This is a genomic window from Chromobacterium sp. Beijing (assembly GCF_021496765.1).
Taxonomy (GTDB): Bacteria; Pseudomonadota; Gammaproteobacteria; order Burkholderiales; family Chromobacteriaceae; genus Chromobacterium.
Genome location: NZ_CP053750.1, coordinates 2,033,531 through 2,264,216, shown reverse-complemented (window position 1 = coordinate 2,264,216; position 230,686 = coordinate 2,033,531). Strand labels below are relative to the sequence as shown.

Genomic DNA, 230,686 nt, shown 5'->3' with positions numbered 1-230,686 from the left:
GCTCATGCATCGATCCGAAGCGACGGGTCCGCTTAACTGCCTGTACGGGTAAAACAAAACCCGCCTACGACTAAGAGCGCAAGCGGGTTGACCGTTTTAACGCTTTAGCTGGCATTTGTTAAGCGCCCGCAAGCTGTGTCAAATCGGCGCATGAACGTCAGCCTATGCCTTTGGCTTTTGGCTGTCAATCCCCTTGCGGAGCGTCCGCGGGCCAGTCGGCCAGCCAGCCGCGCCAGTGCGGCTCCGGCTGCGTGGCGACGACGGCGCGCAGGCCTTGCCTACAGGCCTGGTGGGCGCCTGAATCCAGCGCGCCCTCCACCCATTGCTGGCGCAGCCACAGCAGATGGCAGCTGGCGGCCTGGCGCGCATTGTGTTCCGCGAGCGCGCCGACGTCGCCGGCGCGGTACAGTTCCCAGCGCCGCGGGCCGTTGAGCTCGGCCTCGCCGGGCAGGCCGCACAGTCGGGCCAGTTCGCCCTGCGGGGTGGCCAGCTCCGCGTGGCCGCCGCTCAGGATCTCGCTCAGCGAGACCTGAGACGAGCAGTCCGCTCCGGCGCGCAGCTGTTCCGCCAGCGGCAGGCCCAGCGCCAGCGCGCGGTGGCGCAGCACCGGCAGTTCCAGCCGCGCGCCGTCCCAGCTGACCAGCCGCGCCCGGCTGTCGCGCAGCAGGTTCAGCCAGTCCGCCAGCATCGCGGCCTCGTCGCCTGCGTCGGCGGCGAGCCCTTGGACGAGACGGGTTTGCCCATCCTGTTGCAGCACGCCGGCGATGGCGACGACGCGGTGCAAGTGGAAGGGGATAAAGTCGGTGCCGCTCTGGGCGCGACAGCGCTGCAGCACGAAATCGGCGACGTCGGCCTCCCCGATTTCGCCGTCCAGCTGGTAGAGCTGGCGGATGGCGGGCACGTTGGGAATGGTCTGGAGATGAAAGCTGAGAGTAGGGCGCACGGGAGGGGTCTTGTCGGAGTCGGCGAATCGGCAGCGATTGTATGCCTATCGCCGATGGGGGGCAATTGGCGGCCATGGGCGCTGCGATGCGGCGGGATATGGCGGCGAATTGTATTTTCTGCAAAGAATAGGGATATAATCGCCGGCTTGACTACCTACTAGTCTTGCGAATCCTGGCATTCCAAGTCGACTATCTTCTCATAATGATCCGCAAGTTTATCCGTAAAGTACTGGACCTGCCCGCCGGCATGGGCAAGCGCCGCACCAAGGCGCGCGTGATTCCTCTGCCGCAACACGGCATCCGCCGAGACCAGCTCAGCTCCGCTGCGCTGAAAGTCACCACCCGACTGCAGGAGGCCGGTTTCGCCGCCTATGTGGTGGGCGGAGCCGTGCGCGACTTGATGTTGGGCGTGTCGCCGAAGGATTTCGACGTCGCCACCAACGCGACGCCTGAGGAAGTGCACCGGGTGTTCCGCCGCTCCCGCATCATCGGCCGGCGTTTCCGCATCGTCCACGTGATGATGGGACCGGAAACCATCGAGGTGACCACTTTCCGCGGCGGTTCGGTGGACGACACCAATGAAACCGGCCGCATCATGGCCGACAACAGCTTCGGCAGCCAGGAAGAGGACGCGCACCGCCGCGACTTCACCGTCAACGCGTTGTTCTACGATCCGTCCGACGAAACCGTCATCGACTATCACCACGGCGTCAAGGACTTGCGCGCCCGCAAGCTGGTGATGATAGGCCAGCCGGCGCGCCGTTATCAGGAAGACCCGGTGCGCATGCTGCGCGCGGTGCGCCTGGCGGCCAAGCTGGGCTTCGATATCGACGAGGCCACCCGCAAGCCGATCCGCACCCACGCCCATCTGCTGAAGAAAGAGCCGCCGGCGCGCCTGTTCGACGAAATGCTCAAGCTGCTGATGTCCGGCCAAGCCTACGGCTGCCTGAAAAAGCTGCGCGAGGAAGGCATGGCGCGCGGCGTGTTCCCGCTGCTGGACGCGGTGCTGGACGATAAGGGCGACGACCTGTTCTTGAAGCTGGGCCTGGAAAGCACTGATCAACGCATCCGCGCCGACAAGCCGGTGTCGGTGGGCTTCCTGCTGGCCACCCTGTTGTGGAAGCAGGTGCATCAGCGCTGGCAGAAGCGCCTGAACGCCGGCGACCGCGCGGTGTACGCGCTGGCGCAGGCGATTGCCGACGTGGAGTCCGAGCAGGACAACGATTTCGCCATTCCGCGCCGTTTCAGCGTGACCATGCGCGAAATCTGGATGCTGCAGTCGCGTTTCGACAGCCGCAGCGGCCAGCGCGCCTACCGTTTCCTGGAGCAGCCGCGCTTCCGCGCCGCTTACGATTTCTTCGCCCTGCGCGGAGAAGCCGGCGAGGTGGACATGAAGCTGGTGTCCTGGTGGAATGACTTCCAGCGCGCCGACGAGGACGAACGCGAGCAGCTGCTGGACATCGCCAAAGCCAGCGGCGAGCCGGACCCGGCCAAGAAACGCCGCCGCCGCCGCCCCGCCAATCGCCGCAAAGCCGCGGACGAGCCGGGCGGAGAGGCCTAAGTGGCGCAGGCCTTCATCGCGCTGGGCAGCAATCTCGAGCAGCCGGCGGCGCAGATCCGCGCCGCGCTGGCCGCGATCGCCGCCTTGCCCGACACCGCGCTGACCCGGCAGTCCGCCCTGTACCGCACCGCGCCGGTGGGCTATGCCGATCAGCCGGACTTCATCAATGCCGTGGCGGAAGTGGACACCGCGCTAGCGCCGCGCGAATTATTGCGCCGGCTGCTGGCGATAGAGGCCGAGTTCGGCCGGGTGCGCACCTTCCGCAACGCGCCGCGGGTGCTGGATCTGGATCTGCTGTATTACAGCGGCGTCGCCCTGAGCGACCAAGACCTGACCCTGCCGCATCCGCGCATGCATCTGCGCGGCTTCGTCATGATCCCGCTGGCGGAGATCGCTCCCGATCTGGCGCTGCCGGCGCTGGGCACGGTCGGCGAACTGGCCGCAGGGCTGGCCGATCAGGGCGTGGAGCGCCTCAAAACAACTAGCTAATAAGGAAGCGAGCGATGAGTCAATTGCGTTATGTCGTGGTCGAAGGGCCGATCGGCGCGGGCAAATCCTCTCTGGCGCGCCGACTGTCGGAATACTGGGGCGTGCGCCTGCTGGCGGAAGATCCCGCCGCCAACCCCTTCCTGCCGCGCTTCTACCGCAACTTGCCGGCCCACGGCCTGTCCACCCAGCTGTCCTTCATGCTGCAACGCGCCGAGATGGCCAAGAGCATGCTGGACGGCGAACTGCTGGCCAGCCCGTTGGTGTCGGACTTCCTGTTCGAAAAAGACGCGCTGTTCGCCAAGATCAATCTGGACGAGGCCGAGCTGGCGCTATACAAGCGCCTGGCGGGGCTGGCGATGCCCGAGCATCCGGTGCCGGATCTGGTGATTTATCTGCAGGCTTCCGAAGAGAACCTGCTGAGCCGGGTGGCCGCGCGGGCGGCGGAGTACGAAGTCAATTTCCCGGAAGGCTATCTGAAGCGCGTGCATCAGGCCTATAGCGAGTTTTTCCATCAGTACGAGGCCGCGCCGTTGCTGATCGTCAATACCGATCATCTGAATCTGGTCGACGGCGACGAGGACTTCGAACTGCTGATCCGCTGCATCAGCGAGGCGCGAGGCCAGCGCAACTATTTCAACAAGAGCGTCTGAGCCGCTGAGCGCTCAGAGCCGGTTTGCGATGATGCGAGCCAGGACGAGTGACGGCCTTGCGGCCGAGACGGCGGAAGGGCCCAGCCCCGTCCGCGCGTTTCGACGCCGCACTCGCCGCGCGACCTTCCTGAGGCGCAGCAGATCGTAAGCGGGTTCTAGGCGTCCCGCCGGTCGATACGGACGACTGAAACGAGGAAGAACGGGCATGAAAATTACCGTCAACACCCTGCAGAAAATGGCGCAGGAAGGGCAGAAGATCGCCATGCTGACCTGTTACGACGCCAGCTTCGCCGCCTTGCTGGAACAGGCCGGCGTGGAAATTCTGCTGGTGGGGGATTCGTTGGGCATGGTGGTGCAGGGCATAGATTCCACGCTGCCGGTGGCCGAGGAGGAAATGCTCTATCACGTGCGTTGCGTGGCGCGGGGCGCCAAGCAGGCGATGGTGCTGGGCGACATGACGTTCGGCGCCTATCAGGAAAGTCCGCAGCAGGCGTTCGCCCACGCCGCCCGCATCATCCAGGCCGGAGCGCACATGGTGAAGCTGGAGGGCGGCGCCTATATGGCCGACACCACCCGCTTCCTGGTGGAGCGCGGCGTGCCGGTGTGCGCCCACATCGGCCTGACGCCGCAGTTCGTCAACACCTTCGGCGGCTATCGGGTGCAGGGCAAGAGCGAGGAAGACGCGCGCCGCATCGTCAACGACGCCAAGGCGCACGCCGAGGCCGGCGCCAGCCTGGTGCTGATGGAGTGCGTGCCGGCCGAGCTGGCGCGCGAGATCACCGAGTCGATTTCCGTGCCCACCATAGGCATAGGCGCCGGCGTCGACGTGTCCGGCCAGGTGCTGGTGCTGCACGACATGCTGGGCGTGTATCCGGGCAAGAAGGCGCGCTTCGTCAAGGACTTCATGAACCAGGCGGGCAGCATCCAGGGCGCGGTGCAGGCCTATGTGCAGGCGGTGAAGGACAAGTCCTTCCCGGCGGCGGAACATACTTTCTGATCGGCCCGGTCCAGGACATCAAGCAATGGAAATCATTCGTACCGTGGCGCAGATGCGCGCCTGGCGTCGCCAGGCGGGCAAGCTCGCCTTCGTGCCCACCATGGGCAATCTGCATGCCGGCCATCTGGCCCTGGTCAAGGCGGCGCGCGAGCGCGCCGACAAAGTGGTGGTCAGCATCTTCGTCAATCGGCTGCAGTTCGGCCAGGGCGAAGACTTCGGCGCCTATCCGCGCACCTTCGACGCCGATTGCGACAAGCTGCGCGCCGCCGGCGTGGACGCCTTGTTCTTCCCCGAGGAACAGGAGCTGTATCCGCGCGTGCGCCAGGACTTCAACGTGGAGCCGCCGAATATCCAGAACGAGCTGTGCGGCGCCTTCCGTCCCGGCCACTTCCGCGGCGTCGCCACCGTGGTGACCAAGTTGTTCAACATCGTGCAGCCGGACCTGGCCTGTTTCGGCAAGAAGGATTTCCAGCAGCTGCACGTGATCCGCGCGATGGTGGAGGATTTGAACTCGCCGATCGAGATTGTGCCGGTGGACACCGGCCGCGCCGACGACGGCCTGGCGCTGTCCTCGCGCAACGGCTATCTGAGCGCGGAAGAGCGCGCCGAGGCGCCGCGCCTGTATCGCAATCTGACGCAGGTGCGACAGCGGCTGCAGGACGGCGACAATGATTACGCGGCGCTGGAGCAGGGCGCGCGCGACGATCTGGCCCAAGCCGGCTGGACCGTGGATTACGTGGAAATTCGCCAGGCCGACACCCTGGCGGTGGCGCACGCCGGCGAAAAACGCCTGGTGGTGCTGGCGGCCGCCCGACTGGGGCGCACCCGCCTGATCGACAACATCGAAGTGTTCCGCTGATCAGCGGACGAAGGATGCAATCATGCAGCGCAATATGCTCAAATCCAAGCTTCACCGGGTAACCACCACGCACAGCGAGTTGCACTATATCGGCTCCTGCGCCATCGACGAGAACCTGCTGGAAGCGGCCGACATTCTGGAATACGAAGAAGTGCAGATCTGGAACGTCACCAACGGCGAGCGCTTCGCCACTTACGCGATCAAGGCCGAGCGCGGCTCCGGCACTATCTCGGTCAACGGCTCCGCCGCGCGCCGCGCCGCGCCGGGGGATTTGCTGATCATCGCGTCTTTCGCCCAGTACGAGGCCGCCGAGCTGAAGGATCACCAGCCCAAGCTGGTGTTCGTGGACGCCGGCAACCAGATGACCGAGGTCAAGGGCGCGACCCCGACGCAGGCGGCCTGATCCGCTTCCGGTTTCGCCAGCCAGCGGCCGCCTTAGGGCGGCCGTTGTTTTTTTGTTGCAGCACAGCATCCATTCCGGGGCCGGAGCCGGTTTATTTCGGCTTGGCGCTTGGCGCTGGCGCAGGCGGTGAATCATATTTAAAAAGCGGCGTTGTCTGGCTGCCGGCTTGAGCCGGCCCGGCAACCGCTTCCTGATCCATCGTCAATCCAGCAGCGAGGGAGGCATCATGAGCGCAGGCCAGAATCTGACCGGGGGCTGCTTATGCGGCGCAGTGCGTTACCGTTTGCGCGCCGAGCCTTACGATGTGGTGCATTGCCATTGCAAAAGCTGTCGTCGCGCCAGCGGCGCGGCCTTCGTCACCTGGTTCACCGTACGCGTGGCCGATCTGGACTGGCGCGGGGAAAAGCCGGTGCTGTATCACTCCTCGGCCGCGGTCAGCCGCGGTTTCTGCCCGCATTGCGGCTCCACCCTGACGTATCGCCATGAGTCGGACCCGGAGGAGCTCGACATCACCGTGTCCTCGCTGGACCACCCGGAGCGGGTGGCGCCGGCCGGCCATATCTGGTGGGAGCAGCACCTGCCCTGGGGCAGCCCCGCCGCGCAACAGGAACTGCCCGTCTATCAACGCAGCGAGGCCTGAGGCGCGGTCACTTGGTTTGATGCAGCGCGCCGGGGGAGACCACCACGCCGTCTTCGTCGGCGTACAGCCAGTGCCCGGGGCTGAAACGCGTCTGGCCGAACTCCACGCTCAGATTGCGCTGGCCTTCGCCGCGCTTCACCGATTTGCGCGGGTGGGTGCCCAGCGCGCGTATGCCCAGCGCCAGCTTGTTCAGGGCGGCGGAGTCGCGGATGCAGCCGTTGATCACCACGCCGGCCCAGCCGTTGGCCACCGCCAGCACGCCCAATTGGTCGCCCAGCAGCGCGCAGCGCAGCGAGCCGCCGCCGTCCACCACCAAGACCTTGCCGGCGCCGTGCTGACTCAGCGCCTCCCGCACCAGGCTATTGTCCTCGAACAGCTTCAGGGTTTCGATGCGGCCGAAAAATCGGGCCTGGCCGCCGTAGCGTTGCAGCGAGGGCGTCAATACCTGCAATTGTTCGTCGAACTGATCGCATAGATCGGCGGTGTGAAAGTCCATGGCGGCTCTCCTGTGGCGGACGCGAAAGCTCAATCCTAACAGCGCGGGCGGTATGCCATCAAAATGAAAAAGCCGCCTGACGGCGGCTTTGGGCAATGCGGGTCGAGACGACGCTTATTCCAGCCGCAAGGGCACGAACAACACGGCCTCGTTGCGGCGCACCAACAAGGCGATATGGCCCTTGGCGCTGGCCAGCGCTTTTTCGAAGTTGGCGATGGTGGAGACTTCCACCTGGTTCAAGCCCAGGATCACGTCGCCGGCCTGCAGGCCGGAACGAGCGGCCGGACCTTGCGCCTTCTGGATCAGCAGGCCGCCGCGCACGCCCAGCTCCGAGCGCTGGTTCGGCGTCAGCTCGCTGAGCGTCAGACCCAGTTTGCCGAACTGGAAGCCTTGCGGCGAGCTTTCTTCCTGAGACTGCTGCGCGCTCGGCGCTTCCTGCGCCAGTTCCGCCAGCGTGGCTTCCAGATCCTTTTCCACGCCCTTGCGCCACACCGTCAGCTTGATCTTGGTGCCCGGCTGCAGCGAGCCGACCAGCACCGGCAGATCCTTGGAGCTTTCTATGGACTTGCCGTCCAGTTTCAGGATGATGTCGCCGGCCTGCAGGCCGGCGCGAGCGGCCGGTCCCTTGGGATCGACGCGCACCACCAGCGCGCCGCTGGGGCGCTGCAGACCGAAGGACTGCGCCAGCTCCTGGGTGACTTCCTGGATATTGATGCCCAGCTGGCCGCGGCTGACCTTGCCCTTGGCCTTGAGCTGGTCGACCACGCTCATCGCCAAATCGATGGGGATGGCGAAGGAGATGCCCATGAAGCCGCCGGAACGGCTGTAGATCTGCGAGTTGATGCCCACCACTTCGCCGCGCAGATTGAACAGCGGACCGCCGGAGTTGCCGGGGTTGATCGCCACGTCGGTCTGGATGAAGGGGACGAAGTTTTCGTCCGGCAGGCTGCGGCCCTTGGCCGAGACGATGCCGGCGGTGACGGTGTTGTCGAAGCCGAAGGGCGCGCCGATGGCGGCCACCCATTCGCCGACTTTCAAGTCCGCCGGGCTGCCGATCTTGACCACCGGCAGATCCGCCGCCGCCACTTTCAGCAGCGCCACGTCGGTGCGCTTGTCCACGCCGACCAGCTTGGCGCGCAGTTCGCGCTTGTCGGTCAGCATCACCTTGACCTGCTGGCTGTCCGCCACCACATGGGCGTTGGTCAGGATGTAGCCGTCGGCGCTGATGATGAAGCCGGAGCCGAAGGAGACGCTTTCTTCCTGCGGCTGTTCGCGCTGAGGCGGATGATTGGGGATGAAGCGGCGGAAGAAGTCGTACAGCGGATCGTCTTCCGGCACCGGAATCGGCAGATTGCTGGGTTGGGAGGCCCCGCTGTCTTCGCGGCTGGCCTGGATATTCACCACCGCCGGTCCATCGCGGCTGACCAATTGAGTGAAGTCCGGCAGCAACATGGCGACGCGGCCATCCTGTTGCGCGGGAATGGCGACCGGCGCGGGCTGGGAGTTGCCTTTGAAGAAGCGCTCGACCTTGTCGCAGCCGGACAGCAACGAGGCTGCGAGCAAGGCGCCAACCAGGGTGCGCAGATACGTTGTCACAGGCTATCCTTTTAGGTTGATGTCTATGCGGAAAATAAGGGCGGAACCGGAGTTTTTCCAGTATTTGATTCAGTTGTCTTTAATCATAACGGTTTTTGCCGGATATTCGCAGAGGTCGGCAATGACGCAGCGCTCGCATTCCGGTTTTCTGGCTTTGCAGACATAGCGTCCGAGCAGGATCAGCCAGTGATGCGCATCGACTTTGAATTCGTCGGGGATGTATTTTACCAGTTTATCCTCGACTTCTCGCACGTCTTTGCCGGGCGCGATCCGGGTGCGGTTGGACACCCGGAAAATATGGGTGTCCACCGCGATGGTGGGCTGGCCGAAGGCGGTGTTGAGCACCACATTGGCCGTTTTGCGGCCGACGCCGGGCAGCGCCTCCAGCGCCTCGCGGGTTTGCGGCACCTCGCCGCCGTGCTTTTCCAGCAGCAGGTGACAGGTGGCGATCACGTTCCTGGCCTTGGTCTTGTACAAGCCTATGGTCTTGATGAAGTTGGCCAGCGATTCCTCGCCCAGCGCCAGCATGGCCGCCGGCGTATTGGCCACCGGATAGAGCCGGCGCGTGGCCTTGTTGACGCCGACGTCGGTGGCCTGAGCCGACAACAGCACCGAGATCAGCAGTTCGAACGGGCTGCTGTATTCCAGCTCGGTGGTGGGATGCGGATTGGCGTTGCGCAGGCGGGTGAAGATTTCTTTGCGTTTGACGGCGTTCACGGCTTGTCCTTGTCTGCTTGTTCGCGGGCGGCGCGCATGGCGGCGGCGCGCTCCATCGCCTTGCGGATCAATTCGTTCTTGTCGGCCGCCGGCGCGGGCGCGGCGGAAACGGTCGGCGCGGCGGCGGGGGAGGCCGGCGCCGCGTTCACCGCCGCGCGCTCGGCCAGGCGTCTGGCCTTGTCCGCCTGATCGCGCGCTTTGCGCGCCTGCCGCCGTTCATAACGGACGCGGGCCTGGGCGGCGCGGGCCATGAGCCGCTCGCGCTCGCCGTCGGCCGGGTCGGCCACCGGCTCCAGGTCGATGCAGTCCACCGGACAGGGCGCCAGGCACAGTTCGCAGCCGGTGCATTCGGCGGCGATGACGGTGTGCATCTGCTTGGCGGCGCCGACGATGGCGTCCACCGGACAGGCCTGGATGCACAGGGTACAGCCGATGCAACTGTCTTCGCGTATCACGGCCAGCGCGCGCGGCTTGGGCTGCGGGCCGTCGGCGGCGAAGGGAATGATGTCCCGGCCCAGCAGTTCCGCCAGCGCCCGGATGCCGTCGTCGCCGCCCGGCGGGCAGCGGTTGATCGGATCGCGGCCTTCCGCCAGCGCCTCCGCATACGGGCGGCAGCCGGCGTGGCTGCATTGTCCGCACTGGGTCTGGGGCAGTAGGGCGTCTATCCTTTCGACGAGTGTGATCACGGGCATGCTGTGGGATTCCGCTTCAAAAACCGCTAATTATCGACGCTAGGGGCCGCGGCTTCAACTCCCGGCGCGGACTAGGCTTCGGGAGGTCCTTGCCGGCGCGCGCGCTTGAAGCGGGGAATCCGGCGTCGCCGGGGGCGCGGCGCGCGATTTTCGTAAAAAACAAAGCGGCGGGGCTTGGAGCGGCGCGCGGGTGCGCTATGGTGAAAATACTCACTTTTCCGGACCGCCCGCCATGAAAATCGCTCACAAAGCCGGCCTGATTTCCGCGCTGGTGCTGGCCGTGACCTTGTCGACCCTGTCCTGGATGCAATACCTGAGCGTTGCGGACAGCATACGCGCGGGTAAAGAGCAGGAAGTGACCCAGACCAGCCAGGTGCTGGCCGAGCAGATCGCCAATTGGTTGAACGGCAAGCTGGCTCAGATCCAGCTGATGTCGGAGACCATAGACGCCGGTTTCAGCAACGAGCGCATTTTGGAGGTTTTCCAGCGGCCCATGCTCAAGAACGAGTTCAAGCTGGTGTTTGGCGGCTTGGACAGCGACGGCAAGAGAATCTCCAACGATCCGTCCTGGAATCCCCCGCCCACCTGGGACGCCCGCAAGCGGCCATGGTATCCGGTGGCCAAGGCGGCCGCCGGCGTCGGCCTGACCGATCCCTATCCCGACGCCGCGTCCGGCGAGATCCTGATTTCGGCGGTGGCCAAGCTGACCGACAAGGGCGCGTTCAAGGGCGCTTTCGGCGGCGACCTCAGCCTGAAGTCGGTTTCGGACGCGCTGAACACCGCCACCTTCAACGGCGCGGGCTACGCCTTCCTGCTGTCCGCCGACGGCAAAATCATCAGCCACCCGGACGCCAAGCTGAACGGCAAGAGCGTTGCGGAGTTGTTCGGCGGCAAAGCGCCGGCCCTGGACGGCAAGGTGCAGGAGGTGGAGGTCAACGAGCAGCGCCTGATGGTGGCGTTTCAACCGCTGTCGCATCTGCAGCCGGCCAAGTGGCTGGTGGGCGTGGTGCTGGACGAGGGCAAGGTGATGGCCGAGGCCAAGCAGATAGGCTGGCGCGGCTTTTGGGGCGCGGTGATAGGCGTGCTGCTGAGCATGGTCATCCTCAGCACCCTGATGCAGCAGATCCTGCGGCGCCCCTTGCAGCAGCTCAAGCAGTCGCTGACCGAGCTCAACAGCGGCAACGGCGATCTGACGCGGCGCATAGACGAAAGCTCCCGCGACGAATTCGGCGAGGTGGCGAAGGAGTTGAACCGCTTCATCGCTTATCTGCAGCGGCTGATCGGCGATATCCGCCAGATTTCCACGCGCGTCCACCATGGCGCCGAGCAAAGCGCGGAAGAGGCGCAGCAGAGCAGCGGCGAGGCCAGCCGTCTGCAAAGAGAACTGGAGCAACTGGTGGCGTCCATCGGCCAGATGGCGGAGGCGTCCGGCGAAATGACGTCCAACGCCGGCGCGGTGGCCGAGGCCGCGAGGCAGGCGCACGAGGAAACCGGCAGCCGGATGGCGCTGGTGACGCAGTCCAGCCAGGCGATACGGCGTTTGGCCGACACCCTGGAGCAGACCTCGCTGTCCATGAACGAACTGGCCGAATTCAGCAAGAACATCGAATCCATCGTCAGAGTGATCACCGGCGTGGCCGAGCAGACCAATCTGCTGGCGCTGAACGCCGCGATCGAAGCGGCGCGGGCGGGGGAAATGGGACGCGGCTTCGCCGTGGTGGCGGACGAGGTGCGCAAACTGGCTTCGCAAACCCAGGAGGCGACGCAGGAGATCCGCAGCATGATTGAGCAACTGCAGCGCGGCGTGAACGAGGCCCGGGACAAGATGGACGAAAGCCGCGATTGCGCCAGCAACACGGTGAAGGACGCCGAGCAGATCAGCGAGATGCTGACGCGCATCCGGGACGTGATCTCCGACATCAACGCCAAGAACAGCGACATCGCCGGCGCGGTGAGCCGCCAAAGCCAGATGACGCGGGACATCAACGACAGCGCGGGCAGCATTCAGCACATCGGCCAGCGCGTCAGCGACGCGGCGCAAGTGCAGTTGCGGCATTGCCAGGGCACCGCCGCCGACGTGGCCGAACAGGACGAGATGATCGCGCGCTTCCGGCTGGAGTAGCGCTGGGACGGATAGGCGGGAGGCATGAAAAAGCCGGAGCCGCATGGCGGCTCCGGCGCGGCGAATCCGGCGTTTATAGCGGCTGTTGCAGCTGTTGCAGGATTTGCGGGTTTTCCAGCGTGGACACGTCCTGGGTGATTTCCTCGCCCTTGGCGATGGAACGCAGCAGGCGGCGCATGATCTTGCCGGAGCGGGTCTTGGGCAGGTTCTCGCCGAAACGGATATCGTCCGGCTGGGCGATCTTGCCGATTTCGTGCGCCACCCAGTTTTTCAGCTCGGCCGCCACTTTCTTGGCTTCCTCGCCCTGAGGGCGAGCGCCCTTGAGCACCACGAAGGCCACCACCGCCTCGCCCTTGACCTCGTGCGGCTTGCCGACCACGGCGGCCTCCGCCACCAGCGGATTGGCCACCAGCGCGGATTCTATCTCCATGGTGCCCAGGCGGTGGCCGGACACGTTCAGCACGTCGTCGATGCGGCCCATGATCCAGAAATAGCCGTTCTCGTCGCGGTTGGCGGAGTCGCCGGCCAGATAGTATTGGCCGTTGAACTCTTCCGGGAAATAGGTTTTCTTGAAGCGTTCCGGATCGTTCCAGATGGTGCGCACCAGGCTGGGGAAGGGCTTCTTGATCACCAGGAAGCCGCCGCGGCCCGGGTCCACCTGAGCGCCGGACTCATCGACGATGTCGGCCATGATGCCCGGCAGCGGCAGCGTGCACGAGCCGGGTTTGGTGGCCACGGCGCCCGGCAGCGGCGAGATCTGGATGGAGCCGGTCTCGGTCTGCCACCAGGTGTCGACAATCGGGCAGCGGCCGCCGCCCACGGTTTCGTGATACCAGATCCAGGCCTCGGGGTTGATCGGCTCGCCCACGGTGCCGAGCAGGCGCAGGCTGGACAGATCGTGCTGCTTGGGCAGGTCCGCGCCCAGCTTGATCAGCGAGCGGATGGCGGTGGGCGCGGTGTAGAAAATGCTGACCTTGTGCTGTTCTATCATGCGCCAGAAGCGGGAGGCGTCCGGGTAGGTGGGCACGCCCTCGAAGATGACCTGGGTGGCGCCGTTGGCCAGCGGGCCGTAGCAGATATAGCTGTGGCCGGTGATCCAGCCCACGTCGGCGGTGCACCAGAACACGTCGTTGGGCTTGTAGTCGAACACCCAGCGGAAACTGTTGGCCGCGCCCAGCAGATAGCCGGCGCTGCTGTGCTGGATGCCCTTGGGTTTGCCGGTGGAGCCGGAGGTGTAGAGGATGAACAGAGGATCCTCGGCGTTCATCCACTCCGGTTCGCATTGTTCCGGCTGGCCGCTGACCAATTGATGCCACCACACGTCGCGGCCCTCGCTCCAGGCCACCTCGTTCTGGGTGCGCTGGTAGGCGACCACGTGTTTGACGCTGTCGCAGCCGTCCATCGCCAGCGCTTCGTCCACCGTGGCCTTCAGCGGCACGCTCTTGCCGCCGCGCAGGCCTTCGTTGGCGGTGATCACCAGCTTGGCGCCGGCGTCCTGGACGCGGTCGCGCACCGCGCCGGCGGAAAAGCCGCCGAACACCACGGAGTGGATGGCGCCGATGCGGGCGCAGGCCTGCATCGCCACGACGGCCTCGATCACCATCGGCATGTAAATCACCACGCGGTCGCCCTTGCTCACGCCCAGGCTCTTCAGGCCGTTGGCGAACTGGCAGACGCGGCGGTGCAGCTCGGCGTAAGTGACGCGGGTGACCGCGCCGTCGTCGGCTTCGAAAATCAGCGCGATGCGGTTGGCGTTGACCGCCAGGTGGCGGTCCAGGCAGTTGTAGGAAACATTGAGCACGCCGTCGTCGAACCACTTGAAGAACGGCGCCTGGCTATCGTCCAGCACGCGGGTGAACGGTTTTTTCCAGGAGATCTGATCGCGCGCCAGATCGCCCCAGAACGACAGGTAATCGGCGTCCGCCTGCTCGCACAGCGTGTGGTACGCCTCGATGCCGGAGATCGTCGCCTTTTGGCGGAAATCGTCGGAAGGCGGAAAGCTGCGGGTTTCCTTGAGGACGGATTCTAGCGTGGACATAAACTTCTCCTGGATTAACGGTGTAGCGATGCCGCCGCTCCGGAACCGCTGGAGCGGCGCGGTGGGTTGTAAAGGCAGGCCGACATCCTCGGTCCGGCCTTATGTCATTGTCAATGTTTGGAGGCCCCGGACGCGCCGATGCCGGTCATCGCGCGCACGAACTGGGCTTCGAACTTGGCTTTTTCCTCGTCGGCCTGGCGGGACTTGTCCAGCACCGAGATCAGCCAGGTGGAAACGAAGGCCAGAGTCATCGAGAAGATGGCCGGGTTCTTGTACGGGAACACCGCGTGCTCGTGCTTGAGCACCTCCACCCAGACCGTCGGGCCCAGCACGATCAGCACCACCGCCGACAACAGGCCGATGAAGCCGCCGATCACCGCGCCGCGCGTGGTCAGCCCCTTCCAGAACATGGAGAGGAACAGCACCGGGAAGTTGGCCGAGGCGGCGATGGAGAAGGCCAGGCCCACCATGAAGGCGATGTTCTGTTTTTCGAACACCAGGCCCAGCACGATGGCCACCACGCCCAACACCACGGTGGTGATCTTGGACACGCGGATCTCGTCGGCCTCGTTGGCCTTGCCCTTCTTGATCACGCTGGCGTACAGATCGTGCGACACCGCCGACGCGCCGGACAGCGCCAGGCCGGCCACCACCGCCAGGATGGTGGCGAAGGCCACCGCGGAGATGAAGCCCAGGAACATGTCGCCGCCCACGGCCTCGGCCAGGTGCACCGCCGCCATATTGTTGCCGCCGATCAGCTGGGTGACGGATTTGCCGTTCTTGACCACGGTTTCCATCATGCCCGGCTGGTTCAGCACCAGCATGATGGCGCCGAAGCCGATGATGAAGGTGAGGATGTAGAAATAGCCGATGAAGCCGGTGGCGAAGAACACCGATTTGCGCGCTTCCTTGGCGTCGGACACGGTGAAGAAGCGCATCAGGATGTGCGGCAGGCCGGCGGTGCCGAACATCAGCGCCAGGCCCAGGGAAATGGAGTCGATCGGATCGGCCTTGCCCGGCGCCATGATGGCGACGCCCTTGCTATGCGCGGCCACCGCTTTTTCAAACATGACTTCCGGGCTGAAACCCACGGTGGCCAGCACCATGATGGCCATGAAGGTGGCGCCGGAGAGCAGCAGCACCGCCTTGATGATTTGCACCCAGGTGGTGGCCAGCATGCCGCCGAACAGCACGTAGCACACCATCAGCACGCCCACCATCAACACCGCCGAGCTATAGCTCATGCCGAACAAGAGCTGGATCAGCTTGCCGGCGCCCACCATCTGCGCAATCAGGTAGATGGCGACCACCACCAGGGTGGAGGTGGCGGCGAAGCTGCGCACCGGCGTCTGTTGCAAGCGGTAGGAGGCGACGTCGGCGAAAGTGTATTTGCCCAGATTGCGCAGGCGTTCCGCCACCAGAAATAGGATGACGGGCCAGCCCACCAGGAAGCCCATCGAATAGATCAGGCCGTCGTAGCCTTTTTCGAACACCATCGCGGAAATGCCGAGGAAGGACGCGGCGGACATATAGTCGCCGGCGATGGCGAGACCATTCTGGAAACCGGTGATGCCGCCGCCGGCCGCATAAAAGTCGCTGGCGGACTTGGTGCGGCGCGCAGCCCAATACGTGACGCCCAGAGTGAAGGCCACGAAGAGCAGGAACATGATGATGGCGTGCCAGTTGGTGGCCTGTTGCTTGACATCGCCCTCAATGGCCCCGGCCGCCATGGCCAAGGAGGGCAGCAGAAGGCCGGAGACGCAGGCCAGTTGCAAGACGCGTTGCTTCATTGTTTGGACTCCTCGACGATTTGCTGGTTGAGCAGATCGAACTCGGTGTTGGCGCGGCGCACATAGATGCCGGTCAGCGCGAAGGCCGAGACGATGATCAGCACGCCGATGGGAATGCCCACCGTCATGGTGGCGCCCGCGCTGACGGGATGGCCCAGCGTGGCCGGCGAGAACGCCAGCACCAGGATGAAGCCGTAGTAGATGACCAGCATGACTAGGGTGAGCTGCCAACCCAGGCTGGTTTTCTTGTGCACCAGTTCCTTGAATTTGGGGTTGGACTGCACTTTCTTGAGTATGTCCTCGTTCATTGCATCCTCCTTTGTGGTCGCGACTTGGGTTGTCGCTGCTGAAAACATAAGGGAGGTGACGGAGGCGAATCTAATCGCTTTTTTTGATGCGGAAAATTATTCAGGCCGATGATGCAGTGCAAAAAATAAATAAAATCAATAGCTTGAATTAGAATTTTTGCTCTTAATTCGGCGGCGAAATAGGGCTGATCGAACCAAAAAATCCAGGCCCGGACCGGACGTCGCCGCCGCGGCGCGCCTTGCCGCAAATGCTTGGCGGGGCCGGCGGCGGGGCATAAAGCGCTTGTTATTTAGCCGGCATTGCGCCGAAAATGGCTCGCACAAGAGAAAACCATCATCGGCCGGGCTTAGCTCAGGCCGCCGCATCCGCCGCAGACCCGCCATCATGCCGCCCATGCCTGCCGCGTACGGCGATCCGGCCCGCCGCCAAGCATCCAAGTCAGGGGAGAACATGGAAATCTATCAGTTGCGCACCTTTGTCACCGTCGCCCAGCAAGGGCACCTGACACAGGCCGCCGAATTGCTGCACCTGTCGCAGCCGGCGGTCACCGCGCAAATCAAGGCCCTGGAAGAAGAAGTGGGCATGCAATTGTTCGAACGCAGCGCGGGCGGGGTGTCGCTGACCCGGACCGGCCAGGAATTGTTGCCGCAGGCGCAGGCGATACTGGGCGCGGCCAGCGGCATCATCAACCACGCGCGGCAATTGAAGGGCCAGTTGTCAGGCAAGGCGCGGATAGGCGTCACCTTGACGCCAGACACCTTGAAGATCGGACCCTGGGTGGCGGGCCTGGTGGAGCGTTATCCCTTGCTGGACATCCAATTGCGCCACGGCGTCACCGTGGACGTGCTGAACCTGGTGCGCAAGAAAGAACTGGACGCCGGCTTCTATCTGGGCAAAAACCCCTATGTGAACGTCTCCACCGTCAAGTTGGCGGAATTGCCGTTCCGCATCGTCCTGCCCGTCGGCTGGGCGTCGCGTTTGGCCGGCGGCGGCTTGAGGGAATTGGGCAAATTGCCGTGGATAGGCATTTCGCAGTTTTCCAGTCTTTCCAAAATCACCGCGGAGTTGTGGCGAGAACTCAACATTTCGCCTAAGAAGGTAGCGGAGTGCGATCATCTCGACGCCATCCTTGAATTGGTGGCCTCCGGGGTGGGGGTGGCGCTGGCGCGGGAAGAGGCGGCGCAGGCCTGGCAAGACGCCGGCAGGTTGACAGTGCTGCCGGATGTGCGCAAATTGGCCGAGTTGCAATTCGTCTACCCGGCGGACCGGGCGGGCGATCCCGTGTTGGAAACCTTGTTGCAAGAATTGCTGCAGGTGTGGCGTTTGCCCGCCGTTGCGGCTTAGAACCTGCTTGTGATCCGCTGCGCGTCTTCGAGGGCCGCGGCGCCTTCCTTGCAAGCAGGCGCTTAGGGCGGCTGCCGCGAGACGAGGCGGCCCGCCGGGTTTGATCGAGGAGTGGCAATGACCCGTAGTTGGTTGATCGGCGCGATGGAGAGTTACCGCAGCGCAGTGGAGCGCGGCCAGCAGCGCATGCTGGACGCCCAGCACGAGGCCTGTATCGTCTGGTGGTCGGCTTTTGCGCCGGCGTATCCGATGTCCCAGGGCGATTTGGAGCGCAGGCTGGACGATACCCTGTTGGTGGGCGCCAATCTGGTGCAGGCGCAAGCGGATACTCAGCGCGATTGGATGTTGCTGACCGAGCGTTGGCTGTCCGAGATGAACCGCGACGTGCAGGCCAGGCTGGACGCCGCCAGCGACGACGCGCCCTCGCTGCACCCGCTGTGTCGCGCCTGGCAGGTGGGCAGCCTGTCCGGCACCGCCTTGTCCAAGGTTTCCCGCCAAGTGGGGCATTTCGCCGCCACCAGCCTGTCGTCCACGCCCTTGCGCGCCGCTTGCGACGCCAGGCGGGTGTGGAAGCGACAACGCTCCTGATTCTCTTTCCCATAACACTAGCGCACGCCATGCCTCGATATCCATCGAGGCATTTTGTTTTTATACCGAGTGCGGCGCTGTCTGATTTGAAGCCGGGACTGCATGGAGTGCGTGGCCTGGCTGTATTTGGTTTGATTTTTAATATTAATTAGAGTTTTATTTAAGAATTTAATTTTTTAATTCATCGGGCGTTTTGTTGGTTTATTGCTTTGTTTTTCAATTGAAAATTTAGAGCGGGTTTTCAGGTATATTCAAGCGGTATCAGTGGTGGAACCTGTTCAAAGCTTTGCGCAGCGCGGCAGACATTGAAACGCTTCGCGAAATTGGACGGCGCCGATTTTCAAGGAGCGGGCGATGGCGGCGGAAATGCGCGGCGTATTTAAAACATACCGGATGGACCAAGTGGAAGTGCCGGCTTTGCACAATGTGGAATTGAAAGTGGCCGCCGCCCGATTCACTGTTTTGGCCGGGCCGTCCGGCAGCGGGAAAAGCACGATTTTGCATTTGCTGGGAGGCGTGGACCGGCCCGACCGCGGCGAGGTCGTCGTCGCCGGGCAGAGCATGGCGGCCTTGAGCGACGACGCGCTTAGCGATTTTCGCGCTCGCCACCTGGGCTTTGTGTTTCAAAGCTTCAATTTGCTGCCGGTGCTGTCCGCGCTGGAAAACGTGGAATATCCGCTGCGGCTGCAAGGCGCGCCGGCGGCGCGGCGCAAAGCGCGGGCGCTGGAGATGTTGGCGGCGGTGGGCTTGGCGGACAAGGCGGCGCACCGGCCCGGCCAGTTGTCCGGCGGCCAGCGCCAGCGGGTGGCGATTGCGCGCGCGCTGGTGCACGAGCCGGCGCTGGTGTTGGCCGACGAGCCCACCGCCAATCTGGACAGCGGCACCGGCGCCGCCATCCTGGCGCTGCTCAGGCAGTTGCAGCGCGAGCGCGGCGTGGCGGTGGTGTTCTCCTCGCACGATCCGCTGGTGATCGCGGCGGCGGACGAGCGTTATCGGGTCAGCGACGGCCGGGTCCGCGCGCTGGCCGCCGGGGAGGCGCCGGCATGAATGTTCTGCAACTGGCCTGGCGCAATCTATTGCGCAATCGCCGCCGCACCTGGGCAAGCGCTTTGACCATGGCGGTGGGCATGGCGGGCGTGCTGTTGTTCGGCGGCTATCAGCGCGCGGTCCAGTACGGGCTGGAAACGGCTTTTGTCCGCAAGCTCGGCCATTTGCAGGTGCAGCATCGCGATTATCTGCAATACGGCAGCGGCAACCCGGCCGCTTACGGCATCCGCGACTACCGGCGCATCCAGCGCGAGATCGAGTCGGACCCGGAACTGAAGGACATGTTGGCGGCCGTCACGCCGACCTTGACGCTGGGCGCCATCGCCGGCCATTACGCCAGCGGCACGTCGCGCACGGTGCTGGCGCAAGGCAGCGAGCCCGAAGGCCAGAACCGCTTGCTGCGCTGGGACGCGCGCGGTTTGCGCCAGGCGGCCAAGCCGATGGCCTTGACTGGCAGCGACGCCAACGCCGCGGTGCTGGGCGGCGGCGTCGCCAAGACTCTGGGGCTGTGCCTGTCCGACGGCGACCGGGCTTGCGCGGCGGCGGCGGCGGAAGGCGAGGGGCTGCCGCCGGACCTGGCGGCCTTGACCGGGTCGGCGCGCGCGGCGGACGGCAAGCGGATCGAACTGTTGACGGCCACCGCCGCCGGCGCGCCCAACGTCGCCCGCTTGCGGGTGTTGGGCGTGGAGCGGCAGGGCGCTCGGGAATGGGACGATGTCTATGTGGGCCTGCATCTGTCGCAGGCGCAACGGCTGCTGTACGGCGAGGGAGAGCCGATGGCGACGGCGATCTTGCTGCAGCTGAAGAGCAGCGGGCAGATCGAGGCCGCGCGCCGGCGGCTGCAGCAGCTGTTTCAAGCCGGTTTGAGCGCGCAGCCGCTGGCGGCCCACGATTTCGCCGCGCTGCAGCCGCTGTACGAGCGCATCGTCGACATGTTCGGCGCCATTTTCGGCTTCATGGCGGCGCTGATCGCCAGCGTGACGCTGTTCACCACCGGCAACACCATGAATATGGCGGTGATGGAGCGCACCCGTGAAATCGGCGCGCTGCGCTCCATCGGTCTGAGACGCGGCGGCGTCCAGCGGCTGTTCTTGTGCGAGGGCGCCCTGCTGGGCGTCATCGGCGGTTTGGGCGGCCTGCTGCTGTCGCTGGGCCTGGCCTGGCTGATCAACCGCGCCGGCCTGAGCTGGCTGCCTCCGGGCGTGGTGGATCCCAGCCCCATCCTGATCCGGGTCTGGGGCGAGACGCCGCTGCTGGCTTCGTGCATGGGCGGTTTGATGGCGGTGGCGCTGCTATCGTCGTGGTGGCCGTCGCGCCGGGCGGCGCGCTGGAACATCGTCGACACCTTGAGGCAGGCCTGAGCTGGCATGGCGGATGAGGGAAGGGAGCGGAAAATGAAGCGCGCGCGCATATTGGGCTTGGTTTTGCTGGGCTGGCAGGGTTTGGCCTGGGCCGCGCCGGACGCGCAGCAGATACTGGCCTGGAGCGACGAGGTGCGCAATCCGGGCAAGTCTTTCAGCCTGAAGGTCGACCTGCTCAGCTATAAGCAAGGCAAGCCTAGCGAAGCCAGCTCGCTGGTGTTGTATTCGCGGGCCGATCCGCGGCGCGGCCAGTTTCGCAGCCTGTTGCGCTTTGTCAGCCCCAGCCGCGACGCGGGCAAGCTGACCTTGAAAAGCGGCAAGGATTTATGGGTGTTCGACCCGGCGAGCCAGGCCAGCGTGCCGATTTCGCCGCAGCAACGGCTGCTGGGTCAGGCGGCCAACGGCGACGTGGTGACGGTGAACTGGACCCTGGACTATCGGGCCACCCTCGCGGCGGAGGAAACCGTGATGGACGGCGACCGCCAGCCGCGCGCCAGCTACAAGCTGCGGCTGAGCGCGAGGCGGCCGGACGTGACTTATCACGCCATCGAGCTGTGGGTGGATCGCGACGGTTACCGCAGCCGCAAGGCGCAGTTCTACGCCGCCAGCGGCGAGTTGCTGAAAACGGCTTATTACCGCGGCTACCGCCAGGCCCTGGGCCGGGACCGCCCACTGAGACCGTCATCATCGACGGCCTCAATCCGCAGTGGGTAACCGTGATGCGCAAGAGCGGTTTCGCTTGGCGCGAGGTGCCCGAGGCCTGGCTGCAGCGGGATTATCTGCCGCGGTTCCGGGTGGAGTGAGTGGCTGCGGTACGCTCAAATCCGCAACAAGGCGTCGCTGTCCTCCGCGTCCATGGTGTGCGGCTCGCCCACCAGCAGCGGATCGGCCGCTCGGGCGACGCGCGCGTCCTTGTCCGGGTAGTCCAGCCGGGACAGGAAGTAGCGGATGCAGTTGAGGCGGGCCCGCTTCTTGTCGTCGGATTTCACCACCGTCCACGGCGCGTCGCCGGTATGGGTGTGGAAGAAGGTCGCTTCCTTGGCCGCGGTGTAGTCGTCCCATTTGTCCAGCGACTGTATGTCTATGGGCGACAGTTTCCAGTGCTTCAAGGGATCGTCGCGGCGGGAGATGAAGCGGCGCAGCTGTTCCTCGCGGCTGACCGAGAACCAGAACTTGAACAGACGGATGCCGCTGTTGACCAGCATGCGCTCCAGTTGCGGCGTCTGGCGCATGAACTCCAGATATTCGTGCGGATGGCAAAAGCCCATCACGCGCTCCACGCCGGCGCGGTTGTACCAGGAGCGGTCGAAGAAGACGATCTCGCCGGCGGTGGGCAGGTGTTCGATGTAACGCTGGAAGTACCATTGGCCGCGCTCGCGGTCCGACGGCTTTTCCAGCGCCACCACGCGCGCGCCGCGCGGGTTCAGGTGTTCCATATAGCGTTTGATGGTGCCGCCCTTGCCGGCGGCGTCGCGGCCTTCGAACAGGATCACGATCTTCTGGCCGCTTTCCTTGACCCAGTTCTGCACTTTCAACAGTTCGATCTGCAGCGCCTGCTTCTGCAACTCGTATTCCGGGCGGCGCATCCGCGTGCGGTAGGGGTAGCTGGCCGGCAGTTCGGCGCTGACGCTGTCCTCCGCGCTGCCTTGCGGCGCGGCGGCCACTTGCAAGGCCACCGGCTGCTGACTGACGGTTTCGATGGCTTGCACCGATTCCTGGTGCGCGCGCTCCACATTGTTGCGGCGGTGGGAGGCGGTTCGGCGCGGCGGCTTGACGGCCGGCGGCTGGGCGTCGGCGTCCGCTTCCGCGGGCAGGGGGCTTGAGGCGGGTTTGTGTTTTGTGTCATGCAAGCTCCTTTGCGAGGGATAAAACCATGCTACTCCCATGGAAAACCGGTGTCGATGCGCGCGCTTTGGCGCGGCCGGAACACCGTTGGAGTCCGCAATGGGCGTTTTGTCACAAGGCAAAGCTTTTCATGCCGATTTCATGCATATTCATGCCATTGTGTTTTGACGGCGGAGCGGACTATGTGGGCGGTTGAGGTGAACGGGGTGTCGAAGAGCTACTGGATGGAGCAGGTGAGGGTGCCGGCGCTGGCCGATGTCAGCCTCAAGATCGCCGCGGCGCGCTTCACCGTGCTGTCCGGCCAGTCCGGCAGCGGCAAGACCACGCTGCTGAATCTGATCGGCGGCATAGACCGCGCCGACGTCGGAGAAATCGAGGTGGCGGGACAGGCGCTGAACCGTTTGAGCGATGACGCGCTCAGCGATTTTCGCGCGCGCCACATCGGCTTCATCTTCCAGAACTTCAATCTGATGCCGGTATTGTCGGCTTTTGAGAACGTAGAATACCCGCTGCAATTGCAAGGCGTGCCGGCGCGGCAGCGGCGCGAGCGGGCGCTGGAGATGCTGGCGGCGGTGGGCTTGGCGGACAAGGCGGCGAACCGGCCCGGCCAGCTGTCCGGCGGGCAGCGCCAGCGGGTGGCGATTGCGCGCGCGCTGGTGCACGAGCCGGCCTTGGTGCTGGCCGACGAACCCACCGCCAATCTGGACAGCCAGACCGGAGCGTCCATCCTGGCTCTGTTGCGCCAATTGCAGCGAGAACGCCGAGTGGCGGTGGTGTTCTCCTCGCATGACCCGCAGGTGATCGCGGCGGCGGACGAGCGTTACCTGGTCAGCGACGGCCGGGTCGGCGTCTTGAACGCGGGGGAGGCCTTGGCGTGAACACCTTGAAACTGGCTTGGCGCAATCTGTTGCGCAACCGTCGCCGCACCTTGGCGACCTTGTCCACCATGATCATAGGCCTGGTGGCGGTGCTGCTCTTCGGCGGCTACAACCGCACGGTGCAATACGGCTTGCAAACCGGCATGGTGCGCGCCGGCGGCCATCTGCAGGTGCAGCACCGGGATTACTTCCTGTACGGCAGCGGCAATCCGGCCGCTTACGGCATCCGCGACTACCGCGCGGCGATGCGGCTGATCGAGAACGATCCGGTGCTGCGGCCCATGCTGACCGTGGTCACGCCCACGCTGAGCCTGGGCGGCATCGCCGGTCATTATTCCGCCGGCGCCTCGCGTACGGTGATTGCGCGCGGCAGCGAGGTGGACGCGCAGAACCGCTTGCGGCGCTGGGACGATTACGGCTTCAACGACAAGCGCAAGCCGGTGGCGCTGACCGGCACCGCGCCGAACGCGGCGGTGATAGGCACCGGGGTGGCGCGGGTGCTGCAACTGTGCGCGGCCTTCAAGCTCAAGGATTGCGCGCCGCCGCCGGCTCCGCCGGGCGGCAAGGACCTGCCGGCCGATCTGGAGGCCTTGGCCGCGGCGGCGCCGCCGGCCAGCGTCCGCGACGATCAGATCGAACTGCTGGCCGCCACCGCCGCCGGCGCGCCCAATGTGGCCCGTCTGCAAGTGGCCAAGGTGGAGAGCCAGGGCATCAAGGAGCTGGACGATATGTATGTCGGTCTGCATCTGCGCCAGGCGCAACAGCTGGTGTACGGCCAGGGCGAGCCGATGGCCACCGCCATCGTGTTGCAGCTGCGGCACACCGCGCAGATTCCGGAGGCCGAGGCGCGTTTGCGTCAGCTGTTCGCCACCAGCTTGCGCGGCCAGCCGCTGGCGGCGCACGACTTCGCCACGCTGCAGCCGCAATACGGCCAGATCACCGGCATGTTCGGCACCATTTTCGGCTTCCTGGCGGTGTTGATCGCCTGCGTGGCGCTGTTCACCATAGGCAACACCATGAATATGGTGGTGCTGGAGCGCACGGTGGAGATCGGCACGCTGCGGGCGATGGGCCTGCGCCGCCGCGGCATCCAGCGGCTGTTCCTGTGCGAAGGCTGGCTGCTGGGCCTGGGCGGCGGGGTGCTGGGCATCGCGCTGGCGCTGTTGCTGGCCTGGCTGATCAATCACGCCGGGCTGACCTGGCTGCCGCCGGGGCAGGTGGACCCTAGCCCCATCCTGGTGCGGGTATGGGGGGAGTGGCGGATGATGGCGGTGACCGCCGGCGGTTTGATGGCGATGGCGCTGCTGTCGTCGTGGTGGCCGGCGCGGCGGGCGGCGGCGGCCAATATCGTGGAGGCTTTGCGTCATGCGTGAAACGTTTGGAATCTCTACCGGCATGAAGACGACACGCTGGGCCGCGTTGAGCGTTGCCCTGTGGGCGGCGTCGGCGCTGGCGGCGCCGGACGCGCAGACCATCCTGGCCAATAGCGACGCGGTGCGCAATCCGGAACGCTCTTTCGGGCTGGTGGTGTCCTTGGTCAGCTATAAGGACGGCAAGCAGAACGAGGCCAGCGCGCTGGCGGTGTATTCGCGCGCCGATCAGAAAAGCGGCCAGTTCCGCAGCCTGCTGCGTTTCATCAATCCCAAGCGGGACGCCGGCAAGCTGATGCTCAAGAGCGGCAACGATCTGTGGTTTTTCGATCCGGCGAGCAAGGCCAGCGTGCCGATTTCGCCGCAGCAGCGGCTCTTGGGCCAGGCGGCCAACGGCGACGTGGTCACCGTCAATCTGGCGCTGGACTATCAGGCGGCGCTGGCCGGCGAGGAAACGATACAGGACGGGGACCGCCAGGCGCGGCTTTGCTACAAGCTGCGGCTGAGCGCGCGCAATCCCGGCGTCACCTACCACGCCATCGATCTGTGGGTGGATCGCGACGGCTACCGCAGCCGCAAGGCGCAGTTCTACGCCGAAAGCGGCAGTCTGTTGAAGACCGCGTATTACCGCGCTTACCAGCCGGTGCTGGGACGCGAGCGCCCAACCGAGACCGTGATCATAGACGGCCTCAATCCGCGCTGGATCACCGTGCTGCGCAACAGCCAGTTCGCCTGGCGCGAGGTGCCGGAAGCCTGGCTGCAGCGCGATTATCTGCCGCGCTTCCGGGCCGAATGACGATGCGGCGGCTGGCGTTTGGGCTGGCGCTGGTCTGCGCTGCCGCGCGGGGCGCAGACGCGTCGCCGGAGGAGGACGCGCTGCGGCTGGCCGATCAGACCCGGATGGAGGATGACAAGCCGCGGGATCTGAAGCTTCAGCTGGAGGCCGCCGCCTTGTCGCCGCGGCCGGGGGAGGACGGCCAGCGGCTGTCCTTCGATCTGCGCTGGGACGGCCGGCTGAGCCCGGCCTGGCGCGGCGTGCTGGCCAACCGGCTGGATTGGCGCTTCGCCGGCTCGCCGCGGCGGGACCACGGCGTCAACACCTTGAAGGAAGCGTATCTGAGCCGCGAGTTCGGCGTCGAGACGATGATGGACCTGGGGCGTATCAATACCCGCTACGGCGTGGCCGTCGGCTACAACCCCACCGATTTTCTCGGCGCGGGCACCGTGCGCTCGGTAGTGTCCGCGGACCCGGACAGCCTGCGGCAAAACCGCTTGGGCAACGCCATGTTGCGCTGGCAGAAGCTGTGGGACCGCGGCTCCTTGACCGCGATCTGGTCGCCCAAGCTGGGGTCGGGGCCGAATCCGGACGGTGCCAGCCTGGACTGGGGCGCCAGCAATCCCCGGCAGCGGCTGCTGTTGGCCGGCAGTTATCGCTTTGCGGAGAACCTCAATCCGCAATGGCTGCTGTTGCAGGAGCAAGGCCGTTCGCCTCAGCTGGGCTTCAATCTGTCGCGCGTGCTCGGCGACGCCACCGTGGTCTATCTGGAATGGGCCGGCGGCCGGCAGCGGACCGATTGGAGGCAAAGCCTGGGACGGCCGGATTCGGCCTGGCGCAATCGCCTGTCCGGGGGCTTGAGCTGGACCGGCGCCAACAAGCTGAGCCTGACGCTGGAGGGACAGCAGGACGGGGCGGCGCCGGACCGGGACGAATGGCGCGCGCTGCGCGCGAGGCCCGCGCTCTACGCCGCCTATCGGGCGGGGGTGGGCACCGGTGGCGGCCTGCCCACCCGGCGCGCCGCCTTGCTGCGCGCGCATTGGCAGGATGCGCTGGTGGACGATCTGGACGTGACCGCGATGCGCAGCTTCGACCTGGTAGACCACAGCGGCATGAATTGGGCGGAGGCCCGCTATCACCTGGGGCCGGCGGATCTGGCCTTGCAGTGGCAACGCTTCGACGGCGCGCCGGACAGCCGTTACGGCGCCAGCCCGGCGCGGCGGGTCTGGCAAGTGCTGTTCGACTATTTCTTCTGAGCGCCTGTTCACGATCCGCCGCGCTGCGGCGAAGCCTTGCAAACCCCTTCGAAATTCCCGTGCTTCGTACGGCTATTCCATTTTCTCCGCCGCAGCGCCCTGTCTTGCCCCGGCTCGCGACCGCGCGGACAGCCCTGAGTCGGTGCGCGTGATGACCGCCGCGCCGCGGGAAGGCATGGCGAGCGGCGGGGAAAGCAACCATAGTGATGTGTGGGCGACGCGATGTCGCTAGGCGTCGATAGGATCCTGACGGAGGGGACGGGCATGGGCATGAATACGGCGGCCGCTTTGCAAACGTATCTGCGTTCCTGGAATACGGCGGGCTGCCTGCACGGCGTGGCCGCCGTCTCGCTGGCCGACGGCGAACGGGTGGCGGTGGCCGGCGGCATGGCCGATCCCGGCCTGGGCGTGGCCAACGAGAAGGACACCGTGTTTCGCATCGGCTCGCTGAGCAAGAGCTTCACCGCGGCCGCCTTGCTGCAGCAGGTGGCCCAGGGGCGGCTGGAGCTGAGCGACAGCCTGGAGCGCTTCTTCCCCGATTTCCCCAATGCGGCGGGCATCAGCCTGCATCAATTGCTGAATCACAGCGCCGGCACCGCCAATTTCACCAGCGCGGCCGAGTATTGGCCGACGCGGATGCGGCTGGCGCACCGGCCGCAGGAACTGCTGGACTGGGCGCACGCCTTGCCGCCGGCCTGCCCGCCCGGCATCGCCCACGCTTACAGCAATACCGGCTATTTGTTGCTGGCGGCCATTGTGGAGCGGGTCGCGGATCAGGACTTCGCCAGCTATCGGCAGCAATACCTGTTCCGGCCGCTGGGCCTGGAGCGCACCTATGTCGACGACGGCCGCGTCATCCTGCCGCAAGCCGCGCGCGGCCTGCATCCGGGAGCGCCGTGGCGCTACGCGGAACCTATGGACATGTCGGTGGCCTGGGGCGTTTACGATCTGGCCTCCAGCGCCGGCGATCTGTGCCGCTGGCTGGAGGCCCTGCAGCGGGGAGAGGCGTTGCCGGCCCGGCTGGCGGCCTTGATGCTGGACGTGGGGGCCTTGGAGTACGCCTACGGGTTTTACGGCGAGGACTGGACGCTGGCCGGCCGCCGGCAGCGGCTGGCCCAGCATTTTGGCGACGTCAACGGCTTCTTCGCCTTCATGAGCGTCTTGCCCGGCGGCGGCGGCGTGGTGGCGCTGACCAACGCCTTCGGCTCGCCGGTGGAGCGTTTGGGCAGGGATTTGGCGCGCATCGCCAGCGGAGAAACGCTGGAAGCGCTGCCGCCGCCGGGACGGCAGCAGCCGGACGAGCAGTTGTTCGTCCCCGGTCGCTATGAGAACGGGGAAGGGGCGTGGCTGGAGTTGTTTTACAACGAGCACGGCTGCTATGCGCGCAGTCCGCGCCGTTACGACCTGCCCATCGCCTACCCGTTGACGGTGACGGCGCAGACGCCGCAACTGGCGCGCGCCGCGGTGTTGCCGGAGACCTTGTTGATAGAGGAAGGGACCTTGCAATGGTGCGACGCGGAGGGGGTGACCAGGCGTCTGCGGCGGCAGTAGGCGGTTTGTCCGGCGGGATGGCGTGGTCTATCGTGAGAACAGACAAAACCAAGCCAGCTTTCGAGTCGAGGCCGAGAATTGACGGACTTTAAACAAGGGGCGCGGGGGTGGCGTTTCCGGGCCTTTCTCGCTGTCTTTCCATGGCGCGCGTGCGGGATGGGGGTTCTGGTGCCCTTGCTGGCCCTGTCCGCGCAATGGCTGTTGTGGGACTGGGTCCGCCCTTACGCCTGGTTCCTGTTTTATCCCGCCGTCTTCCTCTCCGCCATGCTGGGCGGGCTGGCCGGCGGCCTGGTCGCCACCGCCTTGTCGGTGCCGTTGGTCTGGTATCTGTTCATCCCCCCGCAATGGAGCTTCGCCATCGCCCGGCCGGCGGATGCCGCCTCCATTGTCCTGTTCGCGCTGTGCGGCTTGATGTTGAGCCTGTTCAGCCAGCGCCTGATCAGCCGCCGCTCGCGCTGGGCGGAGAGCGAACTGACGCGTCAGCAGGCCTTGTTGCACGCCATCATCGACAACTCCACCGCGGTGATTTTCGTCAAGGACGTGGACGGCCGCTATTTATTGGTCAACCAGCGTTATCCCGAGTTGTTCCATATCAGCGCGGAGGCTATGCGCGGCTTGCGCGACGAGGATCTGTTCCCGCCTGAGGTGGTGGCCAGTTTGCGCAGCGCCGACTTGGAGGTGTTGAGCAGCGGGCAGGCGCGCGAATACGAGGAGACGGTGCCGCAGGACGATGGCCCGCACACCTATCTGGTGTACAAGTTTCCCCTGCGCGACGCCAAGGGGCGAGCCTACGCGGTGTGCGGCATCGCCTCCGACATCAGCGCGCTCAAGCGCGCCGAGGCGGAACAGAGGCAGCGGGAGGAGTGGCTGCGGGAAATGAGCGCCATCGCCCGGGTGGGCGGGTGGTGGTTCGATCCCGCCAGCGGGGACGGCGGCTGGACCTCGGAAGTGGCCCGCATTCACGATCTGCCGGCCGACGAGCCGATCAACACCCGCATTGGACTGAGTTTTTTCCACGGCGAAGACCGACAGCGCATCGAGGAGGCCGTGCGCCGGGTGGTGGCGGAAGCCGAACCCTATGATCTGGAGTTGCAACTGCTGAGCGCAAGCGGCCAGCGCAAATGGGTGCGCGTGTCCGGCAGACCGGTGCTGGCGGACGGCAAGGTGGTGTCGGTACGCGGCGCGATGCAGGATGTGTCCGAGCGCAAGGCCATGGAAAACGCCTTGCTGGAGAGCGAGGAAAGGCTGTCGCTGTTCATCGAGCACGCGCCGGCGGCGCTGGCGATGTTCGATCGCGACATGCGTTATCTGGCCGCCAGCCGCCGCTGGCTCGACGATTACCGTTTGGACGGCGAGACGCTCATCGGCCGATCCCACTATGAGGTGTTTCCGGAAGTCCCCGCCGTCTGGCGGGAGGTGCATCGGCGGGCGCTGGCCGGGGAGGTGATACGCGAGGAGGAGGACCGCTTTCTGCGCCTGGACGGCGCGGCGCAGTGGCTGTGCTGGGAAGTGCGGCCATGGCATGCGCGCGACGGATCCATCGGCGGCATCGTGATCTTCACCGAGGACATCACCGTCCGCAAATCCATGGAAGAAGAGCGCCACCGGCTGGCGGAAGCGCTGGATCAATCGGCGCAGCCGGTGGTAATGACCGACGCGGCCAAGAACATCTTGTACGTCAACGCCGCGTTCGGCGAACTGATGGGTTATCCGATGGGCGATTTGCTGGGCTCGTCGATCTCCCGCTTCATCCCGGACGACCCGGCAAGGAGGGCGGAACGGGCGGCGCTGGAACGGCAGGTGGTGGAACAAGGGCGCTGGAGCGGCGAACTGGCCCGCGTCGCCCGCAACGGCGAAATCATCCCGGTGTACGCCTCCGTCACCGCCATGCACGATCTGTCCGGCGCGTTTTGCGGCTTTTTCGGCACCTATAACGATTTACGGCCGTTGCGTGAAAAAACCCAGGCGCTGGCCAGCGCCGAAGCGCGGTATCGCAGCGTGCTGGATCATGCGGCCGACGCGGTCTTGGTGGCGGACGCGGAAGGGCGTTATCAGTACGCCAATCTGCAAGCCTGTCAGCTATTGGGCTATGAGGAAGCGGAAATCCTGGCGATGCGGGTGGGCGATTTCAGCGTCGACTCCGCGGCGGGCGACGCGCAGTCCTTGTTCCGGCGCCTGCTGTCCGACGAGCAGCTGAGCGCCGAGATGCTGCTGCGGCGCAAGGACGGCGCCGAGGTGCCGGTGGAAGTGAACGCGATCCGCCTGCCGGACGGCGGGGTCTACGGCGCTTTCCGCGACATCACTCTGAGACGGCAGGCGGCGGAACGGATCCGTCAGCTGTCGATGGCGGTGGAACAGAGCCCGGAGAGCGTCGTCATCACCGATCTGGAGACGCGGATCGAATACGTCAACGAAGCCTTTGTCCGCAATACCGGCTACAGCCGGGAAGAAGTGATGGGGCAAACGCCCAATCTGCTCAAGTCCGGGCTGACCCCGGCGGAAACCTATGCCGAACTCTGGGAGGCGCTGCGGGCCGGCAAGCCGTGGAAAGGCGAGCTGTTCAACCGGCGCAAGGACGGCAGCGACTATGTGGACTTCGCCCATATCTCGCCTATCCGTCAGCCGGACGGCAGAATCAGCCATTATCTGTCCTTGCAGGAGGATATCAGCGAGAAAAAGCGCCTGGGCCTGGAGCTGGACCAGCATCGTCATCATCTGGAAGAGTTGGTGGCGATGCGCACCGCCGAAGTGCGCGCCACCAGCGCCAAACTGCAAACCACTCAGTTCGCCATGGACAGCGTGGGCATAGGCATACATTGGGTGGACGCGGCCAGCGGGCGGCTGATCTACGTCAACCGCTACGCGGCGCAATTGCTGGGCTACGACATCGAAGACATGCTGCGCCTGAACGTGTCCGACATCGTGCCCGACACCACGCCCGACCTTTACGCGCGAACCGTGGAGCGCCTGCGGCAACAGAGCCGGGCGCAGTTCGAAACCTGGCAAAGAACGCGGGACGGGCGGCTGGTGGCGGTGGAGATGATTTTGTACTACTTGCCGGACACGCCGGGCGCCTCGGACACCATCATCGGTTTCGTCACCGACATCACCCGGCGCAAGGAAACCGAGCAGGCCCTGGTGCGCGCCAAGGAGGACGCGGAAGCGGCCAATCTGGCCAAGAGCGCCTTCGTCGCCAATATGAGCCATGAAATCCGCACGCCCTTGAACGCCATCATCGGCTTCACCCACTTGCTGATGCGCACCCAGCCGCGGCCGGAGCAGCAGGCCAAGCTGGAAAAGGTGCTGGTGGCCAGCGGGCATCTGCTCTCCATCATTAACGACATTCTGGACCTGTCCAAGATCGAAGCCGGCAAGTTGTCGCTGGAGCGGACCGACTTCTCCGTCGGGGCGCTGTTCGACCATGCGCGGTCGCTGATCGACGAAGCGGCGCAGGCCAAGGGCTTGCGCGTGGAGATCGATTACGCCGGCGTGCCGCCGTGTCTGCGCGGCGATCCCACCCGCCTGCGCCAGGCCTTGCTCAACTACGCCGGCAACGCGGTCAAATTCACCGAGCGGGGCACGATAGCCCTGCGCGCCCGGCTGCTGAGGAGCGAGGGCGAGCGCCTGCTGCTGCGCTTCGAGGTGCGCGACACCGGCATAGGCATTCCCGCCGACAAGCTGGCCGGCCTGTTCCAGGCGTTTCAGCAGGCGGACGATTCCACCACCCGCAAATACGGCGGCACCGGCCTGGGGTTGGCGATCACCCAGCGGCTGGCGGCCTTGATGGGCGGCGAAGTGGGGGTGGAAAGCCGGGAAGGACAGGGCAGCGTGTTTTGGCTGACCGCCTGGCTGACGCTGGGGCGGAGCGTGGCGGCCGAGCCCGCCGGCGTGGAGCCGGACGAGGTGGAGGCCGAACTGCGCTTGCGCGCGGACGCGCGGGTGCTGGTGGTGGAGGACGACGTCATCAATCAGGAAGTGGCGCTCTGGCTATTGGGCAGCGTCGGCCTGAGAGCCGAGCTGGCGAGGAACGGCCGCGAGGCCGTGGAGTGCGCCGCCGCGGGCGAATACGATCTGGTGCTGATGGACGTGCAGATGCCGGAACTGGACGGCTTGGAGGCGACGCGCCGGATCCGGGCCATGCCGAGCTGGGAGCGGGTCCCGATTCTGGGCATGACCGCCAACGCCTTCGACGAGGATCGCCAGCGTTGCCTGGAGGTCGGCATGAACGACTTCGTGGCCAAGCCGGTGGACCCGGAACAGCTGTTCGGCTTGCTGCTGAAATGGCTGCCGTCGATGATTCCGCCCGAGAGGATCCGCGTCGATCCGACGCCGGAAAGCGGGCGCCGGGAACAGTTGATGAGGCTGCCCGGCGTGGACCTGGAGGCGGGCCTGCGCATCGTCGGGGACGACCTGGAGCGTTTTGAGCGCTTGCTGCGCAAATTCGCGGGCATGCACCGCGACGACTTGGCCAGGCTGCAGGGCCTGGCGCGGGCCGAGGAGGGCGAGGAGGCATGCCGTATCGCCCATTCGCTGAAAGGCGCCGCCGGCTCCTTGGGGCTGGTCCGCATCCAGACCGAGGCGGCCGCGCTGGAAGCCGTCTTGCGGCAAGGGCGGCTTGAAGAGGCTATGCCCGGCATGCAGGCGCTGGGCCTGGAGCTGACGGCCTTGTGCGCGGCCCTGGACGCCTTGCCGGCAATGGCATAAGCGCGCCAGATTCTGGCCTTTTCATGCAACTTGGCGCAGCTTATTGAGTCAATCAATAGGATGAAGTCATTTTTTCCGATGGCCGGCGGCCATTCCGGTCGCCGGCCGGGCGCGAAGATCCGGCCTGGCGTTGGACGCGAGGCAGGCTGGCGCCGATGCGCCGAGGACGCGGAAGGTTTCTCTACATGAATATCCCTTTAGGCACTATCGAAGGCTTCTACGGCAAGCCGTGGAATTGGGCGCAGCGGGAGCTGCTGGTCACCACGCTGGCGGCGCACGGCTACCGTTTCTATCTGTACGCGCCGAAAGCGGACGCGTATCTGCGCCGCCAGTGGCAGCTGGACTACCCGGCTGAGCAGGAGGCTAGGCTGGCGGCGTTCGCCGCTCATTGCCGGCGGCAGGAGGTCGGTTTCGGCATGGGGCTGAGCCCGTACGAAGCGTATCTGGATTTCAACGACGAGGCCCGCCAGGCGCTGGCGCGCAAGCTGGAGCAACTGCAGCGCATCGGCGTCAGCCAACTGGCCATCCTGTTCGACGATATGCGCGGCGATCTGCCCGATCTGGCGGAGCGCCAGGCGGAGATCGTCGCCTGGGTGCGGCAGCGCTGCGCGGTGGAGCGTTTGTTGGTCTGCCCCAGCTATTATTCCAGCGATCCGGTGCTGGACCGGGTGTTCGGCCAGCGCCCGGCCGGCTATCTGCAGCAACTGGGCCAGTGGCTGGCGCCGGACATCGATATTTTCTGGACCGGCGAGGAGGTGTGCTCGCGCGAAATCTCGCCCGGACACCTGCTGCAAGTGGGCAAATGGCTGGGCCGCAAGCCGGTGTTGTGGGACAACTACCCGGTGAACGACGGCGCGCGGATGTCGCAATACCTGCACCTGCGCGGCTTCACCGGGCGGTCCGCGGCCAACGCCGAGCTGCTGGCGGCGCATGGGATCAATCCGGCGCAGCAAGCCGCGCTCAGCCTGATTCCCGCGCTGACGCTGGCGGACAGCTACCGCTTGGGGCCGCGCTATCAATACGGCGCCTCGATGCGCCGGGCGGCCCAGGTGGTGGCCGGCGAGGAACTGGCCGACATGCTGTGGCGGGATCTGCTGCTGCTGCAGGACGTGGGGCTGGATCAACTGGGCGAGCGCGCGGCGGAACTGCGCGCGCGTTACGCGGCGGTGGAGCACCCTTGCGCGCACGAAGTGGTGGCCTGGCTGGATGGCGAGTATCGGATCAGCGAGCTTGAGGTGCAGACTCAGTAGGGAGGCTACTTGGCGTTACATGCCTTTACAACTGACTAACAGACGGGGGCGGGCCGGGACGCCTAGGATGAGCAGCAAGGAAACACCAAAGCCTGGCGTCGCGGCCGCACTGAGCAGACGGACGCCCCCTGACCCGACTGGAGAATGTCATCATGAAAAAACTGAGCCTGATCGTACTGTCCGCCGCTTTCGCCCTGAGCTCCGCCGCCGGTTTCGCCGCCGAAGCCGCCAAGCCGGCTTCCGCCCCGGCCGCCAAAGCCGCGCCCGCCGCCAAGAAAGCGCAGCACAAGGCGGTGAAGAAGCACGCTTCCGCTCCGGCGCAGAAAGCCCAGGCGGCCAAGGCTGAAGCCTCCGCCCCGGCCAAGGCCGCCAAGAAGCCGGCGCAGCACAAGAAGCACGTCGCCAAGAAAGTCCACAAACAAGCGGCCTCCGCTCCGGCTCAGAAAGCGCAAGCGGCCAAGGCGGAAGCTTCCGCTCCGGCCAAAGCCGCCAAGAAACCGGCGCAGCACAAGAAGCACGCCGCTAAAAAGACCCACAAGAAAGCCGCGGCTTCCGCAGCCAAGTAAGCTGAAAGAGGCCGCGCTCAGCGCGGCCCGAACGGGGACGAAGGGAGGCTCAGGCCTCCCTTTTTGCATGTTCGCTGCGTGGATCGGGCGCCGTCCGGCCGGGTGGAATCAGCCCGCCGGCGCGGTGGCGGGGGGCTGCACGGTGTTGAGTAGCGGGGCGCAGGGATCGGGCCGCTCGCGCCAGAAGCGGCGTTCCAGCTCCGCCGCCGGCAGCGGTTTGCTGAACAGATACCCTTGCAGGGTGTCGCAGAACATATACGTCAACGCGGTGGCTTGTTCGTCGGTTTCCACGCCTTCCGCCACCACGCGAAGCTGCAGCGAATGGGCCAGCGCGATGATGGCGCCGGTCAGCGTCATCGCGTCCTGATCGTTCAGCATCGCGCGGACGAAGGACTGGTCGATTTTCAGCTCCTGGGTGGGCAGCTTGGCCAGATAGGACAGCGAGGAATAACCGGTGCCGAAATCGTCGATGGAAATGCCCACTTGCATGTCGCGGATGCGGCGCAGCGTTTCGCCGCAGGTGTTCAGATTGTCCAGCACCACGGTTTCGGTGATTTCGATGTCTATGCCCGGCACGGCGGCGCCTTCGCTCAAGGCCTGTTGCAACTGTTCGGAGAAATCGGCCTGGCGCAGTTGCAGCGGGGAGACGTTGACCGCGATGCGCGGCGCCGGATAGCCGGCCTCCAGCCAGCGCAGATGGTCGCGCGCGGCCTGACGCAAGGCCCAGACGCCCACCTCCAGGATCAGGCCGGTTTCCTCCAGCAAGGGGATGAATTGCGCCGGCGACACCAGGCCGCGCTCCGGGCTCTGCCAGCGCAGCAGCGCCTCCACGCCGACGATCTGCCGCGACACCGCGTCCACTTTGGGCTGGTAGTGCAGCACGAACTCCTGGCGCTCCAGCGCCAGACGCAGCCGGTTTTCCAGCTCCAGCGTCACCGCGGCGCGTTCGCTCATCTCCTGACGGTAGAACAAATAGCGCTCATTGGTGCTTTGCGCCAGTTTGAGCGCGGCTTCCGCGTTCTCCAGCAGGCTTTCCGCGTCGGCGCCGTCTTCCGGGAAGATGGCGATGCCGAATTTGGCCGACACGCGCAACTGCTTGTCCAGGATGGCGATGGGCTGGGCGACGCAGTGTTCCTGCAACTGCATCACCTGACGCGCAATGTCCTCCTCGCTCTTGACCTCGGGGATGATCAGCGCGAAGCGGTCTATCTTGACGCAGGCCAACAGCCGGGCCTCTTCGGTAAACGACTCCAGCCGCGCCGCCAGCAGGCGCAGCACCTGGTCGCCGGCCCAGCGGCCGTAGACGTCGTTGATGGATTTGAAGTGCTCGATGTCGAGGAAGATCACCGCCAGGCGGCGCTGTTCATGGTGGCTGGAGCTGATTTGCTGCGCCAGGCGCTCGTGGAACAGGCTGCGGTTAGCGAGGCCGGTCAGCTCATCGTAGTAGGACAGGAAGTGCAGCCTTTCCTCTTTTTCGATGTGATCCAGCGCGAAAGCGATGTCGCCGGCCAGTTCGGCCAGCAGCTGCATTTCCTCGTGGTCGAAGGCGTTGGCTTCGTTGGAGCACAGCGTCAGCGAGGCGGCGCGTTGTCCGGGCAGCGGCAGCGGCAGGCAGGCCAGCGAGCGGATGCCTTGCGCCAGCAATTGCTCGCGCGCCGCGTAGGGCAGCGGCGAGCCAAGCTGATTGCAGACGATGTTGCCGCCGCTGGCGATGGCGGCGGCGGACAGTTGCAGCAGCGCGTCGGCGTTGGGAGGCGGCTCGGTCTGTCCTTGCAGCGCGGCGATGCGGTGTTCGCCGTCGCTCCGGTCCAGCATGCTGATCCAGACCAGTTTGAACGCGCCGCTCTGGGTGGCGATGCGGCAGGCTTCGCGAAACAGTTCCTGGCGGTCGTGGCAGCGCACGATCAACATATTGATGCCGCTGAGGATGGCGTAAACGCGGTTGAGCCGTTCTATGCGCAGCCGCAGCATGGAGTGTTGCAAGGTGATGGCCAGTTGCTGGGCGAAGGCCCGGGCGATCTCCAGATGCTCGAAGCCATGCTGGGCAACCTCCTGGAAGGCCAGGTTCAAGGAGCCCAGCAACTGCCCTTCCGCCATCAGCGGCAGCCGCAGATAGGCGCGCACGCCGTGGCTGCGCAGCCATTTGACCAGCGCCGGCGGCTGCGCCAGCGTGGTGATGTCGTGCATGAAGCTGGGCTGTCCGCGCTTGAGTTGCTCCAGATCGCTCAAGCCATAGCTGGAGAAGGGGAAGCGGCTGTCGATCGGGATCTCGTCCTTGGCGTCGCACTCCAGCGCCAGGAAGATGGTTTCCTCGTGCCTCCAGTCGAACACCGTGGCCGACGCGCCCCAGAACGGCACCAATTGCGCCAGCATGCGCAAGGCCTCCTGCGCGGTTTGCTGCGGGCTGGCGGCGGACAGCAGGGTCAGGCCCATGTCGCGCAGCGACTCCAGCTGCTGGCTGTGGCGTTTGAGCTCCTGTTCGGTTTTCAGCCGCAGAGTGATGTCGCGCATGATGGCGGTGTAATACTTCTGGCCTTCCACCTCCAGCTGGGACACCGAGGCTTCTGCGTAGAACTCGCTGCCGTCGGCGCGCAGCCCGCGCACGCCGCCGGCCGGCGCCAGGCTGCGGCTGACCGGGCCGTTCTGACCGAAGCCGTGGATCAGCTGAGCGTGGCCGGGCCGGAGCGCTTCCGGCACCAGCATGTCTATCTGCCGGCCCAGCACCTGTTCGGCGCGATAGCCGAATGCCTGTTCCGCCGCGGGGTTGAACAGGATAATGTTCAGATCGGCGTCGATGGTGACGATGGCGTCCATCGCGGTGTTGATGATGCCGGCGCGTTGCATCTCGCTGAGGCGGATCGCCGTGACATGCGTTTGCAACTGGTCCAGCATCAAGTTGAACTGGCGCGACACCGCGCGCAATTCTTGCGGCCCCAGTTCCGGGGCGCGTGCTTGCGCGTCGCCGTCGGCCACCGCTTGCGCGGTTTCGGCCAAGCGGCGCGCCGGCCGCGTCAGCGCGCGGCTGAAGCTTTGCGCCAGCAAGCCGCAGAGCAGCAAGGTGACGATGCCGCTGGCCGCGCTCCAGCGCAGGCGGCTGTAGTAGGGCGCGAGCACCACTTGTTCCGGCAGCGCGGCGATGATCAGCCAGTTGGCCTGGGAGAATTTGCGGTAGGAGTAAAGCCGCGACACCCCGTCGCGGCCGACGCCCAGTTCGAAGCCGGAGGCGTTGCCGCGGATGCGAGCGATGGTGCGGGCGACGTTGATCGAGGTTTTGCCGTGCCACAGCGCGGGGTCGGGGTAACGCAACAGAAAAGCCGCTTGCGAGCTCAGCACCGCGATGGTCAGCTTGCGGTCCAGCGTCGAGGGCAAGACCTGGGCCTGCAGCGTCAGCAAGTCCATTTGCACGGTCAGCAGACCAATGGGCCGGCCTTGCTCGTCGCGCACCGGATAGCTGGGCATTATCACCCAGCGCTGGGTGGCGGGCTCCAGCAAGGGCTCGCTGAGCATCAGTCCGGGCGCCGCCAGCGCGCGCTGGAACCAGTCGGCCTTGGTCGGCGGCGTTCTGACCGCGGGATTGGACGCGTGGCTGCAGACTTGCAGGCCGGTGGCGCTGCTGAGCGTCAGTTGGGTGGCGGAGGGAAAGCTCAGCGCGATGTCGCGGAACGCGACGGCGCATTCATCGAAGTCGAAGCGACGTATCGGCGTCCGCCTGCTCAACTGCGCCAGCACGCGTTCCAGTTCCGTGATCTTGCTCGCCAGCGCCTGATCCACCTGGTCGGCCAGCACGCGGGTCTGATCCTGAGCGGCGTCGCGCATGTCGCGGGCCGATTCGAAGGCGCCGATGCCGATCAGCGCCGCGGCGGGCAGCAGGCAGGCCAGCGCGAACAGCAGCAACTGAGCGCGCAAGCCCAGTCCGCTGACGAAGGACAGAATGCGGTTCAGGCCTGCGCGCATGTGGCGGGTACTCTCCGGGGCTGGGGATACTCAAAAATTAGTTCCTGTCGCCGGAGGGGGCAAGTCATATGTATGCCAAATGCGTTGCCTGGGCCGCGGGCGTGCGGCCGCCCCCGCGCAAGCCTTGCCAGGCAAGGCTTTCACGGGGGAAACCCGGTGCTAAGTACTTACACTTAGACGGCTGGGGAGGGCGGCTTCCGACGCTCAGAGGAACATGCCGCCGGAGGCTTCCACGCGCTGACCGTTGACCCAGGCGGCGCCGTCGCTGAGCAGGGTGGCGATGGCGCCGCCGATGTCGTCGGGGCGGCCGACGCGGCCCAGCGCGGTTTGCGCGGCGATATGGGCGTTGACCTGTTCGTTGTCGCGCACCAGGCCGCCGCCGAAGTCGGTTTCAATCGCGCCGGGGGCGATGACGTTGACCGCGATGCCACGCGGCCCCAGCTCCTTGGCCAGGTAGCGGGTCAGCACCTCCACGCCGCCCTTCATCGCCGCGTAGGCGGCGTAGCCGGGCAGGGCAAAGCGGGTCAGGCCGGTGGAGACGTTGAGAATGCGGCCGCCGTCGGCGATCAGCGGCAGCAGCGTCTGAGTCAGGAAGAACGGGCCTTTGAGCTGGATGTTCATCAGTTGGTCGAACTGCGCCTCGCTGGTGTCGGCGAAGGCGGCGTGGATGCCGATGCCGGCGTTGTTGACCAGAAAATCGAAGTCGGCGCGTTGCCATTGCTCGGCCAGCGTCTGGCGCAGCCGATCGGCAAAGGCGGCGAAGCCGGCGCTCTGGCCGACGTCCAGCGCCAGCGCGGCGGCCTGGCCGCCCAGTGCTTGAATCTCGGCGACCACCGCCTCGGCGTCGGCGGCGCGGCTTTGGTAGGTGATGACGACGTCCACGCCCTGGCGCGCCAGGTGCAGGGCCGCGCTTTTGCCCAGGCCGCGGCTGCCGCCGGTGATGACTGCGATTTTCTTGCTCATGGGAATCTCCTGTAGGGGGCGGGTGCAGGCTTGGACCCGATGAGCTCAGTTTATTGTATGGTTTTTGATAAACAAATATGATTATTTAAATTATAGTGTTCGTATATTGATAACAATTGGCGGCGGCATGAACAAGCTGGAAGCGATGCAGATTTTTGTCCGGGTGGCCGAGTTGTCCAGCTTCACGCAGGCGGCGGACAGCTTGGGCCTGCCCAAGGCCAGCATCTCGGTGGCGGTCAAGCAGACCGAATCCTGGCTGGGCGCGCGCCTGCTGCACCGGACCACGCGCAAAGTGCAGATGACCCAGGATGGGCAGGCTTTTTACGAGCGTTGCAAGGACGTGCTGGCGGACATGGACGAGTTGCAAAGCATGTTCCAGCGCGGCGAGGAGGCGCTGGGCGGGCGGCTGAGGGTGGACATGCCCAGCGGCGTGGCGCGCTATCAGGTATTGCCGCGGCTGGACGAATTCCTGCAGCGCCACCCGCGTTTGGAGCTGGAGCTGAGCAGCACCGACCGCAAGGTGGACATCGTGCGAGAAGGTTTCGATTGCGTGCTGCGCGTGGGGGAGCTTGGCGACTCCAGCCTGGTGGCGCGGCCGCTGGGACGTTTTCGGCAGCTCAATTGCGCCAGCCCCGGCTATCTGGCGCGTTACGGCGCGCCGGCCGGCCTGGAGGACCTGGCGCGGCACCGGCTGGTTCACTACGTTTCCACCCTGGGCGCGCGCCCGGCCGGCTGGGAGTGGCGGGACGGCAACGGCAGTCATTGGCTGGCCATGGCCGGCAGCGTCATCGTCAACAACGCCGACGCCTACCAGGCCGCCTGTCTGGCCGGGCTGGGCCTGATTCAGGCGCCGGAGTCCGGCGTGCGCCATTTGCTGGACAGCGGCGAACTGGTGGAAGTGCTGCCGGACTACCGCGCCGCGCCGATGCCGGTCACGCTGTTGTACGCCCACCGCCGCAACCTGCCGCGCCGGGCGCAGGTTTTCATGGATTGGCTGGCGGAGGCGCTGGCGCCGCATCTTGTGTGAATCGGGCGCAAACATGGCGGGCCGGGGCCAAGCTGCCCTATCATGGAGGCCGGTCAACCATTTTAGAACCTGTTTACGATTATGCGCGTTGGCGATACGGCGTTGAAAACCCCTTCGAAATGCTCATGTACCGTGTGTACATTCCGCTTTCTCAGCGGTTTTCGCCTTGTCTCGCCTTGGCTCGCGAGATCGTAAACACGTTCTTACTTCGTCATATTCCCGCCATGATTGTTAGATCCACTTCTTCCTGGCTGCGCCTGTTGTTTGTCTGGCACGGTTCGGTGCTGCCGCGCATCATGCCGCGCCTGCTGCTGGTCTTCTTCATTTCCATCGCCGCCGCCGCCGTGCGCGGCTGGTGGCTGAGCGAACACGCGGACTCCGCGCTCAGCATTCCCGCCTTTACCTTGATGGGGGTGTCGCTGGCCATCTTCCTGGGTTTTCGCAACTCAGTCAGCTACGAGCGCTTTTGGGAGGCGCGCAAGCTGTGGGGCAGCTTGCTGATCGTCAACCGCTCGCTGGCGCGGCAGGTTCTGTCGCTGGCGCCGGACAATGCGGACGCGCGGCGTCTGATAGACGGCTGTTGCGCCTTCGCCTACGCGCTCAAGGCGCAGTTGCGCGGCGACGACGCCGACGCCCATCTGCGCCGTTTGCTGCCGGAGGAGATTCTGGACAAGGCGTTGGCGGCGCGCTTCAAGCCGGCGCTGATCCTGTCCTGGCTAGGGCAATTGGCCGCGCGCATGCGCGGCGACGGCGTGTTGGGCGATATGCAATGGCATGCGCTGGACCGTAATCTGAACTCGCTGTCGGAAGTGCTGGGCGGCTGCGAGCGCATCGCCTCCACGCCCATTCCCTTCACGTACCGGGTGCTGCTCAACCGCACCGTCACGGTGTACAGCCTGCTGTTGCCGGCCGGCCTGGTTACCAGCATAGGCTGGCTGACGCCGGCGATCGCGGTCTTCATCGCCTACACCTATCTGGCGCTGGAAGTGATAGGCGAGGAGCTGGAGGAGCCGTTTGGCAAGGAGGGCAACGACCTGCCGCTGTCCGCGCTCTGCCACGGCATCGAGGCTTCCTTGCGCGAGATGCAGGGCGAGGAGGCGGCGACTCCGGCGCCGTCGCAGCAGGGCATTTATCTGTATTGAGCCATCGAGCCGCATAGCTTAGAACCTGTTTACGCTCTAGCGAGCTAAGGCGGGACAAGGCGTACTCATCGTGCCGCATCTCACGAAGCGCAGCAGGTCGTAAACAGGTTCTTACAGCGCGGCCAGCTCGTCCAGGCTGATGATGCGGGCTATCGTCGCCAGCTGGCGCATCGAGGTCTGATGCTCTTCCTCGCTGGCGGCGGCGCAGCCGTCCTCCAGCACCAGCACCTGGTAATCGCGGTCGTGAGCGTCGCGTGCGGCGGCCTGCACCGCCCAAGTGCTGCTGACGCCGGACAGGATCAGGCGTTCGATGCGATGGGCGCGCAGCACCGCTTCCAGCGAGGTGGCGTAGAAGGCGCTGACGCGCGGCTTGATCACGATGGCGTCTTCCGGCCTTACGTCCAGCTCCGGGTGGAAGGCGGTGCCGGGGCCGGACAGATCCAGCGCGCCGAATTCGTGAGCGCGGCCGAACAGCGGCGAGGCCTTGGGTTGTTCCACATAGGAGGGCGCGAAGCCCACTTTCACCTGCGCCACCAGCCAGCGGCGGCGGCGCGCCTCGGCGATGGCCTGGTTGGCGGCGGCGATGACGCCGCGTTGACGCGCGTGCTCGGCGCAGCGGGCGACCTTGCCGCCGTCCATCATGATGTCGCGAATATAGTCCAGTCCGATAAAAGCGGTGTTCATCGCTGAGTTCCTTATGGCGTATTGATCAAGACCGGCGAACGGCCGGCGTTTCAGCCGCGGCCAGTTCCGCCAGCAGCTCGCCGGCGGCGAGCAGCAGTTCCAGGCGCTGCGGCGGCAGTCCGGCCAGAGCGGCGCGCAGCCAGTCGTCTTTGCGCAGGCGGTGAGCGTCAAGGACCTGGCGGCCGGCGCCGCTCAGGCGAATCCGGACTTTGCGGCCGTCTTCGGGGTCGCCGGCGCGCAGAATCAGGCCGCCGGCGTCGAGTTCGCGCAGCAGGCTGGCCAGGTTGGAACTGCGCAGCTTTTCCGCGCGGGCCAGCGCAGACGGCGTTGCGGCGCCGTCCGCGCGTTCGATGCTGGCCAGCAGCGAAAGCTGGGCAAACGGCAGTTCGTCGTCTTGGGCCTCCTGGCGCAAGCGGCGCGTCAAGGCCATCAGTTGCAGGCGCAGCCGGGACACGGCCTCCACCGGGATCGATGAGTTAGGCATTTTTCTATTTTAACATAGCTATGTTTATATAGATAAGTCGGCGAGAAAACGGCGCCGCCAGCGACGCCGAGGCCGGCTCTAGCCTTGTTTCTGACAGTTGCTCATCCAGCGTATGCCGAAGCGGTCCACCAGCATGCCGAAGCGGGCGCCCCAGAAGGCGTCGTGCAGCGGCTCGTTGATCTGGCCGCCCTGGGCCAGGGCTTCAAAGATCGCGGTCTGCTCCGTCTCGCTGTCCAGCATGAAATTCAGCGTGATGTTTTCACCGATGGCGGGCGTGCGGCCCGGCATGCCGTCGGAGGCCATGAAATGAACGCCTTCGGCTTTGAACTCGGCGTGCAGAATCTTGTTCTTGGCCTCGTCCGGGCTGGGGAAGTCCGCGTCGCCGAAGCGCATCAGCGCCACGATTTCGCCGTTGAAGCATTGGCGGTAGAAGGCCAGCGCCTGTTCGCACTGGCCGTGGAAGTTGATGTAGGGCAGCAGGGTTTTCATCAGGGAGACTCCTGGTGGGTGGGGAGGGGCGGCCGTGTTTCAGGCTTGCAGGCATTGCCGCAGCGCATTGTTGACGGCTTCCACCGTTGCCGGCCGGGTCAGGCGAGCGGTTTCCTGGCCGTGGCGCAGGAAAATCAGCGTAGGCCACAGCTTGACGCGGTAGCTGCGTCCCAGGCGGCGGCCCGGCCCGTCTTCGATTTGCAAATGACGGACATCGGGATAGGCCGCCAAGGCTTGTCGAATCAGAGGCTGAGCCGCCTGGCAGTGGCCGCACCAGGGCGCGCCGAATTCCAGCACGGTGACGCCGGGCTGGGCATCCAGTTCGGTGCGTTCCGGCGCCGGGTCGCGATAAAGCTTGTCCATGGTCAGGCTGGGGCAAGGGTGGATTTTAAATATGCCAAAGGACTTGCGTATTTGCCAGCGCCGTGATGAGAGGGCTGGCGGGGCGGGCTTGCCAAAGCCGGGCAAAACCGCGACGATGCAGGCCGTTTCATCAATGGCTCGGGGTTTGAACTCATGAAATCGCGCAATGTTTCCGGCGGCTTGGTGTATTCCACCGAACACGGCCGCATGTGTCCGCAGTGCGGCTTTGCCGTTGCCCAATGCCAATGCGGCAAGCAGGAGGCGCCGGCCGGCGACGGCGTGGTGCGGGTGCGCAGGGAAACCAAGGGCCGCAACGGCAAGGCGGTCACCGTGATTCAGGGCGCGCCGTTGAACGCGCTGGAACTGGCGCAGCTGGGCAAACAGCTGAAAAACGCCTGCGGCAGCGGCGGCACGGTCAAGGACGGCGTCATCGAGATCCAGGGCGATCATTGCGAGCAGGTGCAGAGTTTGCTCAAGCAGCGCGGCTGGACGGTGAAGCGCGCCGGCGGCTAGACGCGCTCTAAAGCCTGTAGCGCCTTGTCGGAGACGAGGCGGCGGGCATGCTTTTGAAATGTTCATCACCGTACGGCCCTGCCGCTTTTTCAGCGGCAGGGCCTTGTCTCGCGCTGGCTTGCGAGGTTTTGGAACAGCGGCTTGGGATTGCGCCGGAATGAAAAAGCCCGCGGCGTGCCGCGGGCGGGGTGGGGCGATGGGGCTTAGGCCGGCTGCGCCTGCCGCTGCGGGCTGGGGCTGAGCGGCGTCCGTCGCTGCAGCTCGGCGGCGAATTGCGCGCCGAATTGTTCCAGATATTGGCGTTGCAGCAGGCATTCATGCGGCGCGTTTACCTCGTACTCAATCAGCTTGCCGGAGACGTAGGGCTGCCAGAGCGACGGCTGCTGGTCTTCGGGGCGCAGGATGTCGGTGGTGGCGCGGATGAAGATCAGGTCGCCGTCGTAACGCTGGTAGCGGCAGCGGGCGAGCAGTTCCAGCATCAGCTTGGAGTCGTTCACCAGCCGGGTCAGAAACTCCTCGCCGACCTGGCTGCCGCCCAGCGCTTCTTCCATTGCGCTCTTCAGCCCCTTGATGCCGGCGCGCGGCGCGCCGACGATGGCCCGGGTCATGCGGGTGATGATGGTGGCGTCGTCCAGTTTCAGCGAGGCCGGCCCGCCCTGCAGCGGATAGCTGTCGAACATGCACAGGAAGCTGACTTCGTGGCCGTCGGCCTGCAGCATGGCGGCCAGGCGCAGCGCCAGATTGCCGCCCACCGACCAGCCCGCCAGCTGATACGGCCCCTGCGGCTGCACCGCCTGGATGCGTTGCCGGTACTCCTCCGCCAGTTCGTCCAGCGATTCGACGATGCGTTCCGGGTCGCGCAGTATCGGCGACTGGATGGCGTACAGCGGCTGGTCCTCGGGCAGGAAGGGCAGCAGGCCGGCATAGGGCCAGGCGATGCCGCCGCCCGGGTGAATGCAGAATAGCGGCGGGCGGCCGCCCTGGACGCGCAGCGGCAACATGGCGTCGAAAGGATCGCTGAAAGCGGCGGGCCGTTGCAGGCGCAGGGCCAGCTGGCGCGGCGTGGGGGCGGCCAGGAAGTCGGCGATGCCCAGCGAGACGCCGAAGGTTTCCCTGACGCGGTTGATCAGTTGCAGCCCCAGCAGCGAATGGCCGCCCAGCGCGAAGAAGTTCTGATTGGCGTAGACCTCGCCGCATTCCAGCGCCGTTGCGAACAAGCGGCACATGATTTCCTCTTCAGGCGTGCGCGGCGGAGCCTGTTCGCCGTCGTCCAGCAGCGTCGGCGTCGGCAGCTCGCCGGTGGCCAGCTTGCCGTTGGGCGTCAGCGGGAAGACGGGCACCACCATGATGACGCTGGGGATCATATGATGCGGCAATTGCCGGCTCAGCGCCTGTTTCAGGCCTTCGCTGTCCAGGTCCAGCTGTTGGTTGGCCACATAGCCGACGATGGCCGGGCCGTGGGGCAGGTCCCGCAGCAAGGCGACGGCGTCCTCTACACCGCCGCAGCCCAGCAGGGCGTTCTTGATTTCGTCCAGCTCGATGCGCAGCCCGCGCAGCTTGATCTGATTGTCTTGGCGGCCCTGATAGTGGATGCGGCCGGCGTGGTCGAAGAACACGCGGTCGCCGGCCCGGTACATGGTGTCGGCGGGGTCCAGCAAATCGGGGACGAAGCCTTTGGCCGTCAGCTCCGGGCTGTTGCGGTAACCGCGGGCCACGCCGGGGCCGCCGATGAACAGATCGCCCCAGGCGCCGGGCGGCAGCAGCCTCTGCCGCGGGTCCACCACATAGAGCCGGGTATTGGCGGTGGCGGGTCCGATGGACAGGTCGCCGTCGCCGTAGTCGGCGTTGATCGAGGTGGCGAAGGAGGTTTCGGTCGGTCCGTAGACATTGAGCAGGCGGCAGTGGGAGAAGCGCGCCAGCAGCGCCGGCGTGCAAGGCTCGCCGCCCAGCATCAGGACGGTGTCTTGCGGGAAGTCCTCGGTCTGGTGGTAGGCCAGCAGGCTGGGCGTCATGACCACGAGCTTGATGTTTTCCCGTTTGACCAGCGCGGCCAGCGGCTTGCCGGGCGCGCTGGCGACTTTGTCGCAGATGACCAGGGTGGCGCCGGCCAGCAGCGTCATCATGATTTCCAGCACCGACATGTCGAAGCCGGCGGCGATGAATTGCAGCACGCGCTGGCCAGCTTGCAGCCCCGCCGCCCGGATGGCGGTGTCGGCGATGGGCACCAGGTTGCGGTGGCTTACTTCCACGCCCTTGGGCTTGCCGGTGGAGCCGGAGGTGTAGATCAAATAGCCGGGCGCGGCGGGGTCTACGCGGGGAAGCGGTAGGGCGGCCGGCGGCAGCGCGTCCAACGCCGCGGCGTCCAGGAGCAGCTGTTTTTCCGGCGCGATCCCGGCCTTGACGGCGTCGCCGCCGGCGACGATGACCGCGGCCGGCGAGGCGTCGGCCAGAATGTATTCGATGCGGGCTTCCGGCAGGTCGGGGTCCACCGGCACATAGCCTGCGCCCAGCTTGAACAGCGCAACGGCCGCGACCGCCCACTCTATGCTGCGCGACACGATGACGGCGACATCGTCCCCGGGCCGCACGCCGCGCGTCTGCAGCAGGCTGGCCAGGCGGTTGGCGCGCTCGTCCAGCTCGGCGTAGCTGAGTTCGCGCTCTCCCTGGCGCAGCGCCGGCCGATGGGCGTGGCTTAGCGCAGAGGCGGCGAAGGCGTCGGCGAAGACCGGTAGCGCGTCGGCGCGCGCCGGCAGCGGATAGCGGCGTTCTCGTTCGCCCGGCAGCAGCAGTTGGTAATCCGCGGCGAGGGTTTCCGGGTTGGCGACGAAATGCTCGAGCAGCAGGATCATCCGCTGATAGTGAAGTTCCAGCGCCTCTAGCGGGTAGAGATCGGCGTTGGCGTTGAAGCCTATCTCCAGCCGCCCGTCGGCGTTGCGGTCGAAAATGTCGATGCCGAGATGATCGGCCGGACCGTTGGCGACATTCTGCACCGTGGCTTCGCAGCCGTCGAAGCTCACTTCCTGGTCATAAGCCACGATATTGAGCAGGGTGTTGAACAGCGGCTTGTGACCGCGTTCCGCGTACAGGTCGCGGATCATGGCCTCCGAGCGGTAGCCCTGATGCAGCAGATGGCGGCGCAGCTGGCGCTGGATGTCCGCCGCAACCGACAGCACCGTGGCCTCCGGCGCGAAGGAGATGCGCAGCGGCAGGATGTTGGCCACCATGGCCGGAATCTCGCGCAGGGCTTTCAGCTGACGGGCCGCCACCGGCATGCCCACCGCCAGTTCGCTCTGGCCGGTCATGCGGTGCAGATAGGTGGCGCAGGCCGCCAGCAGCAGGCTGGACAGACGCAGGCGGTGTTGGCCGGCGGTTTCCCGCAGCCCGTCCACCGCCGCGCCGGAGAAGGCCTTGCGCAGGCGGTTCAGCTTGCGCAGGGGCGCGTCGCCGGGGACCAGTTGGGTGGCGTCGGGCAGGTCCAGGCAGTATTGGCGCCAGTAAGACTGGTCCTTGAGATAGGACTCGCTCTGGCGATAGGCCTGCTCCGCCTCGAACACCTGGCTCAGCGGCTGCGCCGGCAGCGCTTCGATGGCTTCGCCGCGCGCCAGCCGGACATAGCAATCGGTGATGTGCTTGAACAGGATGGCGTGGCCGAAACCGTCCACCACCAGATGGGAGCCCAGCTCTATCATGCGGTGGCGACGGTCGCTCAGTTTGACGATCAGATACCGGATCAGCGGTTGTCGAGCCAGGTCCATATCGTCGGCCAGCAAGCCGTTCAGCATGGCGGCGTAGGCCTGCTCGGGGTCTGCTTCGGCCGATAGGTCGTGCCAGGAGAAATAGGCGTCGTGCAATTCGGGGCGCAGGTGTTGCCGGTATTGGCCGGTGACCGCGTCCATCTCGAAGGCGGCGCGCAGGGTTTCCACTTGTCTGCACACGGTCTTGATGGCCTGCTCCAGCAGCGGGGCCTGCAAGTCGCCGGTGAATTCGATCACATCGCACAGGTGATAATGGAGATTACGGCCTTCCTGGCCGATGGCCAGGCAGACTTCCTGCTGGGCGGCGCTCAGCGGGCAGATCGATTTATCGTCTAGCATAATGTTTCCAATATGGTTTTTACAGTTGTTTATATTTATTTAAAATAAAGTTAAGGGCGAATGAAGGCGCGACAAAAAAGAAGGACGCGTCGCCGCTATCGTTGCGGCTTTAGTGCGGGATGGGTTTTACGGGCGGCGGACAGGCCCGGAGAGGGGCGGGTCGGTTGGCGACGCCGTGGATTGGCGTGGCAGACGGAGTACGGTGCGCGTTGCGGCGTTTTTCATGGGTGCCCTGCACATGTCGTATAAGACAGGCCGAATATGTCGTTTTGATAATACGTGGAAATTATATCAATACGGCATGAAATTGACACAGTAAAATTCACTCGACATATGTCGGCGAAGTGGATTTGTCTCATTTGTGCAAACGCACATTTTGAGAGCGTCGATATTGGCTCAAGTACAGCCAAAGCTAGACACGGCAGGCGCTTAATGTTCCGAGATAGTACGATGCGGCGCAGCAAGCTGCACCTTGGCGTGGCGGCGGACAGGGGCGGCGGGAGGACGATGCATGCCGATTGGCGAACAGAGGAGGACGCTGACGCGCTTGCCAGCGCGGTGTTCAAGTCCGGCTTGCCTCCGGTCCGGATAAGCGGGGCGGGCGGGGGTTAGGCGAAACAGCAAAGAAAAAGACCGAAACCCGGCGCCATCCGCTGACGGCGCCCTGTATTTCGGTCTTGTTTGACAGTGACGATCCGGTGTTTAGAACGGTAACCGGAACCGCATACAAGCAAGTTGCTCATTATGTCAATGATTTACATGACAAAAACCTTAATGGATAGGTTGGTGTGTAAAGATCATTTATGTAAAGTGCTTTGCCAGTATGCATCCTTCGCTAGCTGCTCCCATCCTATTGAAGGACTCTCTGGTGAAGTCTAGCGCAGACAAGCAGACTGTTCATTGGCCTTACCCGTTAAGGCGTACATGGCTCAAGGGGTTATTGAGAAAGTGCTGTCGCAACGCATCCCCAATCGCTTTCTCTTTGCGAGCTGTAGCAAGCGCCAAGACTTGATGTCCGTCTTTCCAGCATATGGGAAACTTCGTACGCTTTTTCTTCTCCGCGGCAAGGCGAGCAAGGGCATCTGTTGTAAACTCTCCAGATGTCCACAGCTCGAAAGACAGCCGTGACTCTTTGAGATGTGGCAGGGCTCGCAAATACGCCTGGATTGTGCGAGTTTTCAATAGCCACTTCCCCACCTCCTCCTCGGACACCGTACCCCCCGGCTCTTTCCCCTTACACTCGATCGCAACGCATTCGGCGGACTGCGCAGTAATTTTCAATACATCGATATCCGCCTGGGCCCCGCTTTCTGGGTCGGTTGCGCGCACACCCATGTCGATAGAAACGGCATCCCTCCGCGCAAGATAGGCAGCCATCAGCTCGAACAGGGGCCCACGAAGATTCCCGGCGCGACCCTCTATCTCGCTCAAGCTATCGATCAAGCCGACCAGTCGATCTGGGGTATCCGACGATGCATAGGCGGCAGCCCGGTTAAGGGTTTCAAGAAGCGTTCTCAGTGCCTTGCCGACGCGGAGCCCAAATAACGTGCTCGGCGTCGCCATCATGATTCCGGCTGCGTGACCCGCAGATAATGCGGCGCCCGTAAAACCATCAGCAACAAGAATTGGGAGTAACGTCGCGCCGGTAAGTGTCGCATGAAGGGCATGGGCTTTCCGGATGAAGTAGCGGATGTGGTACTCGTCCAATAGTCCCTCAGCGAACACATCCGCTACCAGGAAACCAGGGGCGCCAGCTTTACCGCGCCGCAGCGATAGGAGATAACTTGGGCCAGTCAAGTCGAAGCCAAATTGTTGGATTGGCTGAAGTTCGAGCTCGCCACGGATGCGGATTTGGTTGTAGGAAGCTGCACCGTTTCGACTCGCCCATTCGCGCAGCCCATCCAAAATGATTCGTTCGGCGACATCTCGCACCTTCAATCTCTGGGTGTCTGCTATTCCAAGCTCATGGCGTCCAACTACGACTACACTCTCGTCACCAATGCGTCGCTCAGTAAGGAGGCCAGCAGTAGAGAGACGATCCAACACGGTCTGTGCAGTTACCTGCTTTTTGACGGGCTTCACGGTCGCACCGCTTACTACTGCGAACTCTGTTTGCGCAACCGCGCCTCGTCGCGCTAGTACTCCATCAAGTGCCATGCCATATACCGACCCTGTACTGCGAAGGTCGCGTTGGAGGGCCTCCCAAAAACGCTCCTCAGTACGTTGGGACTGCGTGTACATGAAGCGAGCCCCCTTAGGAAACAGAGGAACCGGGAACGTTCGAACTGGTGGCTTGATCCGTGAGACGCGCTTACGCGCCGCGTCAGCAGACAGCCCCTTCGACACGAGCCAAGCAGAGACGCTTGCCGCCAGTTGCGGCCCTTCGGCATCCAGATATTCTTCAATACTGAGCATAATCGCTATGGTCACACAGCTTAATTTATAAATAATACTACCACTGTCCCTCTTTTAATTTTCGATGTTCGTTTTTTTTATTAAAAATCAATGGATTGCATCATTGTAAACAAAATTTGGTGTCCAGATGGTGTTCGCCACAGCTCAGCTGTGGCTCCATCTACAACCGCTACAACCACTACAACCACGTAACGACGTCGGGATTGTGCCTGTCGTGCAGGAAGGCGTTGTACTTCAAGGCCGTATCAAGCGGAGGCAAACCCGCCACTCGCGATACAGACGTCTATGTCCACCTGCGGAACTTCATACGCCGCCCTTTTGATAGCTCTGCACAACTTTCACAGACTGTGGAGGGCCATAGAGAGGAGCACGACCCAGCTCGAGAAACTGACGGAGGGTAACCACGACAAGCCAGGACGTACCGGGTGGTACTATTTTCAATTTCTTGCGGGCCCGAATGACAGATGTCCTGCAGGCACTACTAGCCAATCCGCTGTGCATATGTCCGCCTCCCTCGACTTTACGTGCTCGATGTCCGGACGAGCAGAGGATCCCCGTAGACCGTCATTGCAAGCGAAACTTGTGGCTCATGCTCACGTCGGCTAGCTACGTGCAGATTTGCCAGATGGCATGCATCCATCGCCGTAGCGCCTTGCTCCCAGTGTTCCAGGAATGCAGGCAGCCATGCGCCGGGAGCAAGCGACTCTAGTGGCCAAGGCGACGCAATGACAGTTCGGCACCCGTTGTCCAGCAACATCTTCGGCAGCCCCACTGTTGTGCTCATTATCGGATGTCGGTCCACCCGCCCACCGCTGCAGACAAAGAGAATCACAAGCTCAGTGTCCGCTAGCGCCTGGGCTAGGGCAAGCGGCGACTCCTGCAGCGTCCCCTCGTCCACGATGCGGTGGAAATACCTGTTCTCTTGAGTCAGCTGGCCATGGGCCGTCACTATCGCCATCTGCGCCCCCTGGAAGTCTTGCGGGAGGGTGCTTGAGGTATCAAGGATGATATCGTAACGGCTCAGCGTGTTCTCAATCATTGCCTTAACTACGTCCATAGCGCGCAGTTCCTCTGCGTCACCACTATGGGAAATCCAAGCCATGCGCCGTCCATCGCGCCCAGTTGGTTGTCTGCTGATTGATGCAAGCCAGGTCAGTGAGGGCACGACCCCGATAGATGTGTCGTAACCCACCAATCTCCCCTCCCTACCGATGACCAGGTTGAAGGTCAGTTGCGCCACCTTGGGTTCCGCAACGACCAAGACACGCTTGCCATGTGGCATAGGAACACTGAATTGACTCATCGAATCATAGAACTCCTTGTCTCCCACTTCGCGCTCTCGCGCCCCGCGCTCGTCTTCCTTGACCTTCTTCTTAGGGTCGATGAGACCATAGCCATACGGATATTTCTTAGACCAAGTTCTCAACTGGGCCTGTGTTGAATCGGAGGATATGGGAGGGCGCTCGACGTATGCCCCAGTCGAGTCCGCGATTGCTGCAACAAGCTGGCCTTGGTCGTCGAGCGCAACCATCAACACTGAGAGGTCGAACTGCTGTGCTAGCGACTGCGCGTAGTACATCGGCCAGCCCGTTGTCATCGGGTCAGGGGTTGTAGCGAGAGTTAGTCCGCGCTCGGCTAGGAGTTCCATCGCGAGAAAAGCGTCTTGCGGTTCTATCTCGGGAATGACTGGTCGCAACAGCCGATGTGTGGCCACATTGACTGCAACAGCATCGCCGGGAGCATCATGCGAGTATCTAGGGCGGCAGCTCCTGTTATGCAATGCTACGAGGTCGCTTGACGAGGGCCGTGCTGCTGCGAGCGTACGTAAATAGAAGGCGGCGTCCGGGTCGAGAATGCCCAGTACCTTGTCCTTCAGCGCGCTAACATCAGCAGGCACTTCACCGCCTGTGCGCTCATACACTCCAATTACCTGCGCGAAGAGGAAGGCTGCAACGTTGAGTTCATCTTTAAGCTCGATGGCTTCTATAAGAGAATGCTTACAGCCTTCCAGTAACGACTTCAGGCTCGGTAAGTCCGTGGTCGACAACTTTGGCATTCGCAGTGTCAAATCGATCACGTTCAAGCGATGACGCATCAGGTCCGTCATGCCCATCATTGCGAATAGGCGGCGACACGCCTCTAAAAGTTTCTCGGCTTGTTTGAGGAAGCCGAGGTCCCGGGCGATGCGCAGCAGAGCGTACCTCTCCTGAAACAACTCGCTCGCCGGCAGTCGCGCCTGAGTGGCCGCGGCACATGCGAGGCCCACGAGTGCATCCGTGAAGCTGTATGAACGCAGGTAGATGTCTGCATATGCACCCCATGCAAGACGTTTGCGCTCAGGTGAGTCGCCTGTCATCTTGAGAATGAGTTCGGCTAAGTCTCGAGCTCGCTGGTGCTGGCCAAGTAGGGAGTACTTTCCTGTCAGAACTCGTAAAGCATGAATGTCGTCGCTCGCGCCGGGTACGTGCCGGGTCAATGGCGGCAGTAAATGCACCTGGAAGTTGAGCTCTTCAAGCTCCTGCAAACTTTGCCCCTCAAGTGCCTCCTGCTCAATAGACTTCCTCACAAGCCGAGACAACCCCGCTGCATTAGCGCCTACGACTTCAGCCGGTAGCGTCATGCTCGGGTCAAGTACAAAATTCTGACTTGCCCATGAGTCTAAGCGCTGGAGAAACTCGCTAAACTCCTGCGGGGAAGCGACATCAATGCCGGATTGCTCTTCTGCGGGCTCTGACATAGTCTCGGCGAGGTCGAAGGCTACGGCAGCAATCAGCGGAAGACCATTGCGGCCTGCAGACTCGATGGACAAGGTACTGACAAGAAGCGCCCTGAGTTCCGCATCAGTAGGGTGCTGCCCAAGGTGTTCGATGAGCATCCACAAGGGGGCCGTGTAGATGGCTAGTTCATCTGGCCCTATTGCCTCTGCTAGGAGCAGCTGACCCATGACTCGCACGACGAGCCGAGCGGCGGCTGGAGAAAAGCGGGTATCAGGTATTAATTGGCTGGCTAAGGTCAATGCGGCTTCAATCTCGCCAGATTTCTCTGCGTGCCTTGCAGCGCACATCACAGTTAGCTCGTGGTGCTCAGGCCATCGAGCGCCAATTTCATTCAGCAGCAGTGGGTAGTCCAACTCGGTTCCGGGGCGCAGTTTGTCTGCCAGTAGGGTGTGATACTCGGAAAAGCCAGTCTGATCCACAGGATTCGCCTGTGCCTCATCCGCATCTTGCCGGCAGATTCGGAGTAGGCGCAGCTCGCAATCGAATTGCAGGCTTTCGTTTTCAGGGAAAAGGTCTTTGAGCCGTATCCACGCCCGCTTCACAAGTTGGGCGTCGCCTATCTCAGTTGCCATTTGCAACGATGCCGTAAGCGCCTGCTCCTGCGACACTTGGTCGAGAGCGCCTCCAAGCAAGGTTCTGGCAGTCGCTGTGTCCCCGCCTTGGAGGCAAATAGCTGCCCATTGCGTGGCTGTAGTGCCTGAGACGGCAATCTCCTCCAGCAGCTCTCGAATCATTCGCGCGGCGGCCTCGCTATCGCCGGAGCGATGAGTAATCTTCACCCGCACTTGCCTCTTTATCAGCTCCGGAAGGTCTTCAGCCTGAAGCTCGGCGAGTGCCTCTTCTGCGCGTCCGCTTGCTGCAAGTGCATTCATCCACGCAAGTCGAGACATGAAAGCTTCCTGGTCATTCTCGTAAAAACCTGCCACGGAGAGGTTCTCAATCGCCAGGAGGAGGTCCTTGCTTGCAGCCTTCACCGGTGGTTCAGCCGGACTACTCATGAGGACAAAGCCTTCTTTCTGCTCAGCCTGCGCAATAAGTTCCGTTGCCAACCGAGCAGTCTCGTGCACCCATGTGTCTTCTTCCAGTCGGACGCCCCCTTGCTTATATGCCGACGAGTGGACGGACAGGCCCGTGTATAGTGTTACCCAAGGCACAAAGATGAACTGGTTGTTGCCGGCCGCTTCGACTGCGTCTAAAACCCGTTGGGACTCCAAGCTTTCGCATCGCACGAAATTGAACATGGACTTCAGCGTCGTGTGTTCTTCTGGTGCCAGTTGTTTGCCCCGCACCTCAGATACGCCGCTCAAAAGCAACTCAAACGTGGCTTCCGCGTCGCGAGTCCACACCTTGGTAGGCGGTGCGATGAAAGTTAGGCCCTTATAGATGGACCTGTTTTGCACCTTGTCGCGAAGCATGAAGGCGGCCATCGTACAGCGGCTGACGACTTGCTCTTGTGCTGTATGCAAGACTAGAACGGCGCTTCCGGGCTCGGGAATGTGTTCCGCATTGAACAGCATCGACGGATGGAAGCCATCTAGGCTGGCGCCTTCTTCGGACATCAAAACTCTCCCTGCTTTGTGGTGATTGTTCAAGTAGTCTGGCGGCGCAACGCTGTCAGTTGGACTGACTGTGCTAGCTTAGCGCTGCGATTCGGCGGTTGACGCTCTGTGTGGCGTGTACTTCTGGAACCGGCCTGTCATCCGTAATTGGGATTAAAGATCCCGCCGCTGACCCGAAAGCTAGCTACCCGATGGCCCGCAATCCTGTTGCTCAGTTGACATCAACTTCCTCTACGCCGGCGTCGGTCAACATTTGGTAAAGGTCGGCGATCTGCCGTCGCGCACCACGGTGCTCGCAGAATAGGAAAACTGCGCGTTGCTTGGCCCGTGACAAGGCCACGAAGAACGTTGCGATGCCCTCGGGGTTGCCAGGCGTGTGACTCCACCATGATTGATCGTCGAGGCCGACAAAGAAGACTGTGTCGTACTCAAGCCCTTTGCTCTTGTGCACCGTCATCAATGGGATGTCGTTCATACCGACGAACCGGTCGATGCAGTCGGGCCAGTTGGCTGTCTCTGAGGCTGCCTGCTGTAGGTGCAGGGAGATGCCCTCGATCATGACTTCGAGCAAGTCGTTGCGCGTGTATGCCGAAAAGGTGCTCTTGATCGCGGCTACATCTAGGAATTCAAAGATTCGCTGCGTGATTTCTACTGCCAACTCAGTCGAGGGAGTTTCGTCACGGATGTCTTGCCTGAGCCTGCCCAAGAAGTCCTGGATGTCCCGATCGGCGCGATCCCGCAGCAACTCGTTGTCCTCATCTGCGCCGCGAATCGCATAGACGGCGCTGGAGAGCGTCGACCAGGCCGCAGCGCTGCGCTGCCCGGTGGCTAGTCGCAACGCCGCCAAAGCGATAGAAGCCGCCTCGTCGACCATCAGATCCTGAACATTGGTCCGGCCAATGGTCCGACTCTCGTTGCGCAGGCTCAGCCCTACCGCAGCAAACCTTGGCTGAAGCTCCTCCTCGAACTGGTCGGGGCGCTGACGCACGAGAAGCACGTAGTCGCGGGGCTGCTTCTGGCGCGCGGCCATGTCTGCAGCGATCCACTGCGCCAGGCGCTGTCCTTCGGCCACGGTAGAGCTGCTTTTCCACACCTGCACGACGTCCGAGTCCAGCTGGCTTGCCGCCTGAGACTGGATCTGCGGCGATTGCGGATCCAGCGTTTGGGCGACAAAGTGCTGAATGCGTACTAGCTCCGGCGAAGACCTGAAGTTGAAAAGCAGGTTCACGCGCTGGGCACCGAAGTCGGCCTCGAACCGCTCGAAGGCATCCTGGCGCGCGCCGGCCCAGCCCATGATGCGTTGCTTGTGGTCACCGACGGCGGTGACAGCCGTTCCGCCTTGACCGAACGTAGAAAGCAGGAAGTCGTATTGAGCAAACGACGTGTCCTGGAACTCATCCACGAACACGTAGGGATAGGTCATGCGTAGTGCGCGCGCAATCTTAGGGTTGGCGCGCACGATTAACTCCGCCAAGCGGTTCAAGGTGACAAAGGTCAGCTTGGACATCTCTGTGCCGAATAGCTGCCTGTGCAGCCAGTGATAAATGGCAAACTCCTCCGCTGTTGTGAGCAACTGGGGCACCTCTACCGCGAGTCGATGGCCTCCGACGTTGACTGCTTCGAACCTATCGGGGGCGAATGCAGCGATCCGAGCTTGCCACGCGGGCTGGGCTAGGCCGCGGATGCTGTTCAGTTCATCTATCACCATGCGCCGACTCGGAAACCCGATCTCGTAAGGCCGCGTGGGGCGCCAGTGCTGAGGTATAGCAGCGAGGAAACGGTCGACCAAGCTCTTAGTGAAGGCATCGAATGTGATCGACGTGAATCGCTCCGCTAGTTCGGGTGGACAGCGCTTACGCACGCGCGCTGCGAGGTTGGCCGCAGCGTCTGCCTTGAATGAGATCGCCAGGATCTGCTTCGGTGCTTTGCAGAGCCCGGTCTCCAGCAGGTAGGCCGCTCGCTGTGCCAGGAACTCGGACTTGCCCGCACCGGGACCCGCTACCACCGATGTCGAGCCAGTTTGGCGCAGGGCTGTCCAGGCGTTCGGCTCAAGGTTCGATATGCCACGAGGACGCCAAGCCTCGGGTGTTATCGGCCGCGAGGTCATTGCGTCGCAGCCTGTTCAAGGTCGGTTTGGACTTTGGTCAGCATGCGCAGCAAGGGTTGCGGCAATGCGGCCACCAAGTTCTCTTGAGTGAGCCGACTCAAGACCCTGACGTGTGTGCTTGGTTTGCCGCGCCCCAAAAAGAGATAGCGGTACCAGCGCAGAGCGTCATCCTCCGCTGCACCATAGAAATTCGGAGTGCCTTCTTCTCCCAAAACGGCCGTCCGTGGGTCGCCGCTACCGGAAGGACCGCGCATTCCCGCATCAAGCACCCGATAGGCATCCGGGTAAGCTGTCAGCATCGTGAAGTCCAAGTCGAGCGGGGCGGAGAAGTAAACGCCGAACTGCTCAAGCCAAGTTGTCCATCTACGCAGGCCGTCGATGTCTGCATCGTTCGCCGCCGCGATGTCAGCAAGATTCCGTTCGGGCCCCTCTGGATGGAGGGTTTGTGCAAAGACCTGCAAGGGCGTAGAGCCGATGCTCAGCAGCTGTTCGCATACCGTCTTGATCCGGCCATAGCCACCGCCGCTGCGGCCCCAGTCTAGGTCCAGCAGTGTAGCGTGTGGCACTTGGAGGGTAGTCAGCAGCCGCCACAGGTGATTGACGTGGCGACCGCCCAACGGCACGACAGCGACGAAGGATCGATCGATAGGGAAGTCCATTGCCTTGGCCAGCAGCGGAAGTACGACTTCCTCGGTGGCACCTTCACCAAGGATTGCATAGCGCGCGAAATACAACTCGGGATAGGCACGTACGGCCTCACGGATGAACTTCGACGCGTCTTCATCGCCCACCGGCAGGCTGATCTGTCGCACCTCCGAGCAACGGTTCTCCAGATTCAGGCGGAAGTGCCGTACATCAGAAGGATCGACTCGTGCGAGGATACTGGGCGAATGGCTCGACACGATGGCCTGAGCATTGCTGCCGGCGGCGATCTCTTGCACCTGCTTGATGATACGGGAGAGATAGAAGGGAGCGAGGTTGTTCTCTGGCTCTTCCAGAGCCACGATGGTCAATACGGGTAGTGGAACGCCGCCCTCTGTGAAGCCCTCCGGCACGTCGTCGCCAGCGAGCCTCGCCTCAATGTCCAGCGTCGCGGCTGCCATGGCCAAGTGGAACAACGAGCGCTGCCCATCGCTCAGGTCTTCCAGTGCTCGATCGAGTCCATCCTCGGTGGGATGGAACACAACCTCTACGCGGCGAATGAACTCCTGCCAGCGTGTGTCGACCGGCCGAAAGATCGGCGTTGTATCGGTGCCGGCTGAGTGAAGCTGTTGCCAGCGTTGGGTCACGGCAGTGCTGATGCTCGACACGGCAGCCTCGGCTGAGAATGCCTGATTTACCTCCTCGCCTGCGCCAGTTAGCGACTCCTTGATATCCCGAGACCAATTGATGGCCCGCCAGAGCCTGCCGCGCACAAACGCCGAAACTTGTGATGCCCCGTCCCTTGTCGCCGGGATGTAGAAGAGCTGGATCCGCGAGCGATCGGAGCCACGTAGTTGATGCAGATCGCCCTCCTCGAAGGCACCGAAGGCCTGCACGGCACAGTAGGACTCTTCGATTGAGCCGTCTAGAGTCCCATCGTCGGTCCAAGTCGCCTGCAGCCTAAGACGAACCTTGAGATTGCCGCTTTCCTCGGTCGCCATGTTCTTGAAAAACGCCGGCACGGCGGGGCTATCATTGTCGGCATCCAGCTCGGGAAATGCGACAATGGCCTCGATCACCAATGTGCGGGCAGTCGGACGATCCGCCTCGTCGAAGGGAACATGGAAGTCTTGCTTGCGCAGGCGCCGTTGCTCGGACGTTACACCAAACATGCGCTGCAAGGCCTGCATTAGCGCCGTCTTGCCTGTGCCATTATCCCCAATAAATGCGACGAGACTGGGACCAAGGACGACCTGGGTCTCCTGAGGACCGAAGCAGCGAAAGTTCTCCAGTACAAGACGTTCAATGTGCATGCAATCTCCCTGGTTGTAGTTTCATGAGCGCTGTCTCGGGCCACGGCCCGAGTGGGCTGCAGCGATTCGAAGGGCAAAGCGTAGCGTGCTGACCGTACCACTAGCATGACAGTAATGTGGCCAAGGCCTCGAGTTGGACTGCTCCGGCTCTTGTCGGCATTCCTGCCCTTATGATTTGAGCATGGGAGGATGTCCATGACCACACAGCACCGCGCTCAGGGGCCGAAGGAAAACTGATATTCCAGCAACGTTTTTTCTGCAAAAAACGTGTGGTCATTTACGACGATTGCTTGAAATTCGTCGTCGTCAAACCAGCCGCTGTCCTTGATTCGCGCTAGGGCTGCTGTGGGATCGGACGACCAGAGGACGAGGGCCAGCGACTCCTGTGCACGGCTGCAGGTGACGTACAGGAGGCGCAAAGTACGGTCGATAGTCGTCTCCTTGCCTTTTCCCACGTTATCCCTGTCTGCCTTGCTGAGCTCGGTACCCCCAAAAATCTTGTCATAGGAAATTTGGTTGCCGCCGGCCAACTTGTCGTCCATTACCACCATGACATGATGGAATTGAGAGCCTTTGACGACCTGATGGGTGGCTAGCACTGAATTCCCCGCAAGGTAGGTGCGGTACTTTTGGAGCTGATTCCAAGGGGTGGCAAACAGGGTGCACCAACCACGACGCATCCGGTCCTGTTTGGACTCCTCTTCTCCCTTGCCGGGTGCTGGTGGCGCGGGAGACTTGTCCGCATACGCCGCTAAAAGGCGATGGTCAACCTTAAACAGATTTGCGCTCAAGACCGGCTCTAGCACCTCCTCCACGGTGGACTTCGGATTTGCACAGGCGGCGGCAAAAGCTGCAATGGCTTTAAGCATTTCTTCGACACGGCTTGTTCGCGCAGCCGTGTCTTCCGGCATGTTGTCGAGGCGACCATAGCGCCGAAAAACTTCTGTGGCCTTGAACTCGTCCACAGAACCATCGGTGCAAACGCATGCCTCAAGATGGGCAAGTTCGTTCAATAGAGCTTGGACTACAGCGGGTCCCTTGTTTTCGCCACTTCCAGTAGGTGCGGCAGCATTCGGGTCTAGCAAGACCATGGCACTGAACGCGTCGAGAAACGAGCCGCGAGTTGCGACGAGCTTATGTTCCAAGGCGAGTAGCTGGAATTGACCTTGGTTCCAGGCGGCTGCCCCGCTCGCCTGTCGCATCTGGTCTGCGCACCAACGTTCACCGAGCACCTTATCCTCTGGAGTAAGCGACGTGTCACCTACAAAGAGCCGAACCACTCCCCCTGTCTTCTCTGCTCTTGGATGCTGTTCCACTCCATTTGCAGGTTGGGTCCGACCCTCGAGCTCTGCTTCCCAGATTCTGTTGATGAGGGTGACGATTCGGCGTTGACTGCGATGATTCATTTGCAGCTCTGGAGTTGCCCAACTTGGTGGAACCAAACTTGGAAGGTCTGAGTGTCCATCGGTGTAAATGCGTTGCCGATGGTCGCCAAGCAACCCTAAGGTAAGACCGCTACCCCTCGGCTCTGCAAGGTTCATCAAGGCATCCAGCATGCCCTTCATCGTGTCCTGCGATTCATCTATGAGTACGATGGGGTGACGGTCCTTGAGGATGGTCTGGAGCGTAGGCCTGTTTCGGATGAGCCAGGCCGTCGCGTCGAGGACGTGGTTGTGAGCAAGTGCTCCAGGGCCGTACGTATTGCGGTCCGGATGGTAGATGAACACATCTGTCGCTCTGAACGCCTCAATGTCTTCTTTTATTTCATCAAGGTCCCGCTGCTTAGCGGGGGTGATTCCTCTTGGCTTTGCTAGCGCCTCCGCGGTTTCCTTTTCAAGTTGAGCTTCCTTGACGGCGATGAGCGCCGCTCGGATGTCATCGTTGAATCCGCTGATGAGCTCCCAGCAAAATGAGTGGATGGTGGATACCCCGACCAAGTCGTTATCCCCAAGGCGTCCGTTGATGACCGAGACCGCGTTCTTCGTGTACGTGACTACCCGTATGGACCGCCCGTACATCCGCAGTCGTCGAGCAAGCTGTCCGCCCTTCTCGTGCTCCAGGACACCTGTCAGCCGACGTAGCACTTCAACAAGCGTTCGTGTCTTCCCCGACCCCGCTCCGGCGAAAAGGAAGAAGCTACGGGGAGGCTCCTCAGTGAGATAGCCGCAGATTTCTTCGACAACCCCAGCATCGCGGTCGTTGCCGGCAAAGATGGGGGCCGCGCTCATACCATCGGTTCCTGGCTAGGTTCAAGCTGCGCCTGTAGCCAGCCTAGGGCGTCTGCGATGTACTTTGGGCATAAGACTGGCTCTTCGGTCGAAACCCTTTCGAAGATGCTTGCGGCGAAGTCCCCTTTGTTGAACGAGTTATGCATGAGCGTGTGAAGTGCGCCTAGTAGGTCTGAAACGCTTCCGGCCTCAGCAACCCTTTTTGCGACAGAGCGAAGTGCCCCTGTCGGCGTTTCAATTTTCATGCCATCATCATTAACATTCTCATCCATCAGGCCCTTAAACCAGGGCATATTCGTGAGAACGAGTGAGTCTTCAAACGTACTGGGCCACCTGCCGTCCGCTTCGGCGACCGGCAATTGCCAGGCGAACCGCACAAGGCAATCTGCCGTCTCGTCCCAGACCAATTGAGCTTCAGTCGGATTCTTAAAATCGTCGAGCTTCTGCAGCTTCGGATGCCAGCCGCGGAGAGTTGGATTACCGCAGTGAAGTCCAGCTTGACCTGTGTTGGCAACGGCGACTAGCTTCTTAGTCTGCTCACCATTCTTCTTGGGCTTGCCTTCCCTTTCTTCGGAAGGGTCGATGTCGGTAATGATGACTGTGGGAATCCGAAGCTTCTCGACCAACGGCTTGAGTCGATGGGCATGACTCCCGCCGATATCAAGAAAGGACACGTAACGGCTGTTCAGTGTCTTGAAGTCCCGCTCAATGAAGAGCGGAACCAGCATGCGCTCTGCAACACCCTCAACGAAAATGGCTGCGTTGGCAAACAGGAGGTCTGTGTGCTGAACGCGGAAATAGCGTTCTGCGAATTGGCGGGTCTTCTTGTCATCACCAAAAACCTGTCCAAGATTTACCACTTCGGTCGTCGGCATGGGGGTTGCCGCGCTCTTTGCGATGCGGCGAACGTACCGGAGCCGGTCAAAGTTCTCTGCATGAGCAAGATGGCTCGAATGGGTACTGATGAGTAGCTGGCTTTTGAGCGCTGACGCATCTTTCTCAGTAGGGCTGATGAGCTTGTGTGCCTTGTCGGGAAAGATGCGCTGAACCTGAACATGGAGGTGCGCCTCAGGCTCCTCAATCATCACTAAATGAACGGGTGCCGGAGACCCTTTTCCGGGCTTGAGCCGGGCTGCTTTGAAGGAGACCAGCTGGTAGCTGAGTGACTGTAGATTCTGGTAGCCGAGCCCGATGGAGTATTCCGGGAGGAGCTCCTCGAGCGACTCCTTTTGCATGCTGTACTGGACGGCGGTCCCATGGTCGAGCAAGTCAGCCGTCTGGATGCGTGTGCGGAAGCGAATTTCTTGGGGGTCATGCAGACCCGGATATCCGAGTTCCTTCACCTCCTCAACCGAATCGGCGATGGCTTCGTGAATCTTCTTGTCTAGGTCCCTCTGCGCCTCGGCTACAGCCTTGATCAGGTCCGCACGATGGCCGTGCCCGGTGCTGGCAATGTTCAAGTGCTGTCGGGCAAACTTGAGAAGCTGGTTAGAGAACATACCGATCCGATGCGGGCCCGAGGCAGACCGCGAATCAGCTTCTTCGCTGCCGAGCCCGCGCTGGGCTGCTACGAAGTCAACACGTATCAACTTCGTCAGGTACTTACGCTCAATTGGGCTGGCGTCTGCGGGCAGCGTCTGAGTGGTGTAGGTCTTCAAACCCTCCAGCGGATTGTTATCAGCATCCAACTTATAGGCGCGCACTTGACCCAGCTTGGCTGGCTCGCGCAACCAAAAGTCGAGCAGATCAATGGGCCAGGCCAGTGAATCCGCACCCATCTCCTTCACAGGGAGCCGCGCCGTGTGATATGTCCAGGCTAGCTGCTTCAGCTCATCCACATTCGCAGCCGGTTCCAGGCGCAGTCGAACACCGACAGCCCCACCTTTCCAGCTGAATTTTGAGAGGAACGGTGCAACGTAGTGGTACATGCCAGCTTCTGCATCGAACCAGAGATCCAATGTCGGCATGGCTGAGAGAATAGTCTCGAGCTGCTCTTTCCATTGGTCTTCGGACCCTACCACTGTGGAAGGGTCTTCCGTTAGCGTCTCCCACGCTTTGCCAAGCGCTCGCAGCTTTGGCCACTGCGACAAACTGATATCGAACGCACCGAAGGCGGAGCCATCCGCAAGAAAGTGGCGAAGGGCGGCAAGGATCGATGTCTTCCCACTGTTGTTCGCGCCGACAAGAATTGTAGTTTTCTCGTCGATATCCAGTTGGACCTTGCCGAGTCGACGAAACTGACAGAGTTCTAGGAGTCGAAGTGTGATGTCCCCGGATACCGGTGTGGTGGCGACTGCCTCTAGCATTAATGCACCTCTCAACCGAAATGTGTGTGGGCCACTCTACAAACCGTATAGGCGCCGGGCAGGAGGCTTACCTCTGCTCTTAGCGGTTCCCCGATGAATGACTACACCCAGCGTTAACTGGCCATTAATCTTGATTCAGCAAACTGTAACTCTTGGCCAACAGCAGCTATTGTAGTCCTTTGGCATAAGTGTTCGCAAAGGCCAACGGTCTGCCGAATACGCAGGTCAGCCTTCACAGTCAGCCATGCCTATCTGCTAGCATCACGGCTATTGACCAACTGCAGTCTTTAGCTTGGTTTGAAATAGATTTTTACCCATCTCAAGCAACTTTCCGGAGCCCCACTGCCTGACCCTCGCCGGCAGAGTTGATGCCGACGCTGGATGCCGTGACTCTGCCATATGGGAGCAGCTGCTTGAAGCTTGTCGCAGAAGGGCTGGAATCAGACTGAACGATGCGGCAGGATAAGAGGTCGCCGTGCTGCACCTCGCGCGGGCTTTGTTGCACAAATCAGTTAAAGGCCGAGCCGCCCTAATCCCCAGACGGACTTATCCCATGCGGACCGTTTGCGGCGTGCCCAAGGCTGTAAAGCGATTCAGAATCGCTGCACAGATTTGAAGCTCCGCCACCTGCCGGTCAAAGTCCCGCGACTTGACGCGGTCTGCCAGCAATTTGAAACAGTGCATCTTCGTTTCGACCAAGCTGCGGCGATGGTAGCCACTCCACTTTTTCCAGAGCGTTCGCCCCAGATACTTCACTGAGCGTAGCGACTCATTGCGAGCCTGATTGCCCTGTGAATTCCCTTTCCAGAATTGGCCGTTTCGTCGCGGGGGAATGATGGCAGCAGCCCCGCGCTCCGCAATTGCTGCGTGACATAGACGCGTGTCGTACGCCCCATCTGTAGTCACCGTCACCAGCCCCTCTGCCGCCGGAATCTGGGACAGCAATTCCGGCAACATCGTGGCATCGCCGGTGCGATTGTCGGTCACTTCCATGGCCCGGATTTCCAGCGTTTGCGCATCAATTCCCAGATGCAGCTTGCGCCATTGGCGGCGGTAGTCAGCGCCATGCTTTTTCACCTTCCACTCGCCTTCACCCATCATCTTGATGCCGGTGCTATCCACCAGGAGATGCAGACAACCCTGTTTCTTCTGTACCGGGATGCGCACCTGTAGGTCTTTCTGGCGGCGAGAAAGCGTACTGAAGTCGGGAACGGCCCAGTCAAGTCCAGCCAGGCGCAACATGCTCTCGACCATGCCTGTGGCTTGGCGTAGTGCCAGACCAAAGAGGCATTTGATGGTGAGGCAGAACTGAATGGCGGCATCGGAGAAAGTTGGCTGCCGTCCCCGTTTGCCAGTGGCAGATGCCAGCCAGTTCATGTCTTTGTCGAGCCGGAGGAGTAACTGCCCACGTTGCTTGAGGGACTGGTTGTAGGCATGCCAGTTGATGGTTTGATACTTAGGAGGGAGGGGCTTGCTCATGCGGTCATTCTACCGGACGGGCGCAAGCCCTGATTTGTGCAACAAAGCCCATAATCGGCCAAAACGGTCACTGAATCGGTAGTCTGGGCTTGTCCGCAATACATCGAATACCAGCCGCTTGGCCAGGGTGTCGCCCCCTAACTTACGAACTCTCACAGACGTCAGTTCCGATTTCAGTGGTCATGCATGTTGAAAATATGGACTGTCCCGGCTCCGGTAGGCAATCCTGCCCTATGATTGGGCAGGCCGGCTCAAGCCCCCCGTTTTTCAAGGTTATTGAGGGTCAGTCAGACGGTATCGGCCAGTGTTGATCTTCACCAGTATCTTCTGCGCGCAGAGGCTGCTAATCGTGCGGCCCGCAAGGGCCTCGGTGGTGTCATCTAACTCGCTGGCTACCAAAATCTCTCGTAGCCATTGTTCTATCTGGGATTTGGTGGCAACTATCGCCTCGCAGCGCATCCGAAATTCGACGATCGTGGTGGCGAGATCCAGGACAGGTATTTCGGTCATTCCACGCACAGCGCCATTGAAGCGCGGAAACTGAAAATCCCCGACCAATGCCGCCACTTTGATTAGCGATTGTCCCCGTGTACTCGATTGTACGACGTCCAATTTGGCAGCCTGCAAGACGATTGCGGAAGACTTGGCTTCGTCCAATGGCGAGGCCTGGCAAGTCAGACATGTGCGAAGAAGCCAGCCATGCGGTGTCGTGGTGTCGCACTCGGCGCAAGGCTGGAGATAACAATCAGTCAGTTCGTTACGCACCGGGTCGATCCCTGAGATGGGAAGGCTTGTCGATAGCGAGAGCCACCAGCCCCACAGCTGAACCCCTCGGTTGGCCCACTGGGCTCCGCCTTCATAGACCCATCGCCTCCATCTGCTTGCGTAGAAAAATCCTTCGCCGAATATTTCGTGCCTTCCTATTGCGCCTGCGAATTTCCGTACCTTGTTGGCGATGAATCGCGGGGCCGGATCACAAGCATCCTGATCGAGGATCCTTGAGAGATCGACCTTCTCCAAGCCCTTGCGCAGGAAGTCCGACTTTATTCTGCCCAGACCCGCGAGCAATTCGATGGGCACGATGATGTAAGCGCGCGTGGTGGCCCGCCCAAGTGCGCAGGCCAATGTGGTGTCGTCCATGTCGATGCCCGCAACGACGATGACGACAGGCTTCTCCATGCCGCGATAGGCCGAAATTGTGGATCGCGGGGCATCAACTCCCTCAAGCGACAAAGAGAACTGGCTGAGCACGATTATGTCCTGAGTCATGACACCGGCCTTCGAGAGCTTCGCCGTCAGGGTCTGAATGCTCTTGGTAACATCCCTGCTGATGCATCTGGACAAGTCCTCCCTAAAGATCGGCCGAGGGCAGTTCACTTCATGTCGTGGCGGCCTCATCTCCATCATCGTCTGAGTGATGCCCCCGGATTCCGGTAGACCGTTGCCAGATAGAAGAATCGTTCGCCGTAGGTGTCCTCCAGGAATCGATAAGAACTGCCCTTCTCGATACCTGGAAGCACCTGGAGCTCATCGGCAAAGACGAACTTGCGCGCGTTAGCGAAATGGTCGCGCAGCGCCAGGTGATCGGCCTCGTTGAGCGCCTGCCCCTCATCGACGATCAGCACTACGTACTGGCGATCCACCGTCCCATGCAAGGCCAGGTGATGCTCGTCATAGTTAGGCTCGCCCAAGCTGCCGTCCCTATTCTGCGAGCCCATAGACTCGCAGTAGGAATGGAAGGTCTGAACCGTGACCGCCCGGCCAAGATGGCTCAATTGAGCGGCCACCTTCTGCGTGATCTGGCGGTTCTTCAGAAGGAAAAGCACCTTGAGGCCTTGGGCGGCGAACTGCTCGGCAAGACAGCGCGCAATGAGCGTCTTGCCGCTGCCCGAGAACCCCGCAATCAGCCTTCGATCAGTATCAAGGCACAAGGCCACCTGATTCGCCTGCTTATCGTCAAGTCGAAGCCACAACTCGCCATCCGCGACGATCTTGCGTCCGAGATGCCCGCCACGTGCCTCCGTCGGCCAAACGGCCTCAAGAAATCGATCGATCTCTCGGCTGAATTCGTGCTGGCTGCTGTAGTTCAGGGCAGCCTTCCAGTGCGTCATAAGTTGCACTATGCGCGAGGGCATGTCTCGACGATGTTTCTGCAGGATCAGGATGCCGTCGGGGAGCGGCTGGTCGAGAGGTACGTACGCGCTGGCGATTTGCGAGCTCTCCAGATCGAAGTCCGGAAAGTGCACCGCGTATCCGACAGGGCACTTCATCTGCCACGATTGCAGCATGTCGACGAGGACGAAAGTGTTGTCCTTGACCTGATTCAGTGGATCGATTTCATATCCGTCACACTCGTGGATGAATCGAACGCCCGTAGGCTTGTACAGCCCCGACTTCGTCTCGATGCAAAGCATGCCCAGCTCTGCATGCAGGATCACGAAGTCCACCTCGCCGGACAGATGCCTCCTTGCCAAGGAGACCCTCAGGTACTCCTGCAGCTCCTGCGAGTACACACGCTTGGTCCTGCCTCGCAGCCAAGGTAGTGAGTGGATGACGGTAAATTCATCGTCGAGTGCCGCTAGTTCCTGAAAGAGGACGAACTCGCCTTTGCTGCGGAATTCCGCGTCATCGAGTGTTGGAAAGAATCTGGCCATGGAAGGAGGAAACTCTGTGTCGGTTCAAAGTAGTCAGTACGCCGCCGATTGCTTGTGCATGGTAGCTTAAAATGACATGGGGCTAAGCTACGATGGACTGGCTACTATTGCGGCCTAATTTTAACCATTGAGCCAGCGGCCGCTGTGGCCAACCCGCTAGCCGCCCAGCCGCCGGCTATCGCCTTGCACATCTGCTGGTAGCTGTTACGAAGTCTATCCATGTTTACCCTTGTTATGCCGGGTGGGTATCATGTTGATTCCTTTCGGAGGAGTGCCACATGAATTCCAGATATGTTAAAAACGCCGCTATCGCCTCGTATGACCCACAGGTCAGCCAGGTAGCGAAGAAATACCGCCTGACCGATAAAGGCCGCATGGTATTGGCCATCGAGAATGAGACCGGTCAGGTGTATCGCGTGCTTTTTGTCGATGGGGCGAGCCGCTATCTTTCCGTTATCGAAGCACTGACGACCCTGGGGCTGGCAGATCGGATGGGTCCCTACAGCGACACGTCACCAGAGGGCTACGACAACCGCTTTGCCGCTCCTGCGGTATAAGCACACAGCTTTTCCATGGCCGCAGCCAACTCCTGTTGGTCGCGGCTTTGCTTCAAGTACTTCATCGCATAGCCCGGTTGCCATTGCGGCATGCTTTTGGTTAGTTGTTCGACCGTTGTGCGCAGCGTGTTGCCAGATCTCGGAGGGTGTGCATTTGTAGATGGCATGGATGGTATCCGCTCCAGGGGGCCACCTGTACTGCTGAATGCCGTTTCGGTGCAAGTGAAGTCGCCAAAACCGATGTAGGCCGAGTGGTGCGAGATATGGCGATCTGTGAAGTACTCCTGACCACCATAGTCAGGTTTGAGTGAGGAGGGAGGCCGACCATTGCCTTATTCTGGCGATAGGCGGTCGATGAGTGTTCTATACAGCTCCTCGCTTATCGGTGGATTGTTGTGCCGAGATTGCCTCTCATCGGGCAGGCCGGCGATCGCGCGGAACCGCGGATAGAAATCACGCCGTCGGTCAGAATCCAGCGTCATAATAGCCTCCTTGGCTCGTCGAGAGAGGCCTCGCGGTGACCAAACCTGGCCGCGCTCGTTTATGACGACCACCAGTAACCGATGGGTAAAGCCGCTGGTATCCCCGCAACGTCCGCTCGACTTTCCTCTATGATATTTTTGGATCTTGAGCGCAACGACAAGACTACGTTCGGACATCTTGAGTAGAGAAAGCAATACGCCACGGCTGACGAACAAACGGTGCCCAGTATTACTCCACGCTTGCTCACCCCGCCCGCCCTCAGCGCCCCAAGCTTCGGCGCGATACGCTGTTCTCCCGCCGATTGACCAGCGGCGGGTCACCTCATCCTCCGCGACTGTCCCCAGCAGGTCTCGCGTCCAATCCGCTGGGACAGGCCTGTCGAGTGCGCTGGCAGCGCCATAGGGATCGTGCCGGTCGAGTTGGCGCTCGGTGTTCGGCGTCTTTGCAACCCACGGCTGAACGGTATGGCCGCCGCTCCCGAAATGACGGGCGATTTCATCTTCATCGTCAGGCAACCATCTAAAGAATGCTTCTTCTGACAGGAGCGCCATGACTACCGCTCGTGCATCGCTAGCATTCGCCAGTACGCTTTGGAGCGTGACAGTTGTGTCTCGCCCAATCGACCAGCGTCCTGTAACGGGCACCCAATCCTTCATGACCTTAGCGTCCACCAAGCCAAGTAACGGTGCCAGCAGATTGCTATCTTCGCGGACGGAGCCTCTCTCACCACTCTCCGGCATGGGCATGTCCGCTTCCTTGGTAAGGTCGAGCGGAAACGGATCAGTAAGATCGGCAAGCCAGAGACCGTCGTCTCGTGACAGCGTGTATTCCCTGAGGAACGCGATCCAGGCATCGCCGTTCCTGTCCTCACCAACAACCTCCCGTGTGGCCAGCAGGTCACCGGCAACAAGCATGAGTGCATGCCAGCCGAGATACCCCCATATGGGTCTCGATTGGGAACGTATCCCGACGACCAAGATTCGTCATGGCTGCTGCGTGAACAATCGTGCATCGATCGAACGTTTGTGTCCCACCGACGCACCCATGTGCCGATGCGGTCCTCCACCTCCCAGCCAGGACAGCCAAAGACACGGCACAAGTGCTCGACCTGATATTTGTTGAAGTCATAGTCGAGGTGAAAACAATCCTCTGGTCGTGGCGAGACGTCGGGCCTGGGGGCGTAGCGGAGCTCGCGATAGTCGCTTCGGGGAGCATATGGATAAGGCGACTGGTTTGCCGAGGCAAGCTTGGCGATTGCAACTTTGCGCTGTTCGGTTGCCAGAGACTGCGCAATCTCGCGAAGTATGTCTATCGCGAACGCACGCATGACGACGTGCGGAAACTCGGTAGAAAAGGCGATACGCTCGAAGAACGTGCGATGGTGGGCTAATACGGGAGCGGCGTCCTTCGCTACGCGAGCAAGGGCTATTAACAGCCAGAGCTGCGCATGCATGACGTAGAAAGGCAGCTTTGCATCGCTGAAAGGCAAGCTCCAGGCAGACTCAAAGCGCTCGATCAGTTTTTCAAGCACATCGACATCGAAGCGTCCGGCCGTCGCCAAGTGCCTTACCGCGTGTGCAGCGCGCCAGCGCATCGCTGCAACGGGATGGCCAAGCCTAGCCCACACAAATCCCGCTACGAATGCCGCCTCGTCGGCCGGAACCGCAAACCGAGCATCCCATGGCCCGTCTCCAACTTCGGATGGCAGCTTTTCGGCTGTATTCTCCAGAAACCGTTCGAGTCCCTCGGCGATTGCACCGGCACTGACGTCCGACGCTAGCTTCGCGGCAAGCGCAAGCCAGGCATTACCGCCAAGGCTATCCGCAGTGCTCCGGAGCGCGGCAACTACGTGCTCGACAAGAGTTGCGCGATCGGCATGAAAATATTGCTCCAAACCTCGCCAGCCGCTCCATGCATCGGTGCTTGAACTGGCGAGCTCGGCAGCGTGCTTGGTCGCCAAGCGTAGTCCCAAGTCCGGCAGAGCATCGCGCATAGCCGCCGACGACTTACCCCACTCTTCCACGTAATCGTCCAGCGCGAGGATTTTGTCGGCAAGCGTGGCAGCCGTTGCTTCAACGACCGCGCGGACGAATCCAAGGCGCTCGGCGGGAGAGTTTGTCTTCTTGGCCAGATCGATCAGAGTCCGAACTGGCCAGCGTCGTCCCGACTGGTCAATCTCCTCGTAGAGTATCTGGCGGTCGATGTTGTCTGGGTCCGTGAGGTCCACCGGGAAGACGATCGGTGGCTCTGTCGCGGTCGACGGGGAGATGATCATCTCTGATTTGGATTTGGGTCCACGGCGAGCGAGCAGGCCCTCGATTCGTGTTCGAGCACGGGAAGCGGCAGGAAGATTGTGCTCAGCGAGGTCATGTAGCCCTTCGATCGTCTCCCTTGCGGGAGACAGTTGATCGTCGCGGTCAATCTCGACGAGGAGTAGATCGAAGAACCATTCCCGTAGCTCTTGAGGCAGGTGGCCAATGACCTCTGATGCGAAGTCCGAGATATGCCAGGTCCAAGTTTCGATTGGAGCAGCCATGCCAAACAGGGCGGCGGCGGCTTCAACTGAAAGCTTCGAACCACGAACGAGGACAGTTAATGTTGGGCCGAGTGACAGTCCGAGCCGAGCCGCGTCACGATCGTCTAGCCGCGCCAGTATTGCCAACGTCGCCCGACCAGCAGTCGGCACCATCGTTTGGGCATATTCGGTCCAGGGGAATTTGCCGTCCTCGTTCTGATTCAATTCGAGGATGCGCGCTAGGGTGTGCGCCGCTGCCGGCGAAAGCTCGGGGCCAGAATAGTGGCCCGTCAGCTCGAGCAAGTGGTTGGTACGATCGAAATCATCTGATCCAATTGCCTCCGTAAGGTCGAGTGCACGGCGGAAATAGGCCGCTGCCTCTTCAGTGCCGACTCGCCAGACTGCGCGAGCGAGTTCACCGTAGGACGAGACCCTAGTCCCGACATTGGTATCGAGCTGAATCTTGCGCTCGACATGGCCGGCAAGGAGGAGCGCAGCATCGTGACATTCGAGGATGCGTGACAGTCGACTGACCGTATGGGTAAGTTCCGGCGTGAATAGGCCCGGAGCACTCGCAGCCCACTCGACCATGCGCTTCGCAAGCGTCGCATTGAGCGCACCTAACGCGTCGGCGAGATCAAATATCACTCGGAAACTGGTTCGTGCGAGATACGCTTTCCCGTCGCGATACGGATAGTTGGATGACTGCTCGACATCGCGAACAAGTCGGTCAAAGGCCATGGTCACCAACTCGCTTCGCGTCTTTCCACGCGGCGGGCGAATGATGTCGGCGACATCCTGCGCGTAGTTCAGCAGCGGTAAGATCCGACTGCTAAGCGTACGCGAATAGTTCGATCGCTCTTCCTCATTGAGGCCATCGCGCCTCTTTCGGCGGTGCCGAGTTCCATCGAACTTCGGAGCCGCCAGCTTCTGGTTAAGTACCCGGACGAAGGTCGCGTCACCTCGCGACCGTGCACCTGCGGGCACCAACTCGATAAATTCGGCCGGCGCCATGTCGATCAAGGTGGCATGCTTCCGGCTCAAGGCAGCTCGAACACCGGCGGCCAGCACGGTTACGTGGATCGTGCGATCGATCGGATGGTGACTTGAATAGTCATAGATGGTCGGCGATTTAAGTGCAGCTCCGGCGAGGATGGCTGCTGCCTCCCTCTCCAAGCCAAGCTCAATCGCCAGCGCCGCTGCCAGCACGCTGGCCATTGCCAAGCCTTCACTCTTGTCTTTGGCAGGAGGCGCGGCCGCAAGCGCCTGTACAAGCCTCCTAGCACGGGATGGGTCGCGACCGACGAATGGGAGAGCGGCGGCGTACAGTGCTCGAGATTGCTGCCGGCAACGCAACAACCGTGTTGCGACGCGTGTTTTCGGTGGGTGTGGCGAATGTTGGTGTCGATCCAGAAGATCGAATAAGTCCTGAAACTTGGCGAAGGCCGCGCCATCGACTCGACGGGCGAAAAACTCGGCAACGCGCACGTCATTGCCCACCAGCATCTCGACATAGGCAAAGCCAATATCGTCCCATTGCCCTGAAGTGGTCGAATTGTTAGAACGCGCGGTACGTTTGGTCTGCGCTGCCCAATTGTGCCAATCGATCGATCGCCGAGCGTGGCGACGGGCCTCGTCTCGGTCGCCTGCGAAGATGTTCGCAAGCGCAAGAGCGGCGTGTTTCCCCCAGGCCAACCAACGTCGGTCGCGGAAAGCCGTCGTAAGGCTTCGGGGTCACCCGCCACGGCGGTGAGATCAGGATGCTCGTATAGGAAGCGGTCGGATCGCTCATGTCCCGCAGCAACGAGCGACGCTTCCAGTAGCAGGCGCAGAAGATCGTCGCGCCGGTTAAGCTCTCCCGCCAGTGCTATTGCGGCAGTAATTCGCGATAGACGGATGTCGCGTGCGCTTACTTGTGAAGCACCTCGGGGAACACGCAGATCGTAGGCCAGTTGGATGAGCTGATCGGCATCGCGTAGCGAGGTGAGCAACGTTGGCAGTGCCCGGGCGGCATAGTTTGAAGTGAGCTGGCGTTCTTGGAGAGCGGCGATAACGCGATCTCGATCGGCTTGGCCCGCGCCGTAGTTCGATCGGATCAAGGTCTCGGTCGGTTCATCGCGGAACATCAGGCCATGTGGCGTTCGCTCAAGTAAGGGGGCAAGGTCGGCCGCAAAGCTTTCAACCTGCTCCGCGATCAGGCCGTGTGCCGCTGCAAGCTCTTCAATGGGAACTGGGGGCGCCAGCAAGGCAATGCCCGTGAGCAGGAGATCGATGTCCGCGTCGCTTGCACCGCGAGCGCGTGCAGTTTCGCGCGCTTCATTGAGACGCTTGCGAAGCAGCACGTCGAGCAGATCTTGCGGCTCTCCCAGGGCGTCAGGAAAAGTCACGGGATCAAACGGCCGCCCGGTCGTGATCAGGTTGTCGAGACAGCGTGGGTTGCGACCTGAGCGTGTCAGCAGAGCGGCAATCTCGTCGGCCGAAGCATCCGGCACGCGCCGCCCGACGAGGGCACGTACTTCGGTGTCAGTGAACAACGGAACGGTGAAAGGACGATGCGAGGTATCGCCGGTTGCCAGTGCGAGCCGTTCAGTTCGGCACGATGCGATGATGCGGACACCATTGATCGGATCGACGCTGATGCTGCGCATGAGAAGGTGTGCGAATGATGATGTCGCAGTTTCCTGCGCGGCAAGCCCGGCGTGGTCGATCGCGTCCAGCACCAGTGAAACACATGCATCGCTGCGAGTTCGCCGCGCCGTCTCTACCGATTGCGCGAGCCGTCGGCGGAACGCCCTCAGCAAGCCCGTTACGTCCGCCACTGGCAACAGAATGTCGCACAGGCCTTGCCCGGCCATGAGATTGGCAAGGTGGACAAGCGTCCTTTCCGGAAGGTGCCGACCGTCGGCAGGATCCCGCCAGCGACCGGCACCGAAGCCATCGAAGAGCACCACGGGGCCATCGGCTCGCAATCGGTCGGCGAGCCCTTGCATCAAGACAGTCTTGCCCATCCCGCCTGCAGCATGGACGACGAGAGGAAGACCAGCTTCGCGGGCGAGGATTGCAATGTCGTCAAGAACGTCGCGCTGAATGACTACCTCAACCTCGGGGAACGCATCGGGCGTGGGATACAGACGGTCCTCGTGCTCCACCTCCAGTTCAGCCAAAACCGCTACCCGATCAACTCGTTTGTCCGTCTCGCTACCGGGACCGGCCTTGATCCTGATGAGATTCCGCAACTTGAGCAGGCGTTTCTCCGCATCCGGATCGCCTGGTTCGCTCCATGCGGCGAGCATTGTTGAAATCGCACGCTCAGCCTCGGTCAAGCTTCCCTTGCTGCCGACCAATTCCAATCGCTGCAGCAGGTCAGCAAAGGGATGGGGGTACTCTTTCAGGGCTTGTTCGATCTGGCCTGCTTGGCGGGCTACATCACCGGTTTCTTGCGTGCCTGCAACAACCGCTGAGATCGCCTTCCCTAAGTTCTCGTGGATGGGCCTGTTCGTGGCAAACTCATACCGGACTACGGCGATAACATGGTCATCGCCATGCGTCGCCCGAAGCTCGGCATCGGTCGCGGCAAACTTGGCGAGAGTTGATGCCAAGTCAGCAGCCCGAACTGCCGTTTCGGCACTCGCGATCGAGTATTTGAATTGAACGACTGTGACTCGATGCGCCCGGGCAACATCGGTGGCGCCGTGGTACCGGACAAGATCAGCAATCTCGACCGCGCCGGTTCCCAAGCCCTGTTCGTCTCGTTCATCGAAACCCTCGAGCGTGATAGCGGTAAGGTCGGTCGACGGCGGCAGGAGTTCAAGAGCGGTGCGCGCAGCCCAAGCTTCATGAAAAGCATGGCCCGCCTTTGATGCTCGAACTTTGTCGATTTCTATCGGCGCTATGCTGGTATCGTCGTCACTCATGATCGGTCTGATTCATGTGGCTTGATTGGTGCAACCATTGTAAATGGTTGTCCTCAATACGCCATATAGCTCAGCAATTCGCCCGACGTGTCCTGAGGCTGCAAAGCCAGAAATCATTGTTGCTAGCTACACATCTTTCGATTTGTTGAGTTCGACATTTCCCCATAAACATTCACCTTTCGCTGATGACCGCGTATCCCAAGCGTTCAGAGGGTGATGGTTAGTCCTGGCGCGAACGATGTGTTTTCTGGAGGTCGGTCAGCAACTACGTAGCCACGTGGGTTGCAGACAACCCGGCACTTCCCGAGCTGATAATCGAAGCTGTCGTGGGTATGCCCATGGATCCACACGTCGGCGAGCTCAACCAACGGATCGAGCCGGCTGGCGAAGGCAGGGGAGAGTTGGTCGGTCTGGAATCTGGGGGCGACGCTGAGGGTGGAAGGTAGGTGATGTGTGATCACAACTCGCTTCTTCTCACTTGGCTCATACAAGCGGCTGGCGAGCCAAGCCTTGGCTTCAGCGTGTAGCAATGCCGTATCACTGGGCCGGAAGCGGCGGAAGTTGCTGTGTTCCTCAAAACGAATGGTCCCCGTGAAATCCGCCAGGCGAGTCGCCGCAAAGGATTCCGCGATGCGTACCTCTTCTGGCGTGTCACCGTTGAGGGCGAAATCGGTCCACAAGATGGCCCCAGGAACTCGAGATCGCCGATGACAAGGCTCTCTTTGTCGAGGAGATGAACGTTCGGCGTCTTGGCAGCTGCGGCCCTAAGATCACGCAGGACGCGGCTGTATTCCCCGCGATAGAACTCATGGTTGCCGGGTACATAGATCACCGGTAGGCCGGCGCATTGAGCCAGAATCCACGGAAAGGCACGCGTTCCCAGATGGATGTCGCCGGCGAGGATAACGATATCGATGCCAGAGACATCCAGGTTCAGTGTCGAGAACTCCAGGTGCAGATCGCTGACCACCAAAGCTTTCATGGCTATGCCTTATTTTGGAGGAGCAGGCCTATCTTACCCCGCTTTTCGCTTGGGTATGGACGTCTAGGCCCGTTGGAGGCTCCATTGGGCGATCTGCTGGACATGTTGGTTGATCGGTACCGCGTAGTTACTGTGTATCGATCTATTAATGAGCATGAGCACGATCGCGCCGGCGCCAAGCGTGGCAAAGACAAACAGATTAGCTAGCCCCTGTGCTGCGGCACTGTTGGCTCTCGCCAGTCGCCGGAGCACATCGCGTTGGTTTAGCGCGACCCATCTCTCTGCAGCGTGATTGACAAGAGCAATGTAGTAAACCGTGTTCTTCTCGAGATGCTGACTGTGTACGCCAATCAGTGTGATCGCTTGGCCGGCCCGGACCGAAAACGCGCTGTCGTCGGGCAGTGCAATCACCCGCTCCTTACCATTTTCCAGTCGGATCCAACATTCTCGCTTGAGAACGTTGTGGCTCTGGACGCTAGAAACCTGCCCATAGCCGTTGCGGGTCGAGCTGATATGGGTCTCTGACCACGTTTTATCCTCCAGTGCGGTGCCGCGCAACACGATGAACTGAAGGGTTTTACCTTTAAGGCGAAGGGTGGACAGGTGCTCTGGGAGGTTGTTTTCGATACTCATGGTACGCCCTGAAGAAACCACTATCATTGATGACGAAGTCTTATATGAGTGATTTTGCCCAATATATTGTGAAGACTCCAGCATAGCGAAACAGGACGCTTGGCTCTCCTACAGGAGAACTAAGTGGAACCGGAAGTTGCGTTTGGAAGGGCGTTGAGAAAACTGCGAAAAAACAGACACATGTCGCAAGAAGTGCTGGCTTTCGAAGCCGGAGTGGAGCGCAACTACATCTCGCTCCTGGAACTGGGAAGAAACAGCGCCAGTGTCAAAGTGATCTTCAAACTGGCCGGAGCGCTTGGGCTGCGCCCAAACCAGCTGATCGAAGCCGCAGAGAATGAAATGCCTCTGTCGAACGGTGACTTGCAGCAGGGCCCGCAGCCGTAGGCAGGTGGGCCGAGTTTCCTTTTCTATCGTTTCATCACAGTAGGGGGATACGTACTATAGCGGCTGCAACTAAGGCCTCGATTTTGCTGGCCATATTGCTGGGAGCCACATAGTCGACCGCTAGGGCGCCGTGTTTCTCTTTGATATCTAGCCAATAGAACGCCGGTCGATCCGCCACGGGAATTGTCTCCTCAATCGACATGCACAGCTCTTCCACGACGGGGAGCCATTGCGTCGGTACGCAATTGTCGATTTTTCGGCCTCTCTGGAATTGCCATGAGTAGCGGGCCATAATCGTATCTCTGATCGTAATGGGCATTATCCTGAATCCTGTAATGTCGAAGCCTATATCTCTAGTAGTTTGGTACGCCAATCTGTTGGTGGCTTGGCTCCTGATATATAGCATTTTTTTGCACATTCATCATTTGCGCTTCTGATTGTTCTGCCGCTGATCGGTTTGCTGGCGGAAGGGGGCAATGATCGGTTGTTCTAATTGCTCATGTGTTATGCCGTACCGGATTGCATTAGCTACATGGCGAATCAGTAATTCATCATAGTGACGCAAAGTTTCCCTAAGTTCCGCATTTTCTTTCTTTAGTCGTTCTACTGTTTGTGCCAGAACGACCTCATGCGGAGGTCGTACAATAGGCTTTTTGCCAGTGTTCCGCTGAGCGCGGTGAGCGACTTTCTGATCATCATAAGCTTGTTTAATCACACTGTGCGCTTGCAGCGCTTGGCGAGTCCAGCGATGGCGCAGTTCCTGTTCCACTAGGGTTACGACATCGTTCCATGTTGGAGGAGCCGATTGAGGCCAGGCCTTGATGAGGGCAGCAACATGCTTGATCTGGTTTTCGGTCAAGAGTCGGCGGTGTGGCTTTGGTTTGCGTGTTCTTGGTGGCACTATCTAGCCCTTCAGTTCAGATTCTCGAGCAATCTTTTTTCCAAGATGGACCAAGGTGCCATCGGCGATGTCGGGGTCGTCATGCAGGCTCAGAACGGCTTCTAGGCGGACCAAGGTACGTTGCTGGTGGTCCAGCCAATTGTCGACGCCATAGGACTCTGCTTTTTTTTCTTCTTGCGCTAACTGCAACAACATTTCCGTATCCTGCTTGAGCTCTGCGGCTCGTTCACGATGTTCCGGATTCCCTTTCTCAATCAAGTGATCTTCGCAAGTATTACATGCAGCATGTTTTGGGCATGGGAGCGCTGACCAGTCATGTAGACAGATGCCGAAATCGGTCATGTGGGCGGTTGTCGTTAGTGAGTCAATGAATTCCTTACGCCGTTGTGGATTTTTGATGCGTATCGCCGTGTCAGCGATCACGCCTTGAACTGCGCCTTTTTGTAATTTGCTATGAATGCTGGCAGCTAATTGCACGCCGGTCATATGGTTATATGCTGCGTTCTGGCTGATGTCTTTTCGGCCCATCCAGCGAGCAATTTCCAACTGAGAGAGACCGCCTTCGTTGGCAAGGGTATTTAGCCAATGGCGAAATTGGTGTGAGGTCACTTTCAGGGGGAGCCTTGCTCGTCGGTGTAATTAAGCCGCGCGAAAATCGAATATCCCATTGTACGGCCGATCACGTAATCGCTTATCTGGCCATCCGTAAGTAATGTGGCAGTGCCATTCAAGGTTCCACGATGTGCCCCAATAAAGTTTACCCCGATCACGAACAGGCATTCGTGCAGTCGGTAATGAGCTTGCCCTTGCGGAAAAATATTATCTAATACGGAAAGCGAGGTGAGGTGCGACTCCAGATCACTTTTTCTCAATGCATCAATAAGTCGGTTTTTACCAGGTTTTTTGTGGAATGGCAGCCCACTGCTTCTTGCGAAGGTTTTGGCGCTAACTCTGTTTTTCAGGCCCACCGCTATGGCTATTTCTTCCATGTTCAACAGTGCATCGGCAGGTAACGCATGCCACGGTTCCGGTAGCAAAGTCCGATCAGGGTGATCCGCCATAAATCGGGCGATTTCCCTGAATGGTTGGGTGATGCTCTGGATATCGTTTAGAGCGCGCTTGGCCACATCCTGCATGACGGTCGGTAACCACTTGGTCTGGGTCTCGGTATGTCCGCCTTTTTCCGGGATGTAGCGAATGCCGAATCGTGTGGTCGGCCGCCCATGGCGATCGAGCAACGGTTGCCCTGATTCGCTTAGCTGCTCTTCCGCACGCCAACAATCATGGGGCAATGTCAGCAACTCATTGATACGGAACCCGCCACATACCAATAAATCGATGGCGCGCTGCCGGAGCAGGTCATGATCTTCAAGGTCTGTTCGATTTGCGATCTCAGCCAGAGCTTGCATAACCGCGTCAGACGGTAACTTTCGCATGCGGTGTTCGGTAAATGCGTGGCCGACCCGACTGTGAAAGGTGCCACCTGCATCATTGTTGCGGGGTACGGAGTTCTGCCATTCGATGCGAATTGGGACCAAACGCTGCTGATCGATAACTTCCGCGATTTCTGCGAGTTTGCAGCCAATCCGATAGGCAGATGAATGCTGTTCCTTGCGGAGGCAAAGATTAATCGCATTGTCAAAATCTGCATGGATGAAGGCGATGGGCGTATCCGCGCGATCCTGAAGGACGGAGAAGAGATAGCGAAGCGCACGAATCGCCACCATGTGGTCGAGCGTGGCAAGTCCATTTTCACGACGACTTTCGCGATGACATACAAAGGCTTTGACGAACGAAGCAAATGGTTCTGGAAAAGGCAGCACATTGCTGAGGGTCGTTTTCTTCGTGAAGTTTGCATTGAACCAGAGCCGTTCCACTTTGCGGCCGCTAGAGGCACGAGCTTTATTCGGGACTTCCCAACATACCGCCTCCCACTGTATGGGGCCAAATGGAATGGCAGAACGGGCGGCTTCGATAAATTTAGCCAAATTGGCTTGGGCGGCCTTGTGCGCGGCTGTTTGGAATGTCATGGCATGTCCCCTGTGTTGTGACGAATTGTTTGACAGAGGTGAATCACTTCATTAACCGCGCGTAGGGTAGTGTCGTGAATTTGCGTCATTTTGGGGTCAACGCCGCGCGCTAGGTGCTTTTCTCGCTCGCTGACCAACCAATCCAATACATCTTGATGTGGTGCATCTAGCCAAGGCTGAAATTTAAAACAGGTGTAGCAGGCAATGGGAGCGGCTAGTTCGCAAAAACCAAAACTGCTACAGGTGCCTACGGTTTTCAGCTGATGCTGTTCTCGATTCAGAAATTTGATACGACTTGCCGGGTCATCTCCACGTTTCGCTTGGTTTTCATCTGGCACCACCATGCCCATAAAGGCTTGCGCTATGGGCGTCAGTGGTAGCGTCAATACGCTGTCGAGACGTACCACGGCGTCAGAGCGGGTGTTGAAATAGACCATGACGTGTTGCAGGTCTGTGTGATCCAGGGCTTCGGCCAGTTCCATTGGTGAGGCCCCTTCTTGGACCAGACGGGTGGCAAAGGTGTAGCGCAGCCGGCGCGGGGACAGACGTAGTGGTTCACCATCTGCCGATTTCAACCCAAGCTTATCCACTACATGTGCTAGAACTATGTTGAACCAGAAGGATGGCTGGCGATACGCTTCCGCTGCAAATTCGGTGTCGAGCAATTCGGCGTACGGTTTCTTGCGCCGAAACATTGGCTGGGTGAAACGAGTGGGGTTGTGATCCAGTAATGCTAAGCGTCGCTGGCGTGCGTTCTGCTGCTTCAGTTTTTCTAATAGCTGGCCGATACCTGGTGGCAGGGCACGGGTTTTGAAATCCGTCCGCTCTTGTTGCTGGCGTTTCTTGATACGTGGAATTCGTAGTTCGTAGACTTCGCTCCCATCGATAAGTCGCGTCTTGATCAGATCTTCTTCGTTAAGCAGTAGCATGTTTCTGGTGTTGGTACCATAAGTTATAAATAACCAAGCAGCCGCCAGTACTTCGATCGAGAGCGTATGGCTTTCTTCCGCCTGACGCAGCCGAGCCGTCAGTACATCAAATTGGATTTTGTGTAGGGGGCCTTCGTTAGGGTCGTTGCGCAACACTGCTGCGCCTTTTATGTTTCCACCGATAATCCGGTTTTCCAATACAGTTGCGACTTCTTCGTTAAACCCTTCAAGCTCGGCATCAGTGCACCACAAATACCAGTTCCGGTAGGTTTGGAGATGGCTTCGAACGGTGTTCGGCGATACCTTTTTAAGTAAACAATTACGTATGGCTTCATAAAAACTCATATCAATTTTAATGGCATTGCTGATGTCAAAATTAGCTTCGATAGCGGTACCAAAAATGGTTTTTAGACTCTTGAATTTTCCGAAAATAGTATCGTCGCTTAACTGTCGAAGGCAGTTGCGAAAGTAAGCTAAAGTCGCTTGTAATGTAGTGCCTGGTCGCAGAGGTATTAACTCCCAATTTAGTGTGCGCCTAGCACTTATTCTCCACTTTTTGCCTGAAGTATCAACGGTACTCCCAGACCAAGTCAGCACCTTTGTGTTAAATGCTGGCTCGATTGATCGCGCACCAAAATCTATACTTGTTTGTAATTTGGACACACTGCTCATTTGGATGCTCCTTTCGCGTGGAGCCGCAGGATTTTTTTATTAGTAGAGTTGCGAATTGCACGCTTGGCATAACGCAACGGCATGCTGGAATTGTCACTCCAGCCCATCGCATATTTCTGGTCGCGCAGGCTGATATTGCTGTCCCAGCCTTCTTCCTCGGCAGCATCGACCCAACGGTCATTCCAGTCGTGGCGCAGGATGTGGTGACACAGGCCTCCCAAAGTGGGATGGCGTCGCCGCAAGGTTTCGATGATTTTGCGGAAGCCGCGAATACTGAGTGGTTCGCCGCGGTAATTGACAAAAAGATAGGGGTGCTTTGCTGCAGCGGGATAACGTGCTTTGTTGCCCCGATGTTCCTTGCTCAACCACACATCGAGCACATCCCGCAAGTGATCCCCTATCGCAAGGAGCCGACCATAGGTTTTAGTTGCCGCAGGCGTCGCACGCGGGTCGTCCCGGTCGTCGTGCCGGCGGTGGATGGTGAGAGTGGCAGGGGATTCGCTGAAGTCGACGTCAAATGTCTTTAGTCCCAGTACTTCGCCGCCACGCGGGCCAAGCTGAAACTCCAGCAACAGCATCACGTAATTGCGAAATTGCAGCTCTGGACGAAATGGATTTTCTGGGCTACCAGGCTGAATTACTCGAAGAAATAATGTCCGTTGTTCGGGCAAGAGGCCCAGCCGTTCACTCTGAACTAGCACTCGACGCGGGGCGATACTGCGAGTGATCTTTAGGAAACTTTGCAAGGCGCCATACGCTGCATCACGACGGGCATCATCCACAATGCGGGCAATGATCGGTTCAGCAACCCAGCAGAAATAGTCTATGGCGACGGTATAGCGCAGCAAGGCAAAGGAGGGGGTGACCACCGCTTGCTTACTTGCTGCATGAGACTGGCGGCAGTAGTCGGAAAGACCCACCAGTTCCTCTTGAGTCAGAAATTGGCGTTTGGAGGCACGCTCTTCTAGTTCAATGCCATGTTCAGCTAAAAACTGGTAAAAGAGCGCCAAGGCCATGAGCCGTTGGCAAATGGTATTAGCGGCCAGTCCACGCGAGCGAAATCGGGTGATTGCATAGCGGGCTGCTAAAGGGATTGGCAGTCCTAAAGGACTGCCGGCAACCAGCAGAGGCATGAGCTCACCGGAAGCGAGACGTACGTTTCGGATTGAATAATCAGTCATATCTCACCAAGCAGAAGGTGGGATAACTTTACAGCCCGAAATGTGGTTCCGGTGATACGACTTTTTGGCGTAAATAAAAAGGCTGGAAGAAAGAGGGCTAACCGATTGATTAACCTCTTGTTTTCCAGCCGTACTTAACACTTAGTTAAGTGGTTCCTCTCAGAACGGAATGTCGTCGTCCATGTCGTCCAGTTGCTTGGGCGCCGGGCGCTGCTCCTGGCGGCGCGGCGCGGGCGGGGCTTCCTGGCGCGGGGCCGGGGCGTTGTAGCCGTAACCATCGTCCATGCCGCCGCCGCTCATGCCGCCGCCGGAACCGCCCATTTCATTGCGGCCGCCCTGCAGGCTCAGTTCATTGACGCGCACGTCCGGGACAGGCGTTTATTGCCTTCTTTGTCCTGCCATTCGCGCAGGGTCAGTTGGCCGTAAACGGTTACTTGCTGGCCTTTGGCCAGGTAGTTCTTCAGCGACTCACCGCGCTTGCCCCATACCTGGCAGCTGAACCAGTTGGTGCTCTTGCGCTCGCCAAAGCCGATGTCGCTGGCTACGCGGAACGACAGTACCGGCTCACCGCTGGGGGTGTAGCGCAGTTCGGCGTCGGCGGCCAGACGGCCGTCAAAGGTGATGCTGTTCATCAGATGTCTCCGAATAAAAATCTAAATATTTGGCCTGTCGCCGCAGCTCAGAACGTGGCTCCGATCAGGCGCTGCACCGTCGCCTCGTCCCACTGCCGCTGCGATACCTTCAGGTAGGCCACGCGGTCTTCCAACACGACCACGGCTTCATGCACGCCGGTCACGCCGGCCAATTGGCGGGACAGATCGCCGGCGTCGCCACGCCAGTCCTCGCCGATGTGATACATCACCGAGCGCACCGGCTTGGGCGGCCGCATGGCCAGCGACCACAGCAGCCAGGTGAGCATCAGCAGGCTGGTGAAGCCGAACACGCCGGCCGGACCGTAGCGGGTGTACAGCCAGCCGCCGACGGCCGCGCCCAGGAACAGGCCAAGGGATTGGGCGGTATTATACACGCCAATCGCGGTTCCCTTGGCATCCGCCGGGGCGATCTTGGAAATCAAGGACGGCAGCGTGGCTTCAAGAATATTGAAGGCGATGAAATACAGGCCCAGCCAGGCCACGATCTGCCAGAAGCTGTCCAGCGCCATCGCCATGCCCAGTTGGGCGGCGGCCATCAGCGCGATGGCGCCGACGAACACCTGCTTGAGCCTGGCCTTTTTCTCGCCGTAGATGATGGCCGGCACCATCAGCAGGAAACCGATCACCGTCACCGGCAGATACACCTGCCAGTGCTGGGTCTTGTCCAGGTGCGCGGTCTTGATCAGCGCGAAGGGGATGGTGACGAACATCGCCATCTGCGCCGCGTGCAAGGCGAAGATGCCGTAATTGAGCTGCAGCAGCTGCGGGTCTTTCAGCACCGCCGGCAGCCGTTTGGCGTTGGCCTCGGTGTCGGAGTGGAAGCGGGAGCTGACCGGGTCCGGGATGATCAGCCAGACGCCGATCAGCGCCGCCAGCGACAGCACGCCGGTGAGCGCGAAAATGCCGTTGACCCCGATGTATTTGGCCAAGAGCGGCCCCAGCACCAGGCTGGCGGCGAAGGTGGTGCCGATGGACATGCCTATCATCGCCATCGCCTTGGTGCGGTTTTCCTCGCGGGTCAGGTCCGCCAGCAGCGCGGTGATGGCGGCGGAAATGGCGCCGGCGCCCTGGATGACCCGGCCCACGGTCAGGGTGGCGATGTCGTGCGCGCCGGCGGCGACGAAGCTGCCCAGCGCGAACAGCAGCAAGCCGCCGTAAATCACCTTCTTGCGGCCTATCTTGTCGGAGAGCATGCCCAGCGGCAGTTGCAGCAGGGCCTGGGTCAGGCCGTAACTGCCCAGCGCGATGCCGATCAGCGTGTGATTGTTCGCGCCTTCCAGGGTTTGGGCGTACAGGGCGAATACCGGCAGGATCAGGAACATGCCCAGCATGCGCAGGGCGTAGATGCCGGCGAGGCCAAGGCTGGCCCGGAGTTCTGTTGCGTTCATTCTTGTGTGCGTCGTTTGTGTTGCTGGCGGGCTGCGGCCTGCGGGCCGCGCCCCATGGTTCTAGTAACGGTCCGGCGCCGTTCCGGATGACGCCGCGCGTTAAAGACTGGTGGAGTCAGACTTGCCAAGTCAGGTATATTAACAGGTTCCCTGACCGACGGTGAGTTACGCTCCAATATGGACAGCATTCGCATTCGCGGCGCACGCACGCACAATCTGAAGAACATCAACCTGGATTTGCCCCGCCACCAATTGATCGTGATTACCGGCCTGTCCGGCTCCGGCAAATCCTCGCTGGCCTTCGACACCCTGTACGCGGAAGGGCAGCGCCGTTACGTGGAAAGCTTGTCCGCCTATGCGCGCCAGTTCCTGCAATTGATGGAAAAGCCGGACGTGGACCTGATCGAAGGCCTGTCGCCGGCGATCTCCATCGAACAGAAGGCCACCAGCCACAACCCGCGCTCCACCGTGGGCACCGTCACAGAAATCCACGACTACCTGCGTCTGCTGTACGCGCGCGTCGGCGAGCCGCACTGCCCGGAGCACGGCGTGCCGCTGTCCTCGCAAACCGTCAGCCAGATGGTGGACCATGTGCTGGCCTTGCCGGAGGAAAGCCGGGTGATGATCCTGGCCCCGGTCATCGTCGGCCGAAAGGGGGAGAATCTGGACTTGTTCGAAGACCTGCGCGCCCAGGGCTTCGTGCGGGTGCGGGTGGACGGCGAAGTGTTTGAACTCGACGCCGTGCCCAAGCTGGACAAGAACAAGAAGCACACCATAGAAGTGGTGATAGACCGCCTGAAAGTGCGCGAGGACATGAAACAGCGGCTGGCGGAAAGCTTTGAAACCGCGCTGCGCCACGCCGAGGGCCGCGCCATCGCCGTGGAAATGGACAGCGCCAAGGAACACTGGTTTTCCGCCAAGTTCGCCTGCCCGGTGTGCTCCTACAGCCTGCCGGAGCTGGAGCCGCGGCTGTTCTCCTTCAACAACCCCATGGGCGCCTGCCCCAAGTGCGACGGCCTGGGCGAAATCACCTTCTTCGATCCGCGCCGGGTGGTGGCGCATCCGGAACTGAGCCTGGCCGCTGGCGCGATCAAGGGCTGGGACAAGCGCAACCAGTTCTATTTCCAGATGCTGATGGCGCTGGGCGAGCATTACGGTTTTTCCGTGGCCGAACTCGCCTTTGAAGACCTGCCGGAAAAAGTGCGCAACGTGGTGCTGCACGGCTCTGGCCGCGACAGCATCGAGTTCAGCTATATGTCGGAGAAGGGCACCAAATTCAGCCGCGCGCATCCGTTTGAGGGCATCATCCCCAATCTGGAGCGCCGCTACCGCGAAACCGACTCCTCCGCGGTGCGCGAGGAACTGGCCAAGTACCAGAACAACCAGCCCTGCCCGCACTGTCAGGGCTCGCGGCTGCGCCTGGAGGCGCGCCATGTCTTCGTCGGCGACAAGACGCTGTACGAGATCAACCAGATGCCGCTGAAGGACACCGCCGGCTTTTTCGCCCAACTGGCTTTCAGCGGCCAGAAACAGGCGGTGGCGGAGAAAATCGTCAAGGAAATCAGCGAGCGGGTGTCCTTCCTCAATAATGTGGGCCTGGACTACTTGAACCTGTCCCGTTCCGCGGACACCCTGTCCGGCGGCGAGGCGCAGCGCATCCGTCTGGCCAGCCAGATCGGCTCCGGCTTGACCGGGGTGATGTACGTGCTGGACGAGCCGTCCATCGGCCTGCATCAGCGCGACAACGACCGCCTGCTGGCCACCTTGATGCGGCTGCGCGATCTGGGCAATAGCGTGATCGTGGTCGAGCACGACGAAGACGCCATCCGCGCCGCGGACTACCTGGTGGACATGGGGCCGGGCGCCGGCGAGCACGGCGGCGAAGTGTTGGTGGCCGGCACCCCGGCGGAAGTGGCCGCCTGCGCCCACTCCGTCACCGGCGATTACTTGTCCGGCCGCCGCCGCATCGCGCTGGGCGGCGAGCGCCGCGAGGTGGATCCGGAGCGCATGCTGCGCCTGATCGGCGCCAGCGGCAACAACCTCAAGGACGTCACCCTGGACCTGCCCTTGGGCATGCTGGTGTGCATTACCGGCGTGTCCGGCTCCGGCAAGTCCACATTGATCAACGACACCCTGTACAAGATCACCGCGCGCGAACTCAACGGCGCCAGCGAAGAACCGGCGGCCTACCAGGACATCCAGGGCCTGAAGCAGCTGGACAAGGTGATCAACGTAGACCAGAGCCCGATCGGCCGCACCCCGCGCTCCAACCCGGCCACCTACACCGGCTTGTTCACCCCCATTCGCGAACTGTTCGCCGGCGTGCCGCTGTCGCGCGAGCGCGGCTACGGGCCGGGTCGCTTCTCCTTCAACGTCAAGGGCGGCCGCTGCGAGGCCTGCCAGGGCGACGGCGTGATCAAGGTGGAAATGCACTTCCTGCCGGATGTCTACGTGCCTTGCGACGTATGCCACGGCAAGCGCTACAACCGCGAAACTCTGGAAGTGCAATACAAGGGCAAGAGTATTCACGAAGTGCTGGAAATGACGGTGGAGCAGGCGTTGGACTTCTTCAGCGTGGTGCCCACCGTGGCGCGCAAGCTGAAAACGCTGATGGACGTGGGCCTGGGCTATATCCGCCTGGGGCAGAGCGCCACCACCCTGTCCGGCGGCGAGGCCCAGCGCGTCAAGCTGGGGCTGGAATTGTCCAAGCGCGACACCGGCCGCACCCTGTACATCCTGGACGAGCCCACCACCGGCCTGCATTTCCATGACATCGACCTGCTGTTGCAAGTGCTGCACCGCCTGCGCGAAAGCGGCAACACCGTCGTGGTGATCGAGCATAATCTGGACGTGGTCAAAACCGCAGACTGGCTGATAGATTTGGGGCCGGAAGGCGGCGCCGGCGGCGGTCAGATCATCGCCACCGGCACGCCGGAACAAGTGGCGGCCAATCCGGTCAGCCATACCGGGCGCTATTTGCAGCCTTTGTTGCAGCGCGAGCAAGGCTGATGGCAATCAAGTACAATGCGCGGATAGACAGCTTGCTGTTATAAAGAAATACCGGCGGCGGCAAGGGGCGAACAGCGTCGCCAGCCCAGCTGGACGGCGCGTCGCCCAAGGGCCATCGCATCAAAAACAATATGAGGAAGTCATGCTGACTTTAGGCAAGATCGATCACATCCACATTCGTGTGACTGACGTGCCCAAGGCCCTGAAATGGTATCAGCGCGTGCTGGCCATGGCCCCGGACCCGCGCTACAAGCATATGCGCGAAGGCCCGCACGGAGCGGTGATGTTGGCCAACGCCAACGGCGCGGTGCGCCTGGCGGTGAGCGAAGACAAGAGCGGGGAGGCCAATCACCAGGGCGACATCGCCTTTGTGGTGAGCGGCCAGGATTTTCTGGAGTGGATAGACCAGTTGGCCGGCGAGCGCGTCACCAATCGCGACGGCCAGACCATCGCCCGGGACTCCGTGCGCGATCATCGCTTTTTCTGCTCGCTGTCCTTTGTCGATCCCTTCGGCAATCCGTTCGAGATCGTCAGCTACGATCACACCTGGCTGGTGGGCAAGCTCAAGCTGAACGAACAACTGGAGTGACAACCGTCATCCGAAACTAAAACCGCCGGTCTTGCGCCGGCGGTTTTTTATGCGCTCAAGACAGCGCGCCCTCCTGGCGCAGCACCTGTTCCAGCGCGGCGAAGCAGGCGGGGTCGATGGCGCTGCCCAGGTGCCGACGCATGATGTCCAGCGTTTGCGGCGCGGGGGTGGCCGGGTGGTAGGGGCGTTCCGCGTTGATGGCGTCGAAGATGTCCGCGGCGGTGATGATGCGGGTTTCCAGCGCGATGGCGTCGCCGGACAGGCCGCGGGGGTAGCCGCCGCCGTCCGGGCGCTCGTGGTGGGCGCCGGCCACCCAGGCCAGTTCGGCGAAGTGTTCGATGCGGCCCAGGATGGCTTCGGTGTAAGCGGCATGGCGTTTGACCGCCTCCCATTCGTCCGCCTCCAGCTTGCCGGGCTTGTCCAGTATGGTGTTGCTGACGCCCAGCTTGCCCACGTCGTGCAGGAGCGCGCCGCGTTTCAGCCAGCGTCGCCGTTCCTGGCCCAGCTCCAGTTCCGCGGCGATCTGGTCGGCGTAATGGCCCACTCTTTGGCTGTGGCCGGCGGTGAACGGGCTTTTGGAATCCACCACCTGGCCGAAACCCTCAGCAATCTCGTCCAGATAGTCCTCGTCCAGCGGCACCGCGTATTGGGCCGGCTCCAGCCTCAGCACCGCCTGGTCGATGTCGTCGGCCTCCAGCTGCCGCCAGAAGTCCGACCGGGCGCCTACGCGGCGGAAGGCGGCCACCAGTTCCGGATCGAACCAGCCGCCGGCGCGTCGCAGCGCCTGCTCCAGCGCCGCCTGGCGGCCGTGGGTGATGTGGAACACGTCTATCACCTGGGCCAGCAGCGCGATGCGCGAATTCAGCGGAATGGCGTCGCCGCGCAGCCCCAGCGGCCGGCCGGAGCCGTCCCAGTGTTCGTCCAGCGATTGAATGCCGCGCGCCACGTTTTCATTGAAACGCAGCTGGCGGGCGATGTCGGCGCCGCGGTGGCAGCGGGTGTTGATCAGTTCGTCCGCCATCGTCCTGCCGTGGCGCAGCACTTTGAGAACGGAAGCCGCGCGCCGCGCCCAGCCCTCGCTGTGGGTGCCGGTGTTCTTGAACACAAAGCCCAGCAGCTGCGGCAGGCCGGCGCCCACTTGCTTGAAGTCTTGTTTGAAGCTGCGGTCGTCGGTCTGGTAGAGCTCGCAAATGCGCGCCGCGTTGCTGCTGCAGCCCAGGTCCTTGAGCAGGATGGCGTAGTACAAATCCCATAGCCGTTGCGGCGGCAGTCCTATGCATTGGCCGATATGCATGCCTATCCAGCAGCTGCGGATGCAATGGCCTTCGGGCTGGCCTTCGGTGATGTCCAGCGCGTAGCTCAGCGAGCTGATCAGTTCGGACAGCTTTAGGGTGGCGGCCATGGGCGCTCCACGGAATTGAGGCGGGTAGGGAGACGGCGGGAACCTGCTTGGCTCCGCTCACGCCATCTTGCAGAGAGCCAGAGACAAGGCGCGCAAACGCAGGCCGTGCATCAACGGCGAGTCGGCCTCTTTGTGAGCGGCCCCATCTTCTTTATCCTCGGCGGAGCGCGCTTTTTCAATCCCGCCGCGCCGGCGCGCGTTCGCGGCTCAGCCGCGCGATGGCGTCCACCAGCCGCGCTTCAATGTCCTGGTCCAGCGGCAAGCGTTCGCTGGCCAGTTCCGCCAGCCGCGGATGGGCGCCCACCTGCACCGAGTGGCCGGCGTCCAGGAACATGCTGACATCGTTGCTATCGTTGCCGAAGCAGATCAGCTCCTCGGCGGCGATGCCGCATTGGCGCAGCGCGGCCATCTTGCTGACGCCGGCGGCGGTGATGTCGAAGATCTGTTCGTCGGAATGGTGGTGCAGCTCCACGCCGGCGTGGGCGTCCAGTTCCCGGCGCAGGCCGGGGACGTCGGTGCAGGCGGTGATCAGCAGCTTGGCCGGCTGGCGGATGTCTTCGGCGCCGACATGGCTGGCCAGTTTGCCGGGGTCCACCTTGTTGAGGAAGGGGTGGCTGGCGTCGCCGTTGTAGTGGTAGTTCCAGCTCAGGTCCACCAGATAGGACGCGGCGAAGCGTTGCGCCAGTTGGGTGACGTCGGCGAACACCGGGTCCGGGATGGGATTCAGCCGGTGCAACTGGCCTTGCCGATGGCTCATCGCGCCGTTGGCGCCGATGATCAGCACGTCGTGGAAGCGAGCATCCAGCAAGGGCAGAATGTCGCGGTAGGGGCGGGCGGAAGCAAAGCCCAACTGGTGGCCGTGCCGGCGCAGGCTGTCCAGCGCGTCCTGGATGGCCGGGCTGATGGTCCTGCCGTTGAAGCAAATGGTGCCGTCGATATCAAAGATGAAGTGCATGGGGTCTCGCTGCGGGAAGGTGGCGGCGGCTGGTTTTTAGCGCCGTTTTATGATGTTTGTATTCTAACTGTCTTGGCAACTCGGGTGAAGCCGCCGCGCTGAATCGAATGCCTCCGGACTTGTCGGCGAGCGGTATCGCCCACATTTTCCTTTTATGACTGTTCAACCTGGAGAGTGCCGCGCATGAGCCAAAACATTTGCCTGGATCCGTTGACCGCCGCCGATTTTCCCGCCTTGGCCAAGCTGGCCGACGAGATCTGGCATCAGCATTTCATCAGCATGATCAGCCGCGAGCAGATCGAATACATGCTGGCCGGCCGCTATGTCCCGGAGAAGCTGTCCGCCTATCTGGACGCGCCGGATCGCTGGTTTGGGCTATTGAAGCTGGATGGCCGGGCGGTGGGCTATTGCAGTTACGCGCTGACGGCGACGCCGGGCGAGATGAAGCTGGAGCAGCTGTATTTATTGGCGGAGATGCGCGGCCGCGGCCTGGGTGCTTATATGCTGGACGCGGTGGAGCGGGCGGCGCGGCAGCGCGGCTGCCATACCCTGGTCTTGACGGTGAACAAGCACAACGCCGGCGCCATCGCGGTGTACAAGCAGCGTGGTTTTACCTTGCGGGAGCAGGCGGTGTTCGACATCGGCAACGGCTTTGTGATGGACGACGATGTGATGGAGATGCGGCTGGCTTGAAGGCCGCTGCGTAGTCTTCAAGAGTGGCCAACTGAAGGGCGCAAGGCGGAATGCCTTGCGCCTTTTCCGTTCAGCGGCCGGATTCAGAACCTTAGGGTTCTGTCACGGGTCTCCTCCTGCCACATCGCCTCCAGATAGCTGTGGTACTCGTCGGCAATCCAGCCGGCGGCGTGACACAGGCCCTTCAGCTGTACCAGATCCGGGCGTGGCAGCGCGATCTGCTGGCGCATGCTGACCAGCAGCGGGCGCAACAGATTCAGCGCTTCCAGGCCGTTGGCCAGCGCGTCCGCGGTTTCGAGTTTGGTGATGGAAGGCGTGGGGATTGGATGTTTATCCATGATGAACTCCTGACAGTTGTTCAGCTTCGCCCCCTGTTCAGAGGGGCGGCCAGGTACTTGAACACGGTGTCAGGACCGCCCGCAGGTTTTCCCTGTTGCCAGAGTCTTGTATGGCTGCGCGCTACCCGGCCATAAAGTCCGGGCGCACCAAGGGCAGGTACGTTTTGGAAAGCTTAATGGCAGATGCCGCGCTTTCGGGCGCGGGCGGCCGCCTGACAAAAGGTGTGTTCAGCACCAAGGCCGGAATGTAGCAGTGTTAATGGCGGGTAGTCAATGATGAGTATAAAAAAGCTAATTTTTGCTAGGAATATTTTAGGTGTGATTTGTTGGCTTTATAGCTACTTTGTGAGGGGTTAAATTATATTTCGCCATTGAGAAATGTAACTGCTCTCCCTCCAGAACGATTTAAGTTGTGTGCTTGGGCGGGCAACTTTGTGTTCAATGAAGCTCCAAAATTCTTCTTCGTGTTCAGTGTATAGCTTTAATGCATCGTAAAATATTTGGGATGAGCGAATTTCAATATTGCTTTCTTTGTTGAAATCTGATCGCCAACTAGATGTCTGCTCTTTCTGCCAATCTTCTCTTGATCCCATTACAAGTATGTATCGAAATTTTGCAACAGCACCAAATATCCTTTTTTTACTATCTGGATTTTTTTCAAAGTGCCGACGCCAAGATTTGACTTGCTCTATCGCATGATTGGCTTCACTTGTTGGTGTGCCTTTTTGGGTGAATATTTTCAGGTTTGGTTTTTCTATTTCAACCAGAACCCACTCAGGTCCATCTGAGTTGTCATTTAACCAGCAAAAATCACACCGCAGCTCGTTATCAAAGGGGACTTCTGCGAAAATTGGCTGAATCCCATGTTTTCTTAAGTGTAATTTGTAAAAGAGTATTGAATTGTTTTTTAGTATGGTCAGTAGGTCGACTTCGGAGTTTTTTGTGAATGCGCTATCTAGTTCTTCTTTAAGGATTTGGGTACAGATAGGCATTTTATTGGCCCTGAGTGGTTGGCTTTGGGGGGTAATTAAGGTGGTATCAATATTTTTATAGAAAATTTATAACAGCAAGGCAAGTGATTGGCTTGCTTTGCTGTTTTCTATCTCAGCTGTGTTTAGTAGGGGTCAACAGAAGTCAATTTCCGGCTGTGGCAAGGCGTGCTGATGCAGGTAGTACATTGAATACGGCACGTTGGTGGAACGTGACATTAGGAGTTTGCTAGCAGTTCTTTCTTGCTAGGTGCCGCAGAAGGTCCGATACCCCTGCGCCACTTCCGGCGCGGCCGGCAGCGTGTAGCGCTCCAGGCCGGCGCGTTCGGTGAACGGTTGACGCAGCGCGTCCAGCAGCGCCAGCGTCGGGCCCATGTCGCCGTGGTCGCTGGCGGCGGCCAGCGCTTCTTCCACCAGGTGGTTGCGCGGGATGTAGAGCGGGTTGGCCTGGCGCAGCGCGGCGGCGCGTTCGGCGGCGGCTTGCGGTTCGGCGTCCAGCCGCTGGCGCCAGCGCGCCAGCCAGGGCGCGGCGGCGGCCGGGTCGTTGAAGAGCTGAGTCAGTGCCTGGTCTTGGCCTTCGGCGGCGTCGGCCAGCCGGCGCCAGGCCAGAGTGTGGTCGGCGTTCTGGCGCGCCAGCAGCGCAAGCCAGTCTTCGGCCAGCTCCTGGTCGATGTCCTGCGCCTGGCTCAGGCCCAGTTTGCGGCGCGCCTGTCGCAGCCAGTGGGCCTGGTAGCGCTCGGCGAAGTCTTCGATGACGGCGGTGGCCGCCGGCACCGCGTTCTTGGGCTCGTCCGGGTCCAGCAGCGGCAGCAGGGTTTCCGCCAGCCGGGCCAGGTTCCATTGGGCGATGGCCGGCTGGTTGCCGTAGGCGTAGCGGCCGCCGCTGTCGATGGAGCTGAACACGGTGGACGGGTGGTGGACGTCCATGAAGGCGCAGGGGCCGTAGTCTATGGTTTCGCCGCTGAGCGCCATATTGTCGGTGTTCATCACGCCGTGGATGAAGCCGGCGTGCATCCAGCGGGCGATCAGTTCCGCCTGGCGTTCCGCCACCGCTTGCAGCAGCGCCAGATAGGACTGCTCGGCGCCGGCCAGTTCGGGGTAGTGGCGCGCCAGGGTGTAGTCGGCCACCTGGCGCAGCATGTCGCGTTCGCCGCGGAGGGCGAAGTACTGGAAGGTGCCGACGCGCAGATGGCTGGCGGCGACGCGGGTCAGCACCGCGCCGGGCAGCGCTTGTTCGCGGTAGACGGTTTCGCCGGTGGCGGTCACGGCCAGCGCGCGGGTGCTGGGGATGGCGAGCGCGTGCATGGCTTCGCCGATGATCAGTTCGCGCAGCATCGGCCCCACCGCGGCCTTGCCGTCGCCGCGGCGGGAGAAGGGGGTGCGGCCGCTGCCCTTGAAGGCGATGTCGCGGCGTTGGCCGTTGCGGTCGATGACTTCGCCCAGCAGCAGCGCGCGGCCGTCGCCCAGCGACGGCGACAGGCCGCCGAACTGGTGGCCGGCATAGGCTTGGGCCACCGGCTTGGCGCCAGCCGGCAAGGCGGCGCCGGAGAAGGCGGCGGCCAGTTCGGCGGCGTCGGCCTGGCCGCTGTCCAGGCCCAGCTCTTGCGTCAGTTCGGCGTTCCAGTACAGCAGGGCCGGCGCGGGCGGGCGTTCTGGCTGCACCGGCGCGCAGGCGTCGGGCAGGTCGCGGGCGTAGCTGTGGTCGAAGTCGATGTGGATCATGGCGGGCTCGCTGGGCGGGGTATGGGATTGAGACGCCGGCGGCGGGGCAAAGTGCCCGGCCGCCGGCCGGCAAAAAGCCGCCCGTGGGCGGCTGGATTTAACGACTGCGGCCCTTGCCGGCCGGTTTGCTGCCGGGTTTCGCGGGCTTGCCGCGTCCGGCCGGCGCTTGGCCGGCGCCGGGCTTGGCCATGGCTTTGGCCTGCGCGGGCTTGCCGCGCTGTCCGTGACCGGCGGGAGCGGTGGCGCGCTGGCCTGGGGCCTTGTTGCGCGACAGCGGCGCACCCATGCGGTGGCGCACGGCGGCGGCCTTGTCGCCCGGCGGCGTCGGCGGAATCAGGCAGTGCTTGCTGTGGCCGATCAGGTCGCTGCGGCCCATCTGAATCAGCGCGTCGTGGAGGATCTGCCAGTTGTCCGGGTGGTGGTAGCGCAGGAAGGCCTTGTGCAGTTTGCGGCGGTAGCCGTCGCGCACCACGTCCACTTTTTCCGAGCTGCGCGACAGGCGCTTGAGCGGATTGCGGCGGGTGTGCCACATGGTGGTGGCCATCGCCATCGGCGTGGGGGTGAAGGTTTGCACCTGATCCAGGCGGAAGTTGTTCTTCTTCAGCCACAGCGCCAGGTTCATCATGTCTTCGTCGCTGGTGCCAGGGTGGGCGGCGATGAAGTAGGGGATCAGATACTGTTCCTTGCCGGCCTGGCGGCTGAAGCGTTCGAACAGTTCCTTGAACTTGTCGTACGCGCCCATGCCCGGCTTCATCATCATGGACAGCGGACCGTCCTCGGTGTGTTCCGGGGCGATCTTCAGATAGCCGCCCACATGGTGCTGCACCAGTTCCTTGATGTATTCGGGCGAGCGCACGGCCAGGTCGTAGCGCAGGCCGGACTGGATGTTGATCTTCTTCACGCCCGGCAGCGCGCGCGCCTTGCGGTAAAGCTGGATCAGGTGGCTGTGGTCGGTGTTCAGGTTTTCGCAGATGTCCGGGAACACGCAGGACAGCTTCCTACAGGAGCGCTCGATCTTCGGGTCCTTGCAGGAGAGGCGGTACATATTCGCGGTCGGGCCGCCCAGGTCCGAGATATGGCCGGTGAAGCCCGGGGTCTTGTCGCGGATTTCCTCGATTTCCTTGAGGATGGACTCCTCGGAACGGCTCTGGATGATGCGGCCTTCGTGCTCGGTGATGGAGCAGAAGGTACAGCCGCCGAAACAGCCGCGCATGATGTTGACCGAGTACTTGATCATTTCCCAGGCCGGGATATTGGCGTCGCCGTAGCTGGGGTGCGGGTTGCGGGCGTAGGGCAGGCCGTAGACGTGGTCCATTTCCTCGGTGGAGAGCGGAATGGGCGGCGGGGTCAGCCACACGTCGCGCTCGCCGTGCATCTGCACCAGCGCGCGGGCGTTGCCGGGGTTGGATTCCAGGTGCAGGGTGCGGCTGGCGTGGGCGTACAGCACCGGGTCGTGGGCCACGGCCTCGTAGGCCGGGATGCGGATCACAGTCTTGGCGCGTTCGGCGCGGCGCTTGGCCAGGCGCTCTTCGCGGGATTCGATGCGGATCACCTGCGGCTTGGACGGGTCCTGGTCCTTGGTGGCTTCGGCCGCCTGTTCCGGGATTTCCTGGTAGGGGTTGAGGTGGACGTCCACCTTGCCCGGCAGGTCCACCACGCTGGAATCCATTTCCTGCCATTCTTCATCCGGGCGCCAGCCGTGCGGCACGATGAAGGCGGTGCCGCGCACATCGCGGATCTCGCTCAGCTTCTCGCCCCTGGCGGCGCGGTGCGCCACTTCCACCAGCGCGCGTTCGGCGTTGCCGTACAGCAGCAGGTCGGCCTTGGAGTTGATCAGCACCGACGGGCGCACTTTCTCGCTCCAGTAGTCGTAGTGGGCGATGCGGCGCAGGCTGGCCTCGATGCTGCCCACCATCACGCCCACGCCGGGATAGGCTTCGCGGCAGCGCTGGGCGTAGACGGTGACGGCGCGGTCCGGGCGCTTGTTGGCCGCGGCGTGCGGGGTGTAGGCGTCGTCCGAGCGCGGGCGGCGGTCCGCGGTGTAGCGGTTGATCATGGAGTCCATATTGCCGGCGGTGACGCCGAAGAACAGATTGGGCTTGCCCAGTTCGCGGAAGGCGTCCGCGGAGTGCCAATCCGGCTGGGCGATGATGCCCACGCGGAAGCCCTGGTCTTCCAGCAGCCGGCCCACCAGCGCCATGCCGAAGCTGGGGTGGTCGATATAACCGTCGCCGGTGATCAGGATGATGTCACAGGAGTCCCAACCCAGCTGCTCCATTTCGGCGCGGGTCATCGGCAGGAACGGGGCGGCGCCGAAGCGGCTGGCCCAGTACTTGCGGTAGGAGGTGATCGGTTTGGCGGCGTGTGCGGTCGTCATGCTGGCAAAAGGCTGAAGTTCAGGCAACCCGCTATTATGCCATAGTTGCCGCTTGCTTGTGGATTAAGCGCTTGTTTTTTATTGGAAATTGCCTTGGTTGCAGTAGGGTTTTGCCGCAAGGACGGTTTTGCCCATCAAAATCAAGGCGCTGCGCGCCCTGGCCGCAGGAACGGGGCGCCGGGGTTCCCGCATGACATTCCCCGGCCGCAGGCGTATCCTAGCGGCCCGCTTGCAGGGCCGGTAAACGGCTTGGCGGGGCGGGGCGGCCGCTTAGGGCCTGTTCAAAGTCTGTTGCGCTTCCGTGAGACGCGGCACGGTGAGCGCCGCATGCGACATGCTCCCGTGTCACGAGCGCATGCCGCTTTCTCAGCGATTTTCGCCAAGTTATGTCTCGCGCGCGCTTGCGGGACTTTGGACAGGTTCTATAGACGCGGCCGAGGGTGAGCGACTTGTAAAGCGGGTCTGGCCTCGGGCCAGTCGGCTTTGTCAGCCGCTCCTTGCCGCGTGGAAATCATTGTTTCAGCTAGGAGCTCAGATGACGAGCCAGATCGTATGGGTGGACGGCGCGGCGCAAGGCCGCTATGTGGATGAGTTGGAGCAGGGCAAGGTCTTGTATCTGCCCAGCTTCGATTTCAAGCTGCTGGCCGAGGAGGGCCGCTTGCTGGACCCGGCCGTCGCCGATCCCAAACGCAAGAACATCAGCCTGGAGCCGGACAACGGCGCCTTGCACGGCGTGGTGGGCGGCGCGGAACGGGAGGCGGAGGTGCGCGGCTTGATCGCGCGCTACCAGCGGGCCGCCGCGGATCTGGCCGCGCGTTTGTTGCCGGAATATCAGGGCAAGCTGCGCGCGGCGCCCACCAGCCTGCGGCTGATGAGGGTGGAGGACCGTCGGACGTCCTGGCGCAAGGACGATAGCCGGCTGCATGTTGACGCGTTTCCGTCCCGTCCCAATTACGGCGAACGCATTCTGCGGGTGTTCTGCAATATCAATCCCGATGGCGAGCCCCGGGTGTGGCGGGTGGGCGAACCGTTCACCGATATGGCGCGGCGCATGTTGCCGCGGGTGCCGCGGCAGTGGCCGGGTTCGGCGGCCTTGCTGGCGGGCTTGAGGATCACCAAGCGCAAGCGCAGCGCTTACGATCACATCATGCTGCATCTGCACGACGCGATGAAGGCGGACCTGGATTATCAGCGCCAATGTCCGCAGGAAACCATGCCGTTTCCGCCCGGTTGCGCCTGGGTCTGTTTCTCGGATCACGCGTCGCATGCGGTGATGTCAGGCCAGTTCATGCTGGAGCAGACTTTCTGGCTGCCGGTGGCGGAGATGGCCCAGCCACAGCAGTCGCCGCTGGCCTTGCTGGAGCAGTTGTCGGGCCGGGCTTTGTTGTAAGGCGGCCAAAGGCGGGGCGGGCGAGGCCGGCCCGCTCCCAGCGGGGGCGAAATCGGTTACAATCTTCGATTAGTCATAAACTCGCACCGCACAAAACAATGAGCACGGAAAACAACGCGCCGGTTGTCAGCAACTTCATCCGCAACATCATTGACGAGGACCTGGCCTCCGGCAAGCACAGCAGCATCGTCACCCGCTTCCCGCCGGAACCCAACGGCTTCGCCCATATCGGCCACGCCAAGGCCATTTGCCTGAACTTCGGCCTGGCCGAGGACTACCAGGGCAAGTGCAATCTGCGCATGGACGACACCAATCCGGAGAAAGAATCGCCGGAGTACGTGCAGTCCTTCATCGACGACATCAGCTGGATGGGTTTCAAGTGGGACGGCGACGTGCGCTTCGCTTCCGACTACTTCGACCGCCTGTACGGTTATGCGGTGGAGCTGATCCAGGCCGGCAAGGCCTATGTGGACGATCTGTCCGCCGAGGAAATGCGCCAGTACCGCGGCAGCCTGACCGAGCCGGGCAAGAATAGCCCCTACCGCGAGCGCAGCGTGGAGGAGAACCTGGACCTGTTCTCCCGCATGAAGAACGGCGAGTTTCCGGACGGCAGCAAGACGTTGCGCCTGAAGATAGACATGTCTTCCGGCAACATCAATCTGCGCGATCCGGCCATCTACCGCATCCGCCGCGCGCATCATCACCGCACCGGCGACAAGTGGTGCATCTACCCGATGTACGACTACACCCATTGCATTTCGGACGCTATCGAAGGCATCACCCACTCCTTGTGCACGCTGGAGTTCGAAGACCATCGTCCCTTGTACGACTGGGTGCTGGACAATATCAGCATCGGCTGCCATCCGCGCCAGTATGAATCGTCGCGCCTGGAACTGCTGTATACGCTGACCTCCAAGCGCAAGCTGCTGGCGCTGGTCAACGAGGGCGCGGTGAGCGGCTGGGACGATCCGCGCATGCCTACCGTGGCCGGCATGCGCCGCCGCGGCTACAGCCCGGCCGGCATCAAGCTGTTCGCTCAACGCATCGGCGTGTCCAAGAGCGAAAACATTATCGACATGACCATTCTGGAAGGCGCGGTGCGCGAGACGCTGGAAAACGATTCGCCGCGCGTGATGGCGGTGGTGAATCCGCTGAAAGTGACGCTGAGCAATTACGACGCCGCCGTCACCGCCAGCCGCAGCGCGCCCTTCCATCCGCATCATCCTGAGTTCGGCGAGCGCGAAGTGCCGATCGCCCGCGAGATCTGGATTGAGCAGGACGACTTCGCCGAAGTGCCGCCGCCCAAGTGGCAGCGCCTGACCGTTGGCGGCGAAGTGCGCCTGCGTTACTCCTACGTGATCAAGTGCGAGGAAGTGGTCAAGGACGCGGCCGGCAAGGTGGTGGAACTCAAGTGCAGCATCGACCACGACACGCTGGGCAAGAACCCGGAAGGCCGCAAGGTCAAGGGCGTGATCCACTGGGTGTCCGCCGAGCACGCGATTGAGGCCGATGTGCGCTGGTACGAGCGCCTGTTCACCGAGCCGCGTCCGGACGCGGTGCGCGGCGAGGACGGCGAATATCTGGACTTCCGCCAGTTCTTGAACCCGGAATCGCTGAAGCTGGTGCCGACCTATGTCGAGGCCTCGGTGCTGCAGGCAGCGCCGGAGTCCCGCTTCCAGTTTGAACGCCTGGGTTATTTCGTCACCGACCGTTACGAGCATCAGCCGGGGTCAAGGCGGTGTTCAACCGCAGTGTGGGCCTGAAGGACAGCTGGAGCAAATAAGCTTGGACGCCCGGCCGGAAGCTGTGCGCGTCCGGCGAGGGAATGACTTTCAGCAATGGCGGGCCCGCGGGTCCGCCATTTTTGCGGCGTGCATGTATTCCAATAAAAACCAAGGATCAACGATGAAACTATCCGTGAAACCGCTTGCCCTGTCCCTGCTGGCCACCGGCCTGCTCTCCGCCTGCGCCGCCACGCCCGGCAAGGGCAATTATGTCGAAGACAAGACTTACAAGATCACCATCCTGCACACCAACGACCACCACGGCCGTTTCTGGCCCAATAGCGACGGCGAATACGGCCTGGCCGCGCAGAAGACCCTGGTGGACCAGGTGCGCGCCGAGGTCAAGGCCGACGGCGGCTATATGCTGCTGCTGTCCGGCGGCGACATCAATACCGGGGTGCCGGAGTCCGATCTGCAGGACGCGGAGCCGGATTTCCGCGGCATGAGCCGCATAGGCTACGACGCGATGGCGGTGGGCAACCACGAGTTCGACAAGCCGGTGCCGGTGTTGATGAAACAGCGCCAGTGGATCAACTTCCCCATGCTGTCCGCCAACATCTACCAGGACGGCAAGCGAATGTTCGACCCGTACGCGATGTTCAATCTGGGCGGGGTGAGGGTGGCGGTGCTGGGCCTGACCACCGACGACACCGCCAAGATGGTGAACCCGGAGCAGGTCAAGGGCATCGAGTTCCGCAGCCCCATCGCCGAGGCCGGCAAGCTGGTGCCCGAGCTGCGGCAGCAGGCCGACATCGTCATCGCCGCCACCCATATGGGCCATTACACCGACGGCCAGCACGGCGTGAACGCGCCGGGCGACGTGGAGATGGCGCGCGCGGTGACGGGGCTGGACCTGATCGTGGGCGGCCACAGCCAGAACCCGGTGTGCATGAAGGCGGAAAACCAGCGCGACGACGCCTATGTGCCGGGCGCGCCTTGCGCGCCGGACCGCCAGAACGGCGCCTGGATCGTGCAGGCGCACGAGTGGGGCAAATACGTGGGCCGCGCCGATTTCGAGTTCCGCAACGGCAAGCTCAAGCTCTCCAAATACCAGCTGATTCCGGTCAATCTGAAGAAAAGCGTCAAGGGCGCGGACGGCAAGGATCAGAAAGTGCCGTACACCCAGCTGATCGAGGAAGACGGCAAGCTGCGCAACTTCCTGCAAAGTTATCAGAACAAGGGCCAGGCGGCGCTGGATGTGCCGGTGGGGCGGACCAGCGCCAAGCTGGACGGCGACCGCGGCGTGGTGCGCAGCCAGCCCACCAATCTGGGCGTCTTCGTCGGCCGGGTGATGATGGACAAGGTCAAGGCGGACTTCGCCGTGTCCAATTCCGGCGGCATCCGCGATTCGCTGCCGGCCGGCGCGATCAACTACCGCGACGTGCTGAAGGTGTATCCCTTTGGCAGCACCCTGGTCTATGTGGACCTGAACGGCCAGGAAGCGCTGGATTACCTGAAGGCCGCCGCGCGGATGACGCCCGGCGCCGGCGCCTTCGGCCAGTTCGCCGGCGTCAAGCTGAGCATCGTCGGCGGCGAGCTGCGGCAGGCGCTGATCGGCGGCCAGCCCATCGATCCGGCCAAGACCTACCGGATGGCGATCAACAGCTTCATCGCCGCCGGCGGCGACGGTTACCCGCTGATGAACAAGCATCCGGGCTTCGTCAATACCGGCTTTGTCGATGCGGAAATGCTGCGCGAGTACATCGCCGCGCATTCGCCGATAGACGCCGGCGCTTACGCGCCCGGGGACGCGGTGACGCGCAACTGAGCGCGGTCAGAGCGGTGCCGGTCATGAAAACCGCAGCCAGGGAGGCTGCGGTTTTTATTTGGGCGTCTAGCCCTTGTCCTCCAGGCCGGCCGGCGCCAGCCGGCTGAGCAGGCGGTCCAGGCCGGCGGCGGGGCGGCGTTCGGCCTCGGCGGCCTCCTTGCGCAGCACCGCGGCGCGGACCAGCTTGCCGCCCAGATAACGAAAAGGCTCCGGCGGGAATTGGCGCACAGCGCGGCCCACCAGCGGGCAGCGGCTCCACGCATCGTCCAGATCCAGCGCCAGGCTGCTGAGAATCTGCGCGCCGATGCGGCTGGGGCCTACGCCGTTGCCGCTCCACCCTATGCCGTAGACGAGGTGGGGCGCGTCCGGCAGGCGGCCGAATAGCGGCAGGCTGTCGTAGCTGCGGTCTATGGGGCCGGACCAGCTGTGCTCAATGGCCACGTCGGCCAGCGTCGGGTAGACGCGGCGGAAGTCGCTCTCGGTCAAGGCGTTCAGCGCCGGATCATCGTCGAAGCCCGCGTCGATGCGGCTGTTGAAGCCAAAGCGACCGGTGCCCTTGCCAAAGACGATGCGGTGGTCGCGGGTGGTACGGTAATAATCGACCAGCAGTTGCGAATCGGTGATGGCCTCGCCGCCGGTCCAGCCTATCTCCGTCAGCCGCTCGGGAATGGGAGGCGTAGCCAGCAGGGTGCTGGTGACGGGCAGGACGCTGCGAGCCAACTCCGGGACGGAAACGGCCCAGGCATTGCTCGCGATCACGACTTTGTCCGCGCTCAGCGTGCCGCCCGGCGTGATCAGCCGGGCCGGCTGTCCGCGTTCTATCCGCCGCACCGGACTGTGTTCGAAGATGCGCACGCCGTTTTCCAGCGCGACGCGGCGCAGGCCGCGCGCCAGCCGGGCCGGCTGCACGGTGGCGTTGCCGGTCTCGATCACGCCTTGCAGGTGTTGCGGCGAGCCGCTGCGGCGGGCGACTTCCTCCGCCGGCAGCGGCACGAAAGTGGGGTGCCCCAGGCGCTCCGCCAATTGCTGCACGTCAAGCCAGGCGCCGTGCTGCGCCGGGGTGGTGGCGGTCCACAGCCAGCCGGCGCGGCGGAAGTGGGCATCGATGGCGTGTCGGCGGCAAAAGGCGTCGATATCGTCGATGGCCTGTTCTGAGGCCAGAACCAGGCGCAGCGCCTCGCCCGGGCCGCAGATGGCGCTCAGAGAACGGATCTTGGGCCACCAGGACATGACGAAGCCGCCGTTGCGGCCGGAAGCGCCGCCGCCGCAGACATCCTGCTCGACAATGGCGATTTGCGTGGCCGGGCGTTTTTCCAGTATCTGCAGCGCGGTCCACAGGCCGACGAAGCCGCCGCCGATGATGGCGATGTCCACGTGCAAGTCGCGGTCCAATGCATTGCCGTCGGTCAGGTCGGCGGAGACTTCTTGCAGCCAGAGAGAACGTTTCATATGCGGGCTTTCTTGGGGGTGTTACCAACTAGCCGGCAGCCAGCCCATGGCGGCGGCGATGGCGTACAGGCCGCTGCCGGCGAAGGTCGCCGCGATCAAGGCCTGGATCAGCGGATGGGCGTACCAACCGCAGCGGAAGGCGGGAACGGTTTCGCCGTGGCGGCGCGCCCGATTCAGCAGGATGATGGGCATGATGCCCATCAGCACGCCGCCGAAGGTGCCGGCGAAGTACAGCGCGCCGACAAAGCTGGAGGCGCCGGAATAGGCGAACAGAAACGGCGGCAGCGCGACCGCCGCCAGCACCAGGCAGCGTTTGACGGGGTGGCCTTCCGGGCCAAGACGGAAATGGTCGAAGATATTGGTGAGCAGGCAGCCGCCCAGCCCCCAGTAAGAGGTCATCATGGCCAGCAGCGCGAAGATATTGGCGGTGTAATACGCCCAATTGCCCAGGGCGCGCCCCCAGTTGAGCGTGGCCACCTGGCTGACGTTGTCGTTGCCGACCAGTGCGATCACCGAAGCGGGAATGGCCGCCACCAGCAGCAAAGTGGCCAGCATGCCGGCCACGATCAGGCGCGGCAGTTGACGGGCTTGATGCTGATTGCCGCGCACCAGTTCCGGCACCAGGAATTGCGCGCCAAAGACGAAGACCGCCAGATTGAACACCGGGATCACGTATTCCCATTCCCTTTGCAGCAGATAGGCGACGTTGGACGAGGGATGGGAGATCGTGGCGAAAATGAGGACGAGGACGATGGTCATCATCGCGCCGCTGATCAGTTTTTGGCCGGCGCCCAAGGCTTTCAGCCCCAGATACAGAATCAAGGCGGAGGGAATGAAGAACAACAGGCTGCCCAGCTGCGGGCTTAGGCCGTATTCATTGAAGAAATCGGCGAGGATGTTGCCGCTGCCGCTCATATAAGCGGTGAGCGCGCCATAGCTGTTGGCGGCGACGGCGATGAAAATCAGCCATGCGCCGATGCTGCCCAGGTAGCGTTGCGCCAGGCCGCTGAGCTGGTGATTGCCTCGGGTGCGCAAACAGGCCTCGGCGGTGTAGAGCATGGTGATGATGCAGATGACGCAAGTGAGGATCAGGCAGGCCAGCAAGGGCAGGTAACCCGTTTTGCGGGCGGCGAAAGCAATGCCCAGCACGCCGGCGCCGATATTGGTGCCGACGATGATGCCTATGGTTTCCAGGGAGCCGATGGGGTGAACTTCCAGGCCGGAATCCGTGGACGGGTTTTGATTGACGGGAAGTGGGCGGGTGTTATCTAACATGCATTTTTCCTTTTAATTTAATATATTAATTATTTATTGTTTTATTGAACTCAAATGTCCTATCTGTGAGGGTGGGAGAGGGGGCCGAAGCGGGCCGCGCAAGCGCTGCAAAAGGGTTTCAAACTATAGCATGCCGGGCTGTGAGCGCCCGCTCAGCGTGGTCTGGTTCGGATAGTCCGTATTTATCCTGACCTTTGGGCCCGGTGAATACGCGGGCGCGCTTGCCTACGGTAATGGAGGCAGTGGCAGCTTGAGACGGTGGGCTTCTTCTGCGCGTCGGCGCGCGGAAACCGGCCTGGGAGCCTGTTCAATGACTGCTGCGCGTCGGCGATACGGTGTTGAAAACAGTTTCGAAGCGCTCATGTGCCAGGAGTGCATGCCGCTTTTTCCGCCGCAACGCCTTGTCTCGCTCTAGTCCGCGAGACTTCAAACAGGCTCTGAGAAGTTTGGCGTTTGAACCCTTACAGGAGAACGACGATGGCTCAGCAAGGCGTATTCACTCTTCCCCCGCGCATCAACTTCGGCGTGACCGCGTTGACCAATGCGGCTTATCAGCAAAACATCACCGTATACGTGGACAACGAGCCGCGAGCCACGTTTAGCGGCAGCGGCGTGGACGACCGCAATCTGGGCACGCGGGTGATCAACTCCGGTTCCGGCGCGGTAAGGGTGGCGGTGACGGTCAACGGCAAGCAGTCCGACCTGGTGTCCAGCCAGGTGGTGTTGGCCAATCGTCTGAACCTGGCCTTGGTGGGCGCGGAAGACGGCGCGGACCAGGACTACAACGACTCCATCGTGGTATTGAATTGGCCGCTGGGTTAAGCGGGTCCGGCGGATGAACAAAGCCCCCATCTCGGGGGCTTTGTCCTGTCAGTCTTCCAGGGTTTCGTGGCTGGCGGCCTTGCCTTCCCGCCAGTAGCTGGCGGCGCGGATGCGGCTCTTGTCTATGCCGCGCTCCTCGCGCAGGTATTGGCGCACCGCGCGGATGGCGTGATATTCGCCGGCGGCCCAGACAAAGCCTTCGCCCGCCGGCAGCGTCAGCGGCTTGAGCGCGGAGAGCAGCGCGGGCTCGGCGTCGGCGCCTTGGTGCACCCAGCGGATGTCGGCATTGGGATGGGCCGGCAGTTCGCAGCTTTGGCCCGCCTCGCTGGTTTGCAGCAGGGCGATGACCTTGGCCGCGGGCGGCAGCTCGGCCAGGCGGCGGCGGATGGCCGGCAAGGCGGACTCGTCGCCGATCAGCAGGTGCCAGTCGAAAGCCGCCGGAATGACCAAGGAGCCGCGCGGGCCGCCTATGCCCAGGTATTGGCCGGGCTTGGCCTGAGCCGCCCAGCTGGTGGCGGGGCCGGCCTCGTGCAGCACGAACTCCAGGTCCAGCTCCAGCCGCTCCGGGTCGAAACGGCAGGGGGTGTAGTCGCGCGCGGTGGGGCGCGGCTGGCCTTCCGGATAAATCAGGGTTTCGTCCACCAGCGCCGGCAGCGCGGGTTTGGCGTCCGGATGCTCGGGGAAGAACACTTTGAGGTGGTCGTCGAAGGAGGCGGTGGCGAAGCCCGCCAGTTCCTCGCCGCCCAGGGTGACGCGGAGCAGCTTGGGGCCGAGCGGGCGGATGGCGCGCACTTGCAGCAGGCGGAAGCGCAGCGGGTGGCGCAGGCGTTGCACGGTCAGATCGGGTGTGGTCATAGAGAATCCTGTCTTGAAATCATGGCTGGGCGGCTTGGGGGCGTGAACAGCTTCTTGGACGCTGTTTACGGCCATGCGGGCAAGAGCGGGGGACTTTGCGGCTGAGAAAGCGGAATGCGCGTACGGCGCATAAGCGTTTCAAAGCGGGTTTCAAGGCCTTGCTGAATCCCTCTCGCCGGTGCGTAACTGGCCGTCAGCACCTTATTAGCCGGTGTCGCCCAGAATTTGCTCACAGGCTTGCCTCAGGATGGCGGCGATGCGGCGTTGTTCGTCCTCGTCGACGTTGGCGGTGCGCATCAGCGCTTGCTTCAAGTCGCCGCGGGCCCGGGTCAGTTCCGGAATCCAGCTGCCGACGGCGTCGTCCGGCGGCGGCATTTCCCCGGTCAGCGCGCGGCGGATCGAGTTCATCTTGCGCGCGATGTGCTGCAGCCGCGCCATCATCCATTCCACTTGTTCGCGGTTCTGTTCCAGATAGTCGCGGCCGGCCTCCGTCAGCGCATAGCATTTGCGCTTGCCTTCCTCGCTCACCGAGATATGGCCCAGTTCTTCCAGATAGGTCAGCGCCGGGTAGACCATGCCCGGGCTGGGGCTGTAAAAGCCGTTGCTGCGGCTTTGCAGCGCCTTGATCAGTTCGTAGCCGTGGCTGGGGCGTTCTTCCAGCAGGGCCAGCAACAGCAGCTGCAATTCGTCGGAGCTGAATTTGCGGCCGCGGGTCATGCTTTCGTCGTCGCCGCCGCCAAAGCCGCCGAATCCTCCGTGTCGGCCATGGCCGCCGCCGTGGCCGTGCCGGGCCATCGCGTGGAGACGATGATGCGCGTTGCGTCCGCCCAGGCGGCGCAGCAGGGTGTCGAGACGGTGAGGCATGGCGGCTCTCCTGAAAAATATATCTTAAGATATGTTTTTAGATAAGATAAAGTCAAGCCGGCTCAGCAAGGACGATGAGAATTTGTGGCGTTTTTGGCACGATGCCCGCATCGGCCCACGTCTCGCGAGCAAGAGCGGGACCAGGCGAAAGCGGCTGAGGAGGCGGAGTGCGCAAGAAGCACATGAGCGCTCCGAAGACGTTTTCAAGGCCGTAGCGCTGAAGCGCAGCGACTTTGAACAGGTTCTAAAAGAAAAGCCGCCCGGAGGCGGCTGGAGGGCGGCGGGGCGGCTTAGTCGCCGCTGACCACGTCCACGCCCTTGGGCGGCACGAAGGCGAAGCGGGAGGCGGCCAGCGGCGGGTTCTGCTGCGGCGCGCTGAAGCTGACCTTGGTGTGGTTGCCGAAGCTGTCGGTCAGCTCCATTTCCACCAGCATATTGGCCTTGAAGCCCATGCGGATGGCGCTGAAGCTGTTGTCGGCCTGCTTGGGGCTGGCGGACAGCCACTCCACTTCGCCGGTTTTGCCGGCTTCCTGCAACTGGTAGTTCCGCTCGATGGCGTTGTTGCCGGCCAGCAAGGCCGCCGGGCTGGAGCCCAGCGCCGCGCCCTGGGCCTTGCGGGTGACTTGCGCCAGATCCTTGTCGTAGACCCACAACGTCTTGCCGTCGCCGACGATCAATTGTTCATAGGGCTTGCTGTACTCCCAGCGGAATTTGCCGGGACGGGCGATTTCCAGCCGGCCGCTGGCTTCCTCGCGCTTGCTCTTGTTGCTGACCACTTGCTTGAAGTCGGCGCTCAGGGTTTTGTTGCCGGCGACGAAGGCCTTGAGCTGGGCGATGGCGGCGGCGTGGGAGGCGGCCGGCAGCGCCAGCGCGGAGAGGGCGACTGCGGCTGAGATCAGTTTCATCTTCATGCGGGGAAATCCTTGCGGTGGGCGGCCCGGGCCGCGTAACCAAGATGGGACCGCCGGGACGGCGCGCGGTTTCCGCGCGCGCGTCGACGGCGACGCCGTTTTGTTAGCGATTATTGCGCGGCGGTTTCTTCCGCGGCCGTCGCCTCTTCGTCGGCCGCCGGCGGCTGGTTGAGCGCGTGCAGCGCCAGGCCCAGCGATTTCAGCCACTCCGGCTTGTCCAGGCGTTCCAGGTCCAGGATGTCGGCCTCGGCGGGCTGGTAGGCGAACACCGGCTTGCCCTGGTTGCTGTAGCGGATGTCGGCGTGGGCCTGGCCGCGGAAGCCCGGGCTGTTGAAGCGTATGGTCTGGCGGATGGCCAGCAGGTCGCCGCCGCGGCTGACGTAAAGATCGCTGACGGTATTGCTGTTCAGCGGATTGGCTTCGGAGGCCTTGATCAGGCTGTCGATCATCTGCAGCAGGCTTTCGCTGCCCAGCGGGCCGGGTTTGATCTGCGGTTTGCGCGCGGCTTCCTGACGCGCGACCTGGATCAGGCCGGCGATGATGTGGGAAGCCAGCTGGTTTTCCTGGGCGCGGTTCATGGCGATGCGCAGCCGGTAGCGCGCGCCCAGTTCCGCGGCGCGCGAGTCCAGCGGCTGGAAGCTGAACGCCTGCTTGTCCACCTTGGCGTAGGCTTCGTCCAGCAGTTTCGGCATCGCCTGGTACATGGCCTGCAGCGGGAAGTTGTCGGCCACGCGCTGCGGCAGCCGCACGCGCAGGAACTTGCCTTCGTAGGCTTGCATTTCCGGCACGAACAGATAGGCGGCGGACGGGTCCACCAGCAAGGACAGGTCCTTGGCGTGGAATTGCAGCGGCAGTTGCACGCTGGTCAGCAGGTTGCGGCGCTCCAGGCGCAGCGCCGGAATCAGTTCCAGCTTGCCGCCCGGCACGTCCAGCGCGGCCTTGATGTTGAGGCGCATGCTGCGGGCGATTTGATCGGCGGCGGAGGCGGCGGCCTGTTCCAGCGTGCTGCCGTCTTCCTTGGCCTTGTCGACGTCGGCGACGCTCAGCTCATCGAAGCCGATGTCGGCGTCCAGGTTGTAGCCCTTGCTGTTCCAGTTTTGCAGCATGATCTTGCGGGCTGCCTGGTCGGCGCTTTTGTTGGCGATCGGCGAGACGCAGCCGGTCAGCAGCGTGATGCCGCACAGCGCGGCGCATAGTCCCAGTTTTTTTAGACGCATTATTGTTTCCTTGAGCGAGATTCTGCGCCGGGCGGGTGGGGTCGGTCCGGCGCGAGCCGGACAGTTTAACGCATCCGGCATCGCCTATGTCATGCGCGGGGCCGGGGCGGGGCGGCCCCGGCAGGGGGATCAGCTGAATTTATTGGTGATGGGGTAGCGCCAGTCCTTGCCGAAACCGCGGTGGGTCACGCGCGGGCCCACCGGCGCCTGGCGGCGTTTGTACTCGTTGATCTTCAGCAGCCGCACCACGCGGCGCACGTCGGCCTCGGCGTAGCCTTCGGCGATGATGGCCTCGGCGGACAGGTTTTCCTCCACGTAGCGCGCCATGATGGCATCCAGCACCTCGTAGGGCGGCAGGCTGTCCTGGTCGGTCTGGTCCGGGCGCAATTCCGCCGACGGCGGCCGGGTGATGATGCGTTCCGGGATGATCTCGCCTTGCAGATTGCGCCAGCGGCACAGTTCGAACACCAGGGTCTTGGCCACGTCCTTGAGCACGGCGAAACCGCCGGCCATGTCGCCGTACAGGGTGCAGTAGCCTGTGGTCATTTCCGATTTGTTGCCGGTGGTGAGCACCAGCTTGCCGCTCTTGTTGGACAGCGCCATCAGCAGGGTGCCGCGGATGCGGGCCTGCAGGTTTTCCTCGGTGGTGTCCTCGGCCAGGCCGGCGAAGCTGGGCGCCAGCGCCTGGACGAAGCTTTCGTACATCGGCCAGATTTCGATCTCGTCGTACTTCACGCCCAGGCGCTGCACCATGTCGCGGGAATCGGTCACCGAGATGTCCGCGGTGTAGCACGAGGGCATCATCACCGCGTGCACCTTGTCCGCGCCCAGCGCGTCCACCGCCACCGCCAGCGTCAGCGCGGAGTCTATGCCGCCGGACAGGCCCAGCAGCGCGCCGGGGAAGCCGTTTTTGCCGATGTAGTCGCGCACGCCGGCCACCAGGGTGCGGTAAACGCTTTCCAGCGGGCCGGGCAGGGCCGCCTTGGCGCCGGGCAGCAGATCGCCGCCGTCGAAATCGACGATCAGCAGTTCGTCGTCGTAGGCGGCGGCCTGGGCCACCACCTCGCCGGCGCGGTTGACGGCGAAGGAGGCGCCGTCGAACACCAGTTCATCCTGGCCGCCGGTCAGATTGACGTAGGCGAAGGGCAGGCCGGTTTCCTCGGCGCGGAAGCGCACCACGTCGTGGCGGGTTTCAATCTTGTTGCGATGGAAGGGCGAGGCGTTGAGCACCACCACCACGTCGGCGCCGGCGTCGGCGGCCTCGGCGGCCGGGTCGACGGACCAGACGTCCTCGCAGATCAGCACGCCCACCTTGGCCTCGCCCTGCTGGAACACCAGCGGCGCGGCACCGGGGGTGAAGTAGCGGCATTCGTCGAACACTTCATCGTTGGGCAGCAGCATCTTGTGATACTGGCCCAGACGGTTGCCGTCGCGCAGCACGGTGGCGGCGTTGAAGCGATCCGCGCCCATCCGGGCCGGATGGCCCACCACCAGGGTGATGCCGTCCAATTCCAGCAGTTCGTCCAGCGCCTGGCTGCAGGCGCGGTAGAAACTGTCGCGCAGCAGCAGGTCTTCCGGGCTGTAGCCGGTCAAGGCCAGCTCCGGCGTGACCAGCACGTCCGCGCCCTGGGCGATGGCCGCGTGGGCGAGGTCGAGGATTTTGCGGGTGTTGCCGGGGATATCGCCGACAACGGGGTTGAACTGGGCGAGCGCGATACGCATCTTGATAGGGAACCGAATGTTTCGAGATAGATGGAATTTTACCTGATAGACGGCGCAAACGCCCGAGAGGAATCATGGTGTCCTTGCAATTGCACGAGAGAGTGGGCGCCTGGAGCGCGGAACAATGGGCGGGCCTGGGGGAAGGCGGCAATCTGTTTGTGGGCCGGCCGTGGCTGGAGGCGCTGGAGCGGGCGGCTTGCGTGGGCGAGGCCAGCGGCTGGCTGCCCTTGCCGCTGGGTCTGGAGCGGGACGGCCGCTTGCAGGCGCTGGCGCCGGCCTATTTGAAGCGGCATCCGCGCGGCGAATACGTGTTCGACTGGGCCTGGGCGGAAGCCTATGCCCGCGCCGGTCTGGACTATTATCCCAAGCTGGTGGTGGCCTCGCCGTTCAGCCCGGTGGGCGGCCGGCGGCTGCTGGGCGACGCGGCGGCCTGGCCGCAATTGATCGCCGGCCTGGAGCAAGTGGTGGACGAGCACGGCCTGTCGTCGGCCCACGTGCTGTTTCCCGCGCGGGAGGAGGCGCAGGCCCTGGACGAGGCCGGCTGGCTGCTGCGCGAAGGCGTGCAGTTCCACTGGCGCAATCGCGGCTATGCCGACTTCGACGCCTTCCTGGCCACGCTGAGCCGCGACAAGCGCAAGAAGATCCGTCAGGAGCGGCGCAAGGTGGCCGAGGCCGGCGTTAGCGTGCGGACATTGCGCGGGGAGGCCATCGCCGCCGAGGACTGGGCGTTTTTCTACCGTTGCTATCGGCAGACCTATCTGGAACGCCGTTCCGCGCCCTATCTGAATCCGGCCTTCTTCGCGCTGCTGGCGGAGCGGCTGGGTTCGCATTGCCTGATGTTCGTCGCCGAGCGCGACGGCGCGCCGCTGGCGGCCAGCCTGTGCCTGGTGCAGGACGGCGTGCTGTACGGGCGATACTGGGGCGCGGTGGCCGATATTCCCTGCCTGCATTTCGAACTGTGCTACTACCAGGGCCTGGAGTACGCGATCCGCGCCGGCCTGCAATGCTTCGAGGGCGGCGCCCAGGGCGAGCACAAGCTGGCGCGGGGTTTTGAGCCGGAGCGCACCTGGTCCGCCCATTACATTGCCGATCCGCGTTTCCGCGCGGCGATTGCCGGCTGGTTGCGGCGCGAGCGGGAAGGGGTGGGCGAGTATGTCGACGCCCTTTTTTCTCATTCCGCTTACAAAACACTTGCGCCGGATGAATAGGGCTTATATACTGCGCAGCCTCTGTGAACGAAACGCCAAGCGCCTTGTTTCATGGGGATTCTGGAGAGGTGGATGAGTGGTTTAAGTCGCACGCCTGGAAAGCGTGTTTAGGGTAATACCCTAACGGGGGTTCGAATCCCCCCCTCTCCGCCAGAATCGACAAAAACTGCCCTGGCGGTTTTTTTATTGCTCCGGCCTGACCGGCGCAAACAAGCAAGACACCTCCGGAGAGGTGGATGAGTGGTTTAAGTCGCACGCCTGGAAAGCGTGTTTAGGGTAATACCCTAACGGGGGTTCGAATCCCCCCCTCTCCGCCAAAGCAAGCAAAAAAGCCCTGACTGCATAGTCAGGGCTTTTTCGCGTCCGGCATGCCTCAATCCAGCGCCTGGAAATCCTCGGTTCGCTCCGCCCAGGCGAAAATGGCGCTCAATTCCGGCGGCGGCGCGGTCAGCTTGCGCAGCGTCAGGTCTATCCAGGAGCCGCTGACTTCGTGACGCGCGGCCAGGCGGCCGTCCTCCTTGTAAATCTCGTGGCGGATGCAAAAGCGCTTGCCGTCCTGGCTCAGGCCGGCGATGGCCAGGCGCACGTGAATGCGCTCGCTCAGCCGCAGTTCCTTGAAATACTCGGTCCACTCCTTGAAAATGACCGGGCCGAACCCCAGCGCCTGAAATTGTTCAAAGCCAAAGCCTTGGCCGCGCAGCCATTCTATGCGGGCATGGGTACAGAAATCGGCGTAGGCGGTATGGCGGACGTGCTGGTTAGCGTCGCAGTCGGACCAGCGCACTTCCAGCGGATGGCAAAACGGTTCCAAACCAATCTCCTCGGGCGGCAGCGGTTAGCGTGAAGGCGGGGCGGTTCATGATCTTGGCATTGCCCGCGCGCGGGGGTCAAGCGCTTTGCCGCAAGCCCGCTTGGGCTCAAGCGGCGACGCGGAAAGCCGGCCGCTTGTTCTATGCGGCCCCGCGCATCGAGAAACCGCGCGATCCGCTTGAATGGCGAGCCAACGCCGCGTCGCCGTCCAGCGGCGTGACACGATTCCAGCCGCAGGCGAGGCGCCTTCATGCGCGGTTTGTAGTGTAAAGTTGTCGATATTAAGCATTGGCGCGCGCGGCGTTTGTCCATCTCCGGCTCGCGGCTTCTCGGCGGGAGGGTTCAGATGCAAGCGTGGTTTCGACGAGCCCTGTGCGCGGGCCTGTTGGCCGTTGCGGCGCAGGCGGCCGATGCGGCTCCGGCCCTGCTCATCGCCGTGGAGGACGATTGGCCGCCGTATTCGGCGCGCGGCGCCGACGGCGCCGCGCAGGGGCTGGCGCCGCAACTGGCGCGCGAGGCGTTCCGCCGCCGGGGCGTCGAGGTCCGCTTTGTGCTGGTGCCGTTTGCGCGCTGCCTGATGCTGGCGCGCGTCGGCCGCGCCGACGGCTGCCTCAGCGCCACCATTACCGATGATAATCGCGAGCAATTCTGGTGGCATCAAACGCCGATGTTCACCGAAGAACTGGCCATCTTCGCGCTCGCCGCCGGCGGAGCCGGGCTGGGCCTGCGCGATTTGGCCGGCCGCAGGGTGGGCATCACCCAGGATTACACCTATCCCAGCGTTTTCATGCGCGATCCCAAGATCGTCAAATCGGTGGCTCATTCCGATGAGGACCTGATTCGCATGCTGTTGGCTCGGCGCGTGGACTATGTGTTGATGAACGCGCGCCCCGGACAACTGCGCATCCGCGGCAACCCGTTCGCGGCCGGGCGGGTCCGGCAGGCGGGGCGGATCAGCCAGGATGGTTTCTGGCTGGCCTTCTCCAAGGCGCGGCCCAAGGGCAGGGCGTACGCGGACCAGTTCGAGGCCGGCCTGCGCGCCATGCGCGGCGACGGCAGTTACGAGCGCATGCTTCGCCGCTTTCAGCCTGCGCCGCCGGCGAAATGAGGGCGGCGCGGCGGGCAGGCCGGAAGCCGGCCGCGGCGGCGTCCACGCCGCGCATTTGATTCGCATTCACAACTCTTCACATCGTTTTCCCGCGAATTTACCCGCAATTTACAAAAACGCCGATTTTTAAAAAACACCCTTCACAAGCGGCTGTTTTAATAAGGCACTGCTAAGCCATCCCTAATAAGGCTCGGCCCGCGCCTCGCGGGACCGTCCGCGTCTTTGTCGACAAGGCTGCTTGCTTGCGCCCTGGGTTTGCCCGCCATTCCCGAATACCCGCTCATATGGAGAAATAATAATGCGCTATCCGTCGCGGCAGCTATTGTCGCTTGCCCTGCTATTGTCTGCGCCGGTCTGGCTGGCCGCTTGCGGCTCGCCGCAGCAAAAGGCCGCCGCCGTCCCGCAAGTCACGGTGGAAACCGCCGCGCCCGGCGATGTGCCGATGACCATGGAACTGGTGGGCGAAACCGCCGGTTACCGCGATATCGAGGTGCGCGCCCGCGTGGGGGGCATTCTGCTCAAGCGCACTTATGTGGAAGGCCAGCCGGTGAAGCAGGGACAGACGCTGTTCCAGATCGACCCCGCGCCGTATCAGGCGCAGCTGGAACAGGCCAAGGGCGCGCAGGCGGTGCAGCTGGCCGCGCTGCAAAAAGCCGACGCCGATCTGACGCGCATCCGCCCGCTGTACCAGGAGCAGGCGGTGTCCAAAATGGATTACGACAACGCGGTGGCGGCGCTGAACTCTGTCAAGGCGGCCAAGCAGTCTGCCGACGCCAAGGTCAAGGAAGCCCAGCTCAATCTGGATTACACCCGCGTCACCGCGCCGATTCCGGGTCTGACCAGCAAGCAGGTGCAATCCGAAGGCAGCCTGATCCGCGTGGACGCCGCCGAGCCGCTGACCACCATTTCCCAGCTCAATCCCATCTACGTCAATTTCTCCATTTCCGAGCAGGACAGCCTCAATTACGAACACAGCCTGTCCACCGGCAAAGTGAGCGCGGAAGACGGCAGCCGCCACCCCGTGCGGATCCGTCTGGCGGACGGCCGCGTCTTTCCGCAAAGCGGCAAGCTGGATTTCCGCGACAACCGCGTGGATCCCAAGACCGGCACCATCAGCGCGCGCGCGCAATTTCCCAATGAAGACGAGCGCCTGCTGCCCGGGCAATTCGTGCGCGTGATGCTGGACCTGGGCGTGCGCAAGAACGTGCTGACCGTGCCGGAGCAGGCCGTTGTCCAGGCCCAGGCGGACAATCAGCTGATGGTGGTGGGCGCGGACAACAAGGTGCAGGCCAGAATGGTCAAGCTGGGCGCCCAGGTGGGCGGCCGGGTGGTGATCGAGTCCGGGCTGAAGGCTGGAGAGAAGGTGATTGTGGACGGCCTGATGCAGGCCCGCCCCGGCGCCGTGGTCAAGCCGGTGGCCGCCGCGCCGGCCAAGGCGTGAGGAGCTAGCCATGTTCTCGCGTTTCTTCATCAACCGCCCCATTTTCGCCAGCGTGCTGTCCATCGTCATCGTGCTGGCCGGCCTGGCGGCGATGCGCGCGCTGCCGGTGGAGCAGTACCCGCAGATCGTTCCGGCCGTGGTGTCGGTGTCGGCCAACTATCCGGGCGCCACGCCGGAAACCATCGCCCAGACCGTGGCCGCGCCCTTGGAGCAGCAGCTCAACGGCGTGGAAAACATGCTTTACATGCAATCCAGCGCCGCCTCCAACGGCCAGCTCAGCCTCAATGTCTATTTCGCCGTGGGCACGGATCCGGACCAGGCCACCATCGACGTCAACAACCGGGTGCAGGCGGCGATGAAACAGCTGCCGGACGAAGTGCAGCGCCAGGGCGTCACCGTGCGCAAGAAATCCACCTCGGTGCTCAGCGTGATCTCCATCGGCTCGCCCACCGGCCAGTACGACCGCAACTATCTGTCCAATTTCGCCCTGCTCAATGTGATGGACGAGCTCAAGCGCATTCCCGGCGTGGGCGACGTGGCGATGATGGGCGGCACCGACTACGCGATGCGGCTGTGGCTGCGGCCGGACCGCATGGCCCAGCTGGGCCTGACCCCGTCCGATGTGGCCAAGGCGGTGCGCGAGCAGAACGCCCAGTTCGCCGCCGGCAAGATCGGCGCCCAGCCCACCAGCGCGCCCATCAGCTTCACCTACACCGTCAACGCCAAGGGCCGGCTCAGCGAACCCAAGGAGTTTGAGAACATCATCGTGCGCTCGATGCCGGACGGCTCCAAGATCCGCGTCAAAGACGTGGCGCGGGTGGAAATGGGCGGCAACGACTACGATGTGATCGGCACCCGCAACGGCAAGCCCAGCGTGGGCATCACCACCTATCTGCAACCCAGCGCCAACGCGCTCAAGGTGTCCGCCGCCATCGCCGCCAAGATGGAGGAGCTCAAGGTCCGCTTCCCGGCCGGCGTGGACTACACCATTCCCTTCGACACCACCAAATTCGTCAAAGTCTCCATCGACGGCGTGGTGAAAACCCTGCTGGAAGCCACTGTGCTGGTGTTCCTGGTGGTGTATTTGTTCCTGCAGAATTTCCGCGCCACGCTGATTCCCTGCATCGCGGTGCCGGTGTCGCTGGTCGGCACCTTCGCCGGCATGCTGCTCTTGGGCTTCTCCATCAATCTGCTGACCCTGTTCGGCATGGTGCTGGCCATCGGCATCGTGGTGGACGACGCCATCGTGGTGCTGGAAAACGTCGAACGCATCATGAGCGAGCGCCGCTGCGGCGCCAAGGAAGCCGCGGTGCTGGCGATGGGCGAGGTGTCCGGCGCGCTGGTGGCCATCGTGCTGGTCTTGTGCGCGGTCTTCCTGCCGGTGGCCTTCATGGGAGGCATGACCGGGGTGATGTACAAGCAGTTCGCCGTCACCATCGCCATGTCGGTGATCATTTCCGGCATTGTCGCGCTGACGCTGACCCCGGCCTTGTGCGCCTTGCTGCTCAAGCCCGGCCATCACCAGCCGCCGCGCTTTTTCCAGTGGTTCAACCGCGCTTTCGAACGCCTGACCGGCCGCTACGTGCTGGGCGTGTTGTTTCTCAACCGCCGTGTCGGCGTCGCCTTCGGCCTGATCGCCGTCGTTCTGGCCGCCACCGTCGGCCTGTATCAGAAAGTGCCCGGCTCGCTGGTGCCCAATGAGGACATGGGCACGCTGTTCGCCAACACCGCCTTGCCGGACGCGGCCGCGCTCACCCGCACCGCCAAGGCCACGGTGGAATTCGACCGGCTGATGATGGCCAATCCCAATGTGGAAAGCGTCACCACCTTCACCGGTTTCGACATCCTGTCCGGCTCCAAGCAGACCAACCGCGGCACCAGCTTCGTCACCCTCAAGGACTGGGACCAGCGCAAGGCCAAGGGCGAGGATTCCTTCTCCGTGGCCGCCGAGTTCAACCGTCTGGGCCGCACCGTGCAGGCTGGCGTGATGAGCGCCTTCAATCCGGCGCCCATCATCGGCATGTCCACCACCGGCGGCCTGGAAGCCTATTTGCAGGACCGCGGCGACCAGGGCGCGCAAAAGCTCAGCCAGGCGGCGGAAAAACTGCTGGCCGCGGCGCGGCAGCGGCCGGAGTTCGCCAGTGTGGCCACCACCTTCCGCGCCAATGTGCCGCAGAAGTATCTGGACCTGGACCGCGAAAAGACCAAGGCGCTGGGCGTGGACATCAACCAGGTGTTCGACACCCTGCAAGCCACTTTCGGCCAGCTCTACGTCAACGACTTCAACAAGTTCGGCCGTACCTACAAGGTGCAGCTGCAGTCCGAGGCGGACTTCCGCGCGCGGCCGGAAGACATCGCCAATATCTATGTGCGCTCCGCCGAGGGCGTGATGGTGCCGCTGTCCAGCCTGGTGGAGGTCAAATCCAGCTACGGGCCGGAGCTGGTGGACCGCTTCAACATCTTCAACGCCGCCAAAATCCTGGCCCAGCCCGCGCCCGGCGTCAGCTCCGGCCAGGCCATCCAGGCGCTGGAAGAGGTGACCCAGCAAGTGTTGGGCAACGATTACGCGCTGGCCTGGAGCGGCAGCGCCTATCAGGAAAAACTGGCCGGCGGCACCGCCACCATGGCCTTTCTGTTCGGCATCCTGATGGTCTTCCTGATCCTGGCGGCGCAGTACGAACGCTGGAGCCTGCCGCTGGCGGTGGTGACCTCGGTGCCTTTCGCGCTGTTCGGCGCCTTGCTCGCCGCCGTCATCGGCCATCAGGACAACAACGTCTATTTCCAGATCGGCGTCGTCACCCTGGTGGGCCTGGCCGCCAAGAATGCCATCCTGATCGTGGAGTTCGCGGTGCAGCAGCGCCAACAGGGCCTGCCGCTGATGGACGCCGCGCTGGAAGCGGCGCGGCTGCGCTTCCGTCCCATCGTGATGACTTCGCTGGCCTTCATCCTGGGTTGCGTGCCTTTGGTGATTTCAAGCGGCGCGGGCTCCGCCAGCCGCCGCGCACTGGGCACGCCGGTGGTGGGCGGCATGCTGGCCGCCACCTTTATCGCCACTTTCTTCGTGCCGCTGTTTTTCCGCTTGATCATGCAGGCGTCGGAGCGGCGCAAAGCGCCGACTGCGGCGGAGGAGGCCGACAATGTTTAAACGCGCGCTGATGCCCTCATTGGCGGCGCTGGCGCTGAGCGCTTGCGCGGTCGGCCCCGACTACAGCCGCCCCAAACTGGAGCTGCCGGACAGCGGACAGGTCCACATTGCGGCCCAGAACCCGGCCATCGCCCTGGACTGGTGGAAGCAGTTCAACGATCCGGTGCTGGATCAGTTGATCGCCCAAGCCCTGGAACACAACCAGGACCTGGCCGCCGCCTCCGCCCGCGTCGACGAAGCCGCGGCCCAGGCCGGCATCGCCCGCGCTCAGCTGCTGCCGGCGCTGAACGCCAACGCCGGCTATCAGCGCGGCCGCGCTTCCAGCGCGACAAGCACGCCGGGCGCGCCGCTGGTCAGCGACGTGCGCAATGCCAACCTCACCGCGTCTTGGGAACTGGACCTGTGGGGCAAGCTGCGCCGCGGCAATGAAGCGGCCCGCGCCGACTTCGCCGCCAGCCGTTTCGCCCGCGACAGCTCGAAGCTGGCGATCGCCGCGCAAACCGCGCAGACCTATTTCCAGCTGCGCGCCTACGACGCCCAGCTGGACATCGCCAAGCGCACGCTGCAAAGCCGCGAGGAATCGCTGAAGCTGCAGACCAAGCGCTTCAAGGGCGGCTTGATCTCGGAACTGGACCAGCAGCAGGCCGAGGCCGAGGCGGCCTCCGCCCGCGCCAAGGTGCCGCAGATCGCCAGCGCGCTGGAGCAGACCGAAAGCGCGCTGGGCGTGCTGCTCGGCCACTCGCCCAAGCAGCTGGTGGCCGGCGGCATCCAGCGCGGCCAAAGCCTGGACGCGCTGTCCGCCCCGCCGGAAGTGCCGGCCGGCCTATCCTCCAGCCTGCTGGAGCGGCGGCCGGACATTGCCGCCAGCGAGCAGCAACTGGTCGCCGCCAACGCCCGCATCGGCGTGGCGCGCGCGGCCTACTTCCCCAGCATCAGCCTGAGCGGGGCGCTGGGTTCGCAAAGCCTGTCGCTGGATACCCTGTTCACCGGCCCGACGCGGACCTGGAGCTTTGTCGGCAATCTGGCGGCTCCGGTGTTCAACTTCGGCCAGACCGGTTACGCGGTGGACGCGGCCAGCGCGCGGCAGAAGCAGGCGCTGGCGCAGTATCAGAAGACGGTGCAAAGCGCGTTCAAGGACGCGCTGGACGCACTGTCCGGCTACGGCGCGGCGCGGGAGATCCAGGCGGCGCAGACCACGCAGTTCCAGGCCTTGAACAAATCGCTGCGCCTGGCCAATCTGCGTTACGACAACGGCTACGCCAGCTATCTGGACGTGCTGGACGCGCAACGCAACAGCTTCCAGGCGGAGCTGGGCCTGGTGAGCGCCAAGCTGGACCAACTGAATGCCGTGGTGGGCCTGTACAAGGCGCTGGGCGGCGGCTGGGAAGCCCCGGCCAAGTCCTGATCCGCAACGTGCAAAGACAAACCCCGCCTTGGCGGGGTTTTTTCATGCTTGGCCTGGGCGCGGGCCGGCGGTCTTGAGTGAATTAAAAACAACATTGGCATATCTGTCAGTGGTGATGTCCGGACCCGCTGCTTACCATGCGCTGCGTTTCGACGTCCCACCCCGCGCGAGGAGCCATGGGCACCATCACTCACTCAGACACCCTATATTCGCACTTGTTGACCATGGCCGGGCGCGAGCGCCTGGTGGATGAAGCCTATCAAGTGCACGACGCCGTTTTCAGCGGCATGGACCGGGCGGCCTTCCGCAAGATGGTGTTGCCGGAGTCCGAGCACAGCAGCATCCTGCTGCATCGCGGCGAACACGGTCAGGCGGTGGGCTATTGCGCCGTCCACCTGTTCCAGCGCCGCGCGGCGGGGCGCGAAGTCAAGGTTTTGCGCGGGCAGGCCGGGCTGCTCAAAGACTACCACGGCCGCAACAGCAATATGCCTTTCCTGGCCGGCTGCATGTTGCGCTACTGGCTGCGCAGCCCGTGGCGGCCCATGTATTTCCTGGGCGCGATGATCCATCCGTCCAGCTTCATCCAGATGCACAAGTACGCCGCCGGCATGTGGCCCAGCCCGGAGCGGGGCATGGAGCAGCCGCTGGCGCGGCTGGCGGCGGAGTTGTGCGGCAGTTTCGGCATGGCGGTGCCCGCGGCGGAGCGCCCCTTTGTGGTGAAGCTGGGCATTTTGACCCGGGACAGCCAGACCGACCGGCAATTCTGGCTGCAGCACCCGCGCCCGGCGGCGCGCTATTTTGTCGAGCACAACCCGGACTACCATGAGGGCCACGGTTTGCTGGCCATGGCCGAGCTGTCGCCGACGGCCATTCTGAACGGCGTGTGGCGTTATCTGCGAGACAGGCGGCGCGCGGCCGCGGAGCGGTCTAGGCTCTAGGCCGGCTTGCTTTTGCCGCCGCCGGCATTGAGCGCGACGGCGGCCAGAATCAGCGCCTTGAACGCCTCCGCGTCCACGTCCTCGCCCTCGCGGATATCGATCGCCCGCCTGGCCTTGCCGCCCAGGCTGGCGTTGAACAATTGGGCCGGGTCCGGCAGCGCCGCGCCTTTGATGAAGGTCAGTTTGACGACGGAAGTGTAAGACTCGCCGGTGCAGAGGATGCCCCGCAAAGACCAGACCGGGGTGCCCATCCATTTCCATTCTTCGATCACGTCCGGGGCGGCTTCCCGGATCAGCCGCCGCATCCGCGCCAAGGCCGCGCCGCGCCAGTCGCCGAGTTCGGCGATTCTGCGGTCTATCAGGGCGGAGGCCGGCGCGCGCTCGGCCGCGGAAGAGGGCTTCATGCCGGGCTCAGATCCGGACGCCGACAATCACGTGGGAGGCCTTGAAGAAGGCGACGATGGCTTTGCCGACGGCCAGGCCAAGGTCGTCCGCGCTCTCCTGGGTGACGATGGCCACCAGGGCGTCGCCGCCGTTGAGACGGATTTCGACCTCGGCGTTGACCGCGCCCGGACGCAGCGCGGACACCCGGCCTTCCAGGCGGTTGCGGGTGGAGAGCTTGATGCCGGCTTCGGGATTGGCCAGGATCACCCAGGGGGCCTTGATGATGGCCAGCGCGTCGCAGCCCACGGTCAGGCCCAGGTTGGCGGTGCTGCGCTGGGTGATGACGGCGGTGATCACCTCGCCGCCCGGCAGGGTGAGGTCGATCTCGTCGTTGACCGCTCCGGGATGGATGGCGGTGACTTTGCCGGCGAACTGATTACGGGCGCTGGTGAGCATCGGAGGTCCTTGATGTCGGATGGGTGGGGGCGTCATTGGCGATGTGCGGACAGTATATGCGGAAGCGGGCGGCGCGTTGGCAGCTATTTCGGCCTAAGATTCGTCCAAGGTCTCGCCTGAGTCCGTGAGTCCGTGAGACCGCGAACGGCCGCGGCTCGGCGTCTATTGCCGGCCAGCGGCGTCCGTGAGCGCGAACTCAAGCGCGGCTTCGACATGAATCCGGGTGGTGTCGAACACCGGCACCGGCACGTCGGCCTGGCTCAACAGCAGCGGAAGCTCGGTGCAGCCGAAGACGATGCCCTCGGCGCCGCGTGCTATCAACTGTTGGATCGCCTCCAGATAAGCGGCCTTGGTGGCCGGCGACGCCACGCCGCGGCCCAGCTCGTCGCGCAGGGTGCGCTGAATGAAATCGCGGGTGTGCTGAGCCTCCGGGATCAAGGTCTCAATGCCGTTTTGCCGCATCTTGTCCCGGAAAAACGGCAGCTCCATGGTGAATTGAGTGCCGAGCAGGCCGACGGTCCGCAGCCGCTGCTTGGCGACTTCCCGCGCCGTGGCGGCGGCGATATGGATGATGGGGAGGCCCGCGGCCGTTTCCAGGCGCTCGGCCACGACGTGCGCGGTATTGGCGCACAGCACGATGGCCTCGGCCCCGGCGGCTTTTAAATGCAGGCAGCCTTTGAGCAGCAGCGCATAGGTGTGCTCCCAGTCGTCCCAGCCGCGCTGCTGGATATCGTTGAAATTCAGCGAGTAGACGACGCACTCGGCAAAATTGAGGCCGCCCAGGGCCGTGTTGACGCCTTCGTTCAGATAGCGATAGTAATCCAGCGTCGATACCCAACTGATGCCGCCCAGCAGGCCGAGGGTTCTCATGGCGTTCCTTAAGCTGTTTATAAAAGATACGGAGCGAGGGAGGGATCAAGTCGCTGCGGCGAGCGCGCGGGCCTCGGGTTTTTCCAGCCAGTCCAGCAGCAAGGGCCACACCTCTTTGCTGGCGGAGGAGGAGTGCATCACCCTGGCATGGTTGTAGCCCGCGCTGAACCCGGCCGCGACCGAGCAGAATAGCGCCTGGTTCTCTTGCCCTTTAAAGGCCGCCAGAAACTGCCGGCAGGCGGAGGGCGGGGCAATGAGAGAGTCGTTTTCGGCAAAGACCGCGAGGATGGGCGCTGAGATTTGCGGTAAACGCCGCAGATAATCAAAGCCGTCTGCGCCATTGAAGCGTCTGTGGATGTTCCAGTCAAACCATTGACGCATCATGTGCCAGGACTCGTCCTGAACGCCGATTCCCAGCCTTTTCCCGGGCAGCCTGCCCGCCAGGCGGCAGGCTTCCCTCATGCCGATAAGGCGCAGCCGTCGCCAGGGCGTCTGGGCGGCATAGCCTGCTTGGCAGGCGAAGAGCGCTATTTTCCCGATGGCTTGGTTGAAATGAGGATGGCGCAACAAGCACATCGCCAGCGCCAATCCCCCTCCGCTGTGGGTCACGCAGTGGAGGCGGGCGATCCCTTCCTCTTCCAGCAGGTAGCGCAGCGCCGCGGCCACGTCAAACAGCGCGACGGTCTCAAAATTAAAAGGAGGCGGGTCCCGCTGGCTGTCTCCGTGGCCGCGCCATTCAAGAATCCAGCAAGTGAATCCCCGCTCCGCCAGATGTCTCGCCAGGCCCAGGCAGATGCGCCTATCCGAAAAAGTGCCGTGCGTCATGAACAGATGACGCGGCTGGGAGGCGGGGCTGGAGATCTTCCACAGCGCCAGGGAGACCTGATCTTGGCTGAGCAGCCGGATGAGCACCTCGTTTGTCATTGCTGGATGTCCCGGTTCCGACGAGCCGCCGCGGCAGGCGCTCGCGGCGTGATCTTTTCAAAGGAAATGGCGCTCGGCGCTTCCTCCCCTTGCCGCAAGCCTCGTTCCAAGGGTGCGGCAAAAGGGCGGTAGCCGGCGCGCCCGGCCTTAATCGACGATGAACAGCTTGGCGCCGGTTTCGGTATGGGACAGATGCGGTTCCGCGTCGTCGGCCACCTGGTAGCTGAGGCCGGGCGTCAAGGTGAAGCTGCGGCCGTCCGCCAGCGTGGTGTGCAGCACCCCTTCCAGACACAGCAGAATGTGGCCTTTGACGCACCAGTGATCCGCGCGGTAGCCCGGCGTGTATTCCACCATGCGGACGCGGATGTCCCCGAAGCGCTGGGTGCGCCAATAGGCGCAGCCGGTTTCGCCGGCATGCTGGGTGGGCTCCAGCGCGGACCAATCGCTGATGCCGAATGGAAGATCGGATATTTTCATGGCGGCTCCTCTTGGGTAGGGGGTCTAAGCGCCTGGCCATTGTCGCCGATGTTCCCGGGCCGCGATAGCGGCCTTAGAGCCTGTTCAAAGTCTAGCGTGCGCCAGTGCCTCCAGCCGATCCAGCAGCGCGCCGGTTTCTTCGCGCAGGCCGGCCGCCACCGCTTGCTCGATTTCCGTACACAGCTCCGCCACCGGCGCCAAGCCGGCCATGGCGAAAGCCCCCTTGGTGGCGTGCAACTGCTGCGTCAGCGGGGCGGAGTCCATCTGCTCCAAAGCTTGCCTCATCAGCCGCAGGGAATGATCCAGCGCGTCCAGCAGTTCGGCGCGCCGGGCGGCGGACAAGGGCGCGGGCGGTCTGGCGGCCGGGCGGTCTTCGGCGGGGCGCAAGGCCAGGCGTTTGCGGATCACGCGGTCCAGTTCCTCCAGGGTAAAGGGCTTGAGCATGAGCTCGTCGATGCCGGCCTGAGCGCAGAGCGGCTGTTCCGCGCTGCCGGCCTGCGCGGTGATGGCGACGATGGGGGCGGCGAAGCCGCTGTCGCGTAGCGCCCGGGCCAGGCTGTAACCGCTGATGTCAGGCATGCTCAGATCGGTCAGCACCAGGGCGTAGGCCTGACGGGCGGCCAGCGCCAGCGCGGCGGCGCCGTTGGCGGCGGTGTCCGCCTGATGGCCCAGCTCGCGGAGCTGGTCCTGGATGAGCGCCCGGATTGCCGGGTGGTCGTCCACCACCAGGATGCGGGCCGCCGGCGCGGCCGGGCCGGCCGCGACGGCGGGCGGCTCGGCAGCCGGCGCGGCGGCGCAGGGCGGCAAGGGCAGGGTCACGACGAAGGTGCTGCCCACCCCGGGAGTGGAGGTGAATTCAATCGTGCCCGCCAGCAATTCCGCCAGTTTCTTGCAGAGCGACAGGCCCAGGCCGGTGCCGCCGAAGCGGCGGGTGATGGAGGCGTCCGCCTGGGAAAACTCGGTGAACACCTGGTCGTGGTACTCGGCGGGGATGCCCACGCCGCTGTCCGTCACGCCGATGCGCACCGGCGAATCCGCGCGGTCGTCATCCTGCGGATAGACCTCCAGCAACACCTCGCCGCTGAGCGTGAACTTGATCGCGTTGCCCAGCAGATTCAGCATGATCTGCCGGACGCGGCCGGGATCGCCCAGATAAGCCGGCGCCAATTGCGCGTCTATCATGCAGGAGAATTCCAGGCCCTTGGCGCGGGCCAGCGGCTCCATGCTGGCCGCCGCTTCGCGGCCGAGCGCGGCCAGATCGAAGGGAATCCGCTCCACGCTCATCAGCCCGGACTCCACCTTGGACAAGTCCAGAATGTCGTTGATGATGGCCAGCAAGGCTTGGGACGAATGATTGGCTACCGCCAGGCGCTGTTGTTGCGGCGCGGCCAGTTGGGCGCGGCCGAGCAAATCCAGGCTGCTGACGATGGCGTGCAGCGGGGTGCGGATTTCATGGCTGACCATGGCCACAAAGGAAGATTTCGCCTGGCTGGCCGCCTCCGCCGTTTGGCGCGCGCTTTCCAGCTGGCGCTCCAGCGCCTTGCGCGGGGTAATGTCCACCACATTGCACAGCAGAACCCGGATGCCCTGGTAATGCGTGGCCATGGTGGTGCTGTGCAGCTCCATGGCGCTGCCGTCCGCCAGCTCAAACTGGATGTCCCGGTGGCAAGGCGTGGTGCCGAGCGGGGACGCGGTCTGGTGGGTGTCCAGCAACTGCAGGTGCAGGGACGAGCGGGCAATTGAACCCATCCGCGTCCATTGCCGCATCACCTCGTTTTCCAGCAGCACCGTGCCGTCCGCGATGGACAGCAGCGTCAGGCCCGAGGGCGCGGTGTCCACCATGATGCGGTTCAGGTTCTCGCTTTCAAAAATGCGCTGGGCGTTGGAAAAAGCGGGTTTGAAGATCTTGCGATCCAGCAACAGAATGAAGGTCCATAAGCAAGTCAAGGCAACCAGCAGCGTGCTGAGATCAATGATCAACGGCAGCCTCAAATCATTCAGCAGGCTATACCATGGGAAGACTTGAATATGAACCCAGCCCGGGGTGGGCAGACGGGCGCGCAGAATGAACAGGCCGTCGCGGTACTGGATATCGGATACCGCGTCGTTGATTATGGGCAGGTCCATGGCGCGGAGCCTTGCGATCAGCTTCACGCCTTGCTGCGCTTGCCAGCCAAAGCTGATGTGCAGCGGCCCCATAGGACTGGCGAGCAAGGTGGTTTCATCGCTGATGTCCGGCCGCCAGGTATTCAGCAAGTTATCGATGCGGATATCCCTGACGAACACGGCGACAGGCGCGCCGTCCACCACGGCGGCCTGCGCCAGACGGATGGCGGGCCGGCGGGTCAGCGGCGCGGCGACGGCGGCCAGCCAAGCCGGCTGACGGCCGGCTTGGCCGTTGGCGGCCGTTGGATTGGGCATATTGGTGAAAGTCCTTTGCCAGAGCGTTTCTTTGCTGCCTAGCTGGGCGGGCGCCGCAGAGGAGAAGCTGGGGGAGATAATCGCCAGAAACCGCTGGTCCGGGCTATACAAAGAAACGGTTACCGATTTTCTCAACTCGCAATCGCCGCCGCACATCGCGCTGGCGGCATGTTCCGCCAGCGCCAGATAGGGCTCGAAACGGGGGGCCGGGTAGGGGGCGGAGAGCTTGCCCAAGGCCAGCATCGGAGGGTGAGCCTGGGAGGCTTGCAGCCAGGCTTCCCCATTCTGCGCGGTGAATTGGCGCTGCAGCGCCGGGCTGGCTTTGGGCAGCGCCTTCCATGCCGTCTCGGCCTGGCTGACCTGGTGGTGGAGATCGATCGCATGCCCTCTGAGCAGTACCTTCAGCGTCGTATTTTCCGCATCGAACATCCGGTGCCGGTCCGCCAGCATTTCCTTGCCGGCCAGCCAGAGCGTTAGCAAAGTCAAAGCCAGCAGCGCCAGAGAAATGGCGACGCCCCCGCCAAACAAAGTAATGCGCTGGATGCGCCGCAGGCGGCTGAGCGGCTGGCTTTGAGGGGAGGGCTGGCTTGAGTTGCGCATACGGTTTTCGGCGTGGGGCTTGGCTGGGCGGTTGACCATTTTCAGGATATTTGCTTAGCTATAAAAATAGAATGTCTTGAAAACAATTGTTTAAATTTCATGTGAACGACATGGCGACAGCGGAAATAAAAGTCTTCTTAGTGGATGATCATCCCTCGGTGCTCAGCGGCTTGGAGCACGCCTTGCAAGGGCAGCGCTCCATCCGCGTGGCGGGCAAGGCCAATAGCGCCACCGCTCTGTGGGACATGCTGGCCAGCCAGCCTTGCGACGTGCTGGTGTCCGATTACTCCATGCCCGGCTGTGAATCCGGCGACGGCGCGGCCATGTTCGAGCGCTTGCGCCGTCTGTACCCGGAACTGGGCATCGTGGTGCTCACCATGATGGACAACGCCCTGGTGGTGCGCTCGCTGCGCAGCCTGGGCATTCACTGCATCCTGAGCAAATCCGACGCCATCGAGCACCTATTGCCGGCGGTGTACGGCGCCATGGCCAAAACGGCCTACTTCTCCCCGGCGGTGGAGCGTTTGCTGGAGGCCGACCACCTGGCCCAGCCGCCGACAAGCGCGCCTTGACCGCGCGCGAAGCCGAAGTGGTGCGGCTCTTCGTCGCCGGCCTGACGGTGAACGACATCGCGGCCAAACTCAAGCGCAGCAAGCAAACCATCAGCACCCAGAAAGCCAGCGCCATGCGCAAACTGGGCGCGGAGCGCGACGCGGACCTGCTGCTGCTGTTCAAGCCCTGATACCTTCCTTTTCTCCCGGCGGCCCTTTCTTGGTGCCGCTTCCCCGCCGCGGGTTCCCGCGCATCCTGCGTGTCTGCTCACGCATAGGCCGGCCAGTATAGTCGTTTTGAGGTGTGATCCCCGCCGCGCGGCGCGCATTTCGTACTGGTCAAATATCCCCCGCACCGAGCATGGCTAAGCTGCCGGATTGGATTTCGCCTGGGCCTGAAAGACGGCAAGCAGGCGAGCATGGCGTTTATATTGAACTGGGTGCTCTGTTGATGGCGGGTGGCGTTTCAAAGTCTGGTGTGCGCATGGGCGCGTTTAAAAGAATCCTGGCCTTGTTGGCCGCCGTTTTGCTGGCGCTGAGCTTATGGGAGCTGGCGCAGCGATACTTCATCCTCAGCCCCTCGTATCAAACCGGCAAAACCCCGCAAGATTACGGGGTGACTTACCAGGAAACCTGGTTGCCGGTTGCCAAGACGGAAGGCGGCGGCCTGGTGCATGCATGGTGGCTGCCGGCCGAATCGCCCGCCGCGCCGGCGGTGCTGTTCTTGCACGGCAACGACAGCACGCTGCACACCGATGTCGATTTAATCCTCAGCCTGCGCCGGCTGGGCCTGGCGGTGATGGCGATCGACTACCGCGGCTACGGCGACGGCGCCTGGTATCTGCCCTCGCAGCGTTCGGTCTACACCGATGCCAGGGTGGCCTGGCAGGCCTTCAAGAAGCTGGCGCCGGAGGCGTCCAAGCACCTGGTGTACGGCCACTCGCTGGGCGGGGCCATCGCCATGGATATGGCGGCGGTGTCGCTGGGCGTGGACGGGGTGATTATCGACGGCGGTTTCTTGTCCGTTGCGGACATCGCCAAATCCTATACCGCCTCATGGCTGCCGTTTGACGCGCTGATCCGCCATAACTTCTCCTCCTATTCCAAACTGCCGGCCATTGCCGCGCCGAAACTATTCATCCATTGCTCCGGCGACGAGGTGGTGCCGATGGAGTTGGGCGAACGCCTATATCAACTCAGTCCTCAGCCTAAAGCCAAGTTGTTTATGAAGGGGGGAGATCATGATGCTTGTTATCGGCGTGATGGTGAGAGGTGGGCTGCGGCGATTGGGGGTTTGCTTTGAGAGGGTTTAACTATTGGGTGTGTCATAGGGCTTCTTTCTATAAAGTTGTGATTACGTAATTCTGTTATTTGTTTTTGATAGTTAATTTTAATTTATTTTTAATGTATTCATGTTTTTGGTTGTGGTTAAAAATAGGCTTTAGTTTGCCAAGCGTATAGAAATTTTTGTGTGTGAAGAATGGGGGGGATTTTGCATTCTACTTAATGAAGTTTTATGCAAAAGATAAGTAATGTGGTGAGTTTTCAATGAGTTCATGGTGTTGTGAAAAAATCAAGGCATGATAGAGGGTTTCGTACTGGTCAAATGTTTTTTTTAAAATCATTTCAACATAATGCCCGGCTTTAGAACTGCTTACGGGGTTGGGAACTATGTTGCGACGAACGTTGCAAGTAGCGGTGGCATCGAGTGTGTTATGCGCGGGAGGGGTTCAGGCCAACGATAATTGGAAGCCTGATGCTGGGGAGCGAGAAACAGAGTTCATTCCAGTCAAAGCCAGTGATAAAGTCTTGATGGAATCCGCAGCTAAGAAGGGCGGGCAAATGGGCCAGGCTTTGGCAGGCTCGGCCAAGTCGCTGGGCGAGGGCCGCCCCGGTTTGTCGCTTGCCACCGATCACGGCAGTCTTAATCTCAGCCAAAGCGCATTCGATCTGAAGCGGGAATCGGATGATTCGGCGCTTTCGCTAGGATTTGGCTTTGGCACAAATCCCAGCGCCACGGCAACGGGCAGCGTGTTACTGCTGCCGAGTTTGGCTGTGGGCGGGCGCTTGCATGTGGAGTCCAAACTGGCCGACGCCGTCCTCAATGCAGTGGGCGACTTGGGGGACACGGGCTTGAGGCTGCACGGGGCTGTCAATTATATGGCCGGCAAGCAAGACTTTGACTTCTTCCGTTCCCGAGAAACCGCTCGTCTCTCCCAACTGGGCTACTACGGCAGCCTTAGCTGGTTGAACCCCGCGGAGTCCGATCTGGGGCTGCATTCGATGGGACTGGCGTTGTGGGGTGCTAAAGCCAGAAACCATAGCCAGTTCGATACCCGAAACTATGTCGATGAAACCAGCAATGCCTGGGTGGTAACGCGAGACCGGCGTTTGATCTCGGCGGGTTCCTTGCTGGGCAGTGCGCTGGAACTGCAATACGCGCCGACGGAGAACCTCGTTTTCAAAAGCGCAGTGGGTATGGAGCGGATCCGCTTCCCATTTAGCGATGGCAGCCAGGAAACCACTACCAAGCCTTATGTGGACGTCAAAGTGTCTTTTGCCGTTGACGAGCGTAACCAATTCAGCGTGGGGGCGAAGACGGGGGCGGCGGAGAAACGGGCGGATATCGAGTGGAAGCGTCCCACCTTTGCCTTCACGGCCTTCAAGGCGGATGGCGTCGAAAAAAACTCCGGCCGTTGGGGTGTGGGTGTCAACGTCGACATTTTGGCCCTGTTGCAGAACAAATCCAGTGAGCACGGCGTTTCTTTGGCCTCCAGCCTGCGGCCGCGATCAAAGCAGAACAGTAGCGAGTTGTTGAGAACCGCTATGGAGCGCCCGGCGCAACTGCCCGCCACCTTCCTGGCCAAAGTGGACCCAACTGGGGTCAAGCAGACTGTGGTTGAGAAAGACGGTTTGCCTGAAGGCAGTGAAGTGGACGCGCAAGGCAATTTGCGCATCCCTGTTGGCGAGGGCCAGGGCCTCATTTTTGATAGCACCCGCAACGGCGTTTTGTTCACCGGCAATGTTTTCCGGATGGAAGGCAACATCCTGGTGGTGAATGTGGCCAGTTTGCCGCGTCCGCAAGGCGAGGATCAGTACACCGTTCGGGTCAGAGATGGAAATCAGGTCATCTGGCGCGTGGGCTTTGATGCCACCGCAAAATAAAGAGATAGCAGAGCGCAGACAATGAATAAGATTTTTCAGTTGAAGTGGTCGGATGTGGTATCCGGCTGGGTGGTGACGTCGGAATTGAGCTCCAGTGTTCCTGCTCGTCGCCGGGCTTCCCGTCGCGGCCTGCTGGCACGGCGAGTGTCCACCCGGCTGGCGGTATTGAGCGTGCTGGTGCTGCAAGCCTTGACGCCAATGCAAGCTCAGGCGGCGTATAAAGTGCAGAATTTTACCGTGCAGAAGGAAGAAGTGGGCATTAGTCAGCTGGCATGGGTCAAAGTGCCTCTGGAAGTGGGGCAGATTTTGAGTGCGACGTATCAGTTCGCCGACTCGCATGGCGACGCTATCGATCAATCCGTCTACCTTTACGGCTACTCAGACACCGCGGGACGAGTCGCCGCCGAAGGTCAAAAGGTAGAGAAAAGCGGCGCAGTGCCGGACAGGCCTTTGACGGTGGAGGATGTGGGCAAATTGCTGGAGCTGTCGGTGCAGGCGCGTAGCGATGTGATGGCAGGCAATACCTTGACTATCAATACCCAAGACTTGGGGAATGGCGGCTTGGTAATCGATCCGCAGGCCAAGCCTGTAGTGCAGGATCTGAAACTGAGGGGCAAGCTGGAAGTGGGGCAGCGCCTGAGCGGCAGCTATGTCTTTGATGCAAACAAAGGCGAGGCGACCGACAAGTCGAAAGCGCTGTGGGGCAAGAAGGGCAGTACGGCGGGTCAGGTCGATACGCAGGGTCAGGTAGTGGCCACATCCGGCCAATTGCAGCTGTACACAATTCAGTCGGCCGATGCCGGCACCGTGCTGGAAGTGTCGGTGCAGCCGGAGAACGCGCGTCAGGCGAAGGGCCAGATTGAGACGGCCACGACGGAAGCCTTGGGTGAGGGCGGCAGTGTGATCGACCCGAAGGCGAAACCGTTGGTGAAAGATCTGAAGCTGAAAGGCAAGCTGGAGGTGGGCGAAAGCCTGAACGGCAGCTATGTCTTTGACGCGAACAAAGGCGAGGCGACCGACAAGTCGAAAGTGCTTTGGGGCAAGAAGGGCAGTACGGCGGGTCAGGTCGATACGCAGGGTCAGGTAGTGGCCACATCCGGCCAATTGCAGCCGTACACAATTCAGTCGGCCGATGCCGGCACCGTGCTGGAGGTGTCGGTGCAACCGGAGAACGCGCGTCAGGCGAAGGGCAAGGTTGAGACGGCCACGACGGAAGCTTTGGGTGAGGGCGGCAGTGTGATTGACCCGAAGGCGAAACCGTTGGTGAAAGACCTGACGCTGAAAGGCAAGCTGGAAGTGGGCCAAAGCCTGAACGGCAGCTACACCTTTGACGCGAACAAGGGCGAGGCGACCGACAAGTCGAAAGCGCTGTGGGGCAAGAAGGGTAATACGGCGGGCCAGGTGGATGCACAGGGCCAGGTGGTGAAACAGTCCGGCCAACTGCAGCCGTACACAATTCAGTCGGCCGATGCCGGCACCGTGCTGGAAGTTTCGGTGCAGCCGGAGAACGCGCGTCAGGCGAAGGGCAAGGTTGAGACGGCCACGACGGAAGCCTTGGGTGAGGGCGGCAGCGTGATTGATCCGCAAGCCAAACCGTTGGTGAAAGACCTGACGCTGAAAGGCAAGCTGGAAGTGGGCCAAAGCCTGAACGGCAGCTACACCTTTGATGCAAACAAGGGCGAGGCGACCGACAAGTCGAAAGCGCTTTGGGGCAAGACGGGTAATACGGCGGGCCAGGTGGATGCACAGGGCCAGGTGGTGAAACAGTCCGGCCAACTGCAGCCGTACACAATTCAGGCAGCGGATGCCGGCACCGTGCTGGAAGTGTCGGTGCAACCGGAGAACGCGCGTCAGGCGAAGGGCCAGATTGAGACGGCCACGACGGAAGCTTTGGGTGAGGGCGGCAGTGTGATTGACCCGAAGGCGAAACCGTTGGTGAAAGACCTGAAGCTGACCGGCAAGTTGGAAGTGGGGCAAAGCCTAAACGGCAGCTACACCTTTGATGCGAACAAAGGCGAGGCGACTGACAAGTCGAAAGTGCTTTGGGGCAAGAAGGGTAATACGGCGGGCCAGGTGGATAAACAGGGCCAGGTGGTGAAACAGTCCGGCCAACTGCAGCCGTACACAATTCAGTCGGCCGATGCCGGCAGCGTGCTGGAAGTGTCGGTGCAACCGGAGAACGCGCGTCAGGCCAAGGGCCAGATTGAGACGGCCACGACGGAAGCTTTGGGTGAGGGTGGCAGCGTGATTGATCCGCAAGCCAAACCGTTGGTGAAAGACCTGAAGCTGACCGGCAAGTTGGAAGTGGGGCAAAGCCTAAACGGCAGCTATGTCTTTGATGCGAACAAAGGCGAGGCGACTGACAAGTCGAAAGCGCTGTGGGGTCAGAAAGGCGGCACGGCGGGCCAGGTGGATACACAGGGTCAGGTGGTGAAACAGTCCGGCCAACTGCCGCCGTATACAATTCAGGCAGCGGATGCCGGCACCGTGCTGGAAGTTTCGGTGCAGCCGGAGAACGCGCGTCAGGCGAAGGGCCAGATTGAGACGGCCACGACGGCAGCCTTGGGCGAAGGCGGCAGTGTGATCGACCCGAAGGCCAAGCCCGTAGTGCGAGACCTGAAGCTGAAAGGCAAGCTGGAGGTGGGCGAAAGACTGAACGGCAGCTATGTCTTTGACGCGAACAAAGGTGAGGCGACCGACAAGTCGAAAGCGCTGTGGGGCAAGAAGGGCAGTACGGCGGGTCAGGTCGATACGCAGGGTCAGGTAGTGGCCACATCCGGCCAACTGCAGCCGTACACAATTCAGTCGGCCGATGCCGGCACCGTGCTGGAAGTTTCGGTGCAGCCGGAGAATGCGCGTCAGGCGAAGGGCCAGATTGAGACGGCCACGACGGCAGCCTTGGGCGAAGGCGGCAGTGTGATCGACCCGAAGGCGAAACCGTTGGTGAAAGATCTGAAGCTGAAAGGCAAGCTGGAGGTGGGCGAAAGCCTGAGCGGTAGCTATGCCTTTGACGCGAACAAAGGCGAGGGGACCGACAAGTCGAAAGCGCTTTGGGGTAAGAAGGGTAATACGGCGGGCCAGGTGGATACACAGGGCCAAGTGGTGAAACAGTCCGGCCAACTGCAGCCGTACACAATTCAGTCGGCCGATGCCGGCACCGTGCTGGAGGTTTCGGTGCAGCCGGAGAATGCGCGTCAGGCGAAGGGCCAGATTGAGACGGCCACGACGGCAGCCTTGGGCGAAGGCGGCAGTGTGATCGACCCGAAGGCGAAACCGTTGGTGAAAGATCTGAAGCTGAAAGGCAAGCTGGAGGTGGGCGAAAGCCTGAGCGGTAGCTATGCCTTTGACGCGAACAAAGGCGAGGGGACCGACAAGTCGAAAGCGCTTTGGGGTAAGAAGGGTAATACGGCGGGCCAGGTGGATACACAGGGCCAAGTGGTGAAACAGTCCGGCCAACTGCAGCCGTACACAATTCAGTCGGCCGATGCCGGCACCGTGCTGGAGGTTTCGGTGCAGCCGGAGAATGCGCGTCAGGCGAAGGGCCAGATTGAGACGGCCACGACGGCAGCCTTGGGTGAGGGCGGCAGCGTGATCGATCCGAAGGCGAAACCGTTGCTGAAAGATCTGAAGCTGAAAGGCAGGCTGGAGCTGGGTGAAAGCTTGAGTGGCAGCTATGTTTTTGAACACAACAACGGCGACAGCCGCGACCAGTCCTTGTACGGCTGGGGGTGAAGGGGCTAGCTACGCCGAGCCAGACGGTGAAGACGGCGGGCCAAGTGCCGGCGCGCAAGCTGGAGGAGAAGGACATCGGCCAGATTCTGGAAGTGGCGGTGCAGGCGAAGAATGGTGCGGGTAAGACTGGCAACACCGTCAAGCTGGCGACCAATGCCAAGCAGGAGGATGGCAATGACACCGAAGGAGGGGATGACGGCAAGCCGATTAATCCGCAGGCCAAACCGACTGTAGTTCAGCTACAGATCAGTGGAAAAGCGGAAGAAGGCCAATCATTGTCGGCTACATACCAATACCAGTCTAATAATAGCGGTGGTCAAGATAGGTCACGTTATGCCTGGGGAGCAAAGGGGAAAACAGCGGAGCTTGTTAAAGGAGGGGAAACTATCGGAGACTCAGGTCAAGTGCCGGAATATAAGCTTGGCGACAAAGATGTGGGATTAGTGATGGAAGTGTCTGTGAGGGCACAGAATAGCTTGGGTAAGGTAGGAGGTATTGCGACTAAGTTTATGGAGATGGAGGTGGCACCGGAAGCTCCATATGTGGAAAATGTAGGGTATTTCTCTGCGGCTCATGGAAAGACTGTTGGTTTGTCTGGAGCGCATAACTATTGTAATTCTTTGGGTGGGAAGCTTCCAAGTCTTAATGATTTGAAGGCCTTATATAAAAAGTATCCCAATAATACCCTTGGTAGAAAATATGGGTGGAGCACTGAGGGTGATGCTTTTCATGACGGTTACCATACATCTACTCTTGGAGGGATGCATCACTATTATGTGAATTTGAAAAATGGTGGAGTAGACTCTGCGTATGACGAGAAGTCTGGTAGAGTTGCGTGTGTATTCATGAAGCCTATTGTTAAGTAAGTTTTTGACATAAATCCGCGTGCCCTAGTATGTTTTCGGGTGGGCGGATTTTGTTTTTGATGCCGAATTGTGGTCTATTATTTCCCTGATGTGATGAAGAAGGCTGATGATGTTTTTAATTGAGTGTGTGAGGTTGGTTTGTTAGTTTTGATAAATAATTTCAGGAGTGAATGAAATGTATAAAGGGTTGTTTGCATGTTTTTTTAACGGTGCTTTGCTAATGGTGACTTTAGTGGTAGTGCCGACGGTAGTATGGGCAGAAGCCAAACCACACCTGATATTTCATATGGGTGTTGGTGCTAACGGTCAATTTGCGGTGCGGGGCACCATACACAACCAGGGAGACCAGCCGGTGGACCATGGCTATGTGGTGGTGTCCGCACGGGACGATGCTTGTCACCCCCTGGGCAATACCTTGCAGGCGTTTGGCCGAATAGAGCCGGGGGAGAAACTGGGGTTTGACGTGCCGGTGGACGGCAAGCTGGCCGGGTATCGTTTAACCGCGTTCAAGGCGTTTGACGATATGGGCTTTGAGATTCCCGCCAGCGACGATACCTTGCGCATTATCCAAGCCAGAGAGAAAGAGGAAATACAGGCGTGCCGCGCGGCGCGGCGGAAGCGTTAAGATGTAGAAGTTCCGATTTGATCCTGCGTTGCCCCTCCTCCTTGTCGTACGACTTGTACTGCCTGCGTTGGCGCGCCTTGGCTCAGGTGCGCTGCGCGGTTTTGTTAGCGGCTTTAATTGCGAGTCGAAAGTGTCAGGTGAGTGCAATTAAAAAGCTGTATTAATGTGAAGTATCCTTTGTCGTCTTAATTTAGTACTGGTCCTATTAAAATCCGGAAAAATTAAGCGTAGCGTTGCGCCTAGCATTATTCCTGGCCGTGAGGCATGTCAGTTGTGATTTCGGCTTGTCTCGCTCTTGCTGGCCAGGTCATGAATACGCTCTTAGGCAAAGGTATAGATATCATGCTGCAGTCATTCCAAGTCGCTGTCGACGACTCTTTACTCAACGCCTTGTCCAATGAAAACAGGCACATTCAGCTAAGCATCGGCATTGGCCATCATAAAGTCAGCGACATCACCTTAAGCCAGGGCGATATTGAAGGCATTGTTACCCATAGTGCGGCTTTTTCGGTGGAGGGGATCAAGGCGGACAATGGAATGACCACCATTGTCTTGCGGCTTTCTTCTGGTTTGTGCGAGCAGGATGTTCTGAGATCCATGCATGCCCCATGGCGCGCTTACGCCTTGCCGACAGAAGCGCGTAAGTCCCCTCAGCACACCGTGCTATCCGGAGCCTCCGGAGATCATTGGTAGGTTGGCGTCTGCGGGCTCAAGATCAGCCGATGAAATCGGTCTTGAGCAAGCCGGCGCCGGCAGGCTGTTCACGGCCTGGCTCCAGGGGCGCAGGCGTATCCGCAATGGGCTCTCTCAGAACCTGTTTACGCTCTGCCGCGCGTCGTGAGACGTCACACGGTGAGTACCGCTTCGAAATACTCATGTACCACGAGTACATTCCGCTTTTTCGCTCATTTTCGCCTTGTCTCGCTCTTGCTCGCGAGACTTTGAACAGGCTCTTATTAGGGCACAACATGAATATCTTGCTATTGTCGGCCTTTCCCGCCGAATCCGCCCGGCTGTCGCAACAGCTGTCCGCCGCGTGGGAGCCTGAGCCCATGCTCGGCGCTTTGTCCTGTCGCAGCCTTCAATACAATCTCCACCAGCTCTATCTGGCCGAAACCGGGGTGGGCACGGAAGACGCCGCCTTGACCACTCAAGCTGTGCTGCTGCAACGGGATATCGATCTGGTCTTGTTGCTGGGGACTTCAGGCGCAGTGGGAGATCATTGGGAGATAGGCGATGTCGTCGCCGGCAGCAAAGTCGTGCAGATGGATCTTTACGGCATCGACAAGATCCTGAAAGGCACGCTGTTTGAATCCTGCCTGTTTAACAGCAATACCCATGCTCCGCTGGAGACGGAATGGGACGTGGACCGCTATTGGCTGGAGAAGCTGACAGCGCTGCCTGGGGTGAAGCCGGGGCTGATCTTCAGCAGCAACCAGTTCCCAGTCCCTTCCTCCCTATTTCCCTTGATGTTGGAGTTGGGAGGCGGCGTGATTGAGATGGAAGCCTCCGGCGTGATGCGCGCCGCCAGCCGGCTGGGCTCCACGCCGGTGCTGGTGCTGCGAGCGGTCAGCAATATCATTGACAGCCGATGGCACGATACGGGTACGCCCGAGCATGGCATTGAGTTGCGCGCGGAGCGGCTGTCCGCCGCCGTGTTGAAGCTGCTGTCCGCCATTTGAAGCTTGCCAAGAGGCTGTTCAAAGTCCCGCTTTGGCTTGCCGGGCTTTGAACCGCTTCTTCATTTCCCCCGTTTGATCTCCCGCCTGGCCGGGCGGCCGTCTCCGGCTTGACGCTCCGCCCCCGTCTCAGTACTCTTTGCCTCGCGCTGCGCCAAATAACGCCGCGCCAGGCAGGCAAGCCTATCAATCTCCGTGATCGCAGTCATGTTGCGTCCACCCGGGCGCCGCACGTCTGTTGCCACGCATCTGCATCTGGGCAGGGCGTGGCAGGGAGCCTCTCGGGGCTGCCGGTCGACATCACGGAGAACCGGTCTTGCCACCTTGTCACGCTCCTGCTCGTATCCGAGCAGGCTTCCAAAGCTGACTTGGAGACTGCAATGACTCCTTCTGATTTTTCCCCCGCTTTTGCCAAACCACCCCCGGCCACTTGCCAAGAACGCCAGTACTTGCTGTCCCAAACCGCGTTTGCTTGCGCGCAGGCCTTGAATTGCTTCACTGTATTGCGTTCCGCGCTCATGGCGATCCAAGCCAAGCGCAGCGGCAGCGAACCGTCCCATCTGCAATTGTTGGCGCGCCTCTCGCTTGAGGTGCTGGACGATTGCGCCGCCCGCCTGCAAACCCTTTACATCGAAACTGATGAGGCGCTCAAGACCGCGCCGCCCGCGCCGGCCCATTCGGAGGCCGCCGCCGCGCCGTGCTTGAAGCCGGACGCCGCCCGGTAAACAAGGGCGGCCCGCGCCTGCGCGCGGATTTCACATTTTCACGAGGAGTTCACTTTAGCCATCGCATGTAGTCGGGAGATCGTCATGTCGCAACATCATGAGTTTGGGGCGCGCCGCAGCCGGGCGTCGGTGGAGAAACCGCAGGGGAGAGATGCCCGCCGCGTCAACGCCGGGGAGGGCACGGCATGAAAGCGACCGTGATGCAGTTGCATCGGGATTTGCAATTGGGCAGAACCAGCAGCGTGGCGCTGACGGAGCAGGCGCTGACCGTCATCGCCGGCCATAGGGCGGCAGGAGGCGCGGCGTTTACCCATGTGGACGCCCAAGCCGCGCTGGCCGCCGCCCGGCACATCGACGCCGTCGGTCTCTATCCCACGCCGCTGGCGGGTCTTCCCCTATCGGTCAAAGACCTGTTCGACGTCCAGGGCCAGATCACCACGGCCGGCTCCGTGGTGCGGAAGCAAAATCCGCCGGTGCAGCAGGATGCAACCGTGGTGGCGAAGCTGCGCGCGGCCGGCGCGGTGCTGCTGGGACGCACCAATATGAGCGAGTTCGCTTGCTCCAGCCTGGGCTTGAATCCGCATTACGGCACCCCGCGCAATCCCGGCGATCCGGAACGCGTGGCGGGCGGGTCCAGCTCCGGCGCGGCCGTCAGCGTGGCCCTGGGCATGGGCGTTGCCGCGCTGGGCTCGGACACCGGCGGATCGGCGCGCATTCCCGCCGCCTTTTGCGGCCTGGTCGGCTTCAAGCCCACGGCGAAGCGGGTGCCGATGCAGGGCTGCCTGCCCTTGTCGCCGTCGCTGGATTCCATCGGAACGCTGGGGCGCTCGGTTTCTTGCTGCGCCATCCTGGACGCGGTGCTTTGTAGCGGCTGGACGCCCTCTCATGCGCGCGGCCAGCCCCCGACGTGAAAAAACGCCGGCTTTAAGTGACCGAAGACTATCTTGCCGACCATCTGGACCCCGCCGTGGCCCAGGCTTTTGACGAGGCTCTGGCGCGTTTGTCCCAGGCCGGCGCCCGCATCATACGTTTCGATTTCCCCGAGCTTGGCTGGATTGCGGATATGGACGCCCAGGGCGGGCTGGCGGCGGCCGAGGCCTGGCACGAGCATGGCGAGCGGCTGGAGAGCGAGGACGGCGCTTACTACGACCCGCGCGTGGTCCGACATCTGCGGCAGGGGGCCGGTCAGAGCGCGGTCAGGTATCTGGAGCTGCTGGAGCGTCGCCGCACGCTGCAAGCCGTCGCCGCGCATCGCCTGTCCATGGCCGACGCCTGGCTGATGCCCACGGTGGCGATTCTGCCGCCCAGGCTGGCGGAGCTGGACGACGACGAGGACTACGGCCGTTTGAACCGGCTGGCTCAGCGCAACAGCGCTGTGGCCAATCTGCTGGACGGCTGCGCGCTCAGCCTGCCGCTGACGGCTCAGATCGGTTTGAGCGTGTGCGGGCTGCATGGCCGCGATACCCATACCCTGAAAATCGCCGCCGGCATTGAGCGCGTGTTGGAGTGTTGAACCGGGCCGGTTCAAGGTCTGGCGCGCGAGAGGGAGACAAGGCGAAAACGGCTGAAGAAGCGGAGTGCGCAAGTGGGGCATGAGCGTTCTGAAGCCGGCACTCATCATGCGATGTGGCAGACGTTGAACAGGTTCATTAAGAGCCGCGAACAAAACCTCGCAGAGAACCTGAGCCAAGGCGCGCCGACGCAGGCCGTACAAGTCGTACGGCAAGGAGGCGCAACGCAGGATCAGGGGTTTTGTTAGCGGGTCTAAGGAGAACGGTGATGAAAGGCCAATTACCCATGATGGAGCAACTGAAGCTGTTGAACCAGGATTTGCTCGACGCCCAGCCGGATCAGCACGCGCTGTTTCATCTTGGCCGGCAGATGGCTTTGCAGTGCGCGGAGATGGACGCCTGCCTGTTGCAGGGCTTGATGGAGATCCGCTCAGCCCATGTCGGTTTGCAAGCCATCCTGACCGTGCTGCAACGCCGCGACGAACCCTTGTTGTTCAGCAGCGAGGAGGCGGCGGCCTTGCTGGAGCCGGTGCAGCAGCGGCTGAGCCAGGGCTTGAACGTTCTTAACCGCCTGGTTTGAGCCCCGCCGCGGCGATGCGCGCGCAACAGCGCGTCAGGGCCGGCTTTTCGTACTGGTCAGATATTTTTTGACGGCGCGCTTGCGCATACTTGCCTCATCTTGTGCGGCGCCCTGCCGCATAGGGTCTCACGCCGATCCCCCGGTGTTGAGCTGCCTAGTGTCTATTGCAAACCCATTATGTTTGCCTCCCTCTCCCTGCGTGGAGAGGGATATTTTTTTAACCGGAATCCCGCTCCGGCCTGTCGGCACGAGCTGATCGCGCCGTTTGCGAGCCATCTGCTAGGAGAAAGCATGAACTTCAATATGAATGTCGCCCAGTTCCAGCACAAATTGGCCGAAATGGAGGAGGAAAACCTCATGTTGCGTTTGCAACTGGATGTTTACCGCGATGAGTTGTTCAAAAAGTACGAATCGTTTCTCGATGAGAAGTTGACGTCGGAAATGGACAAAAAACTGAGCCTGGACGTACGCAAGGCGGAGGCGGATATGCGCCAGAAAATGCAGGAAGAAATCAAGCTGTTGAGGGAAGAGTTGCAGCGCCTGCGCTCGCTGGGCAAGACCGAGCCCAAGCTGAACAAGGTGGAAAAGACGGCCGAAGTGCCGACTTTGCTGGCCACGGCCTGAATCTGACTGGGGCGGCCGGCCGGCGGCGGATTCCATATGAGCGGAGTTTTCATGAGAGCATTTTTGCTGTTGTGCTGGTTTTTATTGGCCTTGGGCGCGGCGCAAGCGCAGCCGACGGTGGGCAAGGATTACCTGGTGCTGCCCAAGCCGCATCCGGTGTCCAGCGGCGACAAGATCGAGGTGGCGGAGTTTTTCTCCTATCCCTGTCACTATTGTTACGCTCAGGACGCCGCGATCACGGCCTGGTTGAAGGCTCAGCCCAAGGATGTGAACGTGGTGCGCAAGCATGTGGTGTGGGGCCGGCCGATGGAAGGCTTCGCCCGGGTGTTCGCCACCCTGAACGCCGCAGGTTTGGCCGATCGTTTGCATGTGGCCGCCTTCCGCGCGGTGCAGCACGACAAGATCAATCTGGGCAAGGAGGCGGAGTTTGAGAAATGGCTGCGCCGCCAGCCGGGCGTGGACGCCGCCAAGACCATGGCGGTATACCATTCCTTCGCGGTCAAAGCCCAGGTGGAAGCCGCCGCCAAGTTCACCAAGGATTACCGGATTAGCAGCACGCCCATGCTGGTGGTGGACGGCAAATACGTGCTCGCCGCGGCCCAGCCGGTGCAGACGCGGAAAGTGCTGGACGCGCTGCTGGCCAAGGTGAGGGCGCAAAGAAACGGCCAGGTCTGAATGTTTCGACAAGCGGTTCAATGCCGCATCGCCATGCGCGGCGGGCATTGAGCCGCTTCTTGAGAGCACGCAGCCGCCTTATCGGGCGGCCGCATCGTTTTTGCCCGCAGGTCCAAACGGGGTATGATGGCGGACCGTATCGTTTATAGCGTTTGCACACTCCGCCGCCCATGTCCCAGCATACTTTCTCCCCGGATGGGAACGCCCATCTCAGCCCCAAGGCCTGGTATCAGGCCGCCAGCGAAAAACCCGGCTTCATCCACGACGCGGCCCAGGCGGCGGCGATCGAGGAGCTGGACCTGCTGTGGCATCAGCTGGTGGAGTTCAAGAACAAGCGCAACCGCTTCCTCGGGCGCAGCCTGCGCAGCCCGGACGTGCCCAAAGGCCTGTATTTCTGGGGCGGGGTGGGGCGCGGCAAGAGCTTTCTGATGGACGCCTTCTACGCCTGCGTGCCTTACCGCCGCAAGCGCCGCATCCATTTCCACAATTTCATGGCCGAGGTGCACCGCGAGTTGCGCGCGCTGGCCGGCAGCAAGGACCCCTTGCTGGCCTATGCCGACAAGATCGCCCGCGACACCCGTCTGCTGTGCTTCGATGAATTCCACGTCAGCGACATCGCCGACGCGATGATGTTGGGCCGGCTGCTGTCGGCCTTGTTCGAGCGCGGCGTGGTGCTGGTCACCACCTCCAACTACGCGCCGGACGGCCTCTATCCCAACGGCCTGCAAAGGCAGAACTTCCTGCCCACCATTGAACTGATCAAGCGCGAGCTGAAAGTGCTGAACGTGGACGGCGGCAACGATTACCGGCTGCGCGAGCTGACGCGCGAACCGCTGTTCATGGTGCCGGCGGACGCGGCCAGCGAGGAGAAGATGGAGCAGCTGTTCCAGCGCCTGAGCCACGGCGTGGAGCAGAAAAAACGCGCCATCGAAGTGCTGGGCCGCGAGATTCCGGTCAAGCGCCTGGCCGCCGGGGCGATCTGGTTCGATTTCCTGGCCCTGTGCGACGGCCCGCGCGCGCAGACTGACTACCTGGAAATCGCCACCGAATACCATACCGTCTTCGTCAGCGGCATCCCCAAGATCACCGCGCGCGAGGCGTCCATCGCCCGCCGCTTCACTTGGCTGGTGGATGTGTTCTACGACAACCGCGTCAAGCTGGTGGCCTCCGCCGCCGCCGAGCCGGAACAGCTGTACACCGAGGGGCTGCAGGCCGGCGAATTCTTCCGCACCGCCAGCCGGCTGACCGAGATGCAATCGCGCAGCTATCTGGAGCTGCCGCACCAGTCCGTCGGCCAGACCCACGACCAGCCGCCGGTCGGCGTGGTGCTGTAAACGGCCGCGGACATGGACGCCGCCGGCCTGCTGCAAGCAGTGCGCGCCTGCCGGCTGTGCGCGGACAGCCTGCCGCACGGTCCGCGCCCGGTGCTGCAATGGCATCCGGACGCGCGCATCCTGATCGCCGGCCAGGCGCCGGGGCGGCGCGTGCACGCGTCCGGCCTGCCTTTCGACGACCCCAGCGGCGAGCGCTTGCGCGACTGGTTGGGCGTGGACAAGACGGTGTTTTACGATGAGACCCGCATCGCCATCCTGCCGATGGCCTTCTGTTATCCCGGCACCGGCAAGTCCGGCGATCTGCCGCCGCCGCCGCAATGCGCAGCCGCCTGGCGCCAGCCCCTGCTGGCCGGCCTGCCGCATCTGCGATTGACGATTTTGCTGGGGCAGTACGCGCAGCGCTATCACCTGCCGGGCCGCTATCCGAGGCTGACCGAGGCGGTGGAGCGTTGGCGCGAACACTGGCCGGCCTTGCTGCCGCTGCCGCACCCCAGCCCGCGCAATCAGCTGTGGTTCCGCCGTCATCCCTGGTTCGAGGCCGAGCTGCTGCCGGCTTTGCGGCAGCGGGTGGCCGAGGTGCTGGAGCGCGGCTGAGAAGCTGTTTACGATCTGCCGCGCGTCGGCGGGATGGATAGAAATGGGCGTTGAAACCAAGCTCAAAATGCGCATGTACCACGAGTACATTCCGCTTTTTCGCTCGTTTTCGCCTTGTCTCGCCTTAGCTCGCGAGATCGTAAACACGTTCTAAGCACTATTCACCATCAATGTTTCTCCAAGGAGGCCGCAATGTGGCGACGCTGGATCTGGAACGGCAAGCAATGGTTGTTTGACTGGGGCGTGCGCCAGCAGCGGCGCTGGGCCGGCTTGAGGCCGCGGCGGCTGCGGCTGGAGCAGGGCGAGTTGAGCTGGCTGGAGCGTCCGGCGCCGGCCGGCGCGCCTACGGTGCTGATGCTGCACGGTTTCGGCGCGGAGAAAGACCATTGGGCGATGCTGGCGCGCTGCCTGCCCAAGACCTTCCGTTTGATCCTGCCGGATTTGCCCGGCCACGGCGACAGCATGTCCGGCCTGGACATCAGCTACCGGGTGGAGGCGCAGGCGGACCGGCTGCGCGTTTTCCTGGAGGCCTGGGGCGTGGAGAGCGTCCATCTGATCGGCAACTCCATGGGCGGTGCCATCGCCGCCAACTTCGCCGCGCGCTATCCGCAGTCGGTGGCCAGCCTGACCCTGCTCAACGCCGCCGGCGCCGGTGTCAGCGCCAGTGAAATGGCCGAGTCGTGGCAGCGCAGCGGGGACAACCCGATGCTGGAGATGACGAGCGCGGACGGGGTGAGGGCGATGCTGGACTGGGCGATGTACCGGCCGCCGCCGGTGCCCGGTTTCGCCATTGAGGTGGCGGCGGCGCGCAAGGCGGAACGCGCCGAGGTGGAGCGCAGGATTTTCGACGATTTGTTCGACAGCGTGGATCAGCGGCCGGTGCTGGCGAGCATCCAGGCGCCGACGCTGATTGTCTGGGGGCGCGAGGACCGCATCCTGCACGTGGAGGATGCGGACTGCTTCGCCACCGCCATCGCCGGCAGCGAAAAGCAGGTGCTGGAGCAGGTGGGCCATCTGCCGATGATGGAACAGCCGCGCCGGGTGGCGGAGCTCTGGCTGGATTTTGCGCGGCGGCGGGCTGGGTAATGGCGGGGCGGACCTCGGAGCCGTCCCCCGAGGCGGCTTTTAGATTGATTTGAGAATGTTTTCCTCTTCAGAATCACTCCATTAATCTGGATTTGCCAATCGATTTGCATTCTATTTTGGCTAAATAATTCATTTTAATTTTGGAGCGATTATGAAGTTTCAACACTTGGCGATCAGTGCCGCGCTGATTTTGGGCAGCGCTCATGCCATGGCTGCGGATGCCTATACGTTTGAGTTGGTCAATAACGGCTCCTGTCCAATTCAATACACGCTAAGCGGAGAGGGGCCGCAAACGCCGGTGGAGCCAGGCAATAAAATCCTCAAAACGATAAGCAATGACAGTGTGGCGATTTATCCGGGTTTCAACCTCTCCGCCGGCAGGTGTCACACCGATCAAACTCTGGAATTGGACATGGTTGGCGAAGGTGCGGCTCAATTGCTGAGTTCCAACTGGGAGGGGACCAGCAGGCCATTGCTGATCAAGGGTAATCTTGGGGTGATGACTTTTCTGTTTGACAAAGAAGTCAAGCAGGGCAGCAGTAGCGCTATTGGTGTGATCAATCGCAGCTTTAATCAGAAGAATGGCAATACCCGCCATGTGAAAATCGAGGTGGCGGCGCCGGCACGCTGATGTCTTTGCCAATGGCGCGGCTTGCCTGTCGCGTTGAGCCTTGCGCAAGCAAGGCTTTTTTGCATTGCGGCCATAAAACAAAAGCCACTCGGCACATGGTGTCGGGCGGCTTTGGGCTCTGCGAAACAAGAGGATGCTTAAGTGCATTTAGCGGGTTTCGCGTGGTTTCGTATTAGCTTGCCAGGGCGGTTCCGAGTGCGCTTGATGCTCAAAGAGTAGGGCTGGCTTGTGCCTGCACTACCACGGTCTGATCTCCGCGCAACAAGGCCAGGCCGCAGGCGATCACCACCACCTGGGTGCCGATCAGGCTGGCGAAGCCCAAGGCGAAGCCGCCGCCGCTGTCTCCGCTCAGGCTGATCAGCCAGCCCATCAACACCGGCATGAGGCCGGCCGTCAGCCCGCCTACGCCATTGGTGATGCCGAAGGCGCAGGCCACGTGCTCGGCCCGCGAGTAGTACTGGACGGTGCTGGGAATGGCCGGGCTTTGCAGTCCCCAGCACAGCCCGGCGGCGGTCAGGCAATAGGCGGCGGTGTAACGGTCCGCGCTGTTGATGGCCAGCAGCACCGCCAGCGCCACGCCCATACTGGCGAAGACGAAGATCAAAGGCACGCGGCGGCGCGGGGTCAGATCCAGCAGCAGGCCGCCCAGCAGCACGCCCAGCACCACCGCGTATTGCGGCAGCGAGGCCAGCCAGCCCATTTCACGCAGGGAGAAGCCCCGGGCCTGCTGCAAATAGGCCGGCAGCCAGTTGCTGCTGCCCCATAGATAGGCGAGAAAAGCGGCGGTGAGCAGGGTCATGGTCAGGATGTGGCGGGTGTGGAAGGCCCCCCGGAACAGATCGGCCACGGTGGCGAGCGCGGCGCGCGGGGACTCCGGCCGCGGCAAGGCGGCGTAAGAGAGGGGCATGCGCACGAAGGCCAGCACCAGCGGCACGCCCAGCAGCACATTGAGCAGACCCAGCAGGTGGAAGGACGATTCCCAGTCCAGCAGCGCCACGGTGTAGCCGATCAGCGGATAGCCGACCGCCAGCCCGAGGCCGGTGCCCATATTGAACAGGGCGTTGGGCTTGCCGCTTTCCCCGCTGTCGAAGTGGGCCTTGATATAGGAGGAGCCCAGCGCGAACAGCGGCCCTTCGGCGAAGCCGAGCAGCGCGCGCGACGTCAGCAACATGCCGTAGCTGTTGAACCAGGGCGAAACAAAGGTGATCAGCCCCCAAAGGCACAGCCCGTAGATCAGGCTGCGGCGCACGCCGAACAAAGCGGCGCAAAATGGGGTGAACAGGATGGCGGACAGGCCGTAACCGGCCATGAAGGCGGTGGCCAGCAAGCCTTGCGCGCCGCGATCGTGCACGGTGATGCCCAGGTGGCGCAGAAAGTCGTTCTGGGTGATCAGCACCGCGATATTGATCCGGTCGACGTAGGAAATGGCGACCACCAGGAACAGCGTGGCCACGCCCAGCCAGCGTTGATTGCGTGTGTTCATTGCTCTTTCTCCTATTGCGTGGGGCGGTCTTGTCGCCGCTCGAGGCGCGCCGGCGGCGGGCGCAAAGGCTCCCCGCCGGCCCGCTTGGGGCCGGTTGTGATGAAGGGGGAGACCGTCGCGCCCATTGCGGGCGCGCGTTTAGAGATCCAGGACCAGCTGCCGGCTCTTGCAGCCGGAGACGCAGATCATCATGGTGTTGCCGGCCTGGCGTTCGGCCGGGCTCAGCACCGAGTCGCGGTGCTCCGGCTCGCCGTCCAGCACCCGGGTTTCGCAAGCGCCGCAAATGCCTTCCCGGCAGCTGCAGTCCACCTTGACGCCGTGGGCCAGCAAGGCGTCGAGCAGGGATTGGCCGGCGGCCACATTGAGCTTGCGCCCGCTTTGGGCCAGCACCACTTCGTAGGGCGCGCGTTCGGCGGCGTCGGCCTGCGCGGCGGGCTTGGCGGCGAAGCGTTCGATATGGACATGGGGCAGGGCCAGGTCCGCGCATATTTGCTCAAAGCTGTCCAGCATGGGGCCGGGGCCGCAGCAATAGAAATGGCTGTCGGCGGGGAAGCGCTCCAGAAAGCCGGCGAGCTTGGGCGGGCAGCCGGCTTCGGCGTCGATATGCCAGTCTATCGGCTGGCCGCCGCGGGCGATGTCGTCGGCCAGGGCCGCCTGTTCGCGGGCGCGGGCGCAGTAGAGCAGGCTGACCGGCCGGCCCAGTTCGCGCATCCGCGCGTACATGCTGTAGATGGGGGTGATGCCGATGCCGCCGGCGATCAGCACGGTTTGGCCGGCGCTTTCTTCCAGCCGGAAATGATTGCGGGGCGCGGAGGCCGGCAGTTCCGCGCCGACGCGCAGCTGCTGATGGATGTAGAGAGAGCCGCCGCGGCTGGCGCGGTCCAGCTGGACGGCCACCACGTAGGCGCGCGGCGCGCAGCGCGGCGTGACCAGCGAGTAGCTGCGCGCCATGCCGTTGGGCAGGTGCAGATCGATGTGGGCGCCGGCCTCGGCTTGCGGCAGCGGGCCGCCGTCCGGCCGGGCCAGCTCCAGGCTGAGCACGCCGTCGGCTTCGCGACGCATCGCCTCCAGGCGCAGGGTGAGCAGGGTTTGAGTCATGGCGGGATCTCGTTGCGGGCGCGGAGCGGCATGGCCGCTCCGACGCGGGGTTCAGCCTTGAGCGGCGGCCATTTGTTCGGCGGCGAGGCGGCGCAGATAGCGGCGCTGACGCACGATGCCCATATCGTGTTGGTACAGGAACTCCCGGTCCCAGGCGTCCAGCTCCATGTTTTCCAAGGCTACACGGTCTTGTTCCAGCACCTGCCAGTGGCGCGCCTCCAGCCGGTTTTTATACAGAAAGCGCCAGGTGTCGCGCTGCCAGCCGCTGACCTTGCGGCAGCGCCAGAACACCACGGCGCACAGTTCGCGGCTGATCGGGGTGTACATGCCGATGATGGTGAAGTTGCCGCCGGGGCCGCCGGTCTTGGGATAGGGGATTTCCAGCCGGTGCCACATCGCCGTGCCGTCGTCTATGAGTTCGGTCCAGTCGAAGTTGACGTTTTTTTGGCCGGTTTTTTCAAAGACGAAGCCTTGCTCCAGGTCCCGGATGGCGAATTCGGCCTGGCTGGCGCCCTCGGACATGGTGTGGGATTGCTTGTGCAGGAAGGCGCCGTGCATCGGGTCCATCACATTGTCGGCCACGTAGCGGTAGTCGTTGCCCCATTCCACATAGCAGGGAAAGTGGCTCCATTCGTCGGAGTTCAGATACTCCGGCAGCCGCAGCGGAGGCGGCGCGTCCACCTCTTGGCTGGCGTTGTAGATGAAGATCATGCCGGCCTGCTCCTCCACGTGAAAAGCGCGAGCGGCCTTGGCGCCTTCCAGCTTGCAGCCGGGGCTGCCCGGCACCCGGGTGACGGTGCCGCGGCAGTCCACCTCCACGCCGTGATAGGCGCAGCCCAGGCGGTCTCCCAGCACAAAGCCCATGGACAGCGGCGCGCCGCGGTGCGGGCAGTGGTCTTCCAGACAGTGGACCTTGCCGTTGGCCGGCTCGCGCCACAGCGCCAGCTTGTATCCGAGGCGACGCAGGCTGACGGCGCGGTCGCCGACGAAGCGGGACGGACAGACCATGTGCCAGCGGTCTTTGAGGCCCTTGGCCAGATAGGCGTCGATTTGTTCCATGCTGAAATCGCTCATGATGTTCTCCTCGATGGGTTTATTGAGCCAGGCGCGCCATTTCGGCGCGGAACAGCGCTTCGTTCCAGCTGCCGCCGTTGGGCGCGGACGGGCCGTGCTGGTTCAGGTGGGCAAGCAAGGCGTTCAGATCGTGGATTTCCTGCGCGTAAGCGCGCTCCAGGGCGTCGCCCAGCAGATCTTCGTAAGGCGTGGGGGCGGTTTGCTGCGCCTGGCGGGGCTCCAGATAGCGGGACGGGATGACTCGGCTCATGGGGTTCTCCTTGGGACAGGGTGCGGTTTAGCGGTCGGTTTCGCCGGTTTTGTCGGTGAGAAAGCCCCGGCGCGGGGTCTCTGCGTGTTTGGGGCGGCGGGTGTGGCCGTCCAGGCCGCCGGTCACCGCCCATTCCGCGAAGCGTTCCGGCCCGGGCTCGAAATCGCGCGGCTGCCAGGCTTCGGTCAGTTCGTCCTCGTCGCTGTAGTACTCGACCAGGCCGCCGGCCGGGTTTTCGAAGTACCAGAAGTAGGCGGAGGAGATGGGGTGGCGGCCGGGGCCCAGTTCGGTTTTCCAGCCGAGCCGGTCCATGGCGAGGCCGCCGCCTATCACTTCGTGTATGTCGCGCACCGCGAAGGCCACGTGGTTGAGGCCTTTCTTGCCGCTGGGCAATTGCAGCAGGAATAGGTCATGGTGGCCGCCGCGCGGCGCGCAGCGCAGGAAGCTGCCGCGTTGCGGGTATTGGTCGGACAGGGCGAAGCCCAGCCGGTCGCAGTAAAAGCGCACCATGGCTTCGCGCTGGTCGACGAAGAGCACCACATGACCCACTTCTATCGGTTGGGCGCGTTCGTAAACCGGGGCGCGCTGATCCACGCGCGGCCGTTCGCTCCAGCTGTTGAAGCGGGCGCAGTCCAGTTGTAGCGGGCGCTTGCGGCTGACTTGCAGCGCGATGCTCAGGCCGCAAGGGTCCTGGCAGCGCAGCCGCTCCGCTTCGCGCCGGAAGCCGGGCAGATTGCGCAACTGCGCGGCGTATTGATCCAGATCGCCGGCGCTTTCCACGCCCCAGACCACTTCCACCAAGGTGGGCCCTTCCTCCAGGCCGGCGGGCAGTCCGGGCAGGTCCGGGTGGGAGATGCGCACCACGCAGTCGTTGAGGCTGCGGAATTCCAGTTGCTGATCGCTTTCCCGCTCCAGGCGCAGTCCCCAATCCAGGAAAAAGCGTTTGCAGGCGGCCAGATCGGCCGCGCGATAGTTCACTTCGTCTATGCCAAGCACCGCCATGGCGGATCCTCCTCTTGTTGTGAAGCCGGTGGAATGCGGTTTGTAGCCGCTGGCAAAACCGCGTAGAGAGCCTGAGCCCAGCTAGGGGTTTTGTGAGCGGACTCTTAGTTGGTCCAGGGCAGCGGTTCCGGATTCAGCCCCCAGTACACGCCTTTCTGCTCCATGTATTGCAAGATGCCGTGCCGGCCTTTTTCGCGGCCCAGCCCGCTGTCGCGCCAGCCGCCGAAAGGGGTGGCCGCCGAGAACTGCTTGTAGGTGTTGATCCATACGGTGCCGGCCTGCAGCGCGCGCGCCAGGCGCCAGGCGCGCTGCGCGTCGCGGGTCCAGACGCCGGCCGCCAGCGCGTAGACGCTGTCGTTGGCCTGGGCGATCAGATCGGCCTCGTCGTCGAAGGGCAGCGCCGCCAGCACCGGGCCGAAGACTTCGTCCCGGCATAGCCGCGCCTGGTTGTCCAGGCCGTCGACAATGGTGGGCGGGTAGTAATGGCCGCGATCAAACAGGGCGCCGCGCGGACGCTCGCCGCCGCAGAGCAGGCGGCCGCCGTCTTCCAGCGCGCGCGCCACATGGGCTTCCACCTGTTCGCGGTGGGCGGCGCTGATCAGCGGTCCCATCTGGGTGAGGGGGTCGGCCGGGTCGCCCAGGCGCAAGCGCCGGGCGCCGGCCGACAGCCGGGCGATGAAGTCGGCGTACAGCGGGCGGGCGATGAAGAGCCGGGAGCCGGCGACGCAGGATTCGCCGGAGGAGCTGAAGATGCCGTAGAGCACGCCGGCCACGGCGTGGTCGAGGTCGGCGTCGGCAAACACGATGGTCGGAGACTTGCCGCCCAGCTCCAGCGAGACCGGCATCAGTTTTTGCGCCGCCAGCGCGGCGATGTGGCGGCCGGTGGCGGTGCCGCCGGTAAAGGCCACGCGCCGCACCAGCGGATGACGCACGATGGCGTCGCCGATCAGCGAGCCCTTGCCGGGCAGCACGCTGAGCAGGCCCTTGGGCAGGCCGGCCTGTTCGCAGACCCTGGCCAGCTCCAGCGCCAGCAGTGGCGTGGCCTCGGCCGGTTTCAGCACCACGGCGTTGCCGGCGGCCAGGGCCGGAGCCAGTTTTTGCGCCTCGCTGGCGATGGGGGAGTTCCAGGGGGTGATGGCGGCCACCACGCCCATGGGCTCGTGCAGGCTCAGGCTCAGATAATCGCCGCGCGAGGGGGTGACGCTGTCTTCCAGCGTTTCGCAGGCGGCGGCGAAGAATTGAAAGGTGTCGGCGGCGCTGGCCACCAAGGCGCGGGTTTCCCGGATGGGTTTGCCGTTGTCCAGCCTTTGCAACTGGGCCAGTTCTTCGGAGCGCGCGCGGATGCCTTCGGCCACGCGGTAGAGCACCCGCGCGCGTTGGTGCGGCTTCCACTGCGGCCAGCCGCTGGCGTCGAAGGCGCGTTGCGCGCCCTGGACGGCTTCTTCCACATCGTCCAGGCTGGCGGCGTGCAGACAGGCCACGGCTTCGTCGGTGGCGGGGTAGCGGCTGTGATAGAGATCGCCGCGGCCTGGCCGCCACGCGCCGGCAATGCAAATGGGCAGGGGGGAGGAGAGTGTGCTCATGATGGCTCCTAGATGGCGATGGCCCGGACATGGTTGAGCAAGGCTCGGACCACGCTGTAGACCGTGAGGGCGGAGGTTTTCGGATTGCCGGGCAGCGCTTGGCCTTGCAGGCTGAGACTGAGCTCGCCGAAGCCGCCGCGGGCGTCTATGCAATGCTGGTTGCCGTGGGCGGCCGGGTCGGCGTAGAGCCGGACCTGCACCCGGTCCAGGCCCAGGCTGGCCAGCGCCACGGTGGCGGCGACGTTGGCGTTCTTGGGAAAACGCCGCGCCGCTTCCCGCGCGCTGCCGGAGAAGATCAATTGCGCCTGGCTCAAGGCCGCCAGATCCCAATCCCGTTCCGCCGGCGTGCCGCGCCAGGCCAGCGGCGGCTTGCGGCCGGTGTAGCTCACCTGTTCCAGCCCCCCAGACGAGCGGCGGCCAGCGCGTCGATGGCGCCGACGGCGCCGGAGAGCAGGCGCGCTTGCGCGCCGCCGCGCCGGGCCGCCTGTTCCAGCCGTTCCGCCAAGCCGTCTTCGGTCAGCGCGCCGGCGGAGACGATCAGGCAGTCGATGCCGCGCTCCAGCGCCGGCAGCACGTGTTGGGCGACGGCGGCGTGGCCGGCGCATTCCACCAGCAGATCCGGCGCGGGCGCGTCCGGGTCCAGCGCGCGCCGCGGCCTTGCCTGCGGGGCGAGGCGGGCCAGGGTGTCGCGGACGCGGGCGTCGTCCGGCGCGGGCACCAGCACCTGGCCGACGCGCAGGGCCGGCTCCGCCGCGATCCCTTCCAGCACGCCGGCGCCGACGGCGCCGCAGCCCACCAGGGCGATGTCCAGCACGGGTTTGGGAGGAGAGCGGTCCATGGGCTCAGTCCTGTTGCTTGGTGGGCGGGCCGGCGAAGACGCTTTTGAAGCGGCCTATCGCCAGCATGTCGATTTCCAGCAGGAAGGGGCCGCTGTGCTCCAGCGCCGCGGTCAGCGCCTGATCCAGCTCCTCCAGCCGGCTGACCTTGCGGTGCGGCAGCCGCAGCGAGGCGCACAGCTGGGCGTAGTCCGGGGTGTGCAGGTCCACATAGCAGCGGCGGCCGCCGTAGTGGGCGTCCTGGATGTTCTTGATCACGCCGTAGCCCTGGTCGTTCATCAGGATCATCACCAGATCCGCCTGCTCCTGAACCGCGGTGGCCAGCTCGCCCAGATTGAGGATGAAGCCGCCGTCGCCGGCCAGGCCCAGGGTTTTGCGGCCGCTGCCGTAGGCGGCCGCGCCGATGGCGGCGCCTATGCTCATCGCCAGCCCCTGGCCGATGCCGCCGCCCAGCGCGTGGACGCCGGCGGTGGCGGAGAACAGCCGCAGCTGGCGGTTGCCCCAGGTGCTGTTGGAGACGGTGACGTCGCGCACCCAGTTGAAGTCGCGGCCGATGCGGGCTTGCAAGGTTTCCACCAGGCGGCGATAGGGGCCCAGCCCGTCCAGCAGCGCGTCCACGGCGGCCTGGCGCGCGCGCCACAGATCGGCGGGCAGGGCCGGGTCCACGCGCATCCGGCCTTCCAGCCGGTTAGCCAGCCCGTCCAGCGCCAACGCGGCGTCGCCGCAGACGAAGACGTCGTCGACGTAGCCGCGGCCTTCCGCCGCGGGGTCCGCGTCGATGCGGTACAAGGGGCGCGGCAGTTTGAGCTGGTATTTCAGGGTTTCATTGCCGCGCAGGCGGGAGCCGACCACCAGCATGGCGTCGCAGCTTTGATAGAGGGCCTCCACCGGCGGGTGCAGGTTGTAAGCGCCCAGGCTGCGTTCATCGTCTTCCGGCACGATGCCGCGCCCCTGGGTGCTGCTGACCACGCCAAAACCCAGGCGCAGCAAGCGCTGAGCCGCGTCGGCCGCGCCGCGCGCGCCGCCGCCCAGCCACAGCAGCGGCCGGCGCGCCGCGGCCAGCCGGTCCGCCAGCGCGTCGAGTGCGGCCTCGGACGGGACGGCGATCAAGGGCGGCAGCGGCGCGAGATCGGCCGGCAGCGGGATGCGCTCGGCCTGGATGTCGATGGGGATTTCTATGCTGACCGGTCCGCAGGGCGCGCTCAGCGCGGCGCGCGCCGCCTGTTTGAACACGCCGACCGCGGTTTGCGCGTTGCGCACGCGGAAGGCGGCCTTGGACACGGCGCGCAGCATGCCGAGCTGCTCGGGCGCTTCATGGATGTAGGCCAGCTCCTGGTCCAGATAGGGCGTTTCGATCTGGCCGGTGATGTGCAGCAGCGGCGTGCCGGCGGTCAGCGCCTCCACCATGCCGCCGGCGGCGTTGCCGGCGGCGGTGCCGGTGCTGGTCAGACAGACGCCCAGCCGCCCGGTGGTGCGGGCGCAGGCGTCGGCCATATTGGCGGCGCCGGCCTCTCCGCGCGCCGGCACGAAACGGATGCGGCCGCGTTGGTTCAGCGCGTCGAGTATGGGCATATTGTGGATGGAGATCACCCCGAAGGCGGCTTTGACGCCGCAGTTTTCGAGGAAGATCGCCAGCGCTTCGCCGACGGTGACAGTGTGTTTATCGGGCATGACGCGACAGGCCTCCAGAGATGTCGAGATGGCTTCCCGTGGTGTAGGAAGAGAGCGGGGATGCGAGGAAGAACACGGCTTGGGCGGCCTCTTGCGGCAGGCCCAGCCGGCCGAGCGGAATTTGTTTGCGCGCGGCGAGCGCGGCGCTCCATTGGTCCCAGTCTTGTGTTGGGTCCTCGCGCTCGGCGAAGCGTCGCCGCCATTGTCCGGAGTCGACCAGGCCGATCAGGATGCCGTTGACGCGCACGCCGCGCGGGGCGAACTCGGTGGCCAGCGAGCGAACCAGATTGAGCACGCCGGCACGGGCGGCGGAGGTGGCGACCATATGCGGTTCCGGCTGCAGGGCCAGCAGCGAGTTGACGCAGACGATGGCGGCCGGCGCGCGGCGCTCCAGCTGCGGCAGGAAGCCGCGGGTGGGATGGATCACCGACAGGAATTTCAGCCGCAGTTCGTCCAGCCAGTCTTCATCGCTGGTGTCGGCGAAGGTGGACACGCGGCCCTGGCCGGCGTTGTTGACCAGGATGGACGCCGGGCCCAGCTCGGCCTCCGTTTCCGCGGCGAAGGCGTTCACCGCTTCGCGGTCGAGCACGTCGCAGGCGCGGGCCAGCAGCCGGGCGGCGGGGAAGCGTTGCCGCAGCAGGGCTTCGGTCTGAGCCAGCCGGGCGGGATCGCGGCCGCAAAAAGCCACCGCGGCGCCGGCGGCGAGAAATTGCTCGACGCAGGCGAGGCCGATGCCGGAGGAGCCGCCGGTGACGACGGCGACGGACTGATCAAGATCGCAAAAGCTCATCGGAGGCTCCGTTCACAGGTGGATGACTTTGCCCATGCCGCCGCCGGCGTGGCCCAGCGCGCGGGACAGTTCGGCGGCGGCGGCGCGGATGTGGCCGGCCAGCGCATCGGCTTGGCCGGGCTCCAGTCTGGGCATGGGGAGGGTGGCGCCGATGGCGGCGATGATGGCGCCGCCGTGGTTGCGCACCGGAGCCGCCACGGTGGAAATATTGGTTTCGAAGAAGCCTTCGCCCACCAGGCAGGAGCGCTCCCGGTCTTGCTGCAGCAGGTGGAACAGCTCCAGCGTGTTGCGCGGGGTCTGGCTGGAGTGGATGTCCAGATGCTCTTCCGGATACAGCTCGCGCAGTTTCTCCAGCGGCAGCTCCGACAGCAGGATGCGGCCGAACACGGTGGCGTGAGCGGGCAGCCGGGCGCCGATATTGATGTTGGAGGCGATCCAGGACGGTGGGTTGACCTTGGCGACGTAGACGATGGAGCGTCCGTCGCGCACCACCAGGCTGCAGGCGTGGCCGATCCGGTCGCGCAGCCGGCCCAGCACCGGCAGGCCCAGTTCGGTCAGTTCCAGCGAGGACAGGTATTCGAAACCCAGACGCAGCACGGCGATGCCCAGCCGATAGTCGCGGCCGCCTTCCGCGCGTTCGATGAAGCCCAGCTGTTCCAGCGTGGCCAGCATGCGGAACACGGTGGAGCGCGGCAGCGCCAGCCGGCGCGCCAGCTCCGGCGCGCTCAGCGTGGGCTCGCCGCGGCTGAATTCACCCAGCAGGCGCAGGCCGCGCTCCAGGGCCGGCACGGTATAGCGGGCGGCCGCGTCGTTGAGGTTCTGCTCATCCATGATGGGCTTCCTTGGTGTGGGGGTGGGACGGGGCGAGAGCGGCGCTGAGCAAGTCGGCGAGCGCCGCCGGCGCCTCCACGTGACAGGCGTGGCCGCAGCCGGGAATCAGATGGAAGGGCGCGTTGAAGGCGGCGGCCACGGCCTGGCAATCCGCCGGCGGCGTGGCCAGATCGCGCTCGCCGCAGAACACCGTCACCGGCAGCGGCGACGGCGCGTAGCGGGCGATGTCGTCGCCAGTCAGCAGTTCGACGGCTTGGCCGTAGCCGTCCTCCTTGAGTTGGGCCATATTCCAGCGCACCCAGGCGCGCGCGGCGGCGTCGGCGGAGGCGGAGAGCAGCCTGGCCGGCGCCTGGTCCGCCACTTGGGCCAGGCCCTGGGCGTGCAGCGCGCGCAGCCGTTCGCCGCGGATGCGCGCGCCGTCGGCGCGCCGATCGGCCGCGCCGTAGCCTTGGGCCGGCGAGACCAGCAGCAGCCGTTCCAGCCGCTGCGGATGCCGGCGCGCATGGGCGGCGGCCATCAGTCCGCCCAGGGAATGGCCGACCAGCGCGCAGCGGGTGACGCCGGCGGCTTTGAGAAAGCCTTCCAGCGCCTGCGCGTAGTCGTCTGCCTTGGGGCGGGCCTGCGGCAAGGGCTGGTGTCGCCGTAGCCGGGGGCGTCCCAGGCCAGCACGCGGGCGCGGGGGCGAGCGCGGCGGCCACCTCCATCCAGCTGGCCGAAGTGGAGCCTATGCCGTGCAGCAGCACGACGGTGGCGTCGCCGGCGCCGCATTCGCGGTAGGCGACGACGCGGTCGTTCACCTGGAGCCGGCGTTCCGGAAAACATTGGCGCAAGCGTCGGCGCAGTTTGAGGAGCAGGGTTTCATCGGCGTTAGCGGGCAGGTCCAGTGCGCTCATGGCGGTTTTCCTTCAGTGCATGACGAAACCGCCGTTGACCGCCAGCAATTGGCCGGTGACGAAGCGGGACAGGTCGGATAGACAGAACAGCACGGCGCCGCAGACGTCGTCCGGGGTTTGCGGCCGTTCCAGCGCGCGTTGCGACACATAGTGGCGGTGGCGCTCGGCCGCCACCTGCTCGGTGGCCTCGCCCAGGGTCAGCCCGGGCGCGACGGCGTTGACGGTGATGCCGGCCGGCCCCAGTTCGCGGGCCAGGCTGCGGCTCATGGCGATGACCGCGCCCTTGCTGGCGGCGTAGGCCAGCAGCCGCGGCGCGCCCCACAAGGCGGTGTCGGAAGCGAGGTTGACCACCGCGCCGCGCCCGGACGCGCCCAGCGCTTTGGAACAGGCCATGGTCATCAGCCAGACGCCGCGCACGTTCACCGCCATCACCCGGTCCCAGCACTCAATATCCAGCTCGGCGGCGGAGACGCCGCCGGAATCGGTGACCGCGCCGTTGTTGACCAGGCCATCCAAGCCGCCCAGGCGCTGGACGGCGTCCTCGGCGCAGCGGCGGATGGCGTCCGGGTCGGCCAGATCCAGCGGCAGCGCCCAGGCTTGATGCCCGGCCGCGCGCAGTCGTTCGGCCTGGGCCTGCGCCTGTTCATGGCGCAGGTCCGCTATCGCCACCGCGGCGCCTTCGCGCGCCGCGCTTTCGGCGAAGGCGAGCCCCAGGCCGCGCGCGCCGCCGGTGATCAGAATGCGTCTGTCCTTGAGGTTGTCCGGCATGAAATCTCCTTGATAGGGTTGGCGTGGGCGTGAGGCCGTTTGCGGATTAGAAATGCCATTCCAGATTCAGGCTGGGCGTATTGGTGTCGATGCCGGGACCGCCGCTGTTGCCGTAGGTGTTGCGGCGCAGCTCGTAACCCAGGCCCAGCCAGAGCGCGTTCTTGGCCTTGAAGGCCAGCAGGCCGATATCGGCCATCAGCGAGGGGCGGATCAGGTATTCGGCGGCGGTGTCCCGGTTCTGGTAATCCTTGCCCTTTTTGGCGTTGTAAAAGGCGTAACCCTGGAATTTCAGCGGCAGCCCGGCCCACTGGAAAGGCAGACCCCAGGCCAGTTCCAGGCGCGGAAAGGGATCGAAGGCGACGCTATTGCTGTTGCCCGCCTGGCGGCAGGGGTTCAGGCCGCATTCGCCCCATTCCCGCGCGTAGAGCAGGGCCAGATTGAGGTAGCCGGGCACGTCGAACTGCGCGGTGGGGCCGATGACCAGCATGCGTTTGGCCGGGGAAAAGGCGGAGTTCTTGGTTTCCACGTCGAAGCCGGCTTGCAGCGAGAAGTCGCGGATCGGGCCGAAGTCGGCGGTGCTGCCGCTGAGCTTTTTCCATTGCAGCTGATGGCGGTAGGCGAGATAGAACTCGGTGGCGCCGTTGTCCGCGCCGGAGCTGGACGGGTCGGCGCCGTTGGAGCGCAGGTAATCCAGCACGAAGAAATTGCTGCCTAAGCGATAGGCGGAACTGTGGTTGAGGGTGAGGATTTGTTTGCGGATGTCCCGGTTGTTGCCGGGCTCCTGATAGGCGTTGCCGAAGCGGTAGCCGATGAAGGTGTCGGACCAGTCCGCGGCGTAGGCGGGCGCGGACAGGGCCAGGCAGAGCGCGGCCAGCGTCCGGGGGCGTCGGATGCGGGACGGTCGAGTACAGGGCAAGCGGATAGGGGGCATTGCTGTTTCTCCTCATAAACCTGGTCGTCATTGAATGCGCCGGTTTTTATTTTTGTTCCACCTATAAAACAAGGATTTATTTGTGGAACATGATCGACTTTATGAGGTGAAAACCGAGCAAAATATTAGGGTTTTCCCTAATGTTTGGCCTGGGTTCGGCTTGCCTAGGCTATAGAAGATTTCATTAATGAAATCATGTTTCATAGACGGAACAAATGGGACGCCCAGCGCCGCGCCCTGCGTTCCGGTTTCGACATTCCAGCCTGCGAGCAGGCTGCCCGCCGTTGAAAGACCTCCATGAACAATGATCGTTTGAATGAATTGGTGCGGGAGGCTCTGCCTTCCTTGGCCAGGCCGGCCGGCAAGAGCTTTGCCGAGTGGATGGCGTCGCGTTGCGTGTTGCGCTCCACCCGCCGTTACGACTGGGACGCCTTGAAGTTTCAGGCGGATTTCAAGCCGGAGTACGGCCGCGCGCAGATGCGCTATGTCGGCACCGGCGCCACCGGGGTGGCCGCCGACGGCAATACCGTGCCGGCGGTGCACTTCACTTTTTCCACGATGAAGATTCCGCCCGGCCATATCGGCCCCCTGCATCTGCACACCGACGCGGAGGAGATCTTCTTTGTGTTGCAAGGCACGGTGAAGCTGTTTTGCGAATCTTTGGAAGGGGAGCGTTGGGAGGCGGTCGTCGGCCCGCGGGATCTGATCTCGATTCCGCCGGGGATCTACCGCGGCGAAGAGAATGTGGGCGACGACGACGCCTTGCTCTGTGTGATGGTGGGATCGCCGCGGCCGATGACGCCGACTTACCGGCCGGACGACCCCTTATCCAGGATCAAGCGCTGATGGCCTGTCGCTGACACGTTGCGCTCAAAACAAAAGCCGCCCGGCGCATGGCGCCGGGCGGCTTTGGGCACTGCGAAGCAAGAGGGCGCTTAGGCGCGCTTCTTGAATTCGTTGGTGCGGGTGTCGATTTCGATCTTTTCGCCGGTGTTGACGAAGGCCGGAACCTGAACTTCGAAGGTGGTGCCCACCAGGCGAGCCGGCTTCAGCACTTTGCCGGAGGTGTCGCCGCGCACGGCCGGTTCGGTGTATTCCACTTCGCGAACCACGGTGGTCGGCAGTTCAACCGAGATGGCCTTGCCGTCGTAGAAGGTCACTTGGCACACTTCTTCCATGCCGTCGACGATGAAGTTCAGCGTGTCGCCCAGGTTGTCGGCTTCCACTTCGTACTGATTGAATTCGGTGTCCATGAACACGTACATCGGATCGGCGAAGTAGGAGTAGGTGCAGTCCTTGCGGTCCAGCACGATGACGTCGAACTTGTCGTCGGCGCGGTATACGGCTTCGCTGCCGGCGCCGGTCAACAGGTTCTTCATCTTCATTTTCACAACGGAGGCGTTGCGGCCGGATTTGCTGAATTCAGCCTTCTGCACGACCATCGGGTCGCTGCCTACCATGAATACGTTGCCGGCGCGGAGTTCTTGTGCGGTTTTCATTACTAAAAGTCCCAAACTCTTGATTGAAGTCGGAAAAAAAGGTTTCCGAAAAACGGCGTATTCTAGCCGATTTCCCGGACAAAGTGCAGCAGTCTGTCGCCCAGATCGCCGTCCGCCAGCAATTTTTCCGGCCAGGCGGCGGCATGCTCGCGCCAGGCGGGCAGCCAGGCGGCCAGTTCCGTCCACGCGGCGGCCATGTCGGCGCCGTGGTTCCAGGCATGGCTGGCGGCGCTCAGCGCCTGCGCCGCGCCGGCGGGCAGCGCCGCGCCGTACTGTGACAAAAAGGCATCAAGCTTGGCCAGATGGGCGGCGTCGTCCTGCGGGTAGATGTGCCACAGAAACGGCCGGCCGGCCCATTGCGCGCGCACGAAGCTGTCTTCGCCGCGCACCAGATTGAGGTCGCAGGACCACAGCAGCAGGTCGTAGCTGTCCTGGTCGGTCATCGGCAGCACCTTGACCGTCAGCTGGCCCTGGCGCGCCAGCATGCCGGCGCGCAGCGGGTGGCCGAAGACGCGGGCGGCGTCCGGCAGCGCCTTGCCTTCCGGCAGCAGGCAGGTGACCGGACGCTCGCCCAGCGCCCAGGCGGCCAGCAGGCTGGTGACCGCCGGGTTTTCATAGGCGAACAGGCTGACCCGCCACTCGTCCGCGGCCGGCTCGGGCAGTTCCAGCAGCTGCCAGTAGGCGCGGCGGGCCAGCGCGTCGTCCTGCCATTGGCGGCGGACGTCGAGCAGGCCCTGTTCGCAGATCAGGCCGCCGGTGTCGGCCTCGAAGCCGGGAAAAAAGAAGTGCTTGGTCAGCGGCAGCCGCGGATGCGGCGAGGGCTGGCGGTGGCAGCCACGGGTCCAGTCTTCCGCCGACAGGTATTCCAGATTGATCCACACCGGCTTGACCGCCTTGGCGGCCATCGCCTGTTCAAAGTGCTCCGGCAGCCGGCAGCCGAAGGCCTCGATCACCACCTCGGCGGGCACGGTGTCCGCGGGCGGGCCGTCCGCCGGCCAGTGGCGGACGTCGATGTCGGCCAGACGCTGGGCCGGCAGGGCCGGGTCCAGATCGGGCGCAATGCGGGCGAAGCTGGCCAGGTCGTCCACCCATAGCCGCACTTCCAGGCCGAAGTCGTGGGCCAGCCGGCGCGCCAGCCGCCAGGCGACGCCGATGTCGCCGTAGTTGTCGACCACGGCGCAGAAGATATCCCAGTGTTTGCGTTCCATTGGCGGTGCCGCGCGTGAAAATGGCGGCAGCTTAGCACGCCGCCGCGGGTTCATGAAAAACCCCGCGCCGGAGCGCGGGGTGGCATAAAGATTAAGACGCCGCGGACAAAGGCCTGAGTTCGTAGCGTGGGCAAGTCCTTTGGGCTTGTCCACGCTACAACTAGATCAAAACGCGGTGATTGCTTTTAGAACTGGTTTACGATCTCGCGAGCTAAGGCGAGACAAGGCGAAAACGGCTGAGAAAGCGGAATGTACGCGTGGTACATGAGCATTTCGAAGGTGTTTTCAACGCCGTATCGCCGACGCGCAGCAGATCGTAAACAGGTTCTTAGAAAATGGACATCCACAGGCCGGCGGTGGTCGCGGTCATGAAACCCGCCATCACCGCGGCGGCCAGCGCGCGCATGCCGATCTGGGCCAGTTCCTTCTGCCGCGACGGCGCCAGCGCGCCGATGCCGGCGACGCAGATGCCCACCGAGCTGAAGTTGGAGAAGCTGGACAGCGCGAAGGTGGAAATCAGGATGGCTTGCGGCGACAGGGTGCCGGCGGCCTTCATCTTGGCCAGGTCCAGATAGGAGATGAACTCGTTGACCACGATCTTCTGGCCCAGCAGGCTGCCCACTTCCAGGGTTTCGTGCCAGCTCACGCCCATCATGAAGGCGAACACGCGGAAGGCCTGGCCAAACAGGTATTGCAGCGTCAGGCCGTCGAACACGCCGTTGGTGGAGGCCTTGATCATTTCGTTGACGCCCAGCGCGGCGCCGATGCCGTCCTTCACCACGAAGTTGGCCAGCGCGATCATGGACACGATGGCCAGGATGATGGTGGCCACCGCGGCGGCCATCTTCATGCCGGACATCGCGCCGTTGACGATGGCGTTGATGAAGCTGCCCTGATCGTCGTCCTGGCTGTAGTCCAGCTTGTCGCTGGAGGCGTGGTCGCGGTCGGTTTCCGGGTAGATGATCTTGGCGAACACCGCGGCGGCCGGCGCGTTCATGAAGGAGGCCATCAGCAGATAGGTGGCGAACTTGGCTTGCTCCGCCGGATTGCTGCCGCCGAGGAAGGCGACGTAGGCGGCCAGCACGCCGCCGGCCAGCGTGGACATGCCGGCGATCATCACGCAAGCCAGCTCGGAGCGGCTCATGTGCTGGATGTAGGGGCGGATCAGCAGCGGGGCCTCGGTCTGGCCGAGGAAGATGTTGCCGGCCACGGTCAGGCTTTCCGGGCCGGACAGCTTCATGCTGCGCTTCATCACCCAGGCCATGCCGGCCACCACGCGTTGCAGGATGCCCAGATGGTAGAGCAGGGCGCTGAAGGCGGAGAAGAAGATGATGACCGGCAACACCATGAAGGCGAACAAAAAGCCCATGCTGCCGCTGGGTTTGGCCAGGTCGCCGAACACGAAGCTGGCGCCTTCGCCGGAGAAGGTCAGCACTTTGGCGAAGCCGGAGCCGAAGGCTTCGAACACCGCGCGCGCGGCGGGCACGTAGTTGATGACCAGGAACAGCGAACTTTGCATGATCAGACCGATCAGCACGATGCGCCAATTGATGGCTTTGCGATTGGTGGACAGCGCATAGGCGGTGCCCAGCAGGAACAACATGCCGACGAGAGCTTGTAAGGTATTCACGAACAACCCTGAGATGATGGTGCGGAAGTTGACAAGCCGGCGCGCGGCGCCGGACAAGGCGGATCCAACGATTATTAGATGATGATTAGCTAATATTGCTCAAGGGGCGCGATTTTACAGCAAAAATCGGATAACGAAAGCGATTGCGACGCTTTGCCCTTGATTTTATTCGATTTGGGTGAAGATTGGTCCGGCGGCGGGACATGCGGGCGCGCCGCGTCGGAGCAAAAAAATCCCGGCGCGGGGGCGCGCCGGGAGGGGTTTGGGCGAGCGCGGGGCTTCAGTCCTGCCGCGGCGTCTCGTCCTTGGCGTCCTTGGGCTTGTCGTCGTCCATCAGGATGCGGTGGGCCGGGCCTTCCATGTCGTCGAACTGGCCGTTGCGGGTGGCCCACCAGAAAATGCCGCCGATGACGAAGGCCAGCACCAGGCTGAGCGGGATGAGCAGATACAGGCTTTCCATCAGGGTCTCCGTTTGACCAGTCGGAGGGCGTTGCCGACTACGATGAGGGAGCTGGACGCCATGCCCAGGCTGGCGATCCACGGCGTGACATGGCCGGCGATGGCCAAGGGCAGCGCCACGATATTGTAAGCGGCGGCCCACCACAGGTTTTGACGAATCACAGACAAGGTCTTGCGCGACAGCTCGAAAGCGCTGGCGATCAGCCCCAGCCGGTCGCCTATCAGCACCATGTCGCCGCTGGCGCGCGCCACGTCGGTGCCGCCGCCCATGGCGATGGATACGTCGGCCTTGGCCAGCACCGGCGCGTCGTTGATGCCGTCGCCCACCATCAGCACGCGCTTGCCGGCGGCTTGCAGCCGGCCGACATAGGCCAGCTTATCCTCCGGCGCGGCGCGGGCGATGTGGGCGTCCATGTCCAGCTGGCGCGCCAGGCTGGCCACCGCGCCGGCGCCGTCGCCGCTGAGCAGGTGTACGCGCAGGCCGCGCTGTTTCAGCTGGCGCAATAACGGCGCCGCGTCGGCGCGCACCGCGTCGCCGATGGCGAACAGCGCCACCAGTTCGGTTTCGTCCGCCAGCGCGATCAGGGTCTTGTCGCCGTGCCAGTCGGCGGCGGGCAACGGGCAGTCGCCCAGCTGGGCGGCGATGAATTCCGGCGAACCGATGCGCCAGGCGCGGCCATCCAGCTGGCCGGTCACGCCCTGGCCGGGATGGTTGCGCAGCGCTTCCGCCGCCTGCTGCGGGCCGTCGCCGGCGGCGGCCAGCAAGGCGCGCGCCACCGGGTGTTCCGAACTCTGTTCCAGCGCCGCCGCCGTGGCCAGCGCCGCCGCCGCGTCGCGGCCGGGCGCGGTCCAGCTGTCCAGCAGCCGCATATCGCCATGGGTCAGGGTGCCGGTTTTGTCGAACACCACGTCGCTGATCTTGGGCAGGGTTTCCAGCGCGTGGCCGCGGGTGGTCAGCACGCCCAGCGCCGCCAGGTGGCCGGAGGCGGCGGTCAGCGCCGCCGGGGTGGCCAGCGACAGCGCGCAGGGACAGGAAATCACCAGCACCGCCACCATGATCCACAGCGCGCGGTCCGGCTCGATATAGTGCCAGCCGATGTAAGTGCCGGCGGCGGCCAGCAGCAGCAGGGCCACGAACCAGCTGGCGAAGCGGTCGGCGATCACCGCCAGCCGCGGCTTCTCCGCCAGCGCCTGGTCCAGCAGCCGTACGATGCCGGCCAGCCGGGTGTCCTGACCGGTCTGGTCCACCCGCACCACCAGCGGGCTGGCGGCGTTGACGCTGCCGGCGATCACCGCGGCGCCGACGTCCTTGCTCACCGGCCGGCTTTCGCCGGTCAGCAGCGCCTCGTTGCTGGCGCTGTGGCCGTCCAGCACCACGCCGTCGGCGGGAATGGTCTCGCCGGGCTTGATCAGAATCACGTCGCCGGGACGCAGCTGCGTCACCGTGGTTTCCTCGCTTTGACGGCTGGCGGGCCAGCCACTGAGGCGGTGGGCGAAGGCGGGGATCAGCTTGACCAGGCTTTCGGTGGCTTCGCCGGCCTTGCGCCGGGCGATGCCTTCCAGATAACGGCCGCCCAGCAGCAGGAACACGAACATGGACACCGAGTCGAAATAGACGCCGTGCTCCACCTTGTTGATCAAGGCCCAGAAGCTGGACAGGAAGGCGGTGAGAATGCCTATGGTCACCGGGGTGTCCATGCCCACGCGCCGGGTCTTGAGGTCGCGCCAGGTGGCGCGGTAGAAGGGCACGGCGGAGTAGAGCACCACCGGCAGCGTCAGGATGAAGCTGGACCAGTGCAGCAGCCACAGGAAGTCCGGCGAAATCTCGCCGTCCGGCGCCAGGTAGATGGGCACCGCGTACATCATCACCTGCATCATGGACAGGCCGGCCGCCCACAGGCGGTTGATCGCCTGCTTGCGCTCTTTCTGGTTCAGCGCTTCCTGGCGTTCGGCGTCGTAGGGGTGGGCGCGGTAGCCGATGGCGCTGACCGCCTCCAGGATGGCGGACAGCTGAACCCGGCTATTGTCCCAGCGCACGCGGGCGCGGTGATTGCTGTAATTGATGTCGACGCTGACGATGCCGGGCAGCTGGCGGATGTGCTGCTCGTTGAGCCAGACGCAGGCGGCGCAGGTGATGCCTTCCAGCATCAAGGAGGCCTCGCGCAGGTTTTCGGCCTCGAAGCGCACGAAGCTGCGCTGCAGCTCGTCGGAATCGTAGAGTTTGATCTGCTCCAGCAGTTCGAGCGGCACCGGTTCCGCCTGGCGCGCGCCCTCGGTGCGGTGCTGATAGTAATCGGACAGGCCGGACTGGATGATGGTGACGGCTACCGCCTGGCAGCCGGCGCAACAGGTGGGCTGATCGACTTCGCGGTATTTGACCGGGAACCGGACGTCGGGCGGCACCGGCAGGCCGCAGTGGAAGCAGTTTTCACTCATGATGGCCGATTGTAATCAATCCGGCCGCGTTTGGCTTGCGCTAGCGTGTTGGAATCAGCCGCGGCAGCCCCCATTTGCTGGGGGCGTCCGGCCCGGGCTTGGAGTCGTTTAAGCCGCGTGCAATTGAGCTTCCACACCGCGCAAACTGAGCTGCTTGAGGATGCGGTTCAGGATCACGCCGTACATGGGCAGGAAGAACAGCAGGCAGATCAGCAGCTTGAAGCTGTAGTCCACCAGCGCGATCTCCACCCAGTTGGCGGCCATGAAGGGATCGCTGCTCTTGTAGAAGGCGATGAAGAAGAAGGCCAGCGTGTCGCTGATATTGCCGAACAACATGGCCGAGGCGGGGGCGATCCACCAGGTTTTCAGCTGGCGCAGGCGGTTGAACACCTGCACGTCCAGCACCTGGCCCAGCGCGTAGGCGGCGAAGCTGGCGACGGCGATGCGGGCGACGAATACATTGAAGCTGGCCAGGGCCGACGCGCCTTGCCAGGCGCCCTGGTAGAACAGGGTGGAGATCAGGTAGGAGATCGCCAGCGCCGGCAGCATCGCCGCGAAAATGATGCGGCGGGCCAGCGGCGCGCCGAATACGCGCACGGTCAGATCGGTGGCCAGGAAAATAAAGGGAAAGGTGAACGCGCCCCAGGTGGTGTGGAAGCCGAACACGGTGATGGGCAATTGCACCAGGTAGTTGCTGGACGCGATGATGGCGATGTGGAACAAGGACAGCCACAGCAGCGCGGACAGCCGCTGTTGGCGGGTAAAGCTAAACATGATGTCGGCCTTTTTATTGGATTGGGGTGAGGGAACCCAATGCAGATTCGGTTGGCCCGGTCCGGCGAGGCTGGAACAGGGCAAGGGCGGAGATGATACGCGTCTGCGTCCGCCTTGGCAAAGGTATTTGACATTGCTAATCAGTCGCTTGAGAGCGAAAGGAGGGGGTATGTTGGCAGTTGTGCAGTCGGCTCCGGGCGGAGTCGACACCTTGCGTTTGGACGAGATCGCGCCGCCGGTTCGCGCCGTCGGGCAATTGCTGTTGCGGGTGATGGCGGCGGGCGTCAACCGCGCGGACCTGGCGCAACGCGCCGGGCAGTATCCGCCGCCGCCGGGCGCCAGCCCGATTCTGGGGCTGGAAGTGGCGGGCGTGGTGGAGGAGGCGGACGCGGATTCGCGTTTCCAGCCCGGCGATGCGGTGTTCGGCCTGATCGGCGGCGGAGCTTACGCCGAATACGCGCTGCTGGACGAGGCCTTGGCCATCGCCAAGCCGGACTGGCTGTCCTGGGTGGAGGCGGCCAGCCTGCCCGAGGCCTGGATGACGGCCTGGTTCAATCTGGTGGAAAAGGCCGGCTTGCAGGCCGGCGAGACCGTGCTGGTGCACGCCGGCGCCAGCGGCGTCGGCGCGGCGGCGATCCAGCTGGCCGGTCTGTTGGGCGCGCAGGCTTTCGCCAGCGCGGGCAGCGAGGAGAAGACCGGATTCTGCCGCGAGCTGGGCGCGGCGCGGGTGTTCAACTACCGGCAAACGCCGGCCTTCGGCCCCATGGTCAAGGACTGGGGCGGCGCCGACGTGGTGCTGGACCCGGTGGGCGCCAGCTATCTGAACGACAATCTGTCGGCCTTGAAGCCGGATGGGCGGCTGGTCAATATCGGCCTGCTCGGCGGCGCCAAGGCGGAGTTGAATCTGGGCGCGCTGCTGATGAAGCGCATCGCCGTGATCGGCTCCACGCTGCGGCCGCAGCCGCTGGAGGTGAAGGCGCGCTTGGCGCGGGCTTTAGAAACCCGGATTTTGCCGGCGCTGGAGCAGGGCAGGCTGCGCGTGACGCTGGATTCCAGCTACCCCTTGGCCCAGGTGGCCGACGCGCATGCGTATGTGGAGGCCAATCGCAATCTGGGCAAGGTGGTGTTGACGCTGTTTCCGGTGCTGGCTGGGTGACAGGGCCGGGCGCGACCCGATCAACCCCGGCCGCCTGGGCCGCCGGGGTTGGTGCGCGGAGGGGGCTGAGCAAGCAATGAGCAAGCGGCCTGCCTTGGCGGCAAGTCTTTTGCCTATGGTGCTGAGCGGGGAAAGAACCGTTTGGACGATGTGTCGTCGGCCGCTTGTTTGGTGTTCTCCGGGCTCGCCTTGAGCGCTTTGTAGTTGGAGTGCGCCCAGACCGTGTATAAATTGGCCAGAAAATCGCCATACATCTGTTCCAGTTCAGCCTGGGTGATTTCAGCCTGGCCTTGTTTGCCGAACAGCACGACTTCTGCTCCCGGTTCGGGGCGCGGCTTCAAGTCCGTCACATCCGCCATAAAGGTGTTCATGGAGATGCGGCCGACAATGGGCGCTCGTTGACCGTTGATCAAAACATGGGCGCGATTGCTATAGCGACGAGGGTAGGCGTCGGAGTAGCCAACGGGAATATTGGCTAAGAGAGAGTCCCTATTTAATACATGCGTGCCATCGTAGCCTACCGGAGTATTGGCAGGATAAGGGTTCACCGAGCTCACTCTGGTTTTGAAGGCGGATAAGACCCGTCTGAAGCGCTTATCCTCTCCCATGTCGCCATAGAGCGCGCGCCCTGGACGCACCATGTCCAAATGGGAGGCCGGCACCTCCATGGTGGCGAAACTATTGGCCGTATGCAGCGTAATCTGTTTGCGATCCAGCCCGGCGGCGGCGATAAGCCATGTGGAGTCTTGTTTGAACTTGCTCAGCGAGGCCAGTACGGCTTGTCGCTCTCCCACTGGATAATGCGTTGTTATGCCGACAATCTGAAAATTGGGATTTTGGGCGATATGAATGGCGTTTTGTCGATTTTGATCGGTTGAAAGATCCATTCCATTGCGACTCATGCCGGAAGAGTTCAAGCCCAGATGAATGGGCAGCTTGATGCCGTTTTCCATCGCTATGCGGGCGGCCTGTTCCGCTTGCTCCGCATTCCCTAGCAACTCCTCCGTCTTGTAGGGGAGCGCGCCTTTGATTTCACCCGGTGTCGCGGAACGAATGCGCATCAGCCGCCCGTTAAATCCGTTTTCACGCACGACGCGCAGTTCTTCATTGCTGGCAACGCCTACGCAAGGAATTTTCTGCGCCAAAATGGTGGGCATCAATAAGGCAAGGCCATGGCCATAGGCATCGGCCTTCATGACTGCGCACAGTTGGGTTTGTTTGCCCAAGCCTTGCCGGATAAGGGATAGGTTGTGCGCAAAAGCCTGGGCGTCGATTTCCAGCCAGGCATTGCTTTGGCGGATGTCCGCCGCGGAAGCGGGCGCGCTGCTCAAGGGCGGGGCCGCTGCGCCTAGAATGGGCGCGGCTAATAGCAAGGGCGCAAGGTGATGGGGTTTGACGAGGGCGGGCATGATGTTCTCCTTTAATCCAAGAGAGACAACAAGTTTTTAACGGCGCTGAAGCGGGCGGGTTTCCCTTATGGTCATCGTTGAGAGAAACGATGCTGAGCCTAGCATGATAATGATTGCTCTCTAAGCGAGCGTGTTCTCGTCATGTTTTGCCGCAGGGTCAAACAGGGGAGGCGTTCCGGCTGATGTCGGAGAGGGGGGAGGGTGTCGAGGGGGGCGCTCGCCAAGGTTTGGGGTGCTCAAGCCTAGTGGGGTCAAGCCGATTCGGCCCCGGAAACACGGTGAAAGACACGGACAAGCCCTATGGTTTTGGTCCGTGTTCTTTGTATGTGCTTCCGGGGTGGGTGCGCTTAGAACCTGTTCATGGTTCGGCTGGGCTTCGTGAGGCGCGGCACGGTGAGTGCGGCTTCAGAATGTATACTCCGCTTCTTCAGCCGCAATACCTTGTCTCGCTCTTGCTCGCGAGAATTTGAACAGATTCTTAATCGTGCATCCGGTTCAGCTGGCGCGCGATGATGTCATGGTTCAGCCACAGCACCGGGCCGGCGGGCGCGGCGGCTTCGTGGAACATCAGCGGGCCGGTGGCGTCGATCACCAGGCTGCTCAGATGGTCGGTGATCAAGGCCTTCTTGTCCTGGTGCAGGTCCACGATGGCGTCGGAGGTGCCTATCATCACCTCGGCCAGTTCCGGGCTGTTCGGCATCGGCCAGGCTTCGAAATTGCGGAAGCCGCGCATCACCTCGCCGCTATTGAGTGCGTCTATCTTCCCCAGTACCTCTTCCAGCGTATGGCCGTCCTGCAGCAGGGCGGCGCAGGCCTGCCATTGCGCGTCGGCCCAGGCGCCGCCGTCCTCGCGCTTCAGCGCGCGCAGCAGCGCCAGCAGCGGCAGTTCCACGCCGACGAAGATGTCCGAGGAGTTGGTGCGGATTTCCGGGCAGTTGAACACCGTGGCCTTGACGCCTTGCTCCCAGGCGGCGCGGGCGACGTTTTCCAGCCGCATCTTGGCGTAGCCCTGGGTGTAGTTGGTGTAGGTCTGCCACTGGTAGTCGCCGTCGATCAGGATCTCGGTGCCGTGATAGCCGTAGGCGGTGTAGCGCACCTGGCCGCCGGCGGCTTCCAGCCGGCCGCGCAGCACGGCGCTGCCGTCTATCAGGTGCTGGAAGGTGTTGGCGGTGACTTCGTCGAAGTTTTGCAGGATCAGCTTGCCCAGATCGCTGTCCAGCAGCGCCTGGGTGGACAGGAAGCGCTCGCCGCGGCCCTTGTAGACGCGGTTGGCGATGGCCAGGAAGACCTTGGCCTTGGGAATGCCGCCGGCCATGGTGTGGGCGAAGAATACATTGCGGCCGTCGGCTATCATGCCGTCCAGCTGCGCCATCGCCTGGGCGACGCCGTCCTTGAAGCGCTGCACGCCGATTTGGCGGCATTGCTCGATGTGTTCCCAGTCCAGCTTATCGTCCTGCCAGCTTTTCAGCGTCAGGGAGGCCAGCAGTTCGGTCGGCGTCGGCGAGCCGTCCTGGTCGAAGCCGGCCATCAGCGGCACATTGATCACGCGGCCGCCGAGATTGGCTTCGGCCGCGGCCAGTTCTTCCGGGTTCAGCGGGCGCAGCTGGTTGTTTTCGTCGCGGCGGCCCACGGTCATGCCGATGATGTCCATGCCGGCCTTGCGCGCTTCATTGATCAAGCCGTTGGCGTAGCCGCGGCCGAAGAGTTCGCCGAACAGGACGAAGACGTCGCCGGGGCGGAACAGGGTGCTTTGCGGAAGCTGTCTCAGGGCGCTGGTTTGAGCCATGTCTTTATCTTTCTCGATGCGGACCGGCGCGGCGCGTGATGGCGGGCCGGTCACTTGGATGTGTTTGGAGTGATTGCTCGGATCGGGGGCATTCTACCCGCGATCCGGTTTGAGGTGTTCAGTCGGACGCCAGCGGCGACAGCGCTTCTATCAAGGCCACTTCCTGCGCGTAGCTGAGCGCCTTCATCTTGGTCAGGAGTTTTTCGCCGTCCACTTTCCATTGCTGGTCCAGCTCTTCCTCGATGATGCGCGCCTCCACCGCCAGCCACACGCCGCGGCAGGAGGCCGCGTCGTCGAAGCGCACGCCTTTTAGTACCTGGGCGATCAGGTGCAGTTCCGGATCGCTGAACTGGCGCGACAGCAGCGCCTGTTCGCGGCGCACGATCTCGGCGTAGCGGTCGCAGATCTGCTGTACCCGCGGGGCGTCGCCGTAATGGGCCGGCTCGTCGGCCGGGGCGCTCAGCGCGCCGTGCTGGAACCAGGCTTCCAGCGCCGGCTTCAGTTGCGGCAGGTCTTCATGCCAGACCCGGGTCAGTTCTTCGCGGAAGCGGGCGTTGTCGGTGAAGGACAGTTCGTCGAAGGGCATGGCCGGCACCACGCCTTCGTCCAGCGCGCGCTTGCCCACCCAGATCCGGCCTTCCTCGTCGCGGCTGACCGCGGCGCGCCAGACCGCTTGCTCTTCGGTGGCCAGGTTGTCGACGTGGATTTCGATATAGGGCGGGGCGATGTCCTGATCTTCTTCCTCGGTGACAAAGCGCAGCGTGATGTCGAACAGGCTGTGTTTGGAGATGTCCAGCAATTGCAGGCCGTCCTTGTGGCCAGCCAGCAGGTAGCGGTCGCCATCGTCGTAAACGGCCACGTCGTCTATGCCGGCGGCCGGCTTGATCAGTTGGGCGGACAGGGCGTCGGCCAGTTGGTTGGCGTCGTTGTGCTGAACGGCGTAGCCGGTGCGGTAGGCTTCGTGTTCATGCCATAAGGCGTTCCAGTCGTACATGGAGCGTTTCCTCGTCGAAGTCGGTTTGCCGCGCAGTGTACGCAAAAGCCCAGCGCTTGTCGCCCGCTGGAATTTTTGGTATGGACAGTTTTTTGTGCTATTATCCAGCGATTTTTCTGTATCCATCCTCCTTCCTAAAATGACCCGACAAATTCGCAATATCGCCATCATCGCCCACGTCGACCATGGCAAGACCACGCTTGTAGACCAATTGCTGCGCCAATCCGGCACCTTCCGCGAGAACCAGCAAGTGGACGAGCGTGTAATGGACAGCAACGATCTTGAAAAAGAACGCGGCATTACCATTCTGGCCAAGAACACCGCCATCGAATACGAAGGCGTGCACATCAATATCGTCGACACTCCGGGACACGCCGACTTCGGCGGCGAAGTTGAGCGCGTGTTGGGCATGGTGGACGGCGTGCTGCTGCTGGTGGACGCCGTAGAAGGCCCGATGCCGCAAACCCGTTTCGTTACCAAGAAAGCGCTGGCGCTGGGTCTGCGCCCGATCGTGGTGATCAATAAGGTGGACCGTCCGGGCGCGCGTCCGGACTGGGTGGTGGATCAGACTTTCGACCTGTTCGACAAGCTGGGCGCGACTGACGAACAGCTGGACTTCCCGATCATCTACGCTTCCGGCCTGAACGGCTTCGCCAAGCTGGAGCTGGAGGAAGAGTCCGACAATATGCGCCCGCTGTTCGACACCGTGCTCAAGCACGTGCCGACCCCGCCGGGCAGCGCCGACGCGCCGCTGCAGCTGCAGATTTCCGCGCTGGATTACTCCACCTACACCGGCCGCCTGGGCGTGGGCCGCGTGCTGAACGGCCGCATCAAGCCGGGTCAGCAAGTGGTGGTGATGAACCACGACGATCAAGTGGCCACCGGCCGCATCAACCAGGTGCTGGGTTACCAGGGTCTGGACCGCGTGCCGGTTGAAGAAGCCGAAGCGGGCGACATCATCATCATCTCCGGCCTGGAAGACATCGGCATCGGCGTGACCATCTGCGACAAGGAGCAGCCGGTAGGCCTGCCCATGCTGTCCGTGGACGAGCCGACGCTGACCATGGACTTCATGGTGAATTCCTCGCCGCTGGCCGGCACCGAAGGCAAGTTCGTGACCTCGCGTCAAATCCGCGACCGTCTGACCAAGGAACTGCTGACCAATGTGGCGCTGCGCGTGGAAGACACCGGCGACTCCGACGTGTTCCGCGTATCCGGTCGTGGTGAATTGCACCTGACCATTCTGCTGGAAAACATGCGTCGCGAAGGCTTTGAAATGGCCGTGGCCAAGCCGCGCGTGGTGTTCAAGGAAATCGACGGCCAGAAGAGCGAGCCGTACGAGAACCTGACCATCGACCTGGAAGACGATCACCAGGGCGGCGTGATGGAAGAGATCGGTCGTCGCCGCGGCGAACTGACCAATATGGAATCCGACGGCAACGGCCGCACCCGCCTGGAATACCATATTCCGGCGCGCGGTCTGATCGGCTTCCAGTCCGACTTCATGACCATGACCCGCGGCACCGGCCTGATGAGCCATGTGTTCGACGACTACGCGCCGGTCAAGCCGGACATGCCGGGCCGTCACAACGGCGTGCTGATCTCGCAAGAGAATGGCGAGGCGGTGGCTTACGCGCTGTGGAAGCTGGAAGACCGCGGCCGCATGTTCGTGGCTCCGGGCGAGAAGCTGTACGAAGGCATGATCATCGGCATTCACAGCCGCGACAACGACCTGGTGGTGAACCCGGTCAAGGGCAAGCAGCTGACCAACGTGCGCGCCTCCGGCACCGATGAAGCCGTGCGTCTGACCACGCCGATCAAGCTGACGCTGGAATCCGCCGTTGAATTCATCGACGACGACGAGCTGGTGGAAATCACGCCGAAGTCCATCCGCATCCGCAAGCGTTACCTGAACGAATCGGATCGTCGCAAGATGGCCAAGGCCAACGCCGCGTCCTGATCGACGCCGGTCTGGCAAAAACCGCCGTACCCTTGATGGGGCGGCGGTTTTTTTATGTCTTGGAGTGTGTGCTCGCCGTGCGGTGCTTCATGAGGCGCGGCGGGCATTGAGCGGGTTCTTAGAGCCTGTTCAAAGTCTCGCGAGCAAGAGCGAGACAAGGCGAAAACGAGCGAAAAAGCGGAATGTACACGTGGTACATGAGCACTGAGTTCGGTTTCAACGCCGTATCGCCGAAGCGCAGCGGACTTTGAGTAAGCTCTTAGTCGCTTAAGGTGTTCAGCCGTCGCCGGCAGGCGTCCGCCTCGGCCAGTATGCGTTCGAACAGCTCGGCCACGCTGGGCGCGTCGTCGATCAGGCCCTGGGCCTGGCCGATCAGCTGTACGCCCTTGTCGAGGTCGCCGTCCTCTATCGCCAGGCGGATGGACTCGGTGGCGGCGCCGAATTGAGCCAGCTGACGCAGCGCTTGCGGCTGGCTCAGCAGGCCGCCCAGCACCACTTTGGCGATGGGCATGCCCAGCTTGCGCGCGGCGGCGCTGGCGCGCCAGGCGGCGGCGAGCAGGCTGAGCGGTTTGCGTGTGGCCTGGCGGGCGGCCGGGGTGTCCATCACCCGGCACCACAGGCCGTCGAAATTCTTGGAATACAAGGTGTCGGCCACGCCGCGCTGACGGATCATCTCCTTGGTGCGCTGGTGCACCGGGCTCTCCTGGCTCATCGCCAGCCGCGTGCCCATGGCCACGGCGTCGGCACCCAGTGCCAGCGCGGCGATCAGGCCCTGGCCGTCGGCAAAGCCGCCGGCGGCGATGAGGGGCAGTTCGCTGGCCTTGCGGATGGCTGGAATTAGCGTCAGCGAGGTGACGGCGCCGCCGTGGGCGGCGGCCTCGTGGCCGGTGACCAGCAGGGCGTCGGCTCCGGACGCCTGCGCCGAACGCGCGTGCTTTTCCGTCACCACGGTGGCGATGACTTTGCCGCCGTAGGCGTGGGCGCGCTCAATCAGCCAGTCGCCTTTGCCCAGGGAAAAATTGATTACCGGCACGCGCTCTTCCAGCGCGACCATGGCGTTTTCCTTGGCGCCGGGCATCATCAACGTGCAGCCGACGCCGAAGGGACGGTCGCTCAACTCGCGCACCCGGCGGATGGCTTGTCGCGTCAGCTCCGGCGTCAGCGGGCCGGTGGCGAGTATGCCCAGGCCGCCGGCGTTGCCGACGGCGGCCACCAGTTCCGGGGTGGCGATATAACTCATGCCGGGGCAGAGTAGCGGACGCTGGATGCCGAGCAGGCGGGTGATGGCGGTTTGCATGGGGCGGGGCTCGCTTTACAATGGCGGTCTGTCGATGGCCGGTGGGGGCTGGATTGAGGCGCTGTTATTGTTGACGGCTTTTCCGGAAAATTCAAACGATTGTTTAAATATGTTGCTGATCGTGTTGCTGGGCTGGCTCTATGTGGTGCTGATGCTGGCGGTGGCGCAGCACAGCGTGCTGGCTTCGCTGTCCACCGTGTTCTTTCTGGGCGTGCTGCCCACCTTCTTTGTGGCGCGGATGACGCGGCGCAAGCTGCGCCGTCAGCGGGAAAAAGCCCGCGAGGCGCGCGAGGAGGCTTGAGCGCTCCGCCGTCCGGTGTTAGAATCCCGCGTCCCTTGCCATCCTGGCGGGGGAAAATCATCTATTACGCACATCCGCGCCAAAGGGTGCCTCGTTTCGAGGTTGTCTGCGCGGATGGAGGCTTAACCCTTTAAGGAGTTTTTGCATGTCCACCAACGTTACCATGCGTCAAATGCTTGAGGCCGGCGTTCACTTCGGCCACCAAACCCGCTTCTGGAACCCGAAGATGGCCAAGTACATCTTCGGCAGCCGCAACAAGATTCACATCATCAACCTGGAAAAGACTCTGCCGCTGTTCGTAGAAGCCCAGGACTATGTGCGTCGTCTGGCCGCCAACAAAGGTTCCATCATGTTCGTGGGCACCAAGCGTCAGGCTCGTGAGATCGTACGTGAAGAAGCTGCCCGTTGCGGCATGCCGTTTGTTGACCACCGCTGGCTGGGCGGCATGCTGACCAACTACAAGACCGTGAAGCAGTCGATCAAGCGTCTTGAAGAGAAGCGCGCCATTCTGGAATCCGCTGGCGATACCGGTTACAACAAGAAAGAACTGCTGGACCTGCAACGCGAAGTCGACAAGCTGGAGCGTTCGCTGGGCGGCATCAAGGATATGAAGGGCCTGCCGGACGCCATCTTCGTTATCGACACGGGTTACCAGAAGGGCACCATCGTCGAAGCCAAGAAACTGGGTATCCCGGTTATCGGCGTTGTTGACACCAACAACACCCCGGACGGCATCGATTACGTGATCCCGGGCAACGACGACTCCAGCCGCGCCATCCGCCTGTACGCTCGCGGCATGGCCGACGCGGTGCTGGAAGGCCGCGCCCAGTCTCTGCACGAGATCGTGGCTGCTGAATCGGCTCAAGCCGAGTAAGCAGACGAAAAGGGGCGTAAGCCCCTTTTTTTAGACCCACGTAATCAAAATCATTCAGGAGTACGAAGTATGGCGGACATTACCGCAAAAATGGTTTCGGATCTGCGCGCGGCCACCGGCCTCGGCATGATGGAATGCAAAAAAGCCCTGGTGGAAGCCGAAGGCGACGCCGCCAAGGCTGAAGAAATTCTGCGCATCAAGTCCGGCAACAAGGCTTCCAAAATGGCCGGCCGCGTGGCTGCCGAAGGCATCATCGGTTCCTTCGTTGAAGGTGGCGTTGGCGCCCTGGTGGAAGTCAACTGTGAAACCGACTTCGTTGCCAAGGACCCGACCTTCCTGGCCCTGGCCGCCGCCGCCGCCAAGGCTGTGGTTGTAGCCAACCCGGCCGACGTGGAAGCGCTGTCCGCCGTGGAAATCGACGGCCAGTCCGTTGAAGACATCCGCAAGGCCGCCATCGCCAAGCTGGGCGAGAACATGACCATCCGTCGTTTCGTTCGCTACCAGACCGAAGGCGCGATCGCCACCTACCTGCACGGCGCCAAGATCGGCGTGATCGTCGACTTCGCCGGCGAAGAGCAAGTGGGCAAGGACGTGGCCATGCACATCGCCGCTTCCAAGCCGATCTGCGTGTCCAAGGATCAGGTTTCCGCCGACATCCTGGAACAAGAGCGCAAGATCTACACCGCTCAGGCCGCCGAATCCGGCAAGCCGGCCGACATCGTCGCCAAGATGGTTGAAGGCCGCGTCAACAAGTTCCTGGCCGAAGTGACCCTGATGGGCCAGCCCTTCGTCAAGAACCCGGACCAGACCGTGGAAAAACTGTTGGCCGAGAAGAAAGCCTCGGTCAAGGCGTTCGCCATGTTCGTAGTGGGCGAAGGCATTGAGAAGAAAGTAGTAGACTACGCCGCTGAAGTGGCTGCAGCCGCCAAGCTGTAAGCGCCCAGTCGCGAGACGTATTGACGGCACCCTGCCTGCAGGGTGCCGTTTTGCAAACTGAAAACCGAATATCCAGCCAAACCGAGGTTACCATGAGCCAAGTTCCTGCCTATAAACGCATCCTGCTGAAACTTTCAGGCGAGGCCCTGATGGGCGATGACAGCTATGGCATCAACCGTGCCACGATCGAGCAGATCGTCGGTCAGATCAAGGAAGTCGTGGAGCTTGGCGTGGAAGTGGGCGTGGTGATCGGCGGCGGCAACATCTTCCGCGGCGTCGCGCCGGCGGCCGCGGGCATGGATCGCGCCACCGCGGACTACATGGGCATGATGGCCACGGTGATGAACGCGCTGGCGTTGAAGGACGCGATGACCAAGGCTGGGTTGATCGCGCGCGTGCAGTCGGCGCTGACCATGCAGCAGATCGCCGAGCCCTATGTGCGCGGCAAGGCGATGCAATACCTGGAAGAGGGCAAGGTGGTGATCTTCGCCGCCGGCACCGGCAACCCCTTCTTCACCACGGACACCGCCGCGGCGCTGCGCGGCATGGAAATGAACGTGGACATCATGCTGAAAGCCACCAAGGTGGACGGCGTGTACACCGACGATCCGAAAAAGAACCCGGACGCGATACGTTACCAGACCCTGACCTTCGACGAGGCGATCTCGCGCAACCTGAAAGTGATGGACGCCACCGCCTTCGCGCTGTGCCGCGACCAGAACCTGAACATCAAGGTGTTCAGCATCTTCAAGAGCGGCGCGCTGACCCGGGTCGTGCTTGGCGAAGACGAAGGCACGCTGGTACACTGCTGAGTTTGAAAATTGCTGAAGGCGAAAGCGGCAATGGCCGTTTTCGCCTTGTCTTTTTAAGTTTCGATTTGGAGTGGACATGATTAACGACATCAAGAAATCGGCCGAGCAGAAAATGCAGAAGTCGCTGGACGCGTTCAAGACCGACCTGAGCAAGGTGCGCACCGGTCGCGCCCATACCGGCATTCTTGATCATGTCATGGTGGATTACTATGGCAGCGACGTGCCCATCAGCCAGGTGGCCAACGTCACCCTGGTGGACGCGCGCACTATCGGCGTGCAACCCTGGGAAAAGCCGATGCTGGCCAAGATCGAAAAAGCGATCCGCGACTCCGACCTGGGTCTGAACCCGGCCTCCATGGGCGAGATCATCCGCGTGCCGATGCCGATGCTGACCGAAGAGCGCCGCAAGGATCTCATCAAGGTGGTGCGCGGCGAGGCCGAGGGCGCGCGCGTGGCCGTGCGCAATATCCGCCGCGACGCCAACAACGAATTCAAGAACCTGCTTAAAGACAAGGCCATTACCGAGGACGACGAGCGTCGCGGCCAGGATGAGATCCAGAAGCTGACCGACAAGTACACCGTCGAAATCGACAAGGCCCTGGCCGCCAAGGAAGCCGACCTGATGGCCGTCTAAGGAGCGCCGTACCTTGTTTGCAAGCTCTACCAAGGATGTGCCGGAGGTGCGTTCCGTGCCTCGGCATATCGCCATCATCATGGATGGCAACGGCCGCTGGGCCAAAAAGCGTTTTCTGCCGCGGGTGGCCGGCCACAAGCGGGGCCTGGACACCGTGCGCGAGATCGTCGGAGCCTGCAAGGAACTGGGCGTCGAATGCCTGACCCTGTTCGCCTTCTCCACCGAGAACTGGCGGCGTCCGCAGGAGGAAGTGTCCTTTCTGATGGACCTGTTCATCCGCGCGCTCGAGCACGAGGTCAGCAAGCTGCACAGCAATAATATCCGCTTGCGGGTATTGGGTTCGCGCGAGCGTTTCAGCGCGGACTTGCAGGAACGCATCCTGCGCGCCGAGGAAAAGACCGCCGGCAACGACGGTCTGGCCTTGAACATCGCCGCCGACTACGGCGGCCGCTGGGACATCCTCAACGCGGTCAACGGCCTGATTGCCGAGGGCGCCACCCATATCGAGGAGGAGGCGCTGAGCCAGCGCCTGTCGATGCCGTGGGCGCCGGAGCCGGATTTGTTCATCCGCACCGGCGGCGAACAGCGCATCAGCAACTTCCTGCTGTGGCAGCTGGCTTATTCCGAGCTCTACTTCACCGAGACGCTGTGGCCGGACTTCGACCGCGCGGCGCTGGAAACCGCCATTGATTCATACCAATGCCGCGAGCGCCGCTTCGGACGCACCAGCGAGCAACTGCCCGAGCATCTGCGTCGGGACGGGCGTTAAGCCATGCTGCTGACACGCGTTCTGACGGCTCTGGTCTTGCTGCCCCTGATGTTGGCGGCGCTGTTTCTGTTCCCGGCCGAGGCCTGGGCGGGCTTCTCCTGGCTGATCGTCGTTTTGGCCATGTGGGAGTTCAGCCGGATGGCCGGCATGACCGGCGCCGGCAAATGGCTGTATCTGGCGGCGAGCAGCGGCCTGGCCGCGGCCGCCTGGTTCGGCCATTACCGGTTGGGCCCGCTTGAGCACGTTCTGACGCTGGGTTTCTGGCTGCTGCTGGTGCCGTGCTGGCTGGCCAAGCGCTGGCGCATCCCCCCGGGCCCGTTGGCCTGGCTGCTGGGCTGGCTGCTGATGCTGCCGGCCTGGTTCGCCTTCCTGGAGTGGCGGCCGCAGCCTGGCGCGGCGGACGCCTTCGCCCTGCTGGCGGTGATGGGCCTGGTGTGGGTGGCGGACATCGCCGCCTACTTTTCCGGCAAGGCTTTCGGCCGGCGCAAGCTGGCGCCGTCCATCAGCCCGGGCAAGAGCTGGGAGGGCGTCTACGGCGGCGTGATCTGCGTGGCGCTGTACGTGGCGCTGGTGGACCATCTGGGCTGGATAGACACCGGCTTGCCGGTGTGGGCGCTGCTGTTGCTGGCCTTGCCGCTGACCGCGGTCAGCGTGATGGGCGATCTGCTGGAATCCTGGTTCAAGCGCGCGTCGGGCATCAAGGACAGCAGCCGCTTGCTGCCCGGCCACGGCGGCGTGTACGACCGCATCGACAGTCTTATCGCCGTCCTCGCCGTCAGCAACGCGCTGCGCGTTCTGGGCGGCATGTAACCGCAGGAAACTCAAATGACGAAACCGCAAGGGATTGTCGTTCTCGGCGCCACCGGCAGCGTGGGCGTCAATACGCTGGACGTGGTGGCGCGCCACCCCGAGCGTTACCGGGTGGTGGCGCTGACCGGCAACCGCCAGGTGGATCGCCTGTTCCAACAGGCTTTGCAATTCCGGCCTGCCTACGTGGTGACCGGCGACGCCGCGTCCGCCGACGCTCTGCGCGGCCGGCTGGCCGAGGCGGGGGTGAACGCCGAGGTGCTGCACGGCCCGGCCGCGCTGGTCCAGGTGGCGGCCTTGCCGGAGGCCGAGGTGGTGATGGCCGCCATCGTCGGCGCCGCCGGTCTGCCGTCCGCCATGGCGGCGGCGCGCGCCGGCAAGCGCATCTTGCTGGCCAATAAGGAATCCCTGGTGGTGGCCGGCCGTCTGTTCATGGACGCGGCGCGCCGCCACGGCGCGACCCTGCTGCCGGTGGACAGCGAGCACAGCGCCATCTTTCAATCGCTGCCCCACGACTACGCCGGCAATCTGGACGCCGCCGGCATCCGCAAAATCATTCTCACCGCTTCCGGCGGCCCCTTCCGTCAGTCTTCGGCCGAAGACTTGCTGCGCGTGACCCCGGACGACGCCTGCCGCCACCCCAATTGGGTGATGGGGCGCAAGATTTCCGTCGATTCCGCCTCGCTGATGAACAAGGGCCTGGAGGTGATCGAGGCGCACTGGCTGTTCTCCGCGCCGCCGGAGCGCATCGACGTGGTGGTGCATCCGCAAAGCGTGATTCATTCCATGGTGCAGTATCGCGATGGTTCGGTGATGGCCCAGCTGGGTTCGCCGGACATGCGCACGCCCATCGCCTGCGCGCTGGCCTGGCCGGAGCGCATCGAGGCGGGCGTGGGTTCGCTGGACTTTTTCTCGCTGTCCAACCTCACTTTCGAAGCGCCGGACCTGGAGCGCTTCCCCTGTCTGAAGCTGGCTTTCGACGTGCTGCGCCTGGGCGGCGACGCGCCGGCGGTGCTGAACGCGGCCAACGAGGTGGCGGTGGACGCCTTCCTGCATGGGCGGCTGCGTTTCGTCGACATCCCCGCCGTGGTGTCCGCCGCGCTGGACGGCGTCAATCTGGCCGGCAGCGGCTCGGTCGAGGCCTTGCTGGCCAAGGATGAGGAAGCGCGCGCCTTCGCGCTGCAGCGGGTGGCCGCATGCTGACCCTGCTCGCCTTCCTGGTGGCCATCGGCGTGCTGGTGACCTTTCACGAACTGGGCCACTACTGGGTGGCCCGCTGGTGCGGCGTCAAGGTGCTGCGGTTTTCCATCGGCTTCGGCAAGCCGCTGTGGACTTACTGGCGCAAGGGTACCGAGTGGGTGATCTGTCCGATCCCGCTGGGCGGCTATGTGCGCATGCTGGACGAGCGCGAAGGCCCGGTGACGGAAGAACTGCGCCCGCAGGCCTTCAATAATCAGCATGTGTTGAAGCGCATCGCCATCGTCGCCGCGGGCCCGCTGGCCAATCTCTTGCTGGCGGTGCTGCTGTACTGGGTGGTGATGGGCCAGGGCGTGACCCAGGTCAAGCCTCTGGTCGGCACCGTGGTGGCGCAGACGCCGGCCGCGGCGGCCGGCTTCGCGCCCGGCGACCGCATCCTGAGCGTGGCCGGCCAGCCGGTGGCCAACTGGCAGCAGATCCGTCTCGCCCTGGTGGAGGCGGCGATGTCGCCGGACGCCACCGTGGTGCAAGTGGAAACCGCGGCCGGCGCCAAGGCCGATCGCCGCATCGACCCCGCCCGCTTCGGCGACAAGGCGGTGACCGCGATGCAACAGGGCAACACCGGCCTGACGCCGGGGCGTTTCCTGCCGGTGATAGGCGCGCTGGAGGAGGGCGGCGCCGCGCAAAGCGCCGGCCTCAAGCCGGGCGACAAGCTGCTGGCGCTCAACGGCCAGGCGCTGAACAGCTGGGAAGGCTGGGTGGCGCAGGTGCGCAACAGCCCGGGGCGCGATCTGGACGTGAAAGTCCAGCGCGGCGGGGAGACGCTGAACATCAAAGTGCGGCCGCAGGCGCACCAGCAGGACGGCGAAGTGGTGGGGCGCATCGGCGCCGCGCCGCAGCCGGACGCCGGCTGGGGTCGTCAGTTGCTGTACACCGAACACTATTCCGCGGCGCAGGCGGGTTTGGCCGCCTTGGCCAAGACCTGGGACACCAGCTGGATGAGCGTCAAGTTCATGGGACGCATGCTGATGGGCCAGGCCTCGCTGGATAATCTGTCCGGCCCGCTGACCATCGCCAACGTCGCCGGCCAGACCGCGCGCGAGGGCCTGACGCCTTATCTGGAGTTCCTGGCGCTGATCAGCATCAGCATAGGCGTGCTGAATCTGCTGCCGATTCCAGTTCTGGATGGCGGGCACTTAATGTATTATGTCGCGGAGTTGATCAGAGGCCGCCCCGTCAGTGAGCGGGCGCAATTGTTCGGACAAAAAATTGGCTTCATCTTGCTGGCGTCTTTGATGGCGTTCGCTTTGCTGAATGATTTCAGCCGCCTATTTGGGGGTTAAAACCGATCTATGAAATTGAAATTGCTTGCAGCAGCCGTACTGGGCCTGACTTCGGCCTCCATGGCCTGGGCTGCTGATCCTTTTGTCATCAAAGACATTCGCGTTGAAGGCTTGCAGCGCACCGAGCCCGGCACCGTATTCAACTATCTGCCGGTCAAGGTGGGCGACACCTTCAATGACCAGAAGGCCAACGAGGCGATCAAGGCCCTGTTCGCCACCGGCTTCTTCAACGATGTGCGCATCGAATCGCGCGACAGCGTGGTGATCGTGGCCGTGGCCGAGCGCCCGGTGGTCAGCCAGCTCAACATCAACGGCGCCAAGGAGTTCAGCAAGGACCAGCTGAAAAAGGCCTTGAAGGACAACGGCTTCGCCGAATCGCTGATCTTCGATCAGGCGCTGCTGGACGGCGCGGTGCAGGAACTCAAGCGCCAGTATTACAGCCGCGGCAAGTACTCGGTGGAAGTGACCCCGTCGGTGACCAAGCTGGAACGCAACCGCGTGGCGGTGACGCTGGACATCAACGAGGGCGTGACCGCGCGCATCAAGGAAATCCGCATTGTCGGCGCCAGCGCCTTCAAGCAGTCCGACCTGGTGGACCAGTTCAGCCTGACCACCGGCGGCTGGCTGTCCTGGGTGACCAAGGACGACCAGTACTCCAAGCAGAAACTGACCGGCGATCTGGAAAAGCTCAAGGCCTTCTATCAGAACCAGGGCTATCTGGAATTCAACATCGACTCCACCCAGGTGTCGATCAGCGCCGACAAGCAGGATATGTTCCTGACGGTGAATATTCACGAAGGCAAGAAATTCACCATCTCCGACATCAAGCTGGCCGGCGACCTCAAAGTGCCGGAAGCCGATCTGCGCAAGCTGATCCAGGCCAAGGCCGGGGACACTTTCAACAATGAAAGAATCACCGAGTCGGTCAAGTCGCTGAGCGACCGCCTGGGCCAGGCCGGCTACGCCTTCGCCAACGTCAACGTGCTGCCCGACATCGACCACGACAAACAGACCGTGGCCTTCACCTTCTTCGTGGATCCGGGCCGCAAGACCTATGTGCGCCGCGTCAACATCGCCGGCAACACCAAGACCCGCGATGAAGTGATCCGCCGCGAACTGCGCCAGCTGGAAGGCGCGCCTTACGGCGCCGACAAGATCAAGCGCAGCAAGGAGCGCGTGGAGCTGCTGGGTTATTTCGAGGACGTCAACATCGAAACCCCTGCGGTGCCGGACGCCGCCGACCAGGTGGACATGAACATCAGCCTGAAGGAACGCTCCACGGGCAGCGTGTCCGCCGGCATCGGCTTCGTGCAGGGGGAGGGCGTGCAATTGTCCGCCAACCTGTCGCAGAGCAATATCTTCGGCTCCGGCAAGTATATGTCGCTGGGCCTGTCCACCGGCAAGGTGAACAAGAACCTGTCGCTGTCCTTCACCGATCCGTACTTCACGCCGGACGGCGTCAGCCTGGGCTACGACCTGTACAACCGCGTCTACAACCCGGACGCCACCAATATTTCTGCGTACAAGACCAGCACCATCGGCGGCGCGGTGCGCTTCGGGGTGCCGGTGACCGAGTACGACCGCATCAACTTCAGCATCGGCGCGGAAAACACCAAGATCAGCACCTACGACAACAGTCCGCAGCGTTACAAGGACTTCGTCAACCAGTACGGCGCCAGCAACAACACGCTGCTGGGCACCATCAGCTGGGGCCGCGACACCCGCGACAGCGCGCTGTGGCCGACGCGCGGCGCGGTGATCAAGGTGGGCGCGGACGCCGGCCTGCCGGGCGGCGATCTGCAGTACTACCGCCTGACCCATCAGCAGACCTGGTTCTTCCCGCTGACCAAGACCTTCACGCTGATGCTGAACGGCGAGCTGGGCTATGCCGACGGCTACGGCAAGACTTCGCGTCTGCCGTTCTTCCAGAACTTCTACATGGGCGGTCTGGGCTCGGTGCGCGGTTACGACACCAGCAGTATCGGCCCGCGCGACACCAATGGCGACTACCTGGGCGGTACCCGCAAGGCGGTGGCCAACGCTGAAGTGCTGTTCCCCTTCCCGGGAATGAAGGACAATAAGTCGGTGCGCACCAGCCTGTTCTTCGACGCCGGCACCTTGTGGGATCCGTCGGTGGCCGGCAGTTCCGCCGGCGACGGCATGCGCTACTCCGCAGGCGTGGCGTTGACCTGGCTGTCTCCGATCGGACCGATGAAATTCAGTATCGCCAATCCGCTGAAGAAGAAGGACAACGACAAAGTCCAGCGCTTCCAATTCCAGCTGGGTACCGTGTTCTAAAATTGACGGGGTTGTTATATGAAAGCATTGCAATGGGCGGCCGTGCTCTTATCCATGGCCGCCATGTCGGCCCAGGCGGCCGATCTCAAAATGGGCTATGTCAATACCGAGCGCATCTATCGCGAAGCGGCGCCGGCGATCGCCATCCAGAAACGTCTGGACAAGGAGTTCTCCGAGCGGCGCAACGAGCTGAAGAAGATGGAGGCGCGCGCCAAGGAGCTGGAGTCCCAACTGGCCAAGAGCAGCTTGAACTCCGACGACCGCAAGCGCTACGAGCGTGAATACGCGGCCTTGGACCGGGATTACCGGGCCAAGGGTCGCGAGCTGTCCGAGGACTTCAACCAGCGCCGCAACGAGGAGTTCGCTTCGGTGCAGGAGCGGGCCAATCGCGCGCTCAAGCAGCTGGCCGAGCGCGAGCAGTACGACCTGATCCTGCAAGACGTGGTGTATGTGAACCCCAAGTACGACCTGACGCCCAAGGTTCTGAAAGAACTGGACCGCTGAAGGCAGGGCGGGGCGGCGCAAGGGCCGTTCCGAATGCGCGCGGCCATGGCCGCGCGCCAACTCACATTACGGGAGCAAGCCGACCCCAGGTCGGCTTTCGTTTTTGATGGCTTATACCCTCTCATTCATTACCGGGCAGCTGGGCGGCGAACTGGCCGGCCCGGACCTGACGGTGGGCCGCCTGGCGCCGCTGGAAGCGGCCGCGGCCGGCGACATCGCCTTTCTGGCCAATCCCAAGTATCGCAAGCAGCTGGACGACAGCGCCGCCAGCGCGGTGATCGTCGCGCCCAAGATGGCGGAAGAGCTGGCGCAGACCGAGGTCTGGAAGCAGCGCTCCTGGATCGTCGCCGCGGACCCTTATCTCTACTTCGCGCGGCTGGCCGCGCTATTCCATCCGCAGCCGCTGGCCCGCGCCGGCGTGCATCCCAGCGCGGTGCTGGGCGAGGGCGCGCGGGTGGCGGCCAGCGCGGAGGTGCGCGAGCACGTCAGCATCGGCCGCAACGCGGTCATCGGCGAGCGCTGCCGGTTGATGCCGGGCGTGGTGGTGGGCGACGACTGCGTGCTGGGCGACGATGTGGTGCTCTATCCCAACGTCACGCTTTATCACGGCTGCGTGCTGGGCCACCGCGTGGGCGTGCACTCCGGCAGCGTGATCGGCGCCGACGGCTTCGGTCTGGCCTGGGATAAGGATCACTGGTTCAAAATTCCGCAAACCGGCCGCGTCATCATTGAGGACGACGTGGAAATCGGCGCCAACACCACGGTGGACCGCGGCGCGATGGCGGACACCGTGATCCGCAAGGGCGCCAAGGTGGATAATCTGGTGCAGATCGCCCATAACGTGCAGATCGGCGAGCATTCCGCCATCGCCGGCTGCGTCGGCATCGCCGGCAGCGCCAAGATCGGCGCTTATTGCACCGTGGGCGGCGCGGCGATGTTCGTCGGCCACATCGAGATTACGGACAAAACTCATATCGGCGGCGGCACCCTGGTGTCGAAGTCGATCAAGACGCCGGGCACTTACGCCTCGTCTTACCCCTTGCAACCTATGAAAGAGTGGCTGGCCAACGCTGTGCACGTCCGTCATCTGGACGATATGGCCAAGCGGCTCAAGCAGCTCGAGCGCGAGCTCAAAGAAATGAAGAATCAGGAGGAATCCCCCAATGTCTGAACACGCCGTCACCATCGATGTCCGCGAGATCATGCGCTATCTGCCGCATCGCTATCCTTTCCTGCTGGTGGACCGTGTCACCGAGTTCGAGGAAAACAAGCGCATCAAGGCGCTGAAGAACGTCACCATCAACGAGCCGTTCTTCGTCGGCCACTTCGAGCAATACCCGGTGATGCCGGGCGTGCTGATCATCGAGGCGATGGCCCAGGCCGCCGGCATCCTGGCCATCCGCAGCCAGGGCGAGCGCGCCGAGAACGAGCTGTATTTCTTCGTCGGCATCGACAACGCCCGCTTCAAGCGCCAAGTGGTGCCGGGCGACCAGCTGACCTTCGAAGTGGAACTGATCACCAGCAAGCGCGGCATCGGCAAGTATTCCGCCCGCGCGCTGGTGGACGGCCAACTGGCTTGCGAAGCCGAAATCATGTGCGCCAAGCGCGAGGTGTGATCATGGCCATCCATCCAACCGCCATCGTCGACCCCAAGGCTCAGATCGCCGACGACGTGGAAATCGGCCCTTACACCATCATCGGCCCCAACGTCAGCATCGGCAGCGGCAGCTGGGTGGGCCCTCACGTGGTGATCGAGGGCCACACCGCCATCGGCAAGAACAACCGCATCTTCCAGTTCTGTTCGCTGGGCGCCCAGCCGCAGGACAAGAAGTACGCCGGCGAGCCGACCCGTCTGGAAATCGGCGACAACAACACCATTCGCGAATTCTGCACCTTCAACACCGGCACCGCCCAGGACGCGGGCGTGACCCGCGTCGGCAACGACAACTGGGTGATGGCCTATGTGCACGTCGCACATGACTGCCAGGTGGGCAATAACGTGATCCTGGCCAACAACGCCACGCTGGCCGGCCATGTGCAGCTGGGCGACTGGGTGATTCTGGGCGGCTTCACCAGCGTGCACCAGTTCGCCATCATCGGCGAGCACGCGATGACCGCCTTCGCCAGCGCCGTGGCCCAGGACGTGCCGCCTTTCGTCACCGCCCACGGCAACCGCGCGGTGCCCTCCGGCATCAACGCCGAAGGCATGAAGCGCCGCGGCTTCAGCGCCGAGCAGATCCGCCGCGTGCGGGGCGCCTACAAGACGCTGTACCGTCAGGGCCTGTCGTTTGAGGACGCCAAGGCCGCCATCCTGGCGGAAGCCGCCGCCGGCCACGATGAACTGGCTCCGTTCACCCGCTTCTTTGGCCAGTCCGCCAGAGGCATCATTCGCTGAGATCCATGCCCGACACTTTGTTTAAAAGCAAGCGGGCACTGAAGGTCGCCATGGTGGCTGGGGAAGCCTCTGGCGACCTTCTTGCCGCCCACCTGATGGACGCGCTGCTGGCGCGCTATCCCGACATCGAGTTCGCCGGCATCGGCGGCCCGCGGATGGAGGCCAGAGGCTTTGTCAGCCACGCGCCGCAAAGCCGGCTGGCGGTGATGGGTTACGCCGAGGTGCTCAAGCGCCTGCCGGAACTGCTGCGCATCCGCCGCACCCTGCGCGACCGCCTGATCGCGGAAAAGCCGGACGTTTTCATCGGCATCGACGCGCCGGACTTCAATCTGGACCTGGAGGCCGCGCTCAAGCGCGCCGGCATTCCCACCGTTCACTACGTCAGCCCCTCGGTCTGGGCCTGGCGGCCGGAGCGGGTGCAGAAGATAGGCCGCAGCGTCAGCCATATGCTGTGCCTGTTCCCGATGGAGCCGCCCTTATACCGTCAGGCCGGGGTGCCGGTCACCTATGTCGGCCATCCGCTGGCCAGCGAGATTCCGCTGCGCCCGGACCAGGGCGCGATGCGCGAGCAGCTGGGGCTGCCGCAGCGCGCGCCGGTGTTCACCCTGATGCCGGGCAGCCGCATCGGCGAACTGGAGCACATGGCGCCGCTGTACATCGAAACCGCCAAGCTGTTGCTGAAAAGCTATCCGGACGCCCAGTTCCTGGTGCCGCTGGCCACCCGCCCCACCATGGAGCTGTTCGACCGCATGTTGAGCCGCTGCAAGGGCTGGGATCTGCCTTTGCGCAAGCTGTTCGGCCACGCGCAGATGGCGATGATCGCCAGCGACGCGGTGCTGGTCACCAGCGGCACCGCCACGCTGGAAGTGGCGTTGACCAAGAAGCCGATGGTGATCAGCTACAAGCTGTCCCCGCTGACTTACCGCCTGGTCAAACGCAAGATCCGTCTGCCCTACGTCGGCCTGCCCAATATCCTGTGCGGCCGCTTCGTGGTGCCGGAACTGCTGCAGAAACAGGCCACGCCGGCCAAGCTGGCGGCGGAGATGCAAAGGCTGTACGAAGATCAGGACGCGCGCCGCGAGATGGTGCAGACCTTCACCGAGCTGCATCAGTCGCTGCGCCAGGACACCGCCGCGCTGGCCGCGGACGCGGTGTTGCAAGTGGCGGGGCGGCAATGAGCGGGCTGGATCTGGAGCGGATCGCCGGCGTCGACGAAGCCGGCCGCGGTCCGCTGGCCGGCGCGGTGTTCGCCGCCGCGGTGATTCTGGACCCGACCAAGCCCATCGCCGGCCTGGCCGATTCCAAAGTGCTGAGCGAGGCCCGCCGCGATGAACTGGCGCCGCTGATCAAGCGCGACGCGCTGGCCTGGTGCATCGCCAGCGCCAGCGTCGAGGAAATCGACACGCTCAACATCCTGCACGCCACCATGCTGGCGATGACGCGGGCGGTGCAAGGCCTGCAGCCGCAGGCGACGCGCGCGCTGATCGACGGCAACCGCGTGCCCAAGGGCCTGCCGGTGCCGGGAGAAGCCATCGTCAAGGGCGACGCCAAGGTGGCGGCCATCTCCGCCGCCTCCATCCTGGCCAAGACCGCGCGCGACGCCGAACTGGTGGCGCTGGACGCTCTGCATCCGCAATACGGCTTCGCCCGCCACAAAGGCTACCCCACCGCCGAACACCTGGCCGCGCTGGAGCAGCACGGCGCCTTGCCGGCGCATCGCAAGAGCTTCGGCCCGGTCAAGGCCTGGCTGCTGCGTCAGCAGGGACAGCTGTTTTGAGCGGCGCGGCCGCCAAATCCTGTTTCCCGCCGGTGGCGCGGCCGGACGCCCGCGTCTTGGTGCTGGGCTCCTTGCCCGGCGACGCCTCCTTGCAGGCCGGCCAGTACTACGCTCATCCCCGCAATCAATTCTGGCCGCTGCTGCAGGCGATCACCGGCCGGCCGCTGGTCGAGCTGGCCTACGCCGAACGCCTGGACGCGCTGCAACAGGCCGGCGTGGCCTTGTGGGACGTGATCGCCAGCGCGCGGCGGCGCGGCAGCCTGGACGCCGACATCCGCGATCAGCAGGCCAACGATCTGCGCGAACTGGCGCAAAGCCTGCCGCGGCTGCGCGCGGTCGCCTTCAACGGCGCCACCGCCGCGCGCGCGGCCGCACAGCTGGACGGTCTGGGGCTGGACATCCTGGCCTTGCCTTCTTCCAGCCCGGCGCATACCCTGGCCTTTGACAGAAAACTTGAAGTTTGGCGGCAACTGGGACGATATTTGTAGTTGACGGCGGGACAATGCGTCGGCCGTCGCGATGAAACCACCTGGGGGAGCGAATATGGGCCATTACTGCATATGGTTTGTCACGCCGGACGACAGCGTGATGCGCCGGGCCGAAGTGGTGATCAACGGCGTGATCCATTGCCATCAGGTGCTGGAGGAAATCGAGGCGCAGCTGGCGGTGGACTGCGGCCTGACCCAGGTGATGATCGTGGACTGGAAACGTTTTGAAACGCCGGAGCAGGCCGGTAAGCTCGCTCACGCGGCCTAAGAGCCCGTTTACGATCTGCTGCGCTTCGGCGATACGGCGTTGAAAACAACTTCGAAATGCTCACGTACTGTATGTACGCTCCGCTTTCTCAGCTGTTTTCGCCTTGTCTCGCTCTAGCTCGCAGGATCGTAAACATGCTCTAGGCGGCTAGCTCTTTGGTAGGAGTCAAGCCCGCAGGCGGCCATGCTATCATGGCCGCCTGAATCTTTATGGGGGCGTCGGCGCTATGCATGTATTGGGTTTCGCCGGCTATTCCGGCAGCGGCAAGACCACCTTGCTGGAAAAACTGATTCCCCGTCTGACCGCCCGCGGCCTGCGCGTCGCCGTGGTCAAACACACCCACCACGACGTGGACTGGGACACGCCGGGCAAGGACAGCTGGCGGCATCGCCAGGCCGGCGCCGCGCAAGTGCTGCTGGCCTCGGCCCGCCGCCGCATGCTGGTGGAGGAGTTGGCGGACAGCAACGATCTGCCGCTGGCGGCCCACCTGGCCATGCTGGGCCCTTGCGACCTGGCGCTGGCCGAAGGCTTCAAACACGAAGCCATTCCCAAGATAGAAGTGGTCAACAGCGCGCTGGCCGCGCCGGCGCTGCATCCGCACGATGGACAGGTGTTGGCCGTGGTCGGCGATCTGCCGCAAACGCTGGACCTCCCCTGGTTTCACCGCGACGACGTCGACGCCGTCGCCGCCTTCCTGATTTCACGATTGGATCTGCCCCATGCTGAGCTTTGAACAAGCCCGTGACTGGCTGCTGGAGCGCGCCCAGCCGCTGAGCGCCACCGAACAAGTCGAATTGCTGGCCGCCGCCGGCCGCGTGCTGGCCAAGCCTGTGCTGGCCACGCTGGACGTGCCGCCGCATGACAATAGCGCGATGGACGGCTACGCCTTGCGCGCCGACGAACAAGCGGCGGCGATGCCGGTGTCGCAGCGGGTGCCGGCCGGCAGCGTGCCGCAGGCATTGATTGCCGGCAGCGTGGCGCGCATCTTCACTGGCGCGCCCATTCCGCCCGGCGCCGACGCCGTCATCATGCAGGAACAGGCGGAAACCGCCGCCGACGGCACGGTGAGCTTCAGCCAGCCGGCCAGCGTCGGCCAGAACATCCGCCGTCGCGGCGAGGACATCCGCGCCGGCCAGGAAATCCTGCCGGCCGGCAAAGTGCTGAACCCGGCCGACATCGGCCTGGCCGCGTCCATCGGCGTGGAAACGCTGACGGTGCGCCGCCCGCTGCGGGTGGCGGTGTTCTTCACCGGCGACGAACTGGTGGAGCCGGGCCGGCCGCTGGCCGCCGGCCAGATCTACAACTCCAACCGCTACTGGCTGGCGCCGGCGTTGATGCGCCTGGGCTGCGAGGTGATCGATCTGGGCATCGTCCGCGATTCCCTGGGCGCCACCCGAGAGGCGCTGCGCGACGCCGCCGACGCCGCCGACGTGATCATGACCTGCGGCGGGGTGTCGGTGGGCGAGGAAGACCACGTCAAGGCCGCGGTGGAGGCCGAGGGCTCGCTGGACCTGTGGAAGCTGGCGATCAAGCCGGGCAAGCCGCTGGCTTACGGCAAGGTGGGGCAGGCGGACTTCATCGGCCTGCCGGGCAATCCGGTGTCCGGCTTCGTCACCTTCCAGGTGCTGGCGCGCGCCTTCCTGGAACGGCGTGCCGGCCTGCCGGTCTCGGCACTGGCGCCGGAAGGCCCGTATCCGGCGGCCTTCGACTGGACTCGGCCGGACGCGCGCCGCAGCGAATTCATCCGCGTGCGGCGCGTGTGCGTCGACGGCCTCTGGCAGCTGGAACTGTACCCGCAGCAAGGCTCCGGCGTGCTGATGTCCTGCGCCTGGGCCGACGGCCTGGTGCGGCTGGAGCCGGGCCAGGCGGTGGCGCGCGGCGACATGCTGGCCTATCTGCCGCTGGTGCAGTAAGCCGTGCCCGTCGTCCGCTTCGTCGATGAAACCGGCGCGCTGCTCGGCGAGCAGCAGGCCATGCCCGGAGACAATCTGCTGGACCTGGCGCGGCTGGCGGACGTGCCCCTGCACTGGCGTTGCGGCCAGGGCACTTGCGGCACCTGCAAGGTGAGGCTGGCGACGCCGGAGGCGGAGCAGCGGCCCAGCCGCAAGGAACGCAATGTGCTGCTGCGCGCCGGCGTCATAGACGCCGCTCAGGCCGCCAGCGAATGCTGGACCGAGGCGCGGCCTTGGCGGCTGGCCTGCCATCTGCATCTGTGCGAGGACGATTGGGAAGTGGAGTGTCCGGCGTTTTGAGCGCCAACAAAAAGGGCCCGTAGGGGCCCTTGTTTATGGCATTGGGCGCTCAAGCGCTCCTGCGGTACAGCGCGATCGACCCCGCCAAAGCCAGCAAGGCGCCGCCGCTGATGCGGTTCAGCCACTTCACGCCGTTTTCCCGCCACAGTTGCAGAGACTTCGCGCCCAGCAGCGCGTAGCCGCTCATCGCCAGCACGTCTATCGCCACGATCACGGCGGCCAAGGCCAGGTACTGGGGCAACTGGGCTTCGGCCGGCGAGACGAACTGAGGCAATAGCGCGGACATGAAGAAATAATACTTGGGGTTGCCCATGGCGACGGAAAAGCTTTTGGCGACGGCGGCCCAGCGCGAAGGCTGGCGCGCGGCGTCTCGGATCAAGGCCGGCCCGCCTTTGGCGCGTAGCATCTGCAGGCCGACATAGGCGAGAAAGGCCACGCCCAGCCATTTGACGATCTGAAATAGCGTTTCGGACGCCGCCAGCAGCGCGCCGAAACCCAGACCCACCAACAGCACCAGCAGCAAGTCTGCCAAGACCGCGCCCAGCATGCCGTACAGCGCGTAGCGCAGGCCGAAGCGGGAACCGTTGCTCAGCGCGAGCAACACCGTCGGCCCCGGGGTGAGAATGCCGACGGACATGATGAAGGCGAAGGCGAGCAGGGTGGCGAAAGTCATGAACAAGTCTCCGTCCGGTATCGATCTCTTAATCCGCGGTCTGCCGCTCGCCGCGCGCTTCGGCCTCGCCGGCCTTGGGATCCGGACATTCCGGGCGCAGCCAGTGGCGCAGCATGGTCAGGGCCACCGCCAGCAGGGTGGGGCCGATGAACAGGCCTATCACCCCCCAGGCGATCAGGCCGCCGATCACGCCCAGGAAGATCAGCGACAGCGGCATCTGCGCGCCCTGGCTGATCAGCAAGGGCTTCAGGATGTTGTCTATGGTGTTGATCAGCAAAAAGCCCCAGACCAGCAGAAAGATGCCCAGGCCGGTGTTGCCGATGTAAAACACCCAGGCGGCGGCCGGCAGCCAGACGATCAGCGTCGGCATCTGCGCCACCGCGACGATGAAGCAAAGGAAGCCCAGCACCAGCGCGCCGGGCACGCCGGCGATCAAGAGGCCGATCACGCACAGAATGGTCTGCGCCAGCGCGGTGCCCACCACCCCGGTGGTGACGCTGCGTATGGTGCGGGCGATCACGTCCGGCAGTTCGCCGGCCGGCGCGCCGCCCAGCTTGATCACGATCAGCTCCACCATGTCCCACAGCCGGTCGCCGTTGATCAACAGCAGGCCGGACACGATGATGGCCAGCACGATCTCCAGCAGGCTCAGGCTGAGATTGGCGCCGCCGGACAACAGCCACAGCGCGCCCTGGTTCACCGCCGGGCGGATTTTTTCGAAGAAGCCGGGCAAGTCGGCCTGCACGCTGCCCCACAGCTTTTGCAGGCTTTCGCCCACCACCGGGATATTGGCCAGCCAGGCCGGCGCGTTGGGCAGGGTCAGCTGGGTCAGATCATGGGTGAGGCCGGACAGATGGGGCAGGGTGTCCGCCAAGGTCAGCGCCATCAGGCCGATGGGAATGGCCAGCGCCAGCGCCAGCGCCAACACGATGAGCAGGGCGGCCAGCTTGTGGCGCTCCCCCAGTTTTTGCCGCAGCCGGCAATGCAGCGGCCAGGCGGAAATGGCGATGATGGAGGCCCAGGTCAGGGCGCCGAGAAAGGGTTGGATCACGCGCAGGCAAGACATCACCAGCAGGGCGATGATGGCGATCTGGAACACGGCCAGAATGCTGACATTGGAGAACGCTTTATTGATGGCCATGGGGCTCTCGGAAAATGAAAACGGGCCGATCGGAAGATCGGCCCGCTGATTCTGCAATGCAATGGGCGTGAATGCAATTGGCGCTTGCGGCTATTGCGGATTCGCCGCCGCCAAGGTTTTGGCGAAGGCTTCCGCCGGGGTGAAGCCGATCACGCGGTCCGCCTCCTGGCCCAGCTTGTCGAACAGGATGATGCCCGGCGGGCCGAACAGGCCGAAGCGCTTGAGCAGCGCCTGGTGCTCGGCGTTGTTGGCGGTCACGTCGGCCTTGGCCAGCACATAGCCCTGCATCTGGCGGCTGACCGCGGCGTCCGGGAAGGTTTCCGCCTCCATCTCCTTGCAGGACACGCACCAGTCGGCGTAGAAGTCCAGCAGCAGCGGCTTGCCTTCCGTCTTGGCCCTGGCCAGCAGCGCGTCCAGCTGAGCGCTGTTCGCCACCGGCTGGAACACGGCGGCGGCCTTGGCTTCCGCCTGGCCCTGGCCCAGCCAGCGCAAGGGGTAGCGCGGGTTGTCGGCGCCGGCCAGCAGGCCGGCCAATTGGGCCGCGCCTATCAGCAGCAGCGCCACGCCGGCGGCCTTGCCCAGCCGCCGCGGCGCGCCGGCGTTGCCGGGCAGCGCTTCCAGCGCGCCCAGGGACACCGCGCTGCCTATCAGCAGCAAGGCCCACAGCAGCATCACCAGCGCGCCCGGCAGGAAGGGCGTGGCCAGCCAGATGGCCAGGCCCAGCATCACCACGCCGAAGCAGGCCTTGACGGTTTTCATCCAGCCGCCGGCGCGCGGCAGCACCTGGCCGCCGAAGGTGCCGATCAGAATCAGCGGCAGGCCCAGGCCCAGCGCCATCGCGTACAGCGCGGCCCCGCCCAGCGCGGCGTCGCCGGTGCTGCCGATATAGCCCAGCGCCAGCGCCAGCGGCGGCGCGACGCAGGGGCCGATGATCAGCGCGGACAGCGCGCCCATGATGAACACGGTGGCGAACTTGCCGCCGGACATGCGGTTGGAGGTGTCGGCCAGCCGCGACTGCAGCGCCGACGGCAGTTGTATGGTGAACAGATCGAACATGGACAGCGCGAACACCACCATCAGCGCGCTGGCGCTCAGCACCACCGCCGGCTGTTGCAGCCACACGGTCAGCAGCGCGCCGGTGAGGCCGGCGACCACGCCGACCAGGGTATAGGTCAGCGCCAGGCCTTGCACATAGGTGAAGGACAACAGGAAACCGCGGCGGCGGGTCAGCGTTGCGCCCTGGCCGGCAATCAATGAGGAAACGATGGGCAGCAGCGGATACATGCAGGCGGTGAAGGCCATGCCTATGCCCGCCAGCAGAAAGGTGCCCAATGTGGTCAGCCAACCCTGGGCTGCCAGCTCATTGTTGCCGGCCGGGGACTTTCCCTGCGGGGAGGCCTCCGACAGCCATTCGCCCAGCTTGCCGCCGGCGGCCGGCGTGCCGCCCACCTTGAGCTTGTGGGTGTAGGGCGGGTAGCACACGCCGGCGTCGGCGCAGCCTTGCAGTTTGACCTGCAGTTCGAATTCGGCCGGCGCGTTGGGCTGCAGGGGCACGGTCACCACGTTCTTGCCGATGAACACGGTCTGCTTGCCGAAGTACTGGTCGTTCTTTTCCTTGCCGGCGGGGAACTGCGGCGCGCCCACCAGATTGGCCGGCTGGCTGCTGATCTGGGTGCGGTCGCGGTACAGGTAGTAGCCGGGGCCACGTCCAGCGTCAGCTGAAGCTGGTCGCCGGCGCGCTCAACCTTGGCGGCGAAGGCTTGTTCGGCCGGCAGCAAGTCGTCCTGGTTGACGGCGTGCGCGGGCAGGCTCAAGCCCAGGCAGGCCAGCGTGACCGCGAGCAAGCCCACGATCCGGGATGAGAGTAGCGATAAGTTGATTGGCACGGGATGACTCTATGGTTTATGGTCGTTAGCGTTTGAATGACCGGCGCGCGCAGGCATTGGTTCCATGGCGGCCGGGCGGGGTGCGGAAGGCGGCGGACTTGGTCGCGGCCGCGTCTTGCTATGCGAAAACAATATGCATTAAATTCAAATAACGGGCAAACGGTAAGATAGAATATTTATATAAAAACTAGGGCGCAACACCAGACATCATGCGAGAAACGATTCACTTTGCTCATGCCAACAGTTTCCCGGCCTCGGTTTACCGCAAATTCCTGGACGCGCTGGGCGAGCGCTGCCAGGTGGGCTTCCTCGACGCCATCGGCCACGATCCGGCCTATCCGGTCACCGACTGCTGGCCGCACCTGGTGGAGGAAACCATCGCCCACATCGAAAGCCACTATCAGGGCCCTATCGTCGGCGTCGGCCATTCTCTGGGCGGCTTCCTGATGTTCTACGCCGCCTTGCGCCGGCCGGAGCTGTTCAAGCGCATCGTGATCCTGGATTCGCCGCTGATGGGGCCGTTCCGCTCGCGCGGCATCTGGCTGGCCAAGAAGCTGGGCTTCATCGATCGCATCACCCCTGGCGGCAACACCCTGAAGCGGCGCGACAACTGGGCGTCGGTGGCCATGGTTCACGACTACTTCGCCCGCAAGTCCATGTTCGCCCGCTTCGATCCGGACTGCCTGGCCGACTACGCCGAGCACGGCACGGTGGACGACGGCCAGGGCGGACGCAAGCTTAAATTCCGTCCGCGGATCGAACATGACATCTATTGTTCGCTGCCGCATGATTTTCCGCGTTATCGCGGCCAATTGAAAGTGCCGGCGGCTTTTATCGCCGGCGTTGGCTCCGACGTGTTGAAACCGGCGGACCTGCGCTTCATGCGCAAGCACTTCAATATCCAGGTGCAGATGCAGCAGGGCAGCCATCTGTTTCCGCTGGAACGGCCGGTGGAAACGGCGCGGCGCATCCTGGATCTGCTGGAGGCCTGAGCCGGGATCCGGCGGCGCAAAAAACGGAAGCCCGGGGGCTTCCGTTTTGACTGCGGCTTGCGTTTGAGCGGCGAAGCGCCGCCGGTTTCAGGCGGGCTAGATGGGGCGGATCTCTTGCGGGTAGAGCAGGGCGATATGGGCTCTGCCTTCGGAGCGGTCGGTCAAGAATAGCTGGGCCAACAACAGATGCTGTTCCGGCAGGGAGTTCAGGTCGGTCTTGATCTTGTCGAACAGCTCGGCCTTGTAGGTGGCTTGGTCGCGGCCACCGGCTTTGCTGGAATAGGTTTTCAGCGCCCAAGCATGGCCGACATGGGCCAGCTCGGGGTTGCTCAGTCCCAGTTTGTTATAAATGACGCCTTTGGCGTCCGAGCCGTCCTCGTCGGAGTAAGCGAGCAGGGAGAAGCTAGGGCCGCTGAGATTCAGGGCGGAATTCAGCTTGTCGGCCACGTTTTCGATATAGGGCTCGAAGTAGCAGGTGTATAGCCAGGCAGGCAGCGGGATGGGCGGCTTGATGACGGGCAGTTTGATGTGGGTGGTGGGATAGAACAGGGTGATGGTGGCCTTGCCGCCCTTGCTGTCCGACAGCAAGAGCTTGGCGCCGAAAGCCTCGGCTGGCGACAAGCTGTTCAGTTTGTGGCGGATCTTGTCGAATAATTCTGTATTGTAGGCGGCCTGATCGTCGCCTTTGGGCTTGGCCTCGATATAGAGTTTCTGCCAGCCGGCATTGTTCTTCTGGATATTGCCCTGGTTGGCCGGCGCATAAAACACCACGCCCTTGGCCGGATTTTCTTTCTCGTCGGCCACGGCGGCGATAATGTGATGATTGGCCCGCGATAGTTCATCGGTGCGCTGTCTGATCTTCTCCAGCAGCTCATCAATATCATTCTTAAACTCGGCAATATAATCCCAATAGTTCGACATTGAATGACTCCATTGCGGTTGAATGGCGCGGCGGTGTCGCGCTCTGAATGGATTGTATGTCGGTGGCAAATGTGCGCGGCTGACAAAAGCTGAACGCCGCTTCAGCGACGGCGGGCGGCATGGGCGCTTGGCGTGGGTTCTCAGGGGGCAAAGCAAAACGCCCGGCGGAGCCGGGCGTTGAAGTTGAACGACAAGTTTTACTTACAGCATCGCCAGCCGCTGGCGCACGCTGCGCTCGATGCCGGCGGCGTCCAGGCCGCAATCGGTCAGCATGCCGGCCGGGTCGCCGTGCTCCACGTAATCATCCGGCAGGCCCAGTTGCAATACCGGCTTGAGGATGCCCATCGCCTGCATCGCCTCCAAACAGGCCGAGCCGGCGCCGCCCATCACCACGTTTTCCTCCACGGTGATGATCAGATCGTGGCTCTCCGCCAGCCGGCATACCAGTTCCGCGTCCAGCGGCTTGACGAAGCGCATATCGGCCACGGTGGCGTTCAGCGCCTCGGCGGCGGCCAGGGCCGGCGTCACCATGCTGCCGAAGGCGAGGAAGGCCACTTTTTCGCCCTGGCGGCGCAGCCGGCCCTTGCCCAGCGGCAGCGCCGTCATCTCCGCCTGGATCTCGGCGCCGGGGCCGGTGCCGCGCGGATAGCGCACCGCGGCCGGGCTATTCATCTGGAAGCCGGTGTACAGCATCTGCCGGCATTCGTTCTCGTCCGAGGGCGCCATCACCGTCAGATTGGGAATGCAGCGCAGGAAGGACAGATCGAAGGCGCCCGCGTGGGTGGGGCCGTCCGCGCCCACCAGGCCGGCGCGGTCGATGGCGAACAGCACCGGCAGATTCTGCAGCGCCACGTCGTGGATCAGCTGGTCGTAAGCGCGTTGCAGGAAGGTGGAGTAGATCGCCACCACCGGCTTGACGCCGTCGCAGGCCAGGCCGGCGGCGAAGGTGACCGCGTGCTGTTCGGCGATGGCCACGTCGTAATAGCGGTCCGCATGCTCCTGCTCGAAGCGCACCAGGCCGGAGCCCTCGCGCATCGCCGGGGTGATGCCCACCAGGCGCGGGTCGCGCTTGGCCATGTCGCAGATCCAGTCGCCGAACACCTGGGTGTATTGCGGCTTGCCGCCGCCCTTGCCGCTGGCCAGGCCGTTGCTGGGGTCGAACTTGGTGACGCCGTGGTATTTGACCGGGTCGCTCTCCGCCAGCTTGTAGCCGTGGCCTTTCTTGGTGACGATGTGCAGGAACTGCGGGCCCTTGAGGCTGCGGATATTGCTCAGGGTGTCCACCAGCACGTCCACGTCGTGACCGTCGATCGGGCCGATGTAGTTGAAACCGAATTCCTCGAACAGGGTGCCCGGGGTGAAGAAGCCCTTGACGTGCTCCTCCACCTTGCTGGCGATCTCCTTCAGCGGGGGGCGATGCCCAGCACCTTGCTGGAGCCTTCGCGCATCGCCGCGTAGAAGCGGCCGGACATCAGCTTGGCCAGGTAGTTGTTCAGCGCGCCGACATTGGGCGAGATCGACATCTCGTTGTCGTTGAGCACCACCAGCAGATCGGTGTCCATCGCGCCGGCGTTGTTGAGGGCCTCGAAGGCCTGGCCGGCGGTCATGGAGCCGTCGCCGATGATGGCCACGCACTTGCGCTCAATGCCCTGGGTCTTGGCGGCCACCGCCATGCCCAGCGCCGCGCCGATGGAGGTGGAGGAATGGCCGACGCCGAAGGTGTCGTACGGCGATTCGTCGCGCTTGGGAAAGCCGGCCAGGCCGCCTTTCTGGCGCATGCTGCCCATGCGCTCGCGGCGGCCGGTCAGAATCTTGTGCGGGTAGGTTTGATGGCCCACGTCCCACACCAGGCGGTCGTCCGGGGTGTTGAACACATAGTGCAGGGCGATGGTCAGCTCGATGCTGCCCAGGTTGGAGGCGAAGTGGCCGCCGGTCTTGCTGACGCTTTCCACCAGGAAGTCGCGCAGTTCCGTGGCCAGCGGCGCAAGCTGCTGGCGCGACAGCTTGCGCAGGTCGGCGGGGCTTTGAATGGTCTCGAGCAAGGGATACATAGTTTTCTGCTTCTCAGAACGAGCGCGCGACGATGTAGTCGGCCAGTTCCTTCAATCGTTGGGCGGAATCGCCAAATCCTTCCAGCGCGGCAAACGCCTCGTCGCGCAAGTCGCGGGCAAACTGCTTGGCTTCGGACAGCCCCATCAGGCTGACGTAGGTGGGCTTGTCGTGGGCGGCGTCCTTGCCGGCGGTCTTGCCCAGGGTGGCGGTGTCCGCTTCGCAGTCCAGCACGTCGTCCACCACCTGGAAGGCCAGGCCCATGCGCTTGGCGAATACGTCCAGGCGGGCGGTCTCGTCTTCGCTCAACGGCCGGCCGGCCATGGCGCCCAGCAGCACCGACGCGCGGATCAGCGCGCCGGTTTTCAGCAAATGCATATACTCGAGCTCCGGCTGATTCAGCGCCTTGCCCACGCTGGCCAGATCGATGGCCTGGCCGCCGGCCATGCCGGCGTGGCCGGCGGCGCGCGCCAGCGTATGCGTCATCGCCAGCTGGGCGGAGGCCTCCACGCCGGCCATGGGCGCGGAGAGCACGTCGAAAGCCAGGGTTTGCAGCGCGTCGCCCACCAGGAGCGCGGTGGCCTCGTCGTAAGCCACGTGGCAAGTGGGCTTGCCGCGGCGCAGCACGTCGTCGTCCATACAGGGCATGTCGTCGTGCACCAGGGAATAGACGTGGACCATCTCCAGCGCGGAGCCGATGCGGGCCAGATTGTCGGCGCTGGCGCCCACCAGTTCGCCGGCGGCGAACACCAGCAGCGGGCGCACCCGCTTGCCGCCGCCCAGGCAGACGTAGCGCATCGCTTCGTGCAATTTTTGCGGCGTGTGCTGAGGGGAGGGCAGCAGGCGCTCCAGCGCGCCTTCCACTTGCTGCTGGATCTCAGTCATCCAGGCCATGAACGGTTTATTGTCCATTGGACAATTCCAGCGGTTTGAGTTCGTTGTTTTCCAGGATTTTCAGCTGCTGTTCCGCGTCGGCCAGTTTGGTCTGGCAGAACTTGATCAATTCTATGCCCTGCTTGTAGGAGCCGAGCGCCGTTTCCAGCGGCATGTCGCCGCTTTCCATCGCCTGGATGATGTCTTCCAGTTGGGCCAGTGCGGTTTCGAAACTGGCCGGCGCTTTGCTGGCTTTAGCCATGGCGTTTTCCTTATTGTGCTTTGTGGTGGCCGGGCCGTGCGTGTTCTATCGGTGTCGCGAGGGCGCGGGCGGCTCTTTAAGGCCGTCATTCTAGTCCAATTTCCCGGTGCGGCGACAGAGGCGATTGAGCGCTTTTGGCAAGCGCGAATGCCGTGGAGATGCCGGCGGCGCGGAAAGTGAACGCGCCTAGCGGACAATTCCCCGCCGCCCGCATTTGCGGTAGGGTGTCGCCAATTGAAAACGACAGGGGCCAGCATGCATTCGCAACCATCCATTCTGATCACCGGCTGCTCCAGCGGCATCGGCTACCACACCGCCGTCATCCTGGCCCAGCGCGGCTGGCGCGTGATCGCCAGCTGCCGCGCCGCCGCCGACGTGGAGCGCCTGCGCAGCGAGGGCATGACTTGCATCCGGCTGGACGTGGACGACGCCGATTCCATCCGCGACGGCCTGGCCCAGGCGGTGGAGCTGGCCGGCGGCCGCCTGGACGCCTTGTTCAACAACGCGGGCTTCGGCCAGCCGGGCGCGGTGGAGGACATCAGCCGCGCGGCGATGCGCGAGCAGTTCGAAACCAATCTGTTCGGCCCCTGGGAGCTGAGCAACGCCGCGCTCAAAGTGATGCGCGCCCAGGGCCATGGCCGCATCGTGTTCAACAGCTCCATTCTGGGCTTCGCCGCCATGCGCTGGCGCGGCGCTTACAACGCCAGCAAGTTCGCGATGGAAGGCCTGTGCGACACCCTGCGCCACGAGCTGCACGGCACCGACATCCATGTGTCCCTGGTGGAGCCGGGGCCGATAGAAAGCCGTTTCCGCCCCAATGCGCTGGCGCGTTTTCTGAAGAACGTGGACATCGACGCCAGTTTTCACCGCGAGGCCTATCAGCAGCAGCTGGCGCGGCTGAAGAAAGAGGGCCACGCCGCGCCGTTCACCCTGCCGGCCAGCGCGGTGGCGGAGGCGGTGCACCGCGCCATCACCGCGGCCAAGCCGGCGGCGCGCTACCGGGTGACTTTCCCCACCAAATTGTATTGGTGGCTGCGTCGCCTGCTGCCAACCCGTTGTTTTGACTGGGCATTGCGCGCGGCCACCTGAGACGGCGCCAAGTCCTTGGCTTAGCATGAGTTTTTCTATGCATAGACATGTATTTTCTTTGATGCCATTTTGATAGTTTCTTGTTGATCTAGCCCGCGGATTCGCTTTACAGTCACGGCACTTGCTCATGGCATTTCCTCATGCCGGAGCAGGCATAACAATAGAGACGCCGGGTTTCCCGGCTCCGTGACACAAAGGAGTAAGCGAGATGAATCGCTGGAAATGGCTGCCCCTGCTGCTGGCGGGGGCGGGCCTGCTCGCGTCCGCGCAAGCGGCCGATATGAGCAAGACGCTAAAGGTGTCCTTCCTGGCGCCCGAGACCGGATTCGACCCGGCCAAGATGAGCGATATTTATTCGCTGGGCGTGATCGAGAACATTTTCGACAACCTGCTCAGGTACGACTATCTGGCGCGGCCGCTCAAGCTCAAGCCGGGCACCGCCGTGGCCCTGCCGGAGATCTCGGCGGACGGCCAGGTGTTCACCTTCAAGGTCCGGCCCGGCATTTATTTTGCCGACGACCCGGCCTTCAAGGGCAAGAAGCGCGAGCTGACCGCGGCGGACTACGCCTACAGCATTAAGCGCTTCGCCGACCCCAAGGTCAGCTCGCCCAACGCCACTTCCTATACCGACTACGTGCTGGGATTGGCGGAGGCGGGCAGCGCCGCCAGCAAGAAAGGGCGCTTCGACTACGACAAGCCTATCGAAGGCATCAAGGCGCTGGACCGCTACACCCTGCAGCTGACGCTGAAAAAGCCCAATTACAACTTCCTCTACACCGTGGCCGCCAAATTCAGCGGCGCGGTGGCGCGCGAGGTGATTGAAACCTACGACAGCAACACCAACGCCCACCCGGTGGGCACCGGACCGTTTGTGCTGAAGGAATGGAAGCCGGGCAACCGCATCATCCTGGAAGCCAACCCCGGCTACCGCAAGGAAGTGTTCGCCGACGAACCGGCCGCCGACGCGCCGCCGCAGGACCGCGAAATCGCCGAGCAACTGCGCGGCAAGACCCTGCCTGTCATCGGCCGCGTGGACATCAAGGTGATAGAAGAAGAACAGCCGCGCTGGCTGTCCTTCCTCAACAAGCAGATCGACTACATCGGCGTGCCCAAGTCCGCCATCCCGTCCACCGTGCACAGCAGCGAGGCCAACCCCTTCCAGGCCAGCCTCAACCCGACGCTGGCGCAGCGCGGCATCCGCCTGCACCACAATCTGGGCATGGACCTGACTTACGCCTTCTTCAATATGCGTGACCCGGTGGTGGGCGGCTACAGCAAGCAAAAGATCGCCTTGCGCCGCGCCATCGCCATGGCCTACCCCAGCAAGGAAGTGATCAAGCTCTTGTACAGCGGCCAGGCCATCCAGCTGCAAAACCTGGTGCCCTTGAACATGGTGGGCAACGATCCGCGCTTTCACGGCGCGGCGGACTTCGATCCGGCGCTGGCCAACGCGCTGCTGGACCAGGCCGGCTACAAGATCGGTCCGGACGGCTACCGCCGCCAGCCCAACGGCCAGCCGCTGCTGATCACCCAGGCCACCCAGGGCAGCGCTTTCGACAAGCAGTTCAACCAGATCTGGCAGAAGGCCTTTGACAGCATCAAGCTGCGCGTCACCTTCAAAGTGGCCAAGTGGAATGAAAACCTCAAGGCCGCCTACGCCGGCAAGGTGCAGATGTGGTCCTTGGGCGGTTCCGCCGCCATTCCGGACGGCGACGACTTCGTCACCGGCCTGTGGACCAAGCAGATCGGCATCGGCAACCTGCCCTTCTTCAGCCGGCCGGAGTTCGACAAGGCTTATGAGGCGTCGCAAGTGCTGCCCAACGGGCCGGAGCGCGACGCGCTGTTCGACCGCATGAACCGGGTGGTGGCCGCTTACCAGCCCTATGTGTTGGGCGTGACCCGCTTCGAAAACGTCGTCAGCCACGACTATCTCAAGGGTTACAAGCCGCATCCGCTGGCCACGATTGGGGTGTCCTGGCGTTATGTCGACATCGACCTGAGCAAGCGCCGCTAAGCGCCTTGATCCGGGGCGCAGCCGCGCCGCTATATTCTGGAGAAGCAGATGTTCAATTTCATCATCCGCCGAATCTGGCAGATGGTGCCGACGATGTTCGGCGTCATGCTGCTGGTGTTCGTGCTGTTCAACTGGGTGGGCGGAGACCCCACCTACATCCTGGCCGGCAAACGCCTGACGCCGGAAATCATGGCCAATATCCGCGCCCAGCTGGGCCTGGACCTGAGCCTGCCGCAGCAGTTCTGGCTCTTCGTCAAGCAAGTGGCCACCTTCGACTTCGGCACCTCCTGGTCCACCCAGCAGTCCGTCACCGCCACGCTGGCTTCGCGCATCGGCCCCTCGCTGACGCTGACCGGCACCTTGCTGGTGTTCGAACTGCTGACCGCGCTGCCCATCGCCATCGTCGTGGCTTACTACCGCGGCACGCTGACCGACCGCATGGTGACGCTGATCTGCACCGTGGCCATGTCCGTCAGCTCGCTGGCCTACATCATCGTCGGCCAATACCTGCTGGCCTTCAAACTGGACTGGTTCCCGGTGATGGGCTGGGACGACGACAGCCTGCTGCGCAGCCTGCTGATCTATGTGCCGCTGCCGCTGATCCTGGGCATGCTGGTGTCGCTGGCGCCCAATGTGCGCTTCTACCGCAGCTTCGTGGTGGAAGAGCTGGGCCACGACTACGTGCGCACCGCGCGCGCCAAGGGTTTGTCGGAAAAAACCGTGCTGTTCAAGCACGTGCTGCGCAACGCGCTGATCCCGGTGGTCACCGCGGTGATGATGTCCTTGCCCTTCCTGGTGCTGGGCTCGATGCTGCTGGAGCGCTTTTTCGGCATTCCCGGCATGGGCAATGAACTGCTGATGGCGGTGGACAAGAGCGATTTCCCGGTGATCAAGGCCATTACCGTGACCATCGCCGCCGCAGCCATGGTGTTCAACCTGCTGGCCGACATCATCTACAAGTGGATCGATCCACGCGTGCAACTCAAGTGAGCGCGGAGCACAAGACATGACAACATTGCAAAACACCGCCGGCGCGCCGCCGGCCGCCCCTCGCGCAGCCTGTGGGCGCTGGGCTGGCAACGCTTGAAGCGCGACCGCATCGGCTTCGTCTCCCTGTGGGTGGTGGCCGCCTTCATGCTGCTGGCCGCCGCCGGCTGGCTCAATCTGGCCGGCCGCGGCTGGAACGACGAAATCGCCGCCTCCTACGCGCCGCCCACTTTATTGCTGGAGAAATACCGCCAGCAGGAAACGCCGGCCGCGGCCGGCGGCCAGTCCACCGCCATCGTGCCCACCGAACGCTTGAAACCGTCGGAAGATCCCATCCACGACTGGCTGGAAGCCGCGCGCCCGCACGCCGCCCAGTACGCGGTGCCGGAAGTGAAGAAAGTGGCGTCGCTGACCTTCGGCGCGGACCAGCGCGGCCGCGACATCCTGGACAAGGTGATCAAGGGCACCGCCACTTCGCTGCTGGTGGGCTTCTTCGGCGCGCTGCTGTCCATCCTGATCGGCACCTCGCTGGGCGCGATGGCAGGCTATTTCGGCCGCAAGGTGGACGACTTCCTGATGTGGTTCTACAGCGTGTTCACCTCGGTGCCGGACATGCTGTTGCTGCTCGCCTTCGCCGCCGTGGCCGGGCGCGGCATCGCCACCGTCATTCTGGTGCTGTCGCTGACCAGCTGGACCGGCACCTTCCGCCTGGTGCGGGCCGAGTTCATCAAGAACCGCTCGCGCGAGTACGTGCAGGCGGCGGACGCGATCGGCGCCAGCCACAGCCGCCGCATGTTCATCCACATCCTGCCCAATGTCTCCCACCTGCTGCTGGTGCAGTTCTCCCTCTTGATGGTGGGCCTGATCAAGTACGAAGTGATCCTGTCCTTCCTCGGGTTCGGCGTGGACGTGCGCCAAGTGAGCTGGGGCTCCATGCTGGCGGAAGTGCCGGAAGAGCTGTTGCAAGGCTATTGGTGGCAGCTGGCCATGGTGGTGGTGTTCATGTCCACCCTGGTGACCGCCTTCAGCATGTTGACCGATGCGCTGCGCGACGCGCTGGACCCGCGCGCGGCGGCGAAGTGAGCGGGGAGAACAGACTATGACTCAGAACCAGACCCTGCTGTCGGTGCGCAATCTCAAAGTGGCGTTCCGTCAGGAGAACGGCGGCGATTTCCAGGCGCTCAAGGGCGTCAGCTTCGACATCCCGGCCAAGCGCACCGTAGCCTTGGTGGGCGAATCCGGCTCCGGCAAATCAGTGACCTCCATGGCCATCATGCGCCTGCTGTCGCCGCAACACGCCAGCATCCACCCGGACAGCCAGATCCTGCTGCAAGGGCGGGATCTGCTCAAGGCCGGCGGCGCCGAGATGCGGGCGCTGCGCGGCAAAGACATCGCGATGATCTTCCAGGAGCCGATGAGCTCGCTGAACCCGGTGTTCAGCGTGGGCGAGCAGATCATGGAAGCCCTGATGCTGCACGCCAAGCTGGGCCGGCGCGCCGCGCGCCGACGCGCGATCGAGCTCTTGCGCGAAGTGGGCCTGCCGGAACCGGAAAGCAAGGTGGACAGCTACCCGCACCAGCTGTCCGGCGGCCAGCAGCAGCGGGTGATGATCGCGATGGCCATCGCCTGCGAACCCAAGCTGCTGATTGCCGACGAACCCACCACCGCGCTGGACGTGACCATCCAGAAGCAGATCCTGCAACTGATCGCGGACCTGCAGAAGAAACACGATATGGCGGTGCTGTTCATCACCCACGACCTGGGCGTGGTGGGCGAGTTCGCCGACGAAGTCATCGTCATGCGTCACGGCGAAATCCGCGAACAGGGCAGCGTGCAGCAAATCTTCGACGCGCCGCAGGACGCCTACACCAAGGCGCTGCTGGCCTGCCGCCCGCACCTGGACCGGCGGCCGCAGCGGCTGGCGGTGATCGACGACTTCCTGCAGCCGGGCGGCTATGTGGAACCGCCGCAGCGCGAGCGCGGCTACCGTGACGACGACGAAATCATCCTGGACGTGCGCGGGCTGAGCAAATCCTTCGACGTGCGCGAAGGCTTGTTCGGCAAACGCCAGTTCCACGCGGTCAAGGACGTGTCCTTCAAACTGGCCAAGGGCAAAACCCTGGGCATCGTCGGCGAATCCGGCTCCGGCAAGACCACCGTCGGTCTGACCCTGGTGCGGCTGCACCAGGCCAGCGGCGGGCAGGCGCTGTTCCACGGCCAGGACCTGCTGGGCATGGACGCCAAGGCCTTCCACGCTTACAAGCGGCGCATCCAGATCATCTTCCAGAACCCCTACGCCTCGCTGAACCCGCGCTTCACCGTGGAGCAGATCCTGAGCGAACCGATGCAGCTGCACGGCATCGGCCGCGATGGCGGCGAGCGGCGCAAGCTGGCGCAGGAACTGCTGGACAAAGTGGGCATGCCGGCCGGGGCGCTGCAGAAATACCCGCACGAATTCTCCGGCGGCCAGCGTCAGCGCATCGCGATTGCGCGCTGCCTGACCTTGAAGCCGGAAGTGCTGATCTGCGACGAATCGGTGTCGGCGCTGGACGTGTCGGTGCAGGCGCAAGTGCTGAACCTGCTGCAAGACCTGCAGGACGAATACGGCCTGTCCTATCTGTTCATCTCGCACGATCTGGCGGTGGTGAAGCATATCTCCGACCAGGTGATGGTGATGAACAAGGGCGAGGTGGTGGAGCAGGCGGACGCGGACCAGATCTACCGCGAACCGCGGCAGAGCTATACCCGCAAGCTGTTGGAGTCCATCCCGCAAGGCTGGGTGGGCATGGCACCGGCCTAAGCGCTGACGGCCATTCACACAAAACCGCCGGTTTCCCGGCGGTTTTTTATTGTCCGGCCAGCGCGCGGAAACCGTAATGCAGCAGCGCGTAAGCGCCAAACAGGATACAGGCCAGCGCGCCGTAAGCCAGGGCGGAGCGGCCGGCGTGGCTCAAGTCCGTGCTGCTGGGCAGGCAGCCGTCCCAGCACTGCGCCGCCAGAAAGCCCAGTCCGGCCGCGGCCGGACTCAGCCACGGCCAGCGCGCCGCCAGCGCCAGCAGGCCCCAACCCAGCGGCAGCAACAGCAAGGGCGCAATGCCGATGGGCAGCGCGTTCCACCACGTCAGCCGGTTGAAGCCCACCTGACCCAGCGTCAGCTGCCGGCCGTTGCGGCGCGGCCACACGCTGAAGCGGCTGGGCCGCGCCCGCAGCAGCCAGCCCACCAGGAAGTGGCAGAGCTCGTGCAGCACCGTGCCCGGCAGCGACAGCGCCACATAGGGCCAGAACCAGGCGCGGCGGCGCAACTGACGGCTGAGCAACAGGAACAGCGCCGGCCACAGCAGCACGGCGGGAGAGGGGGCGAACGGCGCGTACAGCGGCTCAAGGGCGGACATGGGAGAAGAGGGCGGGCGAAAACCTGGATTGTGGCATGAGAACCTGTTTACGATCTGCTGCGCTTCGGCGATACAGCGTTGAAAACGCCCTCAACAATGCTCATGTACCACTTGTACATTCCGCTTTTTCGCTCGTTTTCGCCTTGTCTCGCTCTTGCTCGCGAGATTGTAAACACGTTCTGCGGGCGCGCCCGGACCAAGCCGGACGCGCCCTCAAGCTTGAGAGGCTGGATGTTTAGAAGGCGTTCAAGGGCTGGAGCTTCTTGTTTTTAATCCGCGCGGAAGCGGTTAATCGCCGCATCCAGCCCATGCGCCAGGCCGGACAACTGCTGCGCCATGGCGGAGGATTCCTCCACCGACAAGCCGTTTTCCGTGCCCATATTGGCGATGCGCTCCACGTTCTTGGCGGCGTCGTTGCTGGCCGTGCTCTGCTCGCGCATCGCCTCGGCGATCTCGCTGGTTTTCTCCAGCAGACGGGTGGACAGCACGCGGATCTGCGCCAGGCGCTCGGACAGCGTGCCGCTCAGCGCCACGCCGGTTTCCACTCGTTCGGTGGCCTCGCGCATGCTGGCCACCGCCGTGGTGGTGTCGCCTTGCACCGCCTTGATTTTTTCGGAGATTTCGCCGGTGGCCTGCGCGGTGCGTTCCGCCAGCTTGCGCACCTCGTCCGCCACCACGGCGAAGCCGCGGCCGGTTTCGCCGGCGCGCGCCGCCTCGATGGCCGCGTTCAAGGCCAGCAGATTGGTCTGCTCGGCGATGTCGTGGATCACGTCCACGATGTTGCCGATCTCATCGGAACGCTGGTTCAGGCCGATGATGATGGTCTCGGAGCGGCTGATTACGCTGGCGATCTCGGACATCTGCTGCGCGGCCTGGCCGGCCACCTCGCTGCCGCTCACCGCCTCGTTCATGCTGCTCTTGGCCTCGCCGGCCATTTCCACCGCGTGCTCGGCCACCAGATTGATGCTCACCGTCATCTCCTCCACCGCGGCGGCGGTGGACGAGGAAGCGTCGGTCTGCACCTGGGACGCCTCGGCAATGCGCTTGGACACGCCGGACAGCGCGTGAGCGGTGTCGTTCACCTGCTTGGCGTCCTCGCGGGTCTGCTGCAGAAAGGCGCGCAGATTGCCCAGCAGTTGCGCCAGCGCGCGGCCGGTTTCGCTGACCTCGTCGCGGCCGGTTTGATCCACCGTCACCGTCAGGTCGTTCTTCTCCGCCGCGTGGCGCATGGTCTGCTGCATGGCCTGCAAGGGACGGGTGATGGAACGGACGATGGCGAAGGCCAGCGCGATGCCCACCACCAGGGCCAGGCCCAGAATGGTCAGCATCATATTGCGGGTGTTCTTCATGCTGACCGCCAGCGCGTCCTCCGCGGACTGCGCGGACTCGTCCGCCAGCTTGCTCAGGCTGTTGAGCGCGTCGCGCGCCTCGTAGAGCTTGGGCTTGAACGGGGTGATGCCGGCGTCGCCGACATTGGCCCGGCTGATCTCGCCGCTGGCGATCTTCTGATACAGCCCGTTCATGCCCTGCTCGTAGCCGGAGATGCCGGTCAGCATGCTGTCGAAGGTTTTCTGGTGATCCGCGGCCATGGCCATGGACTTGGCGGTGGCCGCCTGGCTCTTGAATTCGGCGATGTGCTTGTCCAGCAACTGCTTATTGGTCTGGATGCTCTGATCCGAGTTGTCCGGATTGCCGATGCTGATGAAGATGTTCTTCTCATCCTGGCGGATGTGCAGCATATTGCTCTGCATGGCGTTCATCTGGTAGCGGAACGCGATTTTCTGGTCAAACAGCGAGGTCAGCTCGCCATCCATCTGGTTCAGCGACCACCAGCCGGAACCGCCCACCAGAGCCACTGCAAACAGCAGGCTGCCCGCCAGCGCGGCGATGCGCTGCCCGATCGTGAATTGACTTAACATAATGCCCCCATAGGCGCTGATATTCATCTTTTTTCATAGCAAACGCCTATGAATTGGCGATTGCATCAATGTGTGAAGACGCAGCGCTTCGTGCCGGCACGGACTCCAGCTTGGGCCGGGACTCTGGAACATCGGGAACGGGCCCACAGGCCGGAATGACGGAGTGTTTCAATGCCAGCGCCCCTCCTCGTGCGGAGGCGGAAGCGGTGCGACGTTCATTGAATAGGTGCAATCATAATTCACGCCGCGCCGATAGTCCTAATGGTTATTTTTGCATCGCAAAGCGGGAACATAGGGTGTATGTCCGGGCAAGCGGGGCAAGGCGGGGTGCCAAGGCCGGGCATGGGGCCGATATGAGGTTTTTTCATGCCCCGCGCAATGTAAAAGACATAAAATCCGCATTGCCGCTTTCAAATGTCAAGATTGGGGCGGTCTAATCCAAGCGTCCGGCGTGCAGCTTCTGTTGCGTTTAGACCCGCTAACAAAACCCCTGATCCTGCGTTGCGCCTCCTTGCCGTACGACTTGTACTGCCTGCGTCGGCGCGCCTTGGCTCAGGTTCTCTGCGAGGTTTTGTTCGCGGCTCTTAGAGTCAGAAGAGGGAAGCCGGTCAAGCCGCGCCCTTGTTTTGTTTTGGCAAAATGCCGATAATAAATGAGCAAATTGCCAAATCAAGGAGGGGCCATGAAAGCGCTGCAAGTATTCGTGCCGGAGACGCCGGTCCCGCCCATGGTGGAACACAGCCTGTTGCAGGAACTGAGCGTGTTGGTGGGGCAGGAAATGCTCAACGATTTCGACGTGGCCAAAGTGGTGGAGCTGGGCGTGGACACCGGCATGCTGGAGCGCCTGGTGGACGCCGGCCTCAGCCGCGGCGAACTGGAGTTCGTCATCCCGCCGCGCACCCTGTCCCATCGCATCAAGAAGGGCCAGACGCTGAACACCGAGGAATCCGAACGCGGCGTGCGCGTGGCCAAGCTGCTGTTGTTGGCGGAAGACCTGTTCGGCGATAAGGACGCCGCCGCCCAATGGCTGCGCAAGCCGCTGCACCGCTTTGAGGGCAAATCGCCGCTGGATATGGCCCATACCGAGCCCGGCGCGCGGCTGGTGGAACAACTGATCGCCCAAGCCAACGAAGGCTACGCGGCGTGATTGCCTGGCGCATCAGCCGCTACGCAGACCTCAAGGGCCTGGGCGGGCTGCGCTGGCCCGGCCGCTGGCATCCCGCCGGCCAGCCCATCGTTTACCTGGCGGACCACCCGGCCAGCGCCATGCTGGAAGCTCTGGTGCACCTGGAAGTGGCCGTCCTGCCCGCCACCTTCACCCTGCTGCAAGTGGAACTGCCGGACCGGCTGGTGCAGACGCTGGACCAGGCCAGCCTGCCGGCTGACTGGACCCTGCAACCCGCGCTCACCCAGGGCCTGGGCCATCACTGGCTGCAACGTCAGGCCTCCGCCGCGCTGCAAGTGCCCAGCGCGGTGGCCCCCAACGCCCACAACTACCTGCTCAACCCCCTCCATCCGGACGCCGGCGCCTGCCGGATACTCAGCGTGCGGGACGTGCCTTGGGATGCGCGCCTGAAGTCTTGATGAAGACCCCGCCGTGCCTACCTTCCGCTTGTCCAACGGTCTGTGCCTTGTCTTGCTATTTTTAAACTTTTCGATGTAAACAATTGTAAACAAATTATTGGCCTAAATCCGCCTTGCCGCGCTTTTTCGCGCAGGACAGCGCGAGTAGAGTCGGAGAACGTGTTTACGATCTCGCGAGCCAGAACGAGGCAAGGCGAAAGCGGCCGAGAAGACGGAATGTACAAGGGATACATGAGCATTCTGAAGTTGTTTTCAACGCCGTATCATCGCCGACGCGCAGCAGATCGTAAACCGATTCTTAGAGCCTGTTCAAAGTCTCGCGAGCAAGGGCGAGACAAGGCGAAAACGAGCGAAAAAGCGGAATGTACAGGTGGTACATGAGCATTTTGAGCTTGTACTCACCGTGCAACGCTTCACGAAGCGCAGCAGACTTTGAACAGGTTCTGAGAAAACTAGCCAAGGGCTCACGTAGGCCCAAGGCAGTCGGGGCAATTCAACCCACTTACAGAGCGGCTGACAAACCCCTGGTGCCGCGTTGCGCCGACTTGCCGTACTCAAGTACTGCCTGCGCGGCGCGCCTGGCCTCAGACGTGAAACTGAGTTTGTTAGCCGCTCTTATTGAAGATGCGAGGAATGCAATGACAGTTTGGAAATGGGCCGGCAAGACGGCCGCGGCGGCGCTGCTGTTCAGTATCGCCACGGCCACATGGGCGGACGCGGTCCGCAAGGATATTCTCCCCGCGGATACCGATGGCGGGATTGTGGCGAACAGCGGGCCGCACATCGTTTTCTCAACGGAAAGGGGCGGACACGCGCCGCTGCTGGTCTTCCTGCCTGGAACCGGCGGCGAAACCACGCGTACCGTGGTGGGCGAACAGGCTTTCATCGACACCGCCCTGGCTCAGGGCTACCGCTTCATCATCCTGTCCTACATCGACACGCCGGCCGTTTCCCAGGTTTGCACCCGGCCGGTGCTGGCGACCAATCCGGACTGCGCGGCACAAATGCGCCAGAAGCGCGCCTTTGGGGAAAACGCCACCCCGCTGATCCAGGACAAACCCAAAGACGCCATTGTCCATAGACTGACCGCTCTGCTGCGCTACCTGGCCAAGACCGATACCCAAGGCCGTTGGGAACAGTATCTGGACAAGCAAGCCGTGGACTGGAGCAAGATCGTGCTGTCCGGACAATCCCAAGGCGGCGGCATGGCCGCCTATATCGCCAAGCGCGTGGCCGTCAGGGGCGTGATCGACTTTTCCGGCGGCTGGGACATGCGCGCCAACAATCGCATCGCCTCCTGGTACGCCTCTCCCGGCGCCACGCCGCCGGACAGATTGTTCGGCACCTATCACGTGCAAGAGCGCTTTGCCGATCTCATCCGCACTTCCTATAACGCGATGCGCATCCCGGCCGACCACCAGTTTGCGCTGAATAAACCGATACGCCGCCCCAACGCCGACAACCCCGGACATGGAGAAGGCGCCAGCAATCCGGTGTACCGGGAGCTGTGGCAGGAGATGTTGGAGCAGCTCAAGCGGGGGGAGTGAGGGGCGGCTGCTTGGGTGGCCGCGTCTTGCCTCCATGCCTAAATTGCCTGTCTATCCTTCCTGACTGCGAACGCCAGCGTTAGAACCGGCCTGATCGACTCGCATCCGGCTTGCCTTGCGAAATGTCAAACGCGTTCCGTCGCTTATCGGTGTTGCTTTCGGCATAATTGAGCATTCATCAAGGCGGCTATCCGTTTCCGCTTTGTCTTGAGTTCCAAGGCGGCCCTGAAGCGCTGCCGTTGTTTAGGTACGAGCGGCAGCAAGGGTTGAGTGCATGGAAACATCATTGAGTGTGGCGGTGCGCAGCTTATGGGCCAAAAGTGGCGAAGAGGGTGGACATGGCCTGCTGTGTCACATGTTGGATGTGGCTGCCGTGGCCTCCGTGCTGTTGGAGTGGTGTCTGGCTGCGCCAGAGACGGCTTCGGACTGGTTTGGCCTGCCGTCAGAGTCCCTGAATGGGTGGCTGGCCGCCTTGGTGGGTTTGCATGATCTCGGCAAAGCCACTCCGGGGTTTCAGGCCAAGTGGGAAGCCGGGCGCTTACAAGTTGAGCGCGCCGGCTTGCCATTCTCATCGGTGGTGGCGCTGGCGCAAGACCGGCATGACTTGGCCAGTGCGGCCTTGCTGCCGGGCTTGTTGCAGGCCGAGGGTGTGCCGCGATTATGGGCGCAGGATGCGGCACAGGCTGTCAGCGCCCACCACGGTTTCAACTTTACCTCCTTGGGCGCTGGTGCACCGCTGCGCGAACCGGCCATTTGGAAGCAGACAAGGCAGAGTCTATTCCAGGCCTATTGGCACACCCTGGCGCCGTCTGATGTTCCGCTGGATCACCCATTGCCGCTGCTTGCAGTGGAGTGGCTGGCCGGTCTGACTAGCGTATGCGACTGGATCGGCTCTAACGCTGACTGGTTTCCGCCTGGAGAGCGAGGCGATACGCCATCCGCCCACTATCACGCCGCCAGACGTCTGGCGGAATCGGCGCTGTCTTCCCCTGACAAACTGGGCTGGCCATCCAGCCGGCCCTTATTGCATCAACAGGCCTGTTCTTGTGACGCGATATTGGCGCGGCTGCTGAGCGCGGAGGCCTCTGCACAGGCGAGGCCGCTGCAACTAACCGGCGACGCTTTGTTGGTTCAGGGAAGCGGCCCGGCGCTAATGTTGGTGGAAGCGCCGATGGGAGAAGGCAAGACCGAACTGGCTTTTATCGCGGCCTTGCGTTTGCAGGCGCGCCAACATCACCGTGGCTTCTATCTGGCGCTGCCTACCCAAGCCACCGGCAATGCCATGTTCGAGCGGACCTTGGCCTTTCTGCGCGCATTCGTCTCCGGGGAGCGGCAGGATATCCAGCTATTGCATGGCGGGGCCGCCATGAATCAGACCGTTGCGCATTTGCGCGAGATCTGGGACCAGCATGGTAATGACGCGGTGGGCTCCTCCGGCTGGTTTGCCCAACGTCGGCGCGGCTTGTTGTCTCCCTATGGCGTGGGCACTGTGGACCAGGCCTTGTTTTCTGTATTGAACGTCAAACATCACTTTGTCCGGCTATGGGGGCTGGCCAATAAGGTGGTGGTTTTGGACGAGGTGCATGCCTACGACACCTATACCGGTCGCTTGATTGAAACCTTGCTGGCCTGGCTGAAAGCCTTGGGTTGCTCGGTCATCTTGATGAGCGCCACTTTGCCGGATACACGGCGCGCGCGTTTATTGCAGGCCTGGGGCGTGGATGAGCGCGAGCTGCCGTCGCCGGCCTATCCGCGGATACTGCTGGTGGATGACGCCGGCGCGCGTGGCGCCACCTTTATCGCGCGTGAACAGCAGCCTATCGCCGTGACCGGCCTCCCGGAGGGCTTGGACCACATCGCCGCCGCCGCGCGGCTTGCCTTGGAGCAGGGCGGGTGTGGCGTGGTCATCGTGAATACCGTGGACCGGGCGCAGCAGCTGTACCAGCTATTACGGCCATATTGTCTGTCAGATGGCATGCTGTTGCTGTTTCATGCCCGCTTCCCCGCCGAGCAGCGCCGGCAGCTGGAGCAGCAAGTGTTGTCCACTTTCGGCTCCTCTCCCGCCATGGGCTCGCGTCCCAAGCGTACTTTGCTGATTGCGACGCAAGTGGCGGAGCAAAGCCTGGACATTGATTTCGATTTCATGATTTCCGATCTCTGTCCCGTCGACCTTCTATTGCAACGCGCCGGCCGCTTGCACCGGCATCAACGCAAACAACGCCCGGCGGCGCACGCGCAACCACGATTGCAAGTGGCCGGCTTGCTAGCCGATGTGGTGCCCGAACTGGAACAGACCGGCTGGGGACGGGTGTATGGCGATTACCTCTGCCTGGTGACCTGGGCCGTGCTGCAAAACGAGCCAGTCTGGCGGCTGCCGCAGGACATCGACCGCCTGGTGCAGGCGGTGTACGCGCCCTGGCCGGATTTGGGTCATTTGCCGGAGGCCTTGCGCGAACGGCTTGAAATGGTGGAACGCACCCGTCATGGCGCCAAGGCCAATTTTCAGGCGCAGCTGGCGCAGCAGATTGCGCTGGATCTACAGAGTGAGGCCGCCATCGCTTACATCGGCAAGCCGCATGGCGCTGATGAAGACGATACCTTGGCCTTGCGCAACCGCACCCGGCTGGGGGATGACAGCCTGACCGTGATTCCGGTCTGGGTCGATGCCGATGGGCGCTGGCGGCCTGAGCCGGATGGCGCATCGCTCGATCCGCAGCAAGCCGTGTCGGATGCGCTTGCCCAAAGACTGTTTGAACGGCACATCAAATTGTCGCGCCGACAGCTGGTCCTGCATTTACTGGAGCAACCTGGGTATCCGGCTTTGAGCGAACATCCCTTGCTCAGTCATTGCCATGTATTGCCGTTGACAAAGGACGGCGATTACCAGATGGGAGAGGTGCGCGTATCGCTGGACCCGCGCTTGGGGCTTGTTTATGGGAAACAGAAATAAGGGAGGAGGCATGGCTGCCGCACTTCCATGTCATGATTTTGCCATGAGCAGAGATTTGTCTAGCGTAGCGGCAAAATAAACGTCAACAGACCCTAAATAAATCTAATATTCATGGCCATTGTCGGGCTACATGCAAAATTCGGAGTACCCGAAGTTGATCTATTGTCACATCATAAACGCAGATATAGTGGCGATGAAGCACCCACTCCCGTGTGCCGGCAACACACCCTGCACGGCCCAACTCTGGGTGCTGAAGCAGCCGAAGAATTTGCTGCTCAAAATGCTTATCAAGATCAAGAGCGGCTACTGGATTGTCGGCTGCAATATAGTCAAAAATAGCCTCGCGATCTGACACCGCCTCAAGCGTCCACACCAATTTCATCGTTCAGCCATTCTTCGGCGCAACGCTGCTCTTTTAGCTGCAAAACGCGCGTCTACCTCATCACCTTCTACCAGCTCTCCGGAGTTTGCCTGGTCCAAACCCTGCTGGACCTGATGACGGAACCACTGCTCATATTCAGCAACCTCCTTATTTTCCCGTACGACATCACGCATAAAGTCACGGAGCAACTGAGCCCCAGTGCGGTCTCGAAGCTTGGCTATTTTGGCAAATTCTTGTTTTAGTGACTCATCGACACGAAAAGTAAAGGTCGTTTCGCTCATGGCGTTCCTTATTTGTGTTACAAGGCACTTAAAAAGTAATGAAATCATACATATAGCTAGGATGCAAAACAAGTTGCCTTTAAGTGTTACTGGCATTGTCGTTCTCAATTGGTGAGAGAAACGAAGATGGCGTACAGCTCAGGCAGGGAAGCCATCTAGTGGCCGGTCCTTCCCGCCATCTGTTAGATTGATGTCCATGGCATTCGCGAAGGGGGGGATGTTTATGAATAAAGCCATCAATCTGCTGGACGCCGCTTGGCTCCCGGTCCGCTACCTGGATGGGCGCGTGGCCGAGATCGGCCTGGTGCAGCTATTCGCCGATACCGACCGCATCGCCGCCCTGGCCGACACCGCGCCGCCCAGCCTGCTAGCCGAGTACCGTCTGCTGCTGGCCATCCTCAATCGTGCGCTGCGGCGCGGCTTTGGGCGCTGGGATAGTGCCGATCTGGCGCGCTGCTACCGCGAAGGCCTGCCGGTGGCCGCCATTCACGACTATCTGGAGCATTGGCGCGGCGCCTTCAATCTGTTCGATCCGCAGCGCCCCTTTATGCAGGTGGCGGCCCTGGCCCAAGACGAAGCCACTCGCGACAAGGCCAAGCCTTGGTCGCAGATTTCCCTGGCCAGCAGCATCGGCAACAGCCCGGTGCTCTTTGATCATTCTATTGATAGTCAACCCTCCGCCATTCCCGCTGCCGAAGCGCTACGCCATTTGCTGGGCTTTTTGCAGTTCACCCCGGGTGGCTTGGTGAAAACCCTGCGCGACTCCGACAAGGCCGGGCCGCTGGCCAATACCGCCGCCAGTCTGCCCGTAGGGCAAACCCTGGCGCAAACCCTGTTGTTGGCCCTGCACCCGTCGGGGCCGGACGATGACCTGCCTGCCTGGGAAAAACCCCAGCCCACCATAGCCCAATTACGCGCCGAACCCACGCTGGCCAGCGGCCACAACGACCGCTACACCCGGCTGAGCCGTGCCGTGTTGCTGCTGCCCGAGCCCGATGGCGTCACTGTGCGGCAGCTGCGTTTTGCCGCTGGGTTGGCGTTGGCCGACAACGAACAAGCGCCGGACGCCATGGCCAGCTATCGCATGGGCGTCAACAATATGGTGCGGCTGAGCTTTGGCGAGGGCCGGGCGTTTTGGCGCGATTTGGGCGCCTTGCTGCCGCCGAACTCCGCCGACGACAAAGCGCATTCGCTGGCGGCGGCCACCCTGGGCTGGGCCCGGCATTTGCAGCACAGACTGGGGCAGACCGAGCCGCTGAGCGTGATGATCTTGGGTCTGTCCAGCAATCAGGCCAAGCTGGAGCGCTGGCGCGCCGAGCGTTTTGAACTGCCACAACGCGTGCTGGAGCAAGCGGAGGGCGCGGAAGAAGTCCGCGGCAAGCTGCGCGAAGCCGAAGAACTGTACAGCAAGCTGCGCCTGGTCATGGCCGGCATGTTGGCCGCCGTCATGCCAGACCCGGGCCACAAGGACACGCGAGGCCGGGCGCGGGCGCAACTGGACGCCGGCCCGGCGCCGGCGGCCTACTTCAGCGCGCTGGAAAGCCGCTGGCCGCAGTTGTTGGAGCGGATAGGCGCGGAAGCGTTGGAACACGCCGACGCCTATTGGCGGGACGCGCTGCGCCGTGCGGCCAAGCTGGCCTGGGACGCCGCTTGCCGCCAATTGGGCGGCAACGCCGCCGCGCTGAAAGCGCTGGCGCTGGCCGAGCCCGGCTACCTGGCTTTGATCCGTCCCTTGACCCATGCATCCACGCAAGAGGAGAACAATCATGTCTGAACTGGCGCAGGACTTCGTCAAACACCTGCAAACCCTGGCGGAGCGCAACCGCGGCGCACTGGCCGAGCTGCGCCGCAGCGCCGGTTTCGCGCCGGGCGCCTACCCGCCGGCCTACCCCCATGTCGAGCGCTTTGTGCCAACGGACAGCCATGCCGAGGATAGCTTCCGCCGCGCGCTCTACCTGACCGCCGCGCTGTTTGCCCAACTGCCCAAGCAACAAACCGGCTGCAGCTTTGCCCAGGCCTTTGGCGCGCTGTGGCGGCAGCGGGACAGCGCCAGCCTGGAGCAGCGCTTCGTCACGCTGCTGGATGCCGAACCGGAAACACTGCCCAACTATCTGAGGCAAGCCTTCTCGCTATTGGCGGCTGAGCAGCAAGGCTTGGACTACGCCGCGCTGCTGCAAGATCTGGCCCGCTGGCTATCGTCCTGGCAGCCGCAGCGCTACGACGGCGTCAGCGGCCGCGATCTGGTGCGCCGTAACTGGGCGCGAGACTTTTATCGCCAATCCGCCCCCCTGAACGACTGAACCCCAGCCCCGTATGGAGAGAGCCATGAGTCTGTTTATCGAATTTCATCTGATTCAGAACTTCGCGCCGTCCAATCTTAACCGCGACGATACCGGCGCGCCCAAGGACGCCGTTTTCGGCGGCTACCGCCGCGCGCGCGTCAGCAGCCAGTGCTTCAAACGCGCTGTACGTCTGCAAGCGGATTTTCCCGCCGCCAATCAAGGCGTGCGCACCAAAAAACTGCTGGAACTGCTGCGTGAGCAACTCCAGCAGCGTTTCGGCCTGGCCGGGGAAGAACTGGACGGCCGCATTGAAAGCGCATTGGCCGCCGCCGGGCTCAAACTCAAGGAAGACGGCAAGACCGAATACCTGCTCTTTTTGGGCCAGCAGGAGATAGACGGTTTCGCCAGCCTGATTCACGCCCACTGGGATGAGCTGGCCCCGTCGGCCAATGGCGAGAAAAAGAGCAAGAAAGACGTCAAGGCCAATGTGCCGCCGGAACTGGCCAAACAGGCCAAGGCCATCATGAACGGCGGCAAGGCGCTGGACGTGGCCTTGTTCGGCCGCATGCTGGCGGACCTGCCGGAAGTCAACCAGGATGCCGCCTGCCAGGTGGCGCACGCCATCAGCACCCATCAAGTGGTGCGTGACTTCGACTACTTCACCGCCGTGGACGACAAAGGCAGTGCCGATGAAACCGGCGCCGGCATGATAGGCCAGGTGGAATTCAACTCCGCCACCTTCTACCGCTACGCCGCGCTGGACCCGGCCAAGCTGGCGGGCAATCTGCAAGGCGACCGTGAGCTGGCGCTCGCCGGCGTGCGCGCGCTGGTGCAAGCCATGGCCCGCGCCATTCCCAGCGGCAAGCAAAACACCTTTGCCGCCCACAACCCGCCCAGCTTCATCGGCATCGCCGTCCGCCATGCCAGCCCGCTCAACCTGGCCAATGCTTTTGAAAAACCTGTTTACGCCCGCAACGGCGAAGCGCTCACCGGCCAATCCGTGGCGGCGCTCGCGGGTTACGATGACAAGCTGGCCGGTCCCTATGGCGACGCGCGCGACGCCTGGGCCTATATCGACCTGACCGACGCCTGGCCGCAGGCCAAAGGCGAGCGGCAAACCAGCCTGGCGGCGCTGGCGGATTGGGCCGCCCAACAGGCCGGCGCCGCATGGGAGCGGTGAGATGGCCACCCTGCTGCTCAGGCTGGCTGGCCCCATGCAAGCCTGGGGCACCACCAGCCGCTTCGACGAACGCGACAGCGGTCTGGAACCCTCCAAGTCCGGCGTTATCGGCTTAATTTGCGCTGCGCTGGGGCGCGACCGCGCGCAAGCGGTGGACGATCTGGCCGCGCTGCGCATGGGGGTCCGGGTGGATAGAGAAGGCCTGCTGATGCGCGACTACCAAACCGCCACCGGCGTATTGCTCGCTTCAGGCAAGGCCGATCTCAAGCGCACCGTGATCAGCCCCCGCTACTATCTGGCCGACGCGGTGTTTCTGGTGGGGCTGGAAGGCGACGCCGGCCTGCTGAGCCATATCCAGCAAGCCTTGCGTCAGCCGCATTGGCCGCTGGCCTTAGGCCGCAAATCCATGCCGCCGTCGCAGCCGGTTTGGCTGGAAGAGGGCGTGCAGGAGCATGGCCTGGAAGATTGCCTGCGCCATCGTTGGCCGCGCTTGGCTCCGCCCCAGCGCGAGCAAGCCGGTCAGCCGCTGCGCCTGATGTTGGAACATCCGTCGGAAGGCGCGGTGAGGCTGGACCAACCCGTGGCGCCGTTTGCCGAACGCCGCTTCGGCCCCCGCTTTGTCAAATCGGAGGTGGCGGATGTACCTGACACAACTGACGCTTGACCCCGGCCACCCCGCCGCGCGGCGGGATCTGGCCAATGCCTACGACATGCACCGCAGCCTATGCCGCGCCTTCGTCGCCGCGGCCGACGATATCCCGCCACGCTTTCTGTGGCGGCTGGAACGCTGCGATGCAGAAGCCGGCGTAGCCGTATTGCTGCTGCAATCGCCGGAGCCTGGCCATTGGCAGGCACTGGCGCAAGTGCGAGCCGTACAATGCAAGCCGCTGCCGCTGGAGCAACTGATCGAGACGGATCGCCGCTATCGTTTCCGCCTGCTGGCCAATCCCACCGTCACCCGTGGCGGCAAACGCTATGGCCTGCTGCGGGAAGAAGAGCAACTGGCCTGGCTGACGCGGCAGTTGCAGCAGGCCGGCGCCGTGCCGCAGCGGGTGGAGCGCAGTCTCAGCCAGCAGTGGCGGCTGCGCAAGCCGGGCGGCGTCATCACCCTGCAAGCGGCGCGTTTTGACGGCGTGCTGGCGGTGGACAACGCCCAACGGCTGCGCGCGACGGTGGCCGCCGGCCTGGGGCACGCCAAGGCCATGGGCCTGGGCCTGCTGTCCCTGGCTCCGGCTTAAGGACGGCGGCGATGGCGCAATGGCTGCCGCCGCTCAAGCCGCTCCCCATCAAGGAGCGGCTGTCGGTGCTGTTTGTCGAACGCTGCCAGTTGGACGTGCTGGACGGCGCCTTTGTCGCCGTGGACGCGGGCGGCGTGCGCACCCACATCCCGGTGGGCGGCGTGGCCTGCCTGATGCTGGAACCCGGCGTCCGCGCCTCCCACGCCGCCTGCAAGCTGGCAGCCCAAGTGGGCACGCTGCTGGTGTGGGTGGGCGAGGCCGGCGTCCGGCTCTATTCCGCCGGCCAGCCCGGCGGCGCGCGGGCCGATCGCCTGCTCTATCAGGCCCGGCTGGCGCTGGACGACGATGCCCGGCTCAAAGTGGTGCGGGAAATGTACCGCCGCCGGTTTGGAGAGGAACCGCCGCAACGGCGCAGCGTGGAGCAATTGCGCGGCATTGAAGGCGCGCGGGTGCGCGCCCTATACCAGCAACTGGCCCAGCACTATGGCGTGAAATGGCGGGCGCGCAATTACGACCGCGAAGACTGGGACCAGGCCGATGTCCCCAACCGCTGCCTGTCGGCCGCTACCGCCTGCCTGTATGGCGTGGCCGAAGCGGCGGTGCTGGCCGCCGGCTACGCTCCCGCCATCGGCTTCATCCACAGCGGCAAGCCGCTGTCCTTCGTATACGATGTGGCCGACATCTACAAATTTGAAACCGTGGCGCCGGTGGCGTTTGCGGTGGCGGCTAAGCCGTCGGCAAATGTAGAGCGGGAAGTGAGGCAGCGCTGCCGCGACATGTTCCGCAAAACCAGGCTGTTGGAACGCATCATCCCGGACATAGAAACGCTGCTGGCCGCCGGTGGTCTGGACGCGCCGCAGCAGCAGGGCGTGGTGGAAGCCGCTTTCCCTGAGGAGGAAGGGTTGGGAGATGCTGGTCATCGTACTTGAAAACGCTCCCCCCAGATTGCGCGGCCGGCTGGCCATCTGGCTGCTGGAAATCCGCGCCGGCGTTTATGTGGGCGCTTACAATCGCAAGATTCGCGACTACTTGTGGCAGCAAGTGGAAACCGGGCTGGAAGACGGCAATGCCGTCATGGCCTGGCAAACCGCCAATGAAGCCGGCTTCGATTTTGTCACCCTGGGAGCCAACCGCCGCATGCCGGTGGCTTTCGACGGCGCACAGCTGGTTTCTTTTCTACCTCTACCAACCGATGACGCCGTCGAGGTATCGGCCTCATTTCCTGCACCGTGAGAATCCGGTTAGCAAGCGATAAAAGTTGGTGGCTTTTTGGGTATCATTTTTCGTATTTAAAATCAATCTCTTGTAAATGGTGTGTTCCCCACGGGTGTGGGGATGAACCGATGACGCGCCCTGGCGTCCCCATCTAGGAGCCGTGTTCCCCACGGGTGTGGGGATGAACCGTTAAGAGTCTTGCCGGAGATAAATCCGAATTAGTGTTCCCCACGGGTGTGGGGATGAACCGAGACGGGGCGCTAGAGGCGCGAGCAAAGCATTGTGTTCCCCACGGGTGTGGGGATGAACCGCAGGTTTTTGCACTGGTCAGCCGGTACATTCAGTGTTCCCCACGGGTGTGGGGATGAACCGCCATTTCGTTGAGTATGAATCAGATCGCTTCCGTGTTCCCCACGGGTGTGGGGATGAACCGCGGCAACGTTGCGCGAATGTCGCAAAAAAATGGTGTTCCCCACGGGTGTGGGGATGAACCGGTTCAGTGTACTGGCTACTACGGCAAGCCGTTGTGTTCCCCACGGGTGTGGGGATGAACCGCCTTGCGTGATTACGGTATCGACATCAGCGAAGTGTTCCCCACGGGTGTGGGGATGAACCGAGCGGGAAAAGTCGGAAGAGAAAAAGGAATTCGTGTTCCCCACGGGTGTGGGGATGAACCGAAATGAACGCTATTACCATTAACTTTATCGTGGTGTTCCCCACGGGTGTGGGGATGAACCGTTCCAGTCCTTGCTCTGTCAACCATTCCTCAAGTGTTCCCCACGGGTGTGGGGATGAACCGACCATCACAATGGCCGAACTGAAAATGTCGCAGTGTTCCCCACGGGTGTGGGGATGAACCGACAGCGCCACCGCGCCTTTTGACAGCGCCAGCGTGTTCCCCACGGGTGTGGGGATGAACCGTTCGATCTGCCCAAGGTCGCCAAGTCCGTCGCGTGTTCCCCACGGGTGTGGGGATGAACCGTTCGGTCTTCAGCACGTTGGCGGCACGCATCGGTGTTCCCCACGGGTGTGGGGATGAACCGATGCCGCCCATCTCCATAGCTGCGGATTTCACGTGTTCCCCACGGGTGTGGGGATGAACCGGCAGGCTTGGGCGACTGGCTGAAGAATGCGACGTGTTCCCCACGGGGGTGGGGATGAACCGCTGGTGGCGCCGTTGTCAACTACGGTCGCGCCGTGTTCCCCACGGGTGTGGGGATGAACCGCCACATGGGTGAGCCAAGCACAGCCAGCACGAGTGTTCCCCACGGGTGTGGGGATGAACCGGTTAACGTCACCATCCATCGCTTCAAGCCCAGGTGTTCCCCACGGGTGTGGGGATGAACCGTCAATTGCATCTGCCAGCTCCACGTATTTGATGTGTTCCCCACGGGTGTGGGGATGAACCGTTTTACCAGCACGCGGCAGACCTTCATGAAAAGTGTTCCCCACGGGTGTGGGGATGAACCGCGGTCGGCGAGGACGGCGCGGCAGACGGGGTTGTGTTCCCCACGGGTGTGGGGATGAACCGGGGAAAGTGTATGAGCGCAATGATAGATCTGGGTGTTCCCCACGGGTGTGGGGATGAACCGTTCGTAATAGATAGCGCGGACCCGTTTATCGTGTGTTCCCCACGGGTGCGGGGATGAACCGAACAAGTCCATGGCTAGAGACACGGTCACTCCGTGTTCCCCACGGGTGTGGGGATGAGCCGGATGACTTGCACCGCCTTTTTGATCGTCTGATGTGTTCCCCACGGTTGTGGGGGTGAAGCCATGCCCGCATCTAGCAAACCCAGCGCGGTTTGTCTTTGGCTACTGCTCGCTTTTTGGCAACAAATTCCTGCTCAAATTGCAAAATTCAAATATTGCTATTGACCAGGCCGGTGTTTTGCGAGTATTATTGTCGCGATTTTCAAGCGTTATATCTATCGATACCTCAGTTGTCCATACAAGTTGGTCTGCTTTGTTTCCTTATCTATTCCTTGACTATCATGCTTTCAGGCAATTTGTTGCCCTTAATCTGAACACCAAGGAGTGAATTATGGAAACTGGTATCGTTAAATTTTTCAATGACGCAAAAGGTTTTGGCTTTATTACCCCGGACAATGGCGGCGATGATCTTTTCGCTCACTTTTCCGAAATTCGCGCAGACGGCTTCAAGTCCCTGCATGAAGGTCAAAAAGTAAGCTACACCCGAGCAATGGGCCAGAAAGGCCCGGCTGCAACCGCGATCCAGCCGCTCTAAGCATTATCGCTGCAATAAAAAAGCCCCGTATGGGGCTTTTTGCGTATGCATAGATGTCGAGTAAATGAGAAAGCCGGTCTTAAGACCGGCTTTTTTTATTGCCGTATCGGCGAGCTAGCTGTCGCATGGCCGCCGGATGCTTGTTTAGGCAGGAAGCCGTTTTTTCCCGCTTAGTAAGCCCATGCCCCCGGCTCCCGCCGGGGGCCTCCCTTTACGGACTCTTCTTCAACACCCGTCGCTCCAGCAAGGAGCGCTCCACCTGCGCGTCCATCATCCGGTGCTGATGGTCGGTGTAGGCGTAGACATTCATCCGCCTTGCGCTGAGCGAGATCAGCCGCTCAAGGTGGTTGAAAAAGCCCAGCCAGTAGCCGCGCTGCTCGGTGCGGCTGAAGTCGATGTCGCGGGCGACTCGGCTGAGCAGGCCCTGGCCCACGTAAGCCGGGTTGTCCTTGAACCATTGCAGCAGATGGGCGGCGCATTCCCGGCCGTAGGCCTGGGCCTGGGCGGGGTGGCCGGTGCGGACGGCATGTGCCAGTAATGCGGATAGGTGCGTCCGGGAAGGCGGATGACGAAGGGCAGCAGGACTTCCTGGGTTTCTAGGGCCGGGGTGCGGTAGCGCCGTCGGCGCGGGAAGAGAGATTGCGGCATGTCGTTACTCCTGCGATGAAACAAGATTAACAAGCTGCCTATCCGGTAGAGGATTTGGCAGGCGCGTGATGGGATTGGCATTACCGAGCCTCACGAACCCCGGCGAGCGCGTAGCGCTCTCCCACCATGCACCTGCCGTTAAAGCATGGCAAAGCGCAAGCATGCGCGTTGACGCGCATGCTTGGGTCGTGAGGCGTTTCGAGATGCCAATCTCGGTGCCGTGTTTTGCGGCACGCGGGGATTGTTGCCGACTATGCGGGCAGGGTCAAGGCGCGGCGGCCGCGTTTCAGCCGGCATGCTGAGCGGAGCAAGCCGGCTGGGGGTGTTGGCGGCGGCGGGCTAGAATCGACCGTTCCATCTCAGACGGAGCTTGAACATGATTGTCAGAACATGGCATGGCTGTGTGCCGCGGCGGCATGAGGCGGGGTTTGCCGCGCACCTGGAACAGACCGGCGTCCAGCACTCCAGAAGCATTGCCGGCAACCTGGGGGCTTTTGTCCGCCAGGAAGAGAAGGGGAGTGGACGCATTTCTTTTTGGCCACTTTTAGAGCGGCTAACAAAATTCCTGATGCTGCGTTGCGCCGACTTGCCGTACTCAAGTACTGCCTGCGTCGGCGCGCCTTGCCTCAGTCGTGAAACTGATTTTTGTTAGCCACTCTTACTGGGGGGCTGGAGGCGGTCAGGGCGTTTGCCGGCGACAACTACCATATCGCCGTCACTTACCCGGACGATGAGCAGTTTGAGCTGTTGTCCGATCCTTATGTGTTTCAGCATGAAGTCAGCGAAATCGCCCCGTTGTAAGCGCCCGTTCAATGTCTGCCGCGCGCCGGCGCGGGCGATGTCGAAAAGGTCATCGATTTAATCGCTGTTCACCTGCTCATCAGGGCGTGGCTGCTGTTGCGGCGTCATCACCGGCTCAGCCTGCCGACGCTCAACCTTCTCCGCCTCGTCCTGAGGCGGCGATGCTTCTTTGTTCTCTCTCTTGAACATATCGGGCGGGTTTGGCATCCGCGTCAGTTGTTGCTGCATGCGAAAACTCTCCGTCATGGCCTTGTGTATTTGGGTAAAAGCCGGGTGAGAGGGGGAGAGTGAATCCGCGGAGACTGCCGCGCTGTATAGCGCTAGCGGCAGCAGAAGGGCGTGGATACGCATCTTATTCCTGACAAAGTATCTGGCCGCGGGGGACGCGGCGCTTGGCTTGTATGGCTTGGCTGGCGCGCTTCAGCTGTGAGGAGGCGCGTGGCTGGACTGAAGACAGGCGGACGGAAGCGAACGCCTGAAAGATAGGGAATTCTATCTAACCACGCTCAAAGGTCAAGCCCACGGAAAATCCGCCGCCTGGCGCGGCGCGTGGAGGCCGCCGCGCCGCCGTTGGTTTAGAGCCTGTTTACGATCTCGCGAGCTAGAGCGAGACAAGGCGTTGCGGCTGAGAAAGCGGAGTGTACAAAGGGTACATGAGCATTTCGAAGACGTACTCACCGTGTAGGCATCCACGACACGCAGCAGATCGTAAACAGATTCTTAGGCCGGCGCGTGGATCAAGTCGCGGATGCCGGCTTCCACCGCTGCCGGGTAGTCGAAGCCGGCGCGGGCGGCCACTTCGCGAGCCACTTGGCTGTATAGCCGCAGCGTGGCGTGGAAGGCGCGTTCGGCGTCGGCGGCGTCGAAGCGACCAAAGGCTTGATGCAGCGCCTGCCAGTGTGCCGGCTCGGCCCAGTGTTGCAGCCGGGTGCCGATATGCCAGCAGTCCGCCGCCATGCCGGGGCGGCTATGGGCGTGCCATTCCAGCATTTCCAGCAGCAGTTCCTTCATGGTCCAGTCGCGGAGTTTGACGACGAACAGCTCGCCGCGCGCCAGGTATGTGGGGATGTGAAAGGCCTCGAACCAGAATTCCTCCACCCGTTCGCGGAAGCGCTCCTCGCTGGGCAAGGCCGGAGCGGCGGGGCGGCCTTGCGGCGCGGGCAGGTCTTGGGCCGCGCCGGTTTTGTCCAGCAGCACGCGGTAGCCGCGCTGGTACAGCGGGTCCAGCCCATGCTCGCGCATGGCTTGCAGCCGGGCGGGGCCGGCCAGGGTGAAGTCGATTTTGACGCCGTCGCCGTAGATGGCCAGGCGGGTGGGCCAGGCTTGGCCTTCGCCCAGGCGCAGCACGGTGAGCAGGGGGCCGATGTCGCGCAGCCAGCCGTCGTCCGCGGCCAAAGCCGCCGGGTTCGGGCCGATGATTTCCAGGTCCAGATCGGAATGGCTGTCGGCGCTGCCGTCGTCGCGGACAAAGGAGCCGGTGAGGATCAGCGCGTCCACGTCTGGGCGGCTGTGCGCCCAGGCGATGGCGGCGTTCAGACGTTGGGCCTGGGGGTGTTGGGCTGCATATGGGGCTTTCCGGTGCGGGGCGTGACCGTGGTAGGCCCCCGCAAGCGCGGGAAGGTTCCGACGCGGCCGGATTAGGGGCAGGGCACGGGCTCGCTCAGCCGCCGCCGCAGCGCGGCGAGCAGCTTGTCGCAGGCGCTCAGTTGTTCCAGCGCCAGCCATTCGTCCGGCTGGTGTGCCTGGGCGATGCTGCCGGGGCCCAGCACCACGGTGGGGATGCCGGCTTGCTGGGAGAACAGCCCGGCTTCGGTGCCGAAGGAAACCTTGGCCGGCGCGCGGGCGTCGCCCAGCAGCGATTGCGCGAAGCGCACCACGTCGGCGTCCGGCGCGGTGAGCAGGCCGGGGTAGGCGCTGCGCTCGGTGAAGACGATGTCGGCGTCGGGGTCCACCGCGCGCATGGCGGGCAGCAGTTGTTGGCGGGCAAAGTCCATGATGGCGCTCAGCAGCGCTTGCGGCTCGTCTTCCGGCAGGTGGCGGATTTCAAATTCGAACTCGCCGTGCTCGGGGATGATGTTGAGCGCACTGCCGCCGCGCATGGCGCCCACGTGCAGGGTGGTGTGGGGCGCGGGGTAGAGCGGGTCGAACGGGCCTTCTGCCGCGCGCTGGCGCGCCAGTTGGCGGATGAAGACGATGAGTTCCGCCGCGTATTCCACGGCATTGACGCCGGCTTGGGGCAGGCTGGAATGGCCGGCCTTGCCGCGCAGGCGCACATGGTAGGCGAGCTTGCCCTTGTGGGCGGCCACCACGCGCATGAGGGTGGGTTCGCCGACGATGGCCATTCTGGGCAGGGCCGGCAGCCCGCCCAGCACGTCCAGCAGCCGGCGCACGCCGATGCAGCCGATTTCTTCGTCGTAGCTCAGCGCGATGTGCAGCGGGGTGCAGAGCCCGGCGGCGGCGAAGTCCGGCGCGGCGGCCAGCACGGCGGCGATGAAGCCTTTCATGTCGGCGCTGCCGCGGCCGTAGGCGCGCTGCTCCCGTATTTGGAGGCGGAAGGGGGCGCCGCTCCAGGCTTGGCCGTCCACCGGCACCACGTCGGTGTGGCCGGCCAGCATCACGCCGCCCCGGTCCGCGGGGCCGATGGTGGCGTAGAGGTTGGCCTTGCCGCCGTCTTCGCTGCGGATCAGCTGGCTGGAGATGCCCCAGCCGGC

At 63.1% G+C, this 230,686-nt stretch carries 196 protein-coding genes, 2 tRNA genes, 3 pseudogenes and 1 CRISPR repeat array (1 of these 202 only partly in view); of the genes and pseudogenes, 103 read left to right on the top strand and 98 right to left on the bottom strand.

Annotated features, from left to right (window positions below):
* Positions 1-184: 184 nt before the first annotated feature.
* On the bottom strand, positions 185-943 hold the full coding sequence (locus HQN78_RS10410) for a hypothetical protein (RefSeq protein ID WP_235089405.1): 759 nt from the start codon (positions 941-943) through the stop codon (positions 185-187).
* Positions 944-1,146: 203 nt separating this feature from the next.
* Between HQN78_RS10410 and pcnB the strand changes: the two genes are divergently transcribed.
* The 7 genes from pcnB (at position 1,147) to HQN78_RS10375 (ending at position 6,543) form a co-directional block, all read left to right on the top strand.
* On the top strand, positions 1,147-2,505 hold the full coding sequence (gene pcnB / locus HQN78_RS10405; protein WP_107800225.1) for a polynucleotide adenylyltransferase PcnB: 1,359 nt from the start codon (positions 1,147-1,149) through the stop codon (positions 2,503-2,505).
* Positions 2,506-2,994: a 2-amino-4-hydroxy-6-hydroxymethyldihydropteridine diphosphokinase gene (gene folK / locus HQN78_RS10400; RefSeq protein ID WP_235089404.1), complete on the top strand. Its 489-nt coding sequence runs from the start codon at positions 2,506-2,508 to the stop codon at positions 2,992-2,994.
* Positions 2,995-3,008: 14 nt separating this feature from the next.
* Positions 3,009-3,644 carry a deoxynucleoside kinase gene (locus tag HQN78_RS10395; RefSeq protein ID WP_081545536.1) on the top strand — a complete coding sequence of 212 codons (636 nt, stop codon included), beginning with the start codon at positions 3,009-3,011 and terminating at the stop codon, positions 3,642-3,644.
* A 205-nt stretch (positions 3,645-3,849) separates the two neighbouring features.
* Complete coding sequence (gene panB, locus HQN78_RS10390; RefSeq protein WP_107800223.1) at positions 3,850-4,641, top strand: 3-methyl-2-oxobutanoate hydroxymethyltransferase; 792 nt, start codon at positions 3,850-3,852, stop codon at positions 4,639-4,641.
* A gap of 25 nt (positions 4,642-4,666) precedes the next feature.
* Complete coding sequence (gene panC / locus HQN78_RS10385) at positions 4,667-5,500, top strand: pantoate--beta-alanine ligase (RefSeq protein WP_107800222.1); 834 nt, start codon at positions 4,667-4,669, stop codon at positions 5,498-5,500.
* Between the two features lie 22 nt (positions 5,501-5,522).
* Positions 5,523-5,903 carry an aspartate 1-decarboxylase gene (panD, locus tag HQN78_RS10380; protein WP_107800221.1) on the top strand — a complete coding sequence of 127 codons (381 nt, stop codon included), beginning with the start codon at positions 5,523-5,525 and terminating at the stop codon, positions 5,901-5,903.
* A 226-nt stretch (positions 5,904-6,129) separates the two neighbouring features.
* Positions 6,130-6,543 carry a GFA family protein gene (locus HQN78_RS10375; protein WP_107801915.1) on the top strand — a complete coding sequence of 138 codons (414 nt, stop codon included), beginning with the start codon at positions 6,130-6,132 and terminating at the stop codon, positions 6,541-6,543.
* 7 nt (positions 6,544-6,550) lie between these two features.
* Here the strand turns inward: HQN78_RS10375 and rraA are convergent, their stop codons facing one another.
* The 4 genes from rraA to rsxB all read right to left on the bottom strand — a co-directional run bounded on the left by rraA (position 6,551) and on the right by rsxB (position 10,044).
* Positions 6,551-7,039, bottom strand: a complete 489-nt coding sequence (gene rraA / locus HQN78_RS10370; protein WP_227107638.1) for a ribonuclease E activity regulator RraA — start codon at positions 7,037-7,039, stop codon at positions 6,551-6,553.
* Between the two features lie 114 nt (positions 7,040-7,153).
* A complete protein-coding gene (locus HQN78_RS10365; protein WP_227107641.1) occupies positions 7,154-8,635 on the bottom strand; it encodes a DegQ family serine endoprotease in 1,482 nt (493 codons plus the stop codon).
* A gap of 69 nt (positions 8,636-8,704) precedes the next feature.
* Entirely contained in the window at positions 8,705-9,352 is a 648-nt protein-coding gene (nth, locus tag HQN78_RS10360; protein ID WP_235089402.1) for an endonuclease III, read from the bottom strand.
* A complete protein-coding gene (rsxB, locus tag HQN78_RS10355) occupies positions 9,349-10,044 on the bottom strand; it encodes an electron transport complex subunit RsxB (RefSeq protein WP_235089400.1) in 696 nt (231 codons plus the stop codon). Before rsxB ends, nth begins: the two co-directional genes overlap by 4 nt.
* 232 nt (positions 10,045-10,276) lie before the next feature.
* On the opposite strand from rsxB, the gene HQN78_RS10350 reads away from it, so the two are divergent.
* Positions 10,277-12,166: a methyl-accepting chemotaxis protein gene (locus HQN78_RS10350; RefSeq protein WP_107800218.1), complete on the top strand. Its 1,890-nt coding sequence runs from the start codon at positions 10,277-10,279 to the stop codon at positions 12,164-12,166.
* Positions 12,167-12,239: 73 nt separating this feature from the next.
* On the opposite strand, the gene acs is transcribed toward HQN78_RS10350, so the two are convergent.
* The 3 genes from acs to HQN78_RS10335 form a co-directional block, all read right to left on the bottom strand.
* Entirely contained in the window at positions 12,240-14,204 is a 1,965-nt protein-coding gene (acs, locus tag HQN78_RS10345) for an acetate--CoA ligase (protein ID WP_107800217.1), read from the bottom strand.
* A gap of 110 nt (positions 14,205-14,314) precedes the next feature.
* The gene (locus HQN78_RS10340; protein ID WP_107800216.1) at positions 14,315-15,994 is read right to left on the bottom strand and encodes a cation acetate symporter; all 1,680 of its coding nucleotides are present in this window, start codon (positions 15,992-15,994) and stop codon (positions 14,315-14,317) included.
* A complete protein-coding gene (locus HQN78_RS10335; RefSeq protein WP_107800215.1) occupies positions 15,991-16,302 on the bottom strand; it encodes a DUF485 domain-containing protein in 312 nt (103 codons plus the stop codon). Before HQN78_RS10335 ends, HQN78_RS10340 begins: the two co-directional genes overlap by 4 nt.
* Before the next feature lie 451 nt (positions 16,303-16,753).
* Here HQN78_RS10335 and HQN78_RS10330 point away from each other — a divergent pair, with 451 nt between their 5' ends.
* The 5 genes from HQN78_RS10330 (at position 16,754) to HQN78_RS10310 (ending at position 21,357) form a co-directional block, all read left to right on the top strand.
* On the top strand, positions 16,754-17,647 hold the full coding sequence (locus tag HQN78_RS10330) for a LysR family transcriptional regulator (RefSeq protein ID WP_235089397.1): 894 nt from the start codon (positions 16,754-16,756) through the stop codon (positions 17,645-17,647).
* 117 nt (positions 17,648-17,764) lie between these two features.
* Positions 17,765-18,235, top strand: a complete 471-nt coding sequence (locus HQN78_RS10325) for a hypothetical protein (RefSeq protein ID WP_146176693.1) — start codon at positions 17,765-17,767, stop codon at positions 18,233-18,235.
* A gap of 354 nt (positions 18,236-18,589) precedes the next feature.
* A complete protein-coding gene (locus HQN78_RS10320; protein WP_235089395.1) occupies positions 18,590-19,282 on the top strand; it encodes an ABC transporter ATP-binding protein in 693 nt (230 codons plus the stop codon).
* The gene (locus HQN78_RS10315) at positions 19,279-20,643 is read left to right on the top strand and encodes an ABC transporter permease (RefSeq protein WP_235089393.1); all 1,365 of its coding nucleotides are present in this window, start codon (positions 19,279-19,281) and stop codon (positions 20,641-20,643) included. Before HQN78_RS10320 ends, HQN78_RS10315 begins: the two co-directional genes overlap by 4 nt.
* A 33-nt stretch (positions 20,644-20,676) precedes the next feature.
* A complete protein-coding gene (locus HQN78_RS10310) occupies positions 20,677-21,357 on the top strand; it encodes an outer membrane lipoprotein-sorting protein (RefSeq protein WP_235089390.1) in 681 nt (226 codons plus the stop codon).
* Positions 21,358-21,461: 104 nt separating this feature from the next.
* On the opposite strand, the gene ppk2 is transcribed toward HQN78_RS10310, so the two are convergent.
* Positions 21,462-22,343 carry a polyphosphate kinase 2 gene (gene ppk2, locus HQN78_RS10305; RefSeq protein ID WP_235089781.1) on the bottom strand — a complete coding sequence of 294 codons (882 nt, stop codon included), beginning with the start codon at positions 22,341-22,343 and terminating at the stop codon, positions 21,462-21,464.
* Between the two features lie 327 nt (positions 22,344-22,670).
* On the opposite strand from ppk2, the gene HQN78_RS10300 reads away from it, so the two are divergent.
* The 8 genes from HQN78_RS10300 (at position 22,671) to HQN78_RS10265 (ending at position 34,838) form a co-directional block, all read left to right on the top strand.
* Positions 22,671-23,366: an ABC transporter ATP-binding protein gene (locus tag HQN78_RS10300; protein WP_227107650.1), complete on the top strand. Its 696-nt coding sequence runs from the start codon at positions 22,671-22,673 to the stop codon at positions 23,364-23,366.
* A complete protein-coding gene (locus tag HQN78_RS10295) occupies positions 23,363-24,739 on the top strand; it encodes an ABC transporter permease (RefSeq protein WP_235089388.1) in 1,377 nt (458 codons plus the stop codon). The genes HQN78_RS10300 and HQN78_RS10295 overlap by 4 nt, the downstream gene beginning before the upstream one ends.
* Before the next feature lie 22 nt (positions 24,740-24,761).
* Positions 24,762-25,532, top strand: coding sequence for an outer membrane lipoprotein-sorting protein (locus HQN78_RS10290; protein ID WP_235089386.1), 771 nt, complete (start codon positions 24,762-24,764; stop codon positions 25,530-25,532).
* Positions 25,529-26,767 carry a hypothetical protein gene (locus tag HQN78_RS10285; protein ID WP_235089383.1) on the top strand — a complete coding sequence of 413 codons (1,239 nt, stop codon included), beginning with the start codon at positions 25,529-25,531 and terminating at the stop codon, positions 26,765-26,767. The genes HQN78_RS10290 and HQN78_RS10285 overlap by 4 nt, the downstream gene beginning before the upstream one ends.
* Before the next feature lie 264 nt (positions 26,768-27,031).
* Entirely contained in the window at positions 27,032-28,318 is a 1,287-nt protein-coding gene (locus HQN78_RS10280; protein ID WP_107800205.1) for a serine hydrolase, read from the top strand.
* Between the two features lie 156 nt (positions 28,319-28,474).
* Positions 28,475-33,022 carry a PAS domain S-box protein gene (locus tag HQN78_RS10275; RefSeq protein WP_235089381.1) on the top strand — a complete coding sequence of 1,516 codons (4,548 nt, stop codon included), beginning with the start codon at positions 28,475-28,477 and terminating at the stop codon, positions 33,020-33,022.
* A gap of 185 nt (positions 33,023-33,207) precedes the next feature.
* A complete protein-coding gene (locus HQN78_RS10270) occupies positions 33,208-34,272 on the top strand; it encodes a beta-N-acetylglucosaminidase domain-containing protein (protein ID WP_107800202.1) in 1,065 nt (354 codons plus the stop codon).
* A 152-nt stretch (positions 34,273-34,424) separates the two neighbouring features.
* On the top strand, positions 34,425-34,838 hold the full coding sequence (locus tag HQN78_RS10265) for a hypothetical protein (protein WP_235089379.1): 414 nt from the start codon (positions 34,425-34,427) through the stop codon (positions 34,836-34,838).
* Between the two features lie 108 nt (positions 34,839-34,946).
* Here the strand turns inward: HQN78_RS10265 and HQN78_RS10260 are convergent, their stop codons facing one another.
* Together HQN78_RS10260 and HQN78_RS10255 are read right to left on the bottom strand one after the other, a co-directional pair.
* Positions 34,947-38,792 (bottom strand): EAL domain-containing protein, encoded by a 3,846-nt coding sequence (locus tag HQN78_RS10260; RefSeq protein ID WP_227107662.1) that lies wholly within the window; start codon positions 38,790-38,792, stop codon positions 34,947-34,949.
* Positions 38,793-38,996: 204 nt separating this feature from the next.
* Entirely contained in the window at positions 38,997-39,755 is a 759-nt protein-coding gene (locus HQN78_RS10255) for an SDR family NAD(P)-dependent oxidoreductase (protein WP_235089377.1), read from the bottom strand.
* Between the two features lie 127 nt (positions 39,756-39,882).
* Between HQN78_RS10255 and HQN78_RS10250 the strand changes: the two genes are divergently transcribed.
* A complete protein-coding gene (locus HQN78_RS10250; RefSeq protein ID WP_227103987.1) occupies positions 39,883-40,782 on the top strand; it encodes a LysR family transcriptional regulator in 900 nt (299 codons plus the stop codon).
* A gap of 224 nt (positions 40,783-41,006) precedes the next feature.
* Positions 41,007-41,924: a bestrophin family protein gene (locus HQN78_RS10245; RefSeq protein ID WP_235089376.1), complete on the top strand. Its 918-nt coding sequence runs from the start codon at positions 41,007-41,009 to the stop codon at positions 41,922-41,924.
* A gap of 111 nt (positions 41,925-42,035) precedes the next feature.
* Here the strand turns inward: HQN78_RS10245 and HQN78_RS10240 are convergent, their stop codons facing one another.
* The 4 genes from HQN78_RS10240 to HQN78_RS10225 all read right to left on the bottom strand — a co-directional run bounded on the left by HQN78_RS10240 (position 42,036) and on the right by HQN78_RS10225 (position 43,944).
* The gene (locus HQN78_RS10240) at positions 42,036-42,608 is read right to left on the bottom strand and encodes an isochorismatase family cysteine hydrolase (RefSeq protein WP_107800196.1); all 573 of its coding nucleotides are present in this window, start codon (positions 42,606-42,608) and stop codon (positions 42,036-42,038) included.
* Positions 42,609-42,633: 25 nt separating this feature from the next.
* Positions 42,634-43,092, bottom strand: a complete 459-nt coding sequence (locus HQN78_RS10235; RefSeq protein ID WP_235089375.1) for a MarR family winged helix-turn-helix transcriptional regulator — start codon at positions 43,090-43,092, stop codon at positions 42,634-42,636.
* 78 nt (positions 43,093-43,170) lie between these two features.
* A complete protein-coding gene (locus tag HQN78_RS10230) occupies positions 43,171-43,581 on the bottom strand; it encodes a VOC family protein (RefSeq protein ID WP_107800194.1) in 411 nt (136 codons plus the stop codon).
* 39 nt (positions 43,582-43,620) lie between these two features.
* Entirely contained in the window at positions 43,621-43,944 is a 324-nt protein-coding gene (locus HQN78_RS10225; RefSeq protein ID WP_235089374.1) for a thioredoxin family protein, read from the bottom strand.
* Between the two features lie 153 nt (positions 43,945-44,097).
* Between HQN78_RS10225 and HQN78_RS10220 the strand changes: the two genes are divergently transcribed.
* On the top strand, positions 44,098-44,457 hold the full coding sequence (locus tag HQN78_RS10220; protein WP_235089373.1) for a translation initiation factor Sui1: 360 nt from the start codon (positions 44,098-44,100) through the stop codon (positions 44,455-44,457).
* 203 nt (positions 44,458-44,660) lie between these two features.
* On the opposite strand, the gene HQN78_RS10215 is transcribed toward HQN78_RS10220, so the two are convergent.
* The 10 genes from HQN78_RS10215 to HQN78_RS10170 all read right to left on the bottom strand — a co-directional run bounded on the left by HQN78_RS10215 (position 44,661) and on the right by HQN78_RS10170 (position 68,031).
* On the bottom strand, positions 44,661-48,551 hold the full coding sequence (locus HQN78_RS10215; RefSeq protein ID WP_235089372.1) for a non-ribosomal peptide synthetase: 3,891 nt from the start codon (positions 48,549-48,551) through the stop codon (positions 44,661-44,663).
* A 906-nt stretch (positions 48,552-49,457) separates the two neighbouring features.
* Positions 49,458-50,966 carry a hypothetical protein gene (locus tag HQN78_RS10210; protein WP_235089371.1) on the bottom strand — a complete coding sequence of 503 codons (1,509 nt, stop codon included), beginning with the start codon at positions 50,964-50,966 and terminating at the stop codon, positions 49,458-49,460.
* Between the two features lie 520 nt (positions 50,967-51,486).
* The gene (locus HQN78_RS10205; protein WP_235089370.1) at positions 51,487-55,302 is read right to left on the bottom strand and encodes a CHAT domain-containing protein; all 3,816 of its coding nucleotides are present in this window, start codon (positions 55,300-55,302) and stop codon (positions 51,487-51,489) included.
* 211 nt (positions 55,303-55,513) lie between these two features.
* Positions 55,514-57,409, bottom strand: a complete 1,896-nt coding sequence (locus HQN78_RS10200; RefSeq protein WP_235089367.1) for a UvrD-helicase domain-containing protein — start codon at positions 57,407-57,409, stop codon at positions 55,514-55,516.
* Positions 57,406-59,364, bottom strand: coding sequence for an ATP-dependent endonuclease (locus HQN78_RS10195; RefSeq protein ID WP_235089365.1), 1,959 nt, complete (start codon positions 59,362-59,364; stop codon positions 57,406-57,408). The genes HQN78_RS10200 and HQN78_RS10195 overlap by 4 nt, the downstream gene beginning before the upstream one ends.
* Before the next feature lie 215 nt (positions 59,365-59,579).
* Positions 59,580-61,592 (bottom strand): UvrD-helicase domain-containing protein, encoded by a 2,013-nt coding sequence (locus tag HQN78_RS10190; RefSeq protein WP_235089363.1) that lies wholly within the window; start codon positions 61,590-61,592, stop codon positions 59,580-59,582.
* Positions 61,589-63,898, bottom strand: a complete 2,310-nt coding sequence (locus HQN78_RS10185) for an AAA family ATPase (protein ID WP_235089361.1) — start codon at positions 63,896-63,898, stop codon at positions 61,589-61,591. Before HQN78_RS10185 ends, HQN78_RS10190 begins: the two co-directional genes overlap by 4 nt.
* Before the next feature lie 546 nt (positions 63,899-64,444).
* Complete coding sequence (locus HQN78_RS10180; RefSeq protein ID WP_235089358.1) at positions 64,445-65,377, bottom strand: IS5 family transposase; 933 nt, start codon at positions 65,375-65,377, stop codon at positions 64,445-64,447.
* Positions 65,378-65,650: 273 nt separating this feature from the next.
* Complete coding sequence (locus tag HQN78_RS10175) at positions 65,651-66,646, bottom strand: hypothetical protein (protein ID WP_235089357.1); 996 nt, start codon at positions 66,644-66,646, stop codon at positions 65,651-65,653.
* Between the two features lie 134 nt (positions 66,647-66,780).
* Positions 66,781-68,031 carry an NERD domain-containing protein/DEAD/DEAH box helicase gene (locus HQN78_RS10170; protein WP_235089356.1) on the bottom strand — a complete coding sequence of 417 codons (1,251 nt, stop codon included), beginning with the start codon at positions 68,029-68,031 and terminating at the stop codon, positions 66,781-66,783.
* 278 nt (positions 68,032-68,309) lie between these two features.
* Here HQN78_RS10170 and HQN78_RS10165 point away from each other — a divergent pair, with 278 nt between their 5' ends.
* Complete coding sequence (locus HQN78_RS10165; protein ID WP_235089355.1) at positions 68,310-68,588, top strand: hypothetical protein; 279 nt, start codon at positions 68,310-68,312, stop codon at positions 68,586-68,588.
* A 332-nt stretch (positions 68,589-68,920) separates the two neighbouring features.
* On the opposite strand, the gene HQN78_RS10160 is transcribed toward HQN78_RS10165, so the two are convergent.
* From HQN78_RS10160 to HQN78_RS10145, 5 genes and pseudogenes are all read right to left on the bottom strand, one after another.
* Positions 68,921-69,622 carry a hypothetical protein gene (locus HQN78_RS10160; protein WP_235089354.1) on the bottom strand — a complete coding sequence of 234 codons (702 nt, stop codon included), beginning with the start codon at positions 69,620-69,622 and terminating at the stop codon, positions 68,921-68,923.
* A 101-nt stretch (positions 69,623-69,723) separates the two neighbouring features.
* Positions 69,724-72,804, bottom strand: coding sequence for a hypothetical protein (locus HQN78_RS10155; RefSeq protein ID WP_235089353.1), 3,081 nt, complete (start codon positions 72,802-72,804; stop codon positions 69,724-69,726).
* Positions 72,805-75,706: 2,902 nt separating this feature from the next.
* On the bottom strand, positions 75,707-76,180 hold the full coding sequence (locus HQN78_RS10150) for a hypothetical protein (protein ID WP_235089352.1): 474 nt from the start codon (positions 76,178-76,180) through the stop codon (positions 75,707-75,709).
* Between the two features lie 98 nt (positions 76,181-76,278).
* A pseudogene (locus HQN78_RS25820) lies at positions 76,279-76,482 on the bottom strand (metallophosphoesterase); the annotation flags it as partial.
* Positions 76,483-76,545: 63 nt separating this feature from the next.
* Complete coding sequence (locus HQN78_RS10145) at positions 76,546-77,115, bottom strand: hypothetical protein (protein WP_235089351.1); 570 nt, start codon at positions 77,113-77,115, stop codon at positions 76,546-76,548.
* A gap of 123 nt (positions 77,116-77,238) precedes the next feature.
* Here HQN78_RS10145 and HQN78_RS10140 point away from each other — a divergent pair, with 123 nt between their 5' ends.
* Positions 77,239-77,499: a helix-turn-helix domain-containing protein gene (locus HQN78_RS10140; RefSeq protein WP_235089348.1), complete on the top strand. Its 261-nt coding sequence runs from the start codon at positions 77,239-77,241 to the stop codon at positions 77,497-77,499.
* 34 nt (positions 77,500-77,533) lie between these two features.
* Here the strand turns inward: HQN78_RS10140 and HQN78_RS10135 are convergent, their stop codons facing one another.
* From HQN78_RS10135 to HQN78_RS10095, 9 genes are all read right to left on the bottom strand, one after another.
* Positions 77,534-77,818 carry a hypothetical protein gene (locus tag HQN78_RS10135; protein ID WP_235089346.1) on the bottom strand — a complete coding sequence of 95 codons (285 nt, stop codon included), beginning with the start codon at positions 77,816-77,818 and terminating at the stop codon, positions 77,534-77,536.
* A 102-nt stretch (positions 77,819-77,920) separates the two neighbouring features.
* The gene (locus tag HQN78_RS10130) at positions 77,921-78,268 is read right to left on the bottom strand and encodes a hypothetical protein (protein WP_235089344.1); all 348 of its coding nucleotides are present in this window, start codon (positions 78,266-78,268) and stop codon (positions 77,921-77,923) included.
* A 135-nt stretch (positions 78,269-78,403) separates the two neighbouring features.
* Positions 78,404-79,009: a hypothetical protein gene (locus HQN78_RS10125; RefSeq protein ID WP_235089342.1), complete on the bottom strand. Its 606-nt coding sequence runs from the start codon at positions 79,007-79,009 to the stop codon at positions 78,404-78,406.
* Positions 79,010-79,011: 2 nt separating this feature from the next.
* The gene (locus HQN78_RS10120) at positions 79,012-80,430 is read right to left on the bottom strand and encodes a hypothetical protein (protein WP_235089339.1); all 1,419 of its coding nucleotides are present in this window, start codon (positions 80,428-80,430) and stop codon (positions 79,012-79,014) included.
* On the bottom strand, positions 80,427-82,031 hold the full coding sequence (locus HQN78_RS10115; protein WP_235089337.1) for a tyrosine-type recombinase/integrase: 1,605 nt from the start codon (positions 82,029-82,031) through the stop codon (positions 80,427-80,429). The genes HQN78_RS10120 and HQN78_RS10115 overlap by 4 nt, the downstream gene beginning before the upstream one ends.
* Positions 82,028-83,164 carry a tyrosine-type recombinase/integrase gene (locus HQN78_RS10110; RefSeq protein ID WP_235089335.1) on the bottom strand — a complete coding sequence of 379 codons (1,137 nt, stop codon included), beginning with the start codon at positions 83,162-83,164 and terminating at the stop codon, positions 82,028-82,030. The genes HQN78_RS10115 and HQN78_RS10110 overlap by 4 nt, the downstream gene beginning before the upstream one ends.
* A 207-nt stretch (positions 83,165-83,371) precedes the next feature.
* A complete protein-coding gene (locus HQN78_RS10105) occupies positions 83,372-83,575 on the bottom strand; it encodes a hypothetical protein (RefSeq protein ID WP_235089333.1) in 204 nt (67 codons plus the stop codon).
* Positions 83,557-83,844 carry a single-stranded DNA-binding protein gene (locus tag HQN78_RS10100; RefSeq protein ID WP_235089331.1) on the bottom strand — a complete coding sequence of 96 codons (288 nt, stop codon included), beginning with the start codon at positions 83,842-83,844 and terminating at the stop codon, positions 83,557-83,559. Before HQN78_RS10100 ends, HQN78_RS10105 begins: the two co-directional genes overlap by 19 nt.
* A 47-nt stretch (positions 83,845-83,891) precedes the next feature.
* Positions 83,892-85,253, bottom strand: coding sequence for an MFS transporter (locus HQN78_RS10095; protein ID WP_235089327.1), 1,362 nt, complete (start codon positions 85,251-85,253; stop codon positions 83,892-83,894).
* Positions 85,254-85,430: 177 nt separating this feature from the next.
* Between HQN78_RS10095 and uvrA the strand changes: the two genes are divergently transcribed.
* Both uvrA and HQN78_RS10085 read left to right on the top strand, forming a co-directional pair.
* Entirely contained in the window at positions 85,431-88,262 is a 2,832-nt protein-coding gene (gene uvrA / locus HQN78_RS10090) for an excinuclease ABC subunit UvrA (RefSeq protein ID WP_227103974.1), read from the top strand.
* A gap of 142 nt (positions 88,263-88,404) precedes the next feature.
* Positions 88,405-88,851: a VOC family protein gene (locus HQN78_RS10085; RefSeq protein ID WP_235089321.1), complete on the top strand. Its 447-nt coding sequence runs from the start codon at positions 88,405-88,407 to the stop codon at positions 88,849-88,851.
* 55 nt (positions 88,852-88,906) lie between these two features.
* Here the strand turns inward: HQN78_RS10085 and HQN78_RS10080 are convergent, their stop codons facing one another.
* Together HQN78_RS10080 and HQN78_RS10075 are read right to left on the bottom strand one after the other, a co-directional pair.
* A complete protein-coding gene (locus HQN78_RS10080; RefSeq protein ID WP_235089320.1) occupies positions 88,907-90,253 on the bottom strand; it encodes an HD-GYP domain-containing protein in 1,347 nt (448 codons plus the stop codon).
* Between the two features lie 175 nt (positions 90,254-90,428).
* The gene (locus HQN78_RS10075) at positions 90,429-91,208 is read right to left on the bottom strand and encodes an HAD-IIB family hydrolase (RefSeq protein WP_235089319.1); all 780 of its coding nucleotides are present in this window, start codon (positions 91,206-91,208) and stop codon (positions 90,429-90,431) included.
* Between the two features lie 183 nt (positions 91,209-91,391).
* Between HQN78_RS10075 and HQN78_RS10070 the strand changes: the two genes are divergently transcribed.
* Positions 91,392-91,901, top strand: a complete 510-nt coding sequence (locus HQN78_RS10070; RefSeq protein WP_235089317.1) for a GNAT family N-acetyltransferase — start codon at positions 91,392-91,394, stop codon at positions 91,899-91,901.
* 83 nt (positions 91,902-91,984) lie between these two features.
* On the opposite strand, the gene HQN78_RS10065 is transcribed toward HQN78_RS10070, so the two are convergent.
* The 4 genes from HQN78_RS10065 to HQN78_RS10050 form a co-directional block, all read right to left on the bottom strand.
* Positions 91,985-92,239 carry a hypothetical protein gene (locus HQN78_RS10065; protein ID WP_235089316.1) on the bottom strand — a complete coding sequence of 85 codons (255 nt, stop codon included), beginning with the start codon at positions 92,237-92,239 and terminating at the stop codon, positions 91,985-91,987.
* 353 nt (positions 92,240-92,592) lie between these two features.
* Positions 92,593-93,231: a Shedu anti-phage system protein SduA domain-containing protein gene (locus tag HQN78_RS10060; protein WP_235089315.1), complete on the bottom strand. Its 639-nt coding sequence runs from the start codon at positions 93,229-93,231 to the stop codon at positions 92,593-92,595.
* A 243-nt stretch (positions 93,232-93,474) separates the two neighbouring features.
* The gene (locus tag HQN78_RS10055) at positions 93,475-94,950 is read right to left on the bottom strand and encodes a YdiU family protein (protein WP_235089314.1); all 1,476 of its coding nucleotides are present in this window, start codon (positions 94,948-94,950) and stop codon (positions 93,475-93,477) included.
* Between the two features lie 97 nt (positions 94,951-95,047).
* Complete coding sequence (locus tag HQN78_RS10050; RefSeq protein ID WP_107800181.1) at positions 95,048-97,327, bottom strand: YgiQ family radical SAM protein; 2,280 nt, start codon at positions 97,325-97,327, stop codon at positions 95,048-95,050.
* Between the two features lie 535 nt (positions 97,328-97,862).
* On the opposite strand from HQN78_RS10050, the gene HQN78_RS10045 reads away from it, so the two are divergent.
* From HQN78_RS10045 to ushA, 3 genes and pseudogenes are all read left to right on the top strand, one after another.
* Positions 97,863-98,717 (top strand): Kdo hydroxylase family protein, encoded by an 855-nt coding sequence (locus HQN78_RS10045; RefSeq protein WP_107800180.1) that lies wholly within the window; start codon positions 97,863-97,865, stop codon positions 98,715-98,717.
* Between the two features lie 98 nt (positions 98,718-98,815).
* Positions 98,816-100,500: pseudogene (locus HQN78_RS10040) on the top strand (glutamine--tRNA ligase/YqeY domain fusion protein).
* A gap of 122 nt (positions 100,501-100,622) precedes the next feature.
* Positions 100,623-102,269 (top strand): bifunctional UDP-sugar hydrolase/5'-nucleotidase UshA, encoded by a 1,647-nt coding sequence (ushA, locus tag HQN78_RS10035; RefSeq protein ID WP_235089313.1) that lies wholly within the window; start codon positions 100,623-100,625, stop codon positions 102,267-102,269.
* A gap of 66 nt (positions 102,270-102,335) precedes the next feature.
* Here the strand turns inward: ushA and HQN78_RS10030 are convergent, their stop codons facing one another.
* Together HQN78_RS10030 and HQN78_RS10025 are read right to left on the bottom strand one after the other, a co-directional pair.
* Positions 102,336-103,718, bottom strand: a complete 1,383-nt coding sequence (locus tag HQN78_RS10030; RefSeq protein WP_235089309.1) for an FAD-binding oxidoreductase — start codon at positions 103,716-103,718, stop codon at positions 102,336-102,338.
* Between the two features lie 21 nt (positions 103,719-103,739).
* Complete coding sequence (locus HQN78_RS10025; RefSeq protein ID WP_235089307.1) at positions 103,740-104,993, bottom strand: amino acid permease; 1,254 nt, start codon at positions 104,991-104,993, stop codon at positions 103,740-103,742.
* Positions 104,994-105,470: 477 nt separating this feature from the next.
* On the opposite strand from HQN78_RS10025, the gene HQN78_RS10020 reads away from it, so the two are divergent.
* The gene (locus HQN78_RS10020) at positions 105,471-105,815 is read left to right on the top strand and encodes a fucose-binding lectin II (RefSeq protein WP_107800175.1); all 345 of its coding nucleotides are present in this window, start codon (positions 105,471-105,473) and stop codon (positions 105,813-105,815) included.
* A gap of 48 nt (positions 105,816-105,863) precedes the next feature.
* Here the strand turns inward: HQN78_RS10020 and HQN78_RS10015 are convergent, their stop codons facing one another.
* The 5 genes from HQN78_RS10015 to HQN78_RS09995 form a co-directional block, all read right to left on the bottom strand.
* Entirely contained in the window at positions 105,864-106,670 is an 807-nt protein-coding gene (locus tag HQN78_RS10015; protein ID WP_227103957.1) for a siderophore-interacting protein, read from the bottom strand.
* A gap of 204 nt (positions 106,671-106,874) precedes the next feature.
* Positions 106,875-107,534, bottom strand: a complete 660-nt coding sequence (locus tag HQN78_RS10010; protein ID WP_107800173.1) for a PadR family transcriptional regulator — start codon at positions 107,532-107,534, stop codon at positions 106,875-106,877.
* Positions 107,535-107,824: 290 nt separating this feature from the next.
* Positions 107,825-108,445, bottom strand: a complete 621-nt coding sequence (gene lolA / locus HQN78_RS10005) for an outer membrane lipoprotein chaperone LolA (RefSeq protein WP_235089304.1) — start codon at positions 108,443-108,445, stop codon at positions 107,825-107,827.
* A gap of 110 nt (positions 108,446-108,555) precedes the next feature.
* Entirely contained in the window at positions 108,556-109,662 is a 1,107-nt protein-coding gene (locus HQN78_RS10000) for a hypothetical protein (RefSeq protein ID WP_235089302.1), read from the bottom strand.
* Positions 109,663-109,791: 129 nt separating this feature from the next.
* The gene (locus HQN78_RS09995) at positions 109,792-111,384 is read right to left on the bottom strand and encodes an NAD+ synthase (RefSeq protein ID WP_235089300.1); all 1,593 of its coding nucleotides are present in this window, start codon (positions 111,382-111,384) and stop codon (positions 109,792-109,794) included.
* Positions 111,385-111,458: 74 nt separating this feature from the next.
* Between HQN78_RS09995 and HQN78_RS09990 the strand changes: the two genes are divergently transcribed.
* From HQN78_RS09990 to HQN78_RS09980, 3 genes are all read left to right on the top strand, one after another.
* A complete protein-coding gene (locus HQN78_RS09990; protein WP_235089298.1) occupies positions 111,459-112,592 on the top strand; it encodes a GNAT family N-acetyltransferase in 1,134 nt (377 codons plus the stop codon).
* A gap of 62 nt (positions 112,593-112,654) precedes the next feature.
* A tRNA-Ser gene (locus HQN78_RS09985) sits at positions 112,655-112,745 on the top strand.
* A gap of 73 nt (positions 112,746-112,818) precedes the next feature.
* A tRNA-Ser gene (locus tag HQN78_RS09980) sits at positions 112,819-112,909 on the top strand.
* A 56-nt stretch (positions 112,910-112,965) separates the two neighbouring features.
* On the opposite strand, the gene HQN78_RS09975 is transcribed toward HQN78_RS09980, so the two are convergent.
* A complete protein-coding gene (locus tag HQN78_RS09975) occupies positions 112,966-113,403 on the bottom strand; it encodes a thioesterase family protein (RefSeq protein WP_158274317.1) in 438 nt (145 codons plus the stop codon).
* A gap of 345 nt (positions 113,404-113,748) precedes the next feature.
* Here HQN78_RS09975 and HQN78_RS09970 point away from each other — a divergent pair, with 345 nt between their 5' ends.
* The 5 genes from HQN78_RS09970 (at position 113,749) to HQN78_RS09950 (ending at position 121,439) form a co-directional block, all read left to right on the top strand.
* On the top strand, positions 113,749-114,510 hold the full coding sequence (locus tag HQN78_RS09970) for an ABC transporter substrate-binding protein (protein ID WP_227103947.1): 762 nt from the start codon (positions 113,749-113,751) through the stop codon (positions 114,508-114,510).
* Positions 114,511-114,808: 298 nt separating this feature from the next.
* Positions 114,809-115,951 (top strand): efflux RND transporter periplasmic adaptor subunit, encoded by a 1,143-nt coding sequence (locus HQN78_RS09965; RefSeq protein WP_235089295.1) that lies wholly within the window; start codon positions 114,809-114,811, stop codon positions 115,949-115,951.
* 10 nt (positions 115,952-115,961) lie between these two features.
* Positions 115,962-119,096 (top strand): efflux RND transporter permease subunit, encoded by a 3,135-nt coding sequence (locus tag HQN78_RS09960; RefSeq protein ID WP_235089293.1) that lies wholly within the window; start codon positions 115,962-115,964, stop codon positions 119,094-119,096.
* Entirely contained in the window at positions 119,089-120,501 is a 1,413-nt protein-coding gene (locus HQN78_RS09955; protein ID WP_235089291.1) for an efflux transporter outer membrane subunit, read from the top strand. The genes HQN78_RS09960 and HQN78_RS09955 overlap by 8 nt, the downstream gene beginning before the upstream one ends.
* Positions 120,502-120,677: 176 nt before the next feature.
* A complete protein-coding gene (locus HQN78_RS09950) occupies positions 120,678-121,439 on the top strand; it encodes a hypothetical protein (protein WP_235089289.1) in 762 nt (253 codons plus the stop codon).
* Here HQN78_RS09950 and HQN78_RS09945 read toward each other — a convergent pair.
* The 6 genes from HQN78_RS09945 to HQN78_RS09920 all read right to left on the bottom strand — a co-directional run bounded on the left by HQN78_RS09945 (position 121,436) and on the right by HQN78_RS09920 (position 127,571).
* Positions 121,436-121,843: a DUF1801 domain-containing protein gene (locus HQN78_RS09945; protein WP_235089287.1), complete on the bottom strand. Its 408-nt coding sequence runs from the start codon at positions 121,841-121,843 to the stop codon at positions 121,436-121,438. The two genes, HQN78_RS09950 and HQN78_RS09945, sit on opposite strands and share 4 nt — an antisense overlap.
* Positions 121,844-121,850: 7 nt before the next feature.
* On the bottom strand, positions 121,851-122,279 hold the full coding sequence (locus tag HQN78_RS09940; protein ID WP_107799160.1) for a molybdopterin-binding protein: 429 nt from the start codon (positions 122,277-122,279) through the stop codon (positions 121,851-121,853).
* 162 nt (positions 122,280-122,441) lie between these two features.
* Positions 122,442-123,149, bottom strand: coding sequence for an aspartate/glutamate racemase family protein (locus HQN78_RS09935; protein ID WP_235089285.1), 708 nt, complete (start codon positions 123,147-123,149; stop codon positions 122,442-122,444).
* Between the two features lie 45 nt (positions 123,150-123,194).
* On the bottom strand, positions 123,195-124,073 hold the full coding sequence (locus HQN78_RS09930; protein ID WP_235089282.1) for an alpha/beta fold hydrolase: 879 nt from the start codon (positions 124,071-124,073) through the stop codon (positions 123,195-123,197).
* A 147-nt stretch (positions 124,074-124,220) separates the two neighbouring features.
* Positions 124,221-124,550: a DHCW motif cupin fold protein gene (locus HQN78_RS09925; protein WP_048411883.1), complete on the bottom strand. Its 330-nt coding sequence runs from the start codon at positions 124,548-124,550 to the stop codon at positions 124,221-124,223.
* An 84-nt stretch (positions 124,551-124,634) separates the two neighbouring features.
* The gene (locus HQN78_RS09920) at positions 124,635-127,571 is read right to left on the bottom strand and encodes an ATP-binding protein (protein WP_235089280.1); all 2,937 of its coding nucleotides are present in this window, start codon (positions 127,569-127,571) and stop codon (positions 124,635-124,637) included.
* 140 nt (positions 127,572-127,711) lie between these two features.
* On the opposite strand from HQN78_RS09920, the gene HQN78_RS09915 reads away from it, so the two are divergent.
* From HQN78_RS09915 to HQN78_RS09830, 19 genes are all read left to right on the top strand, one after another.
* Entirely contained in the window at positions 127,712-128,143 is a 432-nt protein-coding gene (locus tag HQN78_RS09915; RefSeq protein ID WP_304502850.1) for a response regulator transcription factor, read from the top strand.
* A complete protein-coding gene (locus tag HQN78_RS09910) occupies positions 128,140-128,313 on the top strand; it encodes a LuxR C-terminal-related transcriptional regulator (RefSeq protein WP_304502849.1) in 174 nt (57 codons plus the stop codon). The genes HQN78_RS09915 and HQN78_RS09910 overlap by 4 nt, the downstream gene beginning before the upstream one ends.
* A 293-nt stretch (positions 128,314-128,606) precedes the next feature.
* Positions 128,607-129,425: an alpha/beta hydrolase gene (locus tag HQN78_RS09905; RefSeq protein ID WP_235089274.1), complete on the top strand. Its 819-nt coding sequence runs from the start codon at positions 128,607-128,609 to the stop codon at positions 129,423-129,425.
* Between the two features lie 509 nt (positions 129,426-129,934).
* Positions 129,935-131,287, top strand: a complete 1,353-nt coding sequence (locus HQN78_RS09900; RefSeq protein WP_235089273.1) for a hypothetical protein — start codon at positions 129,935-129,937, stop codon at positions 131,285-131,287.
* 21 nt (positions 131,288-131,308) lie between these two features.
* The gene (locus tag HQN78_RS09895; RefSeq protein WP_235089269.1) at positions 131,309-135,019 is read left to right on the top strand and encodes an ESPR domain-containing protein; all 3,711 of its coding nucleotides are present in this window, start codon (positions 131,309-131,311) and stop codon (positions 135,017-135,019) included.
* A 44-nt stretch (positions 135,020-135,063) separates the two neighbouring features.
* Entirely contained in the window at positions 135,064-135,885 is an 822-nt protein-coding gene (locus tag HQN78_RS09890; protein ID WP_235089267.1) for an adhesion domain-containing protein, read from the top strand.
* A gap of 175 nt (positions 135,886-136,060) precedes the next feature.
* Positions 136,061-136,510 (top strand): FxLYD domain-containing protein, encoded by a 450-nt coding sequence (locus HQN78_RS09885; protein WP_081575685.1) that lies wholly within the window; start codon positions 136,061-136,063, stop codon positions 136,508-136,510.
* Between the two features lie 342 nt (positions 136,511-136,852).
* Positions 136,853-137,203, top strand: a complete 351-nt coding sequence (locus HQN78_RS09880) for a hypothetical protein (RefSeq protein ID WP_235089264.1) — start codon at positions 136,853-136,855, stop codon at positions 137,201-137,203.
* A 275-nt stretch (positions 137,204-137,478) separates the two neighbouring features.
* Entirely contained in the window at positions 137,479-138,192 is a 714-nt protein-coding gene (locus HQN78_RS09875) for a hypothetical protein (RefSeq protein ID WP_235089262.1), read from the top strand.
* Positions 138,193-138,707: 515 nt separating this feature from the next.
* Positions 138,708-138,914, top strand: coding sequence for a hypothetical protein (locus HQN78_RS09870; protein ID WP_107799149.1), 207 nt, complete (start codon positions 138,708-138,710; stop codon positions 138,912-138,914).
* 185 nt (positions 138,915-139,099) lie between these two features.
* A complete protein-coding gene (locus HQN78_RS25525) occupies positions 139,100-139,825 on the top strand; it encodes an amidase family protein (protein WP_255701229.1) in 726 nt (241 codons plus the stop codon).
* Between the two features lie 17 nt (positions 139,826-139,842).
* Entirely contained in the window at positions 139,843-140,427 is a 585-nt protein-coding gene (locus HQN78_RS25520) for an amidase family protein (RefSeq protein ID WP_255701228.1), read from the top strand.
* A gap of 266 nt (positions 140,428-140,693) precedes the next feature.
* Positions 140,694-141,005: a hypothetical protein gene (locus HQN78_RS09860; RefSeq protein ID WP_146176616.1), complete on the top strand. Its 312-nt coding sequence runs from the start codon at positions 140,694-140,696 to the stop codon at positions 141,003-141,005.
* A 291-nt stretch (positions 141,006-141,296) separates the two neighbouring features.
* Positions 141,297-141,629, top strand: a complete 333-nt coding sequence (locus tag HQN78_RS09855) for a hypothetical protein (protein ID WP_107799146.1) — start codon at positions 141,297-141,299, stop codon at positions 141,627-141,629.
* Between the two features lie 51 nt (positions 141,630-141,680).
* Positions 141,681-142,304: a thiol:disulfide interchange protein DsbA/DsbL gene (locus HQN78_RS09850; protein ID WP_158274268.1), complete on the top strand. Its 624-nt coding sequence runs from the start codon at positions 141,681-141,683 to the stop codon at positions 142,302-142,304.
* 170 nt (positions 142,305-142,474) lie between these two features.
* Positions 142,475-143,638 carry a cell division protein ZapE gene (zapE, locus tag HQN78_RS09845; RefSeq protein WP_227103908.1) on the top strand — a complete coding sequence of 388 codons (1,164 nt, stop codon included), beginning with the start codon at positions 142,475-142,477 and terminating at the stop codon, positions 143,636-143,638.
* 12 nt (positions 143,639-143,650) lie between these two features.
* Entirely contained in the window at positions 143,651-144,232 is a 582-nt protein-coding gene (locus HQN78_RS09840) for a uracil-DNA glycosylase family protein (RefSeq protein WP_235089260.1), read from the top strand.
* Between the two features lie 192 nt (positions 144,233-144,424).
* Positions 144,425-145,318 carry an alpha/beta fold hydrolase gene (locus tag HQN78_RS09835; RefSeq protein WP_235089258.1) on the top strand — a complete coding sequence of 298 codons (894 nt, stop codon included), beginning with the start codon at positions 144,425-144,427 and terminating at the stop codon, positions 145,316-145,318.
* A 151-nt stretch (positions 145,319-145,469) separates the two neighbouring features.
* Positions 145,470-145,949, top strand: a complete 480-nt coding sequence (locus HQN78_RS09830; protein WP_235089256.1) for a hypothetical protein — start codon at positions 145,470-145,472, stop codon at positions 145,947-145,949.
* Between the two features lie 208 nt (positions 145,950-146,157).
* Here the strand turns inward: HQN78_RS09830 and HQN78_RS09825 are convergent, their stop codons facing one another.
* The 14 genes from HQN78_RS09825 to HQN78_RS09760 all read right to left on the bottom strand — a co-directional run bounded on the left by HQN78_RS09825 (position 146,158) and on the right by HQN78_RS09760 (position 159,159).
* Complete coding sequence (locus HQN78_RS09825) at positions 146,158-147,432, bottom strand: MFS transporter (protein WP_235089254.1); 1,275 nt, start codon at positions 147,430-147,432, stop codon at positions 146,158-146,160.
* A 138-nt stretch (positions 147,433-147,570) separates the two neighbouring features.
* A complete protein-coding gene (locus HQN78_RS09820) occupies positions 147,571-148,530 on the bottom strand; it encodes a PDR/VanB family oxidoreductase (protein WP_235089253.1) in 960 nt (319 codons plus the stop codon).
* A gap of 51 nt (positions 148,531-148,581) precedes the next feature.
* Positions 148,582-149,604, bottom strand: coding sequence for an aromatic ring-hydroxylating dioxygenase subunit alpha (locus tag HQN78_RS09815; protein ID WP_081548098.1), 1,023 nt, complete (start codon positions 149,602-149,604; stop codon positions 148,582-148,584).
* A gap of 19 nt (positions 149,605-149,623) precedes the next feature.
* A complete protein-coding gene (locus HQN78_RS09810) occupies positions 149,624-149,854 on the bottom strand; it encodes a recombinase-like helix-turn-helix domain-containing protein (RefSeq protein WP_107799138.1) in 231 nt (76 codons plus the stop codon).
* Between the two features lie 27 nt (positions 149,855-149,881).
* Positions 149,882-150,856, bottom strand: coding sequence for a VOC family protein (locus tag HQN78_RS09805; RefSeq protein ID WP_235089252.1), 975 nt, complete (start codon positions 150,854-150,856; stop codon positions 149,882-149,884).
* A gap of 104 nt (positions 150,857-150,960) precedes the next feature.
* Positions 150,961-152,439, bottom strand: a complete 1,479-nt coding sequence (locus HQN78_RS09800; RefSeq protein ID WP_235089251.1) for an aldehyde dehydrogenase — start codon at positions 152,437-152,439, stop codon at positions 150,961-150,963.
* An 8-nt stretch (positions 152,440-152,447) separates the two neighbouring features.
* Positions 152,448-152,828: an aspartate dehydrogenase domain-containing protein gene (locus HQN78_RS09795; RefSeq protein ID WP_235089250.1), complete on the bottom strand. Its 381-nt coding sequence runs from the start codon at positions 152,826-152,828 to the stop codon at positions 152,448-152,450.
* Positions 152,825-153,277: a hypothetical protein gene (locus HQN78_RS09790; protein WP_235089249.1), complete on the bottom strand. Its 453-nt coding sequence runs from the start codon at positions 153,275-153,277 to the stop codon at positions 152,825-152,827. Before HQN78_RS09790 ends, HQN78_RS09795 begins: the two co-directional genes overlap by 4 nt.
* Positions 153,278-153,281: 4 nt before the next feature.
* Positions 153,282-154,946 carry a thiamine pyrophosphate-binding protein gene (locus HQN78_RS09785; protein ID WP_235089248.1) on the bottom strand — a complete coding sequence of 555 codons (1,665 nt, stop codon included), beginning with the start codon at positions 154,944-154,946 and terminating at the stop codon, positions 153,282-153,284.
* Complete coding sequence (locus HQN78_RS09780; RefSeq protein ID WP_235089247.1) at positions 154,936-155,736, bottom strand: SDR family oxidoreductase; 801 nt, start codon at positions 155,734-155,736, stop codon at positions 154,936-154,938. Before HQN78_RS09780 ends, HQN78_RS09785 begins: the two co-directional genes overlap by 11 nt.
* Before the next feature lie 12 nt (positions 155,737-155,748).
* Entirely contained in the window at positions 155,749-156,567 is an 819-nt protein-coding gene (locus HQN78_RS09775) for an IclR family transcriptional regulator (protein ID WP_235089244.1), read from the bottom strand.
* Positions 156,560-157,195 carry an alpha/beta fold hydrolase gene (locus HQN78_RS09770; RefSeq protein WP_235089242.1) on the bottom strand — a complete coding sequence of 212 codons (636 nt, stop codon included), beginning with the start codon at positions 157,193-157,195 and terminating at the stop codon, positions 156,560-156,562. Before HQN78_RS09770 ends, HQN78_RS09775 begins: the two co-directional genes overlap by 8 nt.
* 277 nt (positions 157,196-157,472) lie before the next feature.
* Complete coding sequence (locus HQN78_RS09765) at positions 157,473-158,228, bottom strand: SDR family oxidoreductase (protein WP_235089240.1); 756 nt, start codon at positions 158,226-158,228, stop codon at positions 157,473-157,475.
* Between the two features lie 46 nt (positions 158,229-158,274).
* Positions 158,275-159,159, bottom strand: a complete 885-nt coding sequence (locus HQN78_RS09760; protein WP_199225854.1) for a hypothetical protein — start codon at positions 159,157-159,159, stop codon at positions 158,275-158,277.
* A gap of 297 nt (positions 159,160-159,456) precedes the next feature.
* On the opposite strand from HQN78_RS09760, the gene HQN78_RS09755 reads away from it, so the two are divergent.
* Positions 159,457-160,005 carry a cupin domain-containing protein gene (locus HQN78_RS09755; protein ID WP_107799129.1) on the top strand — a complete coding sequence of 183 codons (549 nt, stop codon included), beginning with the start codon at positions 159,457-159,459 and terminating at the stop codon, positions 160,003-160,005.
* A gap of 89 nt (positions 160,006-160,094) precedes the next feature.
* Here HQN78_RS09755 and efp read toward each other — a convergent pair whose 3' ends face one another.
* The 6 genes from efp to HQN78_RS09725 form a co-directional block, all read right to left on the bottom strand.
* The gene (efp, locus tag HQN78_RS09750) at positions 160,095-160,658 is read right to left on the bottom strand and encodes an elongation factor P (RefSeq protein WP_048412240.1); all 564 of its coding nucleotides are present in this window, start codon (positions 160,656-160,658) and stop codon (positions 160,095-160,097) included.
* Between the two features lie 62 nt (positions 160,659-160,720).
* Positions 160,721-161,866 (bottom strand): elongation factor P maturation arginine rhamnosyltransferase EarP, encoded by a 1,146-nt coding sequence (earP, locus tag HQN78_RS09745; RefSeq protein WP_235089239.1) that lies wholly within the window; start codon positions 161,864-161,866, stop codon positions 160,721-160,723.
* A 328-nt stretch (positions 161,867-162,194) separates the two neighbouring features.
* Complete coding sequence (locus HQN78_RS09740; protein WP_107801759.1) at positions 162,195-163,496, bottom strand: NupC/NupG family nucleoside CNT transporter; 1,302 nt, start codon at positions 163,494-163,496, stop codon at positions 162,195-162,197.
* A gap of 280 nt (positions 163,497-163,776) precedes the next feature.
* The gene (gene ccoS, locus HQN78_RS09735; protein ID WP_235089234.1) at positions 163,777-163,956 is read right to left on the bottom strand and encodes a cbb3-type cytochrome oxidase assembly protein CcoS; all 180 of its coding nucleotides are present in this window, start codon (positions 163,954-163,956) and stop codon (positions 163,777-163,779) included.
* Positions 163,956-166,391: a heavy metal translocating P-type ATPase gene (locus HQN78_RS09730; protein ID WP_235089227.1), complete on the bottom strand. Its 2,436-nt coding sequence runs from the start codon at positions 166,389-166,391 to the stop codon at positions 163,956-163,958. Before HQN78_RS09730 ends, ccoS begins: the two co-directional genes overlap by 1 nt.
* Before the next feature lie 108 nt (positions 166,392-166,499).
* Complete coding sequence (locus tag HQN78_RS09725; RefSeq protein ID WP_107799126.1) at positions 166,500-167,165, bottom strand: 7-cyano-7-deazaguanine/7-aminomethyl-7-deazaguanine transporter; 666 nt, start codon at positions 167,163-167,165, stop codon at positions 166,500-166,502.
* A gap of 169 nt (positions 167,166-167,334) precedes the next feature.
* On the opposite strand from HQN78_RS09725, the gene HQN78_RS09720 reads away from it, so the two are divergent.
* Positions 167,335-168,321, top strand: a complete 987-nt coding sequence (locus HQN78_RS09720; protein WP_235089224.1) for an NAD(P)H-quinone oxidoreductase — start codon at positions 167,335-167,337, stop codon at positions 168,319-168,321.
* A gap of 113 nt (positions 168,322-168,434) precedes the next feature.
* Here the strand turns inward: HQN78_RS09720 and alr are convergent, their stop codons facing one another.
* From alr to HQN78_RS09705, 3 genes are all read right to left on the bottom strand, one after another.
* Complete coding sequence (alr, locus tag HQN78_RS09715) at positions 168,435-169,730, bottom strand: alanine racemase (protein ID WP_235089222.1); 1,296 nt, start codon at positions 169,728-169,730, stop codon at positions 168,435-168,437.
* 478 nt (positions 169,731-170,208) lie between these two features.
* Positions 170,209-171,516, bottom strand: coding sequence for a hypothetical protein (locus HQN78_RS09710; RefSeq protein ID WP_235089220.1), 1,308 nt, complete (start codon positions 171,514-171,516; stop codon positions 170,209-170,211).
* 118 nt (positions 171,517-171,634) lie between these two features.
* Positions 171,635-172,510: a hypothetical protein gene (locus tag HQN78_RS09705; protein WP_235089219.1), complete on the bottom strand. Its 876-nt coding sequence runs from the start codon at positions 172,508-172,510 to the stop codon at positions 171,635-171,637.
* Positions 172,511-172,649: 139 nt separating this feature from the next.
* Between HQN78_RS09705 and typA the strand changes: the two genes are divergently transcribed.
* Positions 172,650-174,470, top strand: a complete 1,821-nt coding sequence (gene typA, locus HQN78_RS09700) for a translational GTPase TypA (protein ID WP_107799121.1) — start codon at positions 172,650-172,652, stop codon at positions 174,468-174,470.
* A gap of 259 nt (positions 174,471-174,729) precedes the next feature.
* Here the strand turns inward: typA and HQN78_RS09695 are convergent, their stop codons facing one another.
* The gene (locus tag HQN78_RS09695; protein ID WP_235089218.1) at positions 174,730-175,767 is read right to left on the bottom strand and encodes a nitronate monooxygenase family protein; all 1,038 of its coding nucleotides are present in this window, start codon (positions 175,765-175,767) and stop codon (positions 174,730-174,732) included.
* A gap of 109 nt (positions 175,768-175,876) precedes the next feature.
* Between HQN78_RS09695 and HQN78_RS09690 the strand changes: the two genes are divergently transcribed.
* The 21 genes from HQN78_RS09690 (at position 175,877) to HQN78_RS09590 (ending at position 193,422) form a co-directional block, all read left to right on the top strand.
* Entirely contained in the window at positions 175,877-176,068 is a 192-nt protein-coding gene (locus HQN78_RS09690) for a hypothetical protein (protein ID WP_107799119.1), read from the top strand.
* Between the two features lie 145 nt (positions 176,069-176,213).
* Positions 176,214-176,942: a 30S ribosomal protein S2 gene (gene rpsB / locus HQN78_RS09685; protein WP_107799118.1), complete on the top strand. Its 729-nt coding sequence runs from the start codon at positions 176,214-176,216 to the stop codon at positions 176,940-176,942.
* A 69-nt stretch (positions 176,943-177,011) separates the two neighbouring features.
* A complete protein-coding gene (gene tsf / locus HQN78_RS09680; protein ID WP_107799117.1) occupies positions 177,012-177,878 on the top strand; it encodes a translation elongation factor Ts in 867 nt (288 codons plus the stop codon).
* 92 nt (positions 177,879-177,970) lie between these two features.
* Positions 177,971-178,690 (top strand): UMP kinase, encoded by a 720-nt coding sequence (gene pyrH, locus HQN78_RS09675; protein WP_048412252.1) that lies wholly within the window; start codon positions 177,971-177,973, stop codon positions 178,688-178,690.
* 76 nt (positions 178,691-178,766) lie between these two features.
* The gene (gene frr, locus HQN78_RS09670) at positions 178,767-179,324 is read left to right on the top strand and encodes a ribosome recycling factor (RefSeq protein ID WP_107799116.1); all 558 of its coding nucleotides are present in this window, start codon (positions 178,767-178,769) and stop codon (positions 179,322-179,324) included.
* A 79-nt stretch (positions 179,325-179,403) separates the two neighbouring features.
* Positions 179,404-180,093, top strand: a complete 690-nt coding sequence (gene uppS / locus HQN78_RS09665; RefSeq protein ID WP_233246784.1) for a polyprenyl diphosphate synthase — start codon at positions 179,404-179,406, stop codon at positions 180,091-180,093.
* Between the two features lie 3 nt (positions 180,094-180,096).
* Positions 180,097-180,903 carry a phosphatidate cytidylyltransferase gene (locus tag HQN78_RS09660; protein WP_107799114.1) on the top strand — a complete coding sequence of 269 codons (807 nt, stop codon included), beginning with the start codon at positions 180,097-180,099 and terminating at the stop codon, positions 180,901-180,903.
* A 15-nt stretch (positions 180,904-180,918) separates the two neighbouring features.
* Positions 180,919-182,103: a 1-deoxy-D-xylulose-5-phosphate reductoisomerase gene (ispC, locus tag HQN78_RS09655; RefSeq protein ID WP_235089217.1), complete on the top strand. Its 1,185-nt coding sequence runs from the start codon at positions 180,919-180,921 to the stop codon at positions 182,101-182,103.
* A complete protein-coding gene (gene rseP, locus HQN78_RS09650; RefSeq protein WP_235089214.1) occupies positions 182,097-183,440 on the top strand; it encodes an RIP metalloprotease RseP in 1,344 nt (447 codons plus the stop codon). Before ispC ends, rseP begins: the two co-directional genes overlap by 7 nt.
* A gap of 9 nt (positions 183,441-183,449) precedes the next feature.
* A complete protein-coding gene (gene bamA / locus HQN78_RS09645) occupies positions 183,450-185,738 on the top strand; it encodes an outer membrane protein assembly factor BamA (RefSeq protein WP_107799111.1) in 2,289 nt (762 codons plus the stop codon).
* A gap of 18 nt (positions 185,739-185,756) precedes the next feature.
* Positions 185,757-186,242: an OmpH family outer membrane protein gene (locus HQN78_RS09640; RefSeq protein ID WP_107799110.1), complete on the top strand. Its 486-nt coding sequence runs from the start codon at positions 185,757-185,759 to the stop codon at positions 186,240-186,242.
* A 106-nt stretch (positions 186,243-186,348) separates the two neighbouring features.
* Positions 186,349-187,413, top strand: coding sequence for a UDP-3-O-(3-hydroxymyristoyl)glucosamine N-acyltransferase (gene lpxD / locus HQN78_RS09635; protein WP_107799109.1), 1,065 nt, complete (start codon positions 186,349-186,351; stop codon positions 187,411-187,413).
* Entirely contained in the window at positions 187,406-187,858 is a 453-nt protein-coding gene (gene fabZ, locus HQN78_RS09630; RefSeq protein ID WP_019100286.1) for a 3-hydroxyacyl-ACP dehydratase FabZ, read from the top strand. Before lpxD ends, fabZ begins: the two co-directional genes overlap by 8 nt.
* Positions 187,859-187,860: 2 nt before the next feature.
* Entirely contained in the window at positions 187,861-188,637 is a 777-nt protein-coding gene (lpxA, locus tag HQN78_RS09625) for an acyl-ACP--UDP-N-acetylglucosamine O-acyltransferase (protein ID WP_235089212.1), read from the top strand.
* Between the two features lie 5 nt (positions 188,638-188,642).
* Positions 188,643-189,815 (top strand): lipid-A-disaccharide synthase, encoded by a 1,173-nt coding sequence (lpxB, locus tag HQN78_RS09620; RefSeq protein ID WP_107799108.1) that lies wholly within the window; start codon positions 188,643-188,645, stop codon positions 189,813-189,815.
* On the top strand, positions 189,812-190,414 hold the full coding sequence (rnhB, locus tag HQN78_RS09615; protein WP_235089211.1) for a ribonuclease HII: 603 nt from the start codon (positions 189,812-189,814) through the stop codon (positions 190,412-190,414). Before lpxB ends, rnhB begins: the two co-directional genes overlap by 4 nt.
* A complete protein-coding gene (locus HQN78_RS09610) occupies positions 190,411-190,902 on the top strand; it encodes a DNA-deoxyinosine glycosylase (RefSeq protein ID WP_235089209.1) in 492 nt (163 codons plus the stop codon). The genes rnhB and HQN78_RS09610 overlap by 4 nt, the downstream gene beginning before the upstream one ends.
* 55 nt (positions 190,903-190,957) lie before the next feature.
* Positions 190,958-191,170: a hypothetical protein gene (locus HQN78_RS09605; RefSeq protein ID WP_048411263.1), complete on the top strand. Its 213-nt coding sequence runs from the start codon at positions 190,958-190,960 to the stop codon at positions 191,168-191,170.
* A 226-nt stretch (positions 191,171-191,396) separates the two neighbouring features.
* On the top strand, positions 191,397-191,903 hold the full coding sequence (gene mobB / locus HQN78_RS09600; protein WP_235089207.1) for a molybdopterin-guanine dinucleotide biosynthesis protein B: 507 nt from the start codon (positions 191,397-191,399) through the stop codon (positions 191,901-191,903).
* On the top strand, positions 191,890-193,083 hold the full coding sequence (gene glp, locus HQN78_RS09595; RefSeq protein WP_235089206.1) for a gephyrin-like molybdotransferase Glp: 1,194 nt from the start codon (positions 191,890-191,892) through the stop codon (positions 193,081-193,083). The genes mobB and glp overlap by 14 nt, the downstream gene beginning before the upstream one ends.
* Before the next feature lie 3 nt (positions 193,084-193,086).
* Positions 193,087-193,422 carry a 2Fe-2S iron-sulfur cluster-binding protein gene (locus HQN78_RS09590; RefSeq protein ID WP_235089205.1) on the top strand — a complete coding sequence of 112 codons (336 nt, stop codon included), beginning with the start codon at positions 193,087-193,089 and terminating at the stop codon, positions 193,420-193,422.
* A gap of 49 nt (positions 193,423-193,471) precedes the next feature.
* On the opposite strand, the gene HQN78_RS09585 is transcribed toward HQN78_RS09590, so the two are convergent.
* From HQN78_RS09585 to dsbD, 3 genes are all read right to left on the bottom strand, one after another.
* Positions 193,472-194,095, bottom strand: a complete 624-nt coding sequence (locus tag HQN78_RS09585) for a LysE family translocator (protein WP_107799102.1) — start codon at positions 194,093-194,095, stop codon at positions 193,472-193,474.
* Between the two features lie 28 nt (positions 194,096-194,123).
* A complete protein-coding gene (locus HQN78_RS09580) occupies positions 194,124-195,236 on the bottom strand; it encodes an AI-2E family transporter (protein WP_235089204.1) in 1,113 nt (370 codons plus the stop codon).
* 90 nt (positions 195,237-195,326) lie between these two features.
* Positions 195,327-196,880: a protein-disulfide reductase DsbD gene (gene dsbD / locus HQN78_RS09575; protein WP_235089199.1), complete on the bottom strand. Its 1,554-nt coding sequence runs from the start codon at positions 196,878-196,880 to the stop codon at positions 195,327-195,329.
* A 451-nt stretch (positions 196,881-197,331) separates the two neighbouring features.
* On the opposite strand from dsbD, the gene HQN78_RS09570 reads away from it, so the two are divergent.
* Positions 197,332-198,114 carry an alpha/beta fold hydrolase gene (locus tag HQN78_RS09570; protein WP_107799099.1) on the top strand — a complete coding sequence of 261 codons (783 nt, stop codon included), beginning with the start codon at positions 197,332-197,334 and terminating at the stop codon, positions 198,112-198,114.
* Between the two features lie 96 nt (positions 198,115-198,210).
* On the opposite strand, the gene HQN78_RS09565 is transcribed toward HQN78_RS09570, so the two are convergent.
* The 4 genes and pseudogenes from HQN78_RS09565 to HQN78_RS09550 all read right to left on the bottom strand — a co-directional run bounded on the left by HQN78_RS09565 (position 198,211) and on the right by HQN78_RS09550 (position 202,219).
* Positions 198,211-199,035 (bottom strand): hypothetical protein, encoded by an 825-nt coding sequence (locus tag HQN78_RS09565; RefSeq protein ID WP_235089198.1) that lies wholly within the window; start codon positions 199,033-199,035, stop codon positions 198,211-198,213.
* A 201-nt stretch (positions 199,036-199,236) separates the two neighbouring features.
* A pseudogene (gene dxs, locus HQN78_RS09560) lies at positions 199,237-201,086 on the bottom strand (1-deoxy-D-xylulose-5-phosphate synthase).
* Between the two features lie 13 nt (positions 201,087-201,099).
* Positions 201,100-201,996 (bottom strand): polyprenyl synthetase family protein, encoded by an 897-nt coding sequence (locus HQN78_RS09555; protein ID WP_107799096.1) that lies wholly within the window; start codon positions 201,994-201,996, stop codon positions 201,100-201,102.
* Positions 201,986-202,219, bottom strand: coding sequence for an exodeoxyribonuclease VII small subunit (locus HQN78_RS09550; RefSeq protein ID WP_048412271.1), 234 nt, complete (start codon positions 202,217-202,219; stop codon positions 201,986-201,988). Before HQN78_RS09550 ends, HQN78_RS09555 begins: the two co-directional genes overlap by 11 nt.
* Before the next feature lie 255 nt (positions 202,220-202,474).
* Between HQN78_RS09550 and HQN78_RS09545 the strand changes: the two genes are divergently transcribed.
* The 5 genes from HQN78_RS09545 (at position 202,475) to HQN78_RS09525 (ending at position 209,109) form a co-directional block, all read left to right on the top strand.
* Positions 202,475-203,308 carry an SDR family NAD(P)-dependent oxidoreductase gene (locus HQN78_RS09545; RefSeq protein ID WP_107799095.1) on the top strand — a complete coding sequence of 278 codons (834 nt, stop codon included), beginning with the start codon at positions 202,475-202,477 and terminating at the stop codon, positions 203,306-203,308.
* Between the two features lie 208 nt (positions 203,309-203,516).
* Positions 203,517-205,322: an ABC transporter substrate-binding protein gene (locus tag HQN78_RS09540; protein WP_107799094.1), complete on the top strand. Its 1,806-nt coding sequence runs from the start codon at positions 203,517-203,519 to the stop codon at positions 205,320-205,322.
* Positions 205,323-205,370: 48 nt separating this feature from the next.
* Positions 205,371-206,312, top strand: coding sequence for an ABC transporter permease (locus HQN78_RS09535; protein ID WP_107799093.1), 942 nt, complete (start codon positions 205,371-205,373; stop codon positions 206,310-206,312).
* A gap of 93 nt (positions 206,313-206,405) precedes the next feature.
* Positions 206,406-207,392 carry an ABC transporter permease gene (locus HQN78_RS09530; RefSeq protein WP_235089197.1) on the top strand — a complete coding sequence of 329 codons (987 nt, stop codon included), beginning with the start codon at positions 206,406-206,408 and terminating at the stop codon, positions 207,390-207,392.
* A gap of 16 nt (positions 207,393-207,408) precedes the next feature.
* The gene (locus HQN78_RS09525) at positions 207,409-209,109 is read left to right on the top strand and encodes an ABC transporter ATP-binding protein (protein ID WP_227107757.1); all 1,701 of its coding nucleotides are present in this window, start codon (positions 207,409-207,411) and stop codon (positions 209,107-209,109) included.
* Between the two features lie 46 nt (positions 209,110-209,155).
* Here HQN78_RS09525 and HQN78_RS09520 read toward each other — a convergent pair whose 3' ends face one another.
* Complete coding sequence (locus HQN78_RS09520; protein WP_235089196.1) at positions 209,156-209,701, bottom strand: hypothetical protein; 546 nt, start codon at positions 209,699-209,701, stop codon at positions 209,156-209,158.
* A gap of 269 nt (positions 209,702-209,970) precedes the next feature.
* On the bottom strand, positions 209,971-211,620 hold the full coding sequence (locus HQN78_RS09515) for a methyl-accepting chemotaxis protein (RefSeq protein ID WP_235089195.1): 1,650 nt from the start codon (positions 211,618-211,620) through the stop codon (positions 209,971-209,973).
* A gap of 682 nt (positions 211,621-212,302) precedes the next feature.
* Here HQN78_RS09515 and HQN78_RS09510 point away from each other — a divergent pair.
* The 4 genes from HQN78_RS09510 (at position 212,303) to cas3 (ending at position 217,701) form a co-directional block, all read left to right on the top strand.
* Positions 212,303-212,767, top strand: coding sequence for an antitoxin Xre/MbcA/ParS toxin-binding domain-containing protein (locus HQN78_RS09510; protein WP_158274289.1), 465 nt, complete (start codon positions 212,303-212,305; stop codon positions 212,765-212,767).
* Positions 212,764-213,204, top strand: coding sequence for an RES family NAD+ phosphorylase (locus HQN78_RS09505; RefSeq protein WP_235089194.1), 441 nt, complete (start codon positions 212,764-212,766; stop codon positions 213,202-213,204). The genes HQN78_RS09510 and HQN78_RS09505 overlap by 4 nt, the downstream gene beginning before the upstream one ends.
* 638 nt (positions 213,205-213,842) lie before the next feature.
* The gene (locus HQN78_RS09500; protein WP_235089193.1) at positions 213,843-214,751 is read left to right on the top strand and encodes a hypothetical protein; all 909 of its coding nucleotides are present in this window, start codon (positions 213,843-213,845) and stop codon (positions 214,749-214,751) included.
* A 274-nt stretch (positions 214,752-215,025) separates the two neighbouring features.
* Positions 215,026-217,701 (top strand): CRISPR-associated helicase Cas3', encoded by a 2,676-nt coding sequence (gene cas3, locus HQN78_RS09495; protein ID WP_235089191.1) that lies wholly within the window; start codon positions 215,026-215,028, stop codon positions 217,699-217,701.
* Positions 217,702-217,810: 109 nt separating this feature from the next.
* Here the strand turns inward: cas3 and HQN78_RS09490 are convergent, their stop codons facing one another.
* Both HQN78_RS09490 and HQN78_RS09485 read right to left on the bottom strand, forming a co-directional pair.
* Complete coding sequence (locus tag HQN78_RS09490) at positions 217,811-218,083, bottom strand: type II toxin-antitoxin system RelE/ParE family toxin (protein WP_235089189.1); 273 nt, start codon at positions 218,081-218,083, stop codon at positions 217,811-217,813.
* Positions 218,080-218,364 (bottom strand): CopG family ribbon-helix-helix protein, encoded by a 285-nt coding sequence (locus HQN78_RS09485; protein ID WP_107799530.1) that lies wholly within the window; start codon positions 218,362-218,364, stop codon positions 218,080-218,082. Before HQN78_RS09485 ends, HQN78_RS09490 begins: the two co-directional genes overlap by 4 nt.
* Before the next feature lie 223 nt (positions 218,365-218,587).
* Between HQN78_RS09485 and casA the strand changes: the two genes are divergently transcribed.
* The 8 genes from casA (at position 218,588) to HQN78_RS09445 (ending at position 226,526) form a co-directional block, all read left to right on the top strand.
* Complete coding sequence (gene casA, locus HQN78_RS09480) at positions 218,588-220,138, top strand: type I-E CRISPR-associated protein Cse1/CasA (RefSeq protein ID WP_235089187.1); 1,551 nt, start codon at positions 218,588-218,590, stop codon at positions 220,136-220,138.
* The gene (casB, locus tag HQN78_RS09475; protein ID WP_235089184.1) at positions 220,131-220,664 is read left to right on the top strand and encodes a type I-E CRISPR-associated protein Cse2/CasB; all 534 of its coding nucleotides are present in this window, start codon (positions 220,131-220,133) and stop codon (positions 220,662-220,664) included. The genes casA and casB overlap by 8 nt, the downstream gene beginning before the upstream one ends.
* A 25-nt stretch (positions 220,665-220,689) precedes the next feature.
* Entirely contained in the window at positions 220,690-221,826 is a 1,137-nt protein-coding gene (cas7e, locus tag HQN78_RS09470; protein WP_227103833.1) for a type I-E CRISPR-associated protein Cas7/Cse4/CasC, read from the top strand.
* 1 nt (position 221,827) lies between these two features.
* Positions 221,828-222,490: a type I-E CRISPR-associated protein Cas5/CasD gene (gene cas5e / locus HQN78_RS09465; RefSeq protein WP_235089183.1), complete on the top strand. Its 663-nt coding sequence runs from the start codon at positions 221,828-221,830 to the stop codon at positions 222,488-222,490.
* Complete coding sequence (cas6e, locus tag HQN78_RS09460) at positions 222,465-223,064, top strand: type I-E CRISPR-associated protein Cas6/Cse3/CasE (protein WP_235089174.1); 600 nt, start codon at positions 222,465-222,467, stop codon at positions 223,062-223,064. Before cas5e ends, cas6e begins: the two co-directional genes overlap by 26 nt.
* Before the next feature lie 11 nt (positions 223,065-223,075).
* A complete protein-coding gene (cas1e, locus tag HQN78_RS09455) occupies positions 223,076-223,993 on the top strand; it encodes a type I-E CRISPR-associated endonuclease Cas1e (RefSeq protein ID WP_107799524.1) in 918 nt (305 codons plus the stop codon).
* Entirely contained in the window at positions 223,974-224,297 is a 324-nt protein-coding gene (gene cas2e / locus HQN78_RS09450) for a type I-E CRISPR-associated endoribonuclease Cas2e (protein WP_235089171.1), read from the top strand. The genes cas1e and cas2e overlap by 20 nt, the downstream gene beginning before the upstream one ends.
* An 81-nt stretch (positions 224,298-224,378) precedes the next feature.
* A CRISPR array of direct repeats spans positions 224,379-226,054; the repeat unit is 29 nt; unit sequence GTGTTCCCCACGGGTGTGGGGATGAACCG.
* A gap of 268 nt (positions 226,055-226,322) precedes the next feature.
* On the top strand, positions 226,323-226,526 hold the full coding sequence (locus HQN78_RS09445; protein WP_107799522.1) for a cold-shock protein: 204 nt from the start codon (positions 226,323-226,325) through the stop codon (positions 226,524-226,526).
* A gap of 211 nt (positions 226,527-226,737) precedes the next feature.
* Here the strand turns inward: HQN78_RS09445 and HQN78_RS09440 are convergent, their stop codons facing one another.
* Positions 226,738-226,959: a hypothetical protein gene (locus tag HQN78_RS09440; RefSeq protein WP_235089170.1), complete on the bottom strand. Its 222-nt coding sequence runs from the start codon at positions 226,957-226,959 to the stop codon at positions 226,738-226,740.
* An 860-nt stretch (positions 226,960-227,819) separates the two neighbouring features.
* Between HQN78_RS09440 and HQN78_RS09435 the strand changes: the two genes are divergently transcribed.
* Complete coding sequence (locus HQN78_RS09435) at positions 227,820-227,975, top strand: hypothetical protein (RefSeq protein WP_235089935.1); 156 nt, start codon at positions 227,820-227,822, stop codon at positions 227,973-227,975.
* 57 nt (positions 227,976-228,032) lie between these two features.
* On the opposite strand, the gene HQN78_RS09430 is transcribed toward HQN78_RS09435, so the two are convergent.
* The 3 genes from HQN78_RS09430 to argE all read right to left on the bottom strand — a co-directional run.
* Positions 228,033-228,203 (bottom strand): hypothetical protein, encoded by a 171-nt coding sequence (locus HQN78_RS09430; protein WP_235089167.1) that lies wholly within the window; start codon positions 228,201-228,203, stop codon positions 228,033-228,035.
* A 492-nt stretch (positions 228,204-228,695) separates the two neighbouring features.
* Positions 228,696-229,700: an aminoglycoside 6-adenylyltransferase gene (locus HQN78_RS09425; RefSeq protein ID WP_255701227.1), complete on the bottom strand. Its 1,005-nt coding sequence runs from the start codon at positions 229,698-229,700 to the stop codon at positions 228,696-228,698.
* On the bottom strand, positions 229,613-230,686 hold the 3' portion of the coding sequence (argE, locus tag HQN78_RS09420; RefSeq protein WP_235089165.1) for an acetylornithine deacetylase. Its footprint extends 108 nt past the window's final position; only the last 1,074 of its 1,182 coding nucleotides appear in the window; its start codon lies beyond the right edge, outside the window; it ends in the stop codon at positions 229,613-229,615. The genes HQN78_RS09425 and argE overlap by 88 nt, the downstream gene beginning before the upstream one ends.

Coding starts and splice junctions, on each gene's coding strand:
- pcnB (WP_107800225.1), top strand. CDS start 1,147: ATGATCCGCAAGTTTATCCGTAAAGTACTGGACCTGCCCGCCGGCATG.
- HQN78_RS10395 (WP_081545536.1), top strand. CDS start 3,009: ATGAGTCAATTGCGTTATGTCGTGGTCGAAGGGCCGATCGGCGCGGGC.
- panB (WP_107800223.1), top strand. CDS start 3,850: ATGAAAATTACCGTCAACACCCTGCAGAAAATGGCGCAGGAAGGGCAG.
- panC (WP_107800222.1), top strand. CDS start 4,667: ATGGAAATCATTCGTACCGTGGCGCAGATGCGCGCCTGGCGTCGCCAG.
- panD (WP_107800221.1), top strand. CDS start 5,523: ATGCAGCGCAATATGCTCAAATCCAAGCTTCACCGGGTAACCACCACG.
- HQN78_RS10375 (WP_107801915.1), top strand. CDS start 6,130: ATGAGCGCAGGCCAGAATCTGACCGGGGGCTGCTTATGCGGCGCAGTG.
- rraA (WP_227107638.1), bottom strand. CDS start 7,039: ATGGACTTTCACACCGCCGATCTATGCGATCAGTTCGACGAACAATTG.
- rsxB (WP_235089400.1), bottom strand. CDS start 10,044: ATGCCCGTGATCACACTCGTCGAAAGGATAGACGCCCTACTGCCCCAG.
- HQN78_RS10350 (WP_107800218.1), top strand. CDS start 10,277: ATGAAAATCGCTCACAAAGCCGGCCTGATTTCCGCGCTGGTGCTGGCC.
- acs (WP_107800217.1), bottom strand. CDS start 14,204: ATGTCCACGCTAGAATCCGTCCTCAAGGAAACCCGCAGCTTTCCGCCT.
- HQN78_RS10340 (WP_107800216.1), bottom strand. CDS start 15,994: ATGAAGCAACGCGTCTTGCAACTGGCCTGCGTCTCCGGCCTTCTGCTG.
- HQN78_RS10335 (WP_107800215.1), bottom strand. CDS start 16,302: ATGAACGAGGACATACTCAAGAAAGTGCAGTCCAACCCCAAATTCAAG.
- HQN78_RS10330 (WP_235089397.1), top strand. CDS start 16,754: ATGGAAATCTATCAGTTGCGCACCTTTGTCACCGTCGCCCAGCAAGGG.
- HQN78_RS10325 (WP_146176693.1), top strand. CDS start 17,765: ATGACCCGTAGTTGGTTGATCGGCGCGATGGAGAGTTACCGCAGCGCA.
- HQN78_RS10320 (WP_235089395.1), top strand. CDS start 18,590: ATGGCGGCGGAAATGCGCGGCGTATTTAAAACATACCGGATGGACCAA.
- HQN78_RS10315 (WP_235089393.1), top strand. CDS start 19,279: ATGAATGTTCTGCAACTGGCCTGGCGCAATCTATTGCGCAATCGCCGC.
- HQN78_RS10310 (WP_235089390.1), top strand. CDS start 20,677: ATGAAGCGCGCGCGCATATTGGGCTTGGTTTTGCTGGGCTGGCAGGGT.
- HQN78_RS10300 (WP_227107650.1), top strand. CDS start 22,671: ATGTGGGCGGTTGAGGTGAACGGGGTGTCGAAGAGCTACTGGATGGAG.
- HQN78_RS10290 (WP_235089386.1), top strand. CDS start 24,762: ATGAAGACGACACGCTGGGCCGCGTTGAGCGTTGCCCTGTGGGCGGCG.
- HQN78_RS10285 (WP_235089383.1), top strand. CDS start 25,529: ATGACGATGCGGCGGCTGGCGTTTGGGCTGGCGCTGGTCTGCGCTGCC.
- HQN78_RS10280 (WP_107800205.1), top strand. CDS start 27,032: ATGGGCATGAATACGGCGGCCGCTTTGCAAACGTATCTGCGTTCCTGG.
- HQN78_RS10275 (WP_235089381.1), top strand. CDS start 28,475: ATGGGGGTTCTGGTGCCCTTGCTGGCCCTGTCCGCGCAATGGCTGTTG.
- HQN78_RS10270 (WP_107800202.1), top strand. CDS start 33,208: ATGAATATCCCTTTAGGCACTATCGAAGGCTTCTACGGCAAGCCGTGG.
- HQN78_RS10265 (WP_235089379.1), top strand. CDS start 34,425: ATGAAAAAACTGAGCCTGATCGTACTGTCCGCCGCTTTCGCCCTGAGC.
- HQN78_RS10260 (WP_227107662.1), bottom strand. CDS start 38,792: ATGCGCGCAGGCCTGAACCGCATTCTGTCCTTCGTCAGCGGACTGGGC.
- HQN78_RS10255 (WP_235089377.1), bottom strand. CDS start 39,755: ATGAGCAAGAAAATCGCAGTCATCACCGGCGGCAGCCGCGGCCTGGGC.
- HQN78_RS10250 (WP_227103987.1), top strand. CDS start 39,883: ATGAACAAGCTGGAAGCGATGCAGATTTTTGTCCGGGTGGCCGAGTTG.
- HQN78_RS10245 (WP_235089376.1), top strand. CDS start 41,007: ATGATTGTTAGATCCACTTCTTCCTGGCTGCGCCTGTTGTTTGTCTGG.
- HQN78_RS10240 (WP_107800196.1), bottom strand. CDS start 42,608: ATGAACACCGCTTTTATCGGACTGGACTATATTCGCGACATCATGATG.
- HQN78_RS10235 (WP_235089375.1), bottom strand. CDS start 43,092: ATGCCTAACTCATCGATCCCGGTGGAGGCCGTGTCCCGGCTGCGCCTG.
- HQN78_RS10230 (WP_107800194.1), bottom strand. CDS start 43,581: ATGAAAACCCTGCTGCCCTACATCAACTTCCACGGCCAGTGCGAACAG.
- HQN78_RS10225 (WP_235089374.1), bottom strand. CDS start 43,944: ATGGACAAGCTTTATCGCGACCCGGCGCCGGAACGCACCGAACTGGAT.
- HQN78_RS10220 (WP_235089373.1), top strand. CDS start 44,098: ATGAAATCGCGCAATGTTTCCGGCGGCTTGGTGTATTCCACCGAACAC.
- HQN78_RS10215 (WP_235089372.1), bottom strand. CDS start 48,551: ATGCTAGACGATAAATCGATCTGCCCGCTGAGCGCCGCCCAGCAGGAA.
- HQN78_RS10210 (WP_235089371.1), bottom strand. CDS start 50,966: ATGCTCAGTATTGAAGAATATCTGGATGCCGAAGGGCCGCAACTGGCG.
- HQN78_RS10205 (WP_235089370.1), bottom strand. CDS start 55,302: ATGTCCGAAGAAGGCGCCAGCCTAGATGGCTTCCATCCGTCGATGCTG.
- HQN78_RS10200 (WP_235089367.1), bottom strand. CDS start 57,409: ATGACCTCGCGGCCGATAACACCCGAGGCTTGGCGTCCTCGTGGCATA.
- HQN78_RS10195 (WP_235089365.1), bottom strand. CDS start 59,364: ATGCACATTGAACGTCTTGTACTGGAGAACTTTCGCTGCTTCGGTCCT.
- HQN78_RS10190 (WP_235089363.1), bottom strand. CDS start 61,592: ATGAGCGCGGCCCCCATCTTTGCCGGCAACGACCGCGATGCTGGGGTT.
- HQN78_RS10185 (WP_235089361.1), bottom strand. CDS start 63,898: ATGCTAGAGGCAGTCGCCACCACACCGGTATCCGGGGACATCACACTT.
- HQN78_RS10180 (WP_235089358.1), bottom strand. CDS start 65,377: ATGAGCAAGCCCCTCCCTCCTAAGTATCAAACCATCAACTGGCATGCC.
- HQN78_RS10175 (WP_235089357.1), bottom strand. CDS start 66,646: ATGACTCAGGACATAATCGTGCTCAGCCAGTTCTCTTTGTCGCTTGAG.
- HQN78_RS10170 (WP_235089356.1), bottom strand. CDS start 68,031: ATGGCCAGATTCTTTCCAACACTCGATGACGCGGAATTCCGCAGCAAA.
- HQN78_RS10165 (WP_235089355.1), top strand. CDS start 68,310: ATGAATTCCAGATATGTTAAAAACGCCGCTATCGCCTCGTATGACCCA.
- HQN78_RS10160 (WP_235089354.1), bottom strand. CDS start 69,622: ATGGCGCTCCTGTCAGAAGAAGCATTCTTTAGATGGTTGCCTGACGAT.
- HQN78_RS10155 (WP_235089353.1), bottom strand. CDS start 72,804: ATGGCCAGCGTGCTGGCAGCGGCGCTGGCGATTGAGCTTGGCTTGGAG.
- HQN78_RS10145 (WP_235089351.1), bottom strand. CDS start 77,115: ATGAGTATCGAAAACAACCTCCCAGAGCACCTGTCCACCCTTCGCCTT.
- HQN78_RS10135 (WP_235089346.1), bottom strand. CDS start 77,818: ATGCCCATTACGATCAGAGATACGATTATGGCCCGCTACTCATGGCAA.
- HQN78_RS10120 (WP_235089339.1), bottom strand. CDS start 80,430: ATGACATTCCAAACAGCCGCGCACAAGGCCGCCCAAGCCAATTTGGCT.
- HQN78_RS10115 (WP_235089337.1), bottom strand. CDS start 82,031: ATGAGCAGTGTGTCCAAATTACAAACAAGTATAGATTTTGGTGCGCGA.
- HQN78_RS10110 (WP_235089335.1), bottom strand. CDS start 83,164: ATGCCTCTGCTGGTTGCCGGCAGTCCTTTAGGACTGCCAATCCCTTTA.
- HQN78_RS10100 (WP_235089331.1), bottom strand. CDS start 83,844: ATGAACAGCATCACCTTTGACGGCCGTCTGGCCGCCGACGCCGAACTG.
- HQN78_RS10095 (WP_235089327.1), bottom strand. CDS start 85,253: ATGAACGCAACAGAACTCCGGGCCAGCCTTGGCCTCGCCGGCATCTAC.
- uvrA (WP_227103974.1), top strand. CDS start 85,431: ATGGACAGCATTCGCATTCGCGGCGCACGCACGCACAATCTGAAGAAC.
- HQN78_RS10085 (WP_235089321.1), top strand. CDS start 88,405: ATGCTGACTTTAGGCAAGATCGATCACATCCACATTCGTGTGACTGAC.
- HQN78_RS10080 (WP_235089320.1), bottom strand. CDS start 90,253: ATGGCCGCCACCCTAAAGCTGTCCGAACTGATCAGCTCGCTGAGCTAC.
- HQN78_RS10075 (WP_235089319.1), bottom strand. CDS start 91,208: ATGCACTTCATCTTTGATATCGACGGCACCATTTGCTTCAACGGCAGG.
- HQN78_RS10070 (WP_235089317.1), top strand. CDS start 91,392: ATGAGCCAAAACATTTGCCTGGATCCGTTGACCGCCGCCGATTTTCCC.
- HQN78_RS10065 (WP_235089316.1), bottom strand. CDS start 92,239: ATGGATAAACATCCAATCCCCACGCCTTCCATCACCAAACTCGAAACC.
- HQN78_RS10060 (WP_235089315.1), bottom strand. CDS start 93,231: ATGCCTATCTGTACCCAAATCCTTAAAGAAGAACTAGATAGCGCATTC.
- HQN78_RS10055 (WP_235089314.1), bottom strand. CDS start 94,950: ATGATCCACATCGACTTCGACCACAGCTACGCCCGCGACCTGCCCGAC.
- HQN78_RS10050 (WP_107800181.1), bottom strand. CDS start 97,327: ATGACGACCGCACACGCCGCCAAACCGATCACCTCCTACCGCAAGTAC.
- HQN78_RS10045 (WP_107800180.1), top strand. CDS start 97,863: ATGACGAGCCAGATCGTATGGGTGGACGGCGCGGCGCAAGGCCGCTAT.
- ushA (WP_235089313.1), top strand. CDS start 100,623: ATGAAACTATCCGTGAAACCGCTTGCCCTGTCCCTGCTGGCCACCGGC.
- HQN78_RS10030 (WP_235089309.1), bottom strand. CDS start 103,718: ATGAAACGTTCTCTCTGGCTGCAAGAAGTCTCCGCCGACCTGACCGAC.
- HQN78_RS10025 (WP_235089307.1), bottom strand. CDS start 104,993: ATGTTAGATAACACCCGCCCACTTCCCGTCAATCAAAACCCGTCCACG.
- HQN78_RS10020 (WP_107800175.1), top strand. CDS start 105,471: ATGGCTCAGCAAGGCGTATTCACTCTTCCCCCGCGCATCAACTTCGGC.
- HQN78_RS10015 (WP_227103957.1), bottom strand. CDS start 106,670: ATGACCACACCCGATCTGACCGTGCAACGCCTGCGCCACCCGCTGCGC.
- HQN78_RS10010 (WP_107800173.1), bottom strand. CDS start 107,534: ATGCCTCACCGTCTCGACACCCTGCTGCGCCGCCTGGGCGGACGCAAC.
- lolA (WP_235089304.1), bottom strand. CDS start 108,445: ATGAAGATGAAACTGATCTCAGCCGCAGTCGCCCTCTCCGCGCTGGCG.
- HQN78_RS10000 (WP_235089302.1), bottom strand. CDS start 109,662: ATGCGTCTAAAAAAACTGGGACTATGCGCCGCGCTGTGCGGCATCACG.
- HQN78_RS09995 (WP_235089300.1), bottom strand. CDS start 111,384: ATGCGTATCGCGCTCGCCCAGTTCAACCCCGTTGTCGGCGATATCCCC.
- HQN78_RS09990 (WP_235089298.1), top strand. CDS start 111,459: ATGGTGTCCTTGCAATTGCACGAGAGAGTGGGCGCCTGGAGCGCGGAA.
- HQN78_RS09970 (WP_227103947.1), top strand. CDS start 113,749: ATGCAAGCGTGGTTTCGACGAGCCCTGTGCGCGGGCCTGTTGGCCGTT.
- HQN78_RS09965 (WP_235089295.1), top strand. CDS start 114,809: ATGCGCTATCCGTCGCGGCAGCTATTGTCGCTTGCCCTGCTATTGTCT.
- HQN78_RS09960 (WP_235089293.1), top strand. CDS start 115,962: ATGTTCTCGCGTTTCTTCATCAACCGCCCCATTTTCGCCAGCGTGCTG.
- HQN78_RS09955 (WP_235089291.1), top strand. CDS start 119,089: ATGTTTAAACGCGCGCTGATGCCCTCATTGGCGGCGCTGGCGCTGAGC.
- HQN78_RS09950 (WP_235089289.1), top strand. CDS start 120,678: ATGGGCACCATCACTCACTCAGACACCCTATATTCGCACTTGTTGACC.
- HQN78_RS09945 (WP_235089287.1), bottom strand. CDS start 121,843: ATGAAGCCCTCTTCCGCGGCCGAGCGCGCGCCGGCCTCCGCCCTGATA.
- HQN78_RS09940 (WP_107799160.1), bottom strand. CDS start 122,279: ATGCTCACCAGCGCCCGTAATCAGTTCGCCGGCAAAGTCACCGCCATC.
- HQN78_RS09935 (WP_235089285.1), bottom strand. CDS start 123,149: ATGAGAACCCTCGGCCTGCTGGGCGGCATCAGTTGGGTATCGACGCTG.
- HQN78_RS09930 (WP_235089282.1), bottom strand. CDS start 124,073: ATGACAAACGAGGTGCTCATCCGGCTGCTCAGCCAAGATCAGGTCTCC.
- HQN78_RS09925 (WP_048411883.1), bottom strand. CDS start 124,550: ATGAAAATATCCGATCTTCCATTCGGCATCAGCGATTGGTCCGCGCTG.
- HQN78_RS09920 (WP_235089280.1), bottom strand. CDS start 127,571: ATGCGCAACTCAAGCCAGCCCTCCCCTCAAAGCCAGCCGCTCAGCCGC.
- HQN78_RS09905 (WP_235089274.1), top strand. CDS start 128,607: ATGGGCGCGTTTAAAAGAATCCTGGCCTTGTTGGCCGCCGTTTTGCTG.
- HQN78_RS09900 (WP_235089273.1), top strand. CDS start 129,935: ATGGAATCCGCAGCTAAGAAGGGCGGGCAAATGGGCCAGGCTTTGGCA.
- HQN78_RS09895 (WP_235089269.1), top strand. CDS start 131,309: ATGAATAAGATTTTTCAGTTGAAGTGGTCGGATGTGGTATCCGGCTGG.
- HQN78_RS09885 (WP_081575685.1), top strand. CDS start 136,061: ATGTATAAAGGGTTGTTTGCATGTTTTTTTAACGGTGCTTTGCTAATG.
- HQN78_RS09880 (WP_235089264.1), top strand. CDS start 136,853: ATGCTGCAGTCATTCCAAGTCGCTGTCGACGACTCTTTACTCAACGCC.
- HQN78_RS09875 (WP_235089262.1), top strand. CDS start 137,479: ATGAATATCTTGCTATTGTCGGCCTTTCCCGCCGAATCCGCCCGGCTG.
- HQN78_RS09870 (WP_107799149.1), top strand. CDS start 138,708: ATGGCGATCCAAGCCAAGCGCAGCGGCAGCGAACCGTCCCATCTGCAA.
- HQN78_RS25525 (WP_255701229.1), top strand. CDS start 139,100: ATGAAAGCGACCGTGATGCAGTTGCATCGGGATTTGCAATTGGGCAGA.
- HQN78_RS09860 (WP_146176616.1), top strand. CDS start 140,694: ATGAAAGGCCAATTACCCATGATGGAGCAACTGAAGCTGTTGAACCAG.
- HQN78_RS09855 (WP_107799146.1), top strand. CDS start 141,297: ATGAACTTCAATATGAATGTCGCCCAGTTCCAGCACAAATTGGCCGAA.
- HQN78_RS09850 (WP_158274268.1), top strand. CDS start 141,681: ATGAGAGCATTTTTGCTGTTGTGCTGGTTTTTATTGGCCTTGGGCGCG.
- zapE (WP_227103908.1), top strand. CDS start 142,475: ATGTCCCAGCATACTTTCTCCCCGGATGGGAACGCCCATCTCAGCCCC.
- HQN78_RS09840 (WP_235089260.1), top strand. CDS start 143,651: ATGGACGCCGCCGGCCTGCTGCAAGCAGTGCGCGCCTGCCGGCTGTGC.
- HQN78_RS09835 (WP_235089258.1), top strand. CDS start 144,425: ATGTGGCGACGCTGGATCTGGAACGGCAAGCAATGGTTGTTTGACTGG.
- HQN78_RS09830 (WP_235089256.1), top strand. CDS start 145,470: ATGAAGTTTCAACACTTGGCGATCAGTGCCGCGCTGATTTTGGGCAGC.
- HQN78_RS09825 (WP_235089254.1), bottom strand. CDS start 147,432: ATGAACACACGCAATCAACGCTGGCTGGGCGTGGCCACGCTGTTCCTG.
- HQN78_RS09820 (WP_235089253.1), bottom strand. CDS start 148,530: ATGACTCAAACCCTGCTCACCCTGCGCCTGGAGGCGATGCGTCGCGAA.
- HQN78_RS09815 (WP_081548098.1), bottom strand. CDS start 149,604: ATGAGCGATTTCAGCATGGAACAAATCGACGCCTATCTGGCCAAGGGC.
- HQN78_RS09810 (WP_107799138.1), bottom strand. CDS start 149,854: ATGAGCCGAGTCATCCCGTCCCGCTATCTGGAGCCCCGCCAGGCGCAG.
- HQN78_RS09805 (WP_235089252.1), bottom strand. CDS start 150,856: ATGGCGGTGCTTGGCATAGACGAAGTGAACTATCGCGCGGCCGATCTG.
- HQN78_RS09800 (WP_235089251.1), bottom strand. CDS start 152,439: ATGAGCACACTCTCCTCCCCCCTGCCCATTTGCATTGCCGGCGCGTGG.
- HQN78_RS09790 (WP_235089249.1), bottom strand. CDS start 153,277: ATGGACCGCTCTCCTCCCAAACCCGTGCTGGACATCGCCCTGGTGGGC.
- HQN78_RS09785 (WP_235089248.1), bottom strand. CDS start 154,946: ATGCCCGATAAACACACTGTCACCGTCGGCGAAGCGCTGGCGATCTTC.
- HQN78_RS09780 (WP_235089247.1), bottom strand. CDS start 155,736: ATGAGCTTTTGCGATCTTGATCAGTCCGTCGCCGTCGTCACCGGCGGC.
- HQN78_RS09775 (WP_235089244.1), bottom strand. CDS start 156,567: ATGGATGAGCAGAACCTCAACGACGCGGCCGCCCGCTATACCGTGCCG.
- HQN78_RS09765 (WP_235089240.1), bottom strand. CDS start 158,228: ATGCCGGACAACCTCAAGGACAGACGCATTCTGATCACCGGCGGCGCG.
- HQN78_RS09760 (WP_199225854.1), bottom strand. CDS start 159,159: ATGCCCCCTATCCGCTTGCCCTGTACTCGACCGTCCCGCATCCGACGC.
- HQN78_RS09755 (WP_107799129.1), top strand. CDS start 159,457: ATGAACAATGATCGTTTGAATGAATTGGTGCGGGAGGCTCTGCCTTCC.
- efp (WP_048412240.1), bottom strand. CDS start 160,658: ATGAAAACCGCACAAGAACTCCGCGCCGGCAACGTATTCATGGTAGGC.
- earP (WP_235089239.1), bottom strand. CDS start 161,866: ATGGAACGCAAACACTGGGATATCTTCTGCGCCGTGGTCGACAACTAC.
- ccoS (WP_235089234.1), bottom strand. CDS start 163,956: ATGGAAAGCCTGTATCTGCTCATCCCGCTCAGCCTGGTGCTGGCCTTC.
- HQN78_RS09730 (WP_235089227.1), bottom strand. CDS start 166,391: ATGAGTGAAAACTGCTTCCACTGCGGCCTGCCGGTGCCGCCCGACGTC.
- HQN78_RS09725 (WP_107799126.1), bottom strand. CDS start 167,165: ATGTTTAGCTTTACCCGCCAACAGCGGCTGTCCGCGCTGCTGTGGCTG.
- HQN78_RS09720 (WP_235089224.1), top strand. CDS start 167,335: ATGTTGGCAGTTGTGCAGTCGGCTCCGGGCGGAGTCGACACCTTGCGT.
- alr (WP_235089222.1), bottom strand. CDS start 169,730: ATGCCCGCCCTCGTCAAACCCCATCACCTTGCGCCCTTGCTATTAGCC.
- HQN78_RS09710 (WP_235089220.1), bottom strand. CDS start 171,516: ATGGCTCAAACCAGCGCCCTGAGACAGCTTCCGCAAAGCACCCTGTTC.
- HQN78_RS09705 (WP_235089219.1), bottom strand. CDS start 172,510: ATGTACGACTGGAACGCCTTATGGCATGAACACGAAGCCTACCGCACC.
- typA (WP_107799121.1), top strand. CDS start 172,650: ATGACCCGACAAATTCGCAATATCGCCATCATCGCCCACGTCGACCAT.
- HQN78_RS09695 (WP_235089218.1), bottom strand. CDS start 175,767: ATGCAAACCGCCATCACCCGCCTGCTCGGCATCCAGCGTCCGCTACTC.
- HQN78_RS09690 (WP_107799119.1), top strand. CDS start 175,877: ATGTTGCTGATCGTGTTGCTGGGCTGGCTCTATGTGGTGCTGATGCTG.
- rpsB (WP_107799118.1), top strand. CDS start 176,214: ATGTCCACCAACGTTACCATGCGTCAAATGCTTGAGGCCGGCGTTCAC.
- tsf (WP_107799117.1), top strand. CDS start 177,012: ATGGCGGACATTACCGCAAAAATGGTTTCGGATCTGCGCGCGGCCACC.
- pyrH (WP_048412252.1), top strand. CDS start 177,971: ATGAGCCAAGTTCCTGCCTATAAACGCATCCTGCTGAAACTTTCAGGC.
- frr (WP_107799116.1), top strand. CDS start 178,767: ATGATTAACGACATCAAGAAATCGGCCGAGCAGAAAATGCAGAAGTCG.
- uppS (WP_233246784.1), top strand. CDS start 179,404: ATGGATGGCAACGGCCGCTGGGCCAAAAAGCGTTTTCTGCCGCGGGTG.
- HQN78_RS09660 (WP_107799114.1), top strand. CDS start 180,097: ATGCTGCTGACACGCGTTCTGACGGCTCTGGTCTTGCTGCCCCTGATG.
- ispC (WP_235089217.1), top strand. CDS start 180,919: ATGACGAAACCGCAAGGGATTGTCGTTCTCGGCGCCACCGGCAGCGTG.
- rseP (WP_235089214.1), top strand. CDS start 182,097: ATGCTGACCCTGCTCGCCTTCCTGGTGGCCATCGGCGTGCTGGTGACC.
- bamA (WP_107799111.1), top strand. CDS start 183,450: ATGAAATTGAAATTGCTTGCAGCAGCCGTACTGGGCCTGACTTCGGCC.
- HQN78_RS09640 (WP_107799110.1), top strand. CDS start 185,757: ATGAAAGCATTGCAATGGGCGGCCGTGCTCTTATCCATGGCCGCCATG.
- lpxD (WP_107799109.1), top strand. CDS start 186,349: ATGGCTTATACCCTCTCATTCATTACCGGGCAGCTGGGCGGCGAACTG.
- fabZ (WP_019100286.1), top strand. CDS start 187,406: ATGTCTGAACACGCCGTCACCATCGATGTCCGCGAGATCATGCGCTAT.
- lpxA (WP_235089212.1), top strand. CDS start 187,861: ATGGCCATCCATCCAACCGCCATCGTCGACCCCAAGGCTCAGATCGCC.
- lpxB (WP_107799108.1), top strand. CDS start 188,643: ATGCCCGACACTTTGTTTAAAAGCAAGCGGGCACTGAAGGTCGCCATG.
- rnhB (WP_235089211.1), top strand. CDS start 189,812: ATGAGCGGGCTGGATCTGGAGCGGATCGCCGGCGTCGACGAAGCCGGC.
- HQN78_RS09605 (WP_048411263.1), top strand. CDS start 190,958: ATGGGCCATTACTGCATATGGTTTGTCACGCCGGACGACAGCGTGATG.
- mobB (WP_235089207.1), top strand. CDS start 191,397: ATGCATGTATTGGGTTTCGCCGGCTATTCCGGCAGCGGCAAGACCACC.
- glp (WP_235089206.1), top strand. CDS start 191,890: ATGCTGAGCTTTGAACAAGCCCGTGACTGGCTGCTGGAGCGCGCCCAG.
- HQN78_RS09585 (WP_107799102.1), bottom strand. CDS start 194,095: ATGACTTTCGCCACCCTGCTCGCCTTCGCCTTCATCATGTCCGTCGGC.
- HQN78_RS09580 (WP_235089204.1), bottom strand. CDS start 195,236: ATGGCCATCAATAAAGCGTTCTCCAATGTCAGCATTCTGGCCGTGTTC.
- HQN78_RS09570 (WP_107799099.1), top strand. CDS start 197,332: ATGCGAGAAACGATTCACTTTGCTCATGCCAACAGTTTCCCGGCCTCG.
- HQN78_RS09565 (WP_235089198.1), bottom strand. CDS start 199,035: ATGTCGAACTATTGGGATTATATTGCCGAGTTTAAGAATGATATTGAT.
- HQN78_RS09555 (WP_107799096.1), bottom strand. CDS start 201,996: ATGGACAATAAACCGTTCATGGCCTGGATGACTGAGATCCAGCAGCAA.
- HQN78_RS09550 (WP_048412271.1), bottom strand. CDS start 202,219: ATGGCTAAAGCCAGCAAAGCGCCGGCCAGTTTCGAAACCGCACTGGCC.
- HQN78_RS09545 (WP_107799095.1), top strand. CDS start 202,475: ATGCATTCGCAACCATCCATTCTGATCACCGGCTGCTCCAGCGGCATC.
- HQN78_RS09540 (WP_107799094.1), top strand. CDS start 203,517: ATGAATCGCTGGAAATGGCTGCCCCTGCTGCTGGCGGGGGCGGGCCTG.
- HQN78_RS09535 (WP_107799093.1), top strand. CDS start 205,371: ATGTTCAATTTCATCATCCGCCGAATCTGGCAGATGGTGCCGACGATG.
- HQN78_RS09525 (WP_227107757.1), top strand. CDS start 207,409: ATGACTCAGAACCAGACCCTGCTGTCGGTGCGCAATCTCAAAGTGGCG.
- HQN78_RS09520 (WP_235089196.1), bottom strand. CDS start 209,701: ATGTCCGCCCTTGAGCCGCTGTACGCGCCGTTCGCCCCCTCTCCCGCC.
- HQN78_RS09515 (WP_235089195.1), bottom strand. CDS start 211,620: ATGTTAAGTCAATTCACGATCGGGCAGCGCATCGCCGCGCTGGCGGGC.
- HQN78_RS09510 (WP_158274289.1), top strand. CDS start 212,303: ATGAAAGCGCTGCAAGTATTCGTGCCGGAGACGCCGGTCCCGCCCATG.
- HQN78_RS09500 (WP_235089193.1), top strand. CDS start 213,843: ATGACAGTTTGGAAATGGGCCGGCAAGACGGCCGCGGCGGCGCTGCTG.
- cas3 (WP_235089191.1), top strand. CDS start 215,026: ATGGAAACATCATTGAGTGTGGCGGTGCGCAGCTTATGGGCCAAAAGT.
- HQN78_RS09490 (WP_235089189.1), bottom strand. CDS start 218,083: ATGAAATTGGTGTGGACGCTTGAGGCGGTGTCAGATCGCGAGGCTATT.
- HQN78_RS09485 (WP_107799530.1), bottom strand. CDS start 218,364: ATGAGCGAAACGACCTTTACTTTTCGTGTCGATGAGTCACTAAAACAA.
- casA (WP_235089187.1), top strand. CDS start 218,588: ATGAATAAAGCCATCAATCTGCTGGACGCCGCTTGGCTCCCGGTCCGC.
- casB (WP_235089184.1), top strand. CDS start 220,131: ATGTCTGAACTGGCGCAGGACTTCGTCAAACACCTGCAAACCCTGGCG.
- cas7e (WP_227103833.1), top strand. CDS start 220,690: ATGAGTCTGTTTATCGAATTTCATCTGATTCAGAACTTCGCGCCGTCC.
- cas5e (WP_235089183.1), top strand. CDS start 221,828: ATGGCCACCCTGCTGCTCAGGCTGGCTGGCCCCATGCAAGCCTGGGGC.
- cas6e (WP_235089174.1), top strand. CDS start 222,465: ATGTACCTGACACAACTGACGCTTGACCCCGGCCACCCCGCCGCGCGG.
- cas1e (WP_107799524.1), top strand. CDS start 223,076: ATGGCGCAATGGCTGCCGCCGCTCAAGCCGCTCCCCATCAAGGAGCGG.
- cas2e (WP_235089171.1), top strand. CDS start 223,974: ATGCTGGTCATCGTACTTGAAAACGCTCCCCCCAGATTGCGCGGCCGG.
- HQN78_RS09445 (WP_107799522.1), top strand. CDS start 226,323: ATGGAAACTGGTATCGTTAAATTTTTCAATGACGCAAAAGGTTTTGGC.
- HQN78_RS09430 (WP_235089167.1), bottom strand. CDS start 228,203: ATGCAGCAACAACTGACGCGGATGCCAAACCCGCCCGATATGTTCAAG.
- HQN78_RS09425 (WP_255701227.1), bottom strand. CDS start 229,700: ATGGCTGGCGCTGGAACAACTGAGCGCCTGCGACAAGCTGCTCGCCGC.